This window comes from Picosynechococcus sp. PCC 7003, assembly GCF_001693255.1.
In the GTDB taxonomy this organism is placed as follows: Bacteria; Cyanobacteriota; Cyanobacteriia; order Cyanobacteriales; family MRBY01; genus MRBY01.
This window is the reverse complement of the sequence record NZ_CP016474.1, coordinates 2,516,915-2,747,600: the sequence shown is the minus strand read 5'-3', so window position 1 is coordinate 2,747,600 and position 230,686 is coordinate 2,516,915. Positions and strand designations below refer to the sequence as shown.

Here is a 230,686-nt window from a genome sequence, read left to right as displayed (position 1 = left end):
TGGCTTTATGATGATTTCCTATTGGCATAAGGCGAAAACATCACGGGTGGGCCTAACTTCGGAAATGGCGGGTTTGGCGACCTATATTCTGGGGGCGCTGGTCTACCATGGGCATTTTTGGGTGGCTTCTTCCTTGGCGATCGCCAGTTTGATCCTGTTGGAACTGAAGACATTTTTAGAGGGACTGGCCGAGCAGTTTTCTGAGGAGGATATTTTCACCTTCACAAAGTTCCTGTTGCTGACCATCGTCATTTTGCCAATCTTGCCCAATCAAGCCCTGACCACCTTTGATCTCAATCCCTTTAAAACTTGGCTGGTGGTGGTGGCTGTGAGTACGGTCTCCTACGGCAGTTTTCTCCTACAAAGGCTGATCAAGGGTAAAGGCAGCATTCCGCTGGCGGCCCTTTTGGGGGGAGCCTATTCTTCGACGGTGACCACCGTGGCCCTGGCGAAACGGTCTAGCGTTGATCCGGAAAATTCCCAGCGGTATGTGGGGGGAATGGTGATGGCTTCGGGGATGATGTACTGGCGCTTAATTTTGCTGTTGGAATTATTTAATGGGGCTTTGTCAGAACGGCTGATGGGTTCGTTTTTCCTGTTAGGGCTGGTAGGGGTTGTGGGGGGCTTGGCGATCGCCCTCCGGAAAAAAAATGGAACTGATCCCCAGGCGATCGCTGCGACCCATCCCCAGGGAAACCCCTTGGAACTAAAGGCCGCCTTTAGTTTTGCGCTGCTGTTTGTGGTGATCTCCCTCTTGACCCGTTACATCGTTGATTATTTAGGCGATCGCGGTGTGTACTCCTTTGCGGCAATCATGGGGATCACCGATGTAGACCCCTTTATTCTGAGCTTGACCCAGTCGGCGGGCCAGTCCTTGTCCTTACCCCTAGCCAGTATTTCGATTCTGATTGCGACGGCCAGTAACAATGCAGTCAAAGGGATCTATGCCCGCTCCTTTGGCGATCGCCAAACGGGACAACAAAGTTTGTATTTTTTGCTGGGCTTTAGTGTGTTGGGATTATTACCCATTTTGACCCAGCTTTTTTGATAGTGATCTTCCCCTCTTGGGAAAGGATAGAGGGGTGGGTTTTTAGCCCTTGAGATTAATCAACTGGTCGGGAGCTACTGCCCCTTTTTCCGTGATGATCGCCGTGATCAGGTGGGCCGGGGTCACATCAAAGGCCGGATTATAAAACTGCACCCCTTCTGGGCAAATGCGCGTGTCGCCAATTTGATAGACTTCCTGGGGATCGCGCTCTTCAATGGGAATTTGCTTACCGTCGCTGAGGGAAAAATCTACTGTCGATAGGGGCGCCGCCACAAAGAAAGGCACATTATGGGCCTTCGCGACGATCGCCAAACTGTAGGTGCCAATCTTATTCGCCGCATCCCCGTTGGCCGTAATCCGGTCGGCCCCCACCACCACCGCATCGATGCGCCCTTGCTGCATACAATGGGCGGCCATGTTGTCACAGATTTGGGTGACGGGAATCCCTTCCTGGACACATTCCCAGGTGGTGAGCTTCGAGCCTTGGAGCCGGGGTCGGGTTTCGTCGGCGTAGACCATGGCCAACCGGTTTTCCCGCCAGGCTGAGCGAATCACGCCTAAAGCTGTGCCATAACCCGCTGTAGCTAAACCACCCGCATTGCAATGGGTGAGGATCGTTAACTTTTCGGGGGTTTCGGGGAGAACCGCTAACCCCTGGTCACCGATCGCCTGGCAGGTGGCGAGGTCTTCATCGTGGATCGCCTTGGCGGTATTAAGAATCAAGTTTTGCAACTCAGGAATACTACCAGTCGCCCCTTGCACCGTTGCCATCACCCGATCAATGGCCCAAAAGAGGTTGACTGCGGTGGGTCTGGTTTGCCGGAGGGTTTCGGCGATCGCCTCTAACTTTTCAAGGAAAATGGTGCGGTCCGTGGTTTGGATTTCCTTCGCCCCCAGGTATAGACCATAGGCAGCAGAAACCCCAATGGCAGGCGCTCCCCGGACAATCATCGTGCGGATCGCCTCAGCCATGGCCTGGTAGGTTTTAATTTCGACGACTTTACAGGCGAGGGGGAGCAGGGTTTGATCCACGAGGAGGACGCGGTCTTCTTGCCAAACGATGGGGTTAATGGAGTTGCTCATTAAACTGGGAAAATTCCAACGGTGAAAAATCTTCCCTATTGTGGCCTGAGGGAGGACGAAAAAAAATACATTCGGTAAATTTCCGAGGCGATCGCCTTGCATCTCCGCTACCATGGCCATGTAAGGTAACTAAAACCCCCTAACGGCTTGGAGAAGCGGGAAAATGAGTGAATTCGCTGATTTTATAAGCATCATGCACGATGACCTTGGCGAACATTATCAACGCATCATGATGACCTACAAGGGTAATATCAGCCCCGATACGGCTTTTCAGGCGGCGGCCATGCTCACAGCCGCCCAGAGCAATGCCACCTACACCAGCCAACTCCAGGGGGAGATCGAGTCCCTCCGCAAAACCTTGATCGCCATCGAAAAATCCCGCCGGGACTCCCAAAGTTAAGTCAGCTTAGTTTTTGGGGCGACAGTAACTATTCACCAGGGCGATCGCCGTAATCGAAGCCGTCACTGCCCGTAAGATAGAGCTTCCCAAGGAAACCACCGGAATATTTTTGGCGATCGCCTGTTGGATTTCTGTCTCTGTCCAGCCCCCCTCCGGCCCGATCAGTACCGTAATTTCTGGCGGGAGATTTGGCGGTAAAACATCCAGAAGATGCCATGATTTTTCCCGTGCGCCACAGAGATAGGTTTGCTCTGGCGAAAGGTTTTCTAAAAGCGTTAAAAAAGGTTGTGGTGTTTCAATTTTCGGCACAATTGCCCGTTCCGATTGTTCTGCGGCTTCGGTGGCAATTTTGCGCCAGCGTTTTAACTTATTTTCACTCGGTTTTAAAATTGTCCGCGCAGAAATCACCGGATAGATCTGCGTTACTCCTAATTCTGTACAGCAACGCACCACTTCATCAAAGCCATTTTTCGGCAGCGCTGCCACTAATTTCACCGGAATCGGACATTCTGTTTGGAGGGGCTGGGATTCTATTAGTTGAATTTCCTCAGTCTCGGTCAACTCCCCCACCCAAGCTTGACCTAAGCCATTTAACACAATCAGGCGATCGCCCGCGCGCAACCGTAACACACTTAGCAGATAATGCCGTTGTTCTGCCGTTAAATTAACCCTAGAAAGATCAGCAAATTGCGCCTCAGAAACCACCAAACGCTGCATTAAATTAACCGTCTCCGCGCCACTTTTTCAGGCAATAGCACCATTGAAATCTCACCTTTTATCTCTTTGGGTAGATTTCTGTTAGTATTCTTACCTAACACAGGCCGATTGAAATAAAAGTTTATATTCTCCCCAACCCCAGCGAACCCATGGTCAATACGCAACTCCCCAATCTCACCCCCAAGACAGATAAGCATAAAGTGGTGATTCTCGGTGGTGGTTTTGGTGGCCTCTATGCCGCGAAAACCCTCGGTAAATACGAGGCTGCCGTGGATGTCACCCTGATCGACAAACGCAATTTCCACCTGTTTCAACCCCTGCTGTACCAAGTGGCAACGGGTACCCTGTCCCCTGCGGATATCGCTTCGCCTTTGCGCGGCGTCCTCAGCGGCAACAAAAACACCCATGTGCTCCTCGATGAAGTGGTCGATATCGACCCCGACAGCAAAACGGTGGTGATGAACGAAGGGATCGTCAACTATGACAGTTTGATCGTCGCTACGGGGGTCAGCCACCACTACTTTGGGAATGACCATTGGAAACCCTACGCACCGGGCCTGAAAACCGTTGAAGATGCCCTCGAAATTCGCCATCGCATTTTTATGGCCTTTGAGGCAGCCGAAAAGGAAACAGACCCCGCTCTGCAACAGGCTTGGTTGACCTTTGTGATCATTGGGGGTGGCCCCACGGGGGTAGAACTCGCCGGGGCGATCGCCGAAATTGCCTACAGCGTTCTGAAAAAAGATTTCCGTAAAATTGATACTACCCGCGCCCGGATTATTCTCCTAGAAGGGATGGATCGAGTCTTGCCCCCCTACGATCCGAGTTTGTCGGCGAAGGCGCAAAAATCCCTGGAAAATCTAGGGGTGCAGGTACAAACCAAGAGCCTCGTCACGAACATCGAAGACCACCTCGTCACCTTTAAACAGGGCGATGAGCAGCTTGAAATTGCCGCAAAAACCATTGTCTGGGCCGCTGGGGTTAAAGCGTCTGGCATGAGTAAAGTCCTCGAAGACCGTTTAGGAGCGACCCTAGACCGGGCCGGTCGCGTCATTGTCGAGCCGAATCTAAGCGTTGCCGGTTATCCCGATGTATTTGTCATTGGGGACTTGGCAAACTTCCCCCACCAAAATGAACGGCCTTTGCCTGGGGTGGCGCCGGTGGCGATGCAAGAAGGAGAATATGTGGCAAAACTGATCAAACAACGGGTCAATGGTCAGGAGATGGCCCCCTTCCGTTATATGGAATTGGGTAGCCTGGCCGTGATTGGGCAAAATGCCGCCGTTGTGGATCTGGGTTTTGTGAAATTCTCTGGCTTCCTGGCCTGGTTAATCTGGATCTTTGCCCACGTTTACTACCTAATCGAGTTTGATAACAAGATGGTGGTGATGCTCCAGTGGGGTTGGAACTACGTCACTAGAGGTCGGGGCGCTCGCCTGATTACCGGAGAAAAAGATCTCGTCTCTGGATTCAAGCTCTACCAAGAAGCTGCGGATAAAGAAACGAAGGTCAACATCAAAGTAGAAGCCTAAAGTCAGATTGAATAGCGCATTTTATTGAAATCTCCCCTGCGAAATCGCTGGTTTACAGAAATTTTGTGGGGGATTTATGATGCAATCTTTTTTCAGGGATGCCAAAAACCAATATCTTCAAAAAAGCCGAGATCTCTGTAATCAATTGTCCAAACCCTCGCTTGCATTTGTTTTGCTAAGACCAGCACAGAAGCATCTTCTAAACTGCCTCGCCATTGGGGTGAACGAAGGCTGAGTTCGTAAATCTCTTGAAAATCCGTTGGAGAAATAGTCTGAATGACTGTATTGGCCTGCAAAGTTGTCAAAAGGAATTGAGCCGCTTGGATTGACTCACGGCGTGAAACGAATTTGTAAACCTCAAAAACAATCGGTAAAGGGGTAATGATTTCCCCAAAAACTTTTGGGATTTGGGTAAAGCCGGCTTGAGCTAGCTCATGATATCGATCCTGGTGAGAAACGAGAGCAATTAGTGGGCCTGCATCGATTACCAGTCGTTCCATCAACGCTCCAAGGGATTCGTTGAAGCATCTACAGGGGCATTACGAACTAGGCCTGCTAAATCTAGTAAACCCTGGCCGTTCCGGGGACGTAGCTTATCTCTGAGGGCGCTCTGGACGAGGCTAGAGGCATTTTCTTCGGGGTGAGTTTGGAGGTATTGATCAAGCTGCTGCCACAGCTCATCCGGGATGTACAGTGTTTTTTTCATGGGTGCTTAACTCAAACTGCAGGGTATGACTTTCATCATACTTGCCTAAAATCAATTGTGTCAGTGCTTTTTGGGTGGATGGTGTTGGGGCGGGACGATACTATGGAGGAATCTTTGTATCGTTTTTTTGTTGTAGGCTGAGTGACCGATGGCAGTAACCCGTGATTCTCTCCAGGCATTTGTGGATTACTGCAAGGCGTATATCCAAGGGGATGAGAAGTCAGAGGCGCAGACATTTTTAACGCGATTTTTTCAAGCGTTTGGCCATGTGGGGATCAAGGAAGTTGGGGCTGAGTTTGAGGAGCGGGTCAAAAAAGCGAGCAAGAAGGATAAAACGGGTTTTGCAGATTTGGTTTGGTCGCCCGCCCCTGGGGTAAAGGGGATCGTGGTGGAGATGAAAAAGCGGGGCACGGATCTGGCGCTGCATTATTCCCAGCTTGAAAAATATTGGCTGCGGCTGACCCCGAAACCACGCTATTCGATCCTCTGCAATTTTGATGAGTTTTGGGTCTATGACTTTAACAACCAAGTCGATGAGCCTGTAGACCGGGTGAAGTTAGAGGATCTCCCCCATCGGGCGGGGACGTTCTCATTTATGGAGATTGGCGGTCGGGAACCCGTCTTTCGCAACAATCAGGTCGAGGTAACGGAACGCACAGCTAAACGCATGGGGGAATTTTATCGGCTGGTGCGATCGCGAGGCGAAAAGGAAAAATTTGTTTATTTCACGGAAACGCAACTGCAACGGTTTACCCTGCAATGTGTCCTAGCGATGTTCGCTGAAGACCGGAACCTTCTGCCACGGGATCTGTTTGTGGGGTTGGTGCAGGACTGTTTAGCGGGGCGGGACAATGCCTATGATGCGTTTAGTGGGTTGTTTCGGGCGATGGATCAGCCGGGGATCGTGCCCCAGGGTCGCTATCAGGGGGTGGACTATTTTAATGGGGGCTTGTTTGGTGAGATTCAGCCAATTCCCTTGGAAAAGAGCGAGTTAGAAATTCTGGATGTTTGTGCGCGGGATGATTGGGCGAATATCCGGCCCTCGATTTTTGGGAATATTTTTGAGAGTGCCATTGATGCGGATGAGCGCCATGCCAGGGGGATTCATTACACCTCTGAGAAAGATATTCGGCAGATTGTGCGACCGACGATCGCCGACTATTGGGAAGGAAAAATCGACCAAGCGACGACCTACGAAGATCTCGAAAAACTGAAGCAGGAATTACGGGAATATCGGGTGTTGGATCCGGCGTGCGGTTCGGGAAATTTCCTTTATGTGGCCTATCAGGAGTTGAAGCGGCTTGAACGGGTTTTGCTGAATAAAATCTATGAGCGGCGGAAGCGGTTCCAGGGGGACGCTTTACAGCAGGAAGAACTGGGGATTGTGACGCCATTGCAGTTTTTTGGGATGGATACAAATCCGTTTGCGGTGCAGTTGGCGCGGGTGACGATGATGATCGCCCGGAAGATTGCGATTGATAAGTTTGGGTTGAATGAGCCTGCTTTGCCGTTGGATTCTTTGGATCAAAATATTGTCTGCAAGGATGCGCTATTTAATGACTGGCCGAAGGCTGACGCGATCATCGGCAATCCGCCTTTTCTTGGTGGTAAACACGCCCGATTAGCTCTGGGTGATGAATATATGGAGCGGGTTTTTAAAAAATTTGCTGATGTCAAAGATTCAGTGGATTTTTGTAGTTATTGGTTTCGGAAAGCCCACGATCAACTGGATGGAAACGGTCGGGCTGGTTTAGTTGGCACAAATTCCATTAGCCAAGGGAAAAGCCGCACAGCCTCTTTGGAATATATTGTGCAAAATGGCGGGTTTATTCACGAAGCAGTTTCAACACAACCCTGGTCAGGGGAAGCAAATGTTCATGTCAGCTTAGTGAATTGGGCAAAGCAAGCACCAAAACATTATCTTTTGGATAATCGAGAAGTCAAAAGTATCAATAGCTCTTTGACAGAGCTTTTTGATGTCAGTCAAGCCTTTAGAATTGAACAAAATAAGGATTTTGCTTTTCAAGGTGTAATTCCTGTCGGGAAAGATTTTTATATTAAGCCAGAAATCGCAAAAGCTTGGATTAAACAAAATTCAGTCAATAGACAAGTTTTAAAGTGGTCAGTTTCAGCAGGAGATTTGACAGACAAAGTGAACGGTGAACCAAGCCGCTGGATTATTGATTTTAATGATTTATCTTTAGAAGATGCTAGTAATTACAAATTACCGTTCAATCATCTCAAGGAATTTGTAAAACCCGTGCGCGATACAAATCGACGACAAACAACGCGAGAAAATTGGTGGCAATTTGGAGAAAAACGCCCTGCAATGCGTCAAGCAATCGAGCTACTAGCTCTTTACTTTGCAGTTCCAAGACATTCTAAATGGTTTATTTTTATTCCTTGTAAATTAGATTGGCTTCCTGCTGACTCAACAACTGTTGTGGCTTCGGATGATTTTTATGTGTTGGGAATTTTGACATCAGATGTTCATCGCCAATGGGTCAAAGCCCAAAGCTCAACCCTAAAAGGTGATACCCGTTACACCCACAACACTTGTTTTGAAACTTTTCCCTTTCCCCAGATGGCGAGTGCAAAACTCACCCAACAGATCCGCCAAGCGATGATCAACCTCCACGAATATCGCAGCGCCCAAATGGAAGCCAAACAATGGGGGATTACCAAACTTTACAACGCCTTTTTCGATGAACCCGCCAGCCAACTCCATAAACTCCACAAACAGCTTGATGCCCTTGTTCTCAAAGCCTATGGCTTCAAAAAAGACGATGACATCCTCGAAAAACTTTTAGAGTTGAACCTCGCCCTGGCCGAAAAAGAAAAAAATGGCGAAAATATAGTTGGCCCCTGGGCGATCGATAACCCACCAAAATAAATCAGAACCACGAGCATCGACCCATGACAGAAAGAGAACAACTGATCCAAGAAATCGAAAAACTGCCAGACTATTTAGTCCATAAAATTCTGGAAATCTTACTCGAAGAAAAACAAGAAAAATCAAATATTGACCAGTCAAAGAAATTACGTCCTTTTGGACTGTGTGAAGGAGAATTTATTGTTCCTGACGACTTTGATGAGCCATTGAGCAAAAATATCATTTAATTATTTTAGAATTCACAAAAATCATGACCTCACTACAGATCTCAGCCGAATCTTTACAGGGCATTTCTGCCCTTGCTGCACAACTAAATCTTTCTGTCGATGATTTTTTCAAACAAATTATTCAAGGCAAATTAGCTATTATCGATGCCGAAGAATTAGAAGATTTATTAGATATTCATGATGCGATTGAAGCCGAAGCCAACCCAGAAAATCAAGAACGTGTTTCTTTAGAAACTGTCAAACAAGAACTAGGACTTTAGGAATTATGGCTGGCTATAGCATTGAGTTCTTGAAGACTGCTCAAAAAGAACTCTCTAAATTGCCCAAAGGTACTCAGAAGCGCATCATTGAAAAAATTGAAGCCCTGATCAATAATCCGTATCCACCAGATACCAAAAAACTTAAAAATGGTAATGGTCGCTTTCGGATTAGAGTAGGAAATTACCGCATTATCTATAGAATTGAAAACGAAAAGCTCATTATTCTGATCATTAAAATTGGACATCGCCGAGAAATTTACCAATAATCTACGAAAGGCGATCGCCTTTTTACAGGATGCCTAAAAAGCCCCCCAGCCCCCAATTTGGGGGAGATTTATCGACTTTATAAATGACCTTTTAAAGCCGTTGACTAACTTTTTTCAAACGTAGAGCATTCGTCACCACCGAAACAGAACTAAAGGCCATGGCCGCCCCAGCGATCATCGGGTTCAGGAAAATTCCCCAAGCACTAAGAATCCCCGCAGCAATGGGAATACTGGCGACATTGTAGAAGAAGGCGAAAAAGAGATTTTGTTTGATATTGCGGAGGGTGGCGCGGCTCAGTTTGATCGCCGTTAAAATCCCTTCTAAATCCCCAGAAATGAGGGTGAGATCACTGGCGGCGATCGCCACATCGGTTCCCGTCCCAATGGCAATGCCTAAATCCGCCTGGGCCAGGGCTGGAGCGTCGTTAATGCCATCCCCCACCATGGCGACGATTTCCCGCTGACTTTGGAATTGTTGCACCACAGCGGCCTTTTGGTCGGGACGTACTTCCGCCTGTACCTGATCAATACCTACCTGTTTGGCGATCGCCTCGGCGGTGCGGGGATTATCTCCGGTGAGCAGAACAACCTTCAGACCCAGTTTTTGCAACTGTTTCACCACACTGGCACTGGTGGGTTTAAGCTGGTCAGCCAAGGCAATAATACCTGCGAGTTGCTGATCAATGGCGACCCAAATCACCGTTTTCCCTTCGTTTTGCCAGGCTGTTGCTTGGGATTGGAGCGGCTCAGAATCAATGCCCAGATCCCGTAACCATTGGGCGGTGCCAATGTAGATCGATTGTTGATTAATCGTGGCCTGTACCCCTTGCCCCGTTTGAGATTGGAAATTTTCTAGGGGCACGAGGGGCACATTTTTCGCCTGGGCGTGCTGAAAGATCGCTTCCCCCAAAGGATGTTCCGAAGACTGTTCCACGCTGGCAACCCAAGACCACAGTTGCGCTTCGTCAATGAGGCTGTGGCAGTTGGTGACGCTGGGTTTCCCCTGGGTGAGGGTGCCCGTTTTATCGAGAACAATGGTACTGAGATGGGCCGCAAGTTCGAGGCTCTGGGCATCTTTGATCAAAATTCCATGCTGGGCACCAACCCCCGTGCCGACCATAATCGAGGTAGGCGTTGCTAACCCCAGGGCGCAGGGACAAGCAATAATCAACACACTCACTAAAGTCGTGATCGCTAAAGAAAGATTACCGGCGATCGCCCAAATACTAAAAGTAATCAAGGCAATCATCAGCACTGCGGGCACAAACCAAGCCGTGACCTGATCCGCCAACTTTTGGATCGGTGCTTTGCTTCCCTGGGCCTCCTGGACGAGGCGAATAATTTGCGCCAAGACCGTGTCTTCCCCCACATGGGTGGCTTTCAGGATCAAGCGACCCGTTTTATTTAAGGTGGAACCAATGACGCGATCGCCAACGGTTTTTTCCACGGGCAGCGATTCCCCCGTCACCAAAGCTTCATCGAGGGTGGAATCTCCTTCTAAAATTTCGCCATCCACCGGAATTTTTTCCCCCGGTCGGATTAAAAGGCGATCGCCAACCTGCACTTCTTCTACAGGAATATCAAAGGTTCCTTCGCCCCACAGCACCCGCGCTGTTTTTACCTGTAGGCCCATGAGTTCGCGAATTGCCGCCGCCGTTTTCCCCCTCGCCCGCCGCTCTAAAAAGCGCCCCAGGAGGATCAGCGTAATAATCACCGCCGCACTTTCAAAATACACATCCCCAGTCAAACCCCAAGCTTGGAACTGCGTTGCAAACACCGTTGCCAGCACCGAATAGCCATAGGCCACCCCCGTCCCCAGGGCCACCAAGGTATTCATGTCGGCGGTGCGATTTTTGAGACTTTTCCAGGCCCCCGTAAAAAAGCCCTGGCCCGGCCAGACCATGATTGGCGTCGTCAAAGCCCACTGCAACCAGGGGCTATGCCACCAATGGGCGATCCCCGGAATGTCCGTCCCCAGCATCATTGGTAAACTGCCCACCACCAATACCGTACTTAAGATTCCCGCTAACCAGACCTTGTGGGCTAATTTGCGCAGTTGCCGCGCCTGTTCCCGTTCCTGTTGGTCTAACTGACTTTGGCGATCGCCTTTCATGAGGGGAATCGCTTCATAGCCCGCATCGCTGACTACCTGTTGGAGGGTTTCTCCGTTAACCTGGGTGCCGTCAAATTCGACCCTTAACTGCTCGGCGGCAAAATTCACTTGGGCCGTTTGTACCCCTGCGGTTTTCTGAAGGGCGGTTTCGATGGTAGTGGCACAGGCAGCGCAGCCCATCCCTTTGATCTGGAACTGGCGGGTTTCCATGGGGGCGTTTCCTCGATGATCCAATAACTAATCTCAGGGTAAAAGCTCTAGTACGCTGGAGAGTCAAGGCCAAAATTTCACATTTTATGAAGTAGGTTATGAAGCGGGTAGAATTTCCAATTGGCCCATCATGCCAAGGTCTTCATGATCGAGAATATGGCAGTGGTAAACCGTTTTGCCGCTGAAATCCCGGAAAGCCATTCTAATTTTGACCGTTTCCCCGACCCGCACCAGTACCGTATCCGCCCAGGCGATATTTTCTTCCGGCACCCCGTTACGACTTACCACCTGGAACCCATTCACATGGACATGGAAGGGGTGATCCATTGTGCCCGTATTCACAATTTCCCAATCCTCCACATCGTTCAAGCGGACGGTGGTTTGGGGTTGATCCCGGTAGGCTTCCCCATTGATCAAAAAAGCCATTCCTTGTCCTGGTACCATGCCATGGTTCAGGGTAAAACGACGGGTTCGGCTCGGCTCCGGTAAAGGTTCAACGGGAATTAATTGGGCAGGAATTTGCACCGGGGCGAAGGTTTGAGCGCTGGGGGTAAAATCGGCGATCGCCACGGTTGCATTGTTGTATTGCTGGCCCATCATCCCCATTTGGGCGCGTTGATAAGGAAGGTTGAGTAAATGGATCGGCGTTTTCGGTAGATCCTGGGTTTTGATGAGCACCTCCGCCCGTTGACCTGGGGTTAAAAGTAATTCGTCCCGCTCCATGGGTTGAGAAAAAGCACCACCATCTCCGGCAATTTGGATAAGTTTTTGGCCATAGAGTTGCAGACGATAGAACCGCGAGGGGGACGCATTCAGCAACCGTAAGCGCACCAGGTCTTTGGTGACAGCAATTTCTGGGTGGAATAGACTATTGACCGTAATCAGATCCCCTTCTCGACCGGCCATCAAATTCATCGGTGAGCCCATCATCCCTTGAGATTGGCGATCGCGGTTAAAATCCTGGAGAACAAAAAATTCCTCTTGGGCAGCGCGGATCTCTGGCAGCTCATCCAAGTCTCCCCGCACAACGATTAGCCCAGCCAACCCCTGAAATAATTGCTCGGCAACAAAACCATGGTGGTGGGGGTGATACCAGTAAGTTCCTGCCCGCTGTTGGGGGTGAATCTCCAGTTCGTAGTGAAAAGTTTCCCCTGGTGCGATGTGGAGGAACACATTATCTTGGTTGCCTTCTGGGGAAAGGTGCAGTCCGTGGAAGTGCAGATTTGTCGGTTGATCGAGGCTATTTTTAAAGTGAATCGTCAGGTGATCGCCCGGTCTGACTTCCATGCGGGGGCCAGGGATTTGACCGTTATAGGTCATCATGTTGCGGGCCAGTTCTCCTCCCAGCAAGACGTTTTCGTAACGGGCCTCTAGGTTAATTTCTAGGGAACCCCCCTCACTGCGATAAATCTCCGATGCTGTTGCCGCCAAAGGGCTAGAGGTTTTTCCCGTCAGAAAATTGCGCCCCTGCCAAAGTAAGGCTCCCGTTGCTCCCAAGGCCGTTAAACCGAGAAATTGCCGCCGCTTTATGGCCATCACCTGAATCTCCTAGTTACCTGGATATTCTTGGAATACAGAAGTTGTGCCGTCTTTATGGAGCGCGAGAACTTGGTAAGCCTGTTGGCGATCGCCCGCTTCCATCCCTGGGGAACCGATGGGCATCCCTGGCACGGTCAAACCGACGACATCGGCGGGAGGATTGGCTAAAAACCGTTGGATATCAGCGGCGGGAATATGACCCTCAAACACATAGCCATTGGCGACAGTGGTGTGACAAGACGCAAGTTCTGGGGTGATGCCGAATTGTTCTTTGATGGCGGTGATGTCCGGCTGAATATTGTCCGTAAAAGTGAAGCCATTGGCTTCGGAATGATCCACCCAAGCGCCGCAACAACCACAGGTAGGCGTCCGGTAAACTTCTGCGGCGATCACCTGGCTGGGTATTGGCGTCTGATTTTCGACTAGGCGGAGCTGATCCCCCTGGGCCTGGGATTGACTAAAGGCCGCGATCCCACCAACACCCAGTAAAAGAGCGATCGATCCGACAGCAAACCAAGATTTTTTCACCATTACTGACACCGCAAATACAATCTGCTTTCATCATAGACTCTCCCCTCGGCTAGAAGGTCAATGGGGAAAGCGATTCAATAAGATATTGAAAAGTGAGTTTGGTTTTTGTGATGGACGTTCTGACAAATAATTGGGTCGTGGCGATCGCCTTAAATTCGCTACTGATCTCCTTTGCTTTTTTGGTACCGAAAAAATTACTAACCCCCTGGGGCTATCTCCACGCTTGGCTGTTGGGGGTGTTGGTCTGGGGTTGCTTGGGTTGGCAGGGCTATGGAGTGGTGATGTTCTATTTCCTGGTGGGGGTCGGCGTCACGAAAATTGGCAAAAATATCAAAGAAGCTGCTGGGATTGCCGAAGGTCGGGGGGGCTTACGGGGGCCAGAAAATGTTTGGGGGTCAGCTCTAATTGGTACCCTTTGCGCCCTGGGGACTTTAATTGCGCCAGAAAATATCAAACCCTTACTGTTGCTCGGTTATGTGGCCAGTTTTTGCACGAAGCTCTCGGATACCAGCGCCAGTGAAGTGGGTAAAGCCTACGGGAAACGCACATTCTTAATCACCACCTTTCAAGCTGTCCCCAGGGGCACGGAAGGGGCAGTGAGCTTAGAAGGAACTCTGGCTGGGGTGGTTGCCTCGGTGGCGATCGCCTTGGTGGGGTATGGGGTCGGTTTGATGGATGCCTTGGGAATCTTTTGGTGTGTGGTGGCGGCCTTTGTGGCGACGAATATTGAGAGCGTGATCGGCGCAACAATTCAGGAAAAATTTGCCGTCCTCACCAATGAAGTGGTGAATATTTTGAATACTTTGGTGGGGGCAATGGTGGCGATCGCCTTAGCTTCGTTATATTGGGCGGTAACTTCTTAAGTTTTGAATCCTTTTTTAAAATTCCCCTGTGCAGTACCGATGACCACTTTTAATCCAGAAACCCAAATCACGAAACCCTCGCCCCTCTCGAAAACCAAATTTCTCTCCATCGGCATTTCCGCCCACGGCACCATCGCGATTGGTATCTCTGCCCACGGCATTGTCGCGATTGGAGTGGCCACCCACGGCATTATTTCGCTTGGGGTTGTGGCAATGGGAGTGATCTCCTGTGGCCTAGTTTCCATGGGGGCTTTGAGTGTGGGGGCCGTCTCCATGGGGCTGTATTCCTTTGGGCGGCAAAATATGACCCTCAACGAACCCCACCAACACAGTTTACCGAGCGAAAATTCAACCATGCCCGCCGCTGATCCAATGGCAGAACCGAGCCATGACCATAGCCATTAGGGACTGTTTTTGCGGTTGGCTTTGAGGGCGATAATTTCTTCGCAACTCACCCGCTTCAGGTTCACATCCCGGCCATTGCTAAACACATTCCGATTTAACGTCCAGGTTTCTTGAGAGTTTTGCACATCGTTTTCGATGTTGGTGACGACGGCGGCGCTCAGGGTTTCTGTCTCCAAAACCCCGGCAATTCTCTGATTGTAAGAAGTGTAGTAGCCTGCTTCGTCGTTGGTGATCGTGGCTTCGATCGTGCCGCTGACATCATTTGTCGGTTCTACAAGCAATTCGGCGATCGCCTGGATGGTCTGCTCTTCGGTGCGATAGCAATAGGCCCCTGCCTCTAGGGTCGTTTTACTGGTGATCTTGGGGGCAGCACTGTCGGCGGGTGCATTCTGGATCGGTTCCCCCTGCACCACCAGATTATCTTTGGGGAGGTTATTGTTATTTTTTGCGTTGGGGACTTGGGGCGCGTTTTCCACTGGGATCTCCTCCGTGGGCAGAGGTTGAGGCTCTGGGACAACGGCTTCTTCTGGGGGATTATTGCCACCGCAACTACTCAGCAGCATCAAAGTCAGTAGCAAAACCGGCCCCCAAAATTTTGTCCTGTGTTGGGCAGAGAACAACGCAACCATAATTTTCCCAGGGTAAATCATCGCTCTATTTTACCGAGCGGCATGGGCCGAAGTCTGAGAAGTCACAGAAATATTTAGGTTTTGCCCAGGGCAGCCTGTTGGATTTGGGCGGCCACCTGGAGGGCGTACAGGCTTTGTTCTGGCTGAATGTAGAGGGGTTTGTCTGCGGTTAAATGATCCAGCACCGCAACTGTGTCTTGCAAAAAGACGCCGCGCCGACTGCCGGCATCGAGGTTTGTCTGTTGATCGCCTTGGGTCAGGGTGCCTTGGTTGCCGTTAAATTCTAAAGTGCCTTTTTCGCCATAGATCTGAAAACGGCGATCGCCTTTGGGAATCAAGACTCCTTTGCCGTAGGTGAGGTGGGCAATCACACCACTTTGAAATTTTAGTTGCGCTGTACAGAGGCAGTTTTGATAATAGCCGGGCAAATCTGCCGGGAGAAATTGCGCCGCTCCGGTGACTGTTTCGACAGCGCCAAAGAGATCCAGTAACCGATTCACCCGCGAAAGGGCCGCCACAAAGGGAAAGCCATAATCTTCGTAATGGTATGTCCAGTGGGGGAGAGTTTTCGCCTTGGGGGCCAGGGTGACGTAATGACCATAGGTGATCTCGCCTAGTTCCGGTAAGGTCTGCCGAATCGTTTGGTGCAGTCCCCCCAACAGTTCAATATGCTCCACATGGAGGAATCGTTTTTTCGCCTGGGCCAGTTGAATCAACTCCGCCCCTTCCGTGGGATCTAGGGACAAAGGATATTCCACCACCACATGTTTGCCTGCTTCTAAGGCCGCCCGTACCACCGCCCCGTGGCGTCGGTTGACCGTACACACCACAATTAAATCGAGATCGTCCCGCTGAATGAGGTCTTCCCAGTGGGCGATCGCCTCTAGATCATAGTTGCTGGCGAACTGTTCCCGGGCTTGCTGCCATTGCCCCGCCACAGCGACTAAGGTGGCCCGCCCATCCCGCAAAAAGGCTTCTGCCCGCCGTTGGGCCGCGTAACCAGTCCCGACAATGCCCACTCGAAATTTTGCCATCGTTTAATTTTCAACCTCAAACTATACTGCCCAGAATCCCGATGGAACATCAGGTATTTTCCCAAGGCCCCCAACCGGGTTTAATGGAAAATGAAAACCCTAGTTGCAAAATTACATTACCGCAATGGCAAGTTACGAAGTTACTCTGAAGACCCCCGAAGGCGAATATACCATCAGCGTTCCCGATGATATGTATATCCTCGACGAAGCTGAAAACCAAGGCATCGATATTCCCTATTCCTGCCGTGCTGGGGCTTGTTCCAGTTGTGCCGGGAAACTCATTTCTGGCACCGTTGACCAGAGTGATCAAAATTTCCTCAGCCCCGAACAGGTGGCCGCGGGTTACGTCCTCACCTGCATCGCTTACCCCACATCTAACTGTGTGATCGAGACCCACAAAGAAGAAGATCTCTACTAATCGAGCGATCCAGCGGCGATCGCATAAGTATTCCTGATGCAGTTTTAAAGGAAGATGACAAGGGGCGATAACCACATTCCATGACTTAGGTCGCTGAAACACTCGGATTTGCAAGCTATAGGGATTTTTCTATTGCCCTAATTTTGTTGCCCCAAAAAACATAAGCCAGTCTTATATAAAGTGTGTAGGCTAACTTCATTCCTAATGCGACATTCGTTCTCTTTTGTTTTCCTTTATCATCAGAAAATGATCCATCAATTTCAGAAGGCATTTGGTGGGTAGCCCAAGGCTTAGGCCCGAGCGCGCTCTCGAATAGCTGGATGAAATCCTTGTAAACACCCTGTTACACCAGAGGAAACACTAATGGCTACATATAAGGTTACACTCATCACTCCCGACGGCGAAGTATCCTACGACGCTCCCGATGATGAATACATTCTAGACTCCGCCGGTGATGCTGGTTATGACCTTCCTGCATCCTGCCGTGCCGGTGCTTGCTCCACCTGTGCTGGTAAGATCGTTTCCGGTACTGTTGACCAATCCGAACAGTCCTTCCTCGATGATGATCAAATTGAAGCGGGTTACGTTCTGACCTGTATTGCTTATCCTCAATCTGATGTCACCATCGAAACTAACAAAGAGGAAGAACTCTACTAGAATTTCTCGGCCCACCTTGGGCAACTAGATAAATAGAACATTTAGAAGTGTTTCCCTTGGGAAGCGCTTCTATTTTTTTGCGCCATGGGTGCAAGTACAAAAAAAATCCCCGACGGATCGGGGACTGGCGAAATTAATTCATTGGAAATATCAAACAGATTAGCGGAGGGTGTTTAGTTCTGGGGCCTGCAAAGCGGCGATGGGCTCACTGGGTTGCTGGGCGATCGCCTGGGCCTGACGCACGCTGGCATTGAGGGTCTGGGTTTTTGCGTCGTACATTTGCATCAGCAGTTTCGGATAAAGTCCTACCCCGATGATCAAGACGGTAAAGCAGGTCGCGATAAAGATTTCCCGGGGCCGGGCGTCTTCGTAGATGGCATTGCTTGGTAGCACGCAGTCATTCCCAAAACACACGGGGGAATTCCCGGCGATCGCCACATTGCTCGGTTGACCGAGGTCGCAACTGAGATCTAGATCCCGGGCGTAGAACATTTCCCGGAGCATCGAGAGCAGATAAATAGGCGTAAGAATTACCCCAACAGCCGCGAGGAAAACAGTGATCGTCCGGAACAGCGAGCTATAGGTATCACTGGTAGCCAGACCGACAAAGACAGAAAGTTCCCCCACAAAACCACTCATCCCCGGCAGCGCGAGGGAGGCTAAAGCACCGACGGTAAACAAAGCAAAGACCTTCGGCATTACTTGACCGAGGCCACCAATTTCGGCGAGCACCATCGTCTTTGTGCGGTCATAGGTTACCCCAGCAAGGAAAAAGAGTACCGATGCAATCAAGCCGTGGGAGAGCATTTGCAGCATTGCCCCGTTGATCCCCAAATCCGTAAAGGAGGCAATGCCAATCAGGACAAACCCCATGTGAGAGATAGAAGAATAAGCGAGGCGACGCTTCATATTGGTTTGGCCAAAGGAACTAAATGCACCGTAGACAATATTGACTACCCCAAGGATGACTAAAAGGGGCGCAAATCGCACATGGGCGTCGGGCAACAGCTCCATATTGAACCGCATCAACCCGTAGCCCCCCATTTTCAGCAGTACCCCTGCCAGGAGCATAGAAACGGGGGATGAAGCTTCGCCGTGGGCATCGGGTAGCCAGGTGTGGAGCGGAAAAATCGCTAACTTCACGCCAAAGGAAACTAAAAGTCCCGCATAGAGCCACATTTGTAAGCCCAATGGATAATCCTGTTGGGCGATCGCCCCGAAATCAAAGTTCGGGCCACCGGGCAGATTCAAGCTTAGAGCCAGAGCTGCCACGAGAATAAAAATCGAAGCTGCGGCTGTGTAGAGCAGGAATTTCATCGCTGCGTAACGGCGACGTTTCCCTCCCCAGATACAAACGAGGAGATACACCGGGATCAGTTCAATCTCCCACATCAGGAAGAACAAAAATAAATCCTTGGCGACGAATACCCCAATCTGCGCCGAATAGAGCAGCAGCATCAACGCATAAAACAGCCGGGGGCGTCGATTGACTTGCCAGGCCGAAAACATCGCGAGGGTTGTTACAAAACCGGCGAGGAGCACGAGGGGCGCAGAAATGCCATCCACTGCGACACTCCACTGAATTCCCAGGGACGGCAGCCAACTATAACTTTCTGCCAATTGAAACTCAGTCGCCTGGGGGTCAAAATGTTGCCAAAAGGCAAAGCACATCAGCGCAAAATCGACTAAACCGACGATTAGGGCGTACCAGCGTACAGTTTTTCCTTCTTTATCAGGAAGCAACGGGATCAATAGGGTCGAAAGAGCTGGCAGGGCAATGATTGCCGTCAACCATGGGAAATCTGGTGCCATGAGTTGTTCGCTTCTATATGTAGAAATGTTTAGAATCCCAGCATCATACCAAAGAGGTGTGCTTTCTCCGCAATATGTCGTGATCCCCAATCGGTTCGTCGTTAGTCAATAACTATCGCCAATCCTCCCAAAAAATCTTTCCTAGAGGGAGGTGCCGTAGGCGGAGGGTGGCTAGTCTTTCTGCATAACCCACCCGTAACCCCTCCCAGGAGGGGACAATTAGCCAGTATTCCGGAAAACCCCTCAAAAGATCCTCCCTTAAGGGAGGTGTCGTAGGCGGAGGGTGCCATTCTCCCCTATTAGGGGAGCTAGAGGGGTGTGGGTGTCCCTAGAGACAGTACCCAGCAGGATTCGATTGATTATTACTAGCCCATCATGAATAATGTTGGGTGATTCAACCGCAGCAAAGCAAAGTCCGTGCTAGACATTAAACTCCTCCGCGAAAATCCCACTCTTGTCCAAGAACGTCTTGATGCCCGTAAAGCGGGAGAATACGATATTCAACCGATTCTCGATCTTGATATTCAACAACGTACCCTCGAAGGCGATCGCAGCCAACTCCAGGCCCGCAGCAACGAAATCGGTAAACTCATCGGCCAAAAGATTAAGGGCGGTGCCGATCCCAAAGGCGAAGAAATTGCCGCCCTCAAAGCGGAGGGGAATGAGATTAAACAAAAACTCGCCGACCTCGAACCCCAGGAAAAAGAACTCAAAGCCCAAATTTATAATCTGCTGTTAGCCCTGCCCAATCTGCCGGATCAAAGCACCCCTGTGGGAGCTAACGAAACCGAAAATGTCGAAGTACGCCGCTGGGGAGAAGAACATAAGCCCACCAACGACAATATTTTGCCCCACTGGGAAATCGGCGAACAGCTCGGTATCCTTGAATTTGCCCGGTCAGTGAAGGTGGCCCAGAGTCGCTTTGTGAGTCTAGTTGGTGCAGGGGCGGCCCTAGAACGGGCTTTGATTAATTTCATGTTGGATCAGCAAATTGCGGCGGGTTATGTGGAAGTGATGCCTCCGGTGCTGATCAATAGCGATTCCCTCACCGGGACGGGACAGTTGCCGAAATTTGCCGAGGAAAGTTTCCGCTGTGCCGATGATGATCTCTGGCTCACCCCTACTGCGGAAGTGCCCGTCACGAATCTCTACCGTGATGAAATCCTCGAAGCCGAAAATTTGCCCATCTACCATTGTGCTTACACTCCTTGTTTTCGGCGAGAAGCAGGCAGCTACGGCAAAGACACCCGTGGGTTAATTCGACTACACCAATTTAATAAGGTGGAACTGGTGAAATTTGTCCAGCCGGAAACCTCGGCGGCAGAACATGAAAAACTTGTCGCCAATGCCGAAGCGATCCTCCAAGCCCTGAAATTGCCCTACCGTGTCTTAGAACTCTGTAGCGGCGATCTCGGTTTCAGCGCCGGGAAATGTTATGACCTGGAAGTGTGGCTCCCCTCCGCAGACACCTACCGGGAAATTTCGAGTTGTTCTAATTTCTATGATTTCCAAGCGCGACGGGCGGGAATTCGCTTTAAAGAAGCAGGGAAAAAAGGTACTCAGTTTGTCCATACCCTCAACGGTTCTGGTTTGGCGATCGGTCGCACCATGGCGGCAATCCTCGAAAATTATCAACAGCCCAACGGGACGGTGGCGGTGCCAGAGGTACTGCGGCCCTACCTAAAACGCGATTTTCTCTAGTTCATATAAGGCGGATAACTAGTGCAACAACTAATTCTCTGGCAACTCATTAATTCAAACTTTCCCCTTGGAGCCTATAACTATTCGGAGGGTTTGGAATATTTGATTGAGTCGGCTGGATGTTCTGAGGCTGAGAGCTTTCAGGATTGGTTGAGGTTGCACCTGCGTTATGGTTCGATCCGCGCTGAAGTGAGCGTTATGCTGCGGGTTATTCAGGCGATCGCCGCTGATGACTTGACCCAATTGCAGTATTGGAATAGCTGGTTGAATGGCACACGGGAAACTAGGGAACTGCGGCAACAAAGTATCCAGATGGGCAATAGTTTGTTGAAACTGCTGGGAGATTTAGACGAAAACAAACGACTACAGCTAGGGGCCTGTCGGGAGCAGATCGGCAAAAACTGCCATTATGCGATCGCCTTTGGGATTGCCGTGGCCCTCTGGGAGATCGAACCGCACCAAGCCGTTTTAGGTTATCTCCATAGCTGGGTGAGTAACTTAGTAAGTGCGGGAGTGAAGTTGATCCCCTTGGGCCAGACCCAGGGCCAACAGATCATCTATCAATTACAGCCAGTGATAGTAACGGTGGCAGAAGAATTGCTTGACCAACAGGAAAAAGATCTCTATGGCTGTACCTGGGGCTTAAGTTTGGCGAGTATGAACCACGAAACCCAATACACTCGCCTTTTTCGGAGTTGACCCCCAAAGGTTAAGATAAGGGGCATTCTTTTTTTCGGTAAATGGCTCAATGACGATGCACCTAAAGCTCGGCTGGCTCTACCCCACCCTCATGGGCACCTATGGCGATCGCGGTAATGTGATTTGCCTAGAAAAACGCGCCCAATGGCGACAGATTACCGTTGACGTGATTCCCCTCGATAAAGAAGCGCCCCTAAATGTTTGGGAAGAGGTGGATTTGATTGTGGGCGGGGGAGCCCAGGATCGCCAGCAGGAAATTGTCATGCGGGATCTCCAGGGGGCTAAGGCAGAGAAATTGAAAGCACTCATCGAGGATCAGGTGCCGGGGGTCTTTACCTGCGGTTCGCCGCAACTCCTTGGCAAATATTACGAACCCGCCCTCGGCCAACGCATCGAAGGTCTAGGCATTTTAGATCTCGTGAGTAAGCATCCAGGCTTTGGGGCGAAACGTTGCATCGGGAATGTGGCCTTTGAAATTACCGCTGAACCCCTCGCCACAGAATTAAAAACCAAACTCGGCGATCGCCCCATTGCCATTGGCTTCGAAAACCACGGTGGACGCACCTATTTAGGCGATGTACAACCCCTAGGGAAAGTCCTCAAAGGCTACGGCAACAACGGCGAAGACGGTTGGGAAGGAGCGTTTTACCAAAAGGCGATCGCCACCTATGCCCACGGGCCACTACTGCCAAAAAATCCGTTCTTGGCCGATTGGCTTCTCGAAAAAGCCCTAGAACGGAAGTACAACACCGAAATTCACCTTGATCCCCTCGACGATCAACTGGCTCACCAAGCGCGCCAGACCATGTTCCAGCGCCTCACCTTGTCTGTACCGAGCAGCCCCGTTTAGGCAACCCCGTTTAAACTTAGCAAGTAGACCCTTCTCACCAGCACTGCCTGACAAAACCAATGGAGAAAGATGCGAAAAGCCCCTTGATCCTGATCCTGCCCTGCACACTGTTAATGACTATATTTTTCAGTGTCTGGACGATCTGTGTGGTGGCGATCGCCTTTTTGGTGGCCTGGTATCTCTGGCAACAGTACCGCTGGAAGCAACTCTCGATTACCCTCACCCCCGATTTCCGTCGCCTGATCGAAGCAAACCAAGGGAAAATTACTGTGGCCGATTTAACCCTTGCCACAGGTTTACCGGGGCACGATGTTCGTTGGTTTCTCGAACGCAAAGCAAAGGAGTACGCCGCCCAGGCTGTGGTATATCAAAAAACAGGCATTGTTTATTATTTTTTGACGAGCGGTGCCCTGGGCAGTATGTTCAATGGCAGTGATCCCGAAACCCCAAACCAAGCCCCCGCCCCCCAGGAACCAAGTCCTCCAACGCCCTTGGCCCCGAAGCCGCCGCCAGCACCGATGATTCAAACGGAATTAGCAAAACGTTTTTCCGTGCATCCCAGCACCCTCCGTAAACGCCGGGGCCGTGATAATTTTGCCGAATGGAGTCAGGCCAAAGATCCCGATAATATTCCCTGGCGTTACGATCCCAATACCCGTCAGTTCTCGCCCCAGCAATAACCCTGTTCATTTTTATCCCCATAATTTAATTAATTTTCCCATGCCCGACCTGCACCAGCACCGCCAACAGTTTCCCGCCCTCGCCAACAAAACCTACTTTAATTACGGTGGCCAGGGGCCGCTACCCCAGTCGAGCCTCAGTGCGATTTTGGACAGTTACCAACAGGGCGCTGTCCGGGGGCCGTTTTCGCTGGCCATGGGTCAATGGGAAACTGGCATGATTCAGAAATTACGGGGGGCGATCGCCTTTGAACTCAACGCCCAACCGGAAAATATTGCCCTGACGGAAAACGTGACAGCGGGTTGTAACATTGCCCTCTGGGGCATCGACTGGCAACCGGGGGATGAAATCCTCCTTGGTGATTGTGAACATCCGGGGATTGTCGGCATTGTCCAGGAGATTGCGGCTCGCTTCGACGTTAAAATCCGCATTTGCCCCCTCTTCGACACCCTCAATGGTGGTGATCCCACAGCGGCGATCGCCAAACATTTAACCCCCCAGACCCGCCTCTTGGTGATCAGCCATCTCTTTTGGAATACGGGCCAAGTCTTACCGCTACAGGACATTTGTCGCCTCTGCCATGGCCAAAATACCCTGGTGTTGGTGGATGCGGCCCAATCCTTTGGGATGTTGCCCCTCGATTTGCCGGCGCTGGGAGTCGATTTCTATGCCTTTACGGGCCATAAATGGTGGTGTGGTCCGGCGGGGGTTGGCGGACTTTATATTTCCACCGAGGCGATCGCCCAGCATCGACCGACCTTTATTGGCTGGCGGGGGGTGACCCAGTGGGACTCAACAACTGCAGTGGCCCTCGCCCAAGATGCCCGCCGCTATGAAGTGGCAACCTCTGCCTATCCCCTCTATGTTGGCCTCATGGAGGCGATCCGCTTCCACCAACAATGGGGTGACACCGCCAGCCGTTATCAACAAATCTGCGATCGCAGTGCCTATTGCTGGGAAAAACTCAACGCTATCCCCCAGGTGCAATGTCTTAAGGCCACGCCACCTGCTTCTGGGTTGGTCTCCTTCCAAGTTGATACGCCCCAAAGCCATAGTGACATTGTTAAAGCCCTCGAAGCCCAGGGTTTTTGTCTCCGGACGATTCGCTTCCCCGACTGTATCCGTGCCTGTACCCATTACTTCACCACCCCCGAAGACATCGACCAATTGGCGATCGCCCTTACCACCCTCACCTGAGGATCTCACTCATTTACCGTGGCAGACTCAACCCCATGACCCATCGGCCGGGACGTAAAAGATAGGCGAGAAAAACCCTTTACATGAAACAGCGCTATATCTACTCATTACTGTTCTTCGTGCCCGGTTTTTTTGTTGCTCTATTGGGTACTTGGATAATAATGGGTACTGTCCTCGGAATACTCTGGTTATATGTCTTTGGCGACAATCCATGGCCAACGTGGGTAGATCCGTTGATATCTGTCTTGTTTTTGTTAATATTCTCTGGCTCATGGCTAACGATTACCGTAGTGGGCTACCGTGTCGGCAAAAAATTAGAGGCGAGGTCAGGGTTTAAAAGCAAACACCTTTGGCTATCTCTATGGGCAACATCACTACCAATTGCGATTATCTTGCTCCATCAGTTGGGTAATGGCAACCTCGGCCCCAAATCTCCACAAGAACGTTGTCACGGCTATTGTCGCTACCATGGCTACCAATCCAGCAGCACATCGCCACAGAACTCTGGGGGACAAACCTGCAGTTGTCTGGGACAGTATGGTGCAGTGGAAATTATTAAGCCGATTGATCAATTGCCACGCTGAAGGCCGGAAGCAGTCAAGGCAAAATCCCCAACTCCTGTAAACAGCGACGGGTAACCTCCAGGCGAGCAGAACCATCTTGGGGACTGTTGATATCGATGTTGGTCGCAAAAAAGTACACATCATCGCCCCGTTCCACATAGCCCACATACCAACCAATATTTTGTACTTGGGGGTTCCCAAAACCAAACCAGCCTGTTTTTGCCCGAATCGTGTAATTGGGGGTTTGTTCAGCGATCATGATTTCCTTGACCGTGGCGATCGCCTTTGCGGAGAAAGGTAACTCATTGGCATAGAGACGGCGCAAAAAGTCCACTTGACCTTGGGGCGTGATTTGTAATGTGCCATTCAGCCAAAACTGATCAATATTATCTGGAGTGCCAATCGCTTGATTGCCATAGGCGATCGCCTCGATCCACTGTTTCATCCGGTCATGGCCCGTCCGCCGTGCGAGGACTTGGTAAAACCACACCGCCGAATGTTTAAAGGCTTCCTTTAGATTCAGATCCCGATTCCACACCGGTAATTCCCGCGAAATCCCGTCCCAGGTAAGCAAAGCCAGCTCATTGGGGATCACCCCTGTTTCGAGGGCAATCAAAGAGTTGGGAATTTTAAAGGTTGAAGCGACCGGAAACGCTGTCTGATTACGTTGGGGATTGTGCTGAAAACTTCGCCCCGTCTGGAGGTCATAGATCAAAATCGACCCTTCCAGTCCCAAATCCTGAAAATGTTTCTGAAAATCAATGGTTTTTGCCCGGGCAATGGCTGGCCCTGGATCGGCGATCGCCTTACTCCTCTCTGGGGTTTCCATTGGGATCAACAATACTCCCAAACAAGATAAAGTTGCCACTAACCGACCTAACCCACGCACAAAATTCATCGCCATCGAAAATATCCAGTGAAATATTCCAATCCTAAAGCACCACAGAAGCAGCACTCACCATACGCCATAAACTTTTACTTCTGCTTGACAAAACTCCCTAAGATTTTGGGCTAAAAAAGAACCAAAAAAGCAATTCAATACCGTTCAAAATTCGTTTTATGCAGAGATTTTTACAATTTCTATCCAGGCATAGGCCGATAGCTTGGTGATCAATAGAAAATTTTATCTGTTATAAAAGATCGAATTAAAAATAAATTGGGTATTGTAAATCTAAAGTTGTTCTGAGATCCCAAAAAACTTCCTTATGTATGTTGCGCCTTCTTTTTCCCCATCGTAAGAAAGTATCCCAAAATTCCCAGGGTCTGACTGTGATTGAACTCATGATTGTGATAATTATCACAGGTATCCTCGCGGCGATCGCCTTACCTACCTTTTTAAATCAAGTGGACAAATCTCGATATGCTAAAGCCAGATTGCAAATGCGGTGCATGCTTCAGGAGCTGAAAGTATATCGCTTGAATAATGGTGGTTATCCCCCCGACCAAAACCGTAATGTCCCCTACTATCCTGGGTCTGAATGTTTTAAGGTGCATACAGGGTATGTTAGGGATAGACCAGACATCAATCAAAACAATAATACAGATATTCCCTTTAATTCTGTCTACGATTATGAACGCTGGAATTATGGTTCTGGTTGTTACGTCGCAGTGACTTTTTTTGGTCGAAATGGCCTCAGAAGATTTACTCAAAATGCCATCAATGAAATATCAACCACTGGATTTCATTTCTATGATGAAACCGATGATGACTTGGTTTTAGTTGTTGATATCACTGACACCCCCTGCAATTAAAAAATAGCCTGCTTTAAGTTGTCGCCAAAATTAAAATAGGCGTTGGTATTTGCAACTTCAACCCGGAGGTTGGGGCGATCGCCTACAATCAAACGTTGAAGATCCCATTGGTTTGTCGTTGCTATGAATTATCTGATCGCCGTATTCCCAGACCGTATTACTGCCGAAGAAGCCTATACCCAACTGGAAAAGGCCAAAGTGCCCACCAAAAGTCTGGCCATTGTGGGTCAAGGCTACCAAACCGCCGATGAGTTTGGCTTTATCGATCCCTCGAAGCAGGGGCGCAAACGGGCGAAACTGATGGCCTATTGGCTAATTCCCTTTGGTTTTTTTGGGGGGTTTGTCTTCGATTACATTACGGGGTTAGATACCTTCGCTTGGGCCGGTACACCGGGTAATCATATCGTCGGAGGTCTTGCTGGGGCCATCGGTGGCGCCATGGGTAGCTATTTCGTTGGTACAACCGTTGGCTTGGCTGTGGGGAGTGGTGATGCCCTGCCCTATCGCAATCGCCTCAATGCTGGAAAATACCTCGTGATCTACAAATACGAGTTGAATAAATACCGCGATTTAGTAACCCGTCTCCTCCAGGAGCAAAACCCAGAAAACCTCCAGGGCTATTCAGAATCTGGAGGCATGTAAGCCGTTACCATGGCCGACACCCCCTCACCCGAAAAATTAGCCGCCCTTGCCGTTGGTGAGCAGGGGGAGCTTTTTGTGCAGCAGCACCTCGAAAGCCAAGGTTGGCAGATTATCGCGACCCGTTGGCGCTGCCGCTGGGGAGAATTGGATCTGGTGGCGTTTCAGGGCCAGACAAAAATTCTCGCTTTTGTAGAGGTAAAAACCCGACAACGGCACAGCTTGGATCATCAGGGATTACTGGCCATTACCCCTAGCAAACAACGCAAAACTATCCGGGCGGCGATGCAATTTTTAAGTAAATTTCCCCGATATGAAACCTACGGCTGTCGCTTTGATGTGGCCCTCGTCGCCTATAGCAAAACCGCCGTATTCCCCCAGGACTTCAGCCTGGCTGCTTACCTAGAAGGGGCATTCGAGGCCGATGCATTCTAGAATGTAGAGTGTTTTTCGTGATTCTTATAAGCCCTGTGGCGATCGCCCCATGACCACTTCTGAACTTAGTCCCACCTCCGCCCAAAATTTACCCACCGTTGGCCCATTCACGATGTTTCGTCTGGGACTCTTTAACCTGGGCTTGGGGCTGATGGCGGTGTTGACCCTGGCGGTACTCAACCGGGTGATGATTAGTGAACTGGATATTCCAGCGACGGTGACAGCGGGGGCTTTGGCGGTACCGCAATTTATGGCCCCAGCGCGGGTCTGGTTCGGGCAACTGTCCGACAGCAAAAAGATTTTTAAGCTCCACCGCAGTGGTTATGTCTGGATTGGGACAGTGCTGTTCGGTGCGGCGATCTTTGTGGCGGTACAAATCGTCTGGCAGTTGGCCTTAGCGGTGCGGGAAAATGGCGGCTGGGCCTGGTCTGGGGAGATGTTGCTGTGGGCGATCGCCCTGGGGGCAGTTCTCGGTTTCTATGGCCTGGCTCTCAGCTCTACATCCACCCCCTTCACGGCGCTGTTGGTGGATATTTCCGATGAAAACAACCGCTCAAAAATCGTTGCTGTGGTCTGGTCAATGCTGCTGCTAGGGGTTGTGATTGGCGGGATCAGTGGCAGTATTTTCCTCGATCAGGTGCAACAGGCTGGGGTCATCCTGGGGGCTAATGCCGGAGCGATCATCACCCAGGGGGAAAAGCTCCTGAATACCCCCATCGAAAGTTTGCAGGGGCCAATCAATTCTCTCTTTTTGGTGGTGCCGGCGATCGCCTTTGGTTTAGGATTGCTTGGCATCCTTGGGATCGAACGCAAATATTCGCGCTTTAGTCGGCGCACTGCCCCCACAACGCGGGAAGACCAAATCACCTTTCGGGATTCTATTAAAGTCGTCCGTAGCAGTCCACAAACGGCCATTTTCTTCAGCTTTTTGGTGACCTTTACGATCAGCCTGTTTATGCAGGAAGCCGTGTTAGAACCCTACGGCGGTGAAGTGTTTGGGATGTCCATCGGCGAGAGCACCTTGCTCAATTCCTACTGGGGCATCGGTGTTCTCATCGGCTATAGTGTGACCGGATTTTTGGTGGTGCCGCGCCTGGGGAAAAAAAATACGGCCCGCTTAGGCTGTTTGCTCACGGCAGCTTGCTTCTTTTTAATTATTCTGGCCGGGTTTACCCAACAACCCCAGATCCTGAGATATGCCCTCGTCCTCTTCGGTATGGCCACGGGGATCGGTACCATCGGTGCGATTAGTTTAATGCTTGATCTCACCGCTGCCGAAACTGCAGGCACTTTCATTGGCACCTGGGCGCTGGCCCAAGCGATGTCCCGGGCGATCGCCACTTTGATGGGGGGAGTCGTGTTAGATATCGGACGGGCGATTTTTCAAACCCCCCTCTTGGCCTACAGTTCTGTTTTTGTGCTCCAGGCCGTGGGGATGTTCAGCGCCATTTTCATTCTTAATAACGTCAATATCCGCGAATTTAAAGAAAATACCAGGCAGGCGATCGCCACGATCCTTGAAGGAGAACTAGATGGCTAGACAAAGTGTCCGTCTCTCGCTACCGTTAGGAAAATCATCTGAACATTCATCGTTCCAGAACTCACCATGCGAATTTTAGTGACCGGCGGTGCAGGGTTCATCGGCTCCCATCTCGTTGATCGCCTGATGACCGAAGGCCATGAAGTCATTTGCCTCGATAACTTCTACACAGGCCGCAAACATAACCTTTTGAAGTGGATTGGCAACCCCTATTTTGAAATGGTGCGCCACGATATCACCGAACCCATCCGCCTCGAAGTGGATCAGGTCTATCACCTCGCTTGTCCTGCTTCACCCATCCATTACCAGTTCAACGCCATTAAAACCGTTAAAACCAACGTCATGGGCACCCTCAACATGTTGGGTTTGGCGAAACGGGTAAAAGCGAGAATTCTGTTGGCATCCACCTCTGAAGTATATGGCGATCCAGAAGTCCATCCTCAGCCAGAAACCTACCATGGCAATGTGAATCCCATCGGCATTCGCTCCTGTTACGACGAGGGGAAGCGAATGGCGGAAACCCTGGCCTTTGATTACCACCGCTCCAATGATGTTGATATTCGCGTCGCTCGAATTTTTAACACCTATGGCCCCAATATGTTGCCGAATGATGGACGGGTGGTGAGCAACTTTATCGTCCAAGCCCTGCAAGGAAAACCTCTGACAGTCTATGGCGATGGTTCCCAAACCCGGAGTTTTTGCTATGTGAGTGATTTGGTTGAAGGTTTGATTCGCCTGATGAACCAAGACTTTATCGGCCCCGTCAATTTAGGCAATCCTGATGAGTACACCATTTTGGAGTTGGCCCAAACAATTCAGGATATGGTCAATCCCAATGCTGAATTGGCCTTTGAACCTTTGCCCCAGGATGATCCGCGTCAACGGCAACCGGACATTACCCGTGCTAAAACCTACTTGGATTGGCAGCCGACAGTCCCCCTCAAGGTGGGCTTAGAAAAAACGATCGCCTATTTCCGCGATCGCCTCGCAGAATAATTTACGGACAACAACACTAGAAACGACGATGAAAGTTTGTGTAATTGGAACAGGTTATGTGGGCTTGGTCACAGGGGTTTGCCTGGCGCACATGGGCCATGATGTCATCTGCATCGACAACAATGAGCAGAAAATCAAGCTGATGCAGGCGGGGCGATCGCCCATTTACGAGCCCGGTTTAGCGGAACTGATGCAGCAGGAAATGGCCACCGGACGTTTGCAATTTAGTAGTGATTTGCAGCGGGGGGTCAACCACGGGGAAATTCTGTTTATTGCGGTGGGCACCCCAGCCCTACCGACGGGGGAAAGTGACACCCGCTATGTGGAGGCCGTGGCCAAGGGCATTGGTGAACATTTACCAGCGGCTAGTTACAAAGTGATTGTTAACAAATCAACCGTGCCGATTGGGTCGGGGGACTGGGTGCGGATGATCGTCCTCGATGGGGTCAAACGGAAGCAAAACGGCCATACGGTGCAGTTTGACGTGGTTAGTAACCCCGAATTTCTGCGGGAAGGCTCGGCGATTTTCGATACTTTTAACCCCGACCGGATTGTCCTAGGCAGTAGCAGTCCCAAGGCGATCGCCTTGATGAAGCAGCTTTATGATCCCCTCATCCAAGGGCAATTTAGCGCGCCAGAACACCCCAAGCCGATTCCGGTGGTGGAAACGGATCTCAATTCCGCCGAAATGATTAAATATGCCGCCAATGCTTTCCTGGCAACAAAAATTAGCTTTATTAATGAAGTGGCGAATGTGTGCGATCGCGTCGGGGCAGACATTCTCCAGGTGGCGAAGGGCATCGGCCTCGATAGCCGCATTGGCAATAAATTTCTCCAGGCGGGCCTGGGGTGGGGCGGTTCCTGCTTCCCAAAAGATGTGGCCGCTTTAGTGCACACCGCCGAAGATTATGGCTATCAGGCGCAACTCTTGGAAGCCGCTGTCAGCGTAAATAATCGGCAAAAATTAATCGTCGTCGAAAAACTGCAACAAGAACTAAAAATCCTTAAGGGGAAAACCATTGGTCTTTTGGGGTTAACTTTTAAGCCAGACACCGACGATATGCGCGATGCCCCATCCCTCAATCTGATTACAGAGCTAAATCGCCTGGGGGCGCGGGTCAAGGCCTATGATCCGATTGTTTCTCAAAATGGCATTGGTCACGGCCTATCGGGAGTAATCATCGAAGATAGCCCAGAAATGTTAGCAGATACCTGTGATGCTTTGGTTTTAGTCACGGACTGGCAAGAATTTTTGCACCTCGACTATGGGCAATTAGGCGATCGCCTCCAAAATCGGTTGATCATCGATGGCCGGAATTTTCTCGACCGAGATGTCCTAGAAGCACTAGGGTTTCGCTATCTGGGCATTGGCCATTAGCGTTCTAAGGCTCAAAGTGAGGTTTGTGACATGAGTTCTGTGGCAGTTTCGCGCATAGCCAGGGCAATATCCTGTAAATCTTCTCGGTTCGTGAGATAGGTGTCGAGGGCATTCATCGGATCGAGGGATTGGCCAATGCCCAGTTCCGGTAAACGGGGCCGGGAGAGTTGGCTCACCAGTTCCGCTTGAATAGACGCTTGATGGGCGGCTTTGAGGGCTTTTCTGAGGGTGCGTTGATCAATGAGTTCTGTTTGTTCGGGGCGGATTTTGTAGATGAGGCGAACCACGGTATCGGTGATGGAAGACTTCGCAATTTCGCTGAGAATCTCGGTTTCTGGTTCGTCAGTGTCACTGACATCGATTTTGATCGTGCGGAACGCCCGGGCTGGGAGAGGGACAAATTCCCAGTCGACCTGACCCTTGCGGAGGTTGATTAAAACATAGCCCTTGGCTTCTTTTTCCTCGCTAAAATCAACCCGTTCAATGCTGCCAGGATAAATGATCGGGGGATCATTGCTGGGATTCAGGTTTTGGTGGCGGTGCACATGGCCGAGGGCCACATAATCAAGTTCAGAACGGTTCAGGAAAGCCACAGGAATGTTAAAGCCTTTGCCCACCGCAAGGAAGCGTTCGGCCCCCAGGTTGGCGCGGTCGGCCATCAGATGACCCACCAGAATTGCTGGGATTTCGGGATTGAGGCGACGAATTTCCGCTTCGAGGATCGGTTCGAGTTTCTGGAGGAGGATCTGATGAATTTCGTTGAGGGTTTTGCCTTCGGTTTGTTGCCGGGTGAGGAGGGTGGCTTGGTTCAGCCAGGGCAGGGTAATGATTTGCAGGGGACCTTTGGGCAGTTCGAGGGTGTGGGTTGTCAAGCGATCGCCCACGATGAAACCAGGCACCGCCAGGGTGCGATAGATATTTAAACTGGCTCCCCCATTGCCTTGGGAATATTGGTCATGGTTGCCGACGACGAGCACCGCCGGGATATTGTGGGCGACGAGGCGACGAAATTGCCCGGCAAAGGCTTCGTGGATATAGGGGGCCGGGGTGGCATCGGGGAAGGCATCCCCAGCAAAAATAACGAGGTCTACGGGATCGGCGATCGCCCGGTCGATGCAAAGCCCTAGGGTCTGCTCAAAATCTTCGAGGCGGGAATTTAGACCAGTTTCTGGGTTCACCCGACCATGGGAAAAACCGCTGCCCATATGGATATCGGCGAAGTGAAGAATTCTGAACATGGTAGCGATAGTTTGGGTGGTCTAATTTTTCATTTCTTACAATGGAAGGCGATCGCCCCTCCCATCACCCCCAATCATAATATGAAGCGTCACCGTGAGTCCGCCACCGCCAGCCGTGAACGTCCCGCTCTCAAACGCCCCCGGCAACTGCAACGCCAGGCGATCGCCAATGATGATGTGGGTTATCTGCAAACCTTTTTGCGGGCTGCCGGATTTTTACCCCGCTCGGCGGTGATTGACGGCATTTTTGGGCGCACGACGGAAGCGGCGGTTCGGTCATTTCAACGGGCGAATAAACTACCAAAAACGGGCACCGTTGATCCCCGCACTTGGCAAACCATTGAACGCTACCAACAACTCTTTCTAACCCCCCCAGCGACGAGAGAACTCTCACCCCAAAAGGTCCCGGAAGCCGCTTCGCTTTTCCAACAAGATCGGCCCGAAAAACTCCTGTTGCGCCGGGGGGCCGGGTTTGAAATTTCGCCCCAACAGCAGGCAGTGCATTACCTGCAAAAATTGCTGCAACGGGGTCTATTTATCCCAGAAACGGCCAAGCTGGATGGAAAGTTTGGTCGGCAAACGGAAAACGGCGTGAAATTTTTTCAGGTACGTCAAAAATTAGTGGCCGATGGGATTGTGGGGCTATCCACCTGGGAAGCTTTGGAAAAATTTATTCAGGATCAAGAGGCGATCGCCAAAAAATATGCTGATTTACAACATTTGCCGAGCGGGGAATTCCCAGCCAGTGACCGCAAATATCCCATCCTTTACTTGGGCGATGGTTTAGCGACGCCTCAACTCAATGCTTCGGTGAGCTATTTACAACGGTTGTTGCAGCGGCTGCTGTCCCTTGAGCATTTCACCATTGATGGTCACTTTGGCCCCCAAACCGAACAGGCTGTGAAACGCTTTCAGATGATTGCGGAATTGACCATTGATGGCGTTGTTGGGGGTCAAACTTGGATGACACTCTTAAATCAATGGGTGGAAGTTTATGCGCCCCTACGACCCCTCAAAAGCTATGGCGATCGCCTGATTGTATCCTTAGAAAATCATCCCCACCACAATGCCGCCCGCAAAACCATTCCTCTACTCCTAGAAACCTGCCAACGCTGCGGGATCATTGAACCGACCCAGGTGGCCTATATTCTCGCCACGGCGAGCCATAAAGGGGTCTTTGGTGCCAGTCTTGTGCAGCCGATCCCAGACCCAAACCTAGAAGGTCGTCGTGATTTGGGAAATATCCAACCGGGTGATGGGCTGCGCTACCAGGGACGGGGCTTTGTAAAAATTGCCGGTCGGTTAAACTATACCCGGTGGGGCGATCGCACAGGCGTTAATCTCGTCGATCACCCAGACTTTGCTGCTGAACCTCACCTCGCGGCGATCATCCTGGTGCTGGGGCTGCGCGACGGTTCGTTTACGGGTCAAAAACTAGACGATTACCTCAATGGCGATCGCCAAGATTTTTACCACGCCCGCCGCATTGTCGCTGATCTCGATCCCGCCGCCGAAATAATTGCCCAATCTGCCATTGATTTCCTCAAGGTACTCCATTGAAACAGTTACTCAATCTCCTAATTCCCGAACCCAAAAAAGCCCAGGTGGGCCTCCCCCGCCGCCGTAAAAAAAGCAAAGTCAAAATTAAGACCGCCGCTGAAATTGCAATTATGCGACAATCGGCGCGGATCGTGGCCACCGTTCTCAAGGAAGTGAGTGAGATCATCAAGCCAGGGATGACGACCCTTGAAGTGGATGCCTATGCTGAACAGCGGATCCGAGAATTAGGCGCAACACCGAGCTTTAAAGGGTATTACGGTTTTCCCGGTTCTATCTGCATCTCGATCAATGATGAAGTCGTCCATGGCATTCCCCGGGCGGACAAACGCATCCACCAAGGGGACATCGTGAAAGTCGATACGGGTGCCTTCTTCAATGGCTACCATGGCGATTCCTGTATTACCGTCGGCGTTGGCAAAAAGATTAAGCCGGAGGCGAAACGGTTGATGCAAGCGGCCGAAGAAGCGCTTTATAAAGGAATCGAGCAAGTAAAAGCCGGAAATACACTCCTGGATATTGCCGGGGCCGTGGAAGACCATGTGCATAGCTATGGCTACCAGGTGGTGGAAGATTTTACGGGCCACGGGGTAGGCCAGGCACTCCACGAAGAACCATCGGTGTTTAATTTCCGCACCCGTGACCTGCCCAATGTCATCCTCGAAGCGGGCATGGTGCTGGCCATTGAACCGATTGTCAATGCGAAAACCAAGGAAACAATCACCCTCGAAGATAAATGGACAGTGATTACCCCTGATAAATCCCTGTCCGCCCAGTTTGAGCATACGGTGCTGGTGACAGAAACGGGTTACGAAATTCTCACGGATCGCGATCTCGTGTAATTACCCAAAAAGCCAAAAAACTCAATACAATGGGCGGCAATGTGTGTGGAATGTCGGTATGTTTTTTCCCTTCTTTGTTGCCCAAGCGCCGCCCCCGGTGGAAATTGTCCGTCCCCAGGAAGTACGAGTTTTACCGGGACAGCTAGACCAAACCCCTGTGTTTAACAGCAACAGCCCGGAAAAGGTGTTGGGGGAAGGAATTTTGCTGTCCACATTTCCGGCCACCGGGAAAACCCATCCAGATGCTCACCTAGATTTCACCTTTTCAGGACGGTTTGATCTGTTTGCCCACCACGTCGCCCAGGGTTCCCCAGAGGATCTGCGCAGTCTCCACATCGGGGCGATCGCCTACAATCCGAACGATCAACCCATTACCCTTTATTTCCACCACGGTGCGAGCTATTTGAGCCAACCGGATGCTCCCTTTATTGCCCTGGATACCCAAGTGCCGAATCCGAGGGGGAATGTTTACGCCGGGCCAGGCAGCCGGGTAATGGATAATCTGCTGCGTCGCCGTCTCCAGGAGCAGTTTCCAAAGCAGTTGACCATTGCTCCTCGGAGTTACCAGATGATCTTTGATCTGCCGATTCCGGTGCGGGAACTAGATCCCCCTCTCAATGGTCGCTCGACCTATTTGGAGCTAACCAGCACTGGCCCCGTTTATGTGGCGAGTTTAGCCCTCCTTGAAAAACCCGATGGCCAAGGCAATTTCCGAGCACCTACCCTGGCAGAATGGCAAGCACTTCTAGAAACGGGGGAACTCTCTAGCCCGCGCGATCGCCCCCCCAGCGTGCCTGGTGCTCCAGGAGGTTTAATCTATGGTCGGGTGGCTGGTGTTTCCGCAGGCAGCACTTGGAAAACGCAAATTTATGACAGTCCCACCTGGGATCTCACCATTCCCGCCCCTGGAGAAGTCTTTTCTTATGGTATTAGCACCCTCGTTGGGGGAACCCATGGCACGGGCCAGATCCAAACAGCCGAAATGTTGCGCCGCTATCCCGATACTGCCTATGCTGCCCACGGGAATTACGGGGTGCTCTACGATTTGACCCTGCCCCTCCACAATCCCACCGAGGCAACCCAAACCGTGGCGATCGCCCTTGAAACGCCCATCAAGCAAGATGCTACGGACGAAGCACTGCGCTTTTTTGATCCCCTACCGACAGCAACCTTTTTCCGGGGGCCAGTGCGGGTCAATTACAAAGATGACCAGGGCTTTTTGCGTACCGAATATTTTCACCTCGTGCAAAAGCGCGGCCAAGCCGGGGAACCCCTCGTTACCTTGGAAATGCCCCCAGGCGATCGCCGTTTGGTGAATATCCAACTGCGCTATCCCCCCGACGCGACGCCCCCCCAGGTTTTAACCGTTAAAACCCAGTGAGTCGGTATTTTTTCTCAGCTCAGAGCAGAGAAATCGTAAAGTATCGATACCATTCACCATTTTCAAAGAAGTCACGAAATGGCATAAGCCCTGCCTTTTGATAGGCTTTCATCGCCCGCCCATTGGCGATCGCTCCTGCCAGTCCGACAAGGGTTACTCCCTGATTTTTTAGTTGCTCAAATAAACATTGCAAGGCTTGGGGAGCAATCCCTTTACCGAGGGCTTCGGCCTCCCCTAACATGATGTCCACATCAATGAGATCCTTCGGGAGATCAGCCAGACCCGCTGCTTGTAACTCTTCCTGTGAAGGGGTTTGCCAGCAAAGAAAACCAACTGGTTGACCCGCTGCGGTGATCATTGCCTGATGATTTGGGTCGTGCTGCTGTAATTCCAAAAGAATCTCACCTGGATCGCCCCACCACCGTGCAACATGGGGGGCCTCGATCCACTTATTAATGAGTGACCAGTGGCGATCGCCATCAAAGGGCAGCAATTGAACATGCATCACTTCTATTGGTGAGTCTGTAAGACAATCCAGAGAAACAATTAGACCGCAGCCTCTTCTTTCACCAGTTTATCCCAGCCCAAATCCTTGAGGTTTGTATTGCGGCGTAGGGGGCGCGTGACCAATTCGAGAATATCCCGCGCATTAGTAAAGCCGTGAATCTGGGCAAAGGTAAATTCCACTGACCATTTTGTGTTGATCCCCCGGGCTTCCAAAGGATTCGCATGGGCCATCCCCGTAATCACCAAATCCGGTTGTAGGGCATTAATGCGTTGAATTTGGTTGTAATTGTCGGGTTTTTCAACAATTTTGGGGATCGGTGCACCCATTTCTTGGCAGGTGCGGGCCAGGAAATCTAGTTCTGCTTTTTGGTAACGCTTATCCATGTAGGGGATGCCAATTTCGGCCACAGTCATGCCACAGCGGATCAGGAACCGGGCGAGGGAAATTTCTAGTAAGTTGTCCCCCATGAAAAAGACTGATTTGCCGCGAATGAGCTGGAGATAGTCTTCTAAACTTTCCCAGATTTGTGCTTCCCGTTCTGCTAAGCCCTGGGGTTCGATGTCGAGCACGGAGCAAATTTTCTCAACCCAGGCTCTGGTACCGTCGGGGCCAATGGGGAATGGAGCACCCACGAGCTTACATTTACGGCGACGCATCAACGTAGTAGCGGTGCGACTGAGAAATGGATTTACTCCCGCCACGTAATAGCCTTCTTGTACAACCGGTAATTCTGTATAGAGCTTGGTGGGGAGCCAGCCCGAAACCTTAACGCCCTGTTTCTTCAGTTCGTGCTCCAGGTTCGCTGCCACAGGATCGGGTAGAGAGCCAAACAAAATTAAGGGATGGTGCTCTTTTTGTTCTGTGGCCACAGGGGGTGCTTCTTCTTTTTTCTTGAGGCCCAAGTTTAAAAGTTTTTGGAAGCGAGTGGCCGCAGCAGTATCTTCTTCTTTTTCTTTTGTGGGGGCCGGGGGTTCGCTGGGGCAACGGTTCGCCATCGCTGCGAGGACGGTATCTTCACCCTGGGTAAAGGCATAATCTAGGCCATTGGCCCGGGCGACGACGATGGGAATGCCGATTTCTTCTTCGAGGCGAGGGGAAAAGCCTTCGAGATCCATTTTGATAATCTCGGTGGTGCAGGTGCCGATAAAAACAATCACGCTGGGATTGCGATCGCGTTTGATTTGCAGACAGAGACGTTTGAGTTCGTCGTAATCGTTGAGTTGGGCAGAAATATCACTCTCTTCGAGTTCAGCCATGGCGTAGCGGGGTTCAGCGAAGATCATTACGCCCATGGCATTTTGCAAGAAATAGCCGCAGGTTTTGGTGCCGATGACCAGGAAAAAGCTATCTTCAATTTTCTGGTAAAGCCAAGCCACACAACTGATCGGACAAAAGGTGTGGTAGTTGCCTGTTTCGCAGTCAAAGGTTAAGTTCGGGGTTTCTTGAGCAACGGTCATAAAAATTTTCCTAAATAGATTTGCAAATAGTTTTGGAAAGGGTGAATTAGAAATGGAGTGACACGATTGTTGCTCAGGGGATGCCCCCCAAAAAAATGAAGGGCAAATGATGAGAAATTATTCTGTGGGCAAAACGGTTGGGTTCGGGGGCGTAATCATTGGCTTTGCTGCCGCTCCTTTTTCCTCTAGGTTTCGGAGTTCCAAGAGTGGGTCAAAGTTTAGCCCTAAAACATCAACAATCGTGTCAAAATTCGCTTCAACTAAAGAAAACAGATAGAGACTTTCGGCGAGGCGGGGTTCCTTGGCACTGATCGCACCGAGAATTACGGAACCTTGGGGACGACGGCCACCGTCGGGGGTTGCCACGGATTCGCCGCGATCCATCAGGATATTTAGCCAGTCTTGGTTATTTTCAAAGTAATCTAGCCATTTGGTTTTGATGCTGGGTTTAATTTGCTCGAAAAAGCTCACAATATTTACGCTCCTTGTAAATCAACTGCAGAGATTTGGGTAATGGGCGATCGCCTTTTTTGATCATTGTGCCGTTTCGGGCGATCGCCTCTATTTTGAAGCAAAATTTAACCCAGGAGGATGATCACAGTGAGCCATTGCCGGATAAACGATTTCGAGAATCCTGCCCAGCGTCCCCTGGCCTAGACCATCATCAGATCCAGCTCATCTTCCTGGGTCTTTTCGACAGGCGGATTGAGATAATAATCTGAGAGCAAACTAAACAATTCCCGATCCGAAGCCTCACTGGGCACAACTCCCTCTGGGGCCGCCAACACTTGGTCGGCAATATTCAAATAAAAATCGCAGACATAATCCAACATCGAGTCCCCTTCTGCCATCTCAAAGAGGGTTTTTCCCTTCACCCGCGACACCCGAATATCTTCGATGAGGGGCAACACTTCCAGCACGGGCATCGGCACATGGCTCACATATTTTTCGATCAAATCCCGCTTCGAGGTACGATTCCCAATCAAGCCAGCCAAGCGGAGGGGGTGCGTCCGCGCTTTTTCCCGCACAGAAGCCGCGATACGATTCGCCGCAAACAACGCATCAAAGCCATTGTCCGTCACGATCAAACAGTAGTCTGCGTAATTGAGTGGTGCCGCAAAGCCCCCACAAACCACGTCTCCCAGCACATCGAACAAAATCACATCATATTCATCGAAGGCATTGAGCTCTTTTAGGAGTTTGACCGTTTCCCCGACCACATAACCACCGCAGCCTGCCCCCGCCGGAGGCCCACCCGCTTCCACACAATCGACACCGCCATAGCCTTTGTAAATGACATCTTCTGGCCAAATGTCTTCGTAGTGAAAATCTTTTTCCTGGAGAGTGTCGATGATCGTCGGAATCAAAAAGCCCGTCAAGGTAAAGGTGCTGTCATGCTTCGGGTCACAGCCAATTTGGAGAACCTTTTTGCCCCGTTTGGCGAGGGCGACGGAAATATTACAACTGGTGGTAGATTTGCCGATGCCACCTTTGCCGTAAACCGCGAGGGTCATTGTCATGGAATTGCGTGCTCCTAAAAGTTCCGTTAGCTGCATTATTGGCAATCCCTGGGGGAATTGAAAGGTGCAACGGTTTGGGATCTAGCATTCAAACAGATTTATAGAGACTTAGAAGCTTTTATGAATATTCAAAAGTTTAAAAATCAGCAGAAATCTCTAAATACTTTCTTAAAAAAATATTTACGTCTTTGATTTATAAAAATAAAGACAATACACAAAAAATAGATTTAAAAATAAACCTGAGTATAAATACAGGTTTGACTCAAAAAGGCGATCGCCTTTTTTTACGCCCCATGCAACACCCGCAGTAGGCCAATCGCTTGCCATAGAGGAAAGCCAGCTTTTATCTTTTGTAAAATCCGAGATTCAAAACGATGTCTGTAGCAACGGTGCTGCTGCGCTGCCTCAAGAATTTGCTAACGAAACGTAAATTTTTCGCGGTTTGATACAAAACGCAACCTTGCTGAAGATTAGGCAATAAAAAAGACGACCACCTCACGGGGTAGAACGTCTATCTAACTTGACGGGAATTGTCTGACACAAATTTGGTACAACACTAAGTTACCGTCATGTTGAAACTCGCAAGGCAAAAAAAATTAGGAGATGCGCTGTACCGATTTCAGGGCAAATCCCCGTTGTTTTAATTGGCTGCTGAGGGCAATTTCATTTTCGACGCGATCGACGAACATCACCCCATCGAGATGGTCAATTTCATGCTGAATCACCCGGGATAGAAGGCCGGAAGCTTTGATACGTTTGGGTTTACCCTGCTCATCTCGGTAACTTACTTCAATTTCATCGGGGCGAATGACATCTAAGTGAACCCCAGGAATGCTGAGACAACCTTCCTCAAAGGGACAAAGCTGCTGTCCAAATTTTTTGATTTCAGGGTTGATTAAAACCAGTGGTTCATTGGCAGGATTTTCTGGATCGGTATCAATGACGATTAAACGCTTATTAACGCCAACTTGGGGCGCAGCCAGACCAATCCCCTGGGAAGAATACATGGTTTGCAGCATTTCCTTCGCTAGGGTACGGATTTCGTCATCCACTTTGGCGATGCGTTTCGCTTTTTGGCGGAGGACTTTGTCACCGAGGTAATGGAGTTCTAAGGGAGGAGTCTCTTGCTTTCCTTTTTCGACAGATAGACCAACAGTCATAAATTTCTTTACGTTTGGGGGTAACGACAATTTTTCTTGATATTATGTGCTTCCATTTTAACAAGGATTCCTATGGCTTCCTGTAATTGGCGGATTGTGGAATTACCCGGCCTGAGCAAAGAACAGCAGACTCTACTCGCAGCCCAGGAGATTCACACAACCCATCAGCTTTTGTTAGCGACCCGCACGCCCCAGGCGAAACAAGCGTTGGCCCGTCGCCTCAAAATTCATCTCAATTACGTTTTGAAGTGGGTAGCCTTGGCAGATTTGGCGCGAGTACCGAGTATTGGCACACAATATTGCGGCCTAGTATTGCACAGTGGCGTGGCATCGGTAAATCAGTTGGCCCAGACTCCCTTTTCGCGGCTCCATCAGAATATTGTCCGGTTACAGGTGGCGAATCTCCAGCGTAAGGATCTAGCGCCTCCCCTGACTTTGGTAAAGCAATGGGTCACCGAAGCGCGACAGTTCCTTTAATAATTGAGCCAGGAATTGATTTTGGGGAAAAGAAAAGACTTCAAACAGGAATCGTTAAGCCTTGTGTGTTCTTAATCAGGTTTTAAAATTGCACCTCTTAAGATCGAGGGAGTGAGATTGATTTGGGCATGAATTATGCAGCCACCCCAAGCACAACGTTTTGGCGATTGGGCACATAAGGCGATCGCCAAGCATTACAAAAAAATCCTCAGCCACGAAGCGGGGGTTTTAGCCGACCGTGACCCAGAAGAATTGCATCAAATGCGGGTGGGGATGCGGCGGTTGCGCAGTGTGTTGTTGGGATTTGCCCCTGCTTTGGTGGTGCCGGAAGCCATGGCCCCGAAGCAAGTAGGCCGCTATGGTCGGGTTCTGGGGAAGTTGCGGGATGTGGATGTGATGACCCTGACGTTTCGGGAGCGGTATCTGCCCCAACTGCCGACCGTTGAGGTGACAATTCTCGAGATTGCCCTGAAAAAATTAGCTAAGCGTCGTCAAAAACAACTCACTAAGGTGCGGCAATTCCTCAACTCAGCGCGCTATGGGGAGTTTAAGGGGGCAACCCAGGCTTGGTTAGATCAACCCCAATATCAGGCGATCGCCTCGGTAGACATTCAACTGATCTTGCCGGATTTGCTGTTGCCTCAACTGAGCGAACTGCTGCTCCATCCCGGTTGGTGGGTCGGTTACAGCCCAAAGAAACTCTCGAAAAAACAGTTAGAAAAACTTTTTGCGACCGACAGCCCGATCCTCCATGACCTCCGCAAGGCCGCCAAGCGATCGCGCTATACCAGGGAAATTTTTGCGCCTTTTTACGGTGAAAATTATGCCGATCAGCTCCAAGCGATCAAAAAAGTCCAAACCCTAATCGGTTTACTTCAAGATGATGCAGTACTGCAAGAATTTCTAGAAAAAGCCCTCGGTAAAACGTTCGCCCAGGAACTCCCCACCCTCTGCCAAATTTTCCACGACAATCGTCACCAAACTTGGCACCAATGGACAAAACTACAGCACCAATTTTTGACGGCAGAGTATCGTTACCAACTGCATCAGACCCTGTGTCAACCGGAGCCTAGGCCACCCGTCGCTCAAAAATCAACGTCGAACTAACCCATTCACCCCGGTCGTTGTAGTTGCGCATGATTCGTTGCCGTTCGTTGTCGCTGACGAGCCAACCCGCTTCCACGAAAAAAGCCTGCCGTTGGGCTAATTGGGGGGACACATTCATCGAAGCGCCATCGGGTAACAGCACCAAATTGCGGGGCGTACTGCCTTCCGTAAAACGAATTGTGTTGCCTTGGATCTGCCCTTTAGAGGCGATGGTTTGGTGTTCTAATTCGAGGGTCTGGTGGAGATAATCGCCCTCTTTTTTGAGGCTTAAGCGGCTCTGGTGCACTTTGGGGGGATCAAGGTCGGGGGTGTAAACGTGGTATTCCGCTTCCCAGGTACCTAAAAGTTGTTCAACGGTTAGTGCTGGCCGCTCCTGGGCATTGCTTCCCTTCCGAAATTCCCGGATAAACACTAGCTTATTGAAGGTAAACGCATCACCGTACATTTGCACCATCCGCATGCGGCGATCGCCTTTGATAAACCCATATTCGGCGATAAAGGATGAAATGGACGACAAACACATAGAGCCTTTCGAGAAAGATCCCGTATCGAAAAACATCGTGTGTCGCCCCAAGCCGGTAAATTCCTGGGACATATTGCTGGTGGGTTCGCTGTCGTAACCGCCATTTTCAAAGCGCCGTAGGGTAAACAGCACTTTATCTCGGTTCCCGTCTATGAGCGACAGGGTCAAAATGGAAGGGACTTCCGTGGTGATCTCTCCATCCAGATTTACCCCTGCAAAGGAACCGCGCCAGTTCCCCAGATTTTTTAGAAAATTTTCCCACTGACTGGCCATCGTTACATTACCCTGACTACACTGCACGGTCTTCCATTGTGCCGGAGAAATAAAAATGAAAGCAACCTTAACTTAACTCTCGTAGGCGATCGCCTCGGTTTAGCGGATGAGCTGTGGGGAGTGATCAACCAGGAAGGTCATAGAATGGGGAGAAAGAAGCTTTCTAGAGCCCCTCAGTTTCAGAATGGTTAGCCAAACGTCTCTCTTCCACGAAAAAACCCTACGTCAAGCCGTTAAGTCATTTATTTTTCCAGAAGATCTAGAACAAAAACACGGCATTATTCAGAAATGGGTGAAGACAGAAGCGAGCGGCACCCTCACAAAGATTAAAGAAACGTCGTTACACGGTGAATTTTTAGGGGATATTTTTCGGGAAGTCTTAGGCTACAAGGGCATTACCACCGGAGAGGGAGAGGCTTGGGAGATTCACCCAGAAAAAATGTTAATGGTGGCGGTGGGTTTGCGGATGCGGCTTTGGGTTTGTTTACGGCAACTACAGGCAAAAAAGGGGAAGTCAAGCTGACGGGGCGGATCGTTGCGCCGATTGAGTTGAAAGGGGCGAAAGTTAATCTGGATCATGCCCCCAAAGGGAAGGAGTCCCCAGTTCATCAGGGGTGGCGATACGCGAATTATACGGAAGGCTGTCAATGGATTTTAGTGTCTAATTACCAAGAAATTAGGCTCTATCACACCCTCAAAACTCCTTCTAATTATGAATGTTTTTTCTTGAAGGATTTGGCTAATTTAGCTGTTTTTAAGCGATTTTATTTTTTACTCTGTCGGCAGAATTTTCTTCCGAAGGCAACTCAGCCCAATACAGAAACGGTGATTGATAAGCTGCTGAAAACGTCGGAGGCAAAGGAGGAGGAGATAACGAATGATCTTTATAAGGAATATAAAAATGTTCGTCAGCGGTTAGTGCAGCATTTTCGGGATACGGCACCCACAGATCTTCAGGATAAAAATGCGGCCATTATTGAGGCAGCCCAAAGGATTTTAGATCGGGTTCTCTTTGTGGCATTCTGTGAAGATCGTTTACTGTTGCCCAACAATACTTTAAAGGAAGCCCACGATTATAAAGATCCCTATAATCCTCAGCCGATTTGGCATAATTACAAGGCTGTGTTTCGTTGGGTTGACCAAGGCAATGATAATCCGCCCATTGCGGGTTATAACGGGGGACTTTTTAAGCCAGATCCGCTTGTGGATCAACTGCTCACTGTACCGGATGAGCTATGTACCTCTTTTAAGGAATTAACTCGGTTCGATTTTGATTCTGAGGTGTCGGTGAATGTGTTGGGTCATATTTTTGAGCAATCCGTTACGGACTTAGAAGAGCTTCAGGCGATCGCCAATCACCAGCCCTACGATGCCAAAAAGGGAAAACGGAAAAAAGACGGTGTTTTTTATACGCCAGCCTGGGTGACGACCTATATTGTCGAGACCACCATTGGGGAATACCTAGAACAGAAAAAAGAAGCCATTTGGGAACGGCCAGAAATCAAAAAACTTAGGTCTTTCGATGCGAAAAATCGTAAATTTTGGCAGATTTATATTAAAGAGATTTTACAAAAAATTCGGATTCTTGATCCGGCCTGTGGTTCGGGGGCTTTCCTGATTGCGGCGTTACAGTTTCTCCAGCGCAAATATCAGGAAGCGAATGAGAATTTAGCTCAATATCAAAAAACACAAAATACACCGGACTTATTTGATCTGAGTAGTTTAATTTTGACCCAGAATTTATATGGGGTGGATCTATCGGCGGAGTCGGTGGAAATTACCAAGCTTTCTTTGTGGCTCCATACGGCGGAAAAGGGGCAACGGTTGACGAATTTGGATGGCAATATTAAGGCGGGTAATTCGATTGTTGCGGATACTCAATATGACCCGAAGGCGTTTGATTGGGAAAAGGCGTTTCCTGAGGTGATGGCGGATGGTGGGTTTGATGTTGTAATTGGCAATCCGCCCTATGTGCGGCAGGAACTGTTATCGCCGTTTAAGCCCTATTTAGAGCAGCATTATGAATGTTATGACGGGGTGGCGGATCTCTATGTGTATTTTTATGAGAAGGGCGTTAAGCTGCTCAAACCCCAGGGAATGATGTCCTATATCGTGACAAATAAGTGGTTACGGGCGGGCTATGGTGAACCTCTCAGGAAGTTCTTTGCAGAAAAAACAGAGGTCGAGCAAATTATTGATTTTGGTCATGCGCCAATTTTTAAGGATGCGGATACTTTTCCTTGTATTGTGGTGGTGAAAAAGCCGGAGGAAAAAAAAGCGGCAACGCCAAAATCGCCGACTTTAATTTGTCCGGTGCCACGGGAGCGACTGGCAGATTTGAATTTGACGCAATATGTCAACAACGAAGGATATCAAGTTAAACAAGATCGTTTTTCCCATGGAGCTTGGAGTCTGGAACGTCAGGAAGTGGATGATCTGATGGCTAAAATTCGGGCGATCGGTATTCCTTTAAAGGGCTTTCTCAAAGAACAATTATTATGTGGAATTAAAACAGGTTTTAATAATGCTTATTTGATTGATGACATAAAGCGACAAAAGCTAGTGAATTCAGATCCAAAAGCAAATAACTTGATTGTTCCATATTTTCGAGGTAATGGATTATCTAGATGGCATACTCTACACGACCAAACATATCTTATTTTGATAAAATCTAGTGCTAATCACTTATGGGAATGGAGTCAAGCACAAAATATTTCTAGTGCAGAAGACATTTTTCGTAATTCTTTTCCTTCCATATATAGCCATTTTATTGAATACAAAACTGATCTTAAAAAGAGATCTGATCAAGGATTATTTTGGTGGGAATTAAGGTCATGTGCTTATTATGATACGTTTACTCAAGCAAATATTTTCTGGAAAGATTTATCATTTAATTCACAATTTTGCCTTTCTCTAGAAAATAGCATTCCAGAAATGACTTGCTTTTGTCTAGAGACCAATGACTTGTGGAAACTTGGAATTCTAAACTCTCCTTTAATGTGGTCATATTTATGGCGAAATACGCCTCACGGAAAAGATGAAGCCTTACGACTCAAAAAAAAGTATATGTTAAATATTCCTATAGTTGAGCCTCTTGACTCAATTCGTGTGGAGACAGAAGAAAGAGTGAGTGAATTAATTGAACTAACAAAACTCAACCAAGAAGCCTATCGAGATGTTTTAGATTGGTTGCGAGTAGAAATGAATATCGAAAAAATAGGCAATAAACTTGAAGATTTTTCTGCCCTGAGCATTGAAGACTTTAAACAGGAAATCAAAAAACGTCGCCCCAAAGGATCTAGCCTGAGCATTGCCCAGAATAAAGAACTCACAAATGCTTACAACGAATATGCCCCCCAGATCCAACAACGCAAAGCCGAGATTTTAGCCCATGAAATCCGCGTGTCCGATCTGGTGAACCAAGCCTATCAACTCACCCCCGAAGAGATCGCGCTCATGTGGAAAACAGCACCGCCCCGAATGCCGATCCCAGCACCAAAATTTTAGATGAAACCTTAAGGAATGCCGAAAGGCGATCGCCTCTTGTTGATCGATTAAACTTGAGCTGTACATTTTTCTGTACAGGAGGTCGCCATGAAAGCCATATCCTATACCAATGCCCGTCAAAATCTCGCCAAAACCATGGAGCAGGTGTGCCAAGACCATGCCCCAGTCATCGTCACCCGGAAAAATAATGACGCGGTTGTGATTATGTCCCTCGAAGACTACGAAGCCCTAGAGGAAACGGCCTACTTAATCCGTTCTCCCCAAAATGCCAAGCGACTACTAGAGGCGATCGCCCAACTCGAAGGTGGTCAAGGGTTAGAAAAGGATTTGCTCGAATGAAATTGGTGTTTGCAAAAAATGCCTGGGACGACTATCTCTATTGGCAAAAAACCGATAAAAAGATTCTGCGGCGCATCAACGGTTTAATCAAGGAAATTTTGCGCACCCCCTACGAAGGAACAGGCAAACCCGAACCCCTGAAGCACGCCTTATCCGGCTACTGGTCGCGTCGAATTACCGCTGAACATCGCCTTGCTTACCGGGTAACTGAAGCTGCTGTAGAAATCGCCCAATGCCGCTACCACTACTAAAATTTTTCCCAGATGCGAAAAGAGGACGCTCCGTAGAACGCCCCCTGAACGATAGGAAAGATCGGGATGCAATTTAGCCTTGGAAAACGAGTCTTTCGTCTTTCACATCGACGGTAATTGCACTGCCCGTTTTAAATTCACCCTTGAGGATGCCTTTGGCGATCGCCGTTTCGACATATTTTTGGACGGCCCGCTTCAGGGGTCTCGCACCATAGACTGGGTTATAGCCCACCTCCGCAATGAAATCATAGGCTTCTGGGGTGAGTTGGATGCTGATCTTCTGTTCCGCGAGGCGTTCAGCGAGGCGATTAACCTGGAGTTGAACAATGGAACGGAGCTGATCCTTTTGCAGACCATGGAAAATGATCAGTTCATCGATGCGGTTGAGAAATTCCGGTCGGAAGTTCGCGTTCATTGCGTCCATCACCCGATTCCGCATTTCCTCGTAACGGCTGTCATCCCCGGCGATATCAAGGATAAATTGGGAGCCGATATTACTGGTCATGATGATCACAGTGTTTTTAAAGTCTACTGTCCGCCCCTGGGAATCGGTGAGGCGACCATCATCCAGGATTTGCAGCATCACGTTAAACACATCGGCGTGAGCCTTCTCAATCTCGTCAAAGAGAATCACCGAGTAAGGGCGACGGCGAATCGCTTCCGTTAACTGGCCTCCTTCCTCGTAGCCCACATACCCTGGAGGTGCTCCCATCAACCGGGAAACGGCGTGTTTCTCCATGTACTCAGACATATCGATCCGCACTAGGGCTTCCTCGGTATCAAAGAGAAATTGGGCGAGGGCTTTGGCGAGTTCCGTTTTCCCGACCCCCGTCGGCCCGAGGAAAATAAAGCTGGCCGTGGGACGGTTCGGATCGGCGAGTCCAGCGCGCGATCGCTGGATCGCTTCGGCAACGGCGGTGACGGCTTCTTCTTGACCGACAACCCGATGGTGGAGTTCTGCTTCGAGGTGGAGTAGTTTTTCTTTTTCCGATTCGATTAATTTACTAATCGGGATGCCTGTCCATTTTGAAATGATTTCGGCGATATCCGATTCGATCACCTCTTCCCGCAATAGAGAGTCCCCAGTGACCTGTTGGGCTGCGAGACTGCTTTCAATGTCTTTGATTTTTTGTTGCAGTTCCGTCAGCTTACCGTAGCGTAACTCTGCGGCCTTGTTGAGGTCATAGTTGCGTTCGGCCTGCTGAATTTCTAGGTTTGTGCGGTCAATTTCCTCCTTAAGAAAGCGAATTTTGTCGATAAATTCTTTTTCCGATTGCCATTGGGCATTGAGTTGGGACTGCTCTTCCTTGAGGTTGGCGAGTTCCTTTTCGAGTTTGGCGAGCCGTTCTAGGGAAACTTCATCTTTTTCCTTTTGGATGGAGAGTTTTTCCATTTCCAACTGGAGAATTTTCCGGTCAATTTCATCGAGTTCCTCCGGCTTGGAGGTGATCTCCATCTTTAGTTTGGCTGCGGCTTCGTCCACCAGATCAATGGCCTTGTCGGGCAAAAAGCGATCGCTAATGTACCGGTTCGAGAGCATCGCTGCCGCCACCAGGGCTGTGTCAGCAATTTTGACCCCATGGTGTACTTCGTAGCGTTCCTTCAGGCCTCGCAGAATTGAGATGGTATCCACCACATTGGGTTCATTGACCATCACCGACTGGAAGCGCCGTTCGAGGGCCGCATCTTTTTCGATGTATTTGCGGTATTCATCGAGGGTCGTCGCGCCAATACAGCGGAGTTCACCCCGGGCCAGCATCGGTTTGAGCAGGTTCCCGGCATCCATGGCCCCCTGGGTTGCGCCAGCGCCGACAACGGTGTGGATTTCGTCGATAAAGAGAATAATTTGCCCTTCGGAATCGGTGACTTCCTTTAAGACTGCTTTGAGGCGTTCTTCAAATTCACCGCGATATTTTGCCCCGGCGATCAAAGATCCCATGTCCAGGGCGATTAGGGTGCGATCCTTGAGGGATTCTGGCACATCTCGGTTGATAATTCTTTGGGCCAAGCCTTCGGCGATCGCCGTTTTACCAACCCCCGGCTCCCCGATCAAAACTGGATTATTTTTGGTGCGGCGGGAGAGAATTTGAATCGTGCGCCGAATTTCATCATCGCGACCAATGACCGGGTCGAGTTTGCCGTTGCGGGCCAATTCCGTTAAATCCCGGCCATATTTTTCTAAGGATTCGTATTTCCCTTCGGGGTTTTGATCGCTCACCTTTTGGTTGCCTCGAATTTGCGTAATGATTGTTTTTAGTTTGTTTTCTGTGAGGTCAAATTCCTGATACAGATTTTTGCCAAAGCGGTCATCTTTGGCATAGCTCAGAATTAAATGTTCAACGGAAATAAAGTCATCCCCAAAGGATTTGCGATGCTGTTCAGCCCGGTCTAAGAGGGTGTCTAAACTCCGCCCTAAATAAACCGATTCACTCGGCTGGGCTATTTTGGGTTGCTGAGTGATGAAACTGGTGGTTCTTTCCCGGAGTCTCCCTAGGGGAATTTCAGCTTTAGTAAAAATACTTTTTGCGAGGCCATCTTGCTCCAACAGCGCCTGCATCAGATGTTCGGATTCGATCTGCTGCTGCTGATTTTGTTTGGCAATGTCCGGCGTTTGGGCGATCGCCTGCCAAGCTTTTTCGGTAAATTGATTCGGGTTGGTGGGTTGCATAGGACAGAACAATAAATATTAAGATAAAGTCCCATCGCTTCTCCGAAAAGAAACCCTAGAACTTACCTATTTATTGTATTTTTGTCTGGAGAATTTGACAGTAGGGGAATCCGTCTCGAAAAGTTCAGGTTCCCCATGGCCAAAAAGCATTTTTTAAAAATGACTCACCGAATTTTTTCCCGGCATCAACGCCCAGGGTAAGACCTAAGCAGTGAGAGCCGCCAGGAGTTTTTCGCCCATGCCTTTACAACCTAGGAGAGTCATCCCCTCGGACATAATATCCCCCGTGCGGAAGCCTTGGTCGAGCACCGTTCGTACCGCCTGTTCAATTTTTGCCGCTGCTTCCGGTTGGTCAAAGGAGTAACGCAACATCATCGCCGCACTGAGCACCATCGCCAGGGGGTTGGCCTTATCTTGCCCCGCAATGTCTGGCGCAGACCCATGCACCGGTTCATAAACTCCAGGGCCATCCGCGCCCAAACTGGCCGAGGGCAACATGCCAATACTCCCTGTGAGCATGGCAGCGGCATCGGAAAGAATATCGCCAAATAAGTTCCCCGTGACAATGGTGTCAAACTGCTTCGGTGCGCGGATCAACTGCATGGCGGCATTATCGACATACAGATGGGACAGTTCCACATCGGGATAGTTTTCGGCCATCAAATTGAGGCGATCGCGCCATAGTTGCGACACATCGAGGACGTTCGCCTTATCCACAGAGCAGAGGCGATGGTTGCGTTTTTGGGCAATCTCAAAGGCGACTTTCGCAATACGATCCACCTCCGACTCGTCATAGACCATCGTATTAAAACCCCGTTTTTCGCCCGTTTCTAGGGTGACAGTACCTTTAGGTTTCCCGAAATAGATGCCGCCGGTGAGTTCCCGCACCACCATAATATCGACCCCTTCAACCACATCCCGCTTTAGGGTCGAGGCATCAATGAGCTGCGGCAGAATTGTTGCCGGACGTAAATTCGCAAACAGACCCAAACCGGCACGCAGGCCCAATAGCCCCGTTTCTGGCCGTTGCTCCCGGGGCAGATTATCCCACTTGTAGCCGCCGATCGCCGCAAACAATACCGCATCACTGGCACGGCAAATATCTAGGGTTTTTTGGGGGAGGGGTTCTCCGGTGGCATCAATGGCCGCACCCCCCATCAAAGCTTCGGTAAAGACAAACTCTAGATCAAATTGTTGGCCGATGGTTTTTAAAACATCTACGGCCACGGCCAAAATCTCGGGGCCAATGCCATCGCCAGGGAGGAGGGTGATCCGGTATTGCTGGGTCATAGGAGGGTGTTGATCTAGATATTTTTGCAACTGTTTATGATAGCGGGTTTTGGGCGGCCCCAAGGGGCGAATGTTAGACTAGAGGAGTTATTTGACCCGGTGTGTCGCCTTGTGAATCGCTCCAATTCTTCCGGTGTTCTCTACCTCTTCATCACTTGCCTCGTCTGCTTTCTGCTGCTCTGGATTTTGCGGGGGTTTGGGGTGCCACCCTTTACGCTATTGCCGGGGGGCATTATTAATATCATGTTGCTCCTGACGCTCCTTTCTGGGATCCTCTATGGACTGGAGTGGACAAAGAATTACTAACGAACCATGGCAAAATTAATCGTCGTTGGCGGTGGGGCGGCGGGATTTTTTGGGGCGATCGCCGCTGCCCGGGCGAACCCAAAGTTAGAGGTGATCATCCTCGAAGCGGGCAAAACATTTCTCAGCAAAGTAAAAATTTCTGGGGGCGGCCGCTGTAATGTCACCCACCATTGCTTTGATCCCGTGGAATTAATCAAAGCCTATCCGAGGGGCCAGCGGGAGTTGCGGGGGGCCTTTAGTCAGTTTCAGCCCCGAGACATGATCGCCTGGCTCAAGGGGGAGGGTGTTCAGCTCAAAACCGAAGCCGATGGGCGGATGTTCCCGGTGACGGATGATTCCGAAACGATTATTCAGGCTTTTTTGCGAGCTGCCACCCAGGCAAAAATTCAATGTCGCACCGGGGCCGTGGTTCAAAGCATTGTTAAAGATGAAACCGCGCAATTTCAAGTGAATCTTAAGGGGGGCGATCGCCTTTCTGCCGACTGCATTTTGTTAGCCACGGGGAGTCATCCTTCGGGCCATCGATTCGCTGCCACCTTGGGCCACAAGATTGTGCCGCCGCAACCATCGTTATTTACGTTTCAGATTAATGATCCCCGTCTCCAGGGTTTAGCTGGAGTGAGTGTGCCCAAGGCCATTGTGAGTATTAAGCTAGATGCCAAGAAAAAACTCGTGCAAACGGGGCCACTGCTAATCACCCATTGGGGCCTGAGTGGGCCAGCGGTTTTGAAACTCTCGGCTTGGGGGGCGCGCACGTTAGCCGAACACCGTTACACAATGCCCCTCACGGTCAATTGGCTCCCTGACATCAACCCAGAAACCCTCCGTCAACAAATCCAAACCTTTAAAACCCAACATCCCAAAAAGAAAATTACGACCCTGGCCCCGGTGGACATTCCCAAGCGCCTGTGGCAAAGCTTGGCGCAGTATGCAGGGATAACCACCGATCAAAACTGGGCGGATTTATCAAAGAAACAATTAAATGTCCTCTGTCAGGAACTCACCCAAGGCCAATACAGCATCCAAGGGAAAGGCGTTTTCAAGGAAGAATTTGTCACCTGTGGCGGTGTTTCCCTGAAGGAAGTCAATTTTAAAACCCTCGAAAGTCGCTGTTGTCCGGGTCTCTATTTCGCTGGAGAAGTGCTCGACATTGATGGGATCACTGGGGGTTTTAATTTTCAGAGTGCTTGGACGACCAGTTGGCTCGCGGGTCAGGCGATCGCCAAAAATATTCACTAAGATCACAACAACCTCATTCTTTTTTAAACCATGGTTCAAGCCGCGCCTCACCCCCAACATTTGACGTTTAGCGACCTCGCCCAAGCTGCTATTCAGCTGATCCGGCAACAGGGTTGTGAGTATGGCGAAATTCGTCTCTGTACCTATCGCAAGCAGCGACTCTGGGCCCAGGATCGTTCCCTCAAACGCCTCAGCGATAATGTCAGTGCCGGTTTTGGGGTGCGGGTACTGTGGCAGGGAGCTTGGGGATTTGCCGCGAGCCACCGGCGGACGACCGCAGAGATGGTACGCGTTGTGCAATTAGCCATCGATATTGCCAAAGGCAGTCACCTCAGCCAACGGGAACCCATTCGTTTGGTGCCAGTGCCCGCCTACCGCGATCGCTACGAAACGCCGATTCAAATTGATCCGTTTGCGGTGTCCCTCACGGAAAAAACAGACCTCCTCCTCGATTTAACGGATCGGTTCCTGGGCCATGATCCCCAGATTAAAAAAGCCTATGCCTATCTGAGCTTTACCCAAGAGGACAAAATCTTTGCTTCGACGGAAGGATCTTTAATTGAACAACGGCTCTATCGCAGTGGGGCCGGGATGGGTTGTACGGCGGTGGCCAATGGGGATGCCCAGGGTCGCAAATATGAGCGATCGCCCTTAAATCTCGGCTATGAACACATCGAACCGGAAACCCTCCGCAACAATGTCGAGCGCGTCGCCCAGGAAGCCATCGAAAAAGTCCATGCCCCCGAAGCTCCCAGCGGTGAAACAACCTTGATCCTTAAACCCAGTCATCTCTGGCTTCCAATCCATGAATCTGTCGGCCATCCCACGGAGTTAGACCGGGTTTATGGCTATGAGGCGAATTTTGCCGGGACAAGTTTTGCCACCACGAATCATCTCAATCAACTGCAATACGCAGCCCCCTGGGTGAATTTCAAGGCAGACCGCACCCAACCCGGTGGTCGCAGCACCGCTGGCTATGACGATGAGGGGGTTAAGGCCCAGGAATGGTACGTTGTCAAAGATGGCATTTTGACGGATTACCTCACTGACCGAGAAACCGCCCACCGCCTCGGCCGACCGGAAAGTAATGGTTGTGCTTTCGCCGATAGTTGGGCCAGTGTTCCCATGGTGCGGATTCCGAATCTCGGCCTCGAACCGGGAGAACCTGGGGGCGATCGCACGGCAACCCTCGCGGAAATGATCGCCGATACCAAAGACGGTTATCTCATCGACGGGGATGATACTTTTTCCATTGATCAACAGCGGCGGAATTTTCAATTTGGCGGTAATGGGGTCTGGTACATCAAAAACGGTCAACTCAACGGCATGGTCAAAAATCTCACTTACCAGAGCATGACCACAGAATTCTGGAATAAAGTAGAGGCGATCGCCCCAGCTTCAGAATTAGAACAGCGCGGCACCGATATGTGCGGCAAAGGAGAGCCAATGCAGATTGCCCAAATGACCCACGCCTGTGTCCCTATCCGAGTAGGCAACATCACCATTGGTCGTTAAGGGACGAAATTACGCCGGGCGTCGTGGGTAAACAATCAAGGTTGGCCCTTGCTCTGACCCACATTTGTCAAGAAATTTCAACATCCCCCTTTTGTTTTAGGTATTTATGCGGGGAAACAACACCTGCTAAGATTTGTAAAATATGACTTGCAATTTTCCTGGCTTTTTAAAAACCAGCACTCCATAATCTATGGCTGAAAGAGTGCAAAAGATTCTCGCCCGTTGGGGCATTGCTTCACGGCGAGGCGCAGAAAAACTCATTCTCGCTGGACGGGTTACCCTCAATGGCAAACCCGTTCAGTTGGGTGATCAAGCAGATCCAGAAGGCGATCGCCTCTGTGTTGACGGTAAACCCCTCAAGGTTGCTGAACGGCCACGACATTACTATTACCTTATCCACAAACCCAAGGGGGTGGTTTCTACCTGTGCCGATCCTAAGGGACGATCTACGGTCTTAGATTTACTGCCCCCACCGCTCCGACAGGGAAAGGGAATTCATCCTATTGGCCGTCTCGATGCCCAATCCACAGGGGCGTTGCTGCTGACCAATGACGGTGATTTCACCCTGGCCTTAACTCATCCTCGGTACCACATTCCCAAAACCTATCGCGTTTGGCTAAAAGGGAAAGTGCCAGAGCATATCCTCGACCAGTGGCGTCAGGGGGTAATGTTAGGCGATCGCCGCACTTTGCCCACCCAAATTCACCTCAAAACCATTACCCAAGATAAAACCTGTATTGATATCATGCTTACCGAAGGGCGCAACCGCCAGATTCGTCGGGTAGCTGATCAGCTCGGTTTTCCTGTGGTAAAACTCCATCGTTTAGCCATTGGCAACCTACACCTGGGCGATCTGCAACGGGGCCAAGCCCGTCCCCTAACCAAAGCTGAGATCAAACAGCTCCGATCCAAATATAATTCTAATTTTCCATTCCATTCATCCGCCCCAGTCCGGGAGTACCAAGCATGAAGGAGACAGCGATCCATTCCCCCATCCCCCAGCAAGAATACCTTGCCCAAATCGGTGTCCAGTTGCAGCAACAACGCCTCGCCAAAGGCTGGTCTCTCGCCTTTGTTTCCCGTAAAACCAATATTCGCCGGGCACTCCTGGAAAGCATTGAAGCAGGTCGCCTTGAGGAGTTACCAGAGCCGGTTTATCTCCAAGGTCTTCTGCGTTGCTATGCGGCATGTCTTGGCCTCGATGGTATGGCGATCGCCCAGGAATTTCCCCAAGCCGAGCCCCAAAACCGTTGGCACATTCCCCACTGGAGCCAATTTATCTATCATTTCCAGTTGCGGCCTAGCCACCTTTACCTTGCCTATTTGTTGATCATCGTCGCCACAGTGCAATCCTTGGGTAATATCGTCCGTAACCAAAATCCCAGTCTGACGCCCCAGCTAGATCCGGCACTTGTAGAAAGTAAAATCCCAGCCCGTCAAGAAAACACGACTACCCAAAGCATAGCCTCATCTCAACCCGTCGCCACCACCAACCCCGATGGCAATGCAGCAGACGCATCAGAATCAGTGGTGGTTGATATCCAAACCCAAGAAATGGCTTGGATGCGGGTGGAAATCGATGGTCAAACGGCCTTTGAAGGCACCCTCGCTAAGGGCACCCAAAAACAATGGATCGCCGATGAAAGTGTGCGCGTCCGTTCCGGTAATGCCGGGGCTGTTTACATCACCATCAATAACCAACAACCCCATCGTTTAGGGGAACCCGGTGCCGTCGAAGAGTTTACCTACCAGGCCAAAGCCGACAACAACAAACCTAAAACCCAGGCATCTTCTTAGACTTAACTCTCTAGATCAGTACTGAGTTGATAAATGTGGCGGCGGGAGAGGTTGAGTTGTTGGGCGAGGGTGCGACTAGCCCCGGAACGGCTCATACCCTGTTGGATTAACGTCTGAAGTTGGGCCAAGATTTCCGCATCAGTCGGTGCCTCCTGGTCAGTTGTTGGGCTCGCCCCGGCCAAAATCAGGGTGAATTCCCCCTTGGGGTTGTGCTGCTGGTAATGGGTGAGGGCTGTTTCTAGGGTGCCGCGCCAAAATTCTTCGTGGAGTTTTGTCAGTTCCCTAGCGCACACAAGGGGGCGATCGCCTGCAAAATGCTCCAGCAAATCCGTCAGGGTTTTCACCAATCGATGGGGCGCTTCGTAGAAAATTAGGGTGCGGGGCTCCTCGCACAGTTGCGCTAAGAGTTGATGGCGATCCTTTTTCTTGGGGGGTAAAAAACCTTCAAAGACAAATTTTTCGGGGGAAATACCGGAGGCAATTAAACCCGTCAGTCCGGCACTCACCCCTGGAATGGGCACCACCGTAATTGCTGCGTCGATGGCACTGGCGACCAATTCAAAGCCAGGATCGCTGATCCCCGGTAATCCGGCATCGCTAACTAGAGCAATATTTAGCCCACTGTGCAATTTTTCGAGGAGTTGCACCTGTCGTTGGTGCCGGTTGTGGTCGTGGTAGCTGATTTGGGGGGTGGCAATTTGAAAATGCTTGAGAAGTTTGCCGGTGTGTCGGGTGTCTTCGGCGGCGATCAAATCAACGGTTTTGAGGGTGGCGATCGCCCGGAAAGTCATGTCATCAAGGTTGCCGATGGGGGTGCCCACCAGATAAAGGGTGCCGGAGGTCGTCATAGTTTGTGTTAGGAAGTTTAGGAATTGGAACAGACTTAAAAAGGAATGGTTTCTGGGGCCAGGAGCCAATCGCGGATCGTTAAAGCCGTAGCTGGGGCCAAGAGTACGCCATTGCGGTAGTGACCCGTGGCCAGGAGGATATTGTCATAACCCGCTAATCCTTTGAGCACGGGGGCGCCTTGACCATTCGGTCTGGGCCGTTTCCCTGACCAATGCCGGAGAATTTCTGCCTGTTTTAACACCGGATAGAAGGCGATCGCCTTTTGGAGCACTTGATCAGCGAGGTTCGCATCGGTGGTGATCTCACCTGTTTCAGCGGGAAATTCCACCGTCGCCCCCACCCAATATTCCCCTTGGCCGAGGGGCACCACATGGATATCTTCAAAACTCACCACGGGTTGAAAAGAAGTTTGCGGTTCAACTTGTTCTGGCACGCGCAGGTGAAAGGCTTGCCCCAACACTGGCCCCAGGGAAAGGCTTTCGCTTAGATTTTTGGTTATCTCTAGGGAACCTAAACCCGCTGAAACAATGAGCCAATCACAAGGATAGCCGTTTTGATCTGTGACAATTTTTTGACAATGTTGATCTGTGACATCCAACCTGGGCTGGGAGACCCCAAATTGACAGTGCACACCATTTCGTTGGGCGACGGCCAGGAGCGATTGGGTGAAGGGGACGGGCTGCACCTGAAAATCCTGGGGCGAAAAAATGCCGCCAGCGGCTTCCCCGGCTTGGAGGTGGGGACAATGTTGCTGAATCATTTCCTGATCCCAGATTGCCAACTGCCAACCCGATGCCTGGCGAACATCCCGGAGGCGATCGCCTTTTGCGAGTTCTTCTGGTTCGCGCAGTAACTTCAAAATGCCGTGGGGATTGTGGGGCACTGGCTGACCCGCAGCGGCGAGTTCTTTCAAAAGCTCAGGAAAGCGTTCCATACTGCGACGACGCAATGTCCAGGCGCGACCCTTCGTTTTGCGACTGATGATCCCCATCAGCACTCCCAGGGCCGCCCCCGTTGACCCACTCGCTGGTTGGCTTGTATCTAAAACCGTAATCTCGAACTGATCTAATCGGCTCAACTCATAGGCGATCGCCGCGCCGACGACCCCTGCGCCTAAAATGACAACCCGTTTCACCATGGCTTAATCCCTGACCTTGGCAATGACCGTGCGGTGACGAACGGTATTTTCTTGGATGAAGGGGGCCTCAAACCCAGCCCGCTGCAATTCCTCGGCCACATCCAGGCTGAAATACTGATCCAAATAGGGTTCTGTACTTTTGAGCAACGTCAAAATATAGGGGGGCATTTTTTTATAAACTTCCGCCTGGGGATTCATGTCCATCATCGCAAAATAGCCACCTGGTCTAAGAAGTCGTTTGGCTTCTCGGAAAATGGCGATCGCCGCTGTCTGGGGCAGCTCATGGAAAATCAAAGAACAGGACACCAAATCAAATGATTGTCCCGGCAGGTTGGTATCCTCTCCGGGCGCGTGGCACCAGGTAAACTGATCTGCGTGATGAGCGGTGCGATATTTTGCGACTGCCAAAAAATAAGGCGACAAATCTACTCCCGTCAATTGTGTTTGGGGGAAAACCTGCTGCAATGCTTCCGTACTCATGCCCACACTGCAGCCAATATCGACAATTTTTTCAGGGGTAATATCAATGTTAAATTTCAGAATTTGGTGGTAGCTATCCCGCAGCAACGCATCCCCTTGGACGTTCGGTTCACCAAACAAGGTTGAATGGACAGAATAGGCCGCCGATTCGACCTCTAGGGCCGGCTCCCAACCCAAATTTCCAGCCTCATAGGCGTGGAATGAGCGCAGATAATATTCGGGATACTCTAAATCCGGATTTTCAACCGCTGCAAGATCCCCCTGCCAATCCCGTTGTTTCAAGGTCGCCACAGTCTCCCGCCAGGGCACCCCTAACCTTTCGGCCCGCTGAATCATCATCGCCCGGGCGCGGTTTTTCGCAAGGGCGGCGATCGGTCGAATTGCCAAAAGGCCATTGGCTAGCTTGACACGGAAATCGGTGGATTGGCGAGAAGAGCTTACGGTCATCGTCGGCATAAATTACAACAGGGTTTGCAGGCGTTATTCATTTTACAGTTGATCATCCCCAGGGACTTTTTGGGGGCGATCGCCCCCGTGATTCACACCATTGGCCCCTAGCGCTCTCCCTAAGCTCTCCGGCTACCCACCATGTACAGTCTGATAAATAAAAGCTAAAGTGGGGGGTGAGCAGTAATATTTTCGGACTAAGGAATGATTTTTAACTCTGACTTCTTTTCCGCCGACGTTGACGAACAAGCCGCAAACAATTTAATGGAATACTTGCAACAGCAAAATCCGGACGTACTTGCACGGGTGGCCCAGTCCGCTAGCTCGGAGATAAAAGATATCATCGCCCACAATGTCAGAGGCTTAATCGGTGTCTTACCTCCAGATGATTTTCAAGTAAGCATTACCACCGACCGCGAAAATTTAGCAAATCTCCTGGCGTCTGCCATGATGACAGGTTATTTCCTCGGCCAGATGGAACAACGCATGAACCTAGAGTCTAGCCTCGTTGAATCTGGCTCCCTCCATACGGACTTAGACTTTGAGTAGCCTCCCTGTAAAGCACAGAAAATAGTCGCTTTCTGAAATTTACCCAAAAAAAAGATGGTCTAAAGACCACCTCAAACCACCAGTTAAGTTAGTTAATTCTGGTTAACAAGGGAAACTTTTCCCTTATTTTTTATGCCTTAAACCAGATTGAGTTTTTTGCGGGCTGCCTCTACCCGTTCCTCGGCATTGGTTTGTACTGCGTCAAACTGCTCGATCACTTCACCGGGGAATTTTTCGAGGGCCTGTAGGGACAGGGAAATGCGATTATTACTTTCTTCAATGTCTGTGATCAGCACCCGCACCGTTTGGCCAATGCTAAAGAGGGCTTCGATTTGTTCAACGGGCTTGGCACTAATTTGACTGCGGTGGAGGAGTCCAGTCATGCCATCGAGTTCAACGAAAACGCCGTAGGGCTTGAGATTCACCACGGTACCACTGACCAAAGCCCCAATTGACAGGCGACGCATCACTTCGGCTTGGGCAGCATAGCGTTGGGACAGCACTAATTTGCGACGTTCTTGGTCAAACTCCAAGAAGTTGACTGTCAGGAGTTGCCCCATTAGATCATCGATATTTTTATCGACTAGGTGAGAGTTGGGAATAAAGCCCCGCAGTCCTTGAACATCACCAGTGACGCCGCCCCGGTTACTACCTGTGACGCGCATCTGGACGGAGTTGCCTGCTTCGGCGGCTTGGGCGAGATCTTCCCAAACCCGTTGTTCAGCTAATTTGCGGCGAGACAGGGTAACTTGACCTTCGGCGTTTTGGCCCCGGACAATCAAAAATTCAACGTTTTCGCCCACGGGCAGAGCCGTATGGGCATCTGTCTCGCCAGCCAGGAGTGCATCCCGGAGGGGAGAAAACCCAGGTGATTTTCCACCAATATCCACGAGGACGCCATCGGATAGATGTTCAAAAATTTTTCCTGTGACCACTTGCCCCTGTTCGAAATGGTAGTCATGTTCGGTGAGGGCATGCTCAAAGTCGTCCATGGAAAAGGCGATCGCGGGATTAGGCTCTGCAGTCATTGTGAATAAATGTCTGATACGAAAAAAGATTGGAATAGGCTTAATCCTATCGTACTCCGGTTCTTTCTTCGCGTCAGGGTCAGAAGCTAGGCGGGCTCGGGTGAGATTGGACACGGTTCGTAAAAGTTTTGGTCGGCCTGGAGCATCGCTGTAAATTTTTCGGCGGGCACCGGCGGACTAAATAAAAATCCCTGGATCTCGTCACAATGTTGCGTCTTGAGGAATTCTAATTCGGCCATGGTTTCGACCCCTTCGGCGACGGTGGTTAGTTCGAGCTGCTTGGCCATCATGATGATGTGTTTGACAATGGTGGAGTTGGTAATGTTATGGGCGACGTTGCGGACAAAACAGCGGTCAATTTTGAGGATATCAAAGGGGAAGTTTTGGAGGTAGCTCAGGGAAGAGTAGCCTGTCCCAAAGTCATCAATGGCAATGGGAAAACCGGAATTTTTTAGGGCTTGCAGATGGGCGATCGCCAATTCCACATCCGAGATTAAAATACTTTCGGTCACTTCCAACTCAATTTGGGCCGGATTAACCCCGTACTTCTGGGTGATTTCGACTAGATTTTCGACCAGTTGTGATTGGTAAAACTGTCGTCCAGAAAGATTGACGGCGATCTTCGGAGTGGCCATTTCTCCTTGCATCCACTGTTGAGCCTGGTGACAGGCGGCCCGAAACACCCATTCACCAATGCTAGTGATCAAACCATTTTTTTCAGCGAGGGGAATAAATTTAGCCGGTGACACCATGCCCAAGGTGGGATGAAACCAGCGAATGAGCGCTTCTGCACCGACAATTTTTCCAGTCGTGGTACTAATCTTGGGTTGGTAATACAGGGTTAATTGATTTTCTTGGATCGCGTCGTAAAGATCCGCATCGAGAAGCAGATTTTGGTGATTGGCATTAATTTGCGCTTCTTGGAAATAGAAATAGTAGTTTGTGTTACCCCGTTGACGCGCCGTCTCCATCGCCTCTTTTGCTTGGTTGAGGTACTTATCAAAATTGTATTCCCGGTAGGGCATGGTAATCATCCCGATGTACCAATTGATTAAGATCTTTTGTCCATTGACCGTCAGGGGGCTCTCAAAGGCTTCTAGGATTTGCTCTGCCATTTGATTGAGCTCGGCCTCATTCACCGCGCAACTGGGGGGATAAATCACCACAAAATCTGTGTAATTTAAACAGGCTAAATAGGCATCCTCGGCCACCACCGTCACCAACTGGCGCACAATGTGTTTGAGGACAACATTGCCAAATTGATACCCAAAGAGTTCGTTTATTTTTTCAAATCGATCAACGCTCAGGTAAACAATCGGAATTTGCCATGATTCATGGGGTTTGAGTTGTTGGTGAACAAACGGTTCCCACTGCTTGAGGAGGCGGTTGAGGTCATCCCGGAGGGCGAGTTGGTTGGGAAGCTGGGTAATGGGATCGTGGGTGACGGCGTAGTTGATTTGTTGGCGATCGCCGGCCTGTTTTTTCTGCTGGAAATAGCCTTGCCAAGAACGACGTTTCCGCAAACGCGTTTTAATGGCGTCGAGTAATTCGTAGGTTGTAAAGGGTTTCGTGAGGTAATCATCGGCCCCCAAATTCATCCCCTGGCGAATGTTTTCTTTGGTGCCTTTAGCCGTTAAGAAAATAAACGGGATCGTCTCGGTTTCCGGATCCGCTTGGAGAATTTCTAAGACCCCATAACCATCCATGCCCGGCATCATAATGTCGCAAATAATCAAATCTGGACGATTTTCGATGGCAATCCCAACGCCAATCTGTCCATTTTCTGCCTCTAGAACCTGATAATCTTCGGCGATGAGCAGCGTAACGATTAGCTCTCGGATGGAATCTTCGTCTTCAATGACGAGAATGGTAGGGGAAAGTGAGGAGGCAACCATAGTAGATGTTTCTCATGGGACTTGTGCGTCAGTCATGGATTACTCACGAAAGAGCAGGGAATATCAACGCGGAATGTGGTGCCAGAATTCACGAGACTTGCGACCATAATCGTACCATTGTGCAAGTCGATGTAACGTTTCACAATGTGTAGCCCCAAACCGGTGCCTGGAATTTTGCCGACATTTTGGGCTCGGTGAAAGGGTTCGAATAAATGGGGTAAATCAGTTTTGGGAATGCCAATTCCTTGATCTGTGACGGTGATGCTGACTTGTTGCTCGCCGCAACGAACCGCCAGGCTGACGGCTTCACCGGGAAAGGAATATTTGAGGGCGTTCGAGAGTAAATTCGACAAAACATGGCGGATAATCTTGGCGTCTAGTACGGGTAAGAGGCGGCGATCGCCTTGGTATTTGGGGGCGAAATCAAACCGGATTGGGTGGGTATGGCCAAACACAACTTGCAGCTCTTCGATGATGTCCTGGCATAGCCCTTCAAAATGCATAGGCGCTGGTTCTAGGGTGAGTTGCCCCGCATCAACACGACTGACCGAAAGCACATCATCAACTAGGGTTTGGAGCCGTTGGGCCGCCCCCTTAATTCGCTGTAGATGCCGCCGTTGCGCCTCCGGGTCAAATTTGTGGGCGTATTGTTCGAGGAGTTCTGTAAAGCCCAAAATCGAGGTTAAAGGGGTGCGAAATTCGTGGGAAGCGATGTCAATGAAACGGGTTTTCAGTTGATTGAGTTCTTTTTCACGCATCAGGGCATTGTGCATATCGAGCTCTACCTGTTTGCGATCGCTAATGTCACGCATCACCCCAATCACCCAAAATTGACCCAACTCTTGCGCAACAGCATCCTTGGGGACCCCCCGATCCTGGATCCAAACATAGGAGCCGTCACGATGCTGAAACCGATAGTCCAACTCGTAGGCTTGTTGTTGGGTACAGGCTTGTTCTAGGGTGGCCAAGACTTTGGTTTGATCCTCTGGATAGAGCCGATCTAGCCAAATTTGAGAATTTTCACCCATTTCCGCGGCAGAATACCCCAAAACCCGCGTAAAATCCCCGTACCAAACCATTGCACCTGAGGTTAAACAGCGTTCGTAGACGATGTCGCCAAGGGCTTTGATCAGAGCGGGATTATATTGCATGGGCAAACTGCGGTAGGACAGGCGGAGGAAAAGAAAAATGATTAGACAAAGGAGAATGAGGGACTACTGATCGCCCAACGGCAATCAATCTGAAAAGTTCGATCAGAAAAGTCGATGAAAATAAGTGTAATACTGAATTCAATAAACTCATTTATGCTCTGCAACGAAGCTTTAAGGTTAGGCCATGGTGATGGTACGGGATACAAATTTTTGGGAAGAAAAATATCAAATGGCTCAACATCGTTGGGATCTGGGCCAAGCAGCACCACCGCTCCAGGATTTTTTAGCAAAGACATCGACATCGCCCCAAGGGGAATGGGGGGTTTTGGGCTGTGGTCAGGGCCATGATGCTGTGTTTTTGGCAAAACAGGGATTCTCGGTAACGGGGGTTGATTTTGCTCCATCGGCGATCGCCGCTGCGAAAGCGTTAAGTCAAGAGCATGGTGTTACTCTTAATTTACTCGAAGAAAATATTTTTGATCTCAAAAAAAGTCATAAAAGTCACTTTGACTATTTGTTTGAGCATACCTGTTTCTGTGCGATCGCCCCAGAACAGCGCCCCGATTACGTTACCCTCGCGGCGACAATCCTCAAACCAAGGGCCAAACTCTACGGTATTTTCTATACCCATAGCAAACCGGGAGGCCCGCCCTTTGGCACGACCCCCCAGGAATTAAGGCAATTATTTGCCCCACAATTCAACATTCTTGCCCTGGATCCGATTCAAAACTCTGTGCCGAGTCGGCAAGGGGATGAACATTGGGGCATCTTCCGGAAAAAATAGGCGATCGCCCAGGCTGCGTTTTAGTGCATTACCATGCCGCCATCAACATTGAAGGTTTGGCCTGTAATGTAAGCGGCGGCAGGATCAGCGGCGAGGAAACGGATCATCCCAGCAATTTCTTCCGGTTGACCATAGCGGCCCAGTGGAATGTACTTGAGAATTTCATCGGCTTCGAGGCCTTCGGTCATGTCAGTGGCGATAAACCCAGGGGCCACAGCATTAACCACGATATTCCGACTGGCCAGTTCTTTGGCGACAGTCTTCGTAAAACCAATGACCCCTGCTTTGGCGGCACTGTAGTTGGCTTGACCAGGGTTCCCCATGAGACCGGCAACGGAGGTGATGTTAATGATCCGGCCCCGCCGTTTTTTCATCATCGGTTTGGTGACGGCTTTGGTACAGAGAAAGACCCCCGTGAGGTTGAGGTCAATGACAGCCTGCCAGGCATCGAGCTTCATGCGCATCAGCAGGGTATCTTTTGTGATCCCGGCGTTGTTGACGAGGATATCAATCTGGCCCCATTGGGCGAGGGTTTTTTCGACGAGATCGTTGACTTGATCTTCCTGGGACACATCGGCTTGGAGGGCGATCGCCTCTCCTCCAGCGGCCTGAATCTCAGCGACCAATGCTTCGGCGGCGGCACTGGAACGGGCGTAGTTGATCACCACCTTGGCACCTTCTGTGGCGAGGGCGATCGCCGTGGCTTTACCGATCCCCCGAGAGGCCCCGGTGACGATGGCCACTTGATCCTTCAAACATTGTTGCGCGGCGGGTAAAAGCTCCATTGCCTATCTCTCCAAAAGTCTTTGCGTTTTGATGACTGGGTTATCATAGGAGTTAGGGTCGTGCGATCGCAACAATTCCCCTAGCAATCCCGTTTCGGAGCTATTTTCCATGGCTGTCAAAAAACAATTTTCCAGTTTTGAAGCAATGTTACAGGCCGCTGAAAAGCCTGTTTTAGTCGATTTTTATGCAACCTGGTGTGGCCCCTGCCAAATTATGGGCAAAACCCTCGAAGAAATCAGTCCCCAAATGGCCAATGAAATTCAAATTGTCAAAGTAGATGGCGATCGCTATCCAGCCCTTGCCTCCCACCACGGTGTCCATGCCTATCCCACCCTTGTGCTCTACAACAAAGGGCAGTTAGTTTCCCGCATCGAAGGAGCCGTTGCCGCGCCGCAACTGATGCAACAAATCCGCCGCGCCCTCCAAAATTAAGCCCTCGAAATCGTCCCTCCGATGATGAGCTTAACGATTACGGTAAAAAATATCCCGTCCCAACCACAGTGGAAGATTTACATTTCTTGACCCAGCCGGGTCTTTTTTTGTGAGCAAAAAATCACATCGTAAACTTATGAGAAGAAAGGCTTTTTTCCCCTTCCATTAAGGTTTCGATTTACGTTACAGTCAGAGATAAGAAAATTAAATAAAGTCACAAGAGAAATTTTTCGCCAGTCATCCAGGAATTGGAAAATTTTTCAGGGCAGTATCGAGATTTTTAGCAGTTGATAGAGGTTTAGGGAGCGCAATATGGTGTGGCAAAAGTTAAGAAAATTTGCAGGTCATTTCGTGGCCCGGCCAGTGGCGCTGTTGCTGGGTTTAGGTCTAACGGCGATCGCCCCAAATTTAGCCCAGGGGGCAACCCTCGAACACCGTGCCCTGAGTCGGAGTGAAAACTTTTTTGCGTCCCTAAATACCCGCTTAATCGCCCAGCAGCAAAGTGCCGTCTTCGTTTATGGAACATCTCCCGTTGCCCAACAATTAGGCCAAGATTACATGGTGCTTCAGGTAAATGGGAACAACCGAGTGCAAGGGGTCTTTTATCAAGTAAATTCGGAATATGCTTGTTTTTCGGGGGCGATTAACAACGGCGAGTTAGATTTAGCCGTCCTCGATCCCCATGAGCAGGTAGCTTACGATTATCAGCTGGACTACGTCGGTAAGGCTTATGTCGCCGATGGTGGCGATCGCCCGACGTTGCAAATGGTTCCGGCGGGCTTCCAGCCGATCAATGTCCCCAGTGAGCTAGATTATGCTCTGCTCAAGGAATGCGCAGATTTCCAAGCGCCAACGAAGGCCGTTGTTGATATCTAACGAACTTTTGAATCTTAAGACCAGTCCCCCTAGATTGAGACATTTAGGGGGATTTTTGATCGAGAAATCGAGCGAGACTTAATCCTTGAGGAGGAGATAGTAAAGATTTCCTGGATCATTAACGAGACCGGCGCGGGTTTGGGTGTTTGGCCCTGTGCCGAGGAAAATATCAACCCGTCCGGCTCCTTTGATGGCGCTACCTGTGTCTTGATCGAGGACATAACGACTAACGGGGAGTTTTAACCAGTCTCCATTAGCCCGCTGATAGGGAAGTTGGGTCGCAATAAAGGCGATCGCCCCTGGGGGAAAAATACTTTTATCGGTGGCGATCGAGCGTTCTGCTAAGACGGGCACCCCAATACTGCCGATGGGCGGTGACCCGAAGGTTTCCTGGAAAAAAATAAAGCGATTATTACGAGGAATATAAGTACTGAGTTCTGCGGGGTTCGCCTCAAAATAGTCAATTAACTTGGGGAGGCTCAATTCCTCTGGCTGAAAAATCCCTTCATTGATCAGTTCTTTGCCGAGGCTGACATATTCATAATCGGTGCTGCCATCAAAACCAATGGTCATGGTGCGGCCATCGGTCAATTGCAACCGGGCAGAACCTTGCACCTGAATCAGGTAGGCTTCGAGGCGACTTTTTAGCCAAACCAATTCATGCCCCCGCAAGGGACTATTGCTGGGGGGAATACCATCACGGCCTTCTAAGGCAATGCGACTGGGGTGGGGTTGCGACCAATTTTCAAAACCGGGGGGCTGACGATAGAGAGGATATTGAAATTCGCTGGTTTTGACAGGGCTGGCGACGTAGGCCGGCTCAAAGTAGGCGGTGAAGTCCACCTGGCCCATACCATCTTTGCCCACAGACCGATAGAAGACAAATTCTTGCTGGATCGCTTGATGTAATTGACGGGGGTCGGGATACTGTTGCACCAACTGTCGAAACCGTACCAGCGATCGCCGCACTTTTTCTCGACTGAATCCGGGGACTTGTACCTTTGTGTAATCCTCTTGGGCGGTATTGGTATCGATGTAACGCAGGCTATGGTCAATGGCATTTAGTAACTTTTGGCGTTCTGGGTTTTGCCACAGACCGTAATCCGGCAAGGCGATCGCCCCTGGATTTGTGGTCGGTTGGAGCACCTGGGTGAGGCCCGGCTGACTGACCAAACTGGCTAAGGCTCCCAGGGTTGCAATAGTTAAACCAGACCAAAAAATTTTCATAACATTTCCTTTCCTTAGACGCCCCACAAAGTTTTGCCATTGTAACTTGAACCCTAGAAATCTCCCCCAGCCCATTGGGCCATGGGCGATCGCCAGCCTATCTTTTTCATAAAAAAAACTTATCTAATTCATCAAAAAGATAGTTTTCCCAATGGAGACAATTGGTAGGGGGCTATGGTTAGATATTAATCAATACAAAATAAATTTTATATAGACATTAAACTATGTTGCTGTTGTGCCAGCAACTTTGCCCACAATCAGCAAGCCGATCCGGAGATCCTTTATGGTTTGTCTAGTAGCTTTGCTCACTATTGATTTGAAAAATGCGTAACCATGCAGATAACCAACAAAATTCACTTTAGGAATATCCGAGGCGATATTTTTGGGGGGCTAACGGCGGCGGTCATCGCGTTGCCCATGGCCCTAGCTTTCGGGGTAGCGTCTGGTGCTGGGGCCGAAGCCGGTCTCTGGGGTGCTGTGCTTGTGGGCTTTTTTGCGGCCCTCTTTGGGGGAACCCCGACCCTCATTTCTGAACCCACGGGGCCGATGACGGTGGTTATGACCGCTGTGATTGCCCATTTCACTGCCAGTGCTGCCACCACAGAAGAAGGTTTGGCGATCGCCTTTACCGTCGTCATGATGGCCGGGGTTTTCCAGCTTGTTTTTGGCGCTCTCAAGCTCGGCAAATACGTCACCATGATGCCCTACACCGTTATTTCTGGCTTCATGTCAGGGATTGGAATCATCCTGGTCATTTTGCAGTTAGCTCCCTTCCTGGGGCAGGCGAATCCGGGGGGCGGCGTTATCGGCACGCTCCAAAGTTTACCGACATTACTCAGTAATATTCAACCGGGCGAAACGGCCTTAGCTTTAGGTACCGTGGCGATCATCTGGTTTATGCCCGAACGGTTCAAAAAAGTGATCCCGCCCCAATTGGTGGCCCTTGTCCTTGGGACGGTGATCGCCTTTTTCGTCTTTCCGCCAGAGGTGAGTGATCTCCGTCGGATCGGTGAAATTAGAGCCGGATTCCCAGCATTGGTTCGACCGAGCTTCAGTGCGACTGAATTCCAGAGAATGATTCTCGATGCGGCAGTATTAGGGATGCTCGGTTGTATCGATGCCCTTTTGACTTCCGTCGTGGCCGATAGCTTGACCCGTACCGAACACAATTCCAACAAAGAATTAATTGGTCAGGGTCTAGGGAACCTCTTTTCTGGGTTGTTTGGCGGGATTGCTGGGGCTGGGGCCACCATGGGCACTGTGGTAAATATCCAGTCTGGTGGTCGATCTGCACTGTCTGGCTTGGTGCGAGCCCTGGTTCTCTTGGTGGTGATCCTTGGCGCTGCCAGTTTAACGGCAACTATTCCTCTCGCTGTATTGGCTGGGATTGCCTTCAAGGTCGGGGTTGACATCATTGACTGGAGTTTCCTAAAACGGGCCCACGAAATCTCCCCCAAAGGAGCCTTCATTATGTACGGCGTCATTCTGTTGACTGTCTTGGTTGACTTGATTGTTGCCGTGGGTGTGGGGGTCTTTGTGGCCAATGTGCTCACCATCGAACGGATGAGTAATCTCCAGTCCGAAAAAGTCCAAACGGTCAGTGATGCTGACGATAATATTCGCCTGACTGCCACCGAAAAACGTTGGTTGGATGAAGGCCAAGGCCGCGTTCTTTTGTTTCAACTCAGTGGGCCGATGATCTTTGGGGTCGCGAAGGCGATCGCCAGAGAACACAATGCGATGGGTGACTGTGATGCCCTCGTTTTTGATATCGGTGAAGTGCCCCACATGGGGGTTACCGCTTCCTTGGCCCTAGAAAATGCCATTGAAGAGGCCCTCGACAAAGAACGTCAGGTTTATATCGTCGGTGCTGCGGGCCAAACTCGCCGCCGTCTGGAAAAACTCAAACTCTTTAAGCGGCTCCCCCCCGATAAATGTTTAATGTCGCGGGAAGAAGCCCTAAAGAATGCCGTGCTGGGAATCTATCCCCACTTGGCGGAAGGTGTTGCGGCCCCCAGTTCAGAGATGGGTTAAAGCCCTGATCTGCTGTTGGCCGCTGGCTATCTGAATCCAACTTGCTGGCTTGTCTGAGTTCGGTACGGTTGGCAGATAGCCTTCCTCCTGGCGCGACAAAACCGATCCTTATTTTTCACTTTTGTCCCATACCCGCAATATTTGCGATCGCTTTTTACCAAAACGTTTGAGGCAAAAATTCTATGCTATGTCCCACAATACTTCCCGGCAGTTTGCCAGGATTTACAGATTTCCTTCCTTCCCTGTCCCTGGCGACGACCCCAGAGGCTGACTACGGTTCATTTGTGTTAACTGGCGTTTTAATGACCCTAGTGGTGATCTATGCCATGAGTAAGTTGGGGGGAGAACTCTCCAAGCGGGTCGGTTTGCCCCCCGTGCTAGGGGAACTGGTCGGGGGCGTCCTAGTTGGGGTCTCTGCTTTACATTTGATTGTCTTTCCGGAAACAGGAGCAACGGCTGCCGACTCAAGCTTAATGCTGTTTTTGCAGCAGCTTGGCGGTTTAGATGGCACTGCCCTTGAGCATATTTTTGCCAGCCAAAGTGAAGTGATCTCAGTCTTGGCAGAGCTCGGGGTCATTGTGCTGTTATTTGAAATTGGCCTCGAATCAGACCTCCGGGAGCTGAGTAAAGTGGGTTCCCAGGCTGCGGTGGTCGCGATTGTCGGGGTGGTGGCACCTTTCCTTTTGGGGACGGTCGGTCTCGTGACCTTGTTCCATACCCCGGTTATCCCCGCTATTTTTGCTGGGGCAGCCCTCACGGCCACGAGTATTGGCATTACCTCTAAGGTGTTGTCGGACTTGGGCCAGCTAAAGTCTACCGAAGGCAAAATTATCGTTGGTGCTGCGGTGATTGACGATGTGCTGGGGATTATTGTTTTAGCAGTGGTCGCGAGTTTGGCCAAGACTGGGGAAGTGGATCTCCTAAATGTGGTCTATCTGATTATTGGTGCCAGTGCTTTTCTGTTGGGCTCAATCCTGCTCGGTAAGTTCTTTAACCAAGGTTTTGAGGCGATCGCCGCCAAATTAAAAACCCGTGGCGCGTTGTTGATTCCGGCCTTTGCCTTTGCGTTGGTAATGGCAATCATTGCGAACTTGATCCATTTGGAAGCCATTTTAGGGGCCTTTGCGGCTGGTCTGGTGTTGGATGAAACGGATCTCCGTAAAGAGTTAGACCGTCAGGTGATGCCCATTGCCGACTTTTTAGTACCCATCTTTTTTGTCACCGTGGGGGCAAAAGCAGACCTCGGCGTTCTCAACCCCTTCGAGTCCGCCAACCGCGCCGGATTAGTGATTGCTGCTTTCTTGATCGTTGTGGCAATCGTCGGGAAGGTAATCACGGGCTGGGCTGTCTTTGGTCAGCCGGGGGTGAATCGTTTGGCCATTGGTTTTGGCATGATTCCCCGGGGGGAAGTGGGCCTGGTTTTTGCGGGCATCGGTTCTGCCAGCGGTGTGTTGGATAAGCCCCTAGAAGCCGCCATTATTGTGATGGTCATCTTGACGACTTTCTTAGCACCGCCTCTACTCCAGGCTGTTTTGAACAAGCCCCAGGATCCGGATGTCCCCGCAGAGCGGGAGGCCCTCGAAAAAATGTCGGTATAGGAAATCATTGATTGGGGATTGCCATGCTGGTAATCCCTTAACTCGGACGGAGGGAATGCAGCCATGTCTATGTCTATACTCGAAGCCTGTGTATTTGCGGTGATCTTTATTGGGTTTTTCGGCATCATCTTTAAAAAAAATTTGATTATGAAAATCCTGGCCATGGATGTGATGAGTACCGGGGTGATTGCGTATTACATTCTTGTGGCGGCCCGAGGGGGGATTTTTGCTCCCATTGTGGATGCTGAACAGGAGGCGATCGCCTATGCCGATCCGGTGCCCCAGGCCGTTATTTTGACGGCGATTGTGATCGGATTTTCGATTCAAGCCTTGATGCTCGTGGGCGTGATGAAGTTGTCACGGGATAATCCGACCTTAGAAACCAGCGAAATCGAAAAAAGCCATACGCCATGATCGACGACATCACAATTATTTGGATTTTGTTGCCGTTTGTGGTGGGGTTTAGTATTTATCTCTTGCCCCGCTGGAACCGTTATTTTGCCTTGGCGATCGCCGGCCTCTCGGTGGCCTATAGTATCGGTCTGCTTTGGAGTCTAGAGCCTTTTACCCTAGAACTCTTGGATAGCTTCGGCGTTACCCTGATGTTCGATGAACTGAGTGGCTACTTCATTTTGATGAATGGGCTGGTGACGGGGGCTGTACTCCTTTACTGTTTCGATAAACAGAAATCACCGTTTTTCTATACCCAACTGGTGATTCTCCATGGGGCGGTGAATGCGACTTTCTGCTGTGCAGATTTGATCAGTCTGTATGTGGCCCTAGAGTGCATTGGGATTGCCGCATTTTTATTGATCACCTATTCCCGCAGTGATCGCTCCCTCTGGGTTGGCCTGCGCTATTTATTCATTAGCAATACCGCGATGTTGTTTTATCTCATCGGTGCGGTATTGGTCTACCAGGCGAGTTATTCCTTTGCTTTTTCGGGTTTAGCGGTGGCCCCCAAGGAGGCGATCGCCTTAATTTTCCTCGGCTTGCTCACCAAGGGGGGCATTTTTGTCTCCGGTCTGTGGCTCCCCCTCACCCATGGGGAATCAGAAACCCCCGTATCCGCCCTTTTATCAGGGGTCGTGGTTAAAGCTGGCGTTTTTCCCTTGGCCCGGTGTGCCCTACTCGTGCCAGAACTCGATCCTATCGTGCGTTTATTTGGCGTGGGGACAGCCCTATTGGGGGTTGGCTATGCGGTGTTTGAGAAAGATACAAAACGAATGCTGGCTTTTCATACCGTTTCCCAATTGGGCTTTGTGTTGGCCGCTCCGGCGGTAGGGGGGTTTTATGCTCTCACCCATGGCCTCGTTAAAGGTGCGCTTTTTCTCACGGCGGGACAGTTATCGAGTCGCAACTTTAAGATCTTGCGCGAACAGTCGATTCCCCGGGCGTACTGGTGGGTCTTGGTGCTGGCCTGTGCCTCGATCTCTGGACTGCCCTTTTTGGCGGGCTACAGTTCTAAAATTCTGACGATGAAGAATATCCTGCCTTGGCAAAGCTTTGCCCTCAATGTGGCGGCGGTGGGGACAGCGATTTCCTTTGCGAAATTTATTTTTCTCCCGACCAAAACAGACCCCAGTCTCAAAATTTCGCCTAATTTCTATGGCGCGGTTGTGCTGCTCCTGGGGGGGTTGTTTGTGACCAATAGTTTTTATCTGGAAGCTTATCAACCCAGTAATATCCTCAAGGCTTTGGTGACCATTGGCATCGGCTGGCTGGCCTATGGGCTGATTTTCCAACGGATTACGGTTAAGCTGCCCCGGGTGGTAGAGCAATTTGAACATCTCGTGGGGGTGATGAGTCTGGTGTTGACGGGTTTGTTTTGGCTGGTGTTGGCATAGCGCAACTTTAAGGGGGTGCTAATTTAGGGAGGACAATAACCATGAATGAATTGACCATTGGCTGGGTAATTTTTCCCTTTGTCGTGGGATTTAGTATTTATCTACTACCAAATGTTGATCGTTATCTGGCGATTTTCGTTTCTATTTGTTCGCTGATCTTTGGCCTTGTTCAAATTTTTCAGCCGGAACCCTACAGCCTCAAGCTCCTGGGAATGTATGGGGTGGATCTGTTGGTGGATGACCAGAGCGGCTATTTTATTTTGACCAATGCGGCGGTGGCGATCGCCGTGACGCTTTACTGCTGGAAAAGCGCTAAGAGTGCCTTTTTCTTTACCCAGTTGGTGGTTTTACAAGGGGCCCTCAATGCTGTTTTTGTCTGCGCCGATCTGATTAGTCTCTATGTTGCCCTGGAGGCCATTAGCATCGCGGCTTTTCTGTTGATGACCTACCAGCGCACCGACCGTTCCATTTGGATTGGTCTCAGGTATTTATTTCTCAGCAATACGGCGATGCTGTTCTATCTCATTGGGGCAGTACTGGTTTACCAAGCGACAAAATCCTTTGCCTTTGCGGGTCTGGCTGAAGCGCCCAATGAGGCGATCGCCCTGATTTTTCTCGGCTTACTCACCAAGGGAGGCGTCTTTGTGTCGGGGCTCTGGTTGCCCTTGACCCACTCCGAAGCAGAAACCCCCGTATCGGCAATGTTGTCTGGTGTTGTGGTCAAAGCGGGGATCTTTCCCCTCCTGCGCTGCGGCATTTTGGTGCCAGACCTGGATCTGTGGCTGAGACTATTCGGGATGGCCACCGCCTTGCTGGGGATTACCTTTGCCATTCTCGAAACCGATGCCAAACGTTTACTGGCCTTTAGTACCATCTCAAAATTGGGATTATTGCTCTCGGCACCGGCGGTGGCGGGTTTGGCGGCCCTCTCCCATGGTTTAGTGAAATCTTCTTTATTTTTGATGGCGGGTCAATTGCCCACCCGTAATTGTCAGGAACTCCGTCAAACCAAAATTTCTCGCAGCCTGTGGATTCCCTTGGCGATCGCCTGCCTGTCGATGGTGGGCATGCCGTTACTGGTTGGGTTTAGCTCGAAAGCCCTACTGTTGAAAAATATTGCGCCTTGGCAGGAAATCGGCTTAAACATTGCCGCTGTGGGTACGGCCCTGGCCTTCGCCAAATTCCTATTTATTCCCCAGGATGCCGCGACAAAATTTACCGCCAAAAGCGCGACGTTTTGGGGGGCGATCGCCTTTCTATTCAGTGGTGTCGTCCTCGCCAATGGTTTTTATCTCGAGGCCTATCAACTGGAAAATATCCCCAAGGCCTTAATCAAAATTGCCATTGGTTGGGCGTTGTACTGGCTCATTATGAAGCGCATCGAGTTCAAGCTTCCCCGGATCTTCGAGGCGTTTGAGCAGTTGATCGGCGCCATGAGCGTTGTCTTAACTGGATTATTTTGGATGGTGACCCTATGATCGGCATTCTCGATATTTTTCTAATTTTAATGATCTGGTTTCTGCTCACAGCAGACCTGAGTGCAGCCAATATTCTCATCGGCGTGCTCATTGCAATCTTGATGCCCGGCAAACGCTTTGATGGGGCTCAGATTAAAGATTGGCTCCATGTGTTTTGGGAAATTATCATTGCGATTCCCCAGGCCTATTTCGAAGCCTTTGAAATGATTTTTCGCCCCCATCTCTATGAAACAGTCACCATGGAGCGGGTGAAACCAAATCGGACTCCAGGCTTAATTTTTCTCGATATTTTTCTCATTACCTTTACCCCCAAAACGATCGTGCTGCATTACCACAAAGACGGTTGGTATGAAGTCCACCGTGTGCAAAGGAGGAAACTCAAATGACCTGGATTTTTGGTGCGATGATCGGCGCGTTACTGCTCCCGATTTATGAGGCGATACAGGATGAAGATATTTGGCAAAAGCTCCTGGCCTTCGCCAGCATTGCGAGTAAAACCTCGGTGATGATTTTGGTGATTTCGGTGCTGCGGGATGACTGGACGGTCGGGGTGGTCGGTGTCTTAATTTTGTGCGTCGGTAATGCGGCGTTAATGCTACTAGCTCACATTTTGAGGCGGGTGAATTTACCATGAGCACTTTGATCAATATCCTCAGCTACGGCTGCATCATTGTGGGGGTGATTTTCTGGTTTTGGGGCACTGCTCCCCTGCTGGGTAATCGTTCTGTACTGTTTAAATTACATACTTTGTCGGTCTCTGACACCTTGGGGTCGATGGCGATTATGGCGGGGCTACTGCTAAAAATTCCCCGGGAATGGCCCCTGCTGATTTTGGCAATTATTGCCCTAGCGATTTGGAATACGGTGCTGGGGTATGTGTTGGCCTATTGTTCGAGTCGTGGAGGTGGTGATGAGCGGATCTAATTTTGACTGGTTTGTGGGGGCGATCGCCTTATTGTTACCGGTGACGGCAGGATTATTGGTCGCCCAGAAAAATCCCTACTATGCGCTGGTGATTCGGGGGATCCTGGGGGCGATCGCCGCGCTCCTGTACGCGATGTTCGGGGCGGCGGATGTGGCCTTAACCGAAGCATTGGTGGGGACGATGCTGTCCATTACTCTGTATGCGGTGGCCGTGCGTTCCTCAATGAGTCTGCGTTTAGGGGTTTTGGCCACTGGCACAGATACGGTTAATCTCATCCAAAAAGTCAACCCGCTGCTCAAGCAGGTGATCAGCAAATATCATTTACGCCTGGAACCAGTGGTTTTTGAAGATACCCAAGTCCTGGAGCAAGCCCTGGCGCAGAAAGCTGTGCACTGTATTTTGCGGGTAGATGGCCATGATCAAATCCAGATCCTAAAAACCCGTGTGCCACGCCTCTATGAAATTTTTAAAACCTCGGCCTTGACGGACGTGATCGAACTGCAACTGCTGGAGCTTCAGCCTGCCCCTGATGTCGTTGGGCAGTCGTCGCCGCAATCCCTTATGGAGAATCATCAATCATGAAGTGGGTCTACCTTGCGTTTGGTATTTCTTTATTTGTGAAAATGCTCGTCTTCCCGAATTTTGCCATGGAAGGGGAGATTGGGACGATCGCCGAAGTGGTGGCCGCCGAAGCGGGGGTCCCCAATGCCGTGTCGGGGATTATTTTGCGCAATCGCCTTTACGACACCGGCTTTGAAGTGATGGTCTTTACACTGGCGATCATGGGTGTGCGTTTTTTGCTGGCCGACGAACACCCCTCAAAGGAAGTCAAGCAATTTACTGATTCTCCCTCCATTGTCCTCGCGCGGTTGGGGGCGACCATTGCGGCCCTCATTGGGATTGAGTTGGCCATTCGGGGACACCTCAGCCCTGGTGGTGGTTTTGCCGCTGGTGTTGCGGGCGGGACGGCCATTGGCTTGGTGGCGATCGTCTCTTCACCCCAGTGGATGGATGCCATTTATAAAAAGTGGAATGCGGCGATTCTTGAAAAAATTTCGGTGCTGATCTTTTTTCTGTTCGCAGCTTTGTCTCTGATGGGCTTCCAGCTACCCGATGGTGAATTTGGCACATTATTTAGTGGCGGTTGGATCACAATCCTCAATGTCATCGTGGCGGTCAAGGTTGCCTTGGGTTCCTGGGCGGCGATTTTAATGTTTATTCGCTATCGCGGTTTACTGTAGCCTACGGGATCAGCGCAATACCATAGTTTTTTGCTGGGATTCGAGGAAGGTGGTGATCCATTGTTTGAGGTGATGGGTTGCCCGACAGTCATCTTCGTTGTAGCGGACAATGGCCTCTAATAATTGGTGATCGCCCGTTTCTAACCACTGGTCATACCAACAGACGGTTTGATCGCCGCTGACCCCCTGTTCACGCCATTGGTAGCCAAGGCAATTGGCCAGAGCCTTGAGGGAATAACTTTCGACGGGAAACACAAGGTATTTTGTCACCCATTGGTGGATATCCATCAGGCGACCCACAATTTTCTGGAGTTGCTGGGGTGGCGTGCCGTATTTTTTCCCCAGGCGATTGAGGGTGTCCCGTTCATAGGGGGAAAAATGGAAAATCGGTGCTTCGGGAAATTGTGTGACAAACTCCACAAATTCTTGCCAAATCTTGCCTTCTTCCTCCAAAGTTTCTGCCACAAAACCGTAAAATTTTTCCCGTTGGTTTTGCTGATCCACGAGATATACCCCCAAAAGATAATCGACATTGCGGTCGGGTTCTGCCTCGATATCAAAAAACAGTTCGACGGTTCCCTGGGGAATGGGCTGGGTTTTGTTGGGACGATTGATGCGCCAGACGACTTCTTGGTGGACGATGGCCCGCGCCTGTTGTTGGAGCTGCATGGCAATATCCGCCCCCAGGTGTTGGCCCAGGTGTTTGGGGGAAGTTTGGGCGAGGGATTCGAGGGTGTTGACGCCGATGCCCTGGAGGGATTCGTAGCGGTTGGGAGTGACGCCGGGTACAAGGGATAAATGGTTATCGGCTTGGGCGATCGCATAGCAATGGTTGTGCCAAGAGCAGAGGTGACAGCGTTGCCGGGAAATAAACACTTCCGGCTCTAGTTCGGGTAATAAAAGGTTAATGCAGTCGGTGACCGTCTCCTGGAGTTTGTCGGCCCAAAGGTCTACGTCAACGCGGTGGGGACGGCGGGCCCGCAAAATGAGTTGGGTTAACCGGGGCGATCGCCCTTGGATCGCTTCCAATAAAAAAGAGTGGAACATCGCCACCAACTTATATTCCGGCTTGGGTTTTTGGCCTAATTTGACACTGACCGGTCGATAATGCCATTTCCCCCAACGGGAAGGGCCGGGTTGTCGCAATAGGACTGTAGGTTTCCCCACTAAAGTCAACTGTTCAATGGGGGTGCCGGGCCACTGGTCAAAGTGATAGAGCAAGACCCCCCGATAAATGCACTCGACCCCCGCCGCCATCAGTGCTTCTGTTTCAGCGGCACAGGTTTCCCAATCGTCGGCTTCGGGTTCGTGGTAGGGGCGTTGGCCTAGATATTCCTGAATTTGGCGTTGGTTTTCTTTACGTAATTTTTGGAGAAAATCTTTTTCGGATGTCTGCTCAGTGCGATCGCCATACAGGTCTAAAAAAGCCCGACGTTCACACCGCTTAAAATTCAACAACAGATCATCGCTCAGTAACATGTAGCACTCAGAATAAAAGAATCTCCTTGGAAAATAACATATCCCCCTGACCTCGGGCTGCGTAAATCTTTGCGGACTCCCTTAACCTAGAGGGGATTGGTGAAACAACAAGAGCGATAAAAAGAAATCCAACATAAAAATGCCGATCCAAGTCGTTACCACCGCCGAGGTGGCAGAGCGGCCTACCTGTTGTGTGCTGCCGATGGTCGTCAGGCCCCAACTGCAGCCGATAATCCCCACCAACAGCCCAAACAGAATCCCTTTGACACCGATATTAATCAGATCCCGGGGTTCCAAAAAAGTCTGTACGGACGTTAAAAAATTAATCGGCGCGAGGTCATAGAACTGGTAGGCGGCCCCAGTCCCCCCGATCACCCCCACCACCAAGGCAAAGACCGTTAAAATCGGCAACATTAAACAGCAGGCCACCACCCGGGGCATCACCAGATAATCAATGGGATTAGACCGGAGCATATAGAGGGCATCGATCTGTTCGGTGATTTTCATCGAGCCTAATTCTGCTGCAAAGGCCGAACCCACCTGACCCGCAATGATGCTTGCTGTCAAAATCGGCGCCAGTTCTCGACAAAAGGCGATCGCAAATGCTCCTCCGACAAAACTTTCTGCCCCAAAGGTAGTGAGTTCCCGCGCGGTTTGGATCGTGAAGATCATCCCCCCAAAAAAAGCGACCAGAAGCACAGGTACCAACGCCTTCGGCCCCGCCGTTAGCATTTGTTCCGTGATCTGGTCTCGCCGGAGCTTCCCTTGCAGAAGACGCCAGAGCACCTGGCCTAGTATTAAACTTGCACAGTAAAGCCGATACCAGAGAGTCGGATCGCGTTTTTCCTCGATGGGTTCCATCTACTTTTGGCGATCGCCTTCAATCATTATGCGAATCTGATGTGCAAAGCTGACGAACTAACTCCAAGTTCACCCTAGAGTTCAAAATTGAAGCCAGCCTCCTTGAGCCGTTGATATTTCGCCTCATCAAAGGAATAGAGACGCGCCGCTCGGTGGGCAACCCCCGTTTGCAGCTCATCTAATTTAATCAAGAGATCCATTTTAAGGATTTTGCGCCGGAAGTTCCGTTTATCCAGTTGGGTTCCCAAAATCTGCTCATAGAGTTTTTGTAGTTGGGTCAAGGTGAATTTGCGCGGCAGCAACTCAAAGCCGATGGGTTCATAGCGGAGTTTACCCTGGAGTCGCTGGGTCGCCACATCAATGATTTGTTGGTGATCAAAAGCGACATCGGGCAACTCATCCAGCGAGAACCAAGCCACGTCATCAGCATCGGTTTGGGCATGGATCGGATGATCCTCTAGGTTAATCAACGCATAATAGGCCACGGTAATGACGCGATCGCGCGGGTCCCGATCCGGAGCCCCAAAGGTATAGAGCTGCTCTAAAAAGATTTTCTCGACGCCGGTTTCTTCCCGGAGTTCACGCATCGCCGCTTCTTCGAGGGATTCATCAAGGCGCACAAAGCCTCCCGGCAAGGCCCATTCTCCTTTGAAGGGTTCAACCCCCCGCTGGATCAGCATCATTTTCAGGGTGTGTGTGGCGTCGAGGCCAAACACAACACAGTCAACGGTAACGCCCGGTTTTGGATATTCGTAAGTGTAAGACATAGGATTTATGGGTTTTATGGGTTTCTTTTAAAAAGTAGAAGTAATTGTTAGCTCGCTTGGGCCTGGGGAATCAGGTTTTCGCGGTAGACATGGAAGCCCCCTTGTCGGAGTGCCAAGAGGGCCTGGTGATCGTCCTCCACCCAATAGTCCTGCCCAAGGCGAATGAAGGTGCGATCGCCACCTCTTCCGACGATCACGATCACCGGGATCCGCCCCCGCTTCTTCTTATCCCCAGCCTGCTGCGACAAAATTTGCTTCAGTCGTTGCTGACTCTGGGTATGATGAAGCTCACTCGGAGAGAGGCGAATCATCAACATTCGTACCTCTTCAATGGGTTCGAGATCGTCCACAATCAATTGCGTCCGATCATCTTTTTGTTGCACCTTACCCCACACAATGACGCGGCTATCAAGCTGCAAGAGTTGTTCAACTTTTTGATAGGTGCGGGGAAAAACAATCCCTTCTACTTGACCCGAAATATCTTCTAATTGAATAAAGGCCATGGGTTCGTTATTAGCCTTCGTAAAAATCTTGCGCATATCCGTCAGGATCGCCACGGCGCTGACTTTTTTATTGATGTGATTGGCGATCGCCGTGAGGCTAATGGGCGATAAAATTGGCGAAATCGTTGACCGCAGCTTTTCTAAAGGATGCTCAGAAACATAAAATCCCAGCAATTCTTTTTCTTGCCGGAGCTTTTCTTCTAAGGTTAAATCAGCCACTTTTGGTAAAATAGGGGCTTCGTCAAATGCCGTTGCCGTATCCCCCAGACTTTCAAATAAATTCGTTTGGCCACTGGCCTTTTCCTTCGCCTTCAACTGCGCCCAATCGATCATTAGATCTAGACCCTTCAGCATTGCCTGGCGATTATCATGGAGCGAATCGAGTCCACCACAGGTAATTAAAGTTTCTAGGGCACGACGGTTCACAACCCGCAAATCTAACCGGGAACAGAGGTCAGACAAACTTGAGAAAGGCCCCTCTTCCCGTGCCGTTAAAATGGCATTAATGGCATTTTCACCAAGGTTTTGGACTGCTGACAAACCAAAACGGATCCCTTCACCCACGGGCTTAAAGTCCAGGTCTGACTCGTTAATATCCGGTGGCAAGACCGGAATGCCCATCCGTTCCGCATTTTCTCGATATTTGCGGACTTTATCTTTATTGCCACTGCTGGCACTGAGCAGTGCCGTCATGTATTCAACGGGATAGTTCGCCTTCAGATAAGCAGTCTGGTAGGTGACGTAGGCATAGGCCGTTGAGTGGGATTTATTAAAACAGTTAGCCGCAATCAGACCCTGACCCAATAAAAAATTATGGTCTTGACTGAGTCCAATATCATAGGTCGGCGCATGGCCAACGAACTTGCGGCGAATGATTTTAACCAAAACTGTGAGAACCTTAGGTCGATATCAACCCTATTTTATATAAAAAAAGTCATATTTTTCAGTTTTGTCTCCGCCCACTCCCAAGCGACAGAGGCCCACTGTATTCCGTTACTTTATCTCTTTTGTAAAGAGAGTCTCCGCATTTTTACGGAATTACAGAGGGTCAAGAGCTAATTGTTTTATTTTTTAGTTTGCGCAAACCATAAGGCAATGAAAAATTCCCTTTTTCGATAGTTTAGCTTTAAATTTTAAGCCTTGCTACGGCGACATCATAAACAAACTTTTTCTAATCTTTAAAAAAGAGAGAGAGCTACTCCATGAAAACTTTTCGTTTTTAACAAAAATGGGGTTCAGCCATGGGATATGGCAAAGGGAGATGACGACATCGCAGGGGCAGGAGAAGTTTGGGGGGCAAAGAATTTCCGTAAACCCCATTTAATCAGGCGCTCAATGATGACTGCTGCAACCAAAATCAGAAAAATAAAGGGCATGAGCAAAAGTAAGCCGAGGAGAGGATTTTCACCTGCTTTTGTTTCAGGAAGCGCCGCCGGGGTAGTGATCAGGGGACTGGGTTGGGTTTCCTGAAGTTGGATTTTTTCTGGTGTCTGGGAGGTGACTTCGGGCATGATGTTAGTAGTCATCTCTTGTTCTAATGCAGCACTCATACGTTTTGCTCCACAAGCCTTATAACGTCCTTTGTCAGTTTACTGATAATAGCCCCCAAGGGTCACAGCGGCAAACGTTGAAGGATTTTGTCCCGGTGCCAGATATTTACTCTGTGGGTCGTTTAGATCTAGATAGTGAAGGGCTTTTGCTACTGACCAATGATGCTCCTTTAAAGCATTATCTATGTGAACCGAAGTTTGCCCACCCCCGCACCTATTGGGTACAGGTCGAAAATATCCCGGATGGGCAAGCTTTAGCACAGCTACGCCAGGGGGTGATGATCCAAGGGAAAAAAACGCGACCGGCGATCGCCAATCGTTTGACCTCGGAGCCAACGGTACCACCACGAGATCCCCCGATTCGGTTCCGGAAAAATGTCCCGACAGCCTGGCTAGATCTGACCCTAACGGAAGGACGAAATCGCCAGGTGCGCCGCATGACGGCCGCAGTGGGCCATCCTACGTTACGCCTCATCCGTGTGGCCATGGGCACAGGCTCAGCTAGATTGACCCTCACTGGTTTAGGGCCGGGGGAATGGCGTTATTTGACAACGACAGAGATCGGGGCCTTGCAAGGTTTGGTAAAAAAGGCCAAGCCGCGCCAGCGATCGCCCCACAAAAAAATAGCCAGCCGCACACCGAAGGGAAAACGCCGCTGACTATCCTGGTCTTGAAAGATGTCTGGAACTAAATGATGAAATTTTGAGATTTATTGGCGGTTGTCCACCAAGCTTCTTTGGAGATATTCACCCGACTCACTTAATAGGCGAGGGTCTCTAGGGTTTCCTTGAGGTAAATGGTGACTTGCTGATCGACGCTGAGATTTTCAAGGGCGAGGATTTCGCAGTGGTTCACATACCAGCGTTTGAAACCAGAACTGCGGGCGATCGCCTGCTTCAGGCTATCCCAAATGGCGTGATCTGGGGATGCTTCAGTGTAGGCAGTGGTCGAGTGCGGCATTTTTCACCTCAGGAATAACGCTCTGTATCTCATACTGTAACGCAATCGTTTAGAAAAGTAATGCTATCTAGTACACCGTTAGAGAGAATTTTCAGACAAAAATTTCAGCGCTAAATGGATGGAAATTAAGGTAAAAGTAGCGCTTTTTGGGCCTAATCGTCCATTTGCCAGGGTTCTCGGAGGTTATTCTCATCAAGAATTTTTTTCGGGCGCATCACCAAGAGGACTTGGCCTAAAATTTTGGCGATCGGTGCTTCGGCAAACCAACCCAATGCCACTTTACCGTCGGCATCCACCGCAAAGTAGCTGTTGTCATTCCAGGTGGTTTGTTGGCGATCCAGTAGAACCAAAACAGGCTCTGGCTTGCCGGGAATGGGCTGGGGCAATTGATCGGTTTGGTGGAAGATCACCACTGGATCCCCCGCTGTAAGCACGTTTTGCCAACTGGGTAGCGGCACCAGGCTTGTCTCTGCGGTAACTGTCACGAGATTGAAAGGGGACGCTTGCTTCAGAGGAGGTACTGTCAGCAGGCGATCGCTTTCTAGGGGCAAAGATCCCGCCACCGGAATTAACAGGGGGACATTGGTATCTTCGTCGTAACGGTAGAGGGGGAGGAGTGGGGCCGCCTTGGTGGGGCTGATGGTGAGGTCACTGAGGAGTTGCTCAATTTTCTGTCGGGCTGTCGCGGAATGGGCAAACTTTAACCCCTTGGCGATCAAGCGGGTGCGGTCCTGTAAATCTTTTTTTTGCTTGGCCGAACGCCAGGCTTGGTAGGCAACGGCGTCCCCAGGGTGCTCTGTAAAACCATCAGGAATCTGAGGTAAGCGGGCAAACTCTTGCATCGCCCGGGCCAGTTCCTTCGCCCCATCAAATTCAAGGCTTTTGGTCTGGCAAACTTGGGCGGCGATCGCCCTTTGGCTGTGACTGAGGATCCGTAGCTCGTACAGCACATCAGAACGGGGGCCGCGACAATAGGCCAGCAGATCCTCCGGGACACCACTGCTTTCGATGCTTTGGTACACCTGGGCCGCCACAATGATCATATTTTGCTGCGCTGTCTGGAAACCCGTCCGCTCAAAAATTTCCTGGGCGCTGTGGCCCGATTGCTGAAGTTGTTGGCAACCAACGCCCCACTCGACCCAAGTCCCTTCTTTGTGGAGCAGTGACCGGAATAAAGCGTCCGTTTCTTCAGGGGAGAGTTTGTGTTCTGGAGATTGCGGTTGTCCAATCATAAAGCCGAATCAAAAATGGAATAACGTAAAATGATAGGTAAATCAGTATTTGCCCGATAAACTTAATCATAAAGCGAGTTAATCATAAAGCGAGACTGTTCTAAACCGATCCTTCCCCCAGTTCCTATGAATTTTCCTGCCCGTCGGCAACCCCTCCGCCAACCTCCCCGCCATGTGCATCCGTTTCAGGATTGTGCCTTGGGACTCGTTTCTACTAAAAGCTTCCCGGCGATCGTGGGCACGGCGGACATGATGCTCAAGTCAGCGGCAGTCACCCTTGTCGGCTACGAAAAAACTGGGGGTGGCTATTGTACCGCCGTGGTTCGGGGGAAAACAGCGGATGTCCGTCTCGCCGTCGAAGAGGGAGCCCGCACCGCTGCTCAGTTCGATCAATATGTTTCTAAATTAGTTATTCCCCGACCTTTGCCAAACCTCGAGGCCATTTTTCCCATTGGGAGTCATTTGGCAGAAATTGCCCAACAGCAACGGGGCTATAGTCGCCTCAGTAATCGTTCCATTGGCCTGCTAGAAACCCGTGGTTTTCCGGCGATGGTGGGGGCTGCCGATGCGATGTTAAAGTCTGCTGATGTACAACTGGCATCCTATGAAACCATTGGGGATGGCCTTTGTACGGCGATTATTCGCGGCACTGTTTCCAACGTGGCGATGGCCATCGATGCGGGTATGCATGAAGCGGAACGGATCGGGGAACTCCATGCGGTGATGATTATTCCGCGACTGCTAGAAGATCTAGAACACACGTTACCGGTGGCAGAATACTGGCTGGATAAGGCAGAACCAATGCCAGACCTCGTGAAGGAAAAAGCACCGCAGCGCATCGCCCTACCTGAGCTAGAACCGGTATCGGCTCCTTTGATTATTGAGGCGGAACCAGAAATTGAAAAGGCCGTTGAAGTAGAAATTGTGGAACCCTTTGATCCGGGACAGGGCTATTAATTCCGGGACAGGGCTGCTATGGTGACCCTGATGTTTTTCTGACGAACTGATGAGGCTGGTATCCTTCGGCTATGGCTGTTTCCTCCTGGGAACGGTGATGAGCTATTGGGGCTTGGGACGGTTTTGGCCACCATTGCAACGCTGGTTGCTGCTCCTGGCGAGTGTCCTGTTTTATGGCCTGCTACAACCGCAGTTTTTACCATTGCTGCTAGGTTTGACGGCCTTAAACTTCTTTTGGGGGAAATTTCTTGCTCGCCAAGGTCCAGCAGGCGATCGCCCCCAGTCTTTACGGCAAGCTTTTCGGTTGTGGCAATGGCAGCCTGGGTATTGGTTGGGCTTGGGGATTTTTCTGAATCTGGCGGTGCTTTTTGGGTTTAAATATATTCCTTTTACCCTTGAGAATTTAGCCTGGCTCTGGCCTCTGCCTGGACTAGAACAATGGGCGATCGCCTTCCAAGAAACACTGATTGCGCCCCTGGGGATTTCCTTTTTTACCTTTGAATGTATTGCCTACCTGGTAGATGTATACCGGGGTGCGCCCGCTGCCCAATCTCTCTTGACATTCGGTAGTTACAAACTGTTCTTCCCCAAACTCCTGTCGGGGCCGATTACGCGCTTTCATATTTTTGCGGGGCAGGGTCGTAGAACTGCAGGCTTACTGCTCGACGAAGGGGTCGAAGGGCTATGGCTCATCGCCAGCGGCGCGGTGAAAAAAGTCCTCATCGCGGACAACCTGGGGGTTTTTGTGGAACTCTGTGCCAACAACCTCGAACGGGCGGGCAGCGGTGACCTATGGCTTTTTATCTTGGCCTATGGTCTCCAGCTTTATTTTGACTTTAGTGGCTATGTGGATCTAGCCTTGGGCAGTGCGAAATTACTCGGTTTTCAGCTCCCCGAAAATTTTGATTTTCCTTATTTTTCAACGAGTTTGGCAGAATTTTGGCGGCGTTGGCACATCAGCTTAGGGGATTGGCTACGTAACTATCTGTATTTTCCCCTGGGGGGATCCCGGCGGGGTTTGGGGCGCACCTGTGCCAATCTTTTTGTGGTGATGTTTTTAGCCGGATTATGGCATGGGGCCGCCTGGGGTTACGTCATCTGGGGCTGTCTCCATGGTTTGGGCCTAGGAATTCATCGACTAGGGCAGTGGTGTGCGAGGCGCTGGCTGTGGTTAGAGCGTTTTTGGGCGTCGCTACCCGGAATATTTGGGGCATGGCTCTTGACCCAGGCGTTTGTGTTCTTGAGTTGGGTTCCCTTTCGCTTACCCGATGGGCCCCGCGCTGTGCTAGTTCTGCGGCATCTGTGGCGTTATCCGGGGGATCTGCAATTTACCCAAAAAATTTATTTGGAGGGGCTTGGTTTGGAAAGACCTGGTTTTTTGGTGTTGTTGGGCTTGCTCTTGTTGGGGATGGGGGGAACTTATCTGGTGCAGCGCCAGTGGCAACTCCAACTAAATTGGGGCCTCAAAGTGGCGCTAATTCCCCTCTGTTTCTACGGTATTTTGATTTTTGGGCCGGAGGGGAATATTCCTTACATTTACTTTGATTTCTAAGATTTCCAGTTGGTTTGGGATTGCTGGAGAACGTACTGGGAGACGGCCTGAATTTCTTCGGGGCTGAGTTTGTCACCGTAGGCGGACATGTTGCCTTTGCCCTGGGTGACGAGATTGGCGATCGCCTCTACAGAGGTATAGCCATTTTTCTCCATCGCTCGTTTTTTGAGATTTTTGCCGCGCCGGACAATGTTGCCACCGTTGAGATGACAGCCAGCGCAATGGGCCTCAAAAATCTGGGTTCCCTGGTCGAGATCGGCACCAAAGGCAGGGGTTGCCAGGAGGGGCACCAGCAACAGAACGATCATCACAAAGACAATGACTTGGACAAGGCGTTTATTCATCGGTAATTTGGGCGAGGATTAGCGTGCGTCGGTTCTATTCTAAAAACAAGCCGATGCCGTTGTTAACCCGTCCGGCGGTGCTTGGGTGGCGATCGCTTAAATTAGCACCGATGGCGAGGGCCGAGGATCCGCCTCCATCTAAATTCAAGGCATCCGTAGCCCCCATACGCCGCAGAATATTCGCCCATTCGTTGAGGGTTGCCCCTGCTGTTTCTTCTGCTGCGCCATGGAGAGTCACCAGGAGAATTTTGTTGTCTCGGGTTCTGGCGATCGCACTACGGGAAGCCGATTGGATATTAAAGGCCGTACTAAATTGTTCTGCCTGACCATTGAGGACGACCTGGCCATTTTTCAGGAGGAGCGGGCCACCGCCGACAATATTCGGGAACGAAGCAAAACTATTGGGAGTAAATCTGGGTCGCCGTTCTAGGGTTACGCCCACGGGGAATTTGGCCGCACCGGTGCGAAAGGAACGAAACACTAATAAATAACCGCCCTGGGGGATTTCATAGCTATTTTGGCCCGCTTTCCCCGCCGTTTCTTGGCGAATGACCTGGTCGCGGCCCCCGGAGGTCATCACCGTCACCACAATTTCATTATCAACGGCTGTGGTGTAACGGCTGCCCCAGGCGCGGTCATACAGGGCGGCCCCGGCTTTCACGTAGCCGCTATTAATCAGTTCAACACTGACCTGTTCACCATTGCCCGCAATAATATCGGTTTCGACTTTGAGGCGGTCAAATTCCCAGCGGCCCGTATTGTCCCAGGCCACCGCCCCCCGATTGAGAATCGGCCCCGAACGCAAAGCTCGGTCTCCTTGGACAATCCCCAGGGGATACTGGTTATTTCGGTTAAAAAAGCCCGCATTAATGGCGGCGATCGCCTGATTAGTTTCTGATTGGATCAACAGGGGCGCTAAGCCCACGATTGTGTTGTTTTCTGGGGTGATCGGCTTGAGCTGGAGTTGCCGTTGGGCGGGGTCAATTTCGAGCCAAGTCACCCGCACAGGCCCAGAACTGGCCGCAACATTTTCCTGTCGCCACTGCACCCCAGGGAGCCATTGCACAGACCGATTTTGATTTTCCGGTTGCGATCGCAGATCCACCACCAAACGGGGCGGGTTCGCCAAACTAAAGACCTGGATCTCTGGGGTACCAGCCTTAAACACCAGTTCCGTTAAGCCATTGCTATCTTTGAGGGTAAACGGCAGTTCGTTGGTGCTTAGTTGTCCCCTGAGCCGTTGGGCCGTCGCCCCATAATCACTCTGGAGCCGCAGTTTTGTGGGGGTCACCTTTTGCCAGAGTATGGGCCGGTCTAGATCAATTACTAAGCGCGTCCCCCAGCTCTGTCGCCCCTGCCGGACGCTCAAAATTTGCCCCTTGGGGGTCGTTAGTTCCAGGACATTGCCGTTGGGCCGAGCCTGCCATTGCTGCGCTGCGGCTAGAGTGGTCACATCCAAATAACGGTAGGGGGTCGCAAAGCGGATCGGCAATTGGTAGGGGGTATTGTCAAACCAGGTGACGGCTTGCTGCCCCAAATCGAGGCCATTGCCCAATTCCATCCCCAGGGTTTTTTCTAAGGTCATCGACTCAATCCCCAGGCGCACAGTGCCATTTTCCGACCACTGGGCCCAGGCTCCCCGGAGGGTTTGACCATTGAGACGAATTTGACTGCCCTTTGTTTGAATTTGGGTATTAAGACTTACGGGATTGGCGATCGCCCGTGGGCTTGCCAGATCTCCCACCAGCAAATTAGGTGCCCCAAAACTGAGTCCAAAACAGCCCACTGTCCCCAAGAACCATTGCCAACGACGTAATCCCATCAAAGCCCACTCTTTCCTTACAACATCAACAAACACTGACTTTATCCCGGAGGAAATGTTTCACACCCCTCAAACGACCGTTCTTAAACGGTATTCCCTATTGTTAAATGAATTTATTTCCTATAATATTGCTACGCTGTCTTTAGCGTAGATTTTGTCAAGTTAGAAATTAAAGAGAGTTAACGTCAGCCCCTGGGGAAATGCAGTCGCTAAAATCCTGCCCAATGCCGCGAATGACCAGCAGTGGATAGAGATCATCGTCCCCAAAACTTGACGTTCGACAAAATATCGCTATTCTAAATAAGCCCAACGGAGATTTCTAGTCAAGCATTTCCCGTGGGTTCGTGTAGAGGCAAGTCGTCCCCAAAAATGCGTCCCCTCCCCACAGCACACCAGGTTTTTTCTACCCTAAAATTCCTAACCTATGGACCGAGACATAATGAACCATCAAGGCACCTTCTCCCAAAACAATAATAATCAAGAAACAACAAACTACTACACCGGTCCCCGTTGGCTTGTGGAAGAACGGGATGCCTGTGGTGTTGGCTTTTTGGCCTACAAAGATGGTCGCAAAACCCATAAATTAATTGAACAAACCCTGACGGCCCTCGGCTGCATGGAGCACCGGGGGGGCTGTACCGCCGATCGAGAATCGGGTGATGGTGCAGGGGTGATGACGGCGTTGCCCCATGAATTATTTGCCGAGTGGTTCCAGGCAGAGGGGATTACCCAACCGGAGCCCGAAACCTATGGTGTTGGGATGGTGTTCTTACCCCAGGCTGAAGGGGAATGCGCGGCGGCAAAAGCGTTAGTTGAAGATATTCTGACCCGTCGTCAATTTAAGATCCTAGGGTGGCGGGATGTACCTGTGGCTCCGGAAACCTTAGGCATTCAGGCCCGGGAAAACCAACCCCAGATGAAGCAGGTTTTTGTGGTCTCGGAAAAGGGGTTGACTGGCGATGAACTCGATAAAGCCCTCTATATTGCCCGCTCGGAAATTGGGAAACACCTCACCGATGTCTTTTATGTGTGTACTTTATCCTGTCGCACCATCGTTTACAAAGGCATGGTGCAGTCGGAAGTCCTAGGCAAGTTCTACAAGGATTTGACAAACCCCCTCTATAAGAGTGAATTTGCGGTTTACCACCGTCGCTTTAGTACAAATACGATGCCTAAATGGCCCCTGGCGCACCCGATGCGTTTGTTGGGTCACAATGGGGAAATCAATACGCTCATTGGGAATATCAACTGGATGAAGGCCCGGGAAAATATTCTCGAAATTCCCGGCTGGGACAAAGAAGATATTGAAGCCCTCCACCCGATTGTTAACACTGACAATAGTGATTCTTTCAATTTAGATAGTGCGATGGAGCTGTTAGTCCGGGCTGGGCGATCGCCTATGGAAGCAGCGATGATCCTCGTGCCGGAAGCCTATCAAAATCAGCCCAGCCTCAAAGCGCACCCAGAAATCACCGATTTCTATGACTACTACGCCGGAATGCAAGAACCCTGGGATGGTCCGGCATTACTGGTATTTAGTGACGGCAAAACCGTCGGCGCAACCCTAGACCGGAATGGTTTACGCCCAGCCCGCTATTGCATCACCAAGGACGGTTATATTCTCGTGTCTTCGGAAGCGGGGGTTGTGGATGTCCTCGACGAAGACATTGTGGAAAAAGGCCGCCTTGGCCCCGGCCAGATGGTCGCCGTTGATTTCCAAACCCAAGAACTGCTCAAAAACTGGGAAATTAAACAGCGGGTCGCTGAAGCCCAGCCCTATGGCACCTGGCTCAAAGAAAATCGCCAAGTCCTTGAATCCCAGGATTTCGTTGGCGATCGCCAGCAGAACGAAACTGATCTGCTCCGGCTCCAAACGGCCTTTGGTTACACTGCCGAAGACGTCGAGATGATCATCAATGCCATGGCAGAGATGGGGAAAGAACCGACCTTCTGTATGGGCGATGATATTCCCCTAGCGGTACTGTCCGACAAGCCCCGTCTGCTCTACGACTACTTCAAGCAACGCTTTGCCCAGGTCACCAATCCGCCCATCGATCCCCTGCGGGAAAGCCTGGTTATGTCCTTGAATATGTACCTTGGGGAACGGGGTAATCTTCTAGACTGTGGCACTGAGGATGCCAAGGTACTTAAACTGAATAGCCCTGTCCTCAACGAAGCAGAACTGCAACGGGTACGGGATAGCCAACTGGGAGCCACGACCCTGGCAACGACCTATGCGATCGCCAATGGCCCCGATGGTCTCCGGGGTGCCCTAGAAAGCCTTTGCACAGCAGCAGAAGCGGCCGTCCGGTCTGGCAATAAAATTATTATCCTGAGCGATCGCGCTGACGGTACTGTCGATCAAGACCACAGCTTTATTCCACCTCTCCTGGCAGTGGGGGCAGTGCATCATCACCTCATCAGCGTTGGACTCCGCTTAAGCGCTTCCATTGTGGTCGATACCGCCCAATGTTGGAGCACCCACCACTTTGCCTGCCTGGTGGGCTATGGGGCCTCCGCCGTTTGTCCCTACCTTGCCTTCGAAGCCGTCCGTCACTGGTGGCATATTCCCCGGGTACAGAAACAAATGGCCGCCGAGCAAATTCCGGCGATGACCATTGAACAGGCCCAGGATAACTATCGCCATGCCATTGAAGCAGGGCTGCTCAAAATTCTCTCTAAGATGGGAATCTCCCTGCTCCAGTCCTACCACGGGGCTCAGATCTTTGAAGCGATCGGCCTCGGTATGGAAGTGATTAATGTCGCCTTCAAGGGCACCACGTCCCGGGTGGGTGGCATGACCCTTGCCGATTTATCCCAGGAAGGGATTGCGTTCCATAGTCGTGCTTTCCCTGAACTTTCCGGCAGTAAGCTGGCTAACTATGGCTTTGTGAATTATCGCAAGGGGGGTGAATATCACATGAATTCCCCCGAAATGACCAAGGCCCTCCATAAGGCGGTGGCAGCTTACAACGACGATCAGCAAGAAGCCTTTGATCACTACGGCAACTATCAGGATTATCTAGAAAATCGCCCGGCGACTGCGCTGCGGGATTTACTGGATTTCAAGAGCGATCGCCCGGCCATTGATCTCATTGAAGTTGAGTCCGTTGAAAGTATCGTCAAACGCTTCTGCACCGGTGGGATGTCTTTAGGGTCTCTCTCCCGGGAAGCCCACGAAACTTTGGCGATCGCCATGAACCGCCTGGGTGCCAAGTCCAACTCCGGTGAAGGGGGCGAAGATCCCGTCCGCTTTAAAATCCTTGACGATGTGAATGCGAGCGGTGATTCTCCCACCTTGCCCCACCTCCACGGCTTGCGCAACGGCGACACTGCCAACTCTGCCATCAAACAAATTGCCTCCGGCCGCTTTGGGGTGACTCCTGAGTATTTGATGAGCGGTCGCCAGCTAGAAATCAAGATGGCCCAAGGGGCGAAACCCGGTGAAGGGGGACAACTGCCTGGCAAAAAAGTCAGTGAATATATCGCGATGCTGCGGAATTCTAAGCCCGGCGTGACCCTCATTTCCCCACCACCCCACCACGATATTTACTCCATCGAGGATCTCGCCCAGCTAATTTACGATCTCCACCAGATCAATCCCGCTGCGAAGGTTTCTGTGAAGCTCGTTGCTGAAATTGGTATTGGTACCATTGCTGCTGGGGTCGCCAAGGCCAATGCCGATGTCATTATGGTTTCTGGCCATGATGGTGGCACCGGTGCCTCGCCCCTCAGTTCCATTAAGCACGCAGGTTGCCCCTGGGAATTGGGTGTAACAGAAGTGCACAAGACCCTCATGGATAATCAGTTGCGCGATCGCGTTATTCTCCGGGCCGATGGCGGTCTCAAAACCGGTTGGGATGTGATTATGGCGGCGCTCATGGGGGCCGAAGAATACGGCTTTGGTTCCATTGCGATGATTGCCGAAGGCTGTATCATGGCGCGGGTTTGCCACACCAACCAATGCCCCGTCGGGGTTGCGACCCAACAACAACGCCTCCGCGATCGCTTTAAGGGAATCCCTGAGCATGTGGTCAATTTCTTCTACTTCATCGCCGAAGAAATCCGTGCCATCTTGGCCAAACTTGGCTACCGGAGTCTCAATGAAATTATTGGCCGGGCCGATCTACTCAAACCCCGTGAAAACGTCAAACTCACGAAGACCAGCGGTCTTGTCCTAGATTGCCTGACCCGCCTCCCCGATGTCCGCGACAATCGCGATTGGTTGAACCATGGCGATGTGCACAGTAATGGCCCTGTCCTAGATGATGAAATTTTGGCAAATGCCGCAGTGCAGCAGGCTATCCGTGAACAAGGTTCCCTGAGTCAAGAGATCAAGATTATCAATACTGATCGCTCTGTCGGTGCCCGGGTTTCCGGTTTTATTGCTAAGCAGTACGGCAACGAAGGCTTTGAAGGAGAGCTCAAATTCAACTTCAAAGGCTCTGCTGGTCAAAGTTTTGGGGCTTTTAATCTTTTGGGAATGACCATGCACCTCGAAGGGGAAGCCAACGATTACGTGGGCAAAGGGATGAATGGTGGTGAAATCATCATCGTCCCCCCAACCCAGTCCCAATACACGGCGGCAGATAACGTCATCATCGGCAATACCTGTCTCTACGGTGCCACCGGCGGCACCCTCTATGCCAATGGTCGCGCTGGTGAACGTTTTGCTGTGCGGAACTCGAAGGGTAAAGCCGTCGTTGAAGGGACCGGTGACCACTGTTGTGAATATATGACCGGCGGTGTCATTGTGGTGCTCGGTGATGTGGGCCGTAATGTGGGCGCCGGGATGACCGGTGGCCTCACCTACATTCTCGATGAACACAACACTCTTCCTGAAAAGATGAATACAGAGATTGTGAGTATTCAACGGGTTGGTACCGCCGCTGGAGAAAAACAATTGAAAGATCTGATCACGGCCCACGCTGAAAAGACTGGCAGCCCCAAAGCCAAGGCAATTTTGGCGGACTGGGCCACCTATCTACCCCAGTTCTGGCAAGTGGTGCCCCCTTCGGAGGCTGATAGCCCTGAAGTCAATGTTAATGCGGCAGAAAAACAACTCACCTCTGTTTAATGTGAATTGTGTGAATTACGCCTAATTAACCAGCAAATCTCCCGGCAATCATCGGGGGATTTTTTTTGGCGATCGCCTGCCCCTCCAGCCACAAAAAAAGCGCACCATCACAGTACGCTTACTCAGTCAAAATCTTGGTGAACCTGGGACGTTACGGCGTCATTAGACCAAGGCTGCTGAACGACGATAATTCTCTTGCCACTGCTCCAAGTCAGTGAGGGAACGATCCCGGTAAACACCATACCGTTCTTTTTTACTCCGTACGCGCTCCACCAGGGGCGGAATAATGCCGAAGTTGGGGGGCATGGGTTGGAAATGCTTGGGAGAAGCGCTATGGATAAAGGCGAACAAGGCTCCCATCATGGTGGTTTCCGGTAAGGTCAAAGGCGTTAATTCTTTGGCTAAACGGGCAGCATTGGTGCCGGCGAGCCATCCCCCCGCTGCTGCTGCCGTATAACCTTCGGTGCCAATTAATTGGCCAGCGGCGAGGAGGGTCGGGCGTTTTTTAAATTGCAGCGTTGCTTCGAGCAGCTCAGGGGAATTTAGAAATGTATTGCGGTGCATCACGCCCATGCGGACAAATTCCGCATTTTCTAACCCAGGAATCATGCGGAATACCCGTTTTTGTTCACCCCAACGGAGATTAGTTTGAAAGCCGACCATGTTCCAGAGTTGACCCTGTTTATCTTCCTGGCGCAGTTGTACGACTGCATAGGGGCGTTTGTTTTTGTTTTCGGGGGCGCGAAAATCACCGAGACGGGCATCGAAAAGACCTACAGGTTTTAGAGGCCCAAAACGCATGGTATCTTCACCCCGGCGAGCTAATTCTTCGATGGGGAGACAGCCCTCAAAAAATTTCGCGGTTTCTAATTCAAAATCTTTCAGTTCTGCTTGTTCTGCTTCACAAAGGGCGTTCCGAAAAGCTTGGTACTGGGCTTGATCCATCGGGCAATTCAGGTAAGCGGCTTCTCCTTTGTCGTAGCGAGAAGCGAGAAAGGCAATGTCTTGGTTGATGCTTTCGCCAATAATGATTGGACTCGCGGCATCAAAAAAGCTCATGTACTCTAAGCCCGTGAATTGCTGCAGTTCTGTGGCCAGGGCAGCGGTGGTCAGGGGGCCGGTTGCCAAGACGGTGATCCCTTCACTGGGTATTTGATCTAGGGGTTCGCGGCGAAAGGTGACTAGGGGATGTTCGGCGAGTTTTTGGGTGAGATCTTGACTAAAAACGGCCCGGTCAACGGCTAAGGCTCCCCCTGCAGGAACCCGGTGTTGATCGGCAGTACCGATGATCACGGATTGGAGGCGACGGAGTTCTTCGTGGAGCAATCCAGCGGCGCGATCGCTGGAGGCCGCCCCAAAGGAATTGCTGCAAACCAACTCAGCAAGGTCGGCGGTATGGTGGGCCGGACTTTTTTGGACGGGGCGCATCTCATAGAGGGTGACCGGAACCCCGGCTTGGGCAATTTGCCAGGCGGCTTCTGTGCCAGCGAGGCCACCACCAATTACAGTTACGGGAGGTAGGGTCTTAGTCATGGGCGGTCAAGGTCAAATAGGGTTAGGAGCGGTATTCTATCTTACATTTTGGCTTTGGGGTTTAACGATGGACGCATCGAGGTAGACAAAATAAAACCACCCCGAAGGATGGTTCGTGGCAAAAATCAAGGAAAAACTTAGGGGGCGATCGCCACCGGTCTCACCGCAGGAATATCTCGATTAACTGGGGCCGGCTCTGGTTCATCTGTTTCCGGGCCAGTTTCTTGCATCGCTAGACGATGGCAGGGGATCGTGTCCGACAAAATAGCACTCGCCATCATACCCGTATGAATTTCTAAGATCGCCTGGGGCAGGGCTTCAAACATTAGCCGTTGCCCGGGAAAAACAACCCGCTCAAAATACCAATCTTCGACATTTGTAATACGAGCAACTTGGATCTGACTGGTTGCATTTACATAGCAGCAAAGTAGAGCTTTGTTATCGTCATTTGGGACGGGATCAAGAATTTGAGCCATGGTATTCCTGGGTAAGTATTTAAATAGTCTTTTATATCTCTCGATGATAAGCTAACACCGATTGATCCCCAGTGGTTGTAACGTCCACTACAAAGACATAAGCTAAGCAAAATAGTTCTTCTTGAAAGTTTGATATTTGTTTATCTATTCGCGTTTTAGCTGGATATTTTCCAAATTTTTCTTTTGTAATTTAAGTAACAATTTTTGATATAAAACCTTACTTTTAAAAAGGTTTCTAGAGACCCAAAAGAATCTTAAGAAAAAATTAAGTTCTTTAAGTTACAAAACAATACCTTGGACCAAGACGAAAGCGAATGGGCGAAACCTTACAAATCATCGGGAACTCCATCACCATGGGTCGTTAGGAAGGGAATTGTCTGAATTCATCCCCAATGTCTAGGTATCGATCCGGCGATCGCGGTAATATCGACTGATCAAACCCGTCATTTTGCCAATTTTTTACACCATGCCTGAGTTGGAATCTTCCCGTGCCAGGGAACCTTTGAGTAGTTTGATTCTCTACCGTGCTTTCAAGTGGGGCTGTGTGAACCCGGTATTTCGGACGTATTTTCGGGGCCGGGTGTATGGGGTAGAGCATGTACCCAAGGAGGGGCCATTTATCGCAGTGAGTAACCATGCCAGCAATTTTGATCCGCCTATTTTGTCCAATTGCCTCTGCCGTCCGGTGGCTTTTATGGCGAAGGAAGAATTATTTCAGGTGCCAATTCTCAAGCAGGCGATCGCCCTCTATGGCGCTTACCCAGTGAAGCGAGGCGCCGGGGATCGGGGAGCCATCCGCGCGGCGATCAAAGCCCTTGAGCAAGGTTGGGGCGTGGGAATTTTTCTCCAGGGAACTCGGACGCCAGACGGTACGATCACCGATCCCAAACCCGGTGCCGCCCTCATTGCGGCGAAAGCCCAGGTGCCTCTTTTGCCGATTAGTCTCTGGGGCACTGAGAAAATTTTAGTCAAGGGGAAGAAAATGCCCCAGTCGGTACCGTTAACTGTACGCATTGGTGAGGCGATCGCCCCGCCCTCTGCTGTCAAAAAAGAAGCCCTGAACCAAGTAACCCAAACCTGTACCGAAGTCATTAATCAACTGCATCACCTAGGTCGTTAATTCGGTGATCCAAATCACTCCACGTAAGTGATACCGACCCCCTAAATCTAGGGTGGGGTTTGTTAGTCTAACGGTAGTTGTTTTCATGGTCTTACTTGTTCGATCATAAAAATCCAAGCCAAATCGAAATATTAGGCCAGCCTTATCACCGCTAAAGCCAACCATTTCAAGTAAGTAAGACACCATTCCTGCACAAATCCAGCTAACATTGACCAGCCATGTCCAAGGCCCAGACCGAATTTAAGATCAAGTTTTGGGGGGTGCGTGGCAGTATTCCTTGTCCTGGGCGAGAAACCGTCCGCTATGGCGGCAACACTCCCTGTGTGGAAATGCGCGTGGGAGATCAACATCTCATTTTTGATGGCGGTACGGGCCTACGTCTGCTGGGTGAAACCTTGGTCGCACAATCAGAACCGGTCACGGCCCATTTGTTTTTTTCCCACTCCCATTGGGATCATATCCAGGGGTTTCCTTTTTTTGCGCCGGCTTTTCAGCAGAAAAATTGTTTCAACATCTACGGTGTCACGGTGGACGACGAGATCCCGATCCAAAAACGGCTCCATGACCAAATGCTTCACCCCAACTTTCCGGTGCCCCTCCAGGTGATGCGGGCGGAGCTAAACTTTTTCGCTTTAGCTCTAGGAGAAACGCTTTCCCTCGGAGAGGTGCGGGTCACCAATGGGCCTCTGAATCATCCCGGTGGCGCGGTGGGTTATCGAGTGGACTGGCAAGGGCTGAGAGTGGCCTACGTCACAGACACAGAACATTACCGCGATCGCCTGGATGATCAGGTGCTACGACTCGCCCAGGGGGCTGATGTTCTGATCATAGATGCGACCTACACAGATGAGGAATATCATGATCCGCGCCATAGCAAAGTGGGCTGGGGCCATAGTACTTGGCAAGAGGCAGTGAAGGTTGCCCAGGCCGCTAAAGTGAAGCAATTGATCCTGTTTCACCATGATCCGAGCCATGGTGATGATTTCCTCGATGATGTCCAACAAGCGGCGCGGGCTATTTTTCCCCAAACGGCGATCGCCCAGGAAGGACAGACCATTATTTTGCAAGCCTCCGGAGAAGGAAATCCTAGGTTTCCGGGGCCAACCCAAGCACTATCCGTCTGATATCGGTATAAAATACGGTCAAATGTTTCGGACTGTAAAGCGTGCGGGTAATCTCATCAACAACTGAAGCGTTAACACCCACTTGCATTGCCCTGGGCAATTTTGATGGGGTGCACCGGGGACACCAGCGGGTCATTGCCCCGGCCGTTACCCAAGCCAGGGTGCTGTCCCAAGGGGAAATGGTTGGCGATCGCCTCCGAAGCTCACCCAAAATTCACGCCACCGTTGTCACCTTTGACCCTCACCCCCGGGAGTTTTTCTCTGGGAACCCCCAACATCTCCTGACTCCCCTCCCAGAAAAACAAGCATTTCTGGCGCAGTTTGGCATCGAACAGTTGGTATTACTCTCCTTTGACCGAGAACTGGCAGCCCTTTCCCCCCAGGAGTTTGTGGCCGAAATCCTCGTTAAGCAACTGCAAACCCAGTCCATTAGCGTCGGTAGTGACTTTTCCTTTGGTCGGGGGCGGAGCGGCAGTGCCACCGATCTCCAGGCGATCGCCAAAAGCTTTGGGATCGATGTCCACATCACGCCCCTGTGCCGGGAAGCCGAAACAAGGATTAGTAGTTCTGCCATTCGGGAAGCCCTGGCTACGGGACAAATCCATTACGCAAATCAACTGCTCGGCCGTCCCTACTCCCTTCAAGGCACCGTGACCCATGGTCAAAAATTAGGCCGTCAAATTGGCTTTCCCACCGCCAATCTCCAGGGAGAGGCCACTAAATTTTTACCGAAATATGGGGTCTATGCCGTGCAAGTGACCAGCGATGTTTTGCCTACCGCCCAATGGGGCATACTAAACATTGGGTGTCGCCCCACGGTTACAACCACAGCCCTACCGACGGTGGAAGTGCATCTCTTGGATTATCACCAGGATCTCTATGGGGCCACCTTGAAGGTTGATCTCCTCCATTACCTACGTCCAGAACAAAAGTTTGCCTCCCTCCAGGCCCTCCAAAATCAAATTCACCAGGATGGCGATCGCGCCCGTACCCTGCTCACCTCCTCCTCCAATCAGCATGAAAGAACGCATTCGTGACCTCACCGATAACCTCTCAAAAACCATCGTCGGCAAAGAAGATGCCATTCGTCTTGTGCTCGTGGCGATGTTAAGTGGGGGCCATGTGCTCCTCGAAGATGTCCCCGGCGTCGGTAAGACCCTTTTGGCCAAATCCCTCGCCCGTTCCGTCAATGGCCGTTTCCAGCGGATTCAATGCACCCCCGATCTCTTACCCAGTGACATTACAGGCACCAATATTTGGAATCCCAGTAGCCGTGAATTTGAATTTTTATCCGGCCCTGTGTTTGCCAATGTCCTCCTCGCCGATGAAATTAACCGGGCTACCCCCCGCACTCAGTCCGCGCTCCTTGAAGTAATGGAAGAGCAACAGGTGACCGTCGATGGTGAAGCCCGTAAAGTGCCCAAACCGTTTTTTGTGATTGCGACCCAAAACCCCATCGAATACCAAGGCACCTTCCCACTCCCAGAAGCCCAGATGGATCGGTTTATTCTTTCTCTCACCCTTGGTTATCCTGGTTTTTCTGAGGAAGTGGATATGCTCCAACTCCACCAATCCCGCATTGCCCCAGAGGAACTCAAGCCCTGTATTTCCCTAGATGACATGCGTGAACTCCAAAGTCTCGTCAATAAAATCCATGTCGAGAAATCAATCCAGGAATACATTGTCAAAATTGCCCAAAAGTCCCGCAATTATGAAGGAATTATTCTAGGGGTTAGTCCCCGGGGCACAGTAGCCCTCCAGCGGGCCGCCCAAGCCTATGCTTTTCTGGCGGATCGAGATTTTATTACGACCGATGATATTAAATACCTCGCGCCGTTTGTTTTAGCCCACCGAGTGATTGTCACCGGGGGCAAAGGCGCAAAGGACGTGATCAAGACTTTGGTGGCCACAATTACCGATCCCTCAACGCCCAATAGCGACTACAGTTTGCCAACGACTTAAAAACACCGTGTTAAGATTAGTAACGTTTTGTGTTTTTAGGATTAATGGGGCAACTGGATGTTCGGCAAAATTTCCCTGGGTAGTGTGGGTTTAGTGGTGGGAGGCATCCTCTCGGTGGTGGGTTTCGCGGCCTATGGCTTTGGTAATGCCACCTTAAATTTGGCGGGGATGTTCTATGGCATCCCCATTCTTTTGGGGGGGTTAGCCCTCAAGGCAGCGGAAATTAAACCGATCGCCTATAGCCAAGAACCTTCTCCAGACTTGCAAGCACTACGGGATAGCCAGGCAACGGCAACCCAACAGCAAATCAGAAAGGATGTGACCCGATATCGCTATGGTCAGGACTGTCATTTAGATGATGCCCTAGAACGTTTGGGGTTAAGCCCAACAGACGAGGAACGGCCTCTATTGCACCACATCCGCGAGGAATCCCGGGAAGGGCGCTATGCGTTGGTATTGGAATTTAAGTCGCCGTTATTTTCCCTGGAAGATTGGCAAACGCGCCGGGAAAAAATTGAGCGGTTTTTTGGCCCGGATGTCACGGCGGCGATCGCCCAACCCACAGAAGATGAAATTGAACTGGCATTAATTCGCGCAGAATAGCTTATGGGGCGATCCATTTATAAAACTTTACGATGTTGCTAAGTATTGCAAAGGAAATAAAGCAAAGGCTCAGCTTTGGGCAAAACTAGGGACAATTACGCTAAAAAATCCAAAATTTATTTAATCGTTATTTAGGAGTCAAGATTTATGTCCCTTGCCCTTACCGTTGCCGCTGCTGTGCCCACCACCATGGCCTGGAGCCCCAAAGTCGCCATTGTGATGGTGATCTGCAATGTTTTGGCGATCGCCATTGGGAAAGCCACCATTAAGCACCCCTCCGAAGGCCCCGCATTACCGATGTCTGATATGTTCGGTGGTATGGGTCTCCCCGCACTCCTCGCAACCACGAGTTTCGGACATATCCTCGGTGTTGGGGTCATCCTCGGCTTGGGTAGCATGGGTGCGATCTAAAGAACCTGTGTTTGCTGGTCTGATTTGAGCTTGTTATTTTTAAAATTCGTCGTTTTGTCTTTTGTTTTGGAGAAGGTTGTTGTATCCCCGGAGTTTTTCTGGGGATTTTTGTTTTGGTGGGTGGTCTTAAAATCTAAGGGCGATCGCCCTCGGTTAGCAACGACGTCGAACAACGCTAGAAAATTAGCTGTTTTACAATAAAAGGCTAAACCTCCATTGCAACTGCCCGTCCAAAGTTGACCGCCCCTATGCTCGCCGAAATTAAAAGCCTTGCTGAAAAATTAGCACCCCGTTTAATTGAAATCCGTCGCCACATCCACGCCCACCCCGAATTAAGTGGCGAGGAACAGCAAACAGCGGCCTATGTGTCTGGGGTCTTGTCTTCCTGTGGCATTGCGGTACAGGAGTCGGTGGGCAAAACTGGGGTAGTCGGTAACCTCCGGGGCCAAGGTACAGACCCGCGCACCCTAGGCATTCGCGTCGATATGGATGCGCTGCCAATCCAAGAATGTACAAACTTAGACTATGCTTCTACCCGCATGGGAGTGATGCACGCCTGCGGCCACGATGTACATACAACGGTGGGTCTGGGAGCGGCGATGGTTTTGGCTCAACTCCCGGAGGCGATCGCCGGTAATATCCGCTTTTTGTTTCAGCCCGCCGAAGAAATTGCCCAGGGAGCAAAATGGATGGTCGATGATGGGGCCTTGGTGGGGGTCGATGGGGTGATTGGCTTGCACGTTTTTCCGACCATTCCCGCTAAAACCATCGGGATTCGCTACGGTGCCCTCACCGCCGCCGCCGACGATTTAGAAATTTTTATCTACGGCGAATCGGGCCATGGTGCCCGTCCCCACCAAGCCATTGATGCCATTTGGATTGCCGCCCAGGTGGTCACAGCCCTACAACAGTCGATCAGCCGCACCCAAAACCCCCTGCGGCCCATTGTCCTCACCATTGGCAAAATTAACGGGGGCCGGGCCGCCAATGTCATTGCCGATGAGGTACACATGACCGGCACAGTGCGATCGCTCCACCCCGAAACCCATGCCGATCTCCCCCAATGGATTGAAAATATCGTCGCCAACATCTGCAATACCTACGGCGCAAAATATAAGGTCAACTACCAGCGGGGGGTGCCTTCGGTGCAAAATGATCCCGGTTTGACGAAAATCCTCGAACAGGCAAGTCGGGAAGCCCTTGGCGATCGCCATGTAGAAATTTTGCCGGAGCCTTCCCTGGGGGCCGAGGATTTTTCCATGTACCTCGAAAATCTCCCCGGAACGATGTTTCGCTTGGGGGTCGGTCACCAAAACCGCTTGAACTACCCCCTGCACCATCCCCTCTTTGACATTGATGAAAGTGCGATCCTCACCGGGGTCATTACCCTCGTCTACACAGCCCATAAATATTTCCAACACTCGCCCTCTGATTAACCCAAAATTAATCAGGATATTGAACAATAGGAAGGGTTATTCCCCAAAAATGTAAGGATCTTTACATAATGGCATTTGATAAACGCTACATGCGCCAAGTCCATCGTCGCTTAGTTCCCATCATGATTGCGCCTCTTCTTTTGACCATGTTGACAGGGGTACTCTTCCAAATCGCTGATATGACGGACAATGGGGCGAATTTTGCCTGGCTGCTTGATCTCCATAAGGGCGAGTTTGGTCCTTTGAATTTAGAGGCAATTTACCCATTTCTGAATGGTTTGGGTTTATTGATCTTGATTATCACGGGTCTCATTATGTGGTGGAGTGGTCGGCCCCGGAAGCGGCAAGAGTCTTGAAACTTGGTAGGATTGAAAGCATTCGCAAGCAATCGTCGGGTATGACCATTAAAATCGCCCATCTCGGGCCAGCGGGAACGAATGCAGAAGCAGCAGCCCAGACCTATCAGGAATGGTTACAGCGGGATAGTGAAGCCACCGTTGAACTATTGCCCTGCCAAAGCATTGCCCAAAGTTTGTATGCCCTTGCCCATGACGAGGTAGATCGGGCGGTAATTCCGGTGGAAAATTCCATCCAAGGTTCCGTGGCTATTTCCCTCGATCTGGTTTGGGAGTTACATCCCCTTTCCATTTGTCAGCAAATCATCCTGCCAATTCACCATGCGTTGATTTCCTTTGCCCAGGATTTTAGCGAGATCAAAGAAGTTCGTTCCCATCCCCAGGCCCTCGCCCAATGTCAGCGTTGGCTCGAAAAACATTTGCCCCATGCAGCGTTAAGGGAAGCCAATTCAACAACGGCTGTCTTAAGTAACCTCAAGGATAATCCTCACCTAGGGGCGATCGCCGCGCCCCGGGCTGCGCACCTTTACCATTTACCGATCATGGTGGATGCCATTGGTGATTTTCCGCAAAATTGCACCCGGTTTTGGGTTTTAGGGAAAGAAATCCAAACGGCCGGAGATGTGATTTCCCTTGCCTTTACCCTGCCGGCAAAAATTCCTGGGGTTCTGGTGAGCGCCCTGGAAGTCTTTGCTCGCCGCAAAATTAATCTCAGCCGCATCGAATCGCGCCCCACAAAACGTTCCCTGGGGGAATATTTATTTTTTGTCGATATCGATGGTTGTCTAACAAATCCCGATGTCCAGGCGGCTTTGATGGAGCTCCAAACCCATACAGAAATTTTAAAAATTCTCGGTAACTACCGCACGATTCCCTTAGTTTCCCTAGGGGCAACGCCTGCCCCGGTTACTGACTCTTCGTCGTAGGATGTTCGTTGTCGCTTGAGAAAACAAAACGGCAAGTAACGGATAAACCACTCCTTAGCCAGCGATGGAGGGAGAATTAACAGGAGAATGAACTACTCCAGCCTAAGAGACATGGAGTTTCCGACGCTTCATCGCTCCTAGTTGCCTCATGCTTCCGCAATCGGTAGAGCTTGGCAGCTCTGCGTCTAAAGAGGCCAGTTCCTGACCCCTTGCCCAGGCTAAATTAACCTGAGCTGCATTGATTCTTTTTAAGTGATCAATGTGGCTACTGTTATAGCATATTATTTCCACACTGGTTGGCTACTTCCGTTTCTCTTCAGTAGCCGCGCTATCCTTCCCTACCCTAAAGAGGGATAGGGACTGCCGCGCCCAAGTTCAGGGGGAATACTGGTCGCCCCATTCAGGTCAGGGCTAGTCTTGCTTGGTAGGCGTTCCTCAATCATGGCGATCGCCCGGGTCACACTTTCGGGGAAAATCACTACCAGAGCCTCCTGGGGCGCTTCATCGAGGGCGACAGTCAAGGCCCGTTGTTCATCGAGGATCATCTCATATTGACAATCCGGATTCTCTTCGCAAATCCCCTGGCGGATTAAATCTGCCACTTCTCCTTCACGGCGGCCCCGTTTATCATCGTCCTCTTTAACGATAATGCGGTCAAAAACCGCAGCGGCAATGCGGCCCAATAAAATTAAATCTTCATCGCGGCGATCGCCAGGGCCACCCACCACCCCAATCCGTTTGCCGGGCCAGTTTTTCACAAAGGCGCCAACGGCCTCATAACCGGCTGGATTATGGGCGTAGTCTACCAGCGCATGGTGTGTTCCCAAATCAAAAAGATTCATCCGTCCTGGAGTCTGGGCTGCCGAAGGCTTAAAGGTTCGTAGTCCCTGGCGAATATGCTCAATATCAACCCCCTGGGCGAAGGCCGCCAAACAAGCGGCAAGGGCATTAGCAATCATAAACGGCGCCATTCCCCCCATCGTTACCGGCGCGTGCTTCACATGCTCCACCTGCAACTTCCATTCCCCTTCTAACAAAGTTAGATAGCCATTGTCATAAACCGCCGCCAAGCCACCCCGCCGTATATGTTCTAGAACCAACGGATTATCCGGCTGCATCGAAAAATAAGTCACCTTACCCCGCACCTTTTCGGCCATGGCAGCCACGAGGGGATCATCAGCATTTAGGACTGCATAGCCATCGGGGCTAACTGTTTCAGCAATCACTCCCTTGACCTGGGCCATTTGCTCAATGGTGTTAATATCTCCCAAACCCAGATGGTCTGCGGCGACATTCAGTACAACCCCCACATCACAGCAATCAAACGCCAAACCCGCCCGTAAAATCCCACCACGGGCCGATTCCAGAACAGCCACCTCCACCGTTGGGTCCTGGAGAATCATCGCCGCACTCTGGGGGCCAGTATTATCACCCTTTTGGGCAAGATAATCACCGATGTAAACGCCGTCTGTGCTGGTATAACCTACAATTTTCCCTGTTTGACGATAGATATGGGCCGTCAAGCGGGTGGTGGTGGTTTTGCCATTGGTTCCCGTAAGGGCAATGATGGGGATGCGGCTGGGAGCACCATCGGGATAAAGCATATCCAGCACCGGGGCCGCCACATTGCGGGGTAAACCACGGCTCGGAGCCACATGCATCCGAAAACCAGGGGCGGCATTAACCTCCACAATTACCCCATCGGTATCGGGGAGGGGTTGGGTAATGTCCTCGGTGACTACATCAATCCCGGCAATATCCAAGCCGATAATTTTGGCGACTCGCTCAAAGAGCCACACGTTGTAAGGGTGAATATCATCGGTACGATCAACGGCAATGCCGCCTGTACTTAGGTTTGCTGTGGCCCGCAGATAGGCAATTTCTCCGTCCTGAAGCACGGTGTCAAGGGATAAACCTTGGCGATCGAGCACTTTCAGGGCCGTTTGGTCGATCACGATGCGGGTGAGGACATTATCATGGCCATCACCTCGGTTGGGGTCGCGGTTGGTTTCTTCGATGAGGGTTTCAATGGTTGAGCGGCCATCTCCCACCACATGGGCGGGTACCCGTTCAGAGACGGCGACGAGCTTACCGTTAATGACCAATACCCGGTGGTCACTGCCCTTGTAGTAACGTTCTACAATCACGGAGCGGGTTTTTGAAGCTTCACTGGCGAGATCATAGGCGTGCTCTGCGTCAGCCCAGGTTTTGATATCAATGGTAATGCCGCGGCCATGGTTACCATCGAGGGGTTTAATCACAATGGGATAGCCACCAACGTCTTCAATGGCATCCTCAAGGTCATCTAAATAGCGAATCACGGTACCACGGGGCACGGGTACACCTGCATCGGCCAAAATATTTTTGGTGCCTTCTTTGTCACAGGCTAATTCAACGGCTAAAATGCCGGATTGGTTGCTGAGGGTCGCTTGGAGCCGTCGCTGGTGTAGGCCATAACCCAGTTGAATCATGGAGCGGGCACTGAGCAATGACCAGGGAATGCCACGAGATTCAGCCTCTTTGACGATGGTTTCGGTACTAGGGCCAAGGGCTGAACTGGCACAGAGATCTTTGAGGTCGGCAATATCTTGATCGAGTTCTTTGGGGGAATAGTGCCCGGTGTCGAGGATGGATTGGCAGAGGCGCACAGCGGCCCGCCCTGCATAACGCCCAGCTTGCTCGTAGATGTATTCAAAAACGACATTGTAGACACCGTGATCGCCAGTGGCCCTGGTGCGACCAAACCCAACGGGCATGCCAGCTAATTCTTGGAGTTCGAGGGCGACATGTTCAACGATATGACCCATGAGGGTGCCTTCCCGGACACGGCTTAAAAAACCACCCCGGCAGCCGGGGGAGCAATAGTGTTCGACAAGGCTGGGCAAGGTTTCGCTGAGGGCTTCGTAGAATCCGCTAATTTCGTTGGAGGGGATTTCTGCAATTTCTTCGAGATCGAGACGCATGACGATCAACTTTTTGCGTCGAATACTCCAATAGTTTGGGCCTCTGAGGGTTAGGGTCTTGAGGATTCTCATGGGTTGGCGTGGTTGAAAGTCTGGTGGGGCTGGGCGCAAATGCCGACGGGTGGGCGATAATCGGCGTTAGAGTACTGCTGGGGATGGCAATGGTCTATTAAGAGGAAATGGTGAACTGGAGGATGACATTTGGCGATCGCCCTAGAATTGCTAATTATTCTAGGACAATTTGTTCGTGGATTATTTGTCGGTTAGTGACCATCATTTAAAGGTTTCCGGACATTGGCCGGTGGTTTTTGAGGTCGTAGCGATCGCCATGGCAGAGGACATGCAAATGCAAATTATGGAGACTCAACGGTTCAGATGTATCGACGCGGGACTGATTTGTGTGGGTCAAATCCTGGGCATCAACAATGGTGACCGTCCCCCGGCCTAGGACTTCTAAATAGCCTTCCTGCTCAAAGACCGCCGCCGTATCTTCGTCAATGCCGATGCCCAGACGATCCGGATGTACGGCAATGGTACTGAGGAGGCGCACCATGCGATTGCGGTTGTGAAAATGCTGATCGACGATAATTTCTGGAATCATCCCCAGACCCATGGCCAAATCCACGAGGCCTCGGTTGGGAGATTCACCGCTACTGCCCCCGGCAATCATGTGGTGGCCCATCACTGCTGCCCCGGCGCTAGTGCCAGCGAGGGTGATTTCGCCGCTGTGGATCCGTTGGCGAATGCGCTCCATTAATGGTGTATCTGAAAGCAGACCACAGAGCCGGAGCTGGTCGCCGCCCGTCATAAAAACGCCAGTACAATCTTCAACAAATTCTTGGTAATAGCGGTCTTCGGCATGGATGCGATCGCGCACGTCCAAAACCTTGACCTTGGCGACGCCCATGTCCTCAAAAATTCGTTGGTAGCGATCGCCAATCAATAACGGTTCGCGGGATGCCGACGGAATAATGGCGATCGCCGCCTCGGTTCCCCCAGACCGCCGGAAGAACGAAGCGAGAATCTCCTTACCATGAACCTTATCTTCCGCTCCCCCAATGACAAGGATGGAACTCTTAAAAGAAGTTTGCTGAGCAAGAGAAGTTTCTGACGGCATTAGTTTAATCTTGAGGACAGATGAGTGGCGAAATTCCAGATCCGTTTGTACTTGGTGCAGCCACCATTGGGCCCGAGCCATTGACCAGATTCCTACGGTCTGAACCCTTACCAAAAGAACCAGAGAAATCCAGAAAAATCCCCACAATTATTGCATAGTCCTTGTCATTCTCAAATTAGCTGATTATTCTTTTTTAGGTCAAAAAACCATCACTTTCACTCCCCCTTTTTCTATGGCTTTACATTTCGATCTTGTGACCCTTTTTCCGGATTTTTTTACCTCGCCGCTCCAGTCCGGCCTCCTGGGAAAAGCTTTAGGGAAAGGCATTGCCACCGTTAACTTCACCAATCCCCGGGACTTCACGACGGATAAACACCGGAGCGTTGATGATGAACCCTACGGAGGCGGTGCAGGGATGCTATTAAAACCAGAACCCCTCTTTGCGGCAGTGGAGTCTTTACCTATGCAACCCAAACGGGAGGTGATTTTGATGACGCCCCAAGGACAACGACTTGATCAACAGCTTTTGGCGGAATTAACCACCTATGACCAGTTGGTTTTAATCTGCGGCCATTATGAGGGGGTCGATGAACGGGTGCGGGAGCATTTGGTGACCCGGGAAATTTCCTTGGGTGATTTTGTCTTGACCTGTGGCGAAATTCCGGCGTTGACGTTGCTCAATGGGGTGATTCGCTTACTGCCGGGCACGGTGGGAAAAGAGGCGTCCCTCAAGGCCGATAGTTTCCAGGTGCCGCTGTTGGACTATCCGCAATACACGCGCCCCGCTAAGTTCCGGGGGTGGGAAGTGCCAGAGGTCTTGCGGTCTGGTAATCACCAAAAAATTGCGGCATGGCGCTTGGCCCAGCAAATTGAACGCACCCAAGTACGACGGCCGGATCTGTGGGCGGCTTGGCAAGCTTCTCAAGGGGAGGTTCAGGAATGATTGTGAGTCTTTATCACCGATTACTGGGAATGATCTTGGCGATCGCCAGTCAGTTTGAGAGCAATGATCCTTCGCCGCTGATGCTGTCGCTGCAGACCTTGATGACCCAGTACAACGAAATGGGGGTACCGGGTAATTGGCGACCCCAGTTTACCGAGGAGCCTTTAGAAAATGGTTTTTTGTTGTTGCCATTGTTGGTGTTTTGCCATGAAGATCCCCAGGATTTAGGCGATCGCCTGGGGGAATTTGACCTGCCCCAGGAACACTGCGCTGTGGTGCTGGATTTAGCCTGTGTCCTGAGTGCTTGTTTCCGGGAAAAACTCGCCCCTGGTAACTTCCGCGCCCACATCGCGCGATATTCTCCGGTTGGTGCACTGCTACAATCCCACTGGACTTCCGGGCAGACCTGGGTAAGCTTGGATCGGGCGATTCGAGCAGGGAAGCACCCTAGGACAACCCAGCAACGCCTGCTCATCTACGGGGCGATCGCCTATGGTAACGGTCGTTGGCCAGAGAGCTTAGCCCTAGTCCAAACAGAATCAAGTATTATCAGCCTTTGGGTGGCAATTTTTGTCGGTGTCCTCCGGGGCGATCGCCATTTACCTCTATGTTTACGGCTACATCATGATTTAGAAGCAATGGAAACCCAAGTCTTGCAGTTTTGGAGCCGCTGGTCGGGACTTCCCCCAGAAAATCAGTTACAGTTGGAGCAAGTACCACTCATTGCGAGTCCGTCCGTTCTCCAATATCGCCCCCAGCTTCAACTTATTTCCCAACGCCACCTTGTTTAGCACCCTGCGACCGATTGAATCTTCTGCGCTCGGTGGATGTCTGAATTAATCGCATTTTTTTCAATTTGCATATGAATTTTTGGTCTAATTCCAAACAGCATCGGGGCCAAGGGCAATCTCCCACCCGGCGGAAGTCGCCTAGCCAACTTTCTGCTTCGGTATTGGCAGTGGTTGCGGTCACCTCCTTAACCAGCGTCATTGGCGATCGCTTCTATAACCAACCGCAATTGGCGGTGGATACCATTGCACCAAAGACGATCACGGCTCCCACCGACGGCGAATTTGAAGATACCAAGACCACCGAGGCCAAACGCCAGGAAATTCGTCAGGGCGCTATCCCCAGCTTGAAGCGAGATCCGGAACTGACACCAACCATCAAGCAAGATCTCAAAACCCTCCTCGATGACATTAGCCGAATCCGTACCATTTCCGGTGAATTTCCGTTTCTCGATCCCCAAATTTTATCGGTTCCGAGCCAAACAACGCTCCGCCAAGCCAGCGATGCCCAATGGGAAACGGTATTGGCGATCGCCGATCAACTCGAAATATCTCCCCTGCCGCCCCTCGATACCTTGCTGCCCACGGATGCAAGTTTGGCGACCCCGACCCGGGAACTCTACGGCTATGCAGGGGTAGCTGGCCCGGCGGCAGTGCAAAGGCTGATCACGACGATCATGGTTGCCCGGGAAGGTTATCAACAGGCGATCGCCGAGGCCCAAACTACCTTTAACACCGACCTGTTCCAAACCCACCAAACGTTTTTACTCCGCTTGTCTGATGCAGAATGGGAGCAAGTTCGTACTGATATTCTCCAGGCCGGCGATCGCATTTTGACCCAGGGGATTCCCCCCGGCATTTCCCAAAGCCTCCTCCAGGAAACCGTCCAAGTACAACTCGAAAACGACAGTTCCGGGCGCGCCTTTGCCATCGACGCTTTAACCCAAATTCTCCGCCCCAACCTGATCGAAGACCGCGAAGAAACCAAACGTCGTTCCGAACAGGCTGCCCTCGCCGTGGAACCCGTCGTTGTGAGCATTGATGCCGGCGAGGTAATTGTCACCAAGGGGGAACAAATTAGCCAGGAAGATTTTGTTCTGCTCGATGGCTTTGGCCTCAGCGATCGCCAAATTAATTGGCTGGGTCTCGGTGGTTACGCCCTCTTGGTTAGCGGTGGCGTTGCCATAACCATCATTGTCGTTGCCAAAACCAAAAAAAACCTGCGTCGGCGTGATTGGGTGTTGCTGCTGCTCATTAGCCTGAGTACCCCCCTCCTTGGCCTAACGAAATTCCCCTACAACAACAACTTACCAGCCGTCGGACTACTCACTGGTAGCCTCTACCATCCCCACATTGCGATCGCCCAAGTGGCCCTCTTATCTGGGATTACGGGCATTAGCGACGAAGACATTAAATGGGATCACCTCATTGCGGCCACCGTCGGCGGGCTCATTGCGGCCCAACAAAGCGGTAAATTGCGCTCCCGGGAAGAACAAGCCACCCTCGGCTTTACCATTGGGGCCATGCAAGCCATCATTAGCCTCGCCTGGAATCTCATTGCTAGTGCCAGTGCCGAGACCCTCTGGTATGTGCTATTGCCAGAAGCTCTGATCTTCGGAGTATCTGGCACCATCTGGATTATTATTGCCCTCGGACTCTCTCCCTATCTGGAACGCTTTTTTGAACTCCTGACCCCCATTCGCTTGGCCGAACTTTCCAATCCGAACCGTCCGCTGCTCGCCAAGCTTGCTAAAGAAACACCTGGAACCTTTCAACACACGCTATTTGTTGCCTCCCTCGCCGAGGCCGCCGGTCGCCAATTAGGCTGTGATGTGGAATTAATCCGTGCCGGAACCCTCTACCATGACATCGGTAAAACCCATGACCCCCAAGGTTTTATTGAAAATCAGCAGGGCGGCCCCAATAAACATGACAAGCTTAGTCCCTACGAAAGTGTCGAGATTATTCGCAAGCATGTGACGGAAGGGGAAAAAATGGCTAAAAAACATAAGCTTCCCAAGGCCATCCGCGACTTCATCCCAGAACACCAGGGGACGATGCAAATCTCATATTTTTACCACCAAGCCCGCGCCCTAGCTGAAAAAGAAGGCCAACCCCCAGAGAGTGTGGATGAACAGTTATTCCGGTATGCTGGCCCCATCCCCCAATCGCGGGAAACAGGCGTTGTAATGTTGGCGGATAGTTGTGAAGCGGCCCTGCGCTCCCTGAAAGAAGCAACCCCCGACCAAGCAGCCATTATGGTCAATCGTATATTTCGGGCTCGTTGGCAGGATGGTCAATTAGCTGAATCTGGCATTGAGAAAAATGAGTTGCCGTCCATTGTGGATGTTTTTGTAAAAGTGTGGGAGCAATACAATCACAAGCGCATTGCCTATCCCCAAGCGGCATTGGAGTCTCGCCGTTAACCCCAGGGCAGAAGTTGTTAAGATCTGTAAATAAATCTCTAGGCTGACCCATGGAATTGACATATCTCGACAGTAATAGCTGGCTCATTGAGATGGCTGGCAAACGCATTTTGTTGGATCCGTGGCTAGTGGGCTCGTTGATGTTTGGGAATACACCTTGGCTATTTAAAGGCGATCGCCCCCAGGATCGGCCCATTCCCAAAAACGTTGACTTGATTTTGTTATCCCAAGGGCTACCAGACCATGCCCATGTACCGACCCTAGAGCAGTTGGATCACGCCTTACCCGTTGTCGGCTCCCCGAATGCGGCCAAGGTTGTGCAATCTCTGGGTTATCAAACCATCCACACCCTAGAGCACCACCAGAAATACACCATTGACAACTTAGAAATTCTGGCCCTGAAAGGGTCTCCGGTGGGGCCAACAACCTTTGAAAATGGCTACCTGCTCAAGGATCTCAGCACTGGGCAAACCCTTTACTACGAACCCCACGGTTACCATTCCCCGGAAGTAAAACAGTATGCTCCGATTGATGTTGTGGTGACGCCATTAATTAATCTCACCCTGCCCCTCCTCGGCCCCGTAATCAAAGGTCAAGCGAGCGCGTTGCAAGTGTGTGAATGGCTAAAACCCCAGGTGATTTTACCCACTGCTGCTGGCGGAGATGTCAACTTTGAAGGGTTGGTGATGAAGTTCCTTAAACCCCAAGGTACTGTTGCTGACTTTAAGCAAATGCTCCACCAAAAACAGCCTGATACCCTCGTTTTAGAACCGACGCCAGGGACGCCCTGTACCGTTTTGGCCTAAAAAGCACTCTATCTCAAGTTCCCCGAATCCTGAATAGGTTATACTAAAAAACTGCTCATCTACCCGTAGCGATCGCCTAGTTTTGACTATGAAAAATCCTTCCCTGCGCCAAGAACCTCGATATGCGCCTGCCTCTGTGATTGCCCTAGAGCAAAAGACATCGTTACTAGAATGGCTAGAAGAAAACGGTCGCATTATCTACCGTGAGAAAAAAGACGACATCATCGATGAGATGGCAGACGATCAAGATTTATCTGAGCTGATGGATGAAGACGGCTTTGAAGATGACGACGATGACGATGATGCTGACCTTGATTAATCTTCTTAAAGAGAATTTTCCCTAGAAATCTTTGAAGAAAGTTACGAGACGATTTCAATCCACAAATGACCTGTGGATTTTTTTATTTGAAGTTTTCTCCTCAGCTCCATTTAGAAGGGTTTAACGGCAAAGGGTTGAAATCCCCGCCCCTTGGGGCGTAATGCTCTATAATCATATCGCTGACACGGCAACGGATAGCGAAAACCAAGCTAGACACATACAAAGTATTTTTTGTGACCGTGATTTTTGTCCTCGGGAACCGGGGAGTCCGCCTATCGCCAGAATATAAGACTCGCTATTCCTCGGAATAGAAAGCTGTTCTTTGGGTAGGAAGCCCCGCTGCTTGCGGCGGGGTAGTTCACCTCAGCCCATCAGCAAATAAATGATCGCTTGCAGCCGCTGCTAAGGAATGCGCCGAAGTTGCTAACCCTCAAAGGTTTGATTGGATTGCTCATGAAACATTCAACTCTCCCTATGTTATAAACTTTTCTGAGCGGTGGTGGGGGGTATGCAACGCCTGTAAATCGATGCCGAGGGGAACGATACCGCTGGGATTGAGAGGGAATAGGGAGCGGTAATATTCCTGTTGGATCGTCTTAAGGGGACAGGTGGCGGCAACACCCGGCAGTTGATAAATGTCCCGTAGATAACCCCAAAGATTTTTGTAATCACAGATGCGACGGCGATCGCATTTAAAGAGGCCGTGGTACACCAGATCGAAGCGAATCAGGGTGGTAAACAGGCGGATATCGCAGAGAGTGAGTTGGTTGCCCAAAAGATAGCGGCGATCGCCTAAGCGTTCATCGAGATCATCTAGGGTTTGAAAGAGTGCTGTCGCTGCTTGGTCATAGGCAGCTTGGGTGCGGGCAAAGCCACATTTGTAAACGCCATTGTTAACGGTGTGATAGATCAGATCATTCAGGCGATCGCCTTCTGCTTGTAAAGCTTGGGGGTAGAGATCCCGCTCTGGAAATTTCGCAAACTGATTAAAGGCAGCATTGAGCATCACAATGATCTCTGCGCTCTCGTTATTAACGATCTGATACGTTTGGCAATCCCAGAGCACTGGCACAGAACAGCGACCCTTGTAACCCGCCTGTCCCAATTGATAAAGCTCTTTCATACTGCGGCAACCCGTGGGGTCATTTTCCAGACGCCAGCCCCCCACAGATACATCGGCGATCGCCACACTCAACTCAACTACATCCTCTAGGCCTTTGAGAATGCGGGTAATGGCCGTCCGGTGCGCCCAGGGGCAAGTGAGGCCAATGTAAAGTCGATAACGGTTGGGCTCGGCTGGAAACTGTTCAGAACCAACCCAATGGCGAAATTGACTCTCGACCCGTTGAAAATTGCCCGTCGGATCGCTGGGGGCTAGTGGAGACATTAGGGTTTGCCAGAGGCGATGCCAGACAAATTGTGCTGTTTGAATCAAGAACTTTGGGGGAACTGCCATAAAGCGATTATTTATTCCACAGTTGCGCCAATTGTTGGGTTTTAAGTCCTGCTTCGATGGCTTCTAGCACCCTAGTCATGCCTGTGGTGTTGATAATTTCATATTTTCTGTCTGCTTTTTTACAGGCTTCCATGGCCCGCTCCGTCATGGAATGGCTCGCATAGCCCGTGATAATCAAAATGAGGTCAACATTAGTCACCTGGGCTTCCCCCTGGGCGGAAAGCTGGAGGCCGTCCTGTTCGCTGTACCATTGCAATTCCACCTGGGAATTCCGCAGGCGATTTTTGACGGCGGTTTGGAGGCGATCATGTCCCCCAAAAACTAAGACTTTTCCAGCAAGATCGGCATACAGTTCAGGGCGTTTGTCGGATTTGCGGTGGCGGGATTTAGGTTGAATATTGGGGTGGTGTTCCGTGCGGGAACGGTTTTCGAGAGCTTTGTTGTAGATAAAGTTGAGAGTTTGTTCGTGGGTTCCCCGCAGCCGGGCAACGGGGCCTTCTTCGCTATGTTCATTGATTTGGTTAATCAGGGCATCGACCACTTCTTCGAGGGCGCCAATTTCCTTGAGATCTTCGACATAACCCCGGATGGCGATCGCCGCATCGGTGGCACTAAAAAAGTCCTGCTGTTCAAAGATCATATCGAGCAGATCATCCCGGAGATCAGATTGCCAGCGTTGGACTTTTTCCCGCGCTTTTTCTTCTAAAAGTCTTTCTTCCCGGAGTACCAGTTGGGCATCGACAATTTCAGTGGCTTTTTCGGGTATTTCGGCTATTTCACGGCGAATATCTGCAGCTTTTTCCTGTAATTGTTGGATTATGTCGGCATTGTGATATCCTTCCGCCCGGTAGGTACTGATCATTTCTTCTACTTTTTTGAGGAGAGGGTGCAGCTTCGCTTCCCGTTGGCGCACAATGTCCTGGTATTGTTCGTCCCGTTGCTGCTGTAATTTTTTTTCTTCGAGGTGGGTCTTCGCCGCAGATAACAAATTTTCAACAGAGGCCTCTAGGTTTTCGAGTTCGATATCCATGGGAATTTAGGGGGTATGAATTTTATGATTTTTTGGGCTAACTATAGATCTTACCCAATCGCTTGGGGAGATAGGCGATTTAGGGCACCTTTCACGAAATTGCCGAAAAATTGTGACCGCTGATTTTGCTCAAAAACCTGCTTGAGAATTTGACTTAATTTCTCGAAATTGAGAGAGTCAGTGGCGGTTTGGGGATTTTGTTCTTGGAAATATTGAATTAAACTCAGCCCCGCAATGTGGGTCAGATAGGCCGCACTCACTCCCTGGACAGCGCCCCCGGCAAGGTAGGTAATCGCGTTGGTTTTGAGCACTCCCCCGACGGCCTGGGTAGAGAGTTCCACGAGGCCAAGTTGGATCATTTGTTTCCCCAGGGTCGTGGCGATCGCCTGGGCCTGACTTAAAGAAAGGCGCTGTTGATAAACCCCTCCTAAATCCATAATCATTTGTCCTGTCACGGCTGCCGTTGCCAGTAAATCTAAAGCAGCAACGGGATTGGCAAAGGTCGCGCCGGCGGCCAACCACTGATATTTTTCGAGGATCGGTAAAGCCCGTTCCCGTCGGAATTGATTGAGGGTTTGCTTGGCATTGTGCTGGGTGAGCCGTGCGGTGCGCCAGATGGTTGACCAGAGTAGTTGTTGTTGGGTTTCGGGCTGACTGAGGAGGGTTTGGAGTTGATTTTGCAGGGACGCAATGACCGGATCGGGACGTTCAAAATGCTCAGTTGCGGTGCCATCGGCTTGAATTTTCTTAACTTTGATCGCCTGGGGCGCGGCGGTGATGGGGAGGATATTTTGGGGGGCGATCGCCGGCTGACAATGGTTGCGCAGTTGGTTCAGGATTAATTCCCGTTGTTCTGGCTGATATTGGTCTTGCTTGTTAAAGGCGATGAGAATTGTTTGGCGAGCCTGGTGCCAATGGTTGAGGGTCTGCCATTGGGAGGCCATCAAATCCCCATTCACCAGGAAAATCACGAGGTCAGCAGCAAAGACTTGGTTTTGGGCCGCTTGGTCATAGCTGGCGAGGTCGGTGAATAGGGGCGGTGTTTCCTGGAGAGTATGAGCTGATGCTGTGGCTTGGAGCTGCTTGAGGAGGGTTGTTTTTCCAGTGCCCCGGCCACCCGTGATCGCTACGGTGAAGCGCTCCCGTTGAAATTCTTGATGGAGGTTATCTAGGGTTTGCCTAAAAGTTGTGAAATCTTGATCCGGCACTTCCTGCTGGAGCGCCAGCACCCACTGTTGGGCGTTTGCAATGGCTTGGTCAACGTCTTTTCGTTTGAGGGGATTTTGGGGATTGTCCTGGAGGTGTTGGGGCTGTTTTTTTTGCCAGAGCAGGAGACCACCCCAGGCGATCGCCCCCCAAAATAACCATTCGCCGAGGTCGAAAATATTGCCTTGCCAGCGACCCAAGACTGCGAAAAATAAGGCTAAACCTAAGCCACCAACAAGAATGGGTTTTTGCATTGTTTTTACCCCGCCACATACAACAATTCGTCTATCTATGCTACTGCGAAAGGTGCTGGCCCTTAAGGATAGGGGGCGATCGCCGGGGATCTTTCAAGAAATATTAAGGGTTAAGCTTGGCTCATGATTGGGAGGGATTTCCAAAAAAACAAAGGAAACCGGATAATGGTGTCGGTTTACTGCTTGGTACTGTGTGATGTCCGCCTATCTTCTGACCGCCCCCGCAAAAATTAATCTCTACCTCGAAATTTTGGGCGATCGCCCCGACGGGTTCCATGAGTTGGTGATGGTGATGCAGACCATTGGCTTATATGACCGGATTGAGGTGCGACAAAACCGCAGCGGCGACATTAATCTCTATTGCCAACACCCAGAAGTCCCCCTCACCGCCAGCAATATTGCCTACCGGGCCGCCCAGTTAATGATGACGCGCTTTGCGGATATATATGCCAGGGTGGGCGGTGGAGTGGACATTACCATCGAAAAAAATATCCCCGTGGCTGCGGGACTAGCTGGGGGGTCAACGGACGGTGCCGCGGTATTGGTGGGGTTAAATTTGCTCTGGAATTTGGGGTTAACCCAACCGGAATTGCAGGAGTTAGCGGCAGAACTGGGTTCGGATGTGCCTTTTTGTATTGGGGGAGGTACGGCGATCGCCACCGGACGGGGAGAAATTTTAGACCCATTGCCCGATCTTGATGGCATACCAATTGTCTTGGCAAAATACAGCAACATTGCCGTCTCTACCCCCTGGGCTTATCAAACCTATCGCGCCCAATTTGGGGAGCATTACCTCCAAGATGCAGCGAGTTGGGATGCCCGCATGAAACAAATCCATTCCGGCGGTCTGATCAAAGCCATTCAACAAAAAAATATCCAGGCGATCGCCCGTGAGCTGTACAACGATCTCGAAAAAGTCGTTTTACCCGAATTTCCCCAAGTGCAACAATTGCGTGATTGTTTCGCCAAACACGGGGCGATCGGTACGATGATGTCCGGCTCCGGCCCCAGTGTTTTTGCCATCTGCGAAACCCTCGAACAAGCCCAGACCCTTAAAACCCAAGTTGCCCAAGAGTTAAATGATCCAGCCCTCGACCTTTGGGTAACGCAAATCGCCAGTCCCGGCATCCAAGCCGACGTCCGTTAAGGGTTTTGGGTTCTCTTGCCTCACCATCCACAGAGCAATTTTTCAAGAGATTGATTGTCGCAGCCAAGACTTTCTTTGTAAAATAACTAAAAAGCAATTTAGTGATTTTTATTTTAATCTTGTAAAGCAAAACAATGTTAACCAGTGCCCTTGTCGCCTATCTCCATTACCTCGGCTTAATGCTAAGTTTCGTCGCCTTATGCCTGGAAGCTCTATTTTTCAAAAAAGATATTTCCCTCAAAGAAGCGAAATTGGTTGGTATCGCCGATGGAGTCTATGGCCTAGCCGCCAGCACAATTCTGATTACTGGCATTCTCCGCGTTCTCTACTTCGGCAAAGGTTCGGCCTACTACCTCAACAACACCCTCTTTTGGGTCAAGATTGCCATTTTTATCGTGGTGAGCCTTCTCTCTCTCTACCCCACAATCACTTTTATTTTGTGGTGGATTAAAGACCTTGCTAAGGAACAAGCGCCCACCATTTCTCCAATCCAACAGACTCTGATTACTTGGTTGATTCGCGCCGAATTACTGGGCTTCTGTCTGATTCCCCTCACCGCCGCTCTCATGGCCCGAATGAGTATTTGACATCACTGAAGTTTTCGGTAGGGACTTATCTCAAGACAACCCTTATCTTTTTCTAAAGCAAAGCAAATCAACTCAGTCACATCTAAAATCATAACTTACAAGGTTGTAACACTTGCATCTCATTTCATCAAAAGCCAAAATATCACAAATTCATCCTACATTCAGTTTCTTTTTTATTAATATTTCCACTAGCGTTGATCTCTCCACATCAAACTTGAGCTTATACTAGGGAAACAATTTATATTTCACTTAATATATCGTTTTTTATCTTGACTTTATGAGTGACTTCTTTGTCGTATTTTTCTGTACTTATTTCGGTATATATCTCTTCTTCATCGCCCTTCAATGGAATGGCCAATTAATTACTTTTTTGGCTCGAAAAATGTTTTTACTGCTCGATCAAGATAAAGCATTTCCCCAGGCCGCTCAACCGTCAAAAGAACAGTCAGTGTATTCTTTTTCTATTGTTGGCTTATTACCATTGGCGATCGCCAGTCTTATTAGTGTAAAGTTTAACAGCTTCTATGTTTTTCTTGTCATAGAGCTTATTGTTTTCAGTAACCTTCTATTGATCCATAGAAAGAATGTATCGGGTTTTGACTTTCTTTCGTTTAAGATTATAAAAAACAACTTTGATTTTTCCATTTTTTTGGGAATCTGGTGCTTGATATTTTCGGTTTTTTTTCTAAAAAATAACTATGTCAGTTTAGATCCCCTCTTGATCAACACAAATCCCGATATGTGGGCTTATATTCCTAGGTTTGCTGCTTTTAACGTTGACAATTTGACATTTTCCGGGAAAAATCCTGACTTCTTTGTCATTGGCAGTCCAAAAAAATTAAGTTCTTTTCTGGGATCAATATTCACCTATGCTTTCCAGGGATCTTCCCTTGGGATATCCGTTTTTCAAGGTGTCCTTGGCGGTTTTGCTTTTATGAGTTTATTTCAAAAAATATTTCAGGTCATTAATGCCAATCATAAAAAACAGCTAAGACAACGATTAGAAAAAATTTGTTTGTTGGCTTGGGTCTTATCCTCTCCAATGATCATTTGGTTTTTGATTAGCTCATATTTATCAAATTTGCTTTTCTTGATCATAATCTCTGTCGTATTTCAAGAGACAAGATCTGCTGCTCTAAAATCAAATTTATTGAGTGTTTACCATGGTCTCTTCTGTATCGGAGGACTTCTAGCCACCCTGGCATTTTATCCAGCGTTCTCTGTCGTTTTAATTTCTGGTTATATTACAACAATATTGGTTTATTCATCTTCTTTAAACAAGGCGATCGCCAAAATTTTCAAAATAAAAAAAATAACTTTTAAGAGTCAAAATCTTAATTATGCCCTGGTGGCCATTGCCTGTGTTCTTTTAATTGTCTGGCTACTAAGGTCTCAAATTGGTATTTATGAAGTTCAAAAAAGTTTAAACCTTTTTGATGAACATGGTTCAAACTTCGTACCATTAAATCCTTGGAGCTTATTTCATGAAACCCCAAAACCAATGCCGACAAGGCGGGATTTTGGGCTATGGTTTCATATGATTGTTGGTTTGTTTAGTGCTCTATTCTTAATAAAGAAATTATGCCAACGGCGTAAACAAGAAAAAGAATGGCAAATCTACCAGGATTTATGCGCAGCATTGATCGTCACTGCTGTCTATATCCTATATTTATTGGCCTTTATTCCCCTTGACTATACATACCGCTTAATGAAAATTGCTGTCACCGTCATTTATCCTTTGGCGATTTGGGGGGGGCTCCAGTTGCTCCTATGGTTTCAGACCTTGCTTGCATCTAAAGGTTCAAACACGATGTCTTACGGATTAAGTATTTTGGTTATTGCCCATGTTATTTTAAATATCCACACCACCTGGACACACGCGACATTACCCAGTGGTCAGGTCACCTTAGAAAATGCCATAGCCCTAGAACAAGCCAATCAAGTGGCGATTATTGGATGTCCGAGAGCTCATATCAGCCAACATTATGAACGATTGGTTGGCTTGCAACTGGCTCTTCGATATCCCCATGTCACATTTAATGTCTTCAGCATAAAAGAAGAACTCACTCACTCGGAGCGATATGATTTATTGCTTGTTGGCGAACATCCAGACAGCCAACCTAACCAAGATCCAGCAATAGAAACCGCCTGTTTGTTCACCATCTAAATAAAACCGTCCCCCCAGGTTCGGGAACCTACACTATAAAATCCTTAAATCACACAGCACTATGGGAATAGTCATCGGAATCAACCTAGAATTTTTGGGTTCTGCATGACTGCACCAATATTTGAAAGTTTTATTCAAGTTAAATCGCTGATCTTTGGAGTCACACTGCTATGGGAAAAGTCGTCGGTATTGACCTCGGAACCACCAACTCTTGCGTATCCGTTATGGAAGGCGGTAAGCCGACTGTAATCGCCAACGCAGAAGGATTTAGAACTACTCCCTCCGTCGTGGCCTATGCCAAAAACGGAGACCTGCTCGTAGGGCAAATCGCCAAGCGTCAAGCCGTGATGAACCCTGGCAACACCTTCTATTCCGTAAAGCGCTTCATCGGCCGCAAGCACAGTGAAGTAAGCAACGAGTCTACTGAAGTTGCCTACAAAGTAGAACGCGACAGCACCGGCAACGTGAAAATCGATTGCCCTGCCAAAGAGAAAAAATTCGCCCCCGAAGAAATCTCTGCCCAAGTACTCCGCAAGCTGATCGAAGACGCCAGTAAGTACCTTGGCGAGCCGGTTACCCAGGCTGTCATCACTGTGCCTGCGTACTTTAACGACTCCCAACGTCAAGCCACTAAAGACGCCGGGAAAATTGCCGGGGTAGAAGTGTTACGGATTATCAACGAGCCCACCGCGGCCTCCCTCGCTTACGGTCTTGACAAGAAGAGTAACGAAACAATCCTCGTTTTTGACCTCGGTGGTGGAACCTTCGACGTATCTATCCTAGAAGTCGGTGACGGTGTCTTTGAAGTACTCGCCACTTCTGGTGATACACACCTGGGTGGAGATGACTTCGACAAAAAGATCGTTGATTTCTTGGCCGAAGAATTCCAACGCGCCGAAGGCATTGATCTCCGCAAAGATAAGCAAGCCCTTCAACGTCTGACAGAAGCCGCTGAAAAAGCAAAGATTGAGCTCTCTAACGTCACCCAAGCGGATATCAACCTCCCCTTTATCACTGCTACCCAAGACGGCCCGAAACACCTCGACATGAGCTTGACCCGGGCAAAATTTGAAGAGCTGTGTGCCGACTTGATCGACCGCTGTCGCATCCCCGTCGAAAACGCGATTCGGGATGCCAAGCTCGACAAATCCGCCATTGATGAAATCGTTCTTGTGGGGGGGTCTACCCGGATTCCCGCCGTACAAGATGTCGTTGAGCGTGTACTGGGTAAAAAGCCTAACCAAACCGTGAACCCCGATGAAGTTGTGGCCGTTGGTGCGGCTATTCAAGGTGGTGTTCTTGCCGGTGAAGTAAAAGACATTCTGCTCCTTGACGTTACGCCCCTATCTTTGGGCGTAGAAACCCTTGGTGGTGTGATGACCAAGATTATCCCCAGAAACACCACGATTCCGACCAAAAAATCAGAGGTCTTCTCCACCGCCGTTGATGGTCAAACCAACGTTGAAATTCACGTTCTGCAGGGTGAACGGGAAATGTCTAAGGACAACAAGAGTCTGGGCACGTTCCGCCTTGATGGCATTCCGCCGGCTCCCCGTGGTGTACCCCAAATCGAAGTCACTTTTGACATTGATGCCAACGGTATTCTGAACGTCACGGCGAAGGACAAGGGCACTGGTAAAGAACAATCCATCAGTATCACTGGCGCATCGACCTTACCGGACGACGAAGTAGAACGGATGGTAAGCGAAGCTGAGGCCAATGCCGCTGCAGATAAGGAGCGCCGCGAAAAAATTGACCGCAAGAATCAGGCAGATTCCCTCGTTTACCAAGCTGAAAAGCAACTCGAAGAGCTCGGTGATAAAGTTCCTGCCGATGACAAGAGCAAAGCTGACCAAATGATCAAAGATCTCAAGGAAGCTGTGACCCAGGAAAATGATGAGAAAATCTCGACATTGATGCCGGAACTGCAACAACTGCTTTACACCATTGGCAGCAACATCTACCAACAGGCTGGTGGCGATCCTTCTGCCGCAGGGTTTGACCCCAATGCTGCAACCGGTGGCGCTGCACCAGGTGGCAACACTGGCAACGATGGTGGTGACGATGTCATTGACGCAGAGTTTTCTGAAACCAAGTAAGCTGCTTGCAGCACCACTGGTAATAACACCAAATTAAGTAAGTGACTAGCGAGGGTAGATGAACTACCCTCGTTTTTTATGGGTAAATTTAGCGGGTCATCTGCCGCAGCGCACGGGTTTGTTCCAGAATGTCTTCGACATCTTCTTCAGAGAGTCTCTCAACGTAATTGATTTTGACTTCTTCGAGGAGGTCATTGATTAGTGATTCCATTTGGGCAAGGCTTTCTTGGCCCTGGATTTCGGAAGTAATGCTGCTGGTCATTTGGGTTAATAGTTCTTCGAGGAGTTGTTCAAAGACAGGGTCTTCTTCAAGGACGGCTTTCAGGGTATCTGCGGTGATTTGATAGAGTTGATGGGAAAGTTGCTTTGCCAGGGTGCCTTTAAGATCGCCAACGCCGGGCAGCATCTGTAGGCCTTGGTAGGCAGGGGACATGGAAATGACTCGATCAATGGTATGGCGAATGACGGCTTCGGCTTCGGGCTGAATTTTGGGTAAGACTTGGTGGACTAAAAGGTTAGCCATAAGCTTCGCGAGCTCGACAGGTTCGTTGATATCGTTGAGATCGACATATTCTCGGCTGGTGGTTTGGGCTAGGAGGGTGGCAAATTCACCCCGGTGGATAGAGCCTTGAATCTGGTTGATAATCCGAATAACGACGACTTCGGTGATATCTTCGGCAATGCTGGCAACGAAACCTTGACTGGCTTGTTTTTGGATCGCACTAAGGTCAATGAGATCGGCTTGGTTGAGGCGAACGACCACGGGAATCACCCGTAACCAACGGAAAAGGGGGATCAGCAGAAAGATATCGTACCAACGCCAAAGCATGGCATCGAACCAACTTACCCCTGTGCGACGACGACTGATATACCAACTCCGAGCCAGGAATTCGAGGAGAAAGGCGAGAAAGAAGGGGAAATCGAGGATGCCAAAGTTATCGATGTATTTGCCGTTTTCGCCAATGGGACGGAAATAGTTGGTTTCTAGGAGGGGTTCGATTTCGCGTTCGTAAAAGTTAAATTCTTCACGCCAGCCATTTTCTGAGAGATATTCACTGCTCCAAAAGAGTTGAAATGCGTCTTTGGAGGAGGCAGAAGTATCGCCAAACACGTGACGACGCATGCGGTTTTTGATTTTTTCGAGGGTGCCTGTTTTGTTGGCAATTTCAAAGGGATTGGTATCTACCATCTCAACGCTCAGTTCCCGGAGATCGGCGAGGATGGCTTCTTGTTCTTGGTTGTAGCGGCGGAGTTGGGTGGTGATGTCTTGGCGATCGCCAAAACCGACAATGCCACTATTTGAGCCTGTCGACCGGAGGGTCAGATCGTTAATCTGTTGAATTTTTGCTTGGAGATCTTCGACCCGTTGGAGATAGTAGGCGGTGTCTCGATGTTCTTCGATGCCTTTTACCCAGTCATAGGCATGGGTTACATTGACTGGGAGAATGCGCACCGGTTCGGCGGGAAATTTCCATTCATATTTGGCAATGCGTGCGTAAAATTGGACTCGGCCCTGTAACCAGAAATTACGCAGGGGGATGTAACTCAGGTCAAAGAGAACTAACACCAAATTAGCAGAGGCCAAGAGAGCCATGCCCCGCTCAAAAAGCAGACTGGTACGATTACGTTTGGCACGGCCGGGTTGTCTGCGTGGTGCAATAGTCATGGTAGATTAGGGACGATTTTTTGTGAAATTTAAGCAATACTGATCAAATTTTCAGTTTATTTTATCGGGTTCTATGGGCAGGCGGACTAAATACAAGGTGTGTTTGAGCGCTGAACAACGGGAAAGATTATGGGCGATCGCCCGTAACGGTTACCAGCCAGCCAAGAAAATGCTCCATGCCCGTATTCTACTGATGGCCGACCGCGCCCACCCCGACGGCAACTGGCAAGACCAACAAATCGCCCAAGCCCTGAGCGTTCATGCCAACACCGTCGCCCGTGTCCGAAAACTGTTTGTCACCGACGGTGAAGCCCAAGCCCTCGGTCGCAAGCCGAGGGCGCACCCGCCGATCAAACCCAAACTCAGCGACGCTAAAATCACCAAACTCCTCACCCTTTATCACGGTGGGCCACCCCCCGGCCATGACTATTGGTCCCTTAGTCTCCTGGTGCGAGAACTCAAAGCCCAAAAAATTGTCAAGCACATTTGCCGCGAAACGGTGCGTAAAATTCTCAAAGAACAGGGGATCCTACTCAGTCGTCGCAAGCGGGTCTAAACTTCTCGTGAACTTTTCAAAGCTCCTCCAAATCCTCGACAATCTTGGCTCTTTCCCTGGCCTTTCCGCGATGAAGGCTCCCTTCATTAGTTAAAATAAGTAAAGTTTTTCAAAAATTAGTGGATCTTCCATGACTGACGTTCCTGTCTCTCGTATTCGTAATTTTTCGATCATTGCCCACATCGACCACGGAAAATCGACCCTGGCAGACCGGATGCTCCAGGACACCCAAACAGTGGCGCAACGGGATATGAAAGAACAGTTCCTCGACAATATGGAACTGGAGCGGGAACGGGGGATCACCATCAAACTCCAAGCCGCGCGGATGCGTTATGTAGCAAAGGATGGCGAAGAATATATCCTCAACCTCATCGATACCCCAGGCCACGTCGATTTTTCCTACGAGGTATCGCGCTCCTTGGCCGCCTGTGAAGGAGCATTACTAGTCGTAGACGCTTCCCAGGGCGTCGAAGCCCAGACCCTTGCCAACGTTTACCTCGCCCTGGACAACAACCTAGAAATTATTCCTGTTTTAAACAAAATTGATCTGCCCGGTGCTGAACCTGATCGAGTTACCGAGGAAATTGAAGAAGTGGTCGGCTTAGATTGCACTGACATTATCAAAGCCTCCGCCAAACAGGGCCTCGGCATCAACGATATTTTAGAGTCCATCGTCCAACAGGTGCCCCCCCCGGCCGACACCATCGATCAACCGTTGCGGGCACTCATTTTTGACAGTTACTACGACCCCTATCGAGGCGTGATCGTCTATTTCCGAGTGATGGATGGCGAAGTTAAAAAAGGCGACAAAGTGCGCCTGATGGCCTCCAAAAAAGAATATGAAATTGACGAACTTGGCGTCCTCGCACCGAATCAAGTGCAAGTAGATGCACTCCACGCCGGAGAAGTGGGTTACTTTGCGGCGGCAATCAAATCCGTTGAAGATGCACGGGTCGGTGATACGATCACCTCTGCTGTCCACCCTGCACCTTCGCCGTTACCGGGCTATACCGAAGCGAAACCGATGGTTTTCTGCGGCCTCTTCCCCACCGATGCCGACCAATATGCGGATCTGCGAGATGCCCTGGATAAATTGAAACTAAATGATGCGGCCCTCTCCTTTGAGCCGGAAACCTCTAGTGCCATGGGGTTTGGTTTCCGGTGCGGCTTCCTGGGCCTCCTCCACCTAGAAATTGTCCAAGAACGTTTGGAGCGAGAATATAACCTGGATTTGATTACAACGGCGCCTTCGGTGGTTTATCGAGTTACCACGACAGATGGAGAAGTGATGGAAATTGATAACCCCAGTCAATTACCGGATCCCCAAAAACGCGAAAAAATCGAAGAGCCTTACATTCAAGTGGATGTAATCACCCCCGAAGAATTTGTGGGCACCATTATGGATCTGTGCCAAACGCGACGGGGCATTTTCAAGGACATGAAGTATTTCACCGAAAGTCGCACAAATATCATCTATGAACTTCCCCTGGCGGAGGTAGTGACAGACTTTTTTGATCAGTTAAAGTCCCGTACTAGAGGTTATGCCAGCATGGAGTATCAGCTCATTGGTTACCGGGTTGGGCAGTTGGTGCGCCTGGATATTTTGGTAAATAAAGATTCAGTGGATTCCCTCGCGATGATTGTCCATCGGGACAAGGCTTACAACGTGGGACGGGCGATGGCTGAAAAGCTCAAAGAATTAATCCCCCGTCACCAGTTTAAGATTCCGATTCAGGCGGCGATCGGTTCTAAAATCATTGCCAGTGAGCATATTCCGGCCCTACGCAAGGATGTTTTAGCGAAGTGCTACGGCGGTGATATTTCCCGAAAGAAAAAGCTACTCCAGAAACAGGCTAAGGGTAAGAAACGAATGAAGTCGATTGGTACGGTTGATGTGCCCCAAGAGGCGTTCATGGCAGTGCTCAAGTTAGATCAGTAAAGATCAGTAAATTTGCCAAATCCCCACACCACCTCGCTTCTTTATAGAGATTCGATCCCCCTGAATCCCCCTTTGAAAGGGGGACTTGAGATTTTTGACTGTCTCATTACGATTTGGAATGACTATAAGCCAAATCAAAGCGATCTGCGTTCATCACTTTTGTCCAAGCCGCGACAAAATCCTGGACAAATTTTTCGTTGTTATCGTCTTGGGCGTAGACTTCGGCATAGGCCCGCAGGATGGAGTTACAGCCAAAAACAAGATCAACCCGCGTAGCTGTCCATTTGACTTCACCGGTGTGGCGATCGCCAATTTCATAAAGGTTTTTACCGGCTGGCTTCCAGGTGTATTTCATATCCGTCAAGTTGACGAAGAAATCATTGGTCAAGGCGCCCTCGCGGTCTGTGAGCACGCCATGCTTGGTGCCACCATAATTGGTGCCTAATACCCGCATCCCGCCGACCAAAACAGTCATCTCAGGGGCAGTTAGACCCAGTAATTGGGTGCGGTCGAGCATTAACTCTTCAGGGCTAACCACATAGTCTTTTGGGAGCCAGTTTCGGTAGCCGTCGTGGAGGGGTTCTAACACCGCGAATCCTTCGACATCGGTCATTTCCGCCGTAGCATCTCCGCGACCTGGAGCAAAGGGCACCGTAATCTCAACCCCAGCCGCCTTGGCCGCTTGCTCAATGCCAACGTTACCTGCCAGGACAATCACATCTGCGACACTGGCCCCACTCTCGGCGGCGATCGCCTCTAGTACTGGCAACACCTTAGCTAGACGTGCTGGTTCATTCCCTGCCCAATCCTTTTGGGGAGCCAAGCGAATTCTCGCCCCGTTTGCCCCACCACGTTTGTCTGAACCCCGAAACGTTCTTGCACTGTCCCAGGCCGTACAGACCATTTCGCTAATGCTTAGGCTACTGGCCGCAATTTTGTCCTTGACCGCTTGCAGATCGTAGTCCGTCTTTCCCGCTGGAATCGGATCTTGCCACAACAAGTCTTCCTGGGGCACATCTGGGCCAATGTAACGGGACTTCGGCCCCATATCCCGGTGCGTGAGTTTGAACCAGGTCTGGGCAAAGGTTTCGGCAAAATAAGCCGGATCTTGGTAAAACCGCTCGGATATTTGCCGATAGTCCGGATCCATTTTCATCGCCATGTCAGCGTCGGTCATAATCGGGCTGAGGCGGATCGATGGGTCTTCAACATCAACGGGCTTGTCTTCTTCTTTGATATTGATCGGTTCCCATTGCCAAGCCCCCGCTGGGCTTTTCTTCAGTTCCCAATCGTAGTTGAGCAGTAGTCGAAAATAACCGTTGTCCCATTGGGTGGGGTAGGTCGTCCAGGCCCCTTCAATGCCGCTAGTGACCGTGTTCCGCCCAATGCCGCGTTGGGTTTTGTTGAGCCAACCTAAACCCTGATCATCGAGATCCGCCGCCTCCGGTTCCGGGCCAAGCAATGTCGCATCCCCATTCCCATGGCACTTACCCACGGTATGGCCACCGGCAGTGAGGGCGACGGTTTCTTCGTCGTTCATCGCCATCCGGGCAAAAGTGATCCGGATATCATGGGCGGTTTTGAGGGGGTCAGGATTACCGTCTACCCCTTCGGGATTGACATAGATTAATCCCATCATCACCGCGGCCAATGGATTTTCTAAATCCCGCTCGCCAGAATACCGACTGTGGGGGCTCTCACTGGGAGCCAGCCATTCTTTTTCTGAGCCCCAATAAATATCTTTTTCGGGATGCCAAATATCCTCGCGACCAAAGGCAAAGCCAAAGGTGTTTAGCCCCATGGACTCATAGGCAATGGTGCCAGCATAGGCAATTAAATCGGCCCAACTGAGCTTATTGCCATATTTCTTTTTGATGGGCCAGAGTAGGCGACGGGCTTTATCTAGGTTGGTGTTGTCGGGCCAAGAATTTATCGGGGCGAAACGTTGATTGCCCGTCCCGGCACCACCCCGACCATCGGCGATCCGATAGGTGCCGGCGGCGTGCCAAGTCATCCGAATCATCAACCCACCGTAATGTCCCCAGTCTGCGGGCCACCAGTCTTGGCTATCGGTCATCAGTGCATGGAGATCTTGCTTGAGGGCGGCAACATCGAGGGTTTTGACGGCGTCTCGATAGTTGAAGTCTGCGCCCATCGGGTTGGTTTTACGGTCGTGCTGGTGCAGAATGTCGAGATTAAGGGCTTTTGGCCACCAGTCCATGTTTGCCATGCTGGTCGTGGTCATTGCACCGTGCATTACTGGGCATTTGCCCCCGGTGTTCGTGATGTTGTCGTGCATTAATCATTTCCTCTTGCAAGTCAGTGCAGAGATACTTACTGCCATGGTTGGTCACGCAATGGTGTTGACCCAGAGTTATTGCGCTGGCAGATAATAAATCTCTATGCACTATATAACTAGAAATTATAGGAATGATTCTTTTGCAATGTCCCAGATGATACTTTTATTTTTACTTTTCGGAGTGTTTCTCGGCAGTCGGTAAACGGTTAGCGATAAACGAAGACAGGGATGCGACTGCTGCGGAGGATTTGGACGGTGGTGCTGCCAATGACAAAGTAGCGAATGCGACTATGGCCGTAGGCACCAATCATTAACAGGTTAATTTTGGCTTGGTCACAAAACTGGGCGATCGCCGTTTCAGAGTTGCCTGGGGCAAGGTGATAATGGGCTTCAATGCCAGCGGCGCTCAATTGTTGCTTAGCTTGGGCAAGGCAGGGGTTAGTAGTGGCATCACCGGGTTTTTTCGTAACGGTCAGCACATGGATTTCTAAGGCTCTAAGGGCGGCGCATTCACCTAAAAAATCGAGGAGCTTGCGGCAACTGGGACTGTCATCGTAGGCGACGAGAATACGCTCGATGGGGTGAAACTCCCGGGTGGTGACTAAGCAGGGTTTATGGCTCGACCGGATCAGGCGTTCCAAATTAGCACCGAGGTGATCGGGGGCGATATTTTCTGATTCTCCCCGTTTACCCAAGATAATCAGATCGGTATTTTGTTCTAGGTGTTGGAGACAATCGATAAAATAGCCCACCTCATGGAGGAGCTTTTCGGGAGCTTGGCCAGCAGTGGTGAGGGTTTCTTGGGCGTCTTGGAGAATCAATTTTGCCCGTTCATGGTCAAGCTTGGCTTTTTCGTGTTCGAGGGCGACCAAACGTTGAAGGAGATTTTCTGAGGTCCCCAGACCAATGCTGCCACTAAAATTACGGGCATCGGCAGCGGCCCGACTGCGGGCATCGGTGACATGGAGTACATCGATGGTGGCCCCCAGGCGATCGCCAAACCAAGCGGCATATTGATAATTACTCTGGGCAAAGTTAGAGCCGTCGGTACATAACAAAATTCGTTGCATGATTCTTTAAGGTTCTCAAGAAACGTCTACGGGAGCCGGGGTCGCTTTCGCGGTGTGCTTTTTACTATAGGTGGCCAGCTTATCTACCAGTTTTGCACTTTCGGCGTTGAGACCCAGTAACTCCACTTCTGCCCCTGTGCGGTGAAACTTTGCCACAATGCGGTCGAGCATTTCCACAGCCCCTTGATCCCAGAGGTGGGCTGCACTGAGATCAATGACGACTTCATCGACGACTTCTTCAAAGTTAAAGGCGTCAAAAAATTCTTCCTTAGAGACAAAAAAGATTTGCCCCCGGACGGTATAAACATGGCGATCGCCCCCGGCTTCAACCCGCTTGTCCACCAAGACGACTTGCGCAATTTTATTGGAGAAAAAGACCGTACTCATCACAATACCCGTCGCGACTCCCAGGGCAAAATTGCGGGTCAAGATAATCACTGTCATCGTCGTCAGCATCACCATGGATTCACTGCGCGGCAGACGGGACAGATTTTTAAGAGAAGACCAGCGGAACGTCCCGATAGAGACCATGATCATAATCGCCACCAAGGCCGCCATCGGCATCTGCTGCACCCAATCCTGGAGACCCAAAATCGCAATTAACAGAAAAATCCCTGCACATAGGGTTGATAAACGGCCCCGACCACCGGACTGGACATTGATCACCGATTGGCCAATCATGCCGCAGCCCGCCATGCCCCCAAAAAACGCCGTAATAATGTTGGCAAAGCCCTGTCCCTTCGCCTCTTGATTTTTGTCACTGGGGGTATCGGTCAACTCATCCACCAGAGAAGCGGTCAAGAATGAGGCCAGGAGGCCAACAATGGCGAGGGTGATTGCGTAGGGGAAAATAATCTGTAGCGTCTCCCAGTTCAGGGGCACCTGGGGCAAACGGAAGAAAGGCAAGGCCGTGGGCAGTTCGCCCATATCGCCCACTGTCGGAACATCTAAATTTAAGGCGATCGCCGCCACCGTCATCACGGCCAAGGTCACTAGGGGCGAGGGCACCACCGTTGTTAGCCGCGGTAAACCATAGATAATCCCCAGGGACAACGCCGTGAGCATATAAACCATTGGTGATTTTCCGATCAGTTGGGGCAGTTGGGCCAAGAAAATCAACACCGCCAAAGCATTCACATAGCCCAAGACCACCGCTCGCGGCACATATTTCATCTGGCGACCCAGTTTGAGAAACCCAAAGATCAGCTGAATCACCCCTGTCAAGAGGGTCGTCGCAAACAAATATTCCAACCCATGATCTTTCACCAGATCAATCATCAACAGGGCCATCGCTCCTGTGGCTGCTGAAATGGAACCGGGTCTACCTCCCAGAAAGGCCGTCATCACCGCGATGATAAACGAAGCATATAGACCCACCTTCGGATCAACCCCAGCGATGATTGAAAAGGCGATCGCCTCTGGGATCAAAGCCAATCCCACCACTGCACCCGCCAGAATATCGGCCCGCACATTAGCAAACCATTCCCGTTTTAAAACGCTTAAATTCAATGTGTCTCCGTAACAAAAAGTTCAAGCCAAAAGCGCTAGAATGCTACCACAGAATTCACAACTCTCTGCAACGAAAATTAATCTAAGCTGTCCTGGAGAGCCATCTGCATCAAAATATCGTGGGTGCTATCGCTGTGGCCATCTGCATGGGGTTCCTTTTGGCGATAATGGCCATCCTTCTGGAGCTGCCAAGATAAACGGTTATCAGACAACATAATCCCCAGAATTTCGTTGAGATCACCAATTAACTTGGGATCTTCTACGGGGGCCACCGCTTCTACCCGACGACTCAGGTTCCGGGTCATCCAATCGGCACTACCGATATACATTTCCTCAGCCCCATCATTCTGGAAATAGTAAATGCGCGAGTGTTCCAAAAAACGCCCAATAATACTGATGACGCGGATATTTTCACTAAGGCCTTCGACACCGGGGCGCAGACAACAAATCCCCCGCACGATCAGATCAATTTCCACTCCCGCTTGGGACGCCCGATAAAGGGTTTGGATCATTTCACGATCAACCAGGGAGTTCATTTTCGCGACGATCCGTCCACTGCCGCCATTTTTGACGTGGGCAATCTCCCGCTCAATCATCGCTACCATGCGGGGCCTGAGGGTGACGGGGGCCACCAGTAACTTTCGGTAGGAATTTTGGCGGGAATAGCCCGTGAGGAAATTAAACAAATCCGTGAGGTCTGCCCCTAAATCTTCCCGGCAACTCAGTAGCCCCAGATCCGTATAGAGGCGGGCGGTTTTTGGGTTGTAGTTGCCGGTGCCAATGTGGACGTAGCGGCGAATTTTTTTCTTTTTCTCTTGGCGCACCACCAGGACAATTTTGGTATGGGTTTTTAGCCCAGCCAGGCCATAGACCACATGAACCCCTTTTTGTTCGAGGGTTCTCGCCCAGTTAATGTTATTTTCTTCGTCAAAGCGGGCTTTGAGTTCCACTAATACCGCCACCTGCTTCCCATTTTGGGCGGCTTCGATGAGGGACTGAATAATCGGAGAATCGCCGGAGGTTCGATAGAGGGTCATTTTAATCGCCAGCACGTCGGGATCCTTCGCCGCCTGGGTAATAAAGGCTTGGACGGTGGCTGAAAAGGAATGGTAGGGGTGGTGCAGAAGGCGATCGCCTTGGCGAATCAGCTCAAAAAAGTCCGGCTCAAATTCCTCTGAAGAACGGCTGCCTTTACCTGCATCGAGCCAGGCGGGGGCGGTGGGTGACCAAGGTTTATCCTTGAGACGCTTGAGGGGTAAACCCAAGAAGGTAAATAAAGAATCCAAGCCAATTAAGCCTTCTACCTCATAGACATCAATGTCCTGGAGATCCATTTCCTTGATCAGCATTTGTCGCACATCTTCTGGCATGGAATGGTGAATTTCCAAGCGCACCACAGAGCCACTAAAACGCCGCTTATGTAACTGTTCCTCGATGGCGATCATCAAATCATCAGCTTCATCTTCTTCTACTGAGAGGGAAGCATTGCGGGTCACCCGAAAGGCATAGCACTCCTGGATATTCATCTGGGGGAATAGGGTATCCAGATTATGGGCGATCACCTGTTCGATGGGCACCCCGACCCAAATCGCTTGTTCTTGGTCAGGGTAATAGCAAAGCTCTGGTGGTAGCGTGACAAACCGGGGGAAATTTCCCGGCACCTTGACCCGGGCAAATCTTTCCTGTTGCTCGTTTTCTGGTTCTTTGATCACCACCGCGAGGTTGAGACTGAGGTTAGAAATGTGGGGGAATGGGTGACTCGGATCAACGGCGAGGGGCGTTAGGACGGGAAAAATATGCTCCCGATAAAAATCATGGAGATAGTTCCGTTGTTCCCGGTTGAGGTCGAGGTAATCAACGAGGTAAATCCCTTCTTGGGCGAGGAGGGGCTTGAGGGTGTGTTGAAAATGTTGGTCTTGGAGTTGGACGAGGGGTTTGAGGCGTTCGTAGATGTCCTGGAGTTGTTCGGCGGGATTGCGTCCATCAAAGGAGAGTTTGCTGACCCCAGCTTCTACTTGTTGCTTCAGTCCGGCAACCCGCACCATGAAAAATTCGTCGAGGTTATTGCTAAAAATGGCCAGAAATTTGAGGCGCTCTAGGAGTACGTTGCGGTCGTCTAATCCCTCGCTGAGCACGCGGCGGTTAAATTCAAGCCAACTGAGTTCCCGATTAAAATAATATTGCGGATTATCGAGGTCAGTTTTGAGTTTACTGGCGGTTTTCGCAGAGGACATATACTTTTTATGCAGAGGATCGAAACTGTGACGGGAAGCCTTTCTCGCCATTGTTAATAGAGTAAACCCCATGACCAATTGTTATCGCAAACTTTTGCTTTTTCTTAGCCTCAGCTTAATGATGGGGGCCGGGCAGGTTTCGGCGGCGTCTTTGGTAGGGCCAATTCAGGATTCTTTGCTCCCCGCACAGCAAGGCGATCGCCCTTTGAGTGAGTCCCAAGCCACCCAACTGACCCAAGAAATTATCACCCTAGAGGCCGAGGGGTTTGAGCGATGGGCCGAGGGCAACAAAGATGCGGCTTTTTCCCGGTGGTGGCGGCAACTGCAGTTACGGCAAGTTTTACCGGATCGCCAGGCCGAAGTTGAAAGCCTAGGGCGGATTGGGGCGATCGCCTGGGAAGACAACCAAACGGAGCCAGTAGAAATCATCACCGAACGTTTGGTGGCCATCGAACAGCAAGATTTCCCCCAAGACTATAACCTCCTGCTGCCCCTGGCCACGGCCTATGAACAAATTCGCGATTCCCAACGGGCGATCGCCCTTTATCGGCAGCACCTAGAGACCCTTGAAGATCCTTATAAACCGGAAATTTTGCGCCTGATTACCCAACTGGCCCTAGATTGGTTCAACACTGACGCCGCCCTCGCTGCCCTAGAAGAAATTGAAACCCTCAACGCCCTGACGGATGCCGACCGGGAACAACTCGCCGCCCTCTATGAACAAACCCAGCAACCAGCAAAGGCGATCGCCCAACAGCGGCAACTCACCCCTGTTTATTTCCAAGAACAAAACCTGCCCCAACTGATCCGCACCTACCAGCAAATCGCTGCTAACTACGGGCAACTCCAGGACTATCCCCAAGCCGTGAGCTTTAGCCGCGATGCCTTTACCCTCGCCTGGGAACTGGGGTATTTTGACGCCGCCGAAAGTGCCCTCACCCAGTTGGCGACCCTTTACCTGGCCCAGGAGAAAAACACCGCTGGCGTCCAGGTCTACGAACAACTGATCACCGTCCAAGAGTCTAGCTATAACCGCTTTGGGATGATGGAAACCTACCGTACCCTCGGCACCCTCTATGAACAGGCGGGCCGCTACCCCGATGCCCTTGTTGCGTTCCAAAGGGGATTGGCGATCGCCAAAGAATTGAACCACAATATCAACGACTTCACCCAAGCCATTGCCACCCTGCCGCTTCAATGAAATCTTTGCTCAAGAACTTCTCCGTTTTAGACCGCTACATCATCGGTGAACTCAATCTAGCTTTTGCATTTGGCCTGGGGCTATTTTCCGCCCTGGGGATCGCCGTCGGTAGCCTCTTTGATCTCTTGGCCCAGGTGCGAGAATCTCGGTTGCTCTTTGATGTGGCTCTAAAGGTGATGGCCCTAAAAATGCCTGAATTTATCGGTTTTGCCCTGCCCATGGCGGTGCTCTTGGCCACCCTCATTGTTTACAGTCGTCTGTCGGGAGATAGTGAAATTATCGCTCTCCGCAGCCTCGGCATCAGTGTTTATCGTCTTGTGTTGCCTGCCTTGTTGTTTAGCATCTTTGCTACAACAATTACTTTTGTTTTTAAAGATCAAGTCATTCCCCTCGCCAATGCCCAGGCCACCCAAACCCTAGAGCAGGCATTCCTCCAGAAACAGGCCCCCTTTCGGGACGAAAAAATTATTTATCCCGAATATGGCGAAGATGACGTCCTCAAACGCTTATTTTATGCCGCCGAATTTGATGGGCAGCAAATGAAGGATCTGACGATTATCGACCGCTCTAATGGCAGCCTCAACCAAATTGTCACCGCCGAAGCTGCTGGCTGGGATCTGGCTCGCAATCAATGGAGTTTTCAAAATGGCATTATCTACTTTATTAATGCCGATGGTTCCTATCGCAATGTGCTGCGCTTCGACCGCCACCAAATCCAACTCAGTAACGAACTGCGGGTGGACGAAGAATTACCCAAGCACGAAGATATGAGCCTAGCCCAGCTCCGACAATATATGCAGACCGTCGCCGCTGACCCTGACCGGGATGAAGCCTGGTTGCGTAAGTTGCGGGTGCGGTTCCAAGAAAAAATTTCGTTTCCTTTTATTTGTCTCGCCCTGGGTGTGGTGGGGGCAGCCATTGGTTTGCGGCCCCAGAGTGCCGGGAAAGCCACGGGGTTTGGCCTCTGTGTGGGGTTGATCTTTGGGTATTATTTTCTCGCTTTTATGATCAGTTCCGTGGGCGTAGCCGGGTATCTGCCCCCTATTTTGGCGGCCTGGTTACCCAACTTGATCGTGATGGCGATCGCCTCTGGCCTGGTGTTGCAAAGTTCCAGGTAAGCCTTTTTTTAGATGCGATGGGAAAAACCTCAAAAAAAGCGATGATCGCTCTCTGCGGGCGCAAAACCCCCCTTTTAAAACGATTCAATAAATTTTTATAAAGAAATCATAGCTATATAGAATTCTAAGCAGACAATTACGTCTGCAGTCTTGTTTGTGAGTCACAAAACAATATGAAAAAATATCTTGCGGAATTTCTAGGAACGTTCTGGTTAGTCCTGGGAGGATGTGGTAGTGCTGTTTTTGCCGCTGTCGTTGCCCTGTCTGACAACGACCCTTCTAATGGGCTAGGTCTAGGCTTTCTCGGAGTTTCCCTCGCCTTTGGTTTAACCGTTGTCACTGGTGCCTACGCTTTTGGACATATTTCCGGGGGGCATTTTAACCCGGCAGTATCCTTTGGATTATGGGCGGCCAAACGCTTACCAGGCAAAGAATTACTGCCTTATATCATTGCCCAAGTGCTGGGAGGGGCTCTAGCCGGCCTTGTTATTCTAATCGTTGGTAGCGGGAATGGCGCTTTAGATTTATCGGGTTCGAATCCCCTGGCCACCAACGGCTTTGGTAGCCATTCTCCAGGGGGTTATGGCTTACTCGCGGCTTTAATTACCGAAATTGTCATGACCTTTATGTTTCTGATGATTATTTTGGGTTCCACAGATCGTCGTGCTCCAGCTGGTTTCGCTCCAGTCGCCATTGGTCTGGGTTTAACCTTGATTCACTTGATCAGTATTCCGATCACAAATACCTCGGTCAATCCAGCCCGGAGTACGGGGGTTGCTCTGTTTTGTGGCAACGTTGAATTAATCGGTCAACTGTGGCTCTTTTGGGTAGCACCGATTTTTGGGGCGATCGTCGCTGGATATGCCTATAGCACTTTCTTTAGTGAATCAAAAGATACAAAGGGCACTGAGGCCCCGAAAATCGCCTAGACCTGCCCGATAAATAATTTCTACCTAATATTTCCCCCATTGCTTGACTGTTCAAAATTTGGGGGATTTTTGTGATTAGTATTTTGAATGAAATTGACTGGAAACAGAAAGCCTAATCACCAACGTCGGCAATCCGAAAACCCATTTGGCACTCATAGGTTGTCGCTACCTTAGGCAAATTGCCATTAATGAGATGACCACAACATAATTTGCCCTGGCGCACGCGGGGGGTGCCACTCTGATCAGCCATCAAACAACCCTGGCACACTTGATCAGTGGGTAAGATCTGTCCATCCGTAAGGATCATCAACATCTGAGCTTGCCTCCCATGGGACCCAACAACCACTCTTGCTTAATTTTTATTGTAAAGGGAACTGCTGATAAATTCGTTAAACTTGCTACACTGCTTAACCTTGGGAGCCATTGCTTCATCTATGGGGCCCGGTTCGACAAGGAATGTTTGTTAAAATTTTAGCGATGCCGATGGTATAATGCGCCATCCGCAGGAAGTATTTTTAAATTTTATTTGCGATTGCGAAAGGAAGACCTCACCGTGACCCAAACTAACCTTGATTTCTTAGCCCAAACCGATAGCGTCGTTGCTGGGATGATTGCCAGCGAACTCAATCGCCAGCGGGTACACCTCGAACTCATCGCCAGCGAAAACTTCACCTCCCCAGCGGTGATGGCGGCTCAGGGTTCTGTCCTCACGAATAAATATGCCGAAGGTCTTCCCAATAAGCGTTATTACGGCGGCTGTGAATTTGTTGATCAAGTAGAGCAAATTGCCATTGATCGCGTCAAGGAACTGTTTGGGGCGGCCCATGCCAATGTTCAACCCCACTCCGGCGCCCAGGCCAACTTTGCAGTGTTCCTAACGCTCCTGGAACCCGGCGACAAGATTATGGGGATGGATCTCTCCCATGGTGGTCACCTCACCCACGGTTCTCCAGTAAATGTGTCGGGGAAATGGTTTGAAGTGGTGCAATATGGCGTCAATAAAGAAACAGAACGCCTTGATTATGATGAAATCCGTGAAATTGCCCTGCGGGAAAAACCGAAGCTGATCATCTGTGGTTATTCTGCTTACCCGCGCATTATCGAGTTTGATAAGTTCCGGGCGATCGCCGATGAAGTGGGTGCCTATCTGATGGCAGACATTGCCCACATCGCTGGTTTGGTAGCGACCGGTCATCACCCCAACCCAATTCCCTACTGTGATGTGGTTACCACCACTACCCACAAGACCCTACGTGGCCCCCGGGGCGGTTTGATCATGACCCGCGACGCCGAACTGGGCAAGAAATTTGATAAGTCTGTGTTCCCCGGTAGCCAAGGTGGCCCCCTTGAGCATGTCATTGCCGGTAAAGCAGTGGCCTTCGGCGAAGCCCTCAAGCCGGAATTTAAAGCTTACTCTGCCCAGGTGATTGCCAACGCCCAATCGATGGCCAATACCCTCGTCAGCCGTGGCTTTAAGTTGGTTTCTAACGGGACAGATAACCACCTGATGCTTGTGGATATGCGCTCCATTGGCATGAACGGGAAGCGGGCTGATGCTTTGATCAGTGAGATCAACATCACCGCTAATAAAAACACTGTTCCCTTTGATCCTGAGAAGCCTTGGATTGGGAGCGGCATCCGCCTCGGTTCGCCAGCGATGACCACCCGGGGCCTCAAGGAAGTGGACTTCGCTGAAATTGCCAACATCATTGCGGATCGTCTGTTAAATCCAGATGATGAAGCGGTGAAACAGGATTGTCTGGGGCGCGTTGCGGATCTCTGTGAGAAGTTCCCCCTCTACCCCCATTTACAGATTCCGGTAGCGGCGATCGCCTAAATTCTTTAATATCTTTTTAAATAATGGAAAGCTCAGGTTTAATGAAAAAGGTAGCCTGAGTTTTTTCTTGTTTCGGTTTTTGCCCTACTCTCTCTGTTCTTAGCCAACGCCAATATGCCGAAGGAATTGTTGTATTTAGTCACGAGTCTGATCGCCCTGGTTGTGGTGCTGATTAGTACCCCCATTGTGAAAGCGATTGGCTTACGGAGTGGCCGGGTAGACCGCCCTAACGAGCGGAAAGTCCATGACCGACCGATGGTGCGCTTGGGGGGCGTGGCGATTTTTACGGGCACCCTTGTGTCTCTGGGGACGGCTTGGCAGATGGATTGGTTCCCTCCTTTGTTCCCTGGGGAGCAATGGCCGATCTTGGGGGTGCTTTTCGGGGCGATCGCCTTTTTTGCCATTGGCTTTGGGGACGATTTATTTGAGTTGAGTGCCTTATCGCGACTATTGATGCAATTTATCGCGGCGGGAATTGCCTGGTTGATGGGAGTACAAATCGAATTTTTGACGATTCCTTTCACCGGGGAAGTTTTTTCTGTGGGCTGGTTGAGCCTACCTTTAACTCTAATTTGGCTCGTGGGCATGGCCAATGCCATTAACTGGATTGATGGCCTTGATGGTCTAGCCGCCGGTGTATCTGGAATTGCGGCGGCAGTGCTGTTGGTGACGACTCTCTATCTCAACGAACCGATGGTGGCTTTTATTGCAGCGGCCTTAGCGGGATCGGCTCTCGGCTTTTTGCGCTATAACTTCAACCCCGCCCAAATTTTTATGGGGGATGGTGGCTCCTATTTTATGGGCTTTACCCTGGCGGCCATGGGGGTCGTGGGCCTCGTGAAAACAACAGCAGCGGCGGCAGTGCTCCTGCCCTATGTGATTTTAGCTGTGCCCTTGATCGATATGACAACGGTGGTTTTTTCGCGGATTAGTAGCGGCTCTTCCCCCTTCAAGCCGGATAAACGACATCTGCACCATCGACTTTTGGCGGCAGGCTTCTCCCATCGCACCACGGTTTTATTTATCTATGGCCTCACCCTCTGGGCGGGCAGTTTGGCGATCGCCTTTTCAGGGCTTCCCAGCGGCACCCTCTATGCCGGGATTATTTCCGTAATTGTCGGGGTCTGGGGTTGGCAACTGTGGCGCAGGCGAGATTTTCAGGCCCACCGCAAATAGCACCGATGACCCATTCTCCTTGGCAGCATTACAACCCCGCAAAAGCGACCCTTAGGCAAACCATCTGGGATCGCCTTGGAATCGCCGGGGCAACGGTGACGCCTCCCCATGGCCATATTCCCAATTTTGTCGGGGCGATCGCCGCCGCTGAGCAGTTAAGCACTTTGGATATTTGGCGACAGGCAACGGTGATTAAATGCAACCCCGATAAAGCCCAAGCCCCTGTGCGTTACCAAGCCCTGGCTGCGGGGAAAACCCTATACATGGCGGTGCCGCAGTTAGTAGACGAATCTTGTTTTGTCGCGATTACGCGGGAACAGGTGCCCCAGGGTCTCGATTTGGCGATCGCCGCTGAAAAAAACAACATCCTCAAGTATGGCCGTCCCGTTAGCTTTGTGGAAATGGAAAAAATTGACCTCGCAGTGGTGGGCTGTGTAGCGGTGAGTCTGGCCGGCGGACGTACCGGAAAGGGGGCGGGCTTCGCCGATTTAGAACTAGCCCTCCTCCAACGGTTTGGCCTGGTGAATGCAAAAACGACCATTGTGACCACGGTGCACAATTTGCAGGTGGTGCCACCCGAAGCATTGCCCCTAGAAGCCCACGACTGGCCCATGGATTGGCTTTGTACCCCCACAAATATTTATCAAACGCACCACAACCACCCACAACCCCAAGGCCTGGATTGGCAACAGATTCGCCCCCAGCAGTGGGAAACCATCCCGATTCTCAACAAGCTTTATCGAGAAAGTTCGCCCTAGTAGGCCCCGTTATTTTTCGGGAATAGCATCACAAAAACGGTTTTACAGACAATCCACAAATCCATCAACCAATGGCGGTGGTGCACATAATAGGAATCCATCCTTACCCGGGTGCCATAGGGAATATCGTTGCGCCCAGACACCTGCCATAGCCCCGTGAGACCCGGACGAATAGTCAAGACTTTGTCGATGTGGCGACCATATTTATAGAGTTCCTTGGGGACGAGGGGGCGGGGGCCAACAATGCTCATATCGCCCTTGAGCACATTCCAAAACTGGGGAAATTCATCGAGGCTGGTGAGGCGCAAAATATGGCCAATGCCAGTAATACGGGGGTCTTTTTTGAGCTTGAAATCCTGTTCAAATTCGGCGCGTAACTCTGGCGATCTCCGCAACATTTCTTCGAGTACGGCGTCAGCATTAATAACCATCGTCCGAAACTTGATGCAGCCAAAGGGACGAAAATCCTTACCCACCCGCCGTTGTACATAGAAAACAGGGCCGGGAGAAGTGAGCTTAATAATCAGGGCGATCGCCAAATAGAGGGGAGAAAACAGCACCAAAACGCCGAGGGAAAAACAAATATCAAAGCTCCGTTTCGCCAGCGCCCCATCGAGCCAGCGCCGCAGGGATAGGGAGCGATCATCGCTGGGGGCAAACAAAAACTCCGAGCCTTGTCGCGCTAGCCCAGCAACGAATTTCAGCGCATCAAACTGCCGATAAACTGCCATTACGATCCTCTCCACACACCAAAAACTGCCTGGCCGTTAGGGTTGCGCCTCACCACTGGTCAAACCCTGGGAACATGGAACGGGGCGATCGCCATCCATGCCACTTTTCTTGACAGTTGTCTACAAATTCTACATAGCTTTGCCGAAAAATGTTAGCGGCAAATTGTTGGGCTCTCACAAAACAAGCTTCGGGCTGAATTTCTGGCGCTTGGGCCTCAAAACGCTCGACTCCGTTGGCGATCGCCTGGGCCGATTGCTGGGGAAATAAAATCCCCGTTTTTCCATCGGCAACAATTTCTGCCGCACCCCCTCGACCGAAGGCAATCACCGGCGTCCCACAGGCCTGGGCTTCCACGAGCACAATACCGAAATCTTCGCAGCCCGCGTAAACATAGGCTTTTGCCCGTGCCAGATAATCTTCTACGACTTCATCCGGTTGCCGCCCCAAAATTTGTACATTTGGTTTTGCCATCTTTTGGAGCTTCTCTAACTCTGGCCCGCCGCCAATCACCACCAAATTTTTGCCCACCTGGTTAAACGCTTCCACAATCAACGCCACTTTTTTGTAAGGCACCAACCGCGACACCGTTACATAAAAATCATCCTTTTCTTCTCGGTAGGCAAACCGCTCCAAATTGACTGGGGGATAAATCACCGCCGCCCGCCGCCGGTAACAACGCCAGATCCGTTGGGCTGTCCAGTGGGAATTGGCAATAAAATAATCCACTTGGTTGGCACTGATCACATCCCACTGCCGCAGTCGGTGGAGAAAATACCGCGTCACAATCCCTTTAACGCCCTTGCCGAGACCAGAGTTATCTAAATAATCAAAGGTTAAATCCCAGGCATAGCGCATCGGCGTATGACAATAGCAAATGTGTAGCTGGTGGGGCCGCGTCAAAACCCCTTTAGCCACCGCGTGGGATGATGACAAAATTACGTCATAAGCTTCAAGGTTAAATTGCTCAATGGCTAAGGGCATCAGCGGCAGATAGTTTTGTAAACCATATTTTGCCCGGGGAAATTTCTGTAAAAAACTTGTGGCGATCGCCCGACCATAGAGATAGCTATCAGGGTTAGCGGACTCAAAATCAATCAGGGCAAATAAATCGGCCTCAATTTCCTGGAGGATATCTTGCACCACCAGCTCTGAACCCCCCGTTGCGTAGGGCGTCAACCATTCATGAACAAGCGCATAACGGGCCATGGGGGATCCCTTCTCCAAAGCAGTAGTCAAACCGAAAACGCCAGCTTCTGGCAAATTCCAGACCTTTTAGTATATTTCACCCCACAAAATCCTCAAACCGGGAACCCCAGGAGGGGACAAAAGCGTCAATGTATGTTTAAGTGCAGTAAAGTGCATCAGTGTCAGTATGCGGCAAGTAAATACAAGCGTATAAATGTATAAGGGCAAGCATACGGCACCATCCAAAATTTTGTCCTTATTCCGTAGCATCTGAAGAAACCAATGAAAACCACTCAGCTTTTGACATCCGTAAGTCGCTCTACTGCCCTGGCCTTCTTCGCGCTCACCCTGGGGCTTGGGGGCGAAAAAGCACTGGCCCAGTGGCAACCGACCATCTCTGTTCCCGAATTTAAAAACGAAACCAATGGCAGCCGTTGGTGGTGGTGGAACAGCAACACTTCCCAGGAACTGGCCGACGCCCTCAGTAATGAGCTTACTGCTACGGGCAATTTCCGCGTCGTTGAACGACAAAACCTAGGGGCTGTCCTGTCAGAGCAAGAATTAGCCGAATTGGGGATCGTTCGCCCAGAAACGGGCGCCCAACGGGGTCAGGTCACAGGCGCTCAATACATCGTCCTCGGTCAGATCACCTCCTACGAAGAGGGCGTTAAGGAAGAATCGACTGGCTTTGGACTCAGTGGGATCCGGATCGGTGGCGTTCGGCTCGGCGGCGGTGGCCGTGGTTCTAGCGAGGAGGCCTACGTTGCAGTCGATCTGCGGGTCGTTGACTCTACCACTGGGGAAGTTCTCTATGCGCGTACCGTTGAAGGACGGGCAAAATCTGATTCGACCTCTGGGGGCGCTACAGCGAGTTTTGCGGGGATTAACCTCGGCGGCGATCGCACCGAAACAAACCGCGCTCCTGTTGGCCAAGCTCTCCGGGCGGCCTTGATTGAAGCTACTGATTATCTCAGTTGTGTAATGGTCGAGCAAAATGGCTGCATGGCCGAATATGAAGCGAAGGACGACCGCCGCCGCGAAAATACCCGGAGTGTTCTTGATCTTTTCTAGACCGTTGAGCTTGTTGCACTTCCCCTAGGGAACATCAAAATATAAATCAGCGATTGCGGCTGATTTTTTTTTGCCCATTTTCAGAAGACTTGTACCTAAAAAAGCCCTTGAATCTTTGACGGTCGCTGCATATAATATAGAAAAGATAGTTTCTGTATCAAAAGTAACTAAATTAGGTTTTTTTAAAGGGAGTTTAAAACTATGCGGATGCGTAAAGAGAAAAGTGAAACCCTCCGGGCGATGGAACGGGTTTGGGCGAGACATATGCTCAAGCAGCAGGATGCCCAGAACAAAAATGCGGATGCAGTCCGGGAAGCAAAAGAAATTCTCAACGAGTACGGCGAATAGATCAGTTAAATCATTTTTACGGCAGGCATATGTGTAAGAACATATGCTTTTTTTATGGCCTGAAACCCCGCGCTGGCCTAGCCTAATTCAAAACTGGTCACCCCAAAAATGTTTTTGACAGGAATTTTCGGGGGCGCTTGGGTGTACATCCGTGCCGTTTCAAACACAGGCTGCAGTTGGTAGCGTTGGGCGAGGGCGATCGCCTCTGGATTCACCATGGGCACATCGAGGAAAAGTTCACTACCGGTGGGAAGGCTACCTTTGAGGGCGAGAAAGAGACGTTCGGCAATTTCGGCATTGTTGGCAAAGAGAGGGCCAATTTTATAACCCTGACGACAAGGGCGCACCATGCCATAGCCCGTTATTTCACCATTGTTGACCGTCACCCAGGTGGTGCTGTTCGGTTGCTGCAGCCAGGAATTTAAAAAGGTGCGGCGATCGCCCGGAAAAAACCGCTGATCATATGCACAAATTTCCTCAATATCGACCGCTGTCAAGGGCTTTAGACCGTGATGTTCAGGGATCTGGCCACCACCGAGACCGCTGTAACGCACGTTGTTGTAGGCCAGGGTAAAGCCCGATTTTTTGTAATTTTCCTGCTGGGCGACCACCCCATCGAGGCCCACATTGCGATCGCCCACGGTAGCGAGGGCGGCCTGCCAAATTTGCCAACCGAAACCTTGACCACGATATTCTGGTTTGACGATATAAAAGCCAATGAAGGCGAAATCCGGGGCATATTTCACTGCGGAAATGCAGGCGATCACCTCCCCATCCAGCAGACCAACCAGAAATCCTGTGGGATCGGCGGCGTAGAAACTAGCGGCATCCTGTAGGCCGGGATTCCAACCCTCCTGGGCGGCCCACTCAATGGCTAAATCCAACTCCGGCTGGGTCATGGTTCTGATGGTATAGGTTCCGGTCATCGGCGATCGCCCCCGTGAATTTTTTTCAGTCTAGCTTGGATATTTTGGCGACTTTTTGCTCTGTTGCATTTCCTGATAATTGCGTAGGATAAAGGCAGTTTTTGGAGCGATATGGCGATGATTCCAGGCGAACTACGCCCCCAACCCGGGGAAATTGAACTGAATGCAGGCCGAGAAACAAAGGTGGTTACGGTAGCTAACACCGGCGATCGCCCGATCCAGGTGGGGTCTCATTTCCATTTTTTCGAGGTAAATCGTGCCCTCCAGTTTGACCGGGCAGTCACCAAGGGAATGCGTTTAAATATTCCGGCGGGCACAGCAGTACGCTTTGAACCCGGTGACGAAAAGGACGTAGAATTAGTGGCCTTGGCGGGTCGTCGCCATGTGTATGGGCTAAATAATTTGGTAGATGGAGCATTGGACTAGATGAGCGCAGTGATTGGGATTGATCTGGGGGGCACCGCCATCAAAGGGGGAAAATTTAGCCTCGATGGTATTTGTCTTGCGGAAAAATCAGTTCCTACCCCCCAACCCAGTACCCCAACCGCTGTTGCTGAGGCGATCGCCAATTTAGTGAATGAACTCAACCAAGATCGCACCTGTAAAGCAGTAGGGATCGGCATCCCTGGGCCGGTGGACGGCAGCGCTCGCATTGCCAAGGTTGCGATCAATCTCAATGGTTGGCAGGATGTCTCCCTCGCCGATTGGGTCGAAGCAAAAACAGGTTTACCGACAACCCTCAATAACGATGCCAACTGTGCGGGTCTGGGGGAAGCTTGGTTAGGGGCCGGACGCGATCGCCAAAATCTTTTACTCATTACCTTGGGAACAGGGGTGGGTGGAGCAGTCATTCTGAATGGGCAACTGTTTACGGGCCATTATGGTGCGGCTGGTGAGTTGGGACTAATTACCCTCAATCCTGACGGCCCCCCTTGCAATAGCGGCAATAATGGTTCCTTTGAGCAGTATTGTTCGATTAATGGCGTCAAACGGATTTCTGGCAAAGATCCTGGGGAATTAGGCCAACTGGCCCAAGCGGGAGATGCTGAGGCGATCGCCCATTGGCAAACCTACGGCAAACTGTTGGGGGCAGGGCTAACAAGCTTAATCTATATTTTCACCCCCGAAATGATTATCCTGGGGGGTGGCATTAGTGCCAGCAGTGAATTTTTCCTCCCAGCGGCGATCGCCGAAATTGAGCGGCGGGTGCTGCCTTCCTCACGGGTTGATTTAAAACTCACCAAAGCCCAGTTAGGAAACAATGCGGGGATGGTCGGCGCGGCGAAACTCGCCCTAGAAAAAATCTCAAATATCCTGGATAATTAAGATGGGTTACTGATGCTATCTTTGTAGCCTAATCTTTTTGAAAAGCCTCCGCCAAAATACGGAAAATGCTGCAAACGTTATGGAAATTTACTGCAATTAGTTAAAAAACGAGACATTTGCATCTGTTTAGAGGAACTATAACTAAATTAAGCTCGTCTGCTAATTATCTTTTCGGAACCTCTAAATCATGTTTTCCTACAAACAAATAACTGCCTTCTGCAGTGTCGCCTCTTTGGTGACAATCCCTTTGGTGATCGCCCCCGCTCAGGCCCAACAGAGTTATCCCCTTGTCTGTCGTGGTGGTGGTGGTTTAAGCATCGTCAATACGGGCAACAATAACGTCAGAATTAATTTCCGGGCTGCCGCTGGTAGCGCCCCCCAAGGCTTACAACCAGGGGAATGCAGTTGGCAAGATCGCGCCTTTCGATCTGGGGAGCCGACCGTTATCTGTGATACCAGTGCTCGGGCAGTTCAATATGTCAGCAAACTTGTCCAAAGCAATGAATATGCAACCCTCCAAGTTTTTAATAACAACCAGGGTTGTATGCAGGCTAATGCGCCGATCCTTAACGACCCTCCCGTGCTCAATGTGCCCGCTGGAATTCCAGCAGCAGTACAATTTCGCCCTGACTTAAACCAGGTCTGGCAGTCTAACTATGGCAATATCAATTGGCTAGAAGGTTGGTATGGCACTCGTACCAATACCATCGCCATTACTTCCCAAGGTTGGGATAGCAGTCGTAATGCCTATGTCGTGCAAGGGCGTTGGGGCCGTACCAACAATAGTAGTAACACAGGCTCTTTTGAAATGGTCTTTGACACAGCTTGTTCGTTTACTGGTGGGTTCAGTCGGGATAGTGGCAGAACAGGTGGATCTTGGAATGGCTCTTGTCAATAAAATCCCCCTAGCCTATTTGTCGACCAGAACCCTGGTTTGGCTCTTGCCCCCAACTTAGGCACGTTTTTTGACGGTGTAGAGAAATTTCCTTTAGGATAAACCATAGTTTCTCTGCACTGTATCTAGGTTGTGCCATGGTGGGCCGGAAGCTTGCTTTTAACCGTAATGCCGCCCTTGAAAAGGCAATGGAATTGTTCTGGGAAAAGGGCTACAAGGCCACGAGCTTAGCAGACCTCCTGGACTGTATGGGGATTCAGCGGCAAAGTCTCTATAACACTTTTACTAGCAAGCATGATCTATTCCTAGAGGCGATCGCCTATTACGGCAAAATCGCAGTGCGTCAGCTAGAAGAACGACTCAATTATTCCGCTTCACCCCTAGAAAATCTCCGAAATTTGTTTTATCAAACCGCCGAAAATGCCAAACTGCTCGGTTATCGAGGGTGTTTTGTTGTCAATGCGATGATTGAACTCGCGCCCCATGACCCCCAAGTGGCCGCCCTCGTGGAAGATATTGCCACCAATGTCGAACAAATTTTTGTGAATACTCTCAATCAGGCGATCGCCAAAGGAGAACTGCCCCCAGATTTTGACAGCCCAAAAACCGCCCGTTATCTCTATCAAATTCTTCTAGGATTAAATACCCGCATCAAAGGCCTGCCGAATCCCGAATACCTTAGGGAAACCCTCGATCTCGCCCTGATGGTATTGCAACCCCAATAAAAAAGCCCTCTGGCTTGTAACCAGAGAGCCCATTCTCCCCTGGGGGAGATGCCGAAGACAGGAAAAGTTAGTCGCGGCTATTGATAGCAATCAACAAGCGCAGAATAAACACAAATAGGTTGATATAGGTCAAATACATCGACAAAGCGGCCGATAGATATTGGTCATTGCGGTAGGCGCGGGGCAACACGTAGAAGTCAACCACTGCAGAACCCGCAAATAGTAAAGTTCCCAAGCCAGAGATGCCGACCTCTAACCAGCTGGGCGTGTAAACCCCAAAGAAGGCAAAACCAAGCTGGGCCAACAGCACTACGAACAGCGCGATAATCCCAAGGCGTACCGTTTGGGCCAGGGCCAGGCCATCTTCATCGGAGAGATTTGAGCCAATATTGCGACCCAGAATGAAGGTAATCCCACAACCTAGAGCGGCAATGCCAACGCCCTGAATACCGACTCCCGCAGTCCCAATGGCAAGGGCAACAATACCGGTGAGGGTATAGCCAGATAGTAGACTGTAGCCGGCTAAAAGAGGGAGGGCGACGCTATTATTTCCTTTCTCTGCGACTCCGCGGACAACGAAAAAGAGGGCTAATTCAGCGATCAGGGCAACCCAGAAGGTGGGCATAAAGATGCTGGGATTGGTTTGGATCACCCCCAAACCACCATAGGTTCCTAGGGCAGTGAGGAGTAGGCCACCCCCCAGATAGGGCAGGGCATTTTTGATGACCTCCGGGCCAACCAGGGCTTGACCTTTGGCCTGCCGGATGGCGTCACGAAAATTACTGGTGTTGCTCATAAATAAGTGATTTGATACTTGAAAAGTTAAAACTGCTTACCCTCTATTTTGACAAAACTTTTCGGGGGTGGCAGTACGGATTCCTTTACTGTTGGGGAGGCTTCCGGGGATAATAGAGTTTAATTTGTGAATAGTTGTCAGTGAATTGAACTCACCATGCCGAAAACGGAGCGCCGGACGTTTCTGCTTGATTTCGAAAAACCTCTTTCGGAATTAGAATCACGCATCCATCAAATTCGTGATCTTGCTGCGGAGAATAATGTTGATGTTTCAGAACAGATTCAGCAGCTAGAGGCACGGGCAGACCAGCTCCGGGAAGAAATTTTTAGTACCCTCACCCCGGCCCAACGGCTGCAATTGGCGCGTCATCCCCGACGTCCTAGCACCCTTGATTATATTCAAATGATGGCGGATGAGTGGTTTGAACTCCATGGCGATCGCGGTGGTTCTGATGATCCGGCTCTCATTGGTGGGGTGGCCCGTTTTGACGGTCAACCGGTGATGATGCTGGGGCACCAAAAGGGACGCGATACCAAAGATAATGTCGCCCGCAATTTTGGCATGCCTGCCCCTGGGGGCTACCGTAAGGCGATGCGCTTGATGGACCATGCCAACCGTTTTGGGATGCCGATTTTAACGTTTATTGATACCCCTGGGGCTTGGGCTGGCCTGGAAGCTGAAAAATTAGGCCAAGGGGAGGCGATCGCCTTTAATCTCCGGGAAATGTTTAGTCTCGATGTGCCGATTATTTGCACGGTCATTGGCGAAGGGGGTTCCGGTGGAGCCCTAGGGATTGGCGTCGGCGATCGCGTCTTGATGTTAAAAAATTCCGTTTACACAGTAGCGACCCCAGAAGCCTGTGCCGCAATTCTCTGGAAAGATGCTGGTAAATCAGAACAAGCCGCCGCTGCCCTCAAAATTACAGCAGAGGATTTGAAAAACCTCGATATTATCGATGAAATTGTCCCAGAACCGGCCTCCTGTGCCCACGCAGATCCCATTGGGGCCGCCCAACTCCTGAAAGCAGCGATCCAAGATAACCTCCAAACCCTTCTAAAGCTGACGCCAGAACGCCGCCGTGAATTACGCTACCAGCGGTTCCGGAAAATTGGTGTGTTTTTAGAAGGTTCCTGACCTGAGAAGCTGGCTTGGCATTCATGGGTACTGATTCTGAGCATTTAGCAATATTTTGTAACATTTCCGAAATTTTGCTAGGATAAGAAGCCGCTGAGCCCTAATGTGAACTATGGGACTTTCCCCCAGCTTTGTTCTCCCAAAAGGCAGTGAAATCACCAATATCTTTTTGTCTCTATTGGTCAGCAGAGTTTAGGTTGTGGATATTTTTTCTGGGATTTTCTATGGACTAAGCTAAATTTTTTTGCCCACCCATCGCGCTATGTTGAGTGCAGTTCCCTCCCCATGATCTCTCTCGTCCACCTTTGGCGATCGCCACTGTCCCTAGATTCTGATAAGCTCTTGGCCCTTCTTCCTTCCCTTGCGATGGTAGCCCCCCTGATATCCAAGCTCAAGTTTCAACAGCATGTCAGGTTTGGGACTTTGTTCGACGCTTCATCCATTGCCATTTCGCAACGTCTGATCCCCAGACCAACTCGGCTGTGCCGTCATCCTTTGACACGGCTTGATAATGTCTGGCTAAAGTTTTGGCCGCTTCAGGATTTTAATTTCCGAGAGCGTCCCCAAAGTATTCTTCAAGGGATTCGACCATCCGTTGAGCCCAGTATTGAAGAATTGACCATGATCTCCAAAGCAGGGAATGCAACAGTTTATTGTTAGCGAGGATCTACTCTCCCCTGCCCCAGTTCCTTTTACTTCTTCATTCCATACCGAATTATGACAACATCTTCTTCAAGCGGCTTCAATGGTTCTACAAAAACCATGGCGACTGATGCTCTAGGTCGTGACCTTAATGATCTGGTAACTCGACCAGACCGCAATAGCCACAATGGCAAAGCAGCCAGCATTCGCCCTGCCACAGAAGAAAGCCAGCAAAGAATGGCAGAGGCTGTGCATACGATGCTCGAAGCCGTCGGCGAAGACCCTGATCGTGAAGGTCTCCTAAAGACGCCGCTGCGGGTCGCAAAGGCCATGCAGTTTCTGACCCAAGGCTATAACCAGTCCCTTGAAGACATCGTCAATGGTGCAATCTTCGACGAAGGGCACAATGAAATGGTATTGGTGCGGGACATTGATTTCTTTAGCCTCTGCGAACACCACATGTTGCCCTTTATGGGGCGGGCCCATGTGGCCTATATCCCCAACCAAAAGGTCGTGGGCCTCAGTAAATTAGCGCGGATCGTTGAGATGTATTCCCGCCGCCTCCAGGTGCAAGAACGCCTAACCCGACAAATTGCGGAAGCCGTCCAAGAAATCCTTGACCCCCAAGGGGTTGCGGTGGTGATGGAAGGAATCCACATGTGTATGTCCATGCGGGGTGTGCAAAAGCCCGGTTCCTGGACGGTTACCAGTGCCATGATTGGCTGTTTCCAGAAAGAACAAAAAACCCGTGAAGAGTTTCTCAACTTGATTCGTCACCAACCCAGCTTTATTTAGGGCAATTTGGGATTTTAGCGTCGCAATTTAAAACATAAAAAAGGGCAGCCCCAGGGCTGTCCTTCTTACTAAATGGCCTAATTAATCGTGGGGAAATTCACCGACATCCTAGACGGTATAGACCGGGAAATCTGTGTAGCCTTTAGCGCCTGTGGGGGCGTACCAAGTGGCCATGTCTGCATCGGGGTTTAAGGCCCAGTTATTGGCGTAACGTTCAACAAGATCAGGATTACTAATGAAAGGACGACCAATGGCAATGAGATCAGCTTGCCCAGTGGCGATCGCCGTTTCCGCACTCTTTTGATCGTAGCCACAATTACCCATGAGCACACCATCATAGACGGCCCGGAAATTTGCCAAGGTCAGCGGCTCTCCCAATTCATGGAAACCAAAGGCCAAACCATCCATCACATGAAGATAGGCCAAATTGTAGCGATTCAGTTGACTGGCAGCGTAGGTAAACTGCTCCCGGAAATCGGGCGACCCCATATCATTAAAAGAACCATTGGGGGAAAAACGAACACCCACCCGACGGGAATCCCAGACTGTTGTCACCGCATCTAAAATTTCTAAGAGTAACCGACAACGATTCGTTGCACTGCCCCCATAGGCGTCGGTGCGATGGTTTGTTTTTGATTGGAGAAATGTATCAAGCAAATAGCCGTTAGCGGCGTGAATTTCGATGCCATCAAAGCCCGCTGCTTTTGCCTTGATTGCCGCCTGGCGGTACTCCTCAATAATCCCAGGAATTTCTTTGGTTTCAATGGCCCTGGGGACTTCGTAGGGCTGCTTCCCAAGGGGCGTATGGATTTCTTCGCCGTTATCAATTTTGAGTGCAGAAGGGGCGATCGGCAATTGACCCCCATGGAAGCTGCTATGGGAAGCGCGGCCCATGTGCCACAATTGCAGAAAAATTTTGCCACCTTTAGCGTGGACAGCCTGGGTTGTGAGTCGCCAACCTTCAACCATCGCTTCTGTGTAGATGCCGGGCGATTCATTCCAACCATTGGCTTGTTCTGAAATGGTCGTTGCCTCCGCGATAATGAGACCCGCCGAAGCCCGTTGGCCATAATATTCCGCCATGAGGGCGTTGGGAATGCGGTCTTTCCCGGCCCGTGCCCTGGTCATAGGTGCCATTACCACGCGGTTTGCCAAGGAGAGATCCCAGAGATGAAAGGGCTCTAGAAGGGTTGCAAAAGTCGTTGTCATGGATTTAATCGTTCTTTTTGACTACATAGTCAATAAAATATTTATCCATTGTAAACTTTTTTAACAATCTTCCTAAAAGCCGAGATCCGCCTTAGCCAAATCTGCTTCGACAAATAAGGTTTCATCTGCTACGGTTTGCCAGTCGTTACAGCCAATTTCCTGGTAGAACGTCTGATCATAGGAGCGAGTCCGCATCACCACCGGCATCGGGAGGGCGTGGCCTAGCACGAGGGCCTGTTGTTTAGAGTCTAATTTCGCCAAAACCGAGCGCAGGTTGCCGCCCCCAGAAACCCCCGTAAAAATGGCATCAATATCTTTTTCGTCATTGAGTAAGCAAGTTACCCGTGTGCCAATTTGGGACATGACTTCGTTGTCGATGCCGGAGGGACGTTGATCGACGACCAGGAGGGTAACAAAATATTTCCGCATTTCCCTGGCGATCGTGCCAAAGATCGTTTGGTGAACGATTTTCGAGTCTAAAAATCGGTGGGCTTCTTCAATGGTGATCACCAAGGGCATTGGCTTATTTTGGACGTTTTTGGTTTGTAGGTACAGATCCGCTTTTTTCACATAAGCGGAGTGGATGCGTCGGGTAATCATGTTCGTCGCCAACATATACGACAGCATATTGGACTGGGAACCAAACTCGATGATGACGTGTTTCCCAGCATCGAGGCTCTGGAGAAGTTGGTCGATGTAGTTAAAGGGGCAAGTTTGGCGAATATATTTAAGGTTTTCGAGGCGTTTGAGTTTCCGTTGGAGGGCCATAATCGAACCAGCATGGCCTTGGCGTTCTTCGCAAAAGAGGCGGATATCTTCATTACTCATTTCTAGGAGTTTGACAATCCAGGAACGACCAAACTCGGAATAGAGGACATTGGCATTGTCGAGGCTCGCTTCAGATAGCCCTAGTTCAAAGCCCACGAGCCGAATATCTTCAATTTCAATCTGATCGAAGCTGAGATAGAGTTCCTGGGCGTCGCGTACCCCCCGCCGTTGGGTGGATTCTGAATCGAGGGTATAGATTTCGACTTGACCGGGGAAAAGCTGACGGAGACCTTTGACAGTGCTAACGCCTTTGCCTTCTTCAATGGCTTCCCAACCGTATTCGGAATGCATATCGAACATCAGGTTTACGGCGGCCCGGCGTTTGATAATGCCAGACAGCAATAAACGAGTCAGGAAAGATTTTCCGGTGCCGGACTTGCCGAAGATGCCATTGCTGCGTTCGACAAAGCGGTCAAGGTCGAGGCAAATGGGTACGTCCATATCGAGGGGACGGCCAATGGCAAATTTTTTGTGGTGGGGGTCGTCCTCCCAACCAAACACCCGCCGAAAGTCTTGTTCGTTGGCTTCGTAAACTTGACTGAAGTGACTGGGAATCGTTTTTACGGGCAGGAGCTCAAGGGTGTCAAAATTTTCTGTTTCACTATCTTCTGCTTGGCTGGGGGTAAACATCAGCATTGGCGCTAGTTCGACGGTGCCATAGGTGCTGGTGCCGGCGAGGACGGCTTGTAAAAAGTCATCGTTGGGATTGGGCGGGTCGGCGAGGATCCGGGGGCTAGAGGTGCCCAGGGAAACATCGGTGAGGAGACAGAAAAATTGGGAACGGCTCCCTTTGACGACGAGAAATTTACCGACGCGCATTTCTTCGACGGATACATCGCCATGGAGACGGACTTCGAGACCTTGGCTTAGGGAACCTTGAATTACGGAGCCAAGGGGGTGTTCGGTGGTCATGGGCAATTGGAGAAGGGGAGGTTAGAGGTTGGTGGGGACGTCGATGGTTTGGGGGCTAGGGCTAGGCGTGGTGAGACGTTGCCAGGTGTCGATTTGGGTTTGGGCGGCGTCGTAGGCGGCGGTATTACGGGGGATTTGGCGGGCGGTGGCGATCGCCTGGGGAATTGAGGCATTGGCTTGGCTCTGGGCTACGGAAAGAATCCGATAACTCCATTGGTCAGCGGCCTGTTTCCCTTCGGCCCGCAGTTGGCTAATGCTGCTGGGAATTTGTTGGGTAAGGTTGATCGCTTCTACCCAGGCAGAGACGGAATTGCCATTGGCCACTTGGTAGGCGCGATTGAGATTATTGATCGCGGTTTGTTCTTGACGCCAACTCCTGACCCTGGCTTGCATTTCGTCATAAAGGACACGGTTCGGGGCAATTTGGTTGGCGACGGCGATCGCCTCGTCGAAGCGTTTTTGTTGGCCGAGGGCGACGGCCCGGTCAAAGATCGGCTGGTCTTCGGTTCGTTCAATGGTGTTGCGCCACTGACGAATATTTTCTTGGGCTTCGGTGTAGAGGGCGCGGCCAGATTGGATGGTGCGGGCTTCGGCGATCGCCTCCTGGAGACGATTGGTCGCGGCTAGATCCTTGGCATAGGCCAGGGTAGGAGAATCTTCGGCAATTTCAATTTGGCGGCGCCATTGGCGAATTTTTTGGCGGGCTTCGTCGTAACGGGGGTTGCCTGAGGGAACACGGTTGAGCTGGGCGATCGCCCGTTCATAGTCAGCGATATTTCCCCCCTGGGCCAATTCCTCGGCCTGTTCTAGGAGCGCAACGTCCTCAATTTCCCGTTGCCAACGACTAATCAAACCTTGGGCCTGGTCGTAGACGGCGCTGGCGGGTTGGATACTTTGGATTTGCACAAGGGCTGTTTCGAGATCCTTAACGGTTCCTTGGTTTGCCCTGAGGCCGGCTTGGGCGAGAATTCGCCAATCAACCACCACATTATCAAGGTTCAGTTGAGCGGGGAGGCGATCGCAGAGGTCGAGGAGGTCATTCCAGCGGCGTTCATCAATGATGTTGTCGGTATAGTCGACGATTTTTTCGCGGGCGTCACTAATTAAACGTTGGGCCTGGGAGTAGGCATAGCTATCTTGGGTAATGTTGCTCGCCTGGGCGATCGCCTGGAGCCAATTTTCTAAGCCCCCCCGACGAAAGGCGGCGTATGCCCCATCTAGTTGCTCCGTTTCCTTGCGAGCCAACTGAATTTGGGCCATGGCCTCATCGTATTTCACCGTCGCCCAGTAGCGATTTTCCAGATAACTGAGCTGGACAGCCGTCCGCATCGCCTGGCTTAACTCCCCTGCTTTGAGTTGCCGTTCCAGGCGGGCTAAAATCGCTTCCCCCTCTTGCCAAATGTCTTCCCAGGTAGTGATTTGGGTCTCAATTTCTGTCTGAAAACCAGCCTTTTCGGGAATATCGCGCACCATGGCGATCGCCTCATCCAACTTTCCCGCTTGGAATTCCACCTCAGCGAGGGCAATAATTTGCGAGACCCACACTTCAATATTGCGGTCAATATCCGCCCGGAGGGGGTGATTCTCCGAAAAACCACTCACCATCCGAATCGCCTTGAGGTAGCTGGCGAGGGTCTGTTCCTCCGCCTCAATCTGGGCGCAATACAAGCGGGTTGTAGCCGAGGCTAAGGGCAAGAAAAGGGCACTGCAATTGTTGCTGCCATTAAAGCTCAGGAGTACCGATGTCGCTAAAAAGCCAACCCCCCCTGAGAGGAAAATTAAGAGCAACCCTAACCATTGCCAATTGGGCAGGAGAAATTGGCGTTTACGAGGAATTTCAAGGATTTCTGTCTCTGCCTCTGCCGTTGCTTGCTCTGGATCACCATTGGCGATCGCCGTCATCTCCGTGTTTAAATCTTGCGTCCCAGACTCTTCCGGTAAACCTGCTTCAGTCGATAACACTGGCTGCGATTGGGTGCCAACGGGAGAAACGGATTGCACTTGCGAGGGATCAGGTTTCTGGCTCATATAAACCGGAGGCTAAAATTTTGCAGACATGGATGACTAAGATCTATGATACGTTCTACGCGATTTCATCAAAATTGGCATCATCATAGCATAGGCATCCTAAGCGCTTGGGCGCACCACAAACCTAAAAATTGACCGCCTTTCCAAAGTTCTTTTTCCTTAAATTAAGGAAGAGATATCGCCAAGACCGTTTTATATCAGCTATTCTTGATTCTCTCAGTAGGATGTAGACAGAGATTTATAGATATGTCTGATAATATGGGCATCATTCGTCCCTTACTCAAAATCTGAAAGGCACCTCCGCTGCATCCTAGTGAGACTGCCCCATCACCACTCTGTACTATATAAATCGTTAAGGATAGGTTTGAAAGATGGAACAACAGCCTGAAACCCAAGTAGAAACCGGTGCGACTCCGTTTAACAACGAAGCACCTGGTCCCATGACCTCCCCCCAAACCGAGCAGCCTTGGCAAGAGGCAGTCAAACCCATCACGGATTTTCTGTCTGAACTGCCTGAGGAGCTAGGGAAATTTTTTGCCGACTATAAGCAACCCCTGATCACCGTTGGCCTAATCGTGGCAGCTTTGATTACCGTCAAACTGACCTTTGCCTTAATCGGTGCCATTAACGATATTCCCCTATTAGCGCCCACCTTCGAGCTGATTGGTATCTCTTACACAGCATGGTTTGTCTATCGCTATTTGCTTAAAGCTTCAAACCGTGATGAATTGCTGGCAGAATTCAATTCTCTCAAGTCTCAAGTGTTGGGTAAAAAATAAACCTAAATTTTTCGTTGGGATTTACCTCTCCTCGGCACACGCCGAGGAATTTTGATTTTTAAGAGAGATAATCAGTAACAGCTTTCTCTAATAGTGAAAATAGAATTATAAAACTAAAAATTCAACTATGCTCTGTTGAAAGTTTTGTTGGATTAAATGAATTTTTATAAAAGAATCTTCATTGCACGTAGTTCTAAAAATAAAGTCGCAATACTCTTATATTTTATTTAGAGCTCCTACATTTTGACTCCTAACCATTTTTCTTCGTAAGCGTCTTCTGGAAAATGAAATTCTCCTTAATCACCAGCACATTAGGTGAAGATAGACATGATAAAATCGTGCGCCTAATTCACTCTTTAATAAAACAAAAACATCAGGATTTTGAATTGATTATTGTCGATCAAAATGAGACTTCAAAACTCAAAGTGACATTAGAAAGTTATTTTAATGAGATCAATTTGATTTACCTGAAGCATGATCAAAGGGGAGTATCAGCGGGGAGGAATTTTGGCTTTAGGTATGCATCTGGTGAAATTGTCAGTTTTCCTGATGATGATTGCTGGTATCCAGACATGCTTTTAATGTCAGTCAATACTTGGTTTTTAAATAATCTTAATTGGGATGCTTTAAGTGGTTGTACCATTGATCTAAAAGAAAATTCAACAACAAGCAGATGGGATAAGAATCCAGGAGAAATTCATAGGTTTAATGTTTGGCGTAGAGGAATTACTTCATCCATTTTTTTGCGAACCTATGCACTTGCAAACGCCCAAGGTTTTGATGAGACACTTGGACCAGGTGCAGACTCTCCTTGGCAATGCTCGGATGAGACTGATTATCTTCTAAACTTGCTATCACAAAATAAGAAACTATATTATGATCCAGAAATAAAAGTCTACCATCTTGAACCAATTACCCAGTATGACCAACAAGCATTGGCACGCGCAAAAAGGTATGCTCCAGGAACGGGCCGTGTATTAAAAAAGCATAGTTATCCATTTTGGTTTGTTGCAATCGCTTTATTAAGACCAATTTTGGGAACTTTATATTATGCAACTAAAATGCAGGGATGGCGGGCTAAATTCCACTGGCTTATTTTCCAAGGTAGATTAAATGGTTGGCTTTCTTCTAAATAATTACTCCTAAAGCCTCTCAAAAAAGTAGATCAAAAAACAACCCTGAAAATTAACTTAAATTTCGGAGAATTTGTCTGGTTTCTTGTCCTGTTTTTTCCCATGAAAACATACTTGCTCTTTGGAGTCCTTTTTGTATTAAATCAGCATAAAGATTATCGTCTTTGGTGATGCGTTCCATCGCACTACGTATTTCTTGAACATTTTTTGGGTCTACTAAGATGGCAGAATTTCTTGCCACTTCGACTAATGAAGATTGATTAGATGTGATAACAGGTAATCCGCAAGCCATTGCTTCCAATAAAGGGAGGCCAAAGCCTTCCCAAAGGCTTACAAACATCAAACAAAATGCTTGATTAAGAATCATAGGCAAGTCTTGAAAGGAAACATAATCTTTAAACAAGACTTGATTTTCTAATTCTAGATTTTTCACCAAATCAATTAACTGTGGCGTGTAACGTTTATCTTTAGGCCCAACAAGCCAAAATTCATAATCTTCTTTATCTTTAAGCAAAGAAAATGCTTTAATCATTCTAGGGAGATTTTTGTGCGGGTTATGGCGACCCAAGTATAAAAAATAAGGCCTCTTAGATTTTGATTTATTTGATCGCATGTAAAATTTTTTAGGATCATAAGCAAGATGAATGGGGGTAATCTTAGTAGCAGAAATGTTGAAAAAATTCATCAAGTCATCTGCAGTTGCTTGGGAGTTACAAATAATATGCTTACTTTGATCTAACACAATAGGTAAAACAAATTTCTGATAATAGTTTAATGGAGACTGCTTGTCTGGATAGCGTAATGGAATTAAATCATGAACCATAACAACAGTTCTAGCAGTTGTATAAATAGGTGATTCTGGTAAAGGAGAAAAAATCAAGTTTGATTCTAGTTTGTGATAAATTTTTGGCAAAGTAAACTGAGTCCAATATAGCCGTTTAAGATGTCCTTTTAAGCCAAAATCTGGACTAAGTTCTTTTGAAATTAGATAAGAATTAAAAGTTGTAAATTGATTATCAAAATTACAAACAAGAAATTTAGAATTTAGTTGAGAAAGATATGGTAGTATATTGCGGGCATAAATACTAATCCCTGTCGGCTTTTTAGATAAGATAGATAAGTTAACAAGTATCATATTAAAGACGCATTTTAGGTGTTTCTGTTGATTTTTTTTGGAAATTTTAATGGATTTAAAGTATTTAATTGAAGACGAAATACAATTCTTGTCTGCGAAAAAAAAGCGTTGATTAAAAATCCAGAAAATAACTGAGAAATAACTGTAGAAATTGCTGCACCGACGCCAGAATATTTAGGAATCAAAAAGATATTTAGAATAATATTAAGTAATGCACCAGAAAAAGTTATCCAGAAGGAATAATTGCTTAATTTCTCTGCAATAAACCATGGAGAAATTCCTGTTCCCATAAATACAAATAATGTTGCCCAGATATGAATTTTCAAGATTGTCCCTGCGGCAAAATATTCTGGCCCATAAATCATCAAAATAAGAGGAGATGCAGTGAACAAAATGGGAAGTGAAATTATCAAAGATAGACGAATCAAAAAGGATAGTAAGTCTTTGATTTTTTCGTAATATTGTTTTTTATTTTTTTCTTTTGCTGCGTAAATTGAAGGGGAAACTGAAGCAATAATTATATTAGGAATAAAATACCATATTTCAGATATTTTAGTTGCGGATGAATAAGTGCCAACTGCTTCTTCTCCAACGATGTTCCCCAACATTACTAAGTCTGTCTTCATATATAAGATGATGCTCAAACCAGATAAGATTAAAGGCCAGCTTTCATGAAGTAATGATTTTGCAATTTCAGTATTCCATTCAAGTTTGAACGGGCATTTTTTTAATTTATAAACTAAGACAAAACCACTTGCTTCCAGAGCAGCTTCTCCAAATATAATCCAGGCAAAATAAATCAATGGAACTTGTAGAATTAAGAGCGCAACTTTACTGAGAGTGACAATTATGAATACAAGAATTTTAATGGCAACTATATATTTAGATTGAACTTGAGCAGAAAACCAAAAATTAACGACTTCAAAAGCTTGAAATAAAACACTTGAACTTAGTATTAGAAAAATCAAGCTAAATTCAGTATTGTCTGTTCTCAAAAACAGATAAACTCCTGTAGCAATAAGCCCAAGTGAAATAATGCTAGATATCACAAGTTTGAGCCAAAATACAGTGCCTAAAATTTTATTTTTTTCTTGAGGAAAATTAACTAGAGAACGAATGACTAAAGTGTCTAATCCCAGCTTGGATAGGGGATGAAATAAAACAATAATTGCCCCAGCATAGTTCAATGTACCTAATTGAGTAGCTCCTAAATATCTTGCCATCCAAGCACTCATAAAAAAACCGATTATCATCCGAACAGTATATTCAAATGACAACCAAGAAATGTTACTAAAAATGGCTTTTTGTTCACCTATCAACTGCTTTTTGAATAACGACAGTCTTTTGAGCATAAATGATGGAAGTCGAGTCAGATGATGGTGTTATATTTGAGCAAAATGAAAATATCAATTAAGCGAGATTAAATATCTTCAGATAAATACATAGCAAAGCGGTGTACCTTAAGCAATTTTATATTTTGCTGACTAATAGTATGCATCATGTAAAGAATATGATCTGCCTGGAGAAGAGTACCATCGTTGCGACAACTCCCTCGATAGCGGAGTTGGACTTGGGTCGGACTCATCACTTTTTCTAGGGCGATCGCCGTTAACATTTCCCGAAGATTTAGCTGCTTGATCCTGCCAGATTTGGTTTTCTTTTCGAGGATGATTTCCGGAGTCTGGCGGATGGTTTCAAGCCAGACTTCCCATTGTTCGGCAGAAACAGGTTCTTCGGTTTCAAGATCAATCAGATATTCTGCTTCCGTCAATAATGCTGTGGCGGCCTTAGAACGAACGGGCACTTCTTCTACTCGATAGATCGGCATATCAATGGGCAACTGTTCCGCGAGTCGCCGTCGAAAATCTTCTAAATCCAAAACTTGGCGTAGTTCGAAGTCGATAATTTCCCCTTCGCTGGTAGCTCCCAAAGATAATGCATTGGCAATGGAAATGCGGGGGCTGGGGTGAAAGCCATTGGTGAAGGCCACGGGAATTGAGGCACGGCGCACGGCTCGGTCAAATAAACGCACTAAATCGAGGTGACTGACGAGACGCATATCCCCCTGTTTCCCGAACCAAACCCGGAACCGTTGTAGGCGTTCTTGATCCTTTTGGAATTGGCCGACAAATTCGGGAATTTCGGGCGGTTGATAGACGACATTGTGGCCAAAATCGGTACTGCAGACGCCACAGTGGGAACAACCATCAAAGGCACAGTCGGGAATGGTGGCCGCTTCGAGGGCCCGCTTTAGATCGTCTTTTAGCCACTGCTTATCAATGCCTGTATTGAGGTGATCCCAGGGTAAGGGCGCATCAAGGGGATCGTTGTCGGTGGTTTCAAAGATATTCCATTCACCGCTTTCTACTTTGCGGTATTTCCAGGTGAGATCCGATTCGGCGATCGCCTGTTCCCAAGCCCCATAGGCTTTGTCTAGATTTTCCCACCAGGAATCCATGCCAGCCCCCAGTTCCCAGGCCCGGCGGACGACTTTACCCAAACGGCGATCGCCCCGACCAACAAAATCCTCCATCGCCGAGATCCGCACATCGGTATAGTTCACTTTCACGCCCCGGATCGGTCGAAAAGCTTCCCGCAGGAGTTCCTGTTTACGCTTAAATTCTGTCGTCGAAACCGAATGCCACTGGAAAGGGGTATGGGGTTTCGGAGTGAAATTAGAAATGGTGATGTTGAAGTTTAAACGACGGTTGCTCAGGGAAGCACATTCCCGCCGCAGCCACTGCACCGTTTCCGCAATGCCGAGCACATCAAGATCCGTCTCCCCAGGCAGGCCAATCATGAAATAGAGTTTTACCTTATCCCAGCCCTCTTTGACCGCCGTTTGGATACCCCGCAGCAACTCTTCATTGGTTAAGCCTTTGTTAATTACATCTCGCATCCGTTGGGTGCCGGCCTCTGGGGCGAAAGTCAAACCCGCTTTGCGCGTCCCACCCACGATATTGGCAATATTTTCATCAAACCGATCCACCCGTTGACTTGGCAAAGACAGGGAAATATTTTCGTCCTTGAGGCGATTTTTAATCTCGACCCCCACCGCTGGCAGCGAGAGATAGTCAGAACAACTAAGGGAGAGCAGAGAAAATTCGTTATAGCCCGTTGCTCGCATCCCTTTTTCAATGGCATCGACGACTTTTTCGGGTTCCACATCCGTTGCCGGTCGCGTTAACATCCCCGGTTGGCAGAAGCGACAACCCCTTGTGCAACCCCGGCGAATTTCCACCGTCAGACGATCATGAACCGTTTCCACGTAGGGCACGAGACCAATGGAATAGGCTGGAATCGGCGTGGCTACCCGCCGCAAAATTCGCTTGGGCACTTCGTCACGGATTGGATATACAGAACCATCCGCCGCCATTTCATAGAAGCGAGGCACATAGACCCCCGGCACCTGGGCCAAATCCAGCAGAGTTTCTTCCTTACTCAGACCGTTAACCTTGGCTTCTTCGAGGATGAAGCCCACTTCCGGCAAAAGTTCTTCGCCATCGCCGAGAACAATAAAGTCAAAAAAGTCAGCGTAGGGTTCTGGATTGGAGGTGGCCGTTTGTCCCCCTGCAAAAATGAACGGATAATTCCCCGTTTCCCGTTCCTGCCAAGTGAGGGGAATCTGGGCAAGGGTAAGCATTTCTAGAATATTTGTCGCCCCGAGCTCGTAGCTCAAACTAAAGCCGAGAATGTCAAATTCCAACAGCGATCGCCTGGATTCGAGAGCAAACAACGGCAGGTTTTTTGCCTTTAACTTTTCGCTCAGGTCAGCGGCAGGCAAATAGGTGCGATCGCATAATTGTCGAGGTTGGGCATTAATCACGTTGTAGAGCAGGATATGACCCAAATTCGAGGAACCCACCTCATAAACTTCCGGGTAGGTAAGCACCCAACGCACCACCGCCTCCGTCCAAGGCTTGTGGATTGCCCCCAGTTCATTGCCCAAGTAGCGCGCCGGTTTAAAAATATCCGTCGTAATCAGCGCTTCGTAATCAGCCGGTTGAGGAAGACAAGGAGCCGTTGCCACAGGTGATGAACCTCCAAGGGAGTCAAGGGAAACAATTAAGTCCCCCATTATACCGGAGAGCCTTCGAGATGTTAGGCCGCGAACAGCTGGGATGTCTGTGTAAAAAATTCTGCTTCATTCTCAAAAATGCGTACAAACTGCTCCATTTGGGTCAGTTCTAAGACCATGCGCACCTGGGAATTGATCCCACAGCAACCAAGACGTTTGCCATGGGCTTCGGCCAATTTCGTGCCCTGGCTGAGCACCACTGCCGCCGCACTGTCAATGAATTCTACCTGCTGTAAGTCGACTAAAATTTCCTGACTTAATTCATCATTAATCGCCCTATGGAGCGATCGCCAAAATCCATCAAGATTTGGGGCCACCAAAGTATAATTTGGGCGTAGAATAACAGCCTGTTGGTTTATATCCATCGGTAGACTCTCCCCAGGGGAACTTCCCTGTTTACCCATCGTCTTAGTCAAAAATTTTATACAAAAATCAAATAACTTTTTAGCGTGAGCAAACCCGAAAAAGCTTGCTAAACATTTGATTTGGGATAGAACCATTGTATGGGGGAGACTCAAAAACCAGGTGTGATGATAACTTATCCTGAACAAAGACATCTCGTTTCCAAAAGATCCTTTATTACCTTTAAGAACAGTATGTTTGTTTACATTTTTTCTAAAAATAGAAGCCCGAAGTTTAAAAATTATTTAAGACCTGGGAGAAATTGTGTAAACACCTCGAAAATGAAACCATAACCCAGACTAATTTCAGCACTTTACGCCATTTATACCATTCATTATTTTCGCTGATTAAGGGAAAATAAAAAAATCGTTCCTTTGTAATGAAACGGGTTCCTCTTTTAGGAAAAACATTACTGCTGTGAGTACGCCATTTATGATTCGTCGTTTAGTGGAAAAAGCCCTTTTCATTAAACAGATGACCCCCGAAATTGAAAACGCGATCAACTCCGAGTTGACACGCCTTGGCCATGTTTCTGATGAGGACTATGAAGCTCTCGAACTCTTGATGGCGGAAATGGATGCGGGCCGGATCCAGCTTGTGCCCAGTCGATTTATCTTTTGATCATCTTTAACTGGGCTGGGGTTTTGGGGCTGAGGGACAAAGGTTGGCGATCGCACAGACATCACATTGGGGTTTCCGGGCATTACAGACAGCGCGACCATGGTAAATCAGACGAATTGACCAGTTTTCCCACTCCGGCTGGGGGATTAACTTCATCAGATCCCGTTCAATTTGCACCGGATTATCAGATTTTGTCAGGCGCAAGCGATTACTCAGCCGCTTCACATGGGTATCCACCGTCACCCCCGCACAAATCCCAAAAGCATGGGCCAGAACCACATTGGCCGTTTTCCGGGCCACACCGGGTAAGGTCAGAAGCTCTTCCATCGTTTGTGGCACTTCTCCATTGAAAACCGCCATAATCCGCTGGCAAGCCCCTTGGATATTTTTGGCTTTATTGCGATAAAAACCCGTCGAGCGCACCAACTGTTCAATGTCTGCCACATCCGCCCCCGCAAAGGCCGCCGCATCAGGAAATCGAGCAAAGAGCGCCGGTGTCACTTTATTCACTCGCTCGTCGGTACATTGGGCCGAAAGAATCGTCGCGACCATCAATTGCACAGGGGTTTCGTAGTCCAAACTGCAGGTGGCATCGGGGTAGAGTTCGTGGAGTTTTTCGAGAACGGCGATCGCCCGTTTTTTCTTACTGCGAGGGTAATGAATTGCCATGGGCACTATTTTTCCTGTGGCTTCACGGTAAACTAATCAAGATTCATTATTGACCTGATTTCGTTTCCCATGGCAACCTACCTCATTGAAGTTGGTACAGAAGAACTCCCTGCTGATTTTGTCGCGGCGGCGATCGCCCAATTAAAAGATCGCGTTTCCCATAGTCTCACGGAGTATTTTCTCACCCCAGACGGAATCGAAGTCTACGGAGCGCCCCGACGCCTGGCTGTGTTAATTCAAGGGTTGCCAGACCAGCAGGCCGACCGGGAAGAAGAAATTAAAGGCCCCCCTGCTGCCGCCGCATTTAAAGAGGGACAACCCACCAAGGCCGCCGAAGGTTTTGCCCGGAAACAGGGAGTCGAAGTAGCGGCCCTAGAAGTGCGCCCCACGGAAAAAGGAGACTTTGTTTTTGTCCAAAAGAAAACCCTTGGTCGCCCCACCCCAGAAATTTTGCAGGAACTGGTTTTGGGTTGGTTTACGGCCCTCGAAGGGCGGCGGTTTATGCGGTGGGCCGATGGGGATCTGCGTTTTCCGCGACCAATCCGCTGGTTAGTATCTCTCTGGAATGAGGCTGTGTTACCGCTGGAACTGGTGAATGGCTCCGGTCAGTTAGAGGCGGGTCGTATTTCTCGCGGGCACCGGATTTTACATCAAGGGGATGTGACTTTAAATAATGCGGCTGATTATGTGGCCACCTTGCAGCAAGCCTTTGTGGAAGTTGACCCCCAGGTGCGGGAAGAAAAAATTGTTGCTGGCGTCAAAGCGGCGGCGGCAGAGATTGGTGGTGAAGCAGAAATGCCCGCTGATCTCCTCGCTGAGGTGGTGAATTTAGTGGAATATCCCACAGCCGTGGTCGGAGACATTGAGGCAGAATTTTTAGAGTTGCCCACGGAAGTGATTACGACGGTGATGGTCACCCACCAACGCTATTTTGCGGTGCGCGATCGCCAAGATAAAACGAAGCTCCTACCGAAATTTATTACCATCTCCAACGGCGACCCCAAGAAATCAGATATTATCGCTGCGGGCAATGGTCGGGTGATCCGGGCGCGGTTAGCGGATGGTCAGTTTTTCTACCGGGCCGACTGTGATGAACATTTAGAAACCTATTTGCCCCAACTAGAAGCCGTCACCTTCCAGGAAGAGTTGGGGACGATGCGGGACAAAGTAGACCGCATCATGGAAATTTCCCAGCAAATTGCTGAACAGCTTGGCCTGTCTGAGGAAGAGAAAGAAATTATTGCCAGCACCGCCATGCTCTGTAAGGCGGATTTGGTGACCCAGATGGTCTATGAATTCCCGGAACTTCAGGGCATTATGGGTCAAAAGTATGCCCTAGTCAGTGGGGAAGCGCCCGCCGTGGCTGAGGGGATTTTCGAGCATTATCTACCCCGCAATGCCGATGATATTTTGCCCCAAACCCTCGCGGGTCAAGTGGTGGGCATGGGCGATCGCCTCGATACATTGTTTAGTATTTTCGGCCTGGGAATGATCCCCTCTGGTTCTTCCGATCCCTTTGCACTGCGGCGAGCGGCCAACGCCATTATTACCGTCGCGTGGGATGCGGGTCTTGAAATTGATCTGAGAGAACTACTCGCCCAGGGCGCCCAGGATTTTGTCACCGCTCACCCCGACAAGGACTCCCCCCTCGAAAATCTGCAAAGCTTCTTTATCCAGCGGATTCAAACCTTACTCCAGGATGAAAAGGGCATTGATTATGACCTAGTCAATGCCGTTCTTGGGGATGATGCGGAATACACAGAACGAGCCTTGACGGATTTACTTGATGTAGGCGATCGCGCGGAATTTTTACAGAGCATTCGTAATGATGGGCAACTAGAACAAATCTACGCCACCATTAATCGTTCTGCGAAATTGGCAGCGAAGGGGAACCTCAGCACGGATAGCCTCGATCCGACAGGGGTAATTAACCCGGAGAAATTTGAGCAAAATTCCGAGCGGGATCTCTATGCCGGTTTAGTCGAACTCGTGCCCACCACCGAAGCGGCTCGCACCGAACGGGATTACCAAAAACTAATTGACGGTTTAGCGGCCCTAGCCCCCACGGTCGAACGGTTCTTTGATGGAGAAGATAGTGTTTTGGTGATGGCAGAGGATCCTGCTGTGCGGGAAAATCGTTTGAATCTCCTTGGGCTATTGCGAAATCACGCGCGGGTTTTAGCGGATTTTGGGGCGATCGTTAAACAATAGAGGCCCACTTATTCCGGAAGTTTTGGCGGGGGCAGAAAGCAGTCTCTGTCAGGGTTTTCCTTGGGAAACAGTAGGGTCTAATTTTCGCGACGATCTAAAGTTCGGGAACCCGTACATTACCGGGAGTTGTCTGGATTTAAATTTCTCCGCTAAATTAGCACTCAGAGATTGAGAGTGCTAAACTTCAATCTAGCTAAATTTAGTCGTTTATTGATCTGGAGAAATTATCCATGGCAGCAATTAGCATCAATGTTTCTACCCTCAAGCCCCTTGGCGATCGCGTTTTCGTAAAGGTCAGCGAATCTGAAGAAAAGACCGCTGGTGGGATCCTCCTTCCCGATAGCGCCAAAGAAAAGCCCCAAATCGGCGAAGTTGTTGCTGTTGGTGAAGGCAAGCGCAACGATGATGGTAGCCGTTCTGCCGTTGATGTCAAAGTTGGCGATAAAGTTCTCTACTCCAAGTACGCTGGTACTGATATCAAGCTCGGTGGCGACGACTACGTCCTTCTTTCTGAGAAAGATATCCTCGCAACCGTTGCGTAATTATTTTTAGGTTTGACCTAAGCAATCGTTTCAGATTTTTCTATTTTTCCTCGTAAAACGCTCAACCTAGAAATTCAATCATTATGGCTAAATCTATTATTTACAACGAAGATGCTCGCCGCGCCCTCGAAAAAGGGATCGATCTTCTTGCTGAGGCTGTTGCCGTCACCCTTGGCCCCAAAGGTCGGAATGTTGTGCTCGAAAAGAAATTTGGCGCACCCCAGATCGTTAATGACGGTGTGACTATTGCTAAGGAAATCGAGCTCGAAGACCACATCGAAAACACCGGTGTTTCTCTCATTCGTCAAGCGGCTTCTAAAACCAATGATGTGGCCGGTGACGGAACCACCACTGCGACTGTTTTGGCACACGCGATGGTCAAGGAAGGTCTGCGCAACGTTGCGGCCGGGGCCAACCCCATCGCCATTAAGCGCGGCATCGACAAAGCGACGGAATTCCTCGTCGGTCGGATCAAGGAAGTATCTCGTCCGGTGGAATCCTCCACGGCGATCGCCCAGGTTGGTTCTATCTCTGCGGGTAACGACAAGGAAGTTGGCGACATGATCGCCAAAGCCATGGACAAAGTCGGTAAAGAAGGTGTGATCTCCCTCGAAGAAGGGAAATCCATGGAAACCGAACTCGAAATCACCGAAGGGATGCGTTTCGACAAGGGTTACACTTCCCCCTACTTCGTCACTGACACCGAGCGCATGGAAGCGGTGCTCGAAGATCCGTTTATCTTGATCACCGACAAGAAAATTACCCTGGTTCAAGACCTTGTACCGATCCTTGAGCAGGTTGCCCGCCAAGGGAAACCCCTTGTGATCATTGCTGAAGACATCGAGAAAGAAGCCCTCGCCACCCTCGTGGTCAACCGTCTCCGGGGTGTCCTCAATGTTGCTGCGGTTAAAGCACCTGGTTTTGGCGATCGCCGTAAGCAAATGCTCGAAGATATCGCTGTACTCACCGGTGGCCAACTGATCACCGAAGATGCAGGCCTCAAGCTCGACAACACCAGCGTTGATATGCTTGGTAAAGCCCGCCGCATCACCATCACCAAAGACAACACCACCATTGTTGCTGATGGTAACGAACAAGCGGTTAAGACCCGTTGTGAGCAAATCCGCCGTCAAATCGAAGAATCTGATTCTTCCTACGACAAAGAAAAACTCCAAGAGCGCCTCGCGAAACTCTCCGGTGGTGTTGCTGTGATCAAAGTCGGTGCTGCAACTGAAACTGAGATGAAGGATCGTAAGCTCCGTCTCGAAGATGCGATCAACGCGACCAAAGCAGCCGTTGAAGAAGGAATCGTTCCCGGTGGTGGTACAACCCTCGCTCACCTCGCTCCTGAACTCGAAAAGTGGGCAACCGACAACCTCATTGCCGAGCAACTCACTGGTGCTTTGATTGTGGCCCGTGCTCTGACTGCGCCCCTGAAGCGTATTGCTGAAAATGCTGGCCAAAACGGTGCGGTAATCGCTGAGCGTGTGAAGGAAAAAGACTTCAACACTGGCTTTAACGCAGCAACCAATGAATTCGTTGATATGCTCGCTGCCGGTATTGTTGACCCTGCGAAGGTAACCCGTTCTGCAACCCAGAATGCGGCTTCCATTGCTGGCATGGTTCTCACCACTGAGTGCATCGTTGTTGACAAGCCCGAAAAAGATAAAGCGGGTGCAGCTCCCGGTGCCGGTGACTTCGACTACTAAAACTCATAAAAGTTCATATAATTTTCAATAGTTATATTGAAATAGTAATTTCCCCCTGCTTTAATTTAGGGGGATTTTTTATGTAAATAAAAGAGTGACTTTGGCATGGGCTTTAATTTATTATCTGAATTCTCCATCAAAATAAGAAATTTTAAATGCTTTGGAGATGAGTTACAAGGATTTGATTTATTAAAACCTATTAATATAATTATTGGACGGAATAATTCAGGAAAATCATCTATTCTTGATCTCATCAGGTATACAACTGAAATACGTGATGAGCCTCATAAAAATTTATTTCAAGTCAGGCGAGAACTGTATCATCAAAATACTGCTAGTGAAATACTTTTATCTACTAAATTAAAAGAAGAACAAATATCTAAAGTTTTCAAAAAAAACACTACAGGTGGAATTTTTGGTGGTAATCATTTTGAGTTTGGGAAAAAACTACTCAACTTAAAACTAACGTGGTCGTATGGTTTTGATGGCAAAAAGTTTTTTACAATAGAAAATTCCCCAGAGGTTGATTTTCTTCAAGAACGTGGTCGAAATTATCTGGAAGAATTAGTATCAGCTTGTCAAAATCCCTTAGCTGGAAAAAAATTTTATGAGATAAATCCTGATAGAGATTTAAGACCTGAGAAAAATTCAAATGACCTTCCTGTACTTCAGGGCAATGGAGAAGGATTCACTACTTTAATTCAACAATGCATTAACAAGGCTAGTCTTGGAAAAAGAGACCTAGTTGAAAATGATCTCTTAAATCATCTCAATTTAATTTTCTGCTCCGATGCAGAATTTGAACGTATCCTATGTCAACAGTTGGATGATGAAAGATGGGAAATTTATCTAGAAGAAAAAAACAAAGGTCGAATTTCTATCTCACAATCTGGCCATGGGCTAAAAACAATTCTCATTGTGTTATGTTATGTGATTTTGGTTCCTAAAGTGCTAGGTGGTAGACTAGATCAATATATATTTGCATTTGAAGAGTTAGAGAATAATCTACATCCTGATCTTCTTAGAAAACTTCTTATTTATTTAGAACAAGTAGCTCTTAAAAATAAATGTATCTTTCTTTTAAGTACCCATTCCAATGTGGTTATTGATCTTTTTAGTAGCAATCAGAATTCACAAGTTCTTCATGTAACTCATAATGGGACAGAATCTAAAGTAAGAACCGTAAGTACATTTCTTGAAAATAAAGATTTACTTGTCGACTTAGGTGTCAAAGCCAGTGATCTCCTTCAGGCAAATTGTATTATTTGGGTGGAAGGACCATCAGATAGGATTTATATAAACCGCTGGATTGAGCTTTGGAGTGATCAAAAGCTGATTGAAGGAGTACATTATCAATGTGTTTTTTATGGTGGGGGGCTTAGATCTCATCTTAGTGCTGATGATCCAATAGAAGTGGAATCTGAAATCCCAATTTTACGAGTTAATCATAATGCGATTATCGTTAGTGATAGTGATAAATCAAGTAAAAGCAGTTCTATCGATGATACTAAGAAAAGAATCCATCATGAGATTGAAAATAATGGTGGACTAGGATGGATCACTAAAGGTCGTGATATTGAAAACTATCTTTCAAAGGAGCTTATTAGTCGTTGGTTAGAAGATGAGGCTATAACCGCTAATGAGTTAGATTTATACGAGGATTTTTTTGAATATCTTCCTAAAGTATGTGAGTCAAGTAAAAAGGAAAAAAAAAGAAAAGCAAAGGAAAAAAAATATAAAAAGAATTTTGCCAAACGAAAGCAGTTATTTGCATTGGAAATAGCTCCTTTAATGGAGAAGGATGATTTCTCTAGATTTAATGATCTAGATCAAAAATTGAACGCTATTTGTGAAAAAATAAGGCTTTGGAATTATATTTAAAACTAAATAGACATCTATTTAAAGTCTTAGGGAGTTTATAGGAACTTGTTTGATTGAGATGGTGATTTTAGTTTAGTGACAATTTACGATGATTTAAGGAGTTATTGAAAAGGTCTGCTATATATTTGGGGTAGATCATGGAGGGACTTATAAATTTATGGACGCAGAACAGGAAAGAAATTGGGCGATCGCCTGCCATCTGTCGAGCTTGGCCTGGATTCCCCTAACCTTCCTTGGGATTGGGGCGATTCCGTTTGTCAATGTGATTGCGCCAGCGGTGATCTGGTATCTCAAAAAAGATGAATCGGAATTAATCGATGTCCATGGGAAAGAATCCCTCAATTTCCAGCTTTCAATGACGATCTATGGCTTTGCTGCAGGGATTATCCTGGGAATCTTAGCGATTATCGGCGTCGTTTTCGTGATCCTACTGGGACTGGGTGGCAGCAACAATCCCTTTGCGGCCTTGATGGCAATTTTGACCGGGGTCGGAGTATTTGCTTTTATTACTTTGATTGTGGCGATCGCCATTTTCCAGATTGCGGTGGTCATCCTGGCGGCAACGAAGGTCAAAGAAGGCCAAATGTATCGTTATCCCTTTAATCTCCGGTTGATCTAAATTTTTCTGGCTAGATATCAAGAAACCCCCAGAGTGATTTGCCGGGGGTTTTTTAGTGAATGTTGGGCCGTAACGTTAGCTCAGAACCCAGTGAACAAGAGTGCGTACCGGGAACCCTGTGCCGCCTTTGCTGTAAATGTCGGCGTCTTTTTCTGACCAGGCTGGCCCGGCAATATCGAGGTGCGCCCAGGGGGTTTTTTCAATAAATTCCTTGAGGAATAACGCCGCCGTAATCGAGCCTCCCTCCCGTGGCCCGGTGTTTTTCATGTCGGCGATGGGCGATTTTAAGCCTTCAAAGTATTTTTCTTCGAGGGGCATTTGCCAGAATTTTTCGCCCGCTTTCTCTGATGCGGTGGCGATCGCCTGGGCCAGATCATCATTGTCACTCCACAGGCCACAAATATCATCTCCTAGGGCAATGACGCAGGCTCCGGTCAAGGTGGCAATGTCCACAATCGCCTCGACCCCTAGCTTTTCGGCATAAACGAGGGCATCGGCGAGGGTAAGGCGACCTTCGGCATCGGTGTTGTTTACTTCGATGGTTTTACCATTGGAGGCCGTGAGAATATCCCCCGGACGCATGCCGCGACCACTGATCATATTTTCAGTGGCGGCACTAATGAAATGCACCTCCACATCGGGTTTGAGTTCGGCGATCGCCTTTGCTGCCCCAAAAGTTGCCGCGGCGCCCCCCATGTCCATTTTCATCATCGCAATGCTGGGGCCAGAGGGTTTGATGTTGTAGCCACCGGAGTCAAAGGTTAACCCTTTCCCGACAATCGCCACTTTCTTCCGGGGGGTGCCAGGGGGTTTATAAACGAGGTGAATAAATTTCGGGGGTAAATCCGAGGCTGCCGCTACCCCCAGGAAAGATCCCATCCCCGCCGCTTCGCAGTCTGCTTCTTCGAGGATATTGAGTTCCATGCCGTAGGTGCTGGCGAGGTTTTCCACGGAGGCCGCCAGGGTGACGGGGTTAATAATGTTGGCCGGAGCGTTAACCAGTTCCCGCGCGTAGATCACCCCTTCACAGAGGCTCGTACCCAAGGCGATCGCCGCTGGTTGCTCACCAATGCCGAGAATTTCAACAGTTTGGAGGGCTGGGGAGTCTTTTTGTTCTGATTTGAAGCGATTATCTTCATAGAAGCCCAGATACATCCCTTCTGTGACCATTTGCGCTGTGATTGCCTCATTTTCTGCCACAGGCAACTGCAAGCCCAGAGTTGTAATCGCTTTATCCCCTTTCACCGCCCGGGCGATCGCCGCTGCGGTACTCCGCAACGAGCCACTACTCCACTTTTCGGCACTGCCCAGGCCCACCAGGATCAACTTTTTGAGCGACGCACCACCCCCAAGGCGGGTCACCGATAGCTCGCCGGATTTGCCTTTAAATTCTGTTTCGGTAATAACTTCTGTGATCACCCCTGACAACCGTTCGTCCAGAGCCGTTAGGCTTTCAGGCACCGTTAGTACGGTTTCGCTCTCAAAAAAACCCAAGGCGATCGCCTCACCAGACCAAGTCGCTGCCGTTTGCGAACTACCGCGAATTTCCATAACTAAACCTCAAAATTCGTTACTGTCTTTTAGCTTAACAGCGGGGAAGCCCCGCGTTGTATGTGAAACATCAACGTCGGGATGAGGAGCGAGCGACTGACCAGCGGGAAGAAGCAAACTCCTAGTTAAGCGTCTTAGGAGAAGTGTGCAATTTCCCTAAATCTTGCCATAATACAGGTATGATTAACCTGACTTACGAGTACAGAGCTTATCCGACATCCGACCAAGCCATCAAAATGGATGAATGGTTGGACACGTGCAAGCGCGTCTATAACTACGCCTTGGCAGAACGTCGTGACTGGATTCAGTCCCGTAAGTGCCCGATTAATGCTTGCAGTATCCAGCGGGAGTTTATTTACCCCATGGATGCAGAAAAACCGACTTATTACAGTCAGAAGCGAAATTTGACCGCTGCGCGAAAGGAGAGTCCTTTTCTGCAAAACGTTCATTCTCAAGTGCTTCAAGACGTAATGGGTCGGCTAGAAAAGGCATTTAACGCCCTGTGGAATAGTGGGTTTGGATTCCCACGGTTTAAGAAGCGTTTTCGCAGTTTTAACTTTCCGCAGTTGGGCAAAAACCCAATTGGTGACAATCAAATTAAGTTGCCTGTATTTGGTTGGGTTAAGACCGTGGTGCACCGTCCGATCCCTGATGGATTTGAGGCGAAGCAAGCACGGGTCGTTAAACGCGCTTCTGGTTGGTATATCCAGCTAGTCATCCAAAGTGACGTTAAAATCCCAGACCCTGTCATTGGTGGTCACGCCATTGGGATTGATGTGGGGTTAAATCATTTTGTTGCGACATCAGACAACGAGTTGATTGCAAGGCCCCGATTCTTTGTGGAGGTACAACACAGGCTGAAAGTGCTGAACCGTGCCGTTGCCAGAAAGCAGAAAGGGTCAAAGAACCAGCAAAAAGCGCGTCAACGAGTCGCAAGATTTCACGAACGAATTACAAACCGACGCAAAGATTTTCACCGTAAGCTCGCCCATTATCTCTGTGATCAAGCAGGGATGATATTTGCGGAGGAATTAAACCTAAAAGGACTGGCAAAAGGAATGCTGGGGAAGCATTGTCTGGATGCTGGGTGGGGTCAATTCCTCGATACGCTTAAATGGGTTTGCTTCAAGCGTGGTGTACATTTCCAAAAAGTTGCCGCCTATGGCACTAGCCAGGAGTGCCCATCCTGTGGAGTAGCGGTGAGGAAAGATTTGTCTGTGCGTCGGCATGAATGCCCAGAATGTGGCTACACCACTCATCGCGATGTAGCCAGCGGACAAGTGATTCGCAATCGTGGACTAATAGCGGTTGGACAGACCGTTCAATCCTGTGGAGCTACGCCCAGTGGGGAGGCTTTGAAGCAGGAATTTCTTAAGGCGACTTAAGAAGCCTGCGCTGTACCGTTAGGTCAGCGTCGGGAGTATGTCACTCTGACATTTCTGGCAAACCCTGTCCAAGAAATTGCCCAGAGCAACATTATGAGGAAGAACGTAATTTCTCTAACACCGCAAAGGAGTGATCCTGTAACAAACTTGTTGCCTGATCCAAAGAAACAGGTCGAGAAAACAAATAACCCTGACCAAACTGGCAATCCCGGCTCTTTAACCACTGGTATTGCTGTGCCGTTTCAATTCCTTCTGCCACAGTTTTAATGCCAATTGATTTAGAAAGGGCCAGAATAGATTCTGCAATCACCCGATTGCGGTCATTTAACTCAGAAATATTCACAAAGCTCCGGTCAATTTTGAGCGCGTCAATGGGAAGTTGGTGTAAATAACTTAAACAAGAATACCCTGTGCCAAAATCATCAACGCTAATAAAAACTCCTTTGAGACGAATTTGGTTGAGCAACCGACAAGTCAGTTCCACATTTTGGATGAGCATACTCTCAGTGATTTCTAACCCCAAAGTATTCGGGAAAACTGGATAGCGCTCTAATAATCGATCCAGTGAAAATAGCAGTGAATCTTGGAGCTGTTTAACAGATAAATTTACATGGACTTTCAGGGGAACATTAAACTTTTGCTGCCACTCAAACAATTGACGGCAAGCTGCATCTAAAATCCATTCTCCGAGAGGAATAATGAGCCCGGTTTCTTCAGCAATCTCAATAAATTCATAGGGAGATAACAACCCCCGTTGGGGATGTTGCCAACGAATTAATGCCTCAAACCCTTCAATGTTGCCCTGTTCTAAATTAATAATCGGCTGATAGTACAAAACAAATTGCTTTTCTTCGATGGCAGATCTAATTTCCCCTTCTAACTGAAGCCGTTTCATCGCCTGTAGGTGCATCTGAGGGTCAAAGATCGCGTACTGTGATTTGCCCTTTTGTTTGGCCCGATACATCGCAATATCGGCATCCCGGAGGAGATCTTGGGCCGATTCATGGCGAGAATCACCGACGATAATGCCAATGCTCGTCGTAATAAAAACTTCGTAATTAGAAATTTTGAAGGACATTTTTAAGGCATTGAGAATGCGATCTGCAATGTGTACGGCATCTTCTACCCCGTGAATTTCCTCTAGGAGAATGACAAATTCATCTCCCCCCAAACGAGCGGCTAAATCTGTATCGCGAATGAAGGATTTGAGTAAATGGGCAACTTCAATGAGCAATTCGTCACCAATGACATGGCCCAAACTATCATTGACAACTTTAAAATTATCAAGGTCTAAAAACAGAGCTGCAAATTCGTGAATGGGATATCGTTTATAGCGTTTTAGGGCTAAATTAAGCCGTTCGATCAGGAGGTTACGATTGGCAAGGCCAGTAAGACGATCATGGAGGGCATCATGTTTGAGTTGTTGCTCCATTTTGATCCGGGTGCTGATGTCGGTAATGGTGGCAACATAGCCTTGGGGTTCACCCTTACTATCAAGCTCAGCGGTACCCTGGCTATAGACCCAAAGTATCGAACCATCAGAACGTTGAAATCGATATTCTAGAGTAAATAGTTCTTGATTAGTGATGGATTTTAGCCATTGCTCTCGGACGTAGTCAATGTCATCGGGATGAACTTTTTGTAACCAGCCTTTATGAAGTGCATCTTCGGGTTGAATCGCGAGCAGTTTGCAATAGTAACCATTGACATAGATACATTCATGGCGCAGATTGGTGCGGAAGATTCCAATGGGAACGGTATTGGCGAGATGGGCATATCGCTGTTGACTTTCGATGAGGTTGGTTTCGATTTGTTTACGTTGTTTAATTTCTTTTTTCAGGCTGTAATTACGGAGAATAAACCATCCTAAAATAAGGAATGGCAGATAGAAAATTAGGCTAAAGAGAAAATTTTGTAAGCTAATCCAATTAAATTTTTCGGGCGTCTCTAACCATTGGGCGATCGCCTGATAATAGACAGATTCACGATCTTGCAACAGACGACTCATTTGCCGATCAATGTCAGGGAGGAGCTGCTTGGGATCACCTTCAGGAACGACATAATGCAAGCGGGCCGGATTAAACAGAATATTCGTTTTAATGACTTGATAGTCAGGACTAAATTTATTCCCAAAAAAATTATTGACAATGGCAGCATCTACTTCTCCCGCTTCCAATTGTTCAAACATCCCAGGATAACTATCAATGGGTACCAGTTCCGGCTGAATCCCATAAGCTTTAATGTTTTCCCGAAGGACTTCCTGTTGAATCCCAGAAGCAAGGATGCTGACTCTTTTTTGGTCGAGATCTAAAATCGTATCTAAATAAACACCCCGCCGCGCATAAATCTGTGACCAACTTGATAAAACAATGATCGTATTAAAATCAAAGATCTCATCTCGCGTGTCGGAATAGGCCACATCCACCATCAGATCGAGTTGCCCCTGTGCAATTTGTTGGAGACATTGATTCCATTCGCAGGGAACATAGGCGATCGCCCAATTCTCCGCGCGTCCAATGTCATTCGTAATATCTACCCAAAAGCCCCGGGGCCACCCACCTGAATCGATGAAAACCTTGGGATCGTTTTGATAAACACCCACGGTAATTGTCTTTGCTGGCTTATTTTGGGCGATCACCCCTGTGCCGGAGAGCATCACGGCAAGACCTAGAGCCAAGAGCACAGTGCTTTTATTCATTAAATTAGTAGATGACTAGTAGATGACGACTGAGAGAACAGGCTCTTTAAGTATAATTAAGATAAAAAAATAACGACAACACCATTAAGCAAACCAAATATTTTTGTCCGATTATTCGTGAATTTTTGCTGATAAATTATCCCGTTTACGGAGTGGTAGTTAAATAACCAATAAGCGATTGATTATTAATCACACAGTAAGAGGCTGTTTATAGAGTTAGTCAATGTCTTGATCTGTCCCCTAAATTTCCTCACTAAAGCTCCGGCAAAATGGGGAACTTTGATTCCGTTAATCATCTTAAAACCTTCCCTAAACTGGGGGCTTTATAAATAAGTTCTAAGGCTAGACATAAATTTTATGAATTGGTTTTCGGCTATTTGACGGTTGACAGAATTTGTTTGATTGTTTATCGGGGCTAAATTTTGCTTTTCCAGTCTAATTCTTTGTTAGATTTGGTTAAGCTAGAGGCGATCGCTTATCTTGATAGGGACGATCATATTCTTGTTTTTGTTCATCACTTTCAATCCATCACGAAGAGATGAGTATCTATGGCAAAAAAAATAGTTTTTGGAACAGTTTTCAAGCCTTCATTATGAGGGGAAATGTGATTGATTTGACGGTGGCCGTTGTTATCGGTGGTGCTTTTAGCCAAATTGTCAATAGAAGCGAATGCAAGACATTTAACCCATGGAGCATCGCCTCCTCTGATGGGGGCTTTCTTTATGGATGGGAAGAAGTGCCATCAAAGCCGATCTGATCGGAACTGTAGGCTTTGGGTTCGATGTGAACTGTGACCCTGGCTGGGGCGAACACCTGCTCAAGATGCTGTTCAACCTTTTCGCTGATGGCATGGGCGGTGGTCACATCCTCGGCAGCAGCAATCAGATGCATTTCGATGAAGACTTGCCGGCCGCGTAGACCTCGTGACGCAATATCATGGCAGTTAATCACCCCAGGAATTGTCATTACTTGTTGGTGAATTGCTTCAGGGGCGATCGCCATTTCATCAACTAACCAGGGCAAATTGTCGGTAAGCACTTCCCAGGCACTTTTGAAGACCAGAGCGGCCACGGGAAAAGCCAGCACCACATCTAACCATTGCAGTTGAGGCAGTCCCCAAACCTTCGCTTGCCAGACCCCCAACAGACCCAACATCACGAGGATCGTCACCCAAATATCGCTCATGGTGTGTTTCGCATCGGCGAGCAAAATCGCACTCCCCACCCGTTGGCCGGCCCGCCGCTCGTAGAAAGCCACAAAAATATTGATCCCCAGCACGATAATTAACCAGCTCAATTCCCCTAGGCTGATGGTGATCTCACTCTGGCCGGCAATTAATTTGGCGATCGCCCCCTGTAAAATCTCAAAGCACGCAATCCCGAGAAACATTCCAATCCCTAAAGCGCCAATCGCCTCAAACTTTTGGTGACCATAGGGGTGATCCCGGTCGGGTTCCGGCGAAGAAAACTTATTGGCAAATAAGCCCAGCACATTATTGGCACTATCCGTAAAGCTATGGAGCGCATCCGCCTGGAGACTCAGAGAACCGGTGATCAAACCGACGACAGCCTTTAATGCCATCACGATCAAGTTCAGCCACAGGGTTAACCACAAAACCCGCCTTACTTCCCGACGATTATCTTGGGGCAAGGGATGTGAGTGATGATGATGCTCTGGCATGGCGCTTATGGGGAGAGATGGATTCAGGCAGCAAATCCAGCGTAACCGAAGTTGATTAACTCACATGACTCACCGCTGTAAAAAATTCTCATTCAAATAGGTGGCAATTTCTGGATCCGAAAACGCCTCCCCTTCCATCACAGTGCACCAATGGCAAGAAGAATAACCAATGGAAAGGAAAATGGGCTTGTTTTCTGCCTTTGCCTGGGCCAAAGCCTCATCACACCAATACCGCCAGTCGATGGGATTATCCGCATGTTTGCGGAGATAGAGACTTTTGGTGTCGGCCAAGCGATTCGCCATGGAAAATGCTGCTCCTAGAAAGGATTTCTAAGGGCATTCTAGCGAATGGATTCTGTGCCAAATTTGTCGGGATGATCAGTTAGAATCGAACAGCAATCTTTTGCCATCTATCTGCCCCCAGCCCCCCTTTGGATTCATGTTAGATAAAAGCCTCGATCGCCCCAGAGACCGATTTTTCCAAAGCTTCAGAAATTTGGGGGATTATGCTCGGCGTCCCCAGGGAGCCGCAGTCATCGGTTCTATTGCCCTGCATGGGGTGGCGGCAGCGACAATTCCCCTATGGGCCAACTTTGACAATGCTCCTCCAGCGTCCCAGGAGCGTTCGGTGGTGAGGGTGGTAGATCTTCCTCCGGAGGTGCAAAATCGCCTGCCTTCGACAACGGCATCTTTAGATTTGTCAATTTTTGAAGCGAGCCCGGATTTTAACTTAGATTTGTCTGGCTTAAATGGTCAGGGAATGAATCCCAACAGCACCTACATCACTGGCCTTAATACCCTACCGACACCCATGGCCCCCAGTTTAGGGCAAGATAGTTTTTCCTTTATTCCCCTCAGTCCGCCGCCGATTGCCAGTAGCTATACCGGGTTTACACCGCCGCCGCCCCCCCGGAATATGAGCTTTTTGCCCCCACCACCGAATGTCCCGAACCAGACTAGTTCCGAGCTTCCTAATGCACCAGTACCGACAGAGACTGAACGTGGTACTTTACCGACCCTGGCGCCCCCTAGTCCCAACAGTAGCTCTGACCGACAACAACAGTTCACGATTCCAACGAAACCTGATCCGGAATTAGTGCAACGGCAACGGCGACTGGAAGAGGAAGCGGCGATCGCCCTCCAACCCCGCACCAACAACCCAAACAGGGGTGAAGTTTACTTCGACGCTGATCTGCTCAAACCACAGGAACTGCGCAACAGCAATAGCAATAGTGGCACGAATAACACGAATAATCGTCCCCCCACACCCAACACCAACACGCCACCCCCCAGCCAAACGGCCCGTAATACAGCGGCGGTCAATCGTAGTCTGGCGGGGAACTATCCCAAAGGAGCCTGTAGTAACCAAGCCAGTGGTACGGCGACTTACAATGTCACTGTGTCCCCAGAAGGCAGTCCTTCCCAATGGAACTTGGTACAAAGCTCTGGGACAAATGCCTTAGATAACCAGGCGAGTCAAGATATTCGGAACGCCCGCTTTGATGGGAAAAATAGCAACTATCGGGTCAGTGTCAGCTACCAATACGAACCCGCTTTTTGTGCGGCGTTTATGCCAAAACCCCAACCTGCCCCCACAACTGCGCCCCCAGCTAATCCGCCAGCCCCGGCACAGACGACCCCCAAAGCACCGGAGCCTTCACCTGAAACTGAGGCGATCGCCCCTGATGAAAATTCTTGAGGGGAGTACCAAGCGATGATGATTCACGGACTTTTTTCCTAGGCGATCGCCCCCGAAAACCAGGGCATAATCCGCCCAAAATGATAGGAAAAACAGGCAAACCCAGGCCGAGTAATCAGGTTAGAATATAGAACGCCATTCTTTCATTTTTGTTCTACACTGCCGAAACATTTCTCCATGAAAAGTGCCTTCCTCGATCGCCTAAATAGTCCTGAGCGTCCTGTCCTTGTATTTGATGGGGCAATGGGCACCAATCTACAAGTACAGAATTTGACGGCGGCAGATTTTGGGGGGACCGAATATGAAGGCTGTAATGAGTATTTAGTTCAGACAAAGCCGGAAGCGGTGGCAACGGTGCATCGTGCCTTCCTCGCAGCGGGGGCGGATGTGATCGAAACGGATACCTTTGGTGGTACTTCGATCGTCCTTGCGGAATATGACCTCGGCGATCGCGCCTATGAACTGAATAAAAAAGCTGCAGAACTGGCGAAAAGTGTCACGGCAGAATTTTCGACGTCTGAAAAACCACGTTTTGTGGCAGGTTCCATCGGCCCCGGGACAAAATTACCGAGCTTGGGCCACATTGATTACGACACCCTTGAAAATGCCTTTGCGGAACAGGCCGAAGGTCTCTATGACGGCGGCGCGGATCTGATGCTCGTGGAAACCTGTCAAGATGTCCTCCAAATTAAGGCGGCACTCAATGGCATTGAACGCACCTTTGCGAAAAAAGGCGATCGCCTGCCGATTATGGTGTCCGTGACGATGGAAACGATGGGGACGATGCTGGTGGGGACAGACATTGCCGCTGCCGTTGCGATCCTCGAACCCTATAACATCGATATTTTGGGGTTAAACTGCGCCACGGGCCCCGACCTAATGAAGGAACACGTTAAATATTTAGCCGAGCATTCCCCCTTCATTGTCTCCTGTATTCCCAACGCCGGACTCCCCGAAAACATTGGCGGACAAGCCCATTACAAGCTAACGCCCCTCGAAATGAAGATGGCAATGATGCACTTTATCGAGGATTTGGGGGTGCAGGTGATCGGGGGTTGTTGCGGCACGCGCCCCGAACATATTCAAGCTCTGGCAGAAATTGCCGCCGAATTAACGCCCAAGGAACGCCATCCCGCATACGAACCCTCCGCCGCTTCCATTTACAGTCCCCAGCCCTACATCCAAGACAATTCCTTCTTAATTGTGGGTGAACGCTTAAACGCTAGCGGTTCCAAGAAATGCCGCACCCTCTTAAATGAGGAAGATTGGGATAGTTTGGTGTCCCTCGCCAAGTCGCAGGTGAAGGAAGGGGCGCATGTGCTGGATGTGAACGTCGATTACGTCGGGCGGGATGGGGTGCGCGATATGCACGAATTGGCTTCCCGTCTGGTGAATAATGTCACTTTGCCGTTAATGCTCGACTCCACCGAATGGGAAAAAATGGAGGCTGGCTTAAAGGTGGCAGGCGGTAAATGTATCCTCAACTCCACCAACTACGAGGACGGCGAAGAACGCTTTTATAAGGTGCTTTCCCTCGCGAAAAAATATGGGGCGGGCGTGGTGATTGGCACCATTGATGAAGACGGGATGGCGCGGACGGCGGAGAAAAAATTTGAGATTGCTAAACGGGCCTACGATGCGGCGATCGCCTATGGATTACCTGCCTACGAAATCTTTTTTGATCCCCTTGCCTTGCCCATTTCCACAGGGATTGAAGAGGATCGCAATAACGGACAAGCGACCCTTGATGCCATCGAACGCATTCACAACGAATTACCCGGTTGTCACATCATTTTAGGGGTTTCTAATATTTCCTTTGGTCTGAATCCCGTGGCGCGTCAGGTATTAAATTCCGTCTTCCTCCATGATGCGATGCAATTGGGGATGGACTCGGCGATCGTCAGTGCCAGTAAGATTTTACCGATGGCAAAAATTGACCCAGAACATATTCAAATTTGTCGTGATCTGATCGGCGATCGCCGCGAATTTGATGGGGATGTTTGCACCTACGACCCCCTGACCAAATTAACCGAAATCTTTGCCGGACAAAAAGCGAAAAAAGCAGAGGCGATCGATAAAAGTCTACCCGTCAATGAACGATTAAAACAACACATTATTGATGGCGAACGCTTGGGATTAGAGGAAGCCTTAACCGAAGCCCTCGAACAATATCCGCCCCTCGATATTATTAATATTTTCTTGCTCGATGGTATGAAAGTGGTGGGTGAATTATTCGGCTCTGGACAAATGCAACTGCCCTTTGTTTTGCAGTCCGCCCAAACCATGAAAGCTGCTGTTGCTTTCCTCGAACCCTACATGGATAAAGAAGAAGGTGATGATAGCGGTAAAGGCACATTTATCATTGCCACCGTGAAGGGTGATGTCCACGATATTGGCAAGAATTTAGTCGATATTATCCTGTCCAATAACGGCTATAAAGTGATTAATCTTGGCATTAAACAACCCGTTGAAAATATCATCCAAGCCTACGAGGAAAATGGTGCAGATTGCATTGCTATGAGTGGGTTGTTGGTAAAATCCACGGCATTTATGAAGGACAATTTAGAAGCTTTTAACGAAAAAGGCATTACAGTCCCCGTTATTTTGGGGGGAGCGGCCCTAACACCGAAATTTGTCTACCAAGACTGTCAAAACACCTACAAAGGACAAGTTATTTACGGGAAAGATGCCTTTGCGGATCTGCATTTCATGGATAAATTAATGCCCGCTAAAGCTGATAGTAAATGGGACGATTATCAAGGATTTTTAGGGGAATATGCCGAGGCGAATCAGCGCACCTATAGCGGCGATGGTGAGGAAATTGTGGTCGAAGAAAGTAAATCCCAAGAACCAGAAGTGATCGATACCCGCCGTTCTGAACTGGTGGATGATAATATTGCTCGTCCCCGTCCCCCCTTCTGGGGAACCCAAATTTTACGCGCCTCTGATATCGATCTAGAAGAAATTTTCTGGCATCTCGATCTACAGGCTCTCTTCGTTGGACAGTGGCAATTCCGCAAAACCAAAGAGCAATCTAAAGCAGAATACGACCAGTTCATCCAAGATACAGTTCATCCTCTGTTGGAAGAATGGAAACAAAAGGCGATCGCCGAAAAGATTCTTGACCCCACAGTGATCTATGGTTATTTCCCTTGCCAATCGGAAGGCAACACCTTAATCGTCTATGATCCCGATGAATACGTCAGTGAACAAACCATTACCGAAGTCGCCCGTTTTGAATTTCCTCGCCAAAAATCAGGCAAAAGATTGTGCATTGCTGATTTCTTTGCGTCTACCGAATCAGGAGTTTTAGATGTGTTCCCGATGCAGGCAGTGACCGTGGGAGAAATTGCAACGGAATACGCCCAAAAACTCTTTGCCGCCGACGAATACACCGATTATCTTTACTATCATGGCATTGCTGTTCAAACGGCAGAAGCTCTGGCGGAATGGTGCCACGCCCGAATCCGACGCGAACTGGGTTTTGGGGATTCTGAACCCGACAACATTAAAGATATGTTGAAACAGCGGTACCAAGGCTCCCGCTATAGTTTTGGTTATCCGGCTTGTCCAAATATTTTGGATCAATATACCCAATTAGACCTCCTAAAAACTGACCGCATTGGGATGTACATGGACGAAAGTGAGCAAATTTATCCCGAACAATCCACCTCGGCGATTATCACCTACCACCCCGTTGCGAAATACTTCAATGTTTGATCATTCAAAGCCGATTATTTTCTTTGATGGGGAGTGTAATCTTTGCAATGGTTTTGTTGATTTGATGCTCAAAATCGACCCAGACCAGAGATTTTATCTAGCGCCCCTCCAAGGGAAAACAGCCCAACAATATTTACCACCCCTCCCCGAAGATCCAGAAGACTGGGCGATCGCCTACTTTGATGGGGAAAATACTTACTATGCATCCAATGCTTGCTTGGCTATCTGTCAAAGGCTGGGTGGCCCATGGCAACTGCTCACCTTGGCTCGCCCTTTGCCGCAAAATTTCCGGGATTGGCTCTATCGGCTGGTGGCGACCAACCGTTACCGTTGGTTTGGCCAATGCACCTGCCGCACCATGGATTTGACGAAACCCTCCCCATTTCTGCCCTGAACCCCTCAAACTCGATAAGATAAAGGGCGCACTTGTTTTCAGTTCCTCTACCTCAGACTAGATCAACGACCATGCGCATTAAGGAAATCCTCAACACCGCCGCCATCAACAGCACCATCACCGCCGAGGGATGGGTAAAAACCAAACGGGAACTGAAGGGGTTTTCTTTCATTGAAATTAGCGACGGCTCGACGATGAACGGCCTCCAGGTGATTATCGATGGTACCCTGGCCGATTACGAAGCCATCATTAAAAAGCTCAATACGGGGGCTGCGGTTACAGCGACAGGCTTAGTCGTGGAATCCCCAGGCAAAGGGCAACGTATCGAACTCCAGGCAAAAGAGGTGACTGTCCACGGGGAAGCAGATCCCGAAACCTATCCCCTCCAGAAAAAACGCCACAGCTTTGAATTTTTGCGCACCATTGGCCACCTGCGGGGTAAGACTAATACCATGGGGGCAGTGATGCGAGTGCGGAATGCCTGTGCCACCGCAATCCATCAATTCTTTCAGGAGCGGGGCTTTATCTGGGCCCACACACCGATTATTACCGCCAGCGATTGCGAAGGGGCGGGGGAAATGTTTGCGGTCACCAATTTTGATCTGGCCAACCCAAAGCGAACAAAAGATGGAGCCGTTGACTATGCTGAAGACTTTTTTGGGCGGCCTGCCTATCTGACGGTGAGCGGTCAGTTAGAAGCGGAAGTGATGGCGATGGCTTTCAAAGATGTCTACACCTTCGGGCCAACTTTCCGGGCGGAAAACTCCAACACTTCCAGGCACTTGGCGGAGTTTTGGATGGTGGAACCGGAGATGGCCTTTTGCGACATTATCGGCGACCAGGATTTAGCCGAGGAATTTCTGCGCTACATCTTCAAGTATGTATTAGAAGCTTGTCCTGAAGACATGGAATTTTTCAACAAGCGCATTGATAATTCTGTCCTCGCTACGGCCCAAAATATTATCGAGAATGAGTTTGCCCGGATTACCTACACCGAGGCGATCGCCCTTTTAGAAAAAAGCAATAAAACCTTTGAATTTCCGGTGGAATGGGGCATCGATCTCCAGTCCGAACACGAACGGTATCTCGCCGAAGACCTATTTAAAAAGCCTTTAATCGTGAGCAACTATCCAAAAGATATCAAGGCTTTTTATATGCGCCTCAATGATGATCAGAAAACTGTAGCGGCGATGGATGTGCTCGCACCGAAGATTGGCGAAATTATTGGCGGTTCCCAGCGGGAAGAGCGGCTCGATGTGCTGGAAGGGCGCATTCAGGAAATGAACATCGAAGCAGCAGATCTGTGGTGGTACCTCGATCTACGGCGGTTTGGCACTGTTCCCCATGCGGGCTTTGGTCTCGGCTTTGAGCGGTTGGTGCAGTTTATGACGGGCATGGGCAATATCCGCGATGTGATTCCCTTCCCCCGTACCCCTTTAAATGCTGAATTTTAAGGTTCATGCTCTGTTTGTAGACTCACAAACGGATTAAAGACTGGCACATCTGCTTTTGCAAAATCCCCCACATTGCGCGTGACGACACAAAGATTATGGAGGGAGGCGATCGCCGCAATGAATAAATCCGGTTGGCTAAAAGTGTAATGTTCTTGCCGTCCTTTCTCGACCAGCCAACGCCAACGCAAAATAACATCTTCATCTACCCCTAGCAGTCGATCACTAAACCAGGGACGGAGCGTACCATTCAGCCACGCAATCAACTCTTGGCGAAACATCTCATCCTGCACTCGCTCAATGCCAAAGCGAATTTCTGCGATGGTAACAGTGCTCAGATAAAAAGACTGGGGTGATTGGCGATCGCTCCATGCTTTCACAGCAGGGTGACAATTGGGCTGCCGGAGTTCTGAGATAACGTTGGTATCTAGAAGCCAGCCTTTCATAGTTCCACTTCTCTTACGGGGCTACGGGTGCTTGACGGCTCAAAATCCAGGTGGCTTAAGGGCGATTGCGCCAGAAGCTCGTGGAGATTGGGTTGTTCTAGAAGCGGTAAGAGTTTTGCATATTGCTCAGCAGACATAACCACCACAGCTTCTTTGCCTCGTACCGTCACCATTTGGGGGTGAGTCTTTTGGGCCAGACGCACGACTTCACTAAACCGGGCTTTAGCATCTTCGAGTTTCCAGGTCTGAAGATCTTTTAACGGTTCATCAACTGAATGCTGGGGTGTTGTAGCTTGAGACATTACTGATTTACCTGACTAGATCTAGTTGGATTCTAACCTACTCCACAATTCGTAAAACATCTTTGGCTTAGGGACTATGTTTATTAGCCATTTAAAGCCTCTGTGATTCGCACCAACTCATTCACTAATTCTGCTAACCGAGTTTCGATTGTTTCATCCACAATTTTTCCTTCAGCAAAAGCTTCCCGCGTCGCATAGACAAAACGTGGGATGATTAAACAGCGGAAATCGAACATTAGATTATTGGCAAAGGACATCACAGACATATAACTAGATCTGCCCCCCGCCGCACAGAGAAAACCCACTGTTTTTTCTTGCCAAGACTGACCCGTGAGTTCCAAAAAGTTTTTGAGTGCAGCATTCACATCGTAATTGTAAATAGGGGTGGCGACGAGAATGCCATCAGCTTCGGCAACAATTTCATTCAACGGTGGTAGGCTGGGATGATCATAGGTGCTTTTCCCGGCACAAAAAGGTAAATCAAGCTTTCTAAGATCTAGCCATTTTGCCGATTTTCCTTGGTTTTGCAACAGCAATTGTGCTTGTTCTGCAAGAATTTGGCTGCGGCTTTCTGGATTAAGGCTTGCACCAATAATTAAATAACTCATTTATGATGTTGCTGATTTCTGTGACATGGATTGCAATGTTTCTAATATAGCTTCCAAAACTGTGTGATTGGTAATCGCACATGTCCCCATGGTTTATCAATAGGCTCGTCGAGTAAAAAAATTAGACATCATTATGGTGTTAGCAATATCGGAACTTATTCCACAATTTGCAAAACATTTTTAGCCGGCAATTTGTTCTTAAACCAAATAATTGGGTTCGGTAAATCGTCGAATTTTACACCAGCTTTTTGGAGGTTAAGACGCTTTGAAATAGCAATGATTAAATTCGGTTGTTCAGCGCGACGAATCTGAGAAAATTTTTTCTGCAAATATTCCGGTCGCCAATAACCGACAATTTCTAAAAGGTATTCCTGGCCATCGGGATGTACCAGGCGAAAATCGGGAATCATCACACTCCCTGGCAACGGAATCAGATCCACTTCCCGCTCAAGTTGCCAATCGGTTTTGAGCTTTTGCCAGCCTTTCACGAAAGAGGCTTCGAGCATACTGTCGTAGGGTTTACCGGAGGGATAATGGCTGACGAGATTACAACTGTGATCAAGGCTAAATTGTCCCTGGCGAATGGTGTTGCTATAGGTGTCTTTGTATTGCAGGTGGGCTTCTAGTTGCCATTTGCTCACATGGAGCAGGGCTGGAATCATCTTGGCGATCGCCAAGCCATAGCGGGTACTGGCTTTAAATAAACTGGTGGGGCCGTCGATAGTGATCGTAAAGCCTGTGTCCGCATCCCCTTCGATGTAGGTCATGAGTTGAAAGAGCTTGAGGTAGCGAAACAGCAGTTTATATTCCCCTGGGTCGTTACGGTGGGCGTGGATAATCAACTGGCTCGCCTTGTAGAAAATGCCCTGGACTTGGGAGAGGTTGTAGCGATCGATGAGGGTTTCTGGGGTGGGGGGCGTAAACTCCGTGAGAATGTGATTTTCGGGCAAATCAGCATAGAGGCCAGTGGCAACGGCAGTAGGGGTGACGGATTGGTCTGTGGCTTGACTGAGTTCTGTGGCGATCGCCTCCAGGATTTTGAATTGTTGTTCGGGAATTGGCATCGTTGCAGCGGCCTGGGCAAACACCTTTTCCCGCAACATCTGGGGTTCGAGGGGACTGACAATTTCAAAGGTGCTGAAATGATTTTTCAACAGGTGGGCTAAACCCCGCTGCACTTTAAAATCGGTGCTATCTCCTTCGATTTCCTGGAGTTCCGCCTGGAGGACTTTTTTCTGTTCCCCCTGACACCGTTGAAAGCAGTCAATTAAGGTTTCGGCTAAGGCGATCGCCTGTTTATTGGGGGCTAAATATTTCGGGATGAGACTCTCCCCCTGGCGACGGTGCACTAACAAATCCGTGGGCAGCATAAAAATCGTAAAATTTGTTACAAAACGTCCGCGTGAATAATCCGTCCCAATGGCCCATTCAACGGGGCAAAATCGCCCAAAGCAGGTCAAAACCAGACTTTAGATTACCTTAACAAATCCGTTATCTTAGATATAGAAAAATTATTGATCTGCCAAAAAACGCAAGATTATTGCTTGGGATGGAAGACTTACTCACCGTGGCTCGCACAATCTATCGCCCCCTAGAATGCCGTCCCGACAGTTACAGAGGTTGGTATCAGCAGGGACAACTCCGCTGGCTCGAAGGTGATGTTGACGAAGCATTGCTGTGCTATCACCGCGCCCTCGAATATTATCCCACCGACTATTGGGCCTGGTATCACCTGGCAATGGCCCACGAAAAATTAGGCCATGTGGATGAGGCGATCGCCGCCTACCAACGGGCCTGTGCCATTGGCCCAGAAAATTATTGGTCTTGGTATGACCAGGGCTGTCTCTATATGGAAGCTCTCCACGTTTATACCCAGGCGATCGCCTGCTTTGAAAAAGCCCTCGCCGCCCAACCCAACGACTATTGGGCCATTTACCGCCAAGGGGAATGTTGGCGACTCCTGGGCCGCCATGATCGCGCCGTGGCTACCTACGACCGCGCCCTAGAATTTCGCCCTGGAGATTATTGGTGTTGGTACCGTCGGGGAGATGCCCTCCTGGCCTGGGGAAAACCAGAAACCGCCCTGACGAGCTACGACCAAGCGCTCAAGGCAAAACCCCAGGATTTTTGGGCCTGGTACCAACGGGGAAATACCCTCGAAAGTTTAGGGGATTACCCAGAGGCGATCGCCGCCTTTACTAAAGCCCTGATTGATGCCCCAGAAGATGCCGAAGCTTGGTATGCCCAAGCCCGCTGTTTGGCCCAGGTGGGGAATTACCAAAAGGCTTTTGAGAGTTTAGAAAAGGCGATCGCCCTCGACCCGCTGACCTACTTTCCTCAAGCGGAAACGGCTGACTATTTCGCACCACTGCGATCCTTAGTCCCTTGGGGAAACCTCCAACAGCTCGTGCAACCCAACCAACCGTAGACGATGGTCTTACTTGCTGGCGTTGATGAGGTAGGCCGGGGCTGTTTGTTTGGGCCGGTGGTGGCGGCAGCAGTGGTGGTCAATGCAACCCAGGAAAAAGCCCTGGAGGAGCTTGGCGTCACGGATAGTAAAAAGCTGTCGGCCAAACGGCGGGAAAGCCTTGTACCCCAAATTCAAGCCCTCGTAACGGACTGGGCGATCGCCTCGGCATCGGTGGCCGAAATTGACCAGCTTAATATTTTGCAGGCAACGTTTCTTGCCATGACCCGTGCTGTGGAAAAATTACAAATTAAACCCACGGAAATTTTTGTCGATGGCCGCCAAACCATTCCCCGCCTGCCTTACCCCCAACAGGCGATTATTCAAGGGGACAGCAAAGTAAAGGCGATCGCCGCCGCCAGTATCCTCGCCAAAGTGCAGCGGGATCAAGACGTTATCCAACTGGCAGATCATTACCCTGAATATGATTTGGCCAATAACAAAGGCTATGGCACCCAAAAACATCGCCAAGCCATCTGGCAATACGGACTGACGCCCCACCACCGCCAAAGTTTTAAAATTCAGCCGCCGCCCCAACAGCTCGAACTCTTGCCGGAGCAGGAATAAAGCCATACAGTGAGAGGCTAAACCCCATCCCGTTTGGTTTGCCCCCATGAAGCTTGCGACGACCCTAGAGGCGATTCTCTACATCAAAGCCCAACCCCTGAGCCTAGAAGAATTGGCCGATACCGCTGGGCAACCCCGGCACCTGGTGGCCGACGCCCTTTTAGAATTAATGGATGATTACGCCCACCGGGACAGCGCCCTCGAAGTGGTCGAGACTCCCGCTGGCTTTAGCTTGCAACTGCGGGAAAGTTTTCAAGCCCTCGTGACCAATCTCATCCCCACAGAGTTGAGCATCGGTGCCCAAAGAACCCTAGCGGCGATCGCCTTAAAATCCCCAATTTTGCAAACGGAACTGATCGAATTGCGGGGCAGCGGTGCCTACCAACACATCCAGGATCTCCTGGCCCAAGGCTTTATTAAACGGCGACGGCAGCAGGAGGGGCGCTCCTATTGGCTCGAAGTGAGCGCGAAATTTCACCAATACTTTGAATTTGATGCTGAGGATCTAGGGCTATCCCCCAACCTCCCGGAAACCCCTTAATCTCCCCTTAAAACCGTGATCCATTGTCAAGAAATGTCACCCCGTCTGATACCCTACAGACAAACTCTTTTCTTCGTTTGCGATCGCCATGCGTATAGCTCTGTTTACCGAAACCTTTTTGCCGAAAGTCGATGGGATTGTCACCAGACTGCGCCACACCGTAGATCATCTCCAACGCAGCGGAGATCAAGTAATGGTATTTTGTCCCGACGGTGGCCTGAGGGAACATAAAGGAGCCGTGGTCTACGGCGTTAAAGGCAATCCTCTGCCTCTGTATCCCGAACTAAAAATGGCATTTCCTGGGCCTTCGGTGGGCCGCGCCCTAGAGGAATTTCAGCCGGATCTCATCCATGTGGTCAACCCTGCAATTCTTGGTTTGGGGGGAATTTTCTTCGCGAAAAAACTCCATATTCCCCTCATCGCCTCCTACCATACCCACCTGCCCCAATATCTCCAGCATTACGGCCTCGGTGCCCTCGAAGGACTGCTGTGGGAACTCCTCAAGGCGGCCCATAACCAAGCGGAATTGAACCTCTGTACCTCCACGGCAATGGTCGAAGAGCTCCGGAGCCATGGCATTAAACATCTGGATCTGTGGCAGCGGGGCGTCGATACGGAGATGTTCCAGCCCAGCTTAAAGTCTGACAAAATGCGCGATCGCCTGTCCCAGGGGCACCCGGAAGCACCTTTACTGCTCTATGTGGGTCGGGTGTCGGCGGAGAAACAAATTGACCAAATTAAGCCCGTCCTCGAAGCGATCCCTGGATCGCGCTTGGCGATCGTCGGTGATGGCCCCTACCGCACGGAACTCGAAGCTCATTTTGCGGGCACCAATACCCACTTTGTCGGTTATCTCCAGGGTTTGGAACTGGCGTCTGCCTTTGCCTCCGCCGATGTTTTTGTCTTCCCATCCCGCACAGAAACCCTCGGCTTAGTCCTCCTCGAAGCAATGGCGGCGGGTTGTCCGGTGGTGGCTGCAAATTCCGGTGGGATTCCTGATATCGTCACCGATGGCGAAAATGGTTATATGTTTGATCCTCAGGATCCCGATGGGGCCGTGACAGCCACCCAAAAACTTCTTGCCATGGATGCAACCCAACGGGAAATGCTCCGGGTACAAGCCCGCCAGGAAGCCGAAAAATGGGGTTGGGCCGCAGCAACGGCACAATTACAGAGTTACTATCAGCAAATTTTAGACAAAAGTAAGCCCCTTTCCCTCGCTGCCTAGGCCAGACTGCCGACATTTTTAGCCCCAAAAAGCGTTTGCCGCTACCCTAAAGGCATTTAGCTGTGATTGCAGGTAGTTTCGATTGCAATGTTTCTTAATCTTCTGATTTTCTTCGGGGTGGTGGCGATCGCCTTTGGTCTTTTCCGGGTTGGTCTGCCCCGCTGCAAAACATTTAAAAACTTTGCCCAGCGTTTTTTCCCGGCGGTAGCTGTGTTGATGGTGGTATTGGGGATTAATCTGGCGATCGCTTACCAAACCCAACAGCAGATTCAACGGACAGTAGCCCTAGAGCCGATGACCACTTTCCAAGCCCTCCAAGGGATTGAAGCCGAACAACTTGTCGTGGTAGTGGCGGTAGCTAGCCCCGATAATCCAGTGCGGGGCCGCGATAACGAATACCTCGCCTACGTGGATGACAACGGCCTGTGGACACCCCGCAAGATCCTCTTTGACCTCGATGATACCCAGATCGCCATCCATGACCAAACCTATGAACCCCGAAACTGGCCCCTAGACCGGAACTTGCGCTTTCTCAATCCTCGACAGCAGGTAGTTATTGTTGGCCAAAAAAAAATTATTAACGCCCCTGTGGGGCCAGAACCAGAAGCAGGCAACCACAGTATCCAGAGTGAAATTATTTTTGCTGGCTCCCACCAAGCCTTTTTACAGGATCTACAGCGGCGGCTGTGGGGGCCAAGGATCATGCTGGGACTGAATGTTTTTGCCCTGGGGGCGATCGCCCTCTCGACCCTCGTGGCTGCGTTTCGGGTGACAGGCCGTAACCTCCCTCGAAAGTCCCAAGAAACCCCGAATGTTTAAACCTTAATTTTTTTCAACGGGGTAACCGAAGGCACCAAAATAGAGGATTCTCTAGGATCAAGATTGCTTTTAGGGCGATCAACGTTAACTTTTTTAACAAACTTGTTAAGGTCTATTGCGAGATTTTCTGAAACCTTGGCGATCGCCTGCACGCCCCAGATAGTCCGTGATACCATGCCCAACGTATAGTTCATCACGAGACGAGGAGCAAAGCCTTGGTACTACGGGTCGCTGTTGTGGGAGGAGGGCCAGCCGGTTCTTCCGCCGCCGAAATCTTAGCTAAAGCTGGCATCGAAACCTACATTTTCGAGCGCAAACTGGACAATGCCAAACCCTGCGGTGGGGCGATTCCCCTCTGTATGGTTGACGAATTTGACTTACCCCCAGAGATCATCGACCGTCGCGTGCGGAAAATGAAGATGATTTCCCCCTCTAATATCGAAGTCAACATTGGTCAAACCCTCAAGGACGATGAATACATCGGGATGTGTCGCCGCGAAGTGATGGATAGCTTCATGCGCAACCGAGCCGCTGACCTCGGCGCAACGCTGATCAACGGCACCGTATTTAAGCTTGAAATTCCCAACAACAACACTGATCCCTACGTTCTTCACTATTCCGATCACTCCAACGGCGAAGTGAAAGGGGAAATGAAAACCCTGAAGGTGGATCTGGTGGTCGGTGCTGATGGGGCCAACTCCCGTGTGGCCAAAGCCATCGATGCTGGTGATTATAATTATGCGATCGCCTTCCAAGAGCGGATCCGTCTCCCCGAAGACAAAATGGCCTACTACGAAGAACTGGCTGAAATGTATGTCGGTGACGACGTATCCCCTGACTTCTACGCTTGGGTCTTCCCTAAATATGACCACGTGGCCGTCGGGACTGGCACCATGAAAGTCAACCAAGCCAAAATTAAACAATTACAAGCCGGCATCCGGGCCCGCGCCGCAAAACGTCTTGAAGGCGGCGAAATCATCAAAGTAGAAGCCCACCCCATTCCCGAACATCCCAGACCCCGTCGTGTTGTGGGCCGTGTCGCCCTCGTGGGGGATGCCGCCGGTACCGTCACCAAGTCCTCCGGTGAAGGGATTTACTTTGCGGCCAAATCTGCGCGGATGTGCGCTGAAGTGATCGTCGAAGCTTCTAACAATGGCCAGCGTGTTCCCACCGAAGCCGATCTCAAGCAATACCTGAAGCGTTGGGATAAGCAATACGGTGCGACTTACCTCGTCCTCGATATTCTCCAGCGGGTTTTCTACCGTTCCGATGCGACTCGCGAAGCCTTTGTCGAGATGTGTGCTGACATCGATGTTCAGAAGCTCACCTTTGACAGCTACTTGTATAAGACCGTTGTCCCGGCGAATCCCCTGAAACAGATGAAGATTACCGCCAAAACCATTGGTAGTCTCCTCCGGGGTAATGCTTTAGCGCCCTAGGCTGTTCAAACTTTGACGAGCAAACCAAATAAATTGTGAGTATTGGGGGTCATAGCTATGATCCCCTTTTTTAGTTCCCATTAATTCCATGGATTATTTAATTGCGATCACCACTGTCAGCAGTCACCAGGAAGCCCAGGCGATCGCCAAGCAAATTATGGGTCTCCGTCTCGCGGCTTGTATCCAGATCAGCGAGATTGAAAGCTTCTACCATTGGGAAGGCCAACTACAGCAGGAACCAGAGTTTCGACTCCTTTTTAAGACCACCGCTGCCCAATACGCCGCCCTAGAACAAGCAATCAAAGCCCACCACCCCTACGAACTGCCCGCCATCTATGCGATCGCCCTTGATCAAGTCGAAGCAGCCTATGGACATTGGATCGATGCCAGTGTGCCCCTCGAACATCCCTAACCTAATTGCTGCTTGGTCACTGTTCTTTAGCTGCGGCCAAAGGAGTTGTGTTAGCATTTTCCGGGTACTGTACTACGTCACAGGAAGCACCGGGGACGCGTTCACAGAACGAATCATCGCGTCTGTACCGTGAATCTTGTTAACGTTTGATAAAATTTTCTTTAACAACCCTGGGGAACCCTCTTTAATTCTTTTATCGACGCCCCCAGCCGTGAGCTTGCAGTTTTATGTCTTTGTCGCGAATCATTAGTGGTGTAGTGGCGATCGCCCTGGCCTTAACCCTCATTGTCTTGGGGGGATGGTACTTTACCTTAGGAATGGGCATCCTCGTCTTTCTTGGCCAACAGGAATATTTCCGCATGGTTCAGGCAAAGGGATTAGCACCAGCGGTAAAAAGTACCTTAGTGGTGTCCCAGTTGCTGCTTGTGATTGCGACCTTGAGTCCCAGTCTCGCCGATGCCCTTTTTCCCCTCGCAGGGACATTTATCTGCTTTTACCTCCTATTTCAGCCCAAAATGGCAACCATTGCCGATCTCTCCACCTCAATTTTGGGACTCTTCTACGGCGGTTATATGCCCAGCTACTGGGTAAGACTGAGGATGGGCAGCCTCGCAGAAACGGAAGCGGTGAGTAACTTACCTTTCTATGGCTATCTTCCGGCTTCCTGGGGGGAGTGGTTTAATTTACCCCAGGCCCTCAAGTTGACCTTTGTCGTGATGGTTTGTATTTGGGCCGCAGACATCGGTGCTTATTTCATGGGCAAATGGCTAGGCAAAACGAAACTCTCGGCCATTAGCCCTAAAAAGACTGTAGAAGGCGCTATTTTCGGAGCCTTGGGGACTATCTTCGTGGCGATCGCCGGGGCTTGGTATCTCGACTGGTCATGGTGGCCCATTACCGGCATACTTCTAGGACTGCTCATTAGCGTCACCACCCTACTGGGAGATTTAACCGAATCCATTATGAAACGGGATGCAGGCTTTAAAGATTCTGGACAATTGATTCCGGGCCACGGCGGTATTCTCGACCGCACTGATAGTTATGTTTTTACTGCGCCGGTGGTGTATCTATTTGTGACCATTTTTCTGCCGATTTTCAGCTCCTAAACACCAACCCTTGAAGATGGGAACGTGAGTCACCCAAGCGAAAAAGACCTCCACCGCTTGGGGAGATCAAGGGGAATTAGTCTGAAAAGTTAGGAAGGAGTAACAGAAATTACCCCTGGGCACGGGGATTGAAACAGATCCTAGAGGGTGACCAAAGGGTCAGACTCAGGACGCTGGTAAGAAAATTCTTTGGGTAGTTCCCGTTCGTACTTGATCATGTTGGCGAGCTCCTGGAGTTGGCTGATGGCTTCTGCGCCTTCTAGCTTCATCAGCTCCCGCTCATCGCGCATTTCTGTCCAGGTAATGCCGTAATCGGAAACGAGAAAACGAATGAGATGATTTTCGCCTAAACTCACCATAAAGGAAGCGCTATTGAGTTCGGTACCGCAGGTATAGCAGGACGCGAGGTAACCACGGTTCTCAAGGGCGATCGCCAGGGCCTGTAGACTCATGACGAGGTCTTTTACGAAATCACGATGTTGTTGAGCCAGTCGAATAAACACCTTATTGTCTCCATAGTGACACACCTATTCTAAACCTTATTAATACTTTTTTAAGATTTAAATTTACCGTGTAAAGTCAGCAAGATTGATACGCTACGGTTATCATACCCAAGTGGGCTGCAAACCCTGTCTATACCGTTACTTATCAGTAATATGACGTTAGAAAACTTAGATATTGTATTCAATATTACAAACTTATTTGTGTTGCCCTTTTGGGGATTAATGGTCATTGCCCCCCAATGGCAAGGCACCCAAAAACTCATGGATTCCCTGGTGCCCTTTGCGTTCCTGGCGGTTGTATATGTTAGTTTGTTTGCCCTTTCCCTCGATCCAGACCAAGCTGCGATCTGGTCAAATCCCACCTTGGGTGATTTAGCGGCTTTATTTTCTTTACCTCCGGTAATGGCCACTGGCTGGACACATTTTCTCGTAATGGATTTGTTTGTGGGGCGCTGGATTTACCAACAGGGACTCGAAAAACAGATTTTTACGCGGCATTCCTTAGCACTGTGTCTTTTTGCGGGGCCGGCTGGGTTACTGTCCCATATTGTGACGACTTGGCTAACGGGTATTTGGCGAGACAAAAGCAAGGTTGCGGTGACTGAAGCCCCCGAATCCTAAAACAAAATAACCATGCAGAAACTACACCTCGCACTTTCCACCGACAAAATCGCAGCAACCATTGCCGACTACACGGCTCGTTTAGGGATAGCACCTTGCTTATTTATTCCGGGGGAATATGCCCTCTGGAGAACTGATAGTTTAAACATTTCGGTGCGCCAAGATTCTACCTGTCCTGTGGGTTCCCTGCGACATTTGGGTTGGGAAGATGCGACGGCAGTGGAATTTACCCAAGAGGTGGACGTGAATGGCATTATCTGGGAGCGATTTAATGCTCAGCACCAGGCCGATGAAATTCATGAAATTTGGCCAGCAACTAACTATCAAATCAATTCCGAGGCCTAGGCTCAAACCAGAACAGTGCCTTTTATTATTCGATCAAGCCACAGTTCCCTTCGTCTTGAAATGCACCGTGGCCATAAAAACTTTGTTGTTGCCAAAGTTATCGGTACAAACATACAGGCTGAAACGCTTGTCTGTACCTATTTGTCCCAGGGGATCGGTGCTTTTTTTGGGGATCTGGCGCACCATTGGCAGGGCTGGCCAGGTCGTAAGGAATGGTTCTCTTTAGAAGAAGAATTAAAGCTCAGTGCAACTTGCGATCGCCTGGGCCACATTTTTCTTTTGGTTAATCTCAAAAATGGCACACCTCCGGTCTGGAACCTTCAAACAGAGTTAATCCTAGAAGCCGGACAGCTTGAAGATCTTGCCGCCCAAGCCTGTGCCTTTGAGGTGATCGCCTTTTTTTGAATTGTTCAAATCTAGTACCACCGTAACTACAACTATCATGAGCAATAGCAATCTGTTAGAAAGTGTCGGCAAAATTTATAGCTGAGAGCGCCAAGACACTAAATAAATTTGGTCTTGTCTCATTTCATCAGGGGGATCTACGGTTATGTCACTTGCTGCTTCTCAGTCTTGGACATGTGTGCATGTGCCTGAGGGTAAATATTATGTGTACCAAGGCGGCAGCCATGCTGATGGTACGTTTATCCGGGTGTATGTCCCAGAGTCAGCCTCGCAGCCTGGAAAAAAGCTGAACGCCATTCTCTATCTACATGGGTTTGCCCTCTGTATGCCTTCTTTTTATGAGGCCCATCTGGTTGAGTTGGTCAAACAAGGATACATTGTCTTTTTTCCTGATTTTCAGCGGAGTTTTTATCCGAATACGCCACCCCAAGCGCCGACTCCACCTCGACAAGCTCAACCCCATGCCCAGCGATGGCTAGCTGCTGCGATGCAAACTCAGATGCCCGCCCAGAAGTCTTTATCGGTAGAGGATATTCACTCTCTATTTTCAGAGGTTTACAAACGGAATGATACAGGTTTGAGCCGTGGACTCTCTGCTTTTAAGACTGGGGAGTTTCGTCGAGTGGCCTGGGCTTTGGTCGTGATTATTTTATTGTTAAATATTTGTAGCTGGTTTCGGCGGGAGTATGGGAAAAATTTAATTCATCTCCTGTCTACGGTGGGCTTGAGCTTAGTGCATGCGCCGACGGAATGGCTGAATAATGCGATCGCCCTCCCGGAAGATGCGTGGGAATATTTAACGGCTCAGGATCGCTATGCCCACTGGAATCAGGAGAGCCTAGATACTTTTGCCTTTGGTCATTCTTTAGGCGGGTTAATTGCCCTGAGTCTCCCTGCTGCGCTGAAAAATTCGCCGAATAATCGCTTTTTCCCGAAGCAAATCGTCACAGCCGATCCCGCCGCTAGTACAGAAATGGGCATCCCAAAAATTGCGATTTGGATCTTAAAGTTGTTCCGGTCTCCTTTCACGGCAGCCCCGATTTTGATTCAGAATACGGGGCAAGATTTAAAGCAGCCTGTGGCTATCTTGCATGGTGGTTCTGATACCTTAGTGCCGCCCAGTCAATGGATTGATCCGATGCGAGGGCAAGCTGTTTCCAATTATGAGGCGATCGCCAGTGAAAATAAGGCCATCTATTTTTCCTATTCTAACCCAGAAAACAATCCACCCCTGGTCGCCTTTCATAATCAAGCGGTCACTTCAACGCAATATTATGATGATGCTTTGTTCAAGGATTTTGGCGGCGTTAAAGATGGCCCCAATGCCTACAATACCGATTATGTTTGGCCTGGGGTCACAAAGATTTTCATGAATATTGCCACGCCAGAAAATTTGCTTTCGCATCTCTGTACCCCGAAGTTTCAAGTCCAACCCACTCCCCCTGCTAAGTCCACCTCAAATTGGACGAAGCTTGCATGGTTTGTTGGGATTGCTCTATTTCTTGGCGTTGGTTTTTGGCTTTGGGAAACAGTTGGATAAGTAAGTTTTTAAACATTAAAATCGCTATTTAAGTCTCTCAAAATATGTCATCGCAAAGATTCAGTTCTGCTGAGCGAGAAGCAATTTGGTTAGCGCATGAAAAAAAATGCGCTTACACCAGGAAATTGCTGGATATCAGTAACTTTCATATCGATCACATCGTACCAGAATCTCTGGCGGAAGACGCCGCAGAGCTTGAACGGATAAGGGAGGAACTAGGTTTGCCGGATGCTTTTGACCTTTTTGGTTATGGCAACCTTTTACCATGTCAGCCAGGAGCCAATTTACAGAAAGGGTCCTTTGTTTTCGACAAAGCACAGGTGCATTTTTTTCTTGGGATTGCGTCAAGTAAGAAGAGTAAGATTGAAGCGAATCTACTTCGGATCGAACGTCGTAAAAATCGTGGTCGGGCGATTATCCTTCTTCAACAGTGCCTAGAGCGAGGCGAACTGTCCGCCAAAAAGGTATCCGAAATCCTCATGAAATATGGAGAGCAGCCCGAGGAGATTTTTGAACTTCTTGAAGGCATGTGTTTTGCCAATTCAACAGAGGTTCGGTTTGTGGCTAAGGCGGAAATTGAAATGCTTCGCGATCAGCCGATCCGACTTGGCCAAAACGACCATATTGACGGAGTCACGCTTACCAACAAAAACCAGGAGACTCGGTTTGTTCGAACATGCCGTGAATATGATGAGGCGCTCAAACAAGGGTACTTTGCGTGTTCGAACTTCGACATAAAAATGGCTACATGGTTTGAACATCAATGTGGCTTACTTACTTGCATTCAGGCCGCTACCGCTTCAAGGGTCAGCCACATCTCCAATCCTAGAGTTGGTATTCTTGATCTCTCACTCATGCCGTTTTCACTATTTCCCCGCATTGGTGAGGCTGATGAAGAAGGAGATCTTAATGCGACTTACCAAAGCAAGGTTGATGAAGGGACTCTTGTTGTTAAGCGCATACGCAGTAATCTCCTTCAAGTGGAGGAATCTAAAGGGGGAATGGGTCAGCAGCTTATTGAAGTTGCGCGCGCCGACTTTAATGGCGACGGTATCGAAGACATTTTATTGTTTGACTACTGTTACGCCACACATGGAACGCTAGGGTTCGGTGGCATTTGCATAATTACTAGGAAAACCAACTTTAGCATGTTTGAAGCTGTGCTTCCTGCAATGAAATGAATATTAGATGTAGATTGATCGTAACCATACATCACTAAATGAGAGAGTCCCATCTCGATACCCACTCACTCTAAATCTTAAGGGGACCTCGAAAAATTCAAAATTTCGCTAGATCAGCAACATATCTTCGTTGTTTCAGGCTCAAAAAATCATCAAAAAAGCAATTGATCGAGGCTCTCTTAAGTTATTAGATTCTGAACTTAGACGATCGCCAATCTCACTTGCTCAAAGCCTGTGCTACCGTAACTATTTCGGGCTGCAACCACCTGTTTGGGGATCAATCGTTGCGCTAGAAATCTTTTTCAGCCAATCACCATGACGCATCATTAAACAATCTTCGATCAAATGTGCTTGCTGATCCGCCAACTGTTCTCTCTCTAGGCGATCGTATACCAGAGCCGGTTTCTCAAAATCCTGATTACTCAGGGATGCCCTTGACACCTCACCAGGAATGGGACTAAAGCCCCTGCGACTTAGATAAATCTCTGGCCGATAAATTCGCTGAAAGTTTACCATCACAGCAATTAGTGATGCTATGTAAATATCTGTCTCCTCTTGGAGTGCCCTCGAGCTGTAAAATGCAAGCGGCGCTGGCAATCCTTGAGGCATAAAAAACTGCGCTTGCAATCCCATTTGTGCAAAGTATCGATCGGTGAGGCTGGAAGATTCCGTTTTGTACTCTCTGCCAAGAATTGAGTGCTGGTACTGCGTAGCAACATAAGCATGATTCTGGGCTATGCTGATGCAGACTGCGAGGGGAGTTTTTATTACGCCATCAGCCCCAAACTGAAGGCGAGTGAGCAAGCCATGTAGCCTGCCAAACGATGCCCATTCCTGAGATGGGGCCTTTGTACGCACCAAACTTGGGAGCACGACTCGAAAGTCATAGTCACGCAGATAGGAAGAGAAGTTATAGTAAATTCGAATAAAGAATGGAGGAAAAAGATGTATAGCTTAGACCTCAGAACAAGAGTGGTGAACTTTGTCCGCTCTGGCGGCAGCAAAGCAGAGGCTGCAAGACGCTATGAAGTTTCAGAAGCGACAGTCTATAGTTGGCTCAAGCGTCCCGACCTGAAACCAACAGTAGTGAATCGTCGTCGTCGTAAGCTCGACTGGCAAGCAGTCGCCGAGCATGTCAGGCAGTATCCAGAAGCAAGACTGCTCGATAGAGCCAAGCACTTTGGGGTGACCACAAGTTCAATGCATTATGCCCTCAAACAGATGAAGATAACGAGAAAAAAAACAGCAAAAATATCGAGAGCGTAACCATCGAGAACGGCAACAATATCTCAGAGAACTACGAGAGTTACTCCAAAGGGTAGGAGCAGAGAAATTAGCCTTTATCGATGAATCAGGTTTCGATAACCGCGTGCATCGAAGACATGGATGGGCACCCAGAGGTCAGAAATTATTTGGAGAGAGGACAGGAAAACGCGAAAAGCGAGAGAATCTGTTGGCCGCTCGACAAGAGGGCAAGATGATTGCCCCGATGTTGGTCACAGGAAGCGTGAATGCCATCTGTTTTGAGACATGGTTATCCCATTGGTTGATGCCGCAGCTGAAGGAGAACTCAATATTAGTCATGGATAATGCTCCAATTCACCGCAAAAGCAGGATAAGGGAACTCGCCGACCAGAAGGGTCACATCGTCAAGTTTCTGCCAAAGTACTCCCCAGATTTCAACAAAATAGAACATGATTTTGCTGCTCTCAAGAAGAGAAGGGAATATTTGCCGGAGGGAACCAGTCTTGACCAGCTTATTAGAGATTATTGCGATGACCCTTAATCCTCTAGAACTTATTCGAATTAACTATAAGTCCTGTTGGACCTGGGTACAGACAATCATTGTGCTGATCGAGGACGCTAGCTCGCATCACCTCGGTTAAAAGAATATCACTGCTGCTAAACTCCTCGGTTATATGGCCGTATATGCTCAAAATCTCCAGCCGAATCTCATATCGTCGATGAGTAATACTACTGGCAAGGATACGATTAAGATCTCTGTTTACAAGTTCAAGAAATGTGCTGATGCGCTGCTTGTTATGGTCAGGATCACGAGCAAAGTTAGCAAAGTTCGTTGAAGCACGGGTATTTTTCCCTATCAAATAGCTAGTATCGTACTCCGTGGTTTTTACCGTGAATGAGATGTCTTTAGATGCCTTCATGTCGCGGGGTCAGCACAGGCGGAATTGTATTTTTTCTAACCTAGCATGCTTGGCCAGTATACTCAGACGAATTTCTTTAATATTGGTGATTAAGGCGAATTACCTTACAAACAGCATCCAACAGCTTACATAGGGGTGGTAGTACCATGATGGTAATTGAATTCATATAATACTTGAATAACCATATTGTACGGATGCAGTCTACATAACATCCCTATTTGTTTATACGGAATCATTCTGAATAAAAGTATCATGAGGCATTTTAGATGAACGCTGTCCGTATAACTGCTAGTTAGATAAAAACGATCGTCACCATGCATCACTCAACTAGGGAGTACCGTTGTGATACCCCCTCCATCGCAATCCTAGGGATTGGCTAAAAGATTTTGGGCTTCAGCGATCGCCTTTTTCCCTTTTTTAAAACCTGTATCACCATAGCTATTCTGGGCTGCGACGACTTGCTGAGGGGCGATCGCTTTTTTGACGACCGCCCCAAATTGCCTATTTTTCAAGGATGACTTTTGCCTCGGCGATCGCCAATCTCACTTGCTCAAAGCCTGTGCCACCATAACTATTCCGCGCCGCAACCACCTGTTTGGGGGCGATCGCCGGATCGAGATTTGCGACAAAGCACCAAATAGGAGTCGTAACCTGAAGTAAATTAATTCATAAACGTTATCTAGGATCACTCATACTGAATGGTAAATCCCGTTGAACCTGGGAGTAATCTATGGTTTCACAAGAACTAAAAGCGCAAATCTTCAAGTTGCCACCTAGCGATCGCCTCGCGCTAATCGCCGCTATCGTTGAGTCCTTACAAGATACGACGGCTGCTCAAGCAGACCGCTCTAGTGCAATTCGGCGGATGAGGGGATTGTTAAAAACGGAACAGCCTGCACCAACAGATGAAGAAGTGGCAGTGATGCTGGAAGAAAGACGGGCGGAGAAATATCTTCAGTGAAAATCTTAGTTGATACCAACATTATCTTAGATTTTTTATTGCAACGAGAGCCATTTTTCCAGGATGCAGAACTGCTGTTTCAGGCGATCACCAGATCAAGGTTTTCGACAAACTCTTCCAACAAAATTTTATTAAATAAAAGTATCATAAAGTGTTTTTCAATGGACACGTTCCAAATAATCAAAAGTTACATAAAGGAGGCTATGTATGCAACCACAACAATTTGATTTAATCAAACCTACTGAAGAAAACCATTATTGTGTTTTTAGCTCAGACCTTGAACATGACCCTAAGATTTTCTTCCACGTAACTCAAGCTATAAACTTTAACAAAATCATTAAGTCTGGATTTCAGTCGGCCAAACAGCTAGGTGTCGGCGTCCTTGAATCAGTTTCTTATGCCAGACACAGCTCTAGTTGCTTAGCTCACTTGGGTTGCGAAGTTGATGAGAATCTAGTTATTTTTGCTGTCTGTTTTACAGAAGAGCAGCTCAAGCATGTCACTTGTAATCCTTCGGATATCCACGTGCATAAAAAGAAAATACAGCCTACAATAGTCGGCTATGTTTGTATCCCGGAAGGTTATTTGATTATATGAACATAGTAATAATTACTGTTATTGTTGCCAACTCAAGGGATGGCCTCTTGATATCCTTTTAATTGGGAGATTAGTCTATTAAATATAGTGCATCAGCGATCGTCTGACGAACCTGTTCAAATCCTGTGCCACCATAATTATTGCGAGCTGCAACAATTTGTTTGGAGGCGATCGCCTTTTGAACAACCGCCCCAAATCGCCTATTTCTCAAGGATGACTTTTGCCTCGGCGATCGCCTTTTTGACCTGCTCAAAGCCTGTGCCACCATAACTATTCCGTGCTGCAACTACCTGTTTGGGGGCGATCGCCTGATAGATATCTTCCTCAAAGGCAGGATGTAATTCTTTCCATTCTTCCATGGTTAAATCCTTGAGCAACTTATCCGCCGCAAGGCTGGTTTTAACGACTTTACCGACAAGGTTGTAAGCTTCCCGGAAAGGTACTCCCTTACCCGCCAGATAATCCGCCACATCGGTCGCGTTGGAGAAATCTTCGTTCACTGCTTCTGCGAGGCGTTGGGTACGGAATTCGATCCCCTCACCGAGCAAAATGGTCATGGCTTCCAGACAACCCTGCACCGTTTTTACTGTGTCAAAAATCCCTTCTTTATCATCCTGAAGATCCTTGTTATAGGCTAATGGTAACCCTTTCATCAGCACCAAAAGTCCCTGCAAATGTCCAAATACCCGGCCCGTTTTTCCCCGTACCAATTCGGGAATATCCGGGTTTTTCTTCTGGGGCATAATGCTCGAACCCGTCGCGCAGCTATCTTTTAAGCTAATAAAACTAAACTCCTTCGAGGCCCAGAAAATCATTTCCTCCGATAAACGGCTCAGATGCACCATGATCAAACTGGCCGCAGCGGAAAACTCGATCGCAAAATCGCGATCGCTGACCCCATCGAGACTATTTTGATAAATGCGTTCAAAGCCCAATAAATTCGCACTGAAATGACGATCAATGGGAAACGTTGTCCCCGCTAAAGCGCCACAACCAAGGGGAGATGTATTAGCGCGTTTGTAGACATCATCCAGCCGTTCGTAATCCCGTTGGGCCATCTGGAAATAGGCCATTAAATGGTGGGCAAGGCTGATCGGTTGCGCCCGTTGGAGGTGGGTATAACCCGGAATCAGGGTTTCCACATGGTTTTCGGCGTGGTTGAGTAAAACCTGTTGAAATTCCCGCAATTGTTGTTGAATGCCGCGAATTTTATCCCGCAGATAGAGGCGAATATCGGTGCCGACTTGGTCATTGCGCGATCGCCCCGTGTGGAGTTTTTTGCCTACATCGCCAACGATTGCCGTCAAGCGTTTTTCCACGGCAAAATGCACATCCTCATCCTCTACGCCGGGGTGAAAATTGCCATCGCGATATTCCTGGCGAACCTGCTCTAAACCTTTAACAAGGGTTTCGCCTTCTTCAGGGGAAATAATCCCCGTATGGGCAAGCATCTTCGCATGGGCTACTGAACCCGTAATGTCATATTCGATCAGTTCAATATCAAAGCCGATACTGGCATTAAACACGGCGATCGCCGGATGCAGCGATGTGTCAAAGCGATCGCTCCAGGTTTTTTTTGCTTCTGTCATAACGGCACTAGCCCTCGCAGGAAATCACAATCAATTCTCTCGGTAAATCTTACGGCATCAAGCCATTACCCTAAACGCCGATTTTCTCCAAAGCTGTGAGGGACTGACGATATTTTCTCCAAGGCGATCGCCACAAAAGCACAGATGTCAGCTAAATCTAACTTGGCTGCCGTTCCGCCTCAGATCACGTTAAGAATCGGCATCAGAGCAGATAGAATGATTGAGACAATTTCGAAAGTGAACGTAGTAGCCCTATGCCTCGCCGCGACGATATCAAAAAAATTCTGATCCTTGGTTCTGGCCCGATTGTGATTGGACAAGCCTGTGAGTTTGACTACTCCGGCACCCAATCCTGTAAGGCTTTGCGGGAGGAAGGCTATGAAGTGGTCTTGGTCAACTCTAACCCGGCCACCATTATGACGGATCCAGAAACCGCCGACCGCACCTACATTGAGCCGATCACCCCCGAAATTGTCGCCAAAGTCATCGAAAAAGAACGGCCCGATGCCCTCCTCCCCACCATGGGCGGCCAAACTGCCTTAAACACAGCGGTCTCCCTGGCGAAAAATGGCACCCTCGAAAAATTCAACGTCGAGTTGATTGGCGCCAAACTAGAGGCGATCGAAATGGCCGAGGATCGCAACCTCTTCAAAGAAGCGATGGCGCGGATCGGTGTGCCTGTCTGTCCTTCTGGCATTGCGAGCACGATGGAAGAAGCACGGGAAGTCGCCATTGAAATCGGCAGTTACCCCTTAATTATTCGTCCCGCCTTCACCATGGGCGGTAGTGGCGGTGGGATCGCCTATAACCAAGAAGAATACGAAAAAATCTGTAAATCTGGTTTAGAAGCCTCCCCCGTGTCCCAGATCCTTGTGGAAAAATCCCTCCTCGGTTGGAAAGAATATGAACTGGAGGTAATGCGGGATCTCGCCGATAACGTGGTAATTATTTGTTCCATTGAAAATATTGACCCAATGGGGGTGCACACGGGCGACTCAATTACCGTGGCTCCAGCCCAAACGTTAACGGATAAAGAATACCAACGGCTACGGGATTATTCCCTGAAAATTATCCGCGAAATCGGCGTGGAAACAGGCGGCTCGAACATTCAGTTTTCGGTGAACCCGTTGAACGGCGAAGTGATTGTCATCGAGATGAACCCCCGGGTGTCCCGTTCCTCGGCCTTGGCTTCTAAGGCAACGGGTTTCCCGATCGCCAAATTTGCAGCAAAACTGGCAGTGGGCTACACCCTAGACGAAATTCCAAACGATATCACCAAGCAAACGCCAGCCTCCTTTGAGCCGACCATCGACTATGTAGTGACAAAGATCCCCCGGTTTGCCTTTGAGAAATTCCCCGGTTCTTCTCCGGTGCTGACTACCCAGATGAAATCCGTTGGGGAAGCGATGGCGATTGGGCGAACCTTCCAAGAGTCTTTCCAGAAGGCATTACGTTCCCTCGAAACTGGCCGCTATGGTTTTGGTTGCGCTCCGCAAAGCGGCTCCGGAGGAGAACGCCAAGAAACCCTCCCCAGCCTCAGCCATGTTTCGACGAGTTTACGAACTCCCAACCCTGACCGGATTTTCACCATTTATCAGGCATTAAAACTGGGGATGACTGTCGAAGAAATTCACGATCTGACGGCGATCGATATCTGGTTCCTCGACAAGATGGCGGAATTGCTGGTCACGGAACGCTTTATGAAACAGACCCCCCTGACGGAAATTTCGGCAGCGGATATGCGGGTGATTAAGCAACAGGGCTTCAGCGATCGCCAAATTGCCTACGCCACCAAAACCAACGAAGATGCGGTGCGAGCTTACCGGAAATCCCTCGGTGTCGTTCCCGTGTATAAACTGGTCGATACCTGTGCGGCGGAATTTGAAGCCTTTACCCCCTACTACTATTCCACCTACGACGGTACGGAATCGGAAGTTGTCCCCTCCGATAAGCGCAAGGTGATGATTCTCGGTGGCGGCCCCAACCGCATTGGTCAGGGGATTGAGTTTGACTATTGCTGCTGCCATGCCGCTTTTTCGCTGAGTGATGCGGGCTTCGAAACGATCATGGTCAACTCCAACCCCGAAACCGTCTCCACCGACTACGACACCAGCGATCGCCTCTACTTTGAACCCCTCACCAAAGAAGACGTACTGAACATTATCGAAGCCGAAAACCCAGAAGGCGTGATCATCCAATTCGGCGGACAAACCCCGCTAAAACTAGCCGTCCCCCTCGAAAACTACCTCAGCGCTGGCGATTGCCCCGTCCAAACCAAGATTTGGGGAACCCAACCCGATGCCATCGACACCGCCGAAGATCGCGAACGCTTTGAAAAAATCCTCCATGACCTCGGCATTCTCCAACCCGCCAACGGCATTGCCCGCGACTACAAAGAAGCCGAAAAAATTGCTAATCGCGTCGGTTATCCCGTGGTGGTACGTCCCTCCTACGTCCTTGGCGGTCGGGCGATGGAAATCGTCTATTCCGACGCAGAACTTGAACATTACATGAAGTACGCCGTACAGGTGGAACCCGATCACCCGATCCTCGTCGATAAATTCCTCGAAAATGCGATCGAAGTGGATGTCGATGCCCTCTGTGACCACACCGGAAAAGTTGTGATCGGCGGCATTATGGAACACATCGAAGAAGCAGGGATCCACTCCGGCGACTCCGCCTGTTCCATTCCCCACACCTCCTTAGCTGATGACGTGATCAATACGATCCGCGAGTGGACAGTTAAACTCGCCCAAACCCTAAAGGTTGTCGGCTTGATGAATATTCAATATGCCGTTAAGGACAACCAAGTGTATATCCTCGAAGCCAACCCCAGGGCTTCCCGAACTGTGCCCTTTGTGTCTAAGGCCACTGGAAGGCCCCTGGCGAAAATTGCCTCCCTGGTAATGTCCGGTAAAACCCTCGATGAATTGGGGGTTGATGAAGAAATTATTCCCAAACATATTGCTGTTAAGGAAGCCGTTTTACCCTTCAATAAATTTGAAGGAACCGACACCCTCCTCGGTCCCGAAATGCGCTCCACGGGCGAGGTGATGGGCATCGATGTTGATTTCGGGAAGGCCTTTGCCAAAGCAGAAATTGGCGCAGGGGTTGAATTGGCAACGGAAGGCACCATTTTCGTTTCGATGAACGACCGTAGCAAAGAAGCCGCTGTTCCTGTGGTGAAAGACCTCATCGATCTGGGCTTCCGCATCGTGGCAACCTCTGGCACCCGCAAAGTGCTGCTAGAGAACGGTATCGAAGATGTGGAATTGGTACTAAAGCTCCATGAAGGGCGGCCCAACGTGGTTGATTGGATGAAAAATGGCTGGATTCAATTCATTATTAACACTCCCTCTGGGGAAGAATCCCAAGCGGATGGTCGGATGATTCGCCGCACGGCCCTCGATTACAAACTGCCGATTATTACCACCTTGGCAGGGGCAAGAGCCACGGTGGCGGCGATTCGTTCTCTCCAAGAACATCCCCTCGATGTAAAACCGCTCCAGGAATACATCAACGCTTAACGTTCCAGTGCTAGATCTCGGTCGCCTCTTGAATAGTGAGGGGCGATTTTTTGTACTCTTGTTTGGAGAAATCAGCCTGTTTCTATGAAGCATAATTGCTGCGTTTGTGGCCCCAAAATGCAAGCCTAGACTCTACACTCGATAAAATAAGCAAAAAATTTTCGTAGAAATTGGAGCGATCGCCTGTGTTAGATGGAGAACAGCTATCCTACATCGTGTCCCAAGCGTGCCGTCATTATCAGTTTTCTAAAGCGATTCGCCAACGGGCCTGGGTAGAAATTGACCATCAAGCGCTGGCGGACAATATTCGTGCCCTGAGGGGAATTCTCGCGCCCCAAACGGCATTGATGGCAGTGGTCAAAGCCGATGCCTATGGCCATGGTGCGGTTAAGGTTGCCGAAACGGTACTCAATGCGGGGGCCACTTGGTTGGCGATCGCCACCCTAGGCGAAGGGGTCGAACTGCGCGAAGCTGGGATTACTGCACCGATCCTCATTTTGGGAGCCACTAACACCACCGAAGAAATTGAGGCGATCGCCCATTGGGATTTGCAGCCCACCCTCTGTAACTTGTCCCAAGTGGCCATTTTCAACGACACCCTCGCCCGCCTAGGAAAAGACCTTTCTGTGCATCTCAAAATTGACACTGGTATGTCCCGTCTCGGCACCCGCTGGGAGGAAGCCCTGCCCTTCGTTGAAGCAGTTCACCAAGCCCCTAAGCTAAACATCGCTAGTATCTATTCCCACTTTGCCACCGCCGACGATCCAGACCCCACGACGATGGATCAGCAACACCAACGCTTCCAAGAGGCGATCGCCAAGCTCGAACAACGGGGAATACCAATCCCAAAGCTACATATTGGTAATTCCGCCGCCACCCTCCACAGCCGCGATCTCCACTATGATCTGGTGCGCCTGGGCCTCTCTATCTATGGTGTTTATCCTGCACCCCACCTCAGCCCCAAAGTCCGCCTCAAACCCGTGCTCCAGGTCAAGGCCCGCATCACCCAGCTGAAAACCTTGCCCCCCGATACCGGCGTTAGCTACGGCCACCGCTTTATTACTACCACAGAAACAAAAACGGCTGTGGTGGGTATTGGTTATGCCGATGGCGTGCCCCGTCGCCTTTCAAATCAATTGAAAGTCTTGGTTAATGGTGCCTTTGCGCCCCAAATTGGGGCGATTACGATGGATCAACTGATGCTCGATGTTAGCCATCTCCCGGACGTACAAGTCGGTGATGTCGTAACGCTCATTGGCACAGATAACGACCAGCAGCTAACCGTTGACCAATGGGCAAATCAGTTGGGGACGATTTCTTGGGAAATTCTCTGTGGTTTCAAGCATCGCCTACCCCGGATCAACCTCTAAAACTAGACGGTGTTCCTCAACATCAAGGTTGCAATTCCTCAAGAATCGTAAATCGCACATGGTTTAGGGCCAGATCTCCCAGGGAGACTTGCTCCTTCGGGACGATTTCCCCCTGGCGATACAGTTTTTCAAAGGGAACACCCTTCGCCATTTCTGCATGGTACCAAGCGAGTCCCATGAAAAAGCGGGCTGGGTATGGCCCCCCCTCACAGAGATCATCGGGGTTCGATTCCATGGGTAGCCAACCATAACCCGGTAGATAAAATTCCATCCAGACATGGTTGTAATCGGGTTGGAGGGGCAAATTTCTCAGGTGGGCATGGGCCGGACATTTGTAGCGACCCACCGTCCGGCTGGCGATGCCATTGAGGCGAGACAAAGCCAAGAGCACACCTAAATATTCACCGCAGGAGCCAACCCCCCGCCGGAGGGCGATATCCGGGGTGTCGATGTGGGGCTTAATGCCATAGGAGAGACGGTCATAGACATAATTGCGGATGTTGTACATTTGGCGGAGGAGGTTCGTTTCACTACCCACGGCATCGGTCGCGGCCCGTTGGATAATCTCTGTTTCCATGGCCAAGTTTTCGTTATCCACTAGGTATTGTGCCTGGAGTGCTTCTGGAATTGGTTCTAGGTTTTCGCAGTCCCGCGGCACAAATTGATATTTAATGCCCCACACCTTGAGAATGGCCCGCCACCCAAAAATATGGCGATGTCGGTCATTGAGTTGGTCAAATTTAAAGACGGCGATCTTTTGGCCTTCTTTTTCTTCAATGGTAAAGGGGAGGCCGACGGGTTCAATGCTAACCACTTGTTGGCGATCGGTTTCGGCGGGGAGGGCAATTTTCCATTCGAGATCCTGCAATTCAACGGGATCGAGGGGCGATAGTTCTTCGACATAGCTCATCTCCAAAAGAAAGCCATTGGAGAGGGCGTATTTTGCTTCTGGGTCGTAGCGGAAATAGAGGGGATGCAGAAAAGTAACGTCGCGGTATTGGAGTTCGTAGTTGGGGTCGGCGTTGGGGTTATCACGAATGTAGGGTTCCTGGGAGGCATAGGCGACATAGAGAATGTCGGCGTCACCTTCAGGATTGGGATAAAACGTTAGGCCCGTGGGGGATTCGAAGGGGGTCAGCAGACTGAATTTTACTTCGCCAGTGGCCCGCTCTAGGCAATAAACGGTTTGTTCGAGGCTATCGGAAACCCAGAGATCTTCGCCGCGAATCACGAGGTTTTCCACGCCAATACCAGGGGCATAGAGGCTGGTAATGGAGCGGCCATTGGTGGCGTCATAGATAAAAATTTCGCCCCGTTTTTGGCAGGAAACATAAAGGCTATTGCCAGAAATTGCGACGCCATTGACGGTATCGGGAAATCGGGTAAAGAGTTCGGGATTCCATTGGCTGTCGGTCATGGCACATTTGTAAAGGCGATCGCCACTGGTAAACCACAGAATCTCGTTTTGGATCGCAAGGCCCGTCGCCCCGATAAAAGCTGACCAAGTGCGGAAGTTGATAATTTGTGTCGCATCAGTATGGGGATCGATCCGCATCAGGTAGCCATTAATATTTTCAATGGCCCAAAAATAGCCGTCGTGGAACGCCACACCGTGGAGGGCATAGGTTGAAATGGGGCGAATGGTGCGGTGGTTTGTCGGGGTGGCAGTACTCAAAATCCCAATTTCCGGTCGTAGGTTGTATTCTTCACTAGGATTATCACCCATGAAACTCCTTTCGTTATCGTTTTAGTCAGGGAGATTTAAGGGGTTTTGTACAAAGATCTTGATGTTTCGTCGGAGGAGTGGGGCTGTATGACGCTGGATCGTGGCCCGGTGATCAGTTGGTTACAAGATAATGTTTCTCGCCATCGTATAGAGCATATCCTGGGGGTGGAACAGATGGCCCAAGCCTTAGCCAAACGCCATGGAGTAGACTCCGAGCAAGCGGCCCAGGCGGGATTGTTACATGATCTAGCCAAGTTTTTTCCGCCGCCCAAATTGCTGCAAATCGCCCGACAGCACGGTTTAGAGATTGATCCGATTTGTGCCCAGGTGCCCCACCTACTCCATGCAGATGTGAGTGCGATTGTGGCGCGGACGGAGTTTGGAATTCGGGATGAGCAGATCTTAAAGGCGATCACCAACCACACCCTTGGGCACCCTGGCATGGATCAATTAAGCTGCATTATTTTCGTCGCCGATGCCCTCGAACCCGGTCGGGGTGACAGCAAAAAACTGCAAAAACTGCGGCAATTAAGCGAAAAAAATCTTGATCAGGCCGTGGCGGGGGTCTGTGATTATATGTTGAAACATCTGATTAAACAGCACAAAATCATCCATCCCCGGATGATCTTGACCCGCAATTGGGCCTTGCGAACTAGAGAAACAAAAGGCGATCGCACCGGGGAATCAATTACCTAAACCCGGTGCTGCCGATAAAACATTTCTCTAGGAAACCAGCGTGTGATTCTCTTTTTCTTGGGGATGACGCCGAGAACGGTGCCGCTGCGAGACGACTTGCTCTGGATCAATCCCATCAAAGGTGGGCGGCAACCAAACGCGAATGACTAACAGCGCCCCTAAGACCAAGAGAAAGATACAAGCGACCAAAACCTGCGTCCAAGGCGTGTCTAAAACACCGCGCACAATAATTTCCCGGAGCACAGAAACAATCGACACTTCCACCGCCACACCGATAGAAACCCGGTGCTCTTGGAGGTAGATAATGAGCAGACGAAACAGCTCTACCAGAATCAGGAGAAAGAGAATATCAGAAGTAACCGTCTGAAATTGCAGCGGCGGCAACAGCGAAAGCACCATCTCCCGCAATTGCAAAACCATAAAGCTAAACAGCCCAACACACAGGCCAATCACAATCAGATCCTGAACCGTTTCTAACAACCGCACAACATATTTGCTATTGAGCCAGCGGTACCAAGGTAGGGAGATGGTTTGAGGCGTTTTCATTGGCATTAAATTAATGAAGGACTACGTTGCTGGATAAACCCGCATCAATGGGGCAGTGCGGCGAATAGAGGAATACATTTTGATCTGTTCCAGTTTGATGAATTGCCTTTGTGGCCAATCGCTGGAAACACTGGTTCGATTCATCATAGAGATTAAGCCTAGGGTCGAGCCTGAGAAAATCTACAATTTAGCCAGCCTAAAGCACTAGCAATACCGACAGGCTTCACTCGGACATTTTTCGGCGAGGTAGCAAAGGGCTCTAAATCGTAGGCCGATGACTTCTTCGTAAAGGGGATTAAGCTTACAAAGCGGCGGAATTTTAAAGTGAATCAAACCAGCTAACGAAATTTCTTGGGCAAAGGGGCACTGGGCTGGCACCAGTTGGCAAATCAGCCGCGCGCGATCTGGATCACAAATCTCTAGGCCATTGAGCCATTGACGGAGGGGTTGGAGCAGATCGATAGGCGTCGTAGAACGAAAGCGCGGTTGTTGATTTTTTAGGGAACGCCGGAAAGAGAAAATAATCATGGCAGCTATTGTTGGAGAAAAACCTTGTTCTCCTACAGTCTAGTAATAAGATCAAAAAATATAAACACCTCAACAATATCAATTTTATTTATGTTTGATAATGCCTGCTTAACTGAAGCCTGTATGGAGAGCGTCGTACAAAAAGTTGTTGTTTAGCTAAGTTCACGTTCCTTTAAGCCCTAGAAAAGAAGCAGTTATGATGGGGGTAAGTTTCGCTTCGGTTATCCCCTTGCCCTACTCTCTCCAACCCGATCCGGTGCAATTGTTTACGCTCCCCAATGGCCTCCAGGTGGTGCACCAATACCTGCCGGGGACGCCTGTGGTTGCCACCGATATATGGGTCAAAGCAGGGGCGATCGCCGAGCCGCCAGAATGGGAAGGAATGGCTCATTTTTTAGAGCACATGATCTTTAAGGGGTCTCACCAAGTCTGCCCCGGTGAGTTCGATCAAATTGTCGAAACCTGTGGTGGGCTGAGTAATGCTGCCACCAGCTACGATTATGCCCATTTTTACCTCAGCACTACGGGCGATCGCCTACCAGAAACCCTGCCCTACCTGAGTGATATTTTACGTAACGCCACCATTCCCGACGCCGAATTTATCCGGGAACGCCAGGTGGTGCTCGAAGAGATTAGTATCAGCCAAGATGATCCCGACTGGCTCGCCTTCCAAGCCTTGAGCCGTCTTCTGTACGAAAATCATCCCTATGGCCGCTCGATTTTGGGCAATGCCGAACAACTGTGTGGCTATACCCCCAACCAGATGCGCTGTTTTCACCGGACCCATTATCAACCCCAAAACTTGATCATTAGCATGGTGGGGAATATTCAAGCAGACCAAGCCCTAGCGCTGATCGAAACCAACTTTAGTGATTTTCAGGTGCCCTCTGAATGTCCCCCCTTTGAGGTAGAGGCAGAACCCCCTCTGATCGAAGTTCGCCGCGATGAAATTCAAGTGCCCAATGTGGAAATGGCCCGCTTAATCTTTGGTTGGTTGGGGACGGGGGTCGAGCAATTTAGCGATGCGGTGGGTCTGGATCTTCTGTCGGTGATCTTGGCGGGGACAACTTCCGCTTGGCTGGTGCAAGAGCTGCGGGAAAAACGCCAGTGGGTCTTAGATATTAACAGTGGTTTTTCTTTGCAACGGGACTCTAGTTTGTTCACGATTCAGGCTTGGCTCGATGCAGACCATTTAGACGACGTAGAACAGGTAATTGGCGATCGCCTCGCGGATCTGCAGACCCAATGTGTGACGGAAGATGAACTACGCCGGGCGAAACGCATGTTGTGTAATGAGCATATTTTTTCGACGGAAAGCGCGAGTCAGTTGGCCGGGCTCTACGGCTATTATCAAACCCTCGGTAACCTTGATTATGCCCACCACTATCCCCAGATCGTGGAAACCTTTACGATTGAATCGCTCCAGCGTTTAGTGCGACAATATCTATCCCCGGAACACTACGGTATCGTCACTTTAACCAGTACCTAAATGGCACAACTCGCAACCGCAGCAAACGGCTGGGTGGATACAACAAAAGCCACCGATCCAGAGGCGATCGCCCTCGTCAAAGAGTTACTCGAAACACAAATTTATTGCAGCCTCAGCACCTGTTCCCCGGCTGGATTGCCCTGGAGTAGCCCGTTGCTCTTTGTGTGGGATCAGGGTTTAAACCTTTATTGGTCATCGGCGATCGCCGCCCAACATTCCCAGAATTTATCCCAGAATGAAGGCCGGGCCATGGCCACAGTTTATGATGCCAGTCGCATTAAAGCCGCCTTTTTTGCAGGAAAAGCCACAGAATTCACCGCCTTAGAACCCCTACGGCAAGTTTTAAGCCGATTCGACCAACGCGCCCAACGACCGACACCCAGGCAAGCAGCAGATTATCTCGGCGACTCCCCGCGTCGAATGTACCAATTCACCGTGGAGCAAGCTTGGGTCAGTGGCGATCGCCTGTTATCCCAAGGGCAACTGATCGACACCAAAATCCAGTTGGATCTCGACGGCCTCAAGGCTTATTTTTCCCCGTAAATATGCACCACCACTTCCCTGGTGTGGCGATAACTGCGGTGCTCCCAAAGATAAATGCCCTGCCAAGTCCCTAACACCAAGCGGCCATTGGCAATGGGAATTTGTTCAGCGGTTTTGGTCAGCACCGAACGAATGTGGGCAGGCATATCATCGGGGCCTTCGGCGCTATGGATATAGGAACGGCCATCCTCTGGCACCAATTTCGCCATGAAATTTTCCAAATCCAGCAACACATCTGGATCCGCATTTTCTTGAATAATTAACGATGCCGAAGTGTGGCGCACAAATACGACGCATAATCCCATTTTAATGCCCGATTCAGCCACATAGGACTCGATTTTGGCCGTAATTTTGTGGAGAGATTTCCCTTGGGTTTGAATTTGTAAGGCCCGTTGATGTTGGTGCAGCATAAAAAATGTTATCGAGATGACAGTGGCTCCCTCATCCTAGAATGAAAGAAACCCTCGCCCAAGTCTGTTATGTCTACCTGGTCAAATATTTCCCTTGCAACCCCTGATTTTAGTCAAGCGGCCTTTGTGGCCCCCAATGCGACCGTGATCGGCAATGTCAGCCTCGCAGAGGGCGCGAGTGTTTGGTACGGAGCAGTAGTGCGGGGCGATTTAGAAGCAATTCAGATTGGCGCTTTCAGTAATGTCCAGGATGGGGCTGTGATCCACGGCGATCCGGGCAAACAAACGGTGCTTGAAGATTACGTCACCATCGGTCATAAAGCAGTGATCCACAGTGCCCACATTGAACAAGGCTGTCTGATCGGTATTGGGGCAATTGTTTTAGATGGGGTGCGGGTTGGCGCGGGCAGTATTATCGGTGCTGGTTGTGTCGTCACAAAGGATCTCCCAGGGCGATCGCTAATGGTGGGGATTCCTGCCAAACGCTTAAAAGAAGTCAGCGATACCCAAGCGGCAGAATTAATTGACCATGCCAAAGCCTATTATCAGTTGGCGTTAAAACATTCAGAATTATCGGCCTGAGTCTGGCAGTCGGCGCAGAGACCAAAGAATTCGAGGGTGTGGTAGTAGACCTTGAATTTCTGGGTTTGACACCAGTCGGTAATTTTCTGACTAATGGGACAAACATCGAGGGGATAAGATTGGCCGCAGTTGACGCAGTTTAAATGGTGGTGGTGATGCTCGGCCATGCCAATTTTGCTATAAAAAGATTCTCCTTCTGGGGTGACCCGCTCTTGGATTTTGCCCTCAACTTTCAGTAATTTTAGGGCGCGATAAACGGTGGCCAAGCCAATTTTTAGGCCCGTTTGCTGCATCTCGAAATGGAGATTTTGGGCGCTGGTTTCGGTCTCTTTAGCTTCGATGAGCTGGAGAATGGTGCGTTGGTTTTTGGTGAGTTTTTTGGACATTAGGCTTCTGGTTGGGTGGTTTGGCGATCGCCGTAGGCTTTGAGTCCGAGGCTCAGGAGATAGGCAATCCCTGAAACTAGGATAATCGTTGCCCCCGAAGTCAGATTAAAGCGATACGAGAGCCAGAGGCCCGTCGTCGTAAAGCTAATCCCTAACAGACTGGCTAAACCCATCATGGCGGTAATTTTTTTCTGCCATTGGCTGGCGATCGCCGCCGGAATCGTCAACAGGGCAATCACCATAATCAAACCGACGATTTGCATCACCATCACCACCGTCAGGGCAATTAAACCCACGAGGACGAGGTACAGACTGCGCACGGGCAAATTTCGGGTGGTGGCAAATACTGGGTCAAAGGAAATGGCGAGGAGTTCTTTGTAAAGCAAGGCAATGAGGGCGATAATCACGCAGTCAACCCCAAACATCAGCCACAGATCTGACCGGGGCACCGCCAAAATACTGCCAAATAAATAACTCTCTAGACCTGCTTTGTAACCCTCGGTAAAGTCGATCAAAATAATGCCGATGGCCATGCCGATCGCCCACATCACACCAATGAGGGTATCACCCCGTTGCTTGGTTTGTTGTTCAACCCAGCCCATCCCCAGGGCAGAGATCAAGCCAAAGGCGATCGCCCCCCAGATGGGATTAAATTGAAAGAAATAACCCAGACCAATGCCACCATAGGCAGCGTGGGCAATGCCCCCACTAATGAAAACAATACGGTTAACAACGACGAACGTCCCAATAATGCCACAGGCAATACTGACGAGGATTCCCGCCATTAGGGCATTTTGCATAAAGTCGAACTGGAGGGCGTCAAGCATGGTCGCAGGCGTCAGAATGGTGGTGTGCTGGAGAAAGAGAGCCATCACTATGATCGGGAAAAACCCGGTGGGGGATGCCGTGGGCAATGAGATCCACGGGGCATTGGTAGGTTTCTTCGATCATGGTGGGGGTGATCAAGCGATCATGATGATAATGCAAGCGGCGGTTTAGGCAGCCTACGGTTTTTACATAGGAAGAGATGGCCCCCAGGTCATGGGAAATCATCATAATCGTCATGAATTGATTAAGCTCTTTGAGCAATTCGTAAATGCTGTTTTGCACATGGGAATCCACGTTGGCGGTGGGTTCATCGAGGAGAAGAATTTTCGGTTCTGAAGCCAAGGCCCGCGCAATGTAAACCCGCTGCCTTTCTCCCCCGGAAAGTTCACCAATGGGGCGATCGCCTTTGTCCGCCATGCCCACTTGGACGAGGGAACGCTGGACAATTTCCCGGTCTTTGCGGTTGTAGCGGTGGAATAATTTCCGTTTACCCAAGCGTCCCATACTCACCACATCCCGGACTTGGATTGGGAAATCCCGGTCGAGTTCTAGGAGCTGGGGCACATAACCAATGTAACGGCGACCTTGGGTGACGGGGCGATCTAAAATTCTGACCGTTCCCCGTTGGGGTTGCACCAAACCCAGTAGTACCTTCAGCAGGGTGGTTTTTCCACCACCATTGGGGCCAATCAGACCAATAAAATCCAGGGCCTGTACCTGTAGATTAATGTCTTCGAGGACAGAGGTTTTTGGGTAGCCTGCCCAGACCTGTTGGAGGGAAATCACTGTTTCCATAGGTTTACTCCGTGGGGTTGGGGCGACTGGCTTGGATAAATTCATCGGTCATGGCCAACATATTTTCTGACCAGTTAGGGGCGAGGGGATCGAGGGGGACTACCTCAGCGTTAATCTCCTGGGCGATCGCCTCGGCAGCTTGGATATTAAATTGATATTGTACGAAGATGGTACGAATTTGCTTTTCCTGGGCAATTTTGACAAGCTCGGCCAATTCAGCGGCACTGGGTTCTTGACCTTCCACTTCAATGGAAAGTTGCTCGAGACCATAGTCGTTGGCAAAATAGCCCCAGGCAGGGTGGAAGACCAAAAAGGTGCGATTTTCTAGGGGCGCTAACCGTTCCCGGATGGTTTGGTCGAGTTGATCGAGTTCTACTAAAAACTGATTGAGATTATTGGCATAGATGGTTTCACCGTCGGGGTCGAGTTGGACAAGCAGTTGATAAATGCTTTCGGCCTGTTGTTTTACCCGTTGGGGAGAGAGCCAAATGTGGGGATCCAGTAGTTCGCCTTCGTGGTCATGATTGTGGTCGTGGCTGTGGTCATCATCGCCATGGTGATGGTGATCGGCGAGGGGTAATTTTTCGATACCCTCGGAGGTATCTAACCAAGTCATATTTCCGTTGGCGGAGCGGAGGCGATCGCCCCACACCTCCTCAAAGAAAATCCCAATGCCAACGTAGGCATCAGCATCGCTGAGATCTTTCAACTGCTGCGGTTTGGGCTCATAACTTTCCGCTTCCATCCCTGGCCCCACCAAGGTCGAAACCTGAACGCGATCGCCGCCAATTTTTTCGACGAAATACTGCTGGGGTAAGACGCTGACGGTAATCTTTAGGGGTTCCTGCTGGGGGGTCGTTGCTTCTGGGGTTACAGGGCTAGAAGTGGACGTTTCCGTCTGGGTGGCGGGGTCTGTGCCACAACCGAAGAGGAGCCCCAGACAGCTTAGGGCCGCGAGGGAGAAAGTTATTGGCGATCGCACGTTCGTTTCTCGCTTTTCTTGAAATGATAATCGTTCTTATTTTAAGGGAAAGGCGATCGCTCCGTAAACCCCCAAATGCTAGGGAGCCAATTTCGCCATGGTGAGATAGCCACCGATGCGGGGTAAAGCCGGTAAATAAAATTCCTTGAGGGTTTCCACCTGAAAGCCCGCTGCCGTAAGGAGAGAAGCCATCGGTCGGTTCAAGTTACAGCCACCGCCGCAACAGTTCATGACGCCATTTAGCCGATGTTGCCACTGGGCGATCGCCCCGTCCGGACTTAAGCCATGTTCTAGGGTCAAAAAATAGCCATCTTTTTTCAGCACACGGCGAATTTCCCGGAGCACTTGGGTCGGTTCTTGCACCGTACACAGGGTAAAAGTGCTCACCACCGTATCAAAATAGCGGTCTTCAAAAGGCAGCGCCTCCCCCCGCAGGCCGTGCCACTCGACCCGTAAACCCGATTGACGAATCCGCGCCTCGACCCGTTTTTGTAACATTCTCTCCGGCTCCACAACTTGCAATGTTTCCACCGCTGTCGGGTAATGGGGGAGATTTGCCCCGGTGCCGAAGCCAATTTCTAGGACGTTGCCCTGGGCCGCCTGGAGTAACTTCTGCCGTTGTTGGGCGATCGCCTGGCGGTGCATCACATAATCCAGCAGGGAAGGGAGGATGAACTGATTGTAAATATGCATATTTTTTTCGTAGCCTTGGCCACATCCCCATTATTCTATTGCTGGGTGGGGCGAGCAGTCAGTATCTTTACTTAAGAGAAATTCGCGTTTTTGATAATGCAATCATTAAGGATATGAATAATATGACTTTTTGAAAATTAAGAAAATTCACGCCCTTAATCCCAACATTTCCATTGTAGAGATTTAAGAAAACGTTTAGTTTTCGAGTCATCCACCGCTAAAGTGTTTATTTTTTAAAATGTAAATTAAGTTCTATAATTCTAAAACTCCACTGTCTTAAAATGTAGACATCTCAAACCAAGCAAAACAGCATTATCTATTCCCCATCGATTTCTTCCAGCAGGCCTTAAGTGTCAGGCCCATGACCACTGCATCTAGACCCGATACCTATGGAAACTCTTATTCAAACCCTCATCCAGGCTGGGCTTTTAAGTGATACCCAGGCCCAAGTGGTGCGATATGACCAAGAGTTGCATCCAGACATGTCCCTTGGCGAAATTCTCTCGCTCCGGGGTTGGGCCGTCGAAGAAACCATTGATTTTTTTGAACTGCTTTGGGAGATGCGCCACGCCCAGCCCGAACGAAAAAATATTGGTCAATACCTCCTGGAAGCCCATTTAATTGATGAAGAACAGCTAGAAGATATTCTGACAGCCCAAAAACACGATGCCTGGGGACATTCCCTGCGCTTCGGGGAAATCGCGGTATTAAAGGGTTATGTCAATCAGCATACGATTCATTTTTTCATTGAACATCTCTTTCCGGATCAGTTGCATGCCACCAACAAGAACCCCTTTGCCCGAACGTCCTTGGCATCTCGTCCTAGAGAAAAGTCGACGCCGTCCCACAACACAGCGACATCAAAAGAAACCCTACCCCAAAAACCAGCAAAACAGAAATCCACCAAGCCCCCCAAAAAACCGTTGAACCGTCAGGTGGCTAAAAAAACAAATCCCCAGCTAAAACCAGCGAGAAAACCGGCCTTTAATCCAGATGAAGCCTTTGCGACCAGTTTTGATTTGATGAATGCTGAAGACTTTGACCCAAAACAGCTTTGAATCAGTCTCTATGTCAACCCCAAAATTAGAACATGGCGAGAGATTGCTAAATTCCGTAATGGTTGTGTGAGTAAAACGTTAGCAAAGGTTACGATCAAGTTGATTTTTCTGGAAACGAATGGTTGAGTTTGGGATGAGTACAGCGTCCGAAAGCGCGATCTCATTAGTGGCAATCGTCAAAGTGCTTGTTTGTCAGCCAACCCTAGCCCAGAAATCACGAGCTACACCGCATGGTCAATGTTCCAGTGAACTTTGCTGCCTTAAAGGCCCAAATTATTGATCCGAGTCGAGTACCAACTTTCCCACCGACGACGGCGATCGCCGATCTGTTGCCTGGGTTTCGACCGTGGACAGTTCCCCAATGTGTTGGGTTGCAGATGGTGGCTCCTTGTGTGCCGATTGTGCAGGAAGAGCAATTGCAGGGTTTGATTTCTCCCCAAACGGTCTTGAAGCTGATTACTGAGGATGTTGATTTAAGGCAGACCCTGGCCCAGGAGGTGATGACGGCTCCCCCCAAGGCGATCGCCCTAGCAGATCTAGAACATCCGTGGCTGGGCCTCAACCGCATGCACCAAGAGCACCAAGATCTCCTGCCGGTACAGGGAGAAAATGGGTTTTGGCTTGGTTTCGTGGAACGCCTTTCCCTCCAGCGTCTTCTGTGGTCGGAGCCCCTCCTGCAAATGCGACAAGTCCAGGATGTGATGGTGACGGATCTGGCCTTGATGCCTTCCCATAGCAGCCTGTTGATGGCCGCCCATCGTTTACACCAAAAACAACAGTCTCTCCTGATGGTCATGGAGAAAGCCAGTGCCATGACTGCCCCTTTATCGAATGGGTTGTGGGCTGTGACCCTCTGGGACGTTTTGCGGGGCTATGGTAAGGGAAAAGATGGGCTCACAACGGCGATCGCCACGGAGGGTAGCCATGATTTCCAGCGGGTCAAACCCACGGACTCTCTCTGGTCAGTGGCGGCCCATTTAGTCGAAACCAACAGTAGTTGGGCCGCTGTGGTTGATGACGAAGAACAGCTACTGGGGAAGGTGACTTGGCGCGGAATTTTGCAAGTTTTAGATCCCGTTGCCCTCCATTGGCAAACCCATAGCCTCCAACAACGTTTGCACCAAGTGGCCCGGCGTCCCCAAAGGGCGATCGCCCAGGTTGCTACCCTAGAACCCCACCCTAAAGGATTGCCCCAACGGGTGCTCTTGATCGAGGGTCTCGCCACTGAATCGGTGATTTTACAGCATCTGTTGCAGCCGCCCCTGGGCAGCAACCTAACCTTTCAAGTGACCCAGGTAGACAGTCTGTCTCAGGCGATCGCCCAATTAAATACTGACACCTACGATCTGATTATTTTTGATGTCAACATTGTCCCCTCTGGCAAATTAGAGGCGTTTATGCGCCTACAAGACAGCGCGGGCCAACGACCGATTTTGTTGCTCACCGATGATCGCCAGGCCGATATCCAACTGGCCCACCAATGCATCGAGTTGGGGGCCCAAGATTATCTCCTGCGGAGTCTGTGTGCGGGGGAATCCCAAACGGAACGGGAAATTTTGATGCGTTCGGTGCGCTATGTCCTCGAAACCGAAGGGGCTAAGCGTTCCCTCCAGCGGCAGGATCAACAACTGCAGCATTTAAGTCAACGGCTCAAGGCAGAAAAGACCGCTAAACAGGCGATCGCCCAACAACTGAAGCTGACCGATGTCCAGATGAAAGCTCTGTTTGAAGCGATCACCGACATTGTCTTTGTGATTAATCCCCAAACCTGGGAGATCAAGCCGGTGACAGCTCCCCAGAACAATCATTGCGGTGGCCTTTTAGACTTTTGCCAAGGAACCTACCAGTTTTTACAAGCGCACCAGGCCCGCCTCATACCGTACCTCCAGCAGGCGATCGCCAAAGGAACTCCCTCAGACAATGAACCTTTGTCAGGGGAATGGGTTAAATATGAATATTCCCTGCAGCCGGAGCCTCACCTTGCACCAGTGTGGTTTGTTGCTAAAATCGTCGCCATTAATCAACAGCAAGTGATTTGGGCCGCCCACGATGTCACCCCCTTCAAACTCTCCCAACAAAAGCTGATCACTGATCAAGAAAACCTCACAACGATCATCCAAGAACGCACCAGGGAACTTAAAGCCCTCAATGCAACCCTCAACGCCGAAATCCAACAGCGGAAGCACACGGAAATAGAACTCCGCCAAGAACAGGACTTTCTCGAAACCCTCTTTGATCTCACCCCCGCCCTATTTATGGTGCTAAACCAGGAGGGGCGCGTTATTCGGTTTAACCCCGCCTGTGAAAAGCTCACGGGCTATCAATTTGCCGAGGTGGCCCACCAGTACCTCTGGGATCTGTTGTTTTGGGAGCGCCATGATATCACGGAGATTGTCCAGGAGTTTCAGCTGCTCCTCCAGCAAAAAAAGCCCCGTACCTATGAAGTAGCTTGGCGTGCTAAATCTGGTAAGTTACACCACCTGCGTTGGTCCCATGGTGTTCTTTTAGATAAACAAGGGAACGTCCATTATGTGATCGCGACGGGGATGGATATGAGCGATCGCCAAGCCTTTGAAACGACTCTCAAAACCCTCAACCAAGAGCTAGAATCCCGGGTGGAGCAGCGCACCCAAGTGCTAGAACACATCGAACAAAACCTGCGGCGTCAGTTGGCGGCGGTGGATGCGGCGGTAGATGCGATCGCCATTTTGCAGCGGGAAGAATTTATCTCAGTTAATCCCGCCTTTTTAGAACTGTTTGACTACCCCCACCGCTTGAGCTTGACGGGACATTCCTGGAAAGAAGTGCTGTTTGCCCCCAGTGAGCAAAAACGCCTAGAAAAAGACATTCTCCCCCGCCTCAATCGCCATAAATCTTGGCAAGGGGAGGCGATCGCCCAACGGCAAAATGGTCAGACCTTCATGCAAGAGATTTCCCTGACCATCACCAGTGACGGCGACTACATTTGCGTCTGTCGAGACATTACCGCCCGGAATCGCGCCGCCCTAAAAATCCGCGAAACCGAAGCCCTCCTCCGTTCCCAATATCGCAATTTTCCGATTCCCACCTATACCTGGCAACACCGTCAGGGAAACTTTTATCTCATTGACTATAACAGTGCCGCCGAGATTGCCAATGACGGCTCCCTCCAGGGTTTTCTCCGTTGTCCAAGCCATGTTGTTTATGGTGCCGAGCACGCGATCCACCGGAATATTCGCCGTTGTTTCGACTTTAAAACGACCTTTGAAGAAGAGCTACAAATCCCCTCTCCAGATAACCCTGAGGCATTCCAACGCTATTTCATTGCCACCTACATCTACATCCAGCCGGATTTGGTCATGGTACACACCCAAGATCTCACGGAGCGCAAACGAGCCGAACGGGATCTACAGCAGAGCCAAACCTTTTTGCGGCTGGTCATCGATAACAATCCCAATTTAATTTTTGTCAAAGATCAAGATGGCTATTTCTTGTTGGTAAACCAGGCGATGGCGAATTTCTATGGCACCACGGTGACGGAATTAGTCGGGAAACGAGAATGTGATCTACATCCCAACTCTGAGGAAGCAGACTGTTTTCTTCAGGCGGATCAGCAGGTGCTCCAGGAACAAAAAACCGTGGTCATTGACGAGGCCAAGGCGACGGATTTCCTGGGGGCAACCCGTTATTTTCGGACGGTGAAGCTGCCCCTCCAACTCCCTGGCGATCGCCTCCAATATCAAGTTTTGGGAGTAGCCTCAGAAATCACCCAACAGCGTCGTGCCAAACAAGAGTTAGAAAAAGCCCTCCTCCAGGAGCGAGAACTCAATCACCTCAAAACCCGCTTCATTGATACTGCCTCCCATGAATTCCGCACGCCCCTAACGGTAATCCTCGGTGCGGCCCAAATCCTCAGTGCTTACCACGACCATCTCCCCGAAGCGCGGCGATCGCAATATCTCAACAACATCGAAGACAGCGTGATGCGACTACGGCAACTGATTGATGATCTGCTGACCATGAGTCGCCTCGAAGCCGGAAAACTCGATTGCCAACGTCAAGCGGTGGATATTGTGGCCCTCTGCCAAGATCTCATTGCCGACCTTAAAATTGGTATCGGTAAGCAGCATCATTTCAACCTTGAGACCACCGGGGCGATCGCCTCTCCCCTCGCCCTCGACCCCAATCTGTTGCAACATATCCTGAATAATCTCCTCGGTAACGCCTGTAAATATTCAGCCCCCGGCACCACCGTGACTGTCCAGTTATGCAGCAGTGCCGCACAGTTGACCTTGACTATCATCGATCAAGGCGTCGGCATTTCCCCAGAAGACCAACCCCATATTTTCGAATCTTTCTACCGGGCCAGTAATACCCAAAATATCCCCGGCACCGGTCTCGGCCTCAACATCGTCAAAGAATATGTGCAACTCCATGGCGGCCAGATCGAACTCACAAGCCAACTGGGTAAAGGCAGTCAGTTTACGGTGACAATTCCCCTCGGCGAGAACGGCATTGAAACGTCCTGAAATCGAGTAAGCTTCCCAAATCTTCTACATCGATCCAGTGCCAACCGGGAGAGTAGAGAGCCTAAGGTCAAGAAAAATTAACGGCGATCGCCCCTGGGAGCGGTAGAGAAGGGAACGGATCAAGTAAGATTGAGCAGCAGAAGTTACGCATATATCGAAGGTCAATCCGCCCATGTCTCTTGTGAAAGCAAAACCCGCCCTCCTTGTTTTAGCCGATGGCACCACTTACCACGGACGGTCATTTGGCGCGACAGGTACCACCTTTGGGGAAGTCGTTTTTAATACAGGCATGACGGGCTACCAAGAAGTCCTCACTGATCCCAGTTATCGTGGCCAGATCGTGACTTTCACCTATCCTGAGCTGGGTAATACCGGCGTAACTCCTGAGGATGAAGAATCCAGCCGTCCCCAAGTGAAAGGGGCGATCGCCCGTAACATTGCCCCCCGACCCAGTAACTGGCGTTCGACCCAAGCCCTACCGGACTACCTCAAAGAACACCAAGTCGTGGGTATCTATGGCATTGATACGCGAGATCTAACCCGTCGCCTGCGGGTATCTGGGGCGATGAATGGTGCTATTTCCACAGAAATCCTTGACCCCGAAGAACTCCTCCGCCAACTCCAAGACATTCCCTCTATGGAAGGCCAAAACCTCGTCAAGGATGTCACCACCGATAGCGTTTACGAATGGACGGAAATTACCGATCACCATTGGGAATTTAGCAATGGTGCAACCCAAACCCAGGCACTCACCGTCGTTGCCATTGACTTTGGCGTCAAGCGCAATATTCTGCGCCGTTTGGCGAGCTATGGCTGTCGGGTGATCGTTGTTCCGGCCAATACCCCCGCTGAAAAAATCCTTGAATATAACCCCGATGGGATTTTCCTTTCCAATGGCCCTGGAGACCCGGCCGCAGTCACCGAAGGCATCGCCACAGTGAAAGAAATTCTCAAGGCCGAAAAACCCACCTTTGGTATCTGTATGGGACACCAAATTCTCGGGCTTTCTTTAGGAGCAGAGACCTTTAAGCTCAAATTTGGGCACCGGGGCTTAAATCAACCCGCTGGTCTCAAGCAAAAACAGATTGAAATTACCAGTCAAAATCATGGGTTTGCGATCACCGAAGCATCCCTCGGTGAAGATGTCGCCATTACCCACCTCAACCTCAATGACCGCACCGTTGCCGGACTAGAACATAAAACCTTGCCTTTCTTCTCGGTGCAGTATCACCCCGAGGCTAGCCCCGGCCCCCACGATGCCGACTACCTCTTTGAGAAATTTGTGCGCACGATGAAGGCCCACAAAAATAAATAGATAAAGATCTGCGCTAAAGGCGACGGTACCGCATCCCTGGCAGTTGGGTAATCAATCCTTCGAGTTCCCATTGCAACAGGGTGGCCGAAACCTGATCCGCTCCCATGCCAGACTGGACAACGATTAAATCAAAGGCCGTGGGTTCAGGGGCGATCGCCTGCCAAAGGGGAAGTAACTCTGGGGCAATTTGACGAAAATCTGTGCTGGGTTGAGGGGGCGGCTCAACCGTCGGCGCTGTGAATGGCAAACTGAGTTGAGGGGAAGCTTCATCCAATTGGGGCAATCCCCCCAATTCTTCGATCAGTTGCGTTTCTCCTAGGATCATGCCGGCCCCCCGCCGAATCAAGTCCAAACAACCCGTGGCCGCTTGCTGTTCGGGGGAATTGGGCAGGGCATAAACCTCGCGGTTAAAATCCATCGCGTAGTGGGCCGTAATCAGGGAACCAGAACGACTGGGCGCTTCCATCACCAGGGTAGCCCTGGTCAACCCGGCAATAATGCGGTTTCGAGCAGGGAAATGGCTCCGGTCGGGTCTCGTCCCTGCCGGATATTCACTCAAAATTAAGCCCTGGGCCAGAATCTCGTTGTACAAATTACGGTGGCTGGCCGGATAAATTTGATCAATGCCAGTGCCTAACACGGCGATGGTGCGTCCCCCAGTCTGGAGACAAGCGCTATGGGCAATGCCATCCACTCCCTGGGCCATGCCCGACACAATGGAAAATCCCACCTGGGCGAGGGCCTTGCTAATCCGTCCGGTCCAGCGTTTGCCGTGCTCCGAAGGATGTCTAGTGCCCACCATGGCGAT

General features: G+C 49.8%; 214 protein-coding genes and 3 pseudogenes (2 of these 217 cut by a window edge). 130 read left to right on the top strand and 87 right to left on the bottom strand.

The annotated features are described in order from the left end of the window. Nucleotides 1-1,048 carry the 3' portion of an MgtC/SapB family protein gene (locus AWQ21_RS13010; RefSeq protein WP_065714908.1) on the top strand. Its footprint begins 227 nt before the window's first position, so 1,048 of the gene's 1,275 nt are visible here — the last part of the coding sequence; its start codon lies beyond the left edge, outside the window; the stop codon is at nt 1,046-1,048. 42 nt (nt 1,049-1,090) lie between these two features. Here AWQ21_RS13010 and mtnA read toward each other — a convergent pair whose 3' ends face one another. Then, a complete protein-coding gene (gene mtnA, locus AWQ21_RS13005) occupies nt 1,091-2,131 on the bottom strand; it encodes an S-methyl-5-thioribose-1-phosphate isomerase (RefSeq protein ID WP_065715352.1) in 1,041 nt (346 codons plus the stop codon). 163 nt (nt 2,132-2,294) lie between these two features. Here mtnA and AWQ21_RS13000 point away from each other — a divergent pair, with 163 nt between their 5' ends. Beyond that, a complete protein-coding gene (locus AWQ21_RS13000; RefSeq protein WP_065714907.1) occupies nt 2,295-2,531 on the top strand; it encodes a hypothetical protein in 237 nt (78 codons plus the stop codon). A 6-nt stretch (nt 2,532-2,537) separates the two neighbouring features. Here the strand turns inward: AWQ21_RS13000 and AWQ21_RS12995 are convergent, their stop codons facing one another. After that, entirely contained in the window at nt 2,538-3,248 is a 711-nt protein-coding gene (locus AWQ21_RS12995; protein ID WP_065714906.1) for a 16S rRNA (uracil(1498)-N(3))-methyltransferase, read from the bottom strand. A 149-nt stretch (nt 3,249-3,397) separates the two neighbouring features. On the opposite strand from AWQ21_RS12995, the gene AWQ21_RS12990 reads away from it, so the two are divergent. Then, nucleotides 3,398-4,780, top strand: coding sequence for an NAD(P)/FAD-dependent oxidoreductase (locus tag AWQ21_RS12990; RefSeq protein ID WP_065714905.1), 1,383 nt, complete (start codon nt 3,398-3,400; stop codon nt 4,778-4,780). A gap of 92 nt (nt 4,781-4,872) precedes the next feature. Here AWQ21_RS12990 and AWQ21_RS12985 read toward each other — a convergent pair whose 3' ends face one another. Then, complete coding sequence (locus tag AWQ21_RS12985) at nt 4,873-5,280, bottom strand: type II toxin-antitoxin system VapC family toxin (RefSeq protein WP_065714904.1); 408 nt, start codon at nt 5,278-5,280, stop codon at nt 4,873-4,875. Next, a complete protein-coding gene (locus AWQ21_RS12980) occupies nt 5,280-5,486 on the bottom strand; it encodes a hypothetical protein (protein ID WP_065714903.1) in 207 nt (68 codons plus the stop codon). The genes AWQ21_RS12985 and AWQ21_RS12980 overlap by 1 nt, the downstream gene beginning before the upstream one ends. 148 nt (nt 5,487-5,634) lie before the next feature. On the opposite strand from AWQ21_RS12980, the gene AWQ21_RS12975 reads away from it, so the two are divergent. Genes AWQ21_RS12975 through AWQ21_RS12960 form a run of 4 tightly spaced genes read left to right on the top strand, consistent with a single transcriptional unit; the run spans nt 5,635 to nt 9,132 of the window. Beyond that, entirely contained in the window at nt 5,635-8,379 is a 2,745-nt protein-coding gene (locus AWQ21_RS12975) for a DNA methyltransferase (protein ID WP_065714902.1), read from the top strand. Between the two features lie 23 nt (nt 8,380-8,402). Continuing rightward, entirely contained in the window at nt 8,403-8,606 is a 204-nt protein-coding gene (locus tag AWQ21_RS12970) for a DUF2281 domain-containing protein (protein WP_065714901.1), read from the top strand. Nucleotides 8,607-8,629: 23 nt separating this feature from the next. Beyond that, nucleotides 8,630-8,866 carry a hypothetical protein gene (locus tag AWQ21_RS12965; protein WP_065714900.1) on the top strand — a complete coding sequence of 79 codons (237 nt, stop codon included), beginning with the start codon at nt 8,630-8,632 and terminating at the stop codon, nt 8,864-8,866. Between the two features lie 5 nt (nt 8,867-8,871). After that, entirely contained in the window at nt 8,872-9,132 is a 261-nt protein-coding gene (locus AWQ21_RS12960) for a type II toxin-antitoxin system RelE/ParE family toxin (RefSeq protein ID WP_065714899.1), read from the top strand. Nucleotides 9,133-9,223: 91 nt separating this feature from the next. Here the strand turns inward: AWQ21_RS12960 and AWQ21_RS12955 are convergent, their stop codons facing one another. The 3 genes from AWQ21_RS12955 to AWQ21_RS12945 form a co-directional block, all read right to left on the bottom strand. After that, complete coding sequence (locus tag AWQ21_RS12955) at nt 9,224-11,455, bottom strand: cation-translocating P-type ATPase (protein ID WP_065714898.1); 2,232 nt, start codon at nt 11,453-11,455, stop codon at nt 9,224-9,226. 96 nt (nt 11,456-11,551) lie between these two features. Then, entirely contained in the window at nt 11,552-12,991 is a 1,440-nt protein-coding gene (locus tag AWQ21_RS12950; protein WP_065714897.1) for a multicopper oxidase family protein, read from the bottom strand. A gap of 12 nt (nt 12,992-13,003) precedes the next feature. Further along, a complete protein-coding gene (locus AWQ21_RS12945) occupies nt 13,004-13,525 on the bottom strand; it encodes a DUF411 domain-containing protein (protein WP_232314976.1) in 522 nt (173 codons plus the stop codon). A gap of 110 nt (nt 13,526-13,635) precedes the next feature. Between AWQ21_RS12945 and AWQ21_RS12940 the strand changes: the two genes are divergently transcribed. Continuing rightward, on the top strand, nt 13,636-14,388 hold the full coding sequence (locus AWQ21_RS12940; RefSeq protein ID WP_065715351.1) for a TIGR00297 family protein: 753 nt from the start codon (nt 13,636-13,638) through the stop codon (nt 14,386-14,388). Between the two features lie 39 nt (nt 14,389-14,427). Next, on the top strand, nt 14,428-14,793 hold the full coding sequence (locus AWQ21_RS12935; protein ID WP_065714895.1) for a hypothetical protein: 366 nt from the start codon (nt 14,428-14,430) through the stop codon (nt 14,791-14,793). On the opposite strand, the gene AWQ21_RS12930 is transcribed toward AWQ21_RS12935, so the two are convergent. Together AWQ21_RS12930 and AWQ21_RS12925 are read right to left on the bottom strand one after the other, a co-directional pair. Next, nucleotides 14,790-15,422 (bottom strand): hypothetical protein, encoded by a 633-nt coding sequence (locus AWQ21_RS12930; RefSeq protein ID WP_157094767.1) that lies wholly within the window; start codon nt 15,420-15,422, stop codon nt 14,790-14,792. The genes AWQ21_RS12935 and AWQ21_RS12930 overlap by 4 nt on opposite strands. 74 nt (nt 15,423-15,496) lie before the next feature. Beyond that, entirely contained in the window at nt 15,497-16,456 is a 960-nt protein-coding gene (locus AWQ21_RS12925; protein ID WP_065714893.1) for a Gfo/Idh/MocA family protein, read from the bottom strand. 124 nt (nt 16,457-16,580) lie between these two features. Here AWQ21_RS12925 and AWQ21_RS12920 point away from each other — a divergent pair, with 124 nt between their 5' ends. After that, the gene (locus tag AWQ21_RS12920; protein ID WP_065714892.1) at nt 16,581-16,874 is read left to right on the top strand and encodes a ferredoxin; all 294 of its coding nucleotides are present in this window, start codon (nt 16,581-16,583) and stop codon (nt 16,872-16,874) included. 363 nt (nt 16,875-17,237) lie between these two features. Further along, nucleotides 17,238-17,531, top strand: a complete 294-nt coding sequence (gene petF1, locus AWQ21_RS12915; RefSeq protein ID WP_012307922.1) for a ferredoxin PetF1 — start codon at nt 17,238-17,240, stop codon at nt 17,529-17,531. A gap of 159 nt (nt 17,532-17,690) precedes the next feature. On the opposite strand, the gene AWQ21_RS12910 is transcribed toward petF1, so the two are convergent. Next, entirely contained in the window at nt 17,691-19,343 is a 1,653-nt protein-coding gene (locus tag AWQ21_RS12910; RefSeq protein ID WP_065714891.1) for an NAD(P)H-quinone oxidoreductase subunit 4, read from the bottom strand. A 417-nt stretch (nt 19,344-19,760) separates the two neighbouring features. On the opposite strand from AWQ21_RS12910, the gene serS reads away from it, so the two are divergent. From serS to AWQ21_RS16290, 6 genes are all read left to right on the top strand, one after another. After that, nucleotides 19,761-21,044, top strand: coding sequence for a serine--tRNA ligase (gene serS / locus AWQ21_RS12905; protein ID WP_065714890.1), 1,284 nt, complete (start codon nt 19,761-19,763; stop codon nt 21,042-21,044). 21 nt (nt 21,045-21,065) lie between these two features. Further along, nucleotides 21,066-21,743: an urease accessory protein UreF gene (locus AWQ21_RS12900; RefSeq protein WP_065714889.1), complete on the top strand. Its 678-nt coding sequence runs from the start codon at nt 21,066-21,068 to the stop codon at nt 21,741-21,743. Nucleotides 21,744-21,798: 55 nt separating this feature from the next. Next, nucleotides 21,799-22,593 carry a type 1 glutamine amidotransferase gene (locus AWQ21_RS12895; protein WP_065715350.1) on the top strand — a complete coding sequence of 265 codons (795 nt, stop codon included), beginning with the start codon at nt 21,799-21,801 and terminating at the stop codon, nt 22,591-22,593. A gap of 113 nt (nt 22,594-22,706) precedes the next feature. After that, on the top strand, nt 22,707-23,273 hold the full coding sequence (locus tag AWQ21_RS12890) for a hypothetical protein (RefSeq protein ID WP_232314974.1): 567 nt from the start codon (nt 22,707-22,709) through the stop codon (nt 23,271-23,273). A 40-nt stretch (nt 23,274-23,313) separates the two neighbouring features. Further along, nucleotides 23,314-24,471 (top strand): aminotransferase class V-fold PLP-dependent enzyme, encoded by a 1,158-nt coding sequence (locus AWQ21_RS12885; protein ID WP_065714887.1) that lies wholly within the window; start codon nt 23,314-23,316, stop codon nt 24,469-24,471. Nucleotides 24,472-24,722: 251 nt separating this feature from the next. Beyond that, on the top strand, nt 24,723-25,055 hold the full coding sequence (locus AWQ21_RS16290) for a hypothetical protein (protein WP_157094766.1): 333 nt from the start codon (nt 24,723-24,725) through the stop codon (nt 25,053-25,055). A 13-nt stretch (nt 25,056-25,068) separates the two neighbouring features. On the opposite strand, the gene blaOXA is transcribed toward AWQ21_RS16290, so the two are convergent. Further along, the gene (gene blaOXA / locus AWQ21_RS12880) at nt 25,069-25,938 is read right to left on the bottom strand and encodes a class D beta-lactamase (protein ID WP_157094765.1); all 870 of its coding nucleotides are present in this window, start codon (nt 25,936-25,938) and stop codon (nt 25,069-25,071) included. 305 nt (nt 25,939-26,243) lie between these two features. Between blaOXA and AWQ21_RS12875 the strand changes: the two genes are divergently transcribed. The 6 genes from AWQ21_RS12875 to AWQ21_RS12850 all read left to right on the top strand — a co-directional run bounded on the left by AWQ21_RS12875 (nt 26,244) and on the right by AWQ21_RS12850 (nt 31,774). Then, on the top strand, nt 26,244-26,786 hold the full coding sequence (locus tag AWQ21_RS12875) for a prepilin-type N-terminal cleavage/methylation domain-containing protein (RefSeq protein WP_065714886.1): 543 nt from the start codon (nt 26,244-26,246) through the stop codon (nt 26,784-26,786). 123 nt (nt 26,787-26,909) lie between these two features. Further along, entirely contained in the window at nt 26,910-27,428 is a 519-nt protein-coding gene (locus AWQ21_RS12870) for a hypothetical protein (protein ID WP_065714885.1), read from the top strand. Nucleotides 27,429-27,437: 9 nt separating this feature from the next. Next, nucleotides 27,438-27,860, top strand: coding sequence for a YraN family protein (locus tag AWQ21_RS12865; protein ID WP_065714884.1), 423 nt, complete (start codon nt 27,438-27,440; stop codon nt 27,858-27,860). Between the two features lie 49 nt (nt 27,861-27,909). Then, nucleotides 27,910-29,400, top strand: coding sequence for a BCD family MFS transporter (locus AWQ21_RS12860; RefSeq protein ID WP_065714883.1), 1,491 nt, complete (start codon nt 27,910-27,912; stop codon nt 29,398-29,400). Between the two features lie 66 nt (nt 29,401-29,466). Continuing rightward, nucleotides 29,467-30,396, top strand: coding sequence for a UDP-glucuronic acid decarboxylase family protein (locus AWQ21_RS12855; protein ID WP_065714882.1), 930 nt, complete (start codon nt 29,467-29,469; stop codon nt 30,394-30,396). A gap of 28 nt (nt 30,397-30,424) precedes the next feature. Then, nucleotides 30,425-31,774: a UDP-glucose/GDP-mannose dehydrogenase family protein gene (locus AWQ21_RS12850; protein WP_065714881.1), complete on the top strand. Its 1,350-nt coding sequence runs from the start codon at nt 30,425-30,427 to the stop codon at nt 31,772-31,774. An 11-nt stretch (nt 31,775-31,785) separates the two neighbouring features. Here the strand turns inward: AWQ21_RS12850 and sbcD are convergent, their stop codons facing one another. Further along, nucleotides 31,786-33,012: an exonuclease subunit SbcD gene (sbcD, locus tag AWQ21_RS12845; protein ID WP_065714880.1), complete on the bottom strand. Its 1,227-nt coding sequence runs from the start codon at nt 33,010-33,012 to the stop codon at nt 31,786-31,788. Between sbcD and AWQ21_RS12840 the strand changes: the two genes are divergently transcribed. The 3 genes from AWQ21_RS12840 to AWQ21_RS12830 are packed head-to-tail and all read left to right on the top strand — an operon-like array spanning nt 32,959 to nt 36,792. Then, nucleotides 32,959-34,572: a peptidoglycan-binding protein gene (locus AWQ21_RS12840; protein WP_083998024.1), complete on the top strand. Its 1,614-nt coding sequence runs from the start codon at nt 32,959-32,961 to the stop codon at nt 34,570-34,572. The genes sbcD and AWQ21_RS12840 overlap by 54 nt on opposite strands. Then, the gene (map, locus tag AWQ21_RS12835) at nt 34,569-35,411 is read left to right on the top strand and encodes a type I methionyl aminopeptidase (RefSeq protein ID WP_065714878.1); all 843 of its coding nucleotides are present in this window, start codon (nt 34,569-34,571) and stop codon (nt 35,409-35,411) included. Before AWQ21_RS12840 ends, map begins: the two co-directional genes overlap by 4 nt. Before the next feature lie 58 nt (nt 35,412-35,469). After that, nucleotides 35,470-36,792 carry a DUF3370 domain-containing protein gene (locus AWQ21_RS12830; protein ID WP_065714877.1) on the top strand — a complete coding sequence of 441 codons (1,323 nt, stop codon included), beginning with the start codon at nt 35,470-35,472 and terminating at the stop codon, nt 36,790-36,792. A gap of 19 nt (nt 36,793-36,811) precedes the next feature. Here AWQ21_RS12830 and AWQ21_RS12825 read toward each other — a convergent pair whose 3' ends face one another. The 5 genes from AWQ21_RS12825 to def all read right to left on the bottom strand — a co-directional run bounded on the left by AWQ21_RS12825 (nt 36,812) and on the right by def (nt 41,437). Continuing rightward, on the bottom strand, nt 36,812-37,297 hold the full coding sequence (locus tag AWQ21_RS12825; protein ID WP_065714876.1) for a GNAT family N-acetyltransferase: 486 nt from the start codon (nt 37,295-37,297) through the stop codon (nt 36,812-36,814). Between the two features lie 41 nt (nt 37,298-37,338). Next, on the bottom strand, nt 37,339-38,757 hold the full coding sequence (locus AWQ21_RS12820; RefSeq protein WP_065714875.1) for a ferredoxin:protochlorophyllide reductase (ATP-dependent) subunit N: 1,419 nt from the start codon (nt 38,755-38,757) through the stop codon (nt 37,339-37,341). 117 nt (nt 38,758-38,874) lie between these two features. After that, nucleotides 38,875-39,228: a DUF5331 domain-containing protein gene (locus AWQ21_RS12815; RefSeq protein ID WP_065714874.1), complete on the bottom strand. Its 354-nt coding sequence runs from the start codon at nt 39,226-39,228 to the stop codon at nt 38,875-38,877. Between the two features lie 182 nt (nt 39,229-39,410). Beyond that, on the bottom strand, nt 39,411-40,277 hold the full coding sequence (gene bchL, locus AWQ21_RS12810) for a ferredoxin:protochlorophyllide reductase (ATP-dependent) iron-sulfur ATP-binding protein (RefSeq protein ID WP_012307943.1): 867 nt from the start codon (nt 40,275-40,277) through the stop codon (nt 39,411-39,413). Nucleotides 40,278-40,873: 596 nt separating this feature from the next. Further along, entirely contained in the window at nt 40,874-41,437 is a 564-nt protein-coding gene (gene def / locus AWQ21_RS12805) for a peptide deformylase (RefSeq protein WP_065714873.1), read from the bottom strand. A gap of 72 nt (nt 41,438-41,509) precedes the next feature. On the opposite strand from def, the gene AWQ21_RS12800 reads away from it, so the two are divergent. Both AWQ21_RS12800 and AWQ21_RS12795 read left to right on the top strand, forming a co-directional pair. Beyond that, nucleotides 41,510-41,914, top strand: a complete 405-nt coding sequence (locus AWQ21_RS12800; protein ID WP_065714872.1) for a DUF4332 domain-containing protein — start codon at nt 41,510-41,512, stop codon at nt 41,912-41,914. A gap of 135 nt (nt 41,915-42,049) precedes the next feature. Continuing rightward, the gene (locus tag AWQ21_RS12795; RefSeq protein WP_065714871.1) at nt 42,050-43,021 is read left to right on the top strand and encodes a CHAD domain-containing protein; all 972 of its coding nucleotides are present in this window, start codon (nt 42,050-42,052) and stop codon (nt 43,019-43,021) included. Here AWQ21_RS12795 and AWQ21_RS12790 read toward each other — a convergent pair. After that, entirely contained in the window at nt 42,984-43,817 is an 834-nt protein-coding gene (locus tag AWQ21_RS12790; protein ID WP_065714870.1) for a DUF3598 family protein, read from the bottom strand. The genes AWQ21_RS12795 and AWQ21_RS12790 overlap by 38 nt on opposite strands. A gap of 184 nt (nt 43,818-44,001) precedes the next feature. Between AWQ21_RS12790 and AWQ21_RS16565 the strand changes: the two genes are divergently transcribed. The 4 genes from AWQ21_RS16565 to AWQ21_RS12775 all read left to right on the top strand — a co-directional run bounded on the left by AWQ21_RS16565 (nt 44,002) and on the right by AWQ21_RS12775 (nt 47,914). Further along, nucleotides 44,002-44,340: a hypothetical protein gene (locus tag AWQ21_RS16565; protein WP_232314973.1), complete on the top strand. Its 339-nt coding sequence runs from the start codon at nt 44,002-44,004 to the stop codon at nt 44,338-44,340. Further along, a complete protein-coding gene (locus AWQ21_RS12785) occupies nt 44,235-47,324 on the top strand; it encodes an Eco57I restriction-modification methylase domain-containing protein (protein ID WP_232314972.1) in 3,090 nt (1,029 codons plus the stop codon). Before AWQ21_RS16565 ends, AWQ21_RS12785 begins: the two co-directional genes overlap by 106 nt. 87 nt (nt 47,325-47,411) lie before the next feature. Next, nucleotides 47,412-47,663: a YoeB-YefM toxin-antitoxin system antitoxin YefM gene (gene yefM / locus AWQ21_RS12780; protein WP_065714869.1), complete on the top strand. Its 252-nt coding sequence runs from the start codon at nt 47,412-47,414 to the stop codon at nt 47,661-47,663. Beyond that, nucleotides 47,660-47,914, top strand: a complete 255-nt coding sequence (locus AWQ21_RS12775) for a Txe/YoeB family addiction module toxin (RefSeq protein ID WP_065714868.1) — start codon at nt 47,660-47,662, stop codon at nt 47,912-47,914. The genes yefM and AWQ21_RS12775 overlap by 4 nt, the downstream gene beginning before the upstream one ends. Before the next feature lie 73 nt (nt 47,915-47,987). Here the strand turns inward: AWQ21_RS12775 and clpB are convergent, their stop codons facing one another. Then, a complete protein-coding gene (gene clpB / locus AWQ21_RS12770) occupies nt 47,988-50,582 on the bottom strand; it encodes an ATP-dependent chaperone ClpB (RefSeq protein WP_065714867.1) in 2,595 nt (864 codons plus the stop codon). A 204-nt stretch (nt 50,583-50,786) separates the two neighbouring features. Then, nucleotides 50,787-51,872: a 3-isopropylmalate dehydrogenase gene (gene leuB, locus AWQ21_RS12765; protein ID WP_065714866.1), complete on the bottom strand. Its 1,086-nt coding sequence runs from the start codon at nt 51,870-51,872 to the stop codon at nt 50,787-50,789. Between the two features lie 36 nt (nt 51,873-51,908). Here leuB and AWQ21_RS12760 point away from each other — a divergent pair, with 36 nt between their 5' ends. The 5 genes from AWQ21_RS12760 (at nt 51,909) to AWQ21_RS12740 (ending at nt 56,729) form a co-directional block, all read left to right on the top strand. Then, nucleotides 51,909-52,178 carry a hypothetical protein gene (locus AWQ21_RS12760; RefSeq protein ID WP_198159657.1) on the top strand — a complete coding sequence of 90 codons (270 nt, stop codon included), beginning with the start codon at nt 51,909-51,911 and terminating at the stop codon, nt 52,176-52,178. Nucleotides 52,179-52,184: 6 nt separating this feature from the next. Then, entirely contained in the window at nt 52,185-53,417 is a 1,233-nt protein-coding gene (locus AWQ21_RS12755) for an NAD(P)/FAD-dependent oxidoreductase (RefSeq protein ID WP_065714865.1), read from the top strand. 30 nt (nt 53,418-53,447) lie between these two features. Further along, nucleotides 53,448-54,932 carry a TldD/PmbA family protein gene (locus AWQ21_RS12750; protein WP_065714864.1) on the top strand — a complete coding sequence of 495 codons (1,485 nt, stop codon included), beginning with the start codon at nt 53,448-53,450 and terminating at the stop codon, nt 54,930-54,932. Between the two features lie 190 nt (nt 54,933-55,122). Further along, nucleotides 55,123-55,902, top strand: a complete 780-nt coding sequence (locus tag AWQ21_RS12745) for a pseudouridine synthase (RefSeq protein ID WP_065714863.1) — start codon at nt 55,123-55,125, stop codon at nt 55,900-55,902. After that, the gene (locus tag AWQ21_RS12740; RefSeq protein ID WP_065714862.1) at nt 55,899-56,729 is read left to right on the top strand and encodes a RodZ domain-containing protein; all 831 of its coding nucleotides are present in this window, start codon (nt 55,899-55,901) and stop codon (nt 56,727-56,729) included. Before AWQ21_RS12745 ends, AWQ21_RS12740 begins: the two co-directional genes overlap by 4 nt. A gap of 2 nt (nt 56,730-56,731) precedes the next feature. Here AWQ21_RS12740 and rsmI read toward each other — a convergent pair whose 3' ends face one another. The 3 genes from rsmI to AWQ21_RS12725 are packed head-to-tail and all read right to left on the bottom strand — an operon-like array spanning nt 56,732 to nt 59,643. After that, entirely contained in the window at nt 56,732-57,577 is an 846-nt protein-coding gene (rsmI, locus tag AWQ21_RS12735) for a 16S rRNA (cytidine(1402)-2'-O)-methyltransferase (protein ID WP_065714861.1), read from the bottom strand. A 35-nt stretch (nt 57,578-57,612) separates the two neighbouring features. Further along, nucleotides 57,613-58,716, bottom strand: coding sequence for an FAD-binding oxidoreductase (locus AWQ21_RS12730; RefSeq protein ID WP_083998023.1), 1,104 nt, complete (start codon nt 58,714-58,716; stop codon nt 57,613-57,615). Between the two features lie 3 nt (nt 58,717-58,719). Continuing rightward, nucleotides 58,720-59,643, bottom strand: a complete 924-nt coding sequence (locus AWQ21_RS12725; RefSeq protein WP_065715347.1) for a class I SAM-dependent methyltransferase — start codon at nt 59,641-59,643, stop codon at nt 58,720-58,722. Nucleotides 59,644-59,847: 204 nt separating this feature from the next. Here AWQ21_RS12725 and AWQ21_RS12720 point away from each other — a divergent pair, with 204 nt between their 5' ends. Further along, nucleotides 59,848-60,192 (top strand): DUF760 domain-containing protein, encoded by a 345-nt coding sequence (locus AWQ21_RS12720; RefSeq protein ID WP_012307958.1) that lies wholly within the window; start codon nt 59,848-59,850, stop codon nt 60,190-60,192. A gap of 137 nt (nt 60,193-60,329) precedes the next feature. On the opposite strand, the gene AWQ21_RS12715 is transcribed toward AWQ21_RS12720, so the two are convergent. The 3 genes from AWQ21_RS12715 to AWQ21_RS12705 all read right to left on the bottom strand — a co-directional run bounded on the left by AWQ21_RS12715 (nt 60,330) and on the right by AWQ21_RS12705 (nt 64,266). Then, nucleotides 60,330-61,220, bottom strand: coding sequence for a S1 RNA-binding domain-containing protein (locus tag AWQ21_RS12715; protein WP_065714860.1), 891 nt, complete (start codon nt 61,218-61,220; stop codon nt 60,330-60,332). An 86-nt stretch (nt 61,221-61,306) separates the two neighbouring features. Further along, the gene (locus AWQ21_RS12710; RefSeq protein WP_065714859.1) at nt 61,307-63,115 is read right to left on the bottom strand and encodes a bifunctional diguanylate cyclase/phosphodiesterase; all 1,809 of its coding nucleotides are present in this window, start codon (nt 63,113-63,115) and stop codon (nt 61,307-61,309) included. A 32-nt stretch (nt 63,116-63,147) separates the two neighbouring features. Continuing rightward, entirely contained in the window at nt 63,148-64,266 is a 1,119-nt protein-coding gene (locus tag AWQ21_RS12705; protein ID WP_065714858.1) for a PAS domain-containing sensor histidine kinase, read from the bottom strand. A gap of 184 nt (nt 64,267-64,450) precedes the next feature. On the opposite strand from AWQ21_RS12705, the gene AWQ21_RS12700 reads away from it, so the two are divergent. Next, nucleotides 64,451-65,050 (top strand): methyltransferase domain-containing protein, encoded by a 600-nt coding sequence (locus AWQ21_RS12700; protein WP_065714857.1) that lies wholly within the window; start codon nt 64,451-64,453, stop codon nt 65,048-65,050. Nucleotides 65,051-65,070: 20 nt separating this feature from the next. On the opposite strand, the gene fabG is transcribed toward AWQ21_RS12700, so the two are convergent. After that, complete coding sequence (fabG, locus tag AWQ21_RS12695) at nt 65,071-65,835, bottom strand: 3-oxoacyl-[acyl-carrier-protein] reductase (protein WP_065714856.1); 765 nt, start codon at nt 65,833-65,835, stop codon at nt 65,071-65,073. Between the two features lie 109 nt (nt 65,836-65,944). Here fabG and AWQ21_RS12690 point away from each other — a divergent pair, with 109 nt between their 5' ends. Together AWQ21_RS12690 and AWQ21_RS12685 are read left to right on the top strand one after the other, a co-directional pair. Continuing rightward, entirely contained in the window at nt 65,945-66,268 is a 324-nt protein-coding gene (locus AWQ21_RS12690; protein WP_012307964.1) for a co-chaperone YbbN, read from the top strand. 312 nt (nt 66,269-66,580) lie between these two features. Further along, complete coding sequence (locus AWQ21_RS12685) at nt 66,581-67,144, top strand: hypothetical protein (RefSeq protein WP_065714855.1); 564 nt, start codon at nt 66,581-66,583, stop codon at nt 67,142-67,144. A 78-nt stretch (nt 67,145-67,222) separates the two neighbouring features. Here AWQ21_RS12685 and AWQ21_RS12680 read toward each other — a convergent pair whose 3' ends face one another. Next, the gene (locus AWQ21_RS12680; protein ID WP_065714854.1) at nt 67,223-68,371 is read right to left on the bottom strand and encodes a murein transglycosylase A; all 1,149 of its coding nucleotides are present in this window, start codon (nt 68,369-68,371) and stop codon (nt 67,223-67,225) included. 333 nt (nt 68,372-68,704) lie between these two features. Here AWQ21_RS12680 and AWQ21_RS12675 point away from each other — a divergent pair, with 333 nt between their 5' ends. The 10 genes from AWQ21_RS12675 (at nt 68,705) to AWQ21_RS12630 (ending at nt 77,494) form a co-directional block, all read left to right on the top strand. Beyond that, nucleotides 68,705-70,405: a SulP family inorganic anion transporter gene (locus AWQ21_RS12675; protein ID WP_065714853.1), complete on the top strand. Its 1,701-nt coding sequence runs from the start codon at nt 68,705-68,707 to the stop codon at nt 70,403-70,405. A gap of 182 nt (nt 70,406-70,587) precedes the next feature. Next, nucleotides 70,588-72,003 carry a cation:proton antiporter gene (locus AWQ21_RS12670; protein WP_065714852.1) on the top strand — a complete coding sequence of 472 codons (1,416 nt, stop codon included), beginning with the start codon at nt 70,588-70,590 and terminating at the stop codon, nt 72,001-72,003. Nucleotides 72,004-72,066: 63 nt separating this feature from the next. Next, on the top strand, nt 72,067-72,417 hold the full coding sequence (locus tag AWQ21_RS12665; RefSeq protein ID WP_315862193.1) for a cation:proton antiporter subunit C: 351 nt from the start codon (nt 72,067-72,069) through the stop codon (nt 72,415-72,417). Then, the gene (locus tag AWQ21_RS12660; protein WP_065715346.1) at nt 72,417-73,850 is read left to right on the top strand and encodes a cation:proton antiporter; all 1,434 of its coding nucleotides are present in this window, start codon (nt 72,417-72,419) and stop codon (nt 73,848-73,850) included. The genes AWQ21_RS12665 and AWQ21_RS12660 overlap by 1 nt, the downstream gene beginning before the upstream one ends. Before the next feature lie 41 nt (nt 73,851-73,891). Continuing rightward, nucleotides 73,892-75,328, top strand: coding sequence for a cation:proton antiporter (locus AWQ21_RS12655; protein ID WP_065714851.1), 1,437 nt, complete (start codon nt 73,892-73,894; stop codon nt 75,326-75,328). Next, nucleotides 75,325-75,714, top strand: a complete 390-nt coding sequence (locus AWQ21_RS12650) for a cation:proton antiporter (RefSeq protein ID WP_065714850.1) — start codon at nt 75,325-75,327, stop codon at nt 75,712-75,714. Before AWQ21_RS12655 ends, AWQ21_RS12650 begins: the two co-directional genes overlap by 4 nt. After that, nucleotides 75,711-75,962, top strand: coding sequence for a hypothetical protein (locus AWQ21_RS12645; protein ID WP_065714849.1), 252 nt, complete (start codon nt 75,711-75,713; stop codon nt 75,960-75,962). Before AWQ21_RS12650 ends, AWQ21_RS12645 begins: the two co-directional genes overlap by 4 nt. A 5-nt stretch (nt 75,963-75,967) precedes the next feature. After that, nucleotides 75,968-76,252, top strand: coding sequence for a monovalent cation/H(+) antiporter subunit G (locus AWQ21_RS12640; protein ID WP_041443973.1), 285 nt, complete (start codon nt 75,968-75,970; stop codon nt 76,250-76,252). After that, on the top strand, nt 76,239-76,835 hold the full coding sequence (locus tag AWQ21_RS12635) for a DUF4040 domain-containing protein (protein ID WP_065714848.1): 597 nt from the start codon (nt 76,239-76,241) through the stop codon (nt 76,833-76,835). The genes AWQ21_RS12640 and AWQ21_RS12635 overlap by 14 nt, the downstream gene beginning before the upstream one ends. Beyond that, nucleotides 76,832-77,494 carry a Na(+)/H(+) antiporter subunit B gene (locus AWQ21_RS12630; protein WP_065714847.1) on the top strand — a complete coding sequence of 221 codons (663 nt, stop codon included), beginning with the start codon at nt 76,832-76,834 and terminating at the stop codon, nt 77,492-77,494. Before AWQ21_RS12635 ends, AWQ21_RS12630 begins: the two co-directional genes overlap by 4 nt. A gap of 9 nt (nt 77,495-77,503) precedes the next feature. Here the strand turns inward: AWQ21_RS12630 and AWQ21_RS12625 are convergent, their stop codons facing one another. From AWQ21_RS12625 to AWQ21_RS12605, 5 genes are all read right to left on the bottom strand, one after another. After that, nucleotides 77,504-78,973 (bottom strand): TM0106 family RecB-like putative nuclease, encoded by a 1,470-nt coding sequence (locus AWQ21_RS12625; protein ID WP_065714846.1) that lies wholly within the window; start codon nt 78,971-78,973, stop codon nt 77,504-77,506. An 81-nt stretch (nt 78,974-79,054) separates the two neighbouring features. After that, the gene (locus tag AWQ21_RS12620) at nt 79,055-79,834 is read right to left on the bottom strand and encodes an ABC transporter permease (protein ID WP_065714845.1); all 780 of its coding nucleotides are present in this window, start codon (nt 79,832-79,834) and stop codon (nt 79,055-79,057) included. Between the two features lie 74 nt (nt 79,835-79,908). Further along, entirely contained in the window at nt 79,909-80,601 is a 693-nt protein-coding gene (locus tag AWQ21_RS12615; protein ID WP_065714844.1) for an NrtR DNA-binding winged helix domain-containing protein, read from the bottom strand. Between the two features lie 47 nt (nt 80,602-80,648). Beyond that, a complete protein-coding gene (locus tag AWQ21_RS12610; RefSeq protein ID WP_065714843.1) occupies nt 80,649-81,989 on the bottom strand; it encodes an OB-fold nucleic acid binding domain-containing protein in 1,341 nt (446 codons plus the stop codon). 350 nt (nt 81,990-82,339) lie between these two features. Next, nucleotides 82,340-82,654, bottom strand: a complete 315-nt coding sequence (locus tag AWQ21_RS12605) for a hypothetical protein (RefSeq protein WP_065714842.1) — start codon at nt 82,652-82,654, stop codon at nt 82,340-82,342. On the opposite strand from AWQ21_RS12605, the gene AWQ21_RS12600 reads away from it, so the two are divergent. Beyond that, on the top strand, nt 82,642-83,313 hold the full coding sequence (locus tag AWQ21_RS12600; protein ID WP_065714841.1) for a pseudouridine synthase: 672 nt from the start codon (nt 82,642-82,644) through the stop codon (nt 83,311-83,313). The two genes, AWQ21_RS12605 and AWQ21_RS12600, sit on opposite strands and share 13 nt — an antisense overlap. A gap of 100 nt (nt 83,314-83,413) precedes the next feature. Here the strand turns inward: AWQ21_RS12600 and AWQ21_RS12595 are convergent, their stop codons facing one another. Further along, a complete protein-coding gene (locus AWQ21_RS12595) occupies nt 83,414-83,614 on the bottom strand; it encodes a hypothetical protein (RefSeq protein WP_065714840.1) in 201 nt (66 codons plus the stop codon). 152 nt (nt 83,615-83,766) lie between these two features. Then, nucleotides 83,767-84,846, bottom strand: a complete 1,080-nt coding sequence (locus AWQ21_RS12590; RefSeq protein WP_065714839.1) for a RuBisCO accumulation factor 1 — start codon at nt 84,844-84,846, stop codon at nt 83,767-83,769. A 126-nt stretch (nt 84,847-84,972) separates the two neighbouring features. Here AWQ21_RS12590 and AWQ21_RS12585 point away from each other — a divergent pair, with 126 nt between their 5' ends. Both AWQ21_RS12585 and AWQ21_RS12580 read left to right on the top strand, forming a co-directional pair. Continuing rightward, nucleotides 84,973-85,803, top strand: coding sequence for a BMC domain-containing protein (locus AWQ21_RS12585; RefSeq protein WP_157094764.1), 831 nt, complete (start codon nt 84,973-84,975; stop codon nt 85,801-85,803). Nucleotides 85,804-85,852: 49 nt separating this feature from the next. Beyond that, nucleotides 85,853-87,355, top strand: coding sequence for an MBOAT family protein (locus tag AWQ21_RS12580; protein WP_065714838.1), 1,503 nt, complete (start codon nt 85,853-85,855; stop codon nt 87,353-87,355). Here AWQ21_RS12580 and AWQ21_RS12575 read toward each other — a convergent pair. Both AWQ21_RS12575 and AWQ21_RS12570 read right to left on the bottom strand, forming a co-directional pair. Next, on the bottom strand, nt 87,352-87,699 hold the full coding sequence (locus tag AWQ21_RS12575; RefSeq protein ID WP_065714837.1) for a c-type cytochrome: 348 nt from the start codon (nt 87,697-87,699) through the stop codon (nt 87,352-87,354). The two genes, AWQ21_RS12580 and AWQ21_RS12575, sit on opposite strands and share 4 nt — an antisense overlap. A gap of 34 nt (nt 87,700-87,733) precedes the next feature. Beyond that, a complete protein-coding gene (locus AWQ21_RS12570) occupies nt 87,734-89,521 on the bottom strand; it encodes a phosphodiester glycosidase family protein (RefSeq protein WP_065714836.1) in 1,788 nt (595 codons plus the stop codon). A 439-nt stretch (nt 89,522-89,960) separates the two neighbouring features. On the opposite strand from AWQ21_RS12570, the gene gltB reads away from it, so the two are divergent. After that, a complete protein-coding gene (gene gltB, locus AWQ21_RS12565) occupies nt 89,961-94,598 on the top strand; it encodes a glutamate synthase large subunit (RefSeq protein ID WP_065714835.1) in 4,638 nt (1,545 codons plus the stop codon). A 162-nt stretch (nt 94,599-94,760) separates the two neighbouring features. Here gltB and trmFO read toward each other — a convergent pair whose 3' ends face one another. Both trmFO and AWQ21_RS12555 read right to left on the bottom strand, forming a co-directional pair. Continuing rightward, nucleotides 94,761-96,131 (bottom strand): FADH(2)-oxidizing methylenetetrahydrofolate--tRNA-(uracil(54)-C(5))-methyltransferase TrmFO, encoded by a 1,371-nt coding sequence (gene trmFO, locus AWQ21_RS12560; protein ID WP_065714834.1) that lies wholly within the window; start codon nt 96,129-96,131, stop codon nt 94,761-94,763. A gap of 137 nt (nt 96,132-96,268) precedes the next feature. Further along, nucleotides 96,269-96,607, bottom strand: coding sequence for a DUF1830 domain-containing protein (locus AWQ21_RS12555; RefSeq protein WP_065714833.1), 339 nt, complete (start codon nt 96,605-96,607; stop codon nt 96,269-96,271). Between the two features lie 466 nt (nt 96,608-97,073). Between AWQ21_RS12555 and AWQ21_RS12550 the strand changes: the two genes are divergently transcribed. The 9 genes from AWQ21_RS12550 (at nt 97,074) to pheA (ending at nt 104,545) form a co-directional block, all read left to right on the top strand. Then, the gene (locus AWQ21_RS12550) at nt 97,074-97,727 is read left to right on the top strand and encodes a 1-acyl-sn-glycerol-3-phosphate acyltransferase (RefSeq protein ID WP_198159654.1); all 654 of its coding nucleotides are present in this window, start codon (nt 97,074-97,076) and stop codon (nt 97,725-97,727) included. Nucleotides 97,728-97,945: 218 nt separating this feature from the next. Then, on the top strand, nt 97,946-98,851 hold the full coding sequence (locus tag AWQ21_RS12545; protein WP_065714832.1) for an MBL fold metallo-hydrolase: 906 nt from the start codon (nt 97,946-97,948) through the stop codon (nt 98,849-98,851). Nucleotides 98,852-98,892: 41 nt separating this feature from the next. After that, nucleotides 98,893-99,888, top strand: coding sequence for a bifunctional riboflavin kinase/FAD synthetase (locus AWQ21_RS12540; protein ID WP_065714831.1), 996 nt, complete (start codon nt 98,893-98,895; stop codon nt 99,886-99,888). Continuing rightward, entirely contained in the window at nt 99,869-100,813 is a 945-nt protein-coding gene (locus AWQ21_RS12535; RefSeq protein ID WP_065714830.1) for a MoxR family ATPase, read from the top strand. Before AWQ21_RS12540 ends, AWQ21_RS12535 begins: the two co-directional genes overlap by 20 nt. Nucleotides 100,814-100,870: 57 nt before the next feature. Further along, nucleotides 100,871-101,416, top strand: a complete 546-nt coding sequence (locus tag AWQ21_RS12530) for a DUF2854 domain-containing protein (RefSeq protein WP_065714829.1) — start codon at nt 100,871-100,873, stop codon at nt 101,414-101,416. A gap of 147 nt (nt 101,417-101,563) precedes the next feature. Next, on the top strand, nt 101,564-101,827 hold the full coding sequence (psaK, locus tag AWQ21_RS12525) for a photosystem I reaction center subunit PsaK (protein ID WP_065714828.1): 264 nt from the start codon (nt 101,564-101,566) through the stop codon (nt 101,825-101,827). Nucleotides 101,828-102,075: 248 nt separating this feature from the next. After that, complete coding sequence (locus AWQ21_RS12520; protein WP_065714827.1) at nt 102,076-103,263, top strand: M20 family metallopeptidase; 1,188 nt, start codon at nt 102,076-102,078, stop codon at nt 103,261-103,263. A gap of 68 nt (nt 103,264-103,331) precedes the next feature. Beyond that, entirely contained in the window at nt 103,332-103,619 is a 288-nt protein-coding gene (locus AWQ21_RS12515; protein WP_065714826.1) for a hypothetical protein, read from the top strand. A 41-nt stretch (nt 103,620-103,660) separates the two neighbouring features. Next, nucleotides 103,661-104,545 (top strand): prephenate dehydratase, encoded by an 885-nt coding sequence (gene pheA, locus AWQ21_RS12510; protein ID WP_065714825.1) that lies wholly within the window; start codon nt 103,661-103,663, stop codon nt 104,543-104,545. 338 nt (nt 104,546-104,883) lie between these two features. Here pheA and cphA read toward each other — a convergent pair whose 3' ends face one another. Together cphA and AWQ21_RS12500 are read right to left on the bottom strand one after the other, a co-directional pair. Beyond that, nucleotides 104,884-107,580, bottom strand: a complete 2,697-nt coding sequence (gene cphA, locus AWQ21_RS12505; protein WP_065714824.1) for a cyanophycin synthetase — start codon at nt 107,578-107,580, stop codon at nt 104,884-104,886. A gap of 205 nt (nt 107,581-107,785) precedes the next feature. Beyond that, complete coding sequence (locus AWQ21_RS12500) at nt 107,786-108,625, bottom strand: cyanophycinase (RefSeq protein WP_065715342.1); 840 nt, start codon at nt 108,623-108,625, stop codon at nt 107,786-107,788. A gap of 232 nt (nt 108,626-108,857) precedes the next feature. Between AWQ21_RS12500 and trmD the strand changes: the two genes are divergently transcribed. The 5 genes from trmD (at nt 108,858) to AWQ21_RS12475 (ending at nt 113,907) form a co-directional block, all read left to right on the top strand. Then, nucleotides 108,858-109,568, top strand: coding sequence for a tRNA (guanosine(37)-N1)-methyltransferase TrmD (trmD, locus tag AWQ21_RS12495; protein ID WP_065714823.1), 711 nt, complete (start codon nt 108,858-108,860; stop codon nt 109,566-109,568). After that, entirely contained in the window at nt 109,565-110,359 is a 795-nt protein-coding gene (locus AWQ21_RS12490; protein WP_065714822.1) for a hypothetical protein, read from the top strand. Before trmD ends, AWQ21_RS12490 begins: the two co-directional genes overlap by 4 nt. 71 nt (nt 110,360-110,430) lie before the next feature. Continuing rightward, nucleotides 110,431-112,782, top strand: a complete 2,352-nt coding sequence (locus AWQ21_RS12485; protein WP_065714821.1) for an HD family phosphohydrolase — start codon at nt 110,431-110,433, stop codon at nt 112,780-112,782. Between the two features lie 50 nt (nt 112,783-112,832). Further along, a complete protein-coding gene (locus AWQ21_RS12480; protein ID WP_065714820.1) occupies nt 112,833-113,588 on the top strand; it encodes an MBL fold metallo-hydrolase in 756 nt (251 codons plus the stop codon). Nucleotides 113,589-113,676: 88 nt separating this feature from the next. After that, nucleotides 113,677-113,907, top strand: coding sequence for a DUF3134 domain-containing protein (locus AWQ21_RS12475; RefSeq protein WP_065714819.1), 231 nt, complete (start codon nt 113,677-113,679; stop codon nt 113,905-113,907). Nucleotides 113,908-114,379: 472 nt separating this feature from the next. Here AWQ21_RS12475 and AWQ21_RS12470 read toward each other — a convergent pair whose 3' ends face one another. The 3 genes from AWQ21_RS12470 to AWQ21_RS12460 are packed head-to-tail and all read right to left on the bottom strand — an operon-like array spanning nt 114,380 to nt 117,853. Further along, entirely contained in the window at nt 114,380-115,363 is a 984-nt protein-coding gene (locus AWQ21_RS12470) for a glutathione S-transferase family protein (RefSeq protein ID WP_065714818.1), read from the bottom strand. A gap of 7 nt (nt 115,364-115,370) precedes the next feature. Next, nucleotides 115,371-116,393, bottom strand: a complete 1,023-nt coding sequence (locus AWQ21_RS12465; protein WP_065714817.1) for a DUF2325 domain-containing protein — start codon at nt 116,391-116,393, stop codon at nt 115,371-115,373. A 50-nt stretch (nt 116,394-116,443) separates the two neighbouring features. Further along, the gene (locus AWQ21_RS12460) at nt 116,444-117,853 is read right to left on the bottom strand and encodes a DUF697 domain-containing protein (protein ID WP_065714816.1); all 1,410 of its coding nucleotides are present in this window, start codon (nt 117,851-117,853) and stop codon (nt 116,444-116,446) included. Nucleotides 117,854-118,049: 196 nt separating this feature from the next. Between AWQ21_RS12460 and ispE the strand changes: the two genes are divergently transcribed. The 4 genes from ispE (at nt 118,050) to dnaK (ending at nt 123,853) form a co-directional block, all read left to right on the top strand. Beyond that, complete coding sequence (gene ispE / locus AWQ21_RS12455) at nt 118,050-119,000, top strand: 4-(cytidine 5'-diphospho)-2-C-methyl-D-erythritol kinase (RefSeq protein ID WP_065714815.1); 951 nt, start codon at nt 118,050-118,052, stop codon at nt 118,998-119,000. Nucleotides 119,001-119,134: 134 nt separating this feature from the next. Then, a complete protein-coding gene (locus tag AWQ21_RS12450) occupies nt 119,135-119,587 on the top strand; it encodes a DUF2214 family protein (protein WP_065714814.1) in 453 nt (150 codons plus the stop codon). 277 nt (nt 119,588-119,864) lie between these two features. Further along, a complete protein-coding gene (locus AWQ21_RS12445) occupies nt 119,865-121,754 on the top strand; it encodes a hypothetical protein (protein WP_065714813.1) in 1,890 nt (629 codons plus the stop codon). Between the two features lie 170 nt (nt 121,755-121,924). Beyond that, on the top strand, nt 121,925-123,853 hold the full coding sequence (gene dnaK / locus AWQ21_RS12440; RefSeq protein WP_065714812.1) for a molecular chaperone DnaK: 1,929 nt from the start codon (nt 121,925-121,927) through the stop codon (nt 123,851-123,853). An 88-nt stretch (nt 123,854-123,941) separates the two neighbouring features. Here the strand turns inward: dnaK and AWQ21_RS12435 are convergent, their stop codons facing one another. Next, nucleotides 123,942-125,519: a hypothetical protein gene (locus AWQ21_RS12435; RefSeq protein WP_065714811.1), complete on the bottom strand. Its 1,578-nt coding sequence runs from the start codon at nt 125,517-125,519 to the stop codon at nt 123,942-123,944. 73 nt (nt 125,520-125,592) lie between these two features. Here AWQ21_RS12435 and AWQ21_RS12430 point away from each other — a divergent pair, with 73 nt between their 5' ends. Beyond that, nucleotides 125,593-126,075, top strand: a complete 483-nt coding sequence (locus AWQ21_RS12430) for a helix-turn-helix domain-containing protein (RefSeq protein WP_065714810.1) — start codon at nt 125,593-125,595, stop codon at nt 126,073-126,075. Between the two features lie 130 nt (nt 126,076-126,205). Beyond that, nucleotides 126,206-128,014: a translation elongation factor 4 gene (lepA, locus tag AWQ21_RS12425; RefSeq protein WP_065714809.1), complete on the top strand. Its 1,809-nt coding sequence runs from the start codon at nt 126,206-126,208 to the stop codon at nt 128,012-128,014. A gap of 106 nt (nt 128,015-128,120) precedes the next feature. Here lepA and katG read toward each other — a convergent pair whose 3' ends face one another. The 4 genes from katG to ppk1 form a co-directional block, all read right to left on the bottom strand. Beyond that, nucleotides 128,121-130,313: a catalase/peroxidase HPI gene (gene katG, locus AWQ21_RS12420; RefSeq protein WP_315862191.1), complete on the bottom strand. Its 2,193-nt coding sequence runs from the start codon at nt 130,311-130,313 to the stop codon at nt 128,121-128,123. Between the two features lie 206 nt (nt 130,314-130,519). Further along, nucleotides 130,520-131,383 (bottom strand): universal stress protein, encoded by an 864-nt coding sequence (locus tag AWQ21_RS12415; protein ID WP_065714808.1) that lies wholly within the window; start codon nt 131,381-131,383, stop codon nt 130,520-130,522. Nucleotides 131,384-131,398: 15 nt separating this feature from the next. Further along, nucleotides 131,399-132,892 carry a SulP family inorganic anion transporter gene (locus tag AWQ21_RS12410; protein ID WP_065714807.1) on the bottom strand — a complete coding sequence of 498 codons (1,494 nt, stop codon included), beginning with the start codon at nt 132,890-132,892 and terminating at the stop codon, nt 131,399-131,401. Nucleotides 132,893-132,969: 77 nt separating this feature from the next. Further along, complete coding sequence (gene ppk1 / locus AWQ21_RS12405) at nt 132,970-135,126, bottom strand: polyphosphate kinase 1 (protein WP_065714806.1); 2,157 nt, start codon at nt 135,124-135,126, stop codon at nt 132,970-132,972. Between the two features lie 70 nt (nt 135,127-135,196). Between ppk1 and AWQ21_RS12400 the strand changes: the two genes are divergently transcribed. The 3 genes and pseudogenes from AWQ21_RS12400 to aqpZ all read left to right on the top strand — a co-directional run. After that, a complete protein-coding gene (locus AWQ21_RS12400; RefSeq protein WP_065714805.1) occupies nt 135,197-136,327 on the top strand; it encodes a lipopolysaccharide assembly protein LapB in 1,131 nt (376 codons plus the stop codon). After that, nucleotides 136,324-137,445 carry an LptF/LptG family permease gene (locus tag AWQ21_RS12395; RefSeq protein WP_065714804.1) on the top strand — a complete coding sequence of 374 codons (1,122 nt, stop codon included), beginning with the start codon at nt 136,324-136,326 and terminating at the stop codon, nt 137,443-137,445. The genes AWQ21_RS12400 and AWQ21_RS12395 overlap by 4 nt, the downstream gene beginning before the upstream one ends. A gap of 170 nt (nt 137,446-137,615) precedes the next feature. Further along, a pseudogene (gene aqpZ / locus AWQ21_RS12390) lies at nt 137,616-138,374 on the top strand (aquaporin Z); the annotation flags it as partial. Between the two features lie 112 nt (nt 138,375-138,486). Here the strand turns inward: aqpZ and AWQ21_RS12385 are convergent. Beyond that, nucleotides 138,487-138,687 carry a hypothetical protein gene (locus AWQ21_RS12385; protein ID WP_065714802.1) on the bottom strand — a complete coding sequence of 67 codons (201 nt, stop codon included), beginning with the start codon at nt 138,685-138,687 and terminating at the stop codon, nt 138,487-138,489. Between the two features lie 240 nt (nt 138,688-138,927). Here AWQ21_RS12385 and glyA point away from each other — a divergent pair, with 240 nt between their 5' ends. The 3 genes from glyA to AWQ21_RS12370 all read left to right on the top strand — a co-directional run bounded on the left by glyA (nt 138,928) and on the right by AWQ21_RS12370 (nt 142,145). Next, nucleotides 138,928-140,211 carry a serine hydroxymethyltransferase gene (gene glyA, locus AWQ21_RS12380; protein ID WP_065714801.1) on the top strand — a complete coding sequence of 428 codons (1,284 nt, stop codon included), beginning with the start codon at nt 138,928-138,930 and terminating at the stop codon, nt 140,209-140,211. A 114-nt stretch (nt 140,212-140,325) separates the two neighbouring features. Continuing rightward, nucleotides 140,326-141,387 carry a glycosyltransferase family 4 protein gene (locus AWQ21_RS12375; protein ID WP_065714800.1) on the top strand — a complete coding sequence of 354 codons (1,062 nt, stop codon included), beginning with the start codon at nt 140,326-140,328 and terminating at the stop codon, nt 141,385-141,387. 5 nt (nt 141,388-141,392) lie between these two features. Beyond that, the gene (locus tag AWQ21_RS12370; RefSeq protein ID WP_065714799.1) at nt 141,393-142,145 is read left to right on the top strand and encodes a 5-formyltetrahydrofolate cyclo-ligase; all 753 of its coding nucleotides are present in this window, start codon (nt 141,393-141,395) and stop codon (nt 142,143-142,145) included. On the opposite strand, the gene AWQ21_RS12365 is transcribed toward AWQ21_RS12370, so the two are convergent. Both AWQ21_RS12365 and AWQ21_RS12360 read right to left on the bottom strand, forming a co-directional pair. Beyond that, nucleotides 142,142-142,876, bottom strand: a complete 735-nt coding sequence (locus AWQ21_RS12365; protein WP_065714798.1) for a sugar transferase — start codon at nt 142,874-142,876, stop codon at nt 142,142-142,144. The two genes, AWQ21_RS12370 and AWQ21_RS12365, sit on opposite strands and share 4 nt — an antisense overlap. 49 nt (nt 142,877-142,925) lie before the next feature. Beyond that, nucleotides 142,926-144,083, bottom strand: coding sequence for a glycosyltransferase (locus AWQ21_RS12360; protein ID WP_065714797.1), 1,158 nt, complete (start codon nt 144,081-144,083; stop codon nt 142,926-142,928). Nucleotides 144,084-144,344: 261 nt separating this feature from the next. On the opposite strand from AWQ21_RS12360, the gene AWQ21_RS12355 reads away from it, so the two are divergent. Together AWQ21_RS12355 and AWQ21_RS16285 are read left to right on the top strand one after the other, a co-directional pair. After that, nucleotides 144,345-145,133, top strand: a complete 789-nt coding sequence (locus tag AWQ21_RS12355) for a CsgG/HfaB family protein (RefSeq protein ID WP_065714796.1) — start codon at nt 144,345-144,347, stop codon at nt 145,131-145,133. A 201-nt stretch (nt 145,134-145,334) separates the two neighbouring features. Next, complete coding sequence (locus AWQ21_RS16285) at nt 145,335-145,481, top strand: hypothetical protein (RefSeq protein WP_157094763.1); 147 nt, start codon at nt 145,335-145,337, stop codon at nt 145,479-145,481. A 77-nt stretch (nt 145,482-145,558) separates the two neighbouring features. Here the strand turns inward: AWQ21_RS16285 and AWQ21_RS12350 are convergent, their stop codons facing one another. Continuing rightward, the gene (locus tag AWQ21_RS12350) at nt 145,559-146,407 is read right to left on the bottom strand and encodes a GNAT family N-acetyltransferase (protein WP_065714795.1); all 849 of its coding nucleotides are present in this window, start codon (nt 146,405-146,407) and stop codon (nt 145,559-145,561) included. A 117-nt stretch (nt 146,408-146,524) separates the two neighbouring features. Here AWQ21_RS12350 and AWQ21_RS12345 point away from each other — a divergent pair, with 117 nt between their 5' ends. From AWQ21_RS12345 to AWQ21_RS12330, 4 genes are all read left to right on the top strand, one after another. Then, nucleotides 146,525-146,833, top strand: a complete 309-nt coding sequence (locus AWQ21_RS12345) for an urease subunit beta (RefSeq protein ID WP_065715340.1) — start codon at nt 146,525-146,527, stop codon at nt 146,831-146,833. Then, nucleotides 146,834-147,733 (top strand): ROK family protein, encoded by a 900-nt coding sequence (locus AWQ21_RS12340; protein WP_065714794.1) that lies wholly within the window; start codon nt 146,834-146,836, stop codon nt 147,731-147,733. It begins immediately after the preceding gene. Between the two features lie 232 nt (nt 147,734-147,965). Then, complete coding sequence (locus AWQ21_RS16425) at nt 147,966-148,631, top strand: hypothetical protein (protein ID WP_198159652.1); 666 nt, start codon at nt 147,966-147,968, stop codon at nt 148,629-148,631. Between the two features lie 134 nt (nt 148,632-148,765). Beyond that, nucleotides 148,766-149,353 carry a TetR/AcrR family transcriptional regulator gene (locus AWQ21_RS12330; RefSeq protein WP_065714792.1) on the top strand — a complete coding sequence of 196 codons (588 nt, stop codon included), beginning with the start codon at nt 148,766-148,768 and terminating at the stop codon, nt 149,351-149,353. A gap of 67 nt (nt 149,354-149,420) precedes the next feature. Here the strand turns inward: AWQ21_RS12330 and AWQ21_RS12325 are convergent, their stop codons facing one another. Beyond that, nucleotides 149,421-150,149: a Bax inhibitor-1 family protein gene (locus tag AWQ21_RS12325; protein ID WP_065714791.1), complete on the bottom strand. Its 729-nt coding sequence runs from the start codon at nt 150,147-150,149 to the stop codon at nt 149,421-149,423. A 156-nt stretch (nt 150,150-150,305) separates the two neighbouring features. Here AWQ21_RS12325 and accA point away from each other — a divergent pair, with 156 nt between their 5' ends. The 3 genes from accA to folE all read left to right on the top strand — a co-directional run bounded on the left by accA (nt 150,306) and on the right by folE (nt 152,720). Continuing rightward, complete coding sequence (accA, locus tag AWQ21_RS12320) at nt 150,306-151,283, top strand: acetyl-CoA carboxylase carboxyl transferase subunit alpha (protein WP_065714790.1); 978 nt, start codon at nt 150,306-150,308, stop codon at nt 151,281-151,283. Between the two features lie 285 nt (nt 151,284-151,568). Beyond that, nucleotides 151,569-151,943, top strand: a complete 375-nt coding sequence (locus tag AWQ21_RS16280; RefSeq protein ID WP_157094762.1) for a hypothetical protein — start codon at nt 151,569-151,571, stop codon at nt 151,941-151,943. A gap of 57 nt (nt 151,944-152,000) precedes the next feature. Beyond that, nucleotides 152,001-152,720 (top strand): GTP cyclohydrolase I FolE, encoded by a 720-nt coding sequence (gene folE / locus AWQ21_RS12315; RefSeq protein WP_065711268.1) that lies wholly within the window; start codon nt 152,001-152,003, stop codon nt 152,718-152,720. A 108-nt stretch (nt 152,721-152,828) separates the two neighbouring features. Here the strand turns inward: folE and AWQ21_RS12310 are convergent, their stop codons facing one another. The 3 genes from AWQ21_RS12310 to AWQ21_RS12300 form a co-directional block, all read right to left on the bottom strand. Further along, nucleotides 152,829-153,938 carry an alkene reductase gene (locus AWQ21_RS12310; RefSeq protein WP_315862273.1) on the bottom strand — a complete coding sequence of 370 codons (1,110 nt, stop codon included), beginning with the start codon at nt 153,936-153,938 and terminating at the stop codon, nt 152,829-152,831. A gap of 63 nt (nt 153,939-154,001) precedes the next feature. After that, complete coding sequence (locus tag AWQ21_RS12305; RefSeq protein WP_065714788.1) at nt 154,002-155,669, bottom strand: ATP-binding protein; 1,668 nt, start codon at nt 155,667-155,669, stop codon at nt 154,002-154,004. Nucleotides 155,670-155,690: 21 nt separating this feature from the next. Next, on the bottom strand, nt 155,691-157,697 hold the full coding sequence (locus AWQ21_RS12300) for a hypothetical protein (RefSeq protein WP_232314971.1): 2,007 nt from the start codon (nt 157,695-157,697) through the stop codon (nt 155,691-155,693). A 371-nt stretch (nt 157,698-158,068) separates the two neighbouring features. Here AWQ21_RS12300 and AWQ21_RS12295 point away from each other — a divergent pair, with 371 nt between their 5' ends. Both AWQ21_RS12295 and AWQ21_RS12290 read left to right on the top strand, forming a co-directional pair. Next, nucleotides 158,069-158,476: a CAAD domain-containing protein gene (locus AWQ21_RS12295; protein WP_065714787.1), complete on the top strand. Its 408-nt coding sequence runs from the start codon at nt 158,069-158,071 to the stop codon at nt 158,474-158,476. 284 nt (nt 158,477-158,760) lie between these two features. Then, complete coding sequence (locus AWQ21_RS12290) at nt 158,761-159,612, top strand: glycosyltransferase family 2 protein (RefSeq protein ID WP_065714786.1); 852 nt, start codon at nt 158,761-158,763, stop codon at nt 159,610-159,612. A gap of 49 nt (nt 159,613-159,661) precedes the next feature. On the opposite strand, the gene AWQ21_RS12285 is transcribed toward AWQ21_RS12290, so the two are convergent. The 4 genes from AWQ21_RS12285 to AWQ21_RS16420 form a co-directional block, all read right to left on the bottom strand. Beyond that, nucleotides 159,662-160,744 (bottom strand): glycosyltransferase family 1 protein, encoded by a 1,083-nt coding sequence (locus tag AWQ21_RS12285; protein WP_065714785.1) that lies wholly within the window; start codon nt 160,742-160,744, stop codon nt 159,662-159,664. A gap of 14 nt (nt 160,745-160,758) precedes the next feature. Beyond that, nucleotides 160,759-162,096 (bottom strand): flippase, encoded by a 1,338-nt coding sequence (locus AWQ21_RS12280; protein ID WP_065714784.1) that lies wholly within the window; start codon nt 162,094-162,096, stop codon nt 160,759-160,761. Nucleotides 162,097-162,164: 68 nt separating this feature from the next. Further along, nucleotides 162,165-164,774 carry a TIGR03960 family B12-binding radical SAM protein gene (locus AWQ21_RS12275; RefSeq protein ID WP_065714783.1) on the bottom strand — a complete coding sequence of 870 codons (2,610 nt, stop codon included), beginning with the start codon at nt 164,772-164,774 and terminating at the stop codon, nt 162,165-162,167. A 71-nt stretch (nt 164,775-164,845) separates the two neighbouring features. Then, nucleotides 164,846-165,187, bottom strand: coding sequence for an STAS domain-containing protein (locus AWQ21_RS16420; protein ID WP_065714782.1), 342 nt, complete (start codon nt 165,185-165,187; stop codon nt 164,846-164,848). A 469-nt stretch (nt 165,188-165,656) separates the two neighbouring features. Here AWQ21_RS16420 and AWQ21_RS12265 point away from each other — a divergent pair, with 469 nt between their 5' ends. After that, nucleotides 165,657-165,845 (top strand): hypothetical protein, encoded by a 189-nt coding sequence (locus AWQ21_RS12265; RefSeq protein WP_315862272.1) that lies wholly within the window; start codon nt 165,657-165,659, stop codon nt 165,843-165,845. Nucleotides 165,846-165,851: 6 nt separating this feature from the next. Here AWQ21_RS12265 and nth read toward each other — a convergent pair whose 3' ends face one another. After that, complete coding sequence (nth, locus tag AWQ21_RS12260) at nt 165,852-166,514, bottom strand: endonuclease III (RefSeq protein ID WP_065714780.1); 663 nt, start codon at nt 166,512-166,514, stop codon at nt 165,852-165,854. A gap of 69 nt (nt 166,515-166,583) precedes the next feature. Here nth and glyS point away from each other — a divergent pair, with 69 nt between their 5' ends. The 5 genes from glyS (at nt 166,584) to AWQ21_RS12235 (ending at nt 173,476) form a co-directional block, all read left to right on the top strand. Further along, complete coding sequence (glyS, locus tag AWQ21_RS12255; RefSeq protein ID WP_065714779.1) at nt 166,584-168,725, top strand: glycine--tRNA ligase subunit beta; 2,142 nt, start codon at nt 166,584-166,586, stop codon at nt 168,723-168,725. A gap of 230 nt (nt 168,726-168,955) precedes the next feature. Further along, the gene (groES, locus tag AWQ21_RS12250) at nt 168,956-169,267 is read left to right on the top strand and encodes a co-chaperone GroES (RefSeq protein ID WP_065714778.1); all 312 of its coding nucleotides are present in this window, start codon (nt 168,956-168,958) and stop codon (nt 169,265-169,267) included. Between the two features lie 83 nt (nt 169,268-169,350). Next, nucleotides 169,351-170,976: a chaperonin GroEL gene (gene groL, locus AWQ21_RS12245; RefSeq protein WP_065714777.1), complete on the top strand. Its 1,626-nt coding sequence runs from the start codon at nt 169,351-169,353 to the stop codon at nt 170,974-170,976. Between the two features lie 105 nt (nt 170,977-171,081). Further along, nucleotides 171,082-172,857: an ATP-dependent endonuclease gene (locus tag AWQ21_RS12240; protein WP_065714776.1), complete on the top strand. Its 1,776-nt coding sequence runs from the start codon at nt 171,082-171,084 to the stop codon at nt 172,855-172,857. A 157-nt stretch (nt 172,858-173,014) separates the two neighbouring features. Continuing rightward, complete coding sequence (locus AWQ21_RS12235; RefSeq protein WP_065714775.1) at nt 173,015-173,476, top strand: DUF4870 domain-containing protein; 462 nt, start codon at nt 173,015-173,017, stop codon at nt 173,474-173,476. Between the two features lie 75 nt (nt 173,477-173,551). Here AWQ21_RS12235 and AWQ21_RS12230 read toward each other — a convergent pair whose 3' ends face one another. Then, nucleotides 173,552-175,027, bottom strand: a complete 1,476-nt coding sequence (locus AWQ21_RS12230; RefSeq protein ID WP_065714774.1) for a leucyl aminopeptidase — start codon at nt 175,025-175,027, stop codon at nt 173,552-173,554. A 179-nt stretch (nt 175,028-175,206) separates the two neighbouring features. Here AWQ21_RS12230 and AWQ21_RS12225 point away from each other — a divergent pair, with 179 nt between their 5' ends. Then, on the top strand, nt 175,207-176,412 hold the full coding sequence (locus tag AWQ21_RS12225) for an RNA-guided endonuclease TnpB family protein (protein WP_065714773.1): 1,206 nt from the start codon (nt 175,207-175,209) through the stop codon (nt 176,410-176,412). A 91-nt stretch (nt 176,413-176,503) separates the two neighbouring features. On the opposite strand, the gene AWQ21_RS12220 is transcribed toward AWQ21_RS12225, so the two are convergent. After that, on the bottom strand, nt 176,504-179,110 hold the full coding sequence (locus AWQ21_RS12220; RefSeq protein ID WP_083998021.1) for an EAL domain-containing protein: 2,607 nt from the start codon (nt 179,108-179,110) through the stop codon (nt 176,504-176,506). A gap of 538 nt (nt 179,111-179,648) precedes the next feature. Between AWQ21_RS12220 and AWQ21_RS16725 the strand changes: the two genes are divergently transcribed. Then, complete coding sequence (locus AWQ21_RS16725; RefSeq protein ID WP_198159649.1) at nt 179,649-179,867, top strand: MscL family protein; 219 nt, start codon at nt 179,649-179,651, stop codon at nt 179,865-179,867. On the opposite strand, the gene AWQ21_RS12215 is transcribed toward AWQ21_RS16725, so the two are convergent. Then, entirely contained in the window at nt 179,831-180,790 is a 960-nt protein-coding gene (locus AWQ21_RS12215) for a cation diffusion facilitator family transporter (RefSeq protein ID WP_071932289.1), read from the bottom strand. The two genes, AWQ21_RS16725 and AWQ21_RS12215, sit on opposite strands and share 37 nt — an antisense overlap. Nucleotides 180,791-180,868: 78 nt before the next feature. Beyond that, nucleotides 180,869-181,093 (bottom strand): annotated as a pseudogene (locus tag AWQ21_RS12210) (DUF255 domain-containing protein); the annotation flags it as partial. 136 nt (nt 181,094-181,229) lie between these two features. Between AWQ21_RS12210 and AWQ21_RS12205 the strand changes: the two are divergent. The 4 genes from AWQ21_RS12205 to asnS all read left to right on the top strand — a co-directional run bounded on the left by AWQ21_RS12205 (nt 181,230) and on the right by asnS (nt 188,057). After that, nucleotides 181,230-182,489 (top strand): TonB family protein, encoded by a 1,260-nt coding sequence (locus AWQ21_RS12205; protein WP_065714770.1) that lies wholly within the window; start codon nt 181,230-181,232, stop codon nt 182,487-182,489. 177 nt (nt 182,490-182,666) lie between these two features. Further along, the gene (gene metH / locus AWQ21_RS12200; protein ID WP_065714769.1) at nt 182,667-186,209 is read left to right on the top strand and encodes a methionine synthase; all 3,543 of its coding nucleotides are present in this window, start codon (nt 182,667-182,669) and stop codon (nt 186,207-186,209) included. Further along, nucleotides 186,202-186,603 (top strand): thiol-disulfide oxidoreductase DCC family protein, encoded by a 402-nt coding sequence (locus tag AWQ21_RS12195; protein WP_065714768.1) that lies wholly within the window; start codon nt 186,202-186,204, stop codon nt 186,601-186,603. The genes metH and AWQ21_RS12195 overlap by 8 nt, the downstream gene beginning before the upstream one ends. A gap of 71 nt (nt 186,604-186,674) precedes the next feature. Beyond that, complete coding sequence (gene asnS, locus AWQ21_RS12190) at nt 186,675-188,057, top strand: asparagine--tRNA ligase (protein WP_065714767.1); 1,383 nt, start codon at nt 186,675-186,677, stop codon at nt 188,055-188,057. Here asnS and AWQ21_RS12185 read toward each other — a convergent pair. The 4 genes from AWQ21_RS12185 to AWQ21_RS12170 all read right to left on the bottom strand — a co-directional run bounded on the left by AWQ21_RS12185 (nt 188,054) and on the right by AWQ21_RS12170 (nt 190,780). Then, nucleotides 188,054-188,500 carry a type II toxin-antitoxin system VapC family toxin gene (locus tag AWQ21_RS12185; RefSeq protein ID WP_065714766.1) on the bottom strand — a complete coding sequence of 149 codons (447 nt, stop codon included), beginning with the start codon at nt 188,498-188,500 and terminating at the stop codon, nt 188,054-188,056. The genes asnS and AWQ21_RS12185 overlap by 4 nt on opposite strands. After that, the gene (locus AWQ21_RS12180; RefSeq protein WP_065714765.1) at nt 188,497-188,802 is read right to left on the bottom strand and encodes a type II toxin-antitoxin system Phd/YefM family antitoxin; all 306 of its coding nucleotides are present in this window, start codon (nt 188,800-188,802) and stop codon (nt 188,497-188,499) included. The genes AWQ21_RS12185 and AWQ21_RS12180 overlap by 4 nt, the downstream gene beginning before the upstream one ends. An 83-nt stretch (nt 188,803-188,885) precedes the next feature. After that, nucleotides 188,886-189,410 carry an NADPH-dependent FMN reductase gene (locus tag AWQ21_RS12175; RefSeq protein WP_065714764.1) on the bottom strand — a complete coding sequence of 175 codons (525 nt, stop codon included), beginning with the start codon at nt 189,408-189,410 and terminating at the stop codon, nt 188,886-188,888. A gap of 155 nt (nt 189,411-189,565) precedes the next feature. After that, entirely contained in the window at nt 189,566-190,780 is a 1,215-nt protein-coding gene (locus tag AWQ21_RS12170; protein ID WP_065714763.1) for a DUF790 family protein, read from the bottom strand. A 197-nt stretch (nt 190,781-190,977) separates the two neighbouring features. Between AWQ21_RS12170 and AWQ21_RS12165 the strand changes: the two genes are divergently transcribed. From AWQ21_RS12165 to AWQ21_RS12145, 5 genes are all read left to right on the top strand, one after another. Continuing rightward, nucleotides 190,978-191,838: a lipopolysaccharide assembly protein LapB gene (locus AWQ21_RS12165; protein ID WP_232314970.1), complete on the top strand. Its 861-nt coding sequence runs from the start codon at nt 190,978-190,980 to the stop codon at nt 191,836-191,838. Between the two features lie 3 nt (nt 191,839-191,841). Then, entirely contained in the window at nt 191,842-192,444 is a 603-nt protein-coding gene (locus AWQ21_RS12160) for a ribonuclease HII (RefSeq protein WP_065714761.1), read from the top strand. 46 nt (nt 192,445-192,490) lie between these two features. After that, entirely contained in the window at nt 192,491-192,985 is a 495-nt protein-coding gene (gene scpB, locus AWQ21_RS12155; protein WP_065714760.1) for an SMC-Scp complex subunit ScpB, read from the top strand. An 88-nt stretch (nt 192,986-193,073) separates the two neighbouring features. After that, nucleotides 193,074-194,213, top strand: a complete 1,140-nt coding sequence (locus tag AWQ21_RS12150; RefSeq protein WP_065714759.1) for a glycosyltransferase family 1 protein — start codon at nt 193,074-193,076, stop codon at nt 194,211-194,213. An 87-nt stretch (nt 194,214-194,300) separates the two neighbouring features. After that, nucleotides 194,301-195,032 carry a hypothetical protein gene (locus tag AWQ21_RS12145; protein ID WP_065714758.1) on the top strand — a complete coding sequence of 244 codons (732 nt, stop codon included), beginning with the start codon at nt 194,301-194,303 and terminating at the stop codon, nt 195,030-195,032. Here AWQ21_RS12145 and AWQ21_RS12140 read toward each other — a convergent pair. After that, nucleotides 195,029-195,226, bottom strand: coding sequence for a hypothetical protein (locus AWQ21_RS12140; RefSeq protein ID WP_065714757.1), 198 nt, complete (start codon nt 195,224-195,226; stop codon nt 195,029-195,031). The genes AWQ21_RS12145 and AWQ21_RS12140 overlap by 4 nt on opposite strands. 21 nt (nt 195,227-195,247) lie before the next feature. Between AWQ21_RS12140 and chlP the strand changes: the two genes are divergently transcribed. The 3 genes from chlP to AWQ21_RS12125 all read left to right on the top strand — a co-directional run bounded on the left by chlP (nt 195,248) and on the right by AWQ21_RS12125 (nt 197,989). Continuing rightward, nucleotides 195,248-196,471, top strand: a complete 1,224-nt coding sequence (gene chlP, locus AWQ21_RS12135) for a geranylgeranyl reductase (protein WP_012308072.1) — start codon at nt 195,248-195,250, stop codon at nt 196,469-196,471. A gap of 88 nt (nt 196,472-196,559) precedes the next feature. Next, on the top strand, nt 196,560-196,883 hold the full coding sequence (gene cutA / locus AWQ21_RS12130) for a divalent-cation tolerance protein CutA (protein ID WP_065714756.1): 324 nt from the start codon (nt 196,560-196,562) through the stop codon (nt 196,881-196,883). A 227-nt stretch (nt 196,884-197,110) separates the two neighbouring features. Further along, complete coding sequence (locus tag AWQ21_RS12125) at nt 197,111-197,989, top strand: phosphatidate cytidylyltransferase (RefSeq protein ID WP_065714755.1); 879 nt, start codon at nt 197,111-197,113, stop codon at nt 197,987-197,989. A 140-nt stretch (nt 197,990-198,129) separates the two neighbouring features. Here AWQ21_RS12125 and AWQ21_RS12120 read toward each other — a convergent pair whose 3' ends face one another. Next, nucleotides 198,130-198,492 carry a DUF1815 family protein gene (locus tag AWQ21_RS12120; protein WP_065715337.1) on the bottom strand — a complete coding sequence of 121 codons (363 nt, stop codon included), beginning with the start codon at nt 198,490-198,492 and terminating at the stop codon, nt 198,130-198,132. A 153-nt stretch (nt 198,493-198,645) separates the two neighbouring features. On the opposite strand from AWQ21_RS12120, the gene AWQ21_RS12115 reads away from it, so the two are divergent. From AWQ21_RS12115 to AWQ21_RS12095, 5 genes are all read left to right on the top strand, one after another. Continuing rightward, entirely contained in the window at nt 198,646-199,113 is a 468-nt protein-coding gene (locus AWQ21_RS12115; RefSeq protein ID WP_065714754.1) for an ABA4-like family protein, read from the top strand. 12 nt (nt 199,114-199,125) lie between these two features. Then, nucleotides 199,126-199,458, top strand: coding sequence for a hypothetical protein (locus tag AWQ21_RS12110; RefSeq protein ID WP_065714753.1), 333 nt, complete (start codon nt 199,126-199,128; stop codon nt 199,456-199,458). A gap of 15 nt (nt 199,459-199,473) precedes the next feature. After that, nucleotides 199,474-199,863, top strand: a complete 390-nt coding sequence (locus AWQ21_RS12105; RefSeq protein ID WP_157094761.1) for a DUF6228 family protein — start codon at nt 199,474-199,476, stop codon at nt 199,861-199,863. A 145-nt stretch (nt 199,864-200,008) separates the two neighbouring features. Further along, entirely contained in the window at nt 200,009-201,403 is a 1,395-nt protein-coding gene (locus tag AWQ21_RS12100; RefSeq protein WP_065714751.1) for a hypothetical protein, read from the top strand. Nucleotides 201,404-201,447: 44 nt separating this feature from the next. Then, the gene (locus tag AWQ21_RS12095; RefSeq protein WP_065714750.1) at nt 201,448-202,584 is read left to right on the top strand and encodes a hypothetical protein; all 1,137 of its coding nucleotides are present in this window, start codon (nt 201,448-201,450) and stop codon (nt 202,582-202,584) included. A 246-nt stretch (nt 202,585-202,830) separates the two neighbouring features. Here the strand turns inward: AWQ21_RS12095 and AWQ21_RS12090 are convergent, their stop codons facing one another. Next, on the bottom strand, nt 202,831-203,505 hold the full coding sequence (locus AWQ21_RS12090; RefSeq protein WP_315862271.1) for a putative oxygenase MesX: 675 nt from the start codon (nt 203,503-203,505) through the stop codon (nt 202,831-202,833). Between the two features lie 24 nt (nt 203,506-203,529). Between AWQ21_RS12090 and AWQ21_RS16050 the strand changes: the two are divergent. Further along, nucleotides 203,530-204,370, top strand: a pseudogene (locus tag AWQ21_RS16050) (IS630 family transposase). A gap of 4 nt (nt 204,371-204,374) precedes the next feature. Here the strand turns inward: AWQ21_RS16050 and AWQ21_RS16760 are convergent. Both AWQ21_RS16760 and AWQ21_RS16275 read right to left on the bottom strand, forming a co-directional pair. Further along, nucleotides 204,375-204,749: a putative oxygenase MesX gene (locus AWQ21_RS16760; protein ID WP_065714748.1), complete on the bottom strand. Its 375-nt coding sequence runs from the start codon at nt 204,747-204,749 to the stop codon at nt 204,375-204,377. Between the two features lie 365 nt (nt 204,750-205,114). After that, nucleotides 205,115-205,261 (bottom strand): hypothetical protein, encoded by a 147-nt coding sequence (locus tag AWQ21_RS16275; protein WP_157094760.1) that lies wholly within the window; start codon nt 205,259-205,261, stop codon nt 205,115-205,117. A gap of 218 nt (nt 205,262-205,479) precedes the next feature. Between AWQ21_RS16275 and AWQ21_RS12070 the strand changes: the two genes are divergently transcribed. The 3 genes from AWQ21_RS12070 to AWQ21_RS12060 are packed head-to-tail and all read left to right on the top strand — an operon-like array spanning nt 205,480 to nt 206,307. After that, the gene (locus AWQ21_RS12070) at nt 205,480-205,710 is read left to right on the top strand and encodes a hypothetical protein (protein WP_065714747.1); all 231 of its coding nucleotides are present in this window, start codon (nt 205,480-205,482) and stop codon (nt 205,708-205,710) included. Continuing rightward, on the top strand, nt 205,707-205,937 hold the full coding sequence (locus tag AWQ21_RS16755; RefSeq protein WP_065714746.1) for a PIN domain-containing protein: 231 nt from the start codon (nt 205,707-205,709) through the stop codon (nt 205,935-205,937). Before AWQ21_RS12070 ends, AWQ21_RS16755 begins: the two co-directional genes overlap by 4 nt. Further along, nucleotides 205,918-206,307 (top strand): hypothetical protein, encoded by a 390-nt coding sequence (locus tag AWQ21_RS12060; protein WP_065714745.1) that lies wholly within the window; start codon nt 205,918-205,920, stop codon nt 206,305-206,307. The genes AWQ21_RS16755 and AWQ21_RS12060 overlap by 20 nt, the downstream gene beginning before the upstream one ends. A gap of 70 nt (nt 206,308-206,377) precedes the next feature. On the opposite strand, the gene AWQ21_RS16270 is transcribed toward AWQ21_RS12060, so the two are convergent. Both AWQ21_RS16270 and argH read right to left on the bottom strand, forming a co-directional pair. Next, nucleotides 206,378-206,518, bottom strand: coding sequence for a hypothetical protein (locus AWQ21_RS16270; RefSeq protein ID WP_157094759.1), 141 nt, complete (start codon nt 206,516-206,518; stop codon nt 206,378-206,380). Next, the gene (argH, locus tag AWQ21_RS12055) at nt 206,508-207,896 is read right to left on the bottom strand and encodes an argininosuccinate lyase (RefSeq protein ID WP_065714744.1); all 1,389 of its coding nucleotides are present in this window, start codon (nt 207,894-207,896) and stop codon (nt 206,508-206,510) included. Before argH ends, AWQ21_RS16270 begins: the two co-directional genes overlap by 11 nt. Before the next feature lie 254 nt (nt 207,897-208,150). On the opposite strand from argH, the gene carB reads away from it, so the two are divergent. Further along, the gene (gene carB / locus AWQ21_RS12050; RefSeq protein ID WP_065714743.1) at nt 208,151-211,423 is read left to right on the top strand and encodes a carbamoyl-phosphate synthase large subunit; all 3,273 of its coding nucleotides are present in this window, start codon (nt 208,151-208,153) and stop codon (nt 211,421-211,423) included. A 185-nt stretch (nt 211,424-211,608) separates the two neighbouring features. Further along, a complete protein-coding gene (gene alr, locus AWQ21_RS12045) occupies nt 211,609-212,793 on the top strand; it encodes an alanine racemase (protein ID WP_065714742.1) in 1,185 nt (394 codons plus the stop codon). Nucleotides 212,794-212,815: 22 nt separating this feature from the next. Here the strand turns inward: alr and AWQ21_RS12040 are convergent, their stop codons facing one another. After that, nucleotides 212,816-214,519, bottom strand: coding sequence for a transglutaminase domain-containing protein (locus AWQ21_RS12040; protein WP_232314969.1), 1,704 nt, complete (start codon nt 214,517-214,519; stop codon nt 212,816-212,818). Nucleotides 214,520-214,606: 87 nt separating this feature from the next. Here AWQ21_RS12040 and yqeK point away from each other — a divergent pair, with 87 nt between their 5' ends. Next, nucleotides 214,607-215,215 (top strand): bis(5'-nucleosyl)-tetraphosphatase (symmetrical) YqeK, encoded by a 609-nt coding sequence (yqeK, locus tag AWQ21_RS12035; RefSeq protein ID WP_065714741.1) that lies wholly within the window; start codon nt 214,607-214,609, stop codon nt 215,213-215,215. A gap of 27 nt (nt 215,216-215,242) precedes the next feature. Here the strand turns inward: yqeK and AWQ21_RS12030 are convergent, their stop codons facing one another. Continuing rightward, nucleotides 215,243-215,761: a phosphate-starvation-inducible PsiE family protein gene (locus AWQ21_RS12030; RefSeq protein ID WP_065714740.1), complete on the bottom strand. Its 519-nt coding sequence runs from the start codon at nt 215,759-215,761 to the stop codon at nt 215,243-215,245. 204 nt (nt 215,762-215,965) lie between these two features. Beyond that, nucleotides 215,966-216,289 (bottom strand): Mo-dependent nitrogenase C-terminal domain-containing protein, encoded by a 324-nt coding sequence (locus tag AWQ21_RS12025; RefSeq protein WP_065714739.1) that lies wholly within the window; start codon nt 216,287-216,289, stop codon nt 215,966-215,968. A 196-nt stretch (nt 216,290-216,485) separates the two neighbouring features. On the opposite strand from AWQ21_RS12025, the gene AWQ21_RS12020 reads away from it, so the two are divergent. Together AWQ21_RS12020 and AWQ21_RS12015 are read left to right on the top strand one after the other, a co-directional pair. Next, the gene (locus AWQ21_RS12020) at nt 216,486-217,778 is read left to right on the top strand and encodes a pitrilysin family protein (RefSeq protein WP_083998019.1); all 1,293 of its coding nucleotides are present in this window, start codon (nt 216,486-216,488) and stop codon (nt 217,776-217,778) included. Continuing rightward, a complete protein-coding gene (locus AWQ21_RS12015) occupies nt 217,779-218,321 on the top strand; it encodes a pyridoxamine 5'-phosphate oxidase family protein (RefSeq protein ID WP_065714738.1) in 543 nt (180 codons plus the stop codon). On the opposite strand, the gene AWQ21_RS12010 is transcribed toward AWQ21_RS12015, so the two are convergent. Beyond that, nucleotides 218,306-218,731 carry a secondary thiamine-phosphate synthase enzyme YjbQ gene (locus AWQ21_RS12010; RefSeq protein ID WP_065714737.1) on the bottom strand — a complete coding sequence of 142 codons (426 nt, stop codon included), beginning with the start codon at nt 218,729-218,731 and terminating at the stop codon, nt 218,306-218,308. The genes AWQ21_RS12015 and AWQ21_RS12010 overlap by 16 nt on opposite strands. A gap of 69 nt (nt 218,732-218,800) precedes the next feature. Here AWQ21_RS12010 and AWQ21_RS12005 point away from each other — a divergent pair, with 69 nt between their 5' ends. After that, nucleotides 218,801-219,313, top strand: coding sequence for a gamma carbonic anhydrase family protein (locus AWQ21_RS12005; RefSeq protein WP_065714736.1), 513 nt, complete (start codon nt 218,801-218,803; stop codon nt 219,311-219,313). Here the strand turns inward: AWQ21_RS12005 and AWQ21_RS12000 are convergent. The 5 genes from AWQ21_RS12000 to AWQ21_RS11980 form a co-directional block, all read right to left on the bottom strand. Then, nucleotides 219,277-219,699: a Fur family transcriptional regulator gene (locus AWQ21_RS12000; RefSeq protein WP_065714735.1), complete on the bottom strand. Its 423-nt coding sequence runs from the start codon at nt 219,697-219,699 to the stop codon at nt 219,277-219,279. The genes AWQ21_RS12005 and AWQ21_RS12000 overlap by 37 nt on opposite strands. Then, entirely contained in the window at nt 219,699-220,526 is an 828-nt protein-coding gene (locus AWQ21_RS11995; protein ID WP_065714734.1) for a metal ABC transporter permease, read from the bottom strand. Before AWQ21_RS11995 ends, AWQ21_RS12000 begins: the two co-directional genes overlap by 1 nt. Continuing rightward, entirely contained in the window at nt 220,519-221,322 is an 804-nt protein-coding gene (locus AWQ21_RS11990) for a metal ABC transporter ATP-binding protein (RefSeq protein ID WP_065714733.1), read from the bottom strand. Before AWQ21_RS11990 ends, AWQ21_RS11995 begins: the two co-directional genes overlap by 8 nt. A gap of 4 nt (nt 221,323-221,326) precedes the next feature. Beyond that, nucleotides 221,327-222,262 carry a metal ABC transporter solute-binding protein, Zn/Mn family gene (locus tag AWQ21_RS11985; RefSeq protein WP_065715335.1) on the bottom strand — a complete coding sequence of 312 codons (936 nt, stop codon included), beginning with the start codon at nt 222,260-222,262 and terminating at the stop codon, nt 221,327-221,329. 120 nt (nt 222,263-222,382) lie between these two features. Further along, a complete protein-coding gene (locus AWQ21_RS11980; RefSeq protein ID WP_065714732.1) occupies nt 222,383-222,997 on the bottom strand; it encodes a class I SAM-dependent methyltransferase in 615 nt (204 codons plus the stop codon). Between the two features lie 389 nt (nt 222,998-223,386). Between AWQ21_RS11980 and AWQ21_RS11975 the strand changes: the two genes are divergently transcribed. The 3 genes from AWQ21_RS11975 to carA all read left to right on the top strand — a co-directional run bounded on the left by AWQ21_RS11975 (nt 223,387) and on the right by carA (nt 229,878). Beyond that, nucleotides 223,387-224,055, top strand: a complete 669-nt coding sequence (locus AWQ21_RS11975) for a hypothetical protein (RefSeq protein ID WP_065714731.1) — start codon at nt 223,387-223,389, stop codon at nt 224,053-224,055. A 230-nt stretch (nt 224,056-224,285) separates the two neighbouring features. Beyond that, entirely contained in the window at nt 224,286-228,563 is a 4,278-nt protein-coding gene (locus AWQ21_RS11970) for a PAS domain S-box protein (protein ID WP_065714730.1), read from the top strand. A gap of 172 nt (nt 228,564-228,735) precedes the next feature. Beyond that, a complete protein-coding gene (carA, locus tag AWQ21_RS11965; protein WP_065714729.1) occupies nt 228,736-229,878 on the top strand; it encodes a glutamine-hydrolyzing carbamoyl-phosphate synthase small subunit in 1,143 nt (380 codons plus the stop codon). Between the two features lie 13 nt (nt 229,879-229,891). On the opposite strand, the gene dprA is transcribed toward carA, so the two are convergent. Beyond that, nucleotides 229,892-230,686, bottom strand: partial view of a DNA-processing protein DprA gene (dprA, locus tag AWQ21_RS11960; RefSeq protein WP_065714728.1) — the 3' portion only. Its footprint extends 351 nt past the window's final position; only the last 795 of its 1,146 coding nucleotides appear in the window; the start codon falls outside the window, past its right edge; the stop codon is at nt 229,892-229,894.

Excerpts from the sequence above, each read along its gene's own strand:
- AWQ21_RS12535 (WP_065714830.1), top strand. The coding sequence starts at position 99,869 with ATGAAAGAACGCATTCGTGACCTCACCGATAACCTCTCAAAAACCATC.
- AWQ21_RS12945 (WP_232314976.1), bottom strand. The coding sequence starts at position 13,525 with ATGGTGAAAAAATCTTGGTTTGCTGTCGGATCGATCGCTCTTTTACTG.
- AWQ21_RS12040 (WP_232314969.1), bottom strand. The coding sequence starts at position 214,519 with ATGGGTGATAATCCTAGTGAAGAATACAACCTACGACCGGAAATTGGG.
- argH (WP_065714744.1), bottom strand. The coding sequence starts at position 207,896 with ATGACAGAAGCAAAAAAAACCTGGAGCGATCGCTTTGACACATCGCTG.
- AWQ21_RS12265 (WP_315862272.1), top strand. The coding sequence starts at position 165,657 with ATGATTCGTCGTTTAGTGGAAAAAGCCCTTTTCATTAAACAGATGACC.
- AWQ21_RS12920 (WP_065714892.1), top strand. The coding sequence starts at position 16,581 with ATGGCAAGTTACGAAGTTACTCTGAAGACCCCCGAAGGCGAATATACC.
- AWQ21_RS12650 (WP_065714850.1), top strand. The coding sequence starts at position 75,325 with ATGATCGGCATTCTCGATATTTTTCTAATTTTAATGATCTGGTTTCTG.
- ppk1 (WP_065714806.1), bottom strand. The coding sequence starts at position 135,126 with ATGTCCTCTGCGAAAACCGCCAGTAAACTCAAAACTGACCTCGATAAT.
- AWQ21_RS12115 (WP_065714754.1), top strand. The coding sequence starts at position 198,646 with ATGACGTTAGAAAACTTAGATATTGTATTCAATATTACAAACTTATTT.
- lepA (WP_065714809.1), top strand. The coding sequence starts at position 126,206 with ATGACTGACGTTCCTGTCTCTCGTATTCGTAATTTTTCGATCATTGCC.
- AWQ21_RS16420 (WP_065714782.1), bottom strand. The coding sequence starts at position 165,187 with ATGGATATAAACCAACAGGCTGTTATTCTACGCCCAAATTATACTTTG.
- AWQ21_RS12995 (WP_065714906.1), bottom strand. The coding sequence starts at position 3,248 with ATGCAGCGTTTGGTGGTTTCTGAGGCGCAATTTGCTGATCTTTCTAGG.
- AWQ21_RS12345 (WP_065715340.1), top strand. The coding sequence starts at position 146,525 with ATGATTCCAGGCGAACTACGCCCCCAACCCGGGGAAATTGAACTGAAT.
- AWQ21_RS12415 (WP_065714808.1), bottom strand. The coding sequence starts at position 131,383 with ATGCAACGAATTTTGTTATGTACCGACGGCTCTAACTTTGCCCAGAGT.
- AWQ21_RS12990 (WP_065714905.1), top strand. The coding sequence starts at position 3,398 with ATGGTCAATACGCAACTCCCCAATCTCACCCCCAAGACAGATAAGCAT.
- AWQ21_RS12515 (WP_065714826.1), top strand. The coding sequence starts at position 103,332 with ATGGCATTTGATAAACGCTACATGCGCCAAGTCCATCGTCGCTTAGTT.
- AWQ21_RS12665 (WP_315862193.1), top strand. The coding sequence starts at position 72,067 with ATGTCTATGTCTATACTCGAAGCCTGTGTATTTGCGGTGATCTTTATT.
- pheA (WP_065714825.1), top strand. The coding sequence starts at position 103,661 with ATGACCATTAAAATCGCCCATCTCGGGCCAGCGGGAACGAATGCAGAA.
- AWQ21_RS12895 (WP_065715350.1), top strand. The coding sequence starts at position 21,799 with ATGCACCTAAAGCTCGGCTGGCTCTACCCCACCCTCATGGGCACCTAT.
- AWQ21_RS12175 (WP_065714764.1), bottom strand. The coding sequence starts at position 189,410 with ATGAGTTATTTAATTATTGGTGCAAGCCTTAATCCAGAAAGCCGCAGC.
- AWQ21_RS12140 (WP_065714757.1), bottom strand. The coding sequence starts at position 195,226 with ATGAACTATACGTTGGGCATGGTATCACGGACTATCTGGGGCGTGCAG.
- trmFO (WP_065714834.1), bottom strand. The coding sequence starts at position 96,131 with ATGACTAAGACCCTACCTCCCGTAACTGTAATTGGTGGTGGCCTCGCT.
- AWQ21_RS12940 (WP_065715351.1), top strand. The coding sequence starts at position 13,636 with ATGGACGTTCTGACAAATAATTGGGTCGTGGCGATCGCCTTAAATTCG.
- AWQ21_RS12935 (WP_065714895.1), top strand. The coding sequence starts at position 14,428 with ATGACCACTTTTAATCCAGAAACCCAAATCACGAAACCCTCGCCCCTC.
- AWQ21_RS12965 (WP_065714900.1), top strand. The coding sequence starts at position 8,630 with ATGACCTCACTACAGATCTCAGCCGAATCTTTACAGGGCATTTCTGCC.
- groL (WP_065714777.1), top strand. The coding sequence starts at position 169,351 with ATGGCTAAATCTATTATTTACAACGAAGATGCTCGCCGCGCCCTCGAA.
- AWQ21_RS12340 (WP_065714794.1), top strand. The coding sequence starts at position 146,834 with ATGAGCGCAGTGATTGGGATTGATCTGGGGGGCACCGCCATCAAAGGG.
- bchL (WP_012307943.1), bottom strand. The coding sequence starts at position 40,277 with ATGACAATGACCCTCGCGGTTTACGGCAAAGGTGGCATCGGCAAATCT.
- cphA (WP_065714824.1), bottom strand. The coding sequence starts at position 107,580 with ATGAGAATCCTCAAGACCCTAACCCTCAGAGGCCCAAACTATTGGAGT.
- AWQ21_RS12280 (WP_065714784.1), bottom strand. The coding sequence starts at position 162,096 with ATGCTCAAAAGACTGTCGTTATTCAAAAAGCAGTTGATAGGTGAACAA.
- AWQ21_RS12025 (WP_065714739.1), bottom strand. The coding sequence starts at position 216,289 with ATGATTATTTTCTCTTTCCGGCGTTCCCTAAAAAATCAACAACCGCGC.
- AWQ21_RS16285 (WP_157094763.1), top strand. The coding sequence starts at position 145,335 with ATGCGGATGCGTAAAGAGAAAAGTGAAACCCTCCGGGCGATGGAACGG.
- AWQ21_RS12375 (WP_065714800.1), top strand. The coding sequence starts at position 140,326 with ATGCCGAAGGAATTGTTGTATTTAGTCACGAGTCTGATCGCCCTGGTT.
- scpB (WP_065714760.1), top strand. The coding sequence starts at position 192,491 with ATGAAGCTTGCGACGACCCTAGAGGCGATTCTCTACATCAAAGCCCAA.
- AWQ21_RS12015 (WP_065714738.1), top strand. The coding sequence starts at position 217,779 with ATGGCACAACTCGCAACCGCAGCAAACGGCTGGGTGGATACAACAAAA.
- AWQ21_RS12520 (WP_065714827.1), top strand. The coding sequence starts at position 102,076 with ATGCTCGCCGAAATTAAAAGCCTTGCTGAAAAATTAGCACCCCGTTTA.
- AWQ21_RS12000 (WP_065714735.1), bottom strand. The coding sequence starts at position 219,699 with ATGTCCAAAAAACTCACCAAAAACCAACGCACCATTCTCCAGCTCATC.
- AWQ21_RS12110 (WP_065714753.1), top strand. The coding sequence starts at position 199,126 with ATGCAGAAACTACACCTCGCACTTTCCACCGACAAAATCGCAGCAACC.
- AWQ21_RS12370 (WP_065714799.1), top strand. The coding sequence starts at position 141,393 with ATGACCCATTCTCCTTGGCAGCATTACAACCCCGCAAAAGCGACCCTT.
- AWQ21_RS12180 (WP_065714765.1), bottom strand. The coding sequence starts at position 188,802 with ATGTCTCAAGCTACAACACCCCAGCATTCAGTTGATGAACCGTTAAAA.
- AWQ21_RS16725 (WP_198159649.1), top strand. The coding sequence starts at position 179,649 with ATGAGTATCTATGGCAAAAAAAATAGTTTTTGGAACAGTTTTCAAGCC.
- AWQ21_RS12890 (WP_232314974.1), top strand. The coding sequence starts at position 22,707 with ATGACTATATTTTTCAGTGTCTGGACGATCTGTGTGGTGGCGATCGCC.
- AWQ21_RS12595 (WP_065714840.1), bottom strand. The coding sequence starts at position 83,614 with ATGCCGCACTCGACCACTGCCTACACTGAAGCATCCCCAGATCACGCC.
- AWQ21_RS12220 (WP_083998021.1), bottom strand. The coding sequence starts at position 179,110 with ATGAATAAAAGCACTGTGCTCTTGGCTCTAGGTCTTGCCGTGATGCTC.
- AWQ21_RS12470 (WP_065714818.1), bottom strand. The coding sequence starts at position 115,363 with ATGGCAGTTCCCCCAAAGTTCTTGATTCAAACAGCACAATTTGTCTGG.
- AWQ21_RS12400 (WP_065714805.1), top strand. The coding sequence starts at position 135,197 with ATGACCAATTGTTATCGCAAACTTTTGCTTTTTCTTAGCCTCAGCTTA.
- AWQ21_RS16760 (WP_065714748.1), bottom strand. The coding sequence starts at position 204,749 with ATGAAGGCATCTAAAGACATCTCATTCACGGTAAAAACCACGGAGTAC.
- AWQ21_RS12450 (WP_065714814.1), top strand. The coding sequence starts at position 119,135 with ATGTTAACCAGTGCCCTTGTCGCCTATCTCCATTACCTCGGCTTAATG.
- AWQ21_RS12775 (WP_065714868.1), top strand. The coding sequence starts at position 47,660 with ATGAAATTGGTGTTTGCAAAAAATGCCTGGGACGACTATCTCTATTGG.
- AWQ21_RS12570 (WP_065714836.1), bottom strand. The coding sequence starts at position 89,521 with ATGGGATTACGTCGTTGGCAATGGTTCTTGGGGACAGTGGGCTGTTTT.
- ispE (WP_065714815.1), top strand. The coding sequence starts at position 118,050 with ATGTCCGCCTATCTTCTGACCGCCCCCGCAAAAATTAATCTCTACCTC.
- AWQ21_RS12215 (WP_071932289.1), bottom strand. The coding sequence starts at position 180,790 with ATGCCAGAGCATCATCATCACTCACATCCCTTGCCCCAAGATAATCGT.
- AWQ21_RS12725 (WP_065715347.1), bottom strand. The coding sequence starts at position 59,643 with ATGACCGTAAGCTCTTCTCGCCAATCCACCGATTTCCGTGTCAAGCTA.
- AWQ21_RS12465 (WP_065714817.1), bottom strand. The coding sequence starts at position 116,393 with ATGGATATCGAACTCGAAAACCTAGAGGCCTCTGTTGAAAATTTGTTA.
- AWQ21_RS12480 (WP_065714820.1), top strand. The coding sequence starts at position 112,833 with ATGGAATTGACATATCTCGACAGTAATAGCTGGCTCATTGAGATGGCT.
- AWQ21_RS12745 (WP_065714863.1), top strand. The coding sequence starts at position 55,123 with ATGGCTGAAAGAGTGCAAAAGATTCTCGCCCGTTGGGGCATTGCTTCA.
- AWQ21_RS12970 (WP_065714901.1), top strand. The coding sequence starts at position 8,403 with ATGACAGAAAGAGAACAACTGATCCAAGAAATCGAAAAACTGCCAGAC.
- AWQ21_RS12850 (WP_065714881.1), top strand. The coding sequence starts at position 30,425 with ATGAAAGTTTGTGTAATTGGAACAGGTTATGTGGGCTTGGTCACAGGG.
- trmD (WP_065714823.1), top strand. The coding sequence starts at position 108,858 with ATGGCTTTACATTTCGATCTTGTGACCCTTTTTCCGGATTTTTTTACC.
- AWQ21_RS12985 (WP_065714904.1), bottom strand. The coding sequence starts at position 5,280 with ATGGAACGACTGGTAATCGATGCAGGCCCACTAATTGCTCTCGTTTCT.
- AWQ21_RS12585 (WP_157094764.1), top strand. The coding sequence starts at position 84,973 with ATGAATTTTCCTGCCCGTCGGCAACCCCTCCGCCAACCTCCCCGCCAT.
- AWQ21_RS12605 (WP_065714842.1), bottom strand. The coding sequence starts at position 82,654 with ATGAGTGCTGCATTAGAACAAGAGATGACTACTAACATCATGCCCGAA.
- AWQ21_RS12645 (WP_065714849.1), top strand. The coding sequence starts at position 75,711 with ATGACCTGGATTTTTGGTGCGATGATCGGCGCGTTACTGCTCCCGATT.
- AWQ21_RS12060 (WP_065714745.1), top strand. The coding sequence starts at position 205,918 with ATGCAACCACAACAATTTGATTTAATCAAACCTACTGAAGAAAACCAT.
- AWQ21_RS12100 (WP_065714751.1), top strand. The coding sequence starts at position 200,009 with ATGTCACTTGCTGCTTCTCAGTCTTGGACATGTGTGCATGTGCCTGAG.
- AWQ21_RS12950 (WP_065714897.1), bottom strand. The coding sequence starts at position 12,991 with ATGGCCATAAAGCGGCGGCAATTTCTCGGTTTAACGGCCTTGGGAGCA.
- AWQ21_RS13000 (WP_065714907.1), top strand. The coding sequence starts at position 2,295 with ATGAGTGAATTCGCTGATTTTATAAGCATCATGCACGATGACCTTGGC.
- AWQ21_RS12720 (WP_012307958.1), top strand. The coding sequence starts at position 59,848 with ATGATTTTTAACTCTGACTTCTTTTCCGCCGACGTTGACGAACAAGCC.
- AWQ21_RS12430 (WP_065714810.1), top strand. The coding sequence starts at position 125,593 with ATGGGCAGGCGGACTAAATACAAGGTGTGTTTGAGCGCTGAACAACGG.
- AWQ21_RS12960 (WP_065714899.1), top strand. The coding sequence starts at position 8,872 with ATGGCTGGCTATAGCATTGAGTTCTTGAAGACTGCTCAAAAAGAACTC.
- AWQ21_RS12910 (WP_065714891.1), bottom strand. The coding sequence starts at position 19,343 with ATGGCACCAGATTTCCCATGGTTGACGGCAATCATTGCCCTGCCAGCT.
- AWQ21_RS12825 (WP_065714876.1), bottom strand. The coding sequence starts at position 37,297 with ATGCATGTTCAATTGCTGCCCTTTGATGGCGATCGCCACTGGTCACTC.
- AWQ21_RS12625 (WP_065714846.1), bottom strand. The coding sequence starts at position 78,973 with ATGTTACTGAGCGATGATCTGTTGTTGAATTTTAAGCGGTGTGAACGT.
- AWQ21_RS12010 (WP_065714737.1), bottom strand. The coding sequence starts at position 218,731 with ATGCTGCACCAACATCAACGGGCCTTACAAATTCAAACCCAAGGGAAA.
- def (WP_065714873.1), bottom strand. The coding sequence starts at position 41,437 with ATGACTGTTGGTCTATCTGTCGAAAAAGGAAAGCAAGAGACTCCTCCC.
- AWQ21_RS12980 (WP_065714903.1), bottom strand. The coding sequence starts at position 5,486 with ATGAAAAAAACACTGTACATCCCGGATGAGCTGTGGCAGCAGCTTGAT.
- AWQ21_RS12555 (WP_065714833.1), bottom strand. The coding sequence starts at position 96,607 with ATGGCTCAAATTCTTGATCCCGTCCCAAATGACGATAACAAAGCTCTA.
- sbcD (WP_065714880.1), bottom strand. The coding sequence starts at position 33,012 with ATGTTCAGAATTCTTCACTTCGCCGATATCCATATGGGCAGCGGTTTT.
- accA (WP_065714790.1), top strand. The coding sequence starts at position 150,306 with ATGCCGAAAACGGAGCGCCGGACGTTTCTGCTTGATTTCGAAAAACCT.
- AWQ21_RS12185 (WP_065714766.1), bottom strand. The coding sequence starts at position 188,500 with ATGAAAGGCTGGCTTCTAGATACCAACGTTATCTCAGAACTCCGGCAG.
- blaOXA (WP_157094765.1), bottom strand. The coding sequence starts at position 25,938 with ATGGCGATGAATTTTGTGCGTGGGTTAGGTCGGTTAGTGGCAACTTTA.
- AWQ21_RS12575 (WP_065714837.1), bottom strand. The coding sequence starts at position 87,699 with ATGAATAAACGCCTTGTCCAAGTCATTGTCTTTGTGATGATCGTTCTG.
- AWQ21_RS12225 (WP_065714773.1), top strand. The coding sequence starts at position 175,207 with ATGATTAACCTGACTTACGAGTACAGAGCTTATCCGACATCCGACCAA.
- AWQ21_RS12530 (WP_065714829.1), top strand. The coding sequence starts at position 100,871 with ATGTTCGGCAAAATTTCCCTGGGTAGTGTGGGTTTAGTGGTGGGAGGC.
- AWQ21_RS12325 (WP_065714791.1), bottom strand. The coding sequence starts at position 150,149 with ATGAGCAACACCAGTAATTTTCGTGACGCCATCCGGCAGGCCAAAGGT.
- carB (WP_065714743.1), top strand. The coding sequence starts at position 208,151 with ATGCCTCGCCGCGACGATATCAAAAAAATTCTGATCCTTGGTTCTGGC.
- AWQ21_RS11980 (WP_065714732.1), bottom strand. The coding sequence starts at position 222,997 with ATGCATATTTACAATCAGTTCATCCTCCCTTCCCTGCTGGATTATGTG.
- mtnA (WP_065715352.1), bottom strand. The coding sequence starts at position 2,131 with ATGAGCAACTCCATTAACCCCATCGTTTGGCAAGAAGACCGCGTCCTC.
- dnaK (WP_065714812.1), top strand. The coding sequence starts at position 121,925 with ATGGGAAAAGTCGTCGGTATTGACCTCGGAACCACCAACTCTTGCGTA.
- AWQ21_RS12690 (WP_012307964.1), top strand. The coding sequence starts at position 65,945 with ATGGCTGTCAAAAAACAATTTTCCAGTTTTGAAGCAATGTTACAGGCC.
- AWQ21_RS12195 (WP_065714768.1), top strand. The coding sequence starts at position 186,202 with ATGTTTGATCATTCAAAGCCGATTATTTTCTTTGATGGGGAGTGTAAT.
- AWQ21_RS12490 (WP_065714822.1), top strand. The coding sequence starts at position 109,565 with ATGATTGTGAGTCTTTATCACCGATTACTGGGAATGATCTTGGCGATC.
- AWQ21_RS16280 (WP_157094762.1), top strand. The coding sequence starts at position 151,569 with ATGATCTCTCTCGTCCACCTTTGGCGATCGCCACTGTCCCTAGATTCT.
- AWQ21_RS12385 (WP_065714802.1), bottom strand. The coding sequence starts at position 138,687 with ATGTTGATGATCCTTACGGATGGACAGATCTTACCCACTGATCAAGTG.
- AWQ21_RS12030 (WP_065714740.1), bottom strand. The coding sequence starts at position 215,761 with ATGAAAACGCCTCAAACCATCTCCCTACCTTGGTACCGCTGGCTCAAT.
- AWQ21_RS12875 (WP_065714886.1), top strand. The coding sequence starts at position 26,244 with ATGTTGCGCCTTCTTTTTCCCCATCGTAAGAAAGTATCCCAAAATTCC.
- AWQ21_RS12550 (WP_198159654.1), top strand. The coding sequence starts at position 97,074 with ATGCCTGAGTTGGAATCTTCCCGTGCCAGGGAACCTTTGAGTAGTTTG.
- AWQ21_RS12635 (WP_065714848.1), top strand. The coding sequence starts at position 76,239 with ATGAGCGGATCTAATTTTGACTGGTTTGTGGGGGCGATCGCCTTATTG.
- AWQ21_RS12630 (WP_065714847.1), top strand. The coding sequence starts at position 76,832 with ATGAAGTGGGTCTACCTTGCGTTTGGTATTTCTTTATTTGTGAAAATG.
- metH (WP_065714769.1), top strand. The coding sequence starts at position 182,667 with ATGAAAAGTGCCTTCCTCGATCGCCTAAATAGTCCTGAGCGTCCTGTC.
- AWQ21_RS12475 (WP_065714819.1), top strand. The coding sequence starts at position 113,677 with ATGAAAAATCCTTCCCTGCGCCAAGAACCTCGATATGCGCCTGCCTCT.
- yqeK (WP_065714741.1), top strand. The coding sequence starts at position 214,607 with ATGACGCTGGATCGTGGCCCGGTGATCAGTTGGTTACAAGATAATGTT.
- AWQ21_RS12830 (WP_065714877.1), top strand. The coding sequence starts at position 35,470 with ATGTTTTTTCCCTTCTTTGTTGCCCAAGCGCCGCCCCCGGTGGAAATT.
- AWQ21_RS12580 (WP_065714838.1), top strand. The coding sequence starts at position 85,853 with ATGAGGCTGGTATCCTTCGGCTATGGCTGTTTCCTCCTGGGAACGGTG.
- AWQ21_RS12600 (WP_065714841.1), top strand. The coding sequence starts at position 82,642 with ATGCAGCACTCATACGTTTTGCTCCACAAGCCTTATAACGTCCTTTGT.
- AWQ21_RS12305 (WP_065714788.1), bottom strand. The coding sequence starts at position 155,669 with ATGACCACCGAACACCCCCTTGGCTCCGTAATTCAAGGTTCCCTAAGC.
- AWQ21_RS12740 (WP_065714862.1), top strand. The coding sequence starts at position 55,899 with ATGAAGGAGACAGCGATCCATTCCCCCATCCCCCAGCAAGAATACCTT.
- AWQ21_RS12750 (WP_065714864.1), top strand. The coding sequence starts at position 53,448 with ATGGTTCAAGCCGCGCCTCACCCCCAACATTTGACGTTTAGCGACCTC.
- AWQ21_RS12865 (WP_065714884.1), top strand. The coding sequence starts at position 27,438 with ATGGCCGACACCCCCTCACCCGAAAAATTAGCCGCCCTTGCCGTTGGT.
- AWQ21_RS12005 (WP_065714736.1), top strand. The coding sequence starts at position 218,801 with ATGTCTACCTGGTCAAATATTTCCCTTGCAACCCCTGATTTTAGTCAA.
- AWQ21_RS12445 (WP_065714813.1), top strand. The coding sequence starts at position 119,865 with ATGAGTGACTTCTTTGTCGTATTTTTCTGTACTTATTTCGGTATATAT.
- AWQ21_RS12795 (WP_065714871.1), top strand. The coding sequence starts at position 42,050 with ATGCAGCCACCCCAAGCACAACGTTTTGGCGATTGGGCACATAAGGCG.
- AWQ21_RS11995 (WP_065714734.1), bottom strand. The coding sequence starts at position 220,526 with ATGCTTGACGCCCTCCAGTTCGACTTTATGCAAAATGCCCTAATGGCG.
- AWQ21_RS12070 (WP_065714747.1), top strand. The coding sequence starts at position 205,480 with ATGGTTTCACAAGAACTAAAAGCGCAAATCTTCAAGTTGCCACCTAGC.
- psaK (WP_065714828.1), top strand. The coding sequence starts at position 101,564 with ATGTCCCTTGCCCTTACCGTTGCCGCTGCTGTGCCCACCACCATGGCC.
- AWQ21_RS12095 (WP_065714750.1), top strand. The coding sequence starts at position 201,448 with ATGTCATCGCAAAGATTCAGTTCTGCTGAGCGAGAAGCAATTTGGTTA.
- AWQ21_RS12700 (WP_065714857.1), top strand. The coding sequence starts at position 64,451 with ATGGTGATGGTACGGGATACAAATTTTTGGGAAGAAAAATATCAAATG.
- AWQ21_RS12395 (WP_065714804.1), top strand. The coding sequence starts at position 136,324 with ATGAAATCTTTGCTCAAGAACTTCTCCGTTTTAGACCGCTACATCATC.
- AWQ21_RS11970 (WP_065714730.1), top strand. The coding sequence starts at position 224,286 with ATGGTCAATGTTCCAGTGAACTTTGCTGCCTTAAAGGCCCAAATTATT.
- petF1 (WP_012307922.1), top strand. The coding sequence starts at position 17,238 with ATGGCTACATATAAGGTTACACTCATCACTCCCGACGGCGAAGTATCC.
- AWQ21_RS12715 (WP_065714860.1), bottom strand. The coding sequence starts at position 61,220 with ATGACTGCAGAGCCTAATCCCGCGATCGCCTTTTCCATGGACGACTTT.
- AWQ21_RS16565 (WP_232314973.1), top strand. The coding sequence starts at position 44,002 with ATGGTTAGCCAAACGTCTCTCTTCCACGAAAAAACCCTACGTCAAGCC.
- AWQ21_RS12230 (WP_065714774.1), bottom strand. The coding sequence starts at position 175,027 with ATGGAAATTCGCGGTAGTTCGCAAACGGCAGCGACTTGGTCTGGTGAG.
- AWQ21_RS12800 (WP_065714872.1), top strand. The coding sequence starts at position 41,510 with ATGGCTTCCTGTAATTGGCGGATTGTGGAATTACCCGGCCTGAGCAAA.
- AWQ21_RS12125 (WP_065714755.1), top strand. The coding sequence starts at position 197,111 with ATGTCTTTGTCGCGAATCATTAGTGGTGTAGTGGCGATCGCCCTGGCC.
- AWQ21_RS12590 (WP_065714839.1), bottom strand. The coding sequence starts at position 84,846 with ATGATTGGACAACCGCAATCTCCAGAACACAAACTCTCCCCTGAAGAA.
- AWQ21_RS12925 (WP_065714893.1), bottom strand. The coding sequence starts at position 16,456 with ATGGCAAAATTTCGAGTGGGCATTGTCGGGACTGGTTACGCGGCCCAA.
- AWQ21_RS12170 (WP_065714763.1), bottom strand. The coding sequence starts at position 190,780 with ATGCTGCCCACGGATTTGTTAGTGCACCGTCGCCAGGGGGAGAGTCTC.
- AWQ21_RS12295 (WP_065714787.1), top strand. The coding sequence starts at position 158,069 with ATGGAACAACAGCCTGAAACCCAAGTAGAAACCGGTGCGACTCCGTTT.
- nth (WP_065714780.1), bottom strand. The coding sequence starts at position 166,514 with ATGGCAATTCATTACCCTCGCAGTAAGAAAAAACGGGCGATCGCCGTT.
- AWQ21_RS12150 (WP_065714759.1), top strand. The coding sequence starts at position 193,074 with ATGCGTATAGCTCTGTTTACCGAAACCTTTTTGCCGAAAGTCGATGGG.
- AWQ21_RS12755 (WP_065714865.1), top strand. The coding sequence starts at position 52,185 with ATGGCAAAATTAATCGTCGTTGGCGGTGGGGCGGCGGGATTTTTTGGG.
- AWQ21_RS12855 (WP_065714882.1), top strand. The coding sequence starts at position 29,467 with ATGCGAATTTTAGTGACCGGCGGTGCAGGGTTCATCGGCTCCCATCTC.
- AWQ21_RS12145 (WP_065714758.1), top strand. The coding sequence starts at position 194,301 with ATGTTTCTTAATCTTCTGATTTTCTTCGGGGTGGTGGCGATCGCCTTT.
- AWQ21_RS12285 (WP_065714785.1), bottom strand. The coding sequence starts at position 160,744 with ATGATACTTGTTAACTTATCTATCTTATCTAAAAAGCCGACAGGGATT.
- AWQ21_RS12975 (WP_065714902.1), top strand. The coding sequence starts at position 5,635 with ATGGCAGTAACCCGTGATTCTCTCCAGGCATTTGTGGATTACTGCAAG.
- AWQ21_RS12235 (WP_065714775.1), top strand. The coding sequence starts at position 173,015 with ATGGACGCAGAACAGGAAAGAAATTGGGCGATCGCCTGCCATCTGTCG.
- AWQ21_RS12685 (WP_065714855.1), top strand. The coding sequence starts at position 66,581 with ATGGTGTGGCAAAAGTTAAGAAAATTTGCAGGTCATTTCGTGGCCCGG.
- AWQ21_RS12760 (WP_198159657.1), top strand. The coding sequence starts at position 51,909 with ATGATAGCGGGTTTTGGGCGGCCCCAAGGGGCGAATGTTAGACTAGAG.
- folE (WP_065711268.1), top strand. The coding sequence starts at position 152,001 with ATGACAACATCTTCTTCAAGCGGCTTCAATGGTTCTACAAAAACCATG.
- AWQ21_RS12955 (WP_065714898.1), bottom strand. The coding sequence starts at position 11,455 with ATGGAAACCCGCCAGTTCCAGATCAAAGGGATGGGCTGCGCTGCCTGT.
- AWQ21_RS12730 (WP_083998023.1), bottom strand. The coding sequence starts at position 58,716 with ATGGTGAAACGGGTTGTCATTTTAGGCGCAGGGGTCGTCGGCGCGGCG.
- gltB (WP_065714835.1), top strand. The coding sequence starts at position 89,961 with ATGAACCATCAAGGCACCTTCTCCCAAAACAATAATAATCAAGAAACA.
- clpB (WP_065714867.1), bottom strand. The coding sequence starts at position 50,582 with ATGCAACCCACCAACCCGAATCAATTTACCGAAAAAGCTTGGCAGGCG.
- AWQ21_RS12240 (WP_065714776.1), top strand. The coding sequence starts at position 171,082 with ATGGGCTTTAATTTATTATCTGAATTCTCCATCAAAATAAGAAATTTT.
- AWQ21_RS12485 (WP_065714821.1), top strand. The coding sequence starts at position 110,431 with ATGAATTTTTGGTCTAATTCCAAACAGCATCGGGGCCAAGGGCAATCT.
- AWQ21_RS12680 (WP_065714854.1), bottom strand. The coding sequence starts at position 68,371 with ATGAAAATTTTTTGGTCTGGTTTAACTATTGCAACCCTGGGAGCCTTA.
- carA (WP_065714729.1), top strand. The coding sequence starts at position 228,736 with ATGTCTCTTGTGAAAGCAAAACCCGCCCTCCTTGTTTTAGCCGATGGC.
- AWQ21_RS12790 (WP_065714870.1), bottom strand. The coding sequence starts at position 43,817 with ATGGCCAGTCAGTGGGAAAATTTTCTAAAAAATCTGGGGAACTGGCGC.
- AWQ21_RS12620 (WP_065714845.1), bottom strand. The coding sequence starts at position 79,834 with ATGGAACCCATCGAGGAAAAACGCGATCCGACTCTCTGGTATCGGCTT.
- AWQ21_RS12330 (WP_065714792.1), top strand. The coding sequence starts at position 148,766 with ATGGTGGGCCGGAAGCTTGCTTTTAACCGTAATGCCGCCCTTGAAAAG.
- AWQ21_RS12820 (WP_065714875.1), bottom strand. The coding sequence starts at position 38,757 with ATGACCGTTGCTCAAGAAACCCCGAACTTAACCTTTGACTGCGAAACA.
- AWQ21_RS12615 (WP_065714844.1), bottom strand. The coding sequence starts at position 80,601 with ATGTCTTACACTTACGAATATCCAAAACCGGGCGTTACCGTTGACTGT.
- AWQ21_RS12710 (WP_065714859.1), bottom strand. The coding sequence starts at position 63,115 with ATGGTTGCCTCCTCACTTTCCCCTACCATTCTCGTCATTGAAGACGAA.
- AWQ21_RS12840 (WP_083998024.1), top strand. The coding sequence starts at position 32,959 with ATGGGAAAAACCGCTGCCCATATGGATATCGGCGAAGTGAAGAATTCT.
- AWQ21_RS12705 (WP_065714858.1), bottom strand. The coding sequence starts at position 64,266 with ATGCAATATAATCCCGCTCTGATCAAAGCCCTTGGCGACATCGTCTAC.
- AWQ21_RS12545 (WP_065714832.1), top strand. The coding sequence starts at position 97,946 with ATGTCCAAGGCCCAGACCGAATTTAAGATCAAGTTTTGGGGGGTGCGT.
- asnS (WP_065714767.1), top strand. The coding sequence starts at position 186,675 with ATGCGCATTAAGGAAATCCTCAACACCGCCGCCATCAACAGCACCATC.
- AWQ21_RS12300 (WP_232314971.1), bottom strand. The coding sequence starts at position 157,697 with ATGAGCCAGAAACCTGATCCCTCGCAAGTGCAATCCGTTTCTCCCGTT.
- AWQ21_RS12160 (WP_065714761.1), top strand. The coding sequence starts at position 191,842 with ATGGTCTTACTTGCTGGCGTTGATGAGGTAGGCCGGGGCTGTTTGTTT.
- AWQ21_RS12870 (WP_065714885.1), top strand. The coding sequence starts at position 26,910 with ATGAATTATCTGATCGCCGTATTCCCAGACCGTATTACTGCCGAAGAA.
- AWQ21_RS12365 (WP_065714798.1), bottom strand. The coding sequence starts at position 142,876 with ATGGCAGTTTATCGGCAGTTTGATGCGCTGAAATTCGTTGCTGGGCTA.
- groES (WP_065714778.1), top strand. The coding sequence starts at position 168,956 with ATGGCAGCAATTAGCATCAATGTTTCTACCCTCAAGCCCCTTGGCGAT.
- AWQ21_RS12460 (WP_065714816.1), bottom strand. The coding sequence starts at position 117,853 with ATGCAAAAACCCATTCTTGTTGGTGGCTTAGGTTTAGCCTTATTTTTC.
- AWQ21_RS12205 (WP_065714770.1), top strand. The coding sequence starts at position 181,230 with ATGTTAGATAAAAGCCTCGATCGCCCCAGAGACCGATTTTTCCAAAGC.
- AWQ21_RS12655 (WP_065714851.1), top strand. The coding sequence starts at position 73,892 with ATGAATGAATTGACCATTGGCTGGGTAATTTTTCCCTTTGTCGTGGGA.
- rsmI (WP_065714861.1), bottom strand. The coding sequence starts at position 57,577 with ATGACGACCTCCGGCACCCTTTATCTGGTGGGCACCCCCATCGGCAAC.
- yefM (WP_065714869.1), top strand. The coding sequence starts at position 47,412 with ATGAAAGCCATATCCTATACCAATGCCCGTCAAAATCTCGCCAAAACC.
- AWQ21_RS11975 (WP_065714731.1), top strand. The coding sequence starts at position 223,387 with ATGGAAACTCTTATTCAAACCCTCATCCAGGCTGGGCTTTTAAGTGAT.
- AWQ21_RS12350 (WP_065714795.1), bottom strand. The coding sequence starts at position 146,407 with ATGACCGGAACCTATACCATCAGAACCATGACCCAGCCGGAGTTGGAT.
- cutA (WP_065714756.1), top strand. The coding sequence starts at position 196,560 with ATGGATTATTTAATTGCGATCACCACTGTCAGCAGTCACCAGGAAGCC.
- AWQ21_RS12670 (WP_065714852.1), top strand. The coding sequence starts at position 70,588 with ATGCTATGTCCCACAATACTTCCCGGCAGTTTGCCAGGATTTACAGAT.
- fabG (WP_065714856.1), bottom strand. The coding sequence starts at position 65,835 with ATGGAGCTTTTACCCGCCGCGCAACAATGTTTGAAGGATCAAGTGGCC.
- glyS (WP_065714779.1), top strand. The coding sequence starts at position 166,584 with ATGGCAACCTACCTCATTGAAGTTGGTACAGAAGAACTCCCTGCTGAT.
- AWQ21_RS12435 (WP_065714811.1), bottom strand. The coding sequence starts at position 125,519 with ATGACTATTGCACCACGCAGACAACCCGGCCGTGCCAAACGTAATCGT.
- leuB (WP_065714866.1), bottom strand. The coding sequence starts at position 51,872 with ATGACCCAGCAATACCGGATCACCCTCCTCCCTGGCGATGGCATTGGC.
- AWQ21_RS12355 (WP_065714796.1), top strand. The coding sequence starts at position 144,345 with ATGAAAACCACTCAGCTTTTGACATCCGTAAGTCGCTCTACTGCCCTG.
- AWQ21_RS12360 (WP_065714797.1), bottom strand. The coding sequence starts at position 144,083 with ATGGCCCGTTATGCGCTTGTTCATGAATGGTTGACGCCCTACGCAACG.
- AWQ21_RS12290 (WP_065714786.1), top strand. The coding sequence starts at position 158,761 with ATGAAATTCTCCTTAATCACCAGCACATTAGGTGAAGATAGACATGAT.
- AWQ21_RS12675 (WP_065714853.1), top strand. The coding sequence starts at position 68,705 with ATGCAGATAACCAACAAAATTCACTTTAGGAATATCCGAGGCGATATT.
- AWQ21_RS12020 (WP_083998019.1), top strand. The coding sequence starts at position 216,486 with ATGATGGGGGTAAGTTTCGCTTCGGTTATCCCCTTGCCCTACTCTCTC.
- AWQ21_RS12860 (WP_065714883.1), top strand. The coding sequence starts at position 27,910 with ATGACCACTTCTGAACTTAGTCCCACCTCCGCCCAAAATTTACCCACC.
- AWQ21_RS12885 (WP_065714887.1), top strand. The coding sequence starts at position 23,314 with ATGCCCGACCTGCACCAGCACCGCCAACAGTTTCCCGCCCTCGCCAAC.
- AWQ21_RS11990 (WP_065714733.1), bottom strand. The coding sequence starts at position 221,322 with ATGGAAACAGTGATTTCCCTCCAACAGGTCTGGGCAGGCTACCCAAAA.
- AWQ21_RS12500 (WP_065715342.1), bottom strand. The coding sequence starts at position 108,625 with ATGCCGTCAGAAACTTCTCTTGCTCAGCAAACTTCTTTTAAGAGTTCC.
- AWQ21_RS12930 (WP_157094767.1), bottom strand. The coding sequence starts at position 15,422 with ATGGTTGCGTTGTTCTCTGCCCAACACAGGACAAAATTTTGGGGGCCG.
- katG (WP_315862191.1), bottom strand. The coding sequence starts at position 130,313 with ATGCACGACAACATCACGAACACCGGGGGCAAATGCCCAGTAATGCAC.